This window comes from Pseudosulfitobacter sp. SM2401, assembly GCF_042932805.1.
In the GTDB taxonomy this organism is placed as follows: Bacteria; Pseudomonadota; Alphaproteobacteria; order Rhodobacterales; family Rhodobacteraceae; genus Ascidiaceihabitans.
Window position 1 is genome coordinate 55374 of sequence record NZ_CP170633.1, and the last position, 226693, is coordinate 282066.

A 226693-nucleotide genomic window follows, 5' to 3' on the forward strand; every position below is an offset into this window, starting at 1 on the left:
CCGCTGCCGCGCTCGCCGCGATTAGCGTTCCGGATGGGTCATAAAGCGTGATGTCAAAGGACAATTCCTCTGCGATTTGCACAATCCGGTTTTGCTGTTCACTTGCAGGTGCATCTGCCGCAGGCAACAACAGTTCGGCCAAGCCGGTCGTACGTTGAAACAGCGCGCGATTGAATTGGTCCTCGCCGATGGCATTCCATGCAAAGGACGCCACGACAGCGAACATGGTCAAACCCAAAAACGACACGGCACAGATTTGAAGGAAAAACCGGTTCCCCAGCATCAGATTAATCCTGTGACTTTGCAAAGACATAGCCAGCGCCGCGTACGGTGATCAGGCGCTTGGGATTTTTCGGATCAGCTTCGATGACATTGCGGATGCGAGAAACATGTACGTCAATCGATCGATCAAATGTTTCTATGTCGTGACCCTGAAGTTGGTTCATCAGATGGTCTCTTGTCATGACGCGTCCGGCCCCCTTTGCCAGCGCAACCAGGATCTGAAACTGATAGTTTGTGAGGCGACAGCGCTGGTCATCTAGGCGTGCTTGCATCGCGTCTTCGTCGATGGTTAGGCGTCCGAATGAAAGCACGTCTGAGCCAGCCAAATGCACGCCACGTCGAAGGATTGATTTCAACCGCGCCAACAGTTCGCGCGGCTCGAATGGCTTGGGCAGATAATCATCCGCGCCCAGTTCGAGACCGATGATCCGATCAAGCGGATCACCTTTTGCGGTCAGCATAATGACCGGCAGAGATGCCTCGATGGGTATGGCGCGAAAGACCTCGAACCCATCCATGTCAGGCAACATCAGATCAAGGATCAAGGCGCGAAACTGACCGGCCCTGATCTTGGCCAAGCCGCCTTTACCGGTTCCGGCGATGGTCACTGTGAAACCAAAATCTGACAGATATTCCTGCACCATCGCGGCCAGACGGGCATCGTCTTCTATCATCAGGATGTCTTCAGGCATCAGGGTTGATCCAATGTGTTTTGCAGCGAATTTGACGGCTGCAGGGTGTGTTCAATCTGCCGGTCGAATGCGTCTCGTGGGTTTCTGGCGCGTAAAGTTTTGTAAAGCAATCAGGTCTTTGAGGTGCGCAAACAAGCGACGGGCCGGCAGTTCGGACCTTAACAAAACTTTACCGCCCAGCAAAATGCGAGACACCGTTCAGCCGTAGCTTTGGGCGAGAAACGGAACAAACATCGATCTTTATTCGCAAACAAACCCCTCTCAAAGGTTCATTCAATGCACAAAATAGTAACTTTGACAGTCAGCACGGTTCTGCTGCTGCCCACAGGTGTTCTGGCCGATGAACACGACCAAGGCTGGTCCTATTCCATTGGCGCGGGGGCCATCTATGCGCCAACCTTTTTGGGCGATGATGACTATGAGGCGCAGGCCGTGCCAAATTTCCGCGTGACCTATGGCGACCGGTTCGAAGCATCGCTGGGCGGTGTTCGCTATAATGCACTGTCAGGCGGGCCGTGGCGTGCGGGGCCGGTGCTTTCATACGACTTCGGACGGGATGAGGATTCCGGCGACACCAATGATCTGCTGGGGCTAGGCGACATTGACGGAACAATCGAACTCGGAGGATTTGTCGCGTATGAGGCAGATCGCTTTTCGGCCAAACTAGAAATACGTCAGGGCGTTGATGGCGGGCACGACGGCATCACAGGCGAGGCCGAGATCGCCTATCGAGGAACCTTCAACGCCTTTGCCCGCCCAGCATTTTTCACAGTTGGTCCTGCGGTTTCTTTTGGCGATACAACTTTTAACAGCGCATTCTTTGATGTGGACGCAGCACAATCTGCCGCATCTGGTATCAGCCAATTTGATGCAGGCGGCGGGATCAATTCCTATGGTTTGCACGCGATGGCCGTTGTGCCGCTGAGCGATAAAACCGCGTTGGTCGGATTTGTGGAATACGACCAGCTGAGCGGCGACGTCGGCGGCTCTTCCATCGTTTATGAACGCGGATCAAAGGCCCAAACCACCGCGGGCATTTTCATCACCTATTCATTCTGAGATCGTTATGACCGACCAACACCAAGATGATCAGGCGACGGCCTATACGTTCGTTGCGCGCTGGATGCATTGGGCCATGGCGGTGTTGATCTGTCTCGCTCTCAAGTTCGGGTTTGTGATGGATGATCAATCGGGGACTGAATTGGCAAGCTCTCTGGCGCGACATTCCTCAGCGGGTCTATTGGTGTTGGGGTTCGCAATTCTGCGCGTTTTCTGGCGTCTGGGATATCCGCCTTCCCAGTTGCCAAAGACGGTTTCAAAACTCCAGGCGCTGGCCGCTTGGGCAGTCCACCTTGCGCTGTATGGCTTTATGCTGGGGGTCCCTTTGACGGGTATTTATGCAGCCGCTGCACATGACCTTGCTGTATTGTCGTTCTGGATGTTCGATTTGCGCGAAGGTGTCCAGTTTCTGGGGGTCGACAATTTCGAAACGCGCCGATCTGTCCACACCTTCGCAATGGATGCGTTCTTGGTGTTCCTGATCCTGCATATCGGCGGTGCGTTGGTGCATCAGTTCTATTTCAAGGATGACGTTTTGCGCCGCATGACGGGTCGAAAGAAAGCAGGGCAATCAACAGGAAACGAAGTGCGGCAAAAGTTCTAGCTTTGCCCAAACTAAGGTCCCCAGCCGACCGAACGACTTAGTCATGGACCACAGACAACAGCGCTGGATCGTTCAATCAGGCACCTTCAAAGAGACACCGGCCTGAAACGCGCGCTGCAACAATGCATCACGCCGCGCGTCTGATCCTTTGGACCCGTTCAGCAACACAAGCTCTCGATTCACAAACCCGAAGTAGCCAAAAGTGCCGTCAATCCATGCGGTTTCAATTGCCGTCTTGTATCCCAGCTCTTCCATTTCATCCGAACGCGCGCCGGCAGGTACAAGCAAAACACCGGTTCGCGGCCGCTGCAAAGATGTCTCGGGATCGTCCAGCTGATCATAGGCCCAGCCCCAAGACCAAACACGGTCAATCCAGCCTTTGGTCATCGCCGGCATCCCCCACCAGAACAGCGGAAAGACAAACCCGATAGCGTCGGCGCGACTGATCCGGTCTTGTTCTGCTCTGATGTCGGCGGGCACCTGACCAGACGCATCGCCGTCGATGTCAGCGATGGACCACCGTGGATCAAACTGTTCGCCATGCAGGTCGACCAATTCAGTCGAGTGGCCAACGCTTTCGGCACCGGCGCTAAATTCACGGGCGATGGCCGCGCTGAATGATTTGGGATCGGGATGATCAAGAAGAGTAAGAACGTGCATTGTTTGTCCGATAGCTATTGGCGGAACGAATAGCACCGAACGGCAAAGATGGTTACTTTAAAAACAACGGCGGCTTTGCACGCAGCCGGTGCGGGGTTAACGTAGGCGCGTGATTTTGGGAAACAAGAATTTGGCCGCCAATCTAAAGCTCAACCTGCGCCTTCGAAACGTTGCGGTTCTTTTGTGTACATTGCTAGGGTTTCAAATCGTCGCGATCCCTGTGCGGGCCTGTTCTGTGAACCAATCCGGTCCGATGCCCATTTGTGACGGGCTGACCATTGCCCCGGACACTGATGTCATCGTCATCCAAAGCAATATTGCAAACGCACAAACCAATGTCTTGCTGGGCGACAATGAACACTCGGCAAACCTGTTGAATGTTGTGATTGGTACGGTTGAGCGACCGGTAACAATTGTGGTTTCAAACTATAATGCATCGGTTCTGCGCTTTTCCGGCAATGTAGATCAGGTTGATCAGGTCATCACCATGGGCGCGCGGCGGTGGGGGTGGGATCATGTTGCCGTCACCGGCATCGATGCGCGCAAAGTCACATTTTTACCGGTTGTTCGGCGCCACCAAAATCCTGCATCCCAGAGCAGTATTTCATGGCTCCCAAGGCGGGCGTCACCTTTCCCCGAGGGCTGCCTATCGACCCCGAAATCATCCGGATGCACCCGCACGACTACATAGTTTCCGGCAGGCAAAGCACGCTACACATCCCTCGTAAAACACCACCTTCTGTGCGCCCTGAAAAGGGTCAGGCCGTGGATGCATCAGACTTTAAGTGGCCAGCTGATTGGCAAGAAGAGGTCGCACTTTACAATGACAGACGCGATGGTTTGGTCGCGTTCAACCTTGAACAGCCAATATCCCCAACGCCCATGTCGTTGGCCCAAAATCTGCCATCTTGGGCAGGCATCGCAGGATGGGTTGAAACCGGTAAAATCAGACCCGCAGGCGATTACAGCACCGACAAGGACTTGATCAAGTTCTCGGAGGCTTTCAACAAAAAGTATCGCACGCGCTTTGATCCCGAGTTCACGTTCGAGCCACCAATCGACTTTGTCATAACCCATCCCATGCGTGGTGAAATCCCCAGAGACTTAACAAAAGCGAACGGCAGGCCTGTCGTCTTTTTACGTCACCCGCGCATGCTGCCCGGACGCGAAAAAGGGGGCACCGGTAGATATTGTTTTCTTTCGATAGGTGACAAGCCTTCGCAACCAAGACGTTCTTCGGACAACAAGGCGTGGCGCGCGATGTGCACGCCGTCGCAGATTGGTCGCCAACAGGGGCTATCGCTGACGCTGGCGGCATTGCAGTTGGACGCCGCGATAAAACTCGAAAACCATCGCCAGTGGAAAACGCAGTTGTGTCCTTTGTTCGACATCCCGCACGCCGCCAAAGTGATCGTCTTATCGACCCAACATGGACGCACCAAGGATGGGCTGGCGTTTCGCCATTGCGGTTTTGAAACCTCGCTCAGAACCGTCAGTTCTGGTGATGCCAACGAAGTGCTTGGTCAGGGCATAGCGCCGTGTGAAGCCGGTGAATTGGACGTGAAAATTGACCATGAAGGCCCTGTGTTTTTGTTTTTGAAAGGCCGGGGCGCACTGAAATGGAACTTTGAGGTGTCAGCAAGGACTAAAATTGCTGGTGTTGTGAGTGTGAACAGCCGCCGTCAAATGGTCACTGGTTTGCCCAAGGGTACGCGGTATCACCAGTACAAACCGGGTGATCCGGGGCTGCCAGATCAATGCGGGAACAGCCTGTTGGATGTCAGTCCGGTGGCGGGTGGGCCTGCGATCAAGCTGTTTGAATTGATGCTGTCCCAAACGTCAGGACGCCGTATTGATTTGCTGTTCAACAAAGGTCTGCCACAGAATTTAGCACCCCAGGGGCCCGAGGAAATTCTGCACGACACGACCTTTGTCGTTCGGTAGCGCGGCCCCAAACGCGTTCACTGGGGCATTTTTGGCGAACGGCAACGCGGTTTGCACATGCCAAAATTACATGCATATCGCATCTGTAGGGTCGACACTGCGTACCTCGCCTACCTGCACAGGGTTTTCTGTTCTGACCTGTCTAGCCCGCCGAAGGGATGTATCCGTGGTCTTCTCGCAACGGCTCAGCCGGCACAGGCAGCTCAATGTTGCGGGCATAGGCATGACCGGAATAAACCGCCATCGCGATAAGCGACGGCGCAAGGCAATCGCCGATGCGCGTCACGGTTTGAATGCCCGCATCCGCCCATTGATCGTTCATTGCGTTTAGCGCGTGCCACAGGGTGTCATTGGGTGCGCGCGAGGTGACCATGATCAATCGCGCGCAAGCAATTTCGTGTTCCTGACCGCTGTAAACACACCCAAGCGTTACCGTGTCATCCGACATGCCCGTAACATTCATCAACGGCTTGATCGTGACGTTCTTTTCGATCAATCGCCGTTGAATGCGACCCTGCTCAAGCGTTTTTTCGGACCACGGTGAAACAACCGCTGATGGGGTCACGAACGTCACATTGTGGCCCGCATCAGCCAACAGTTCGGCCAGTACATTGGCCATGTAAAAACGGTCGTCATCGAAAACAACCACGGGGCCATCTGACGTTACCGCAGCGGCACCTTGGGTCATCAGATCGTCAGGTGTCAGCACGCGGGCAGGGTCCAGAAACGGCATCGCAAGGCGATTTGCGCGACCAACCCCATCGCGCCGCCACGTGGCACCGGTGGCCAGCGCAATATGAGGGGTGGCGTACTCCAACAGATCTTGCGCCGTCAGCGGGCTTTCCAAATAAAGTTCGGCGTTTGGAACCTGTTGCAGTTGCCAAAGCCTTGCATCGCGCACACGGCCCCATGCGGACAATCCCGGCAGCGCGGCCTCTAGGGTGACGCGACCGCCCCAAACATGCCCGCCTTCGGCAAGCGTCACATCTGCGCCGCGCGCTGTCAGGGCCCTTGCGGCTTCTAATCCGGCAGGCCCACCACCAACGATCAAAACCTGTTCTGGCTTGGCCAGTTTAGGGATGATTTCGGGATGCCACCCGCGGCGCCATTCCTCGGCCATCGTGGGGTTTTGCGTGCAGCGCAGCGGGCTTTCGGTGTTGTCGCCCATCACGCAAATATTGCAGCCGATACATTCGCGGATGCTCTCGATCTGACCGGACTGGATTTTATGGGGCAGGAACGGATCCGCAATTGACGGTCTGGCGGCCCCGATCAGATCAAGCTGTCCTTTTTTGATCAACCGCACCATCGTATCGGGCGAAGTGTAGCGCCCCACGCCCACCACAGGTTTGCTCGTGACGGATTTCACAAATCCGGTGTATTTTTCCTGAAACCCTTCATCGGAAAACCGCGACGTCTGGCTGTCATTTGACCAGTCGGACAGGTTCACATCCCAAAGGTCGGGCAACTCTGCGAGGGCTTCAATGATGTCGCGGGCCTCTGCGTCGTGCTGCATCCCGTCCGCGCCAAGCAGTTCGTCCACGGCGAGGCGCACAGCCACAGCGCAGGTATCGCCGACGGCTTCTTTGGTGTCTTCAATGACCTCTCGAAACAGGCGCAAACGGTTTTCGAACGACCCGCCATATTCATCCGTGCGCTGATTGTGGCGTGCCAGCAAAAAGTGATGCAGCAGCGTCATTTCATGGCCCGCATAGGCGTAGATGATGTCAAAACCCGCCTCTTTGGCCCGCTTTGCCGCCGCGACATGCCAGCCACGAAACGCGGCAATGTCGGCTTTGTCCATCATGCGGGCCTGAACCGGATCATCACCGTCCACAATCGCGCCGGTCGGGGCAAGCGGTGCGGCACGGGTGTAGCGGTTGGCCGAATGCAAGCCGTTGTGTGCGAGCTGGATCGCCGCCAAACTGCCATGTGCGTGAACCGCCTGTGTCACAAGACGCAGGGCCGGAATATCTTCGGCCCCCCAAAGGCGCGCCTGATTGGACGGGGTCAAATCCGATGTCGGGTGAATTTCGGTTTCTTGGGTCGACACCACACCCCAGCCACCTTCGGCTTTGATGCCACGCAAACGCGCTTCTGACTGCGGATATCGATGGCCCATACCTGTGCAATGGGGCACTTGATAGAACCGGTTTGGGGTCGTGACCGGACCAATTTTTACGGGTTCGAAAAGAACTTCGTATTGTGATTGTGCCGCGAGGGACGGATTTGATCGGGACGGCGAAGTGTTAGACATCTGGATCCGTGCTCTCGCGTTAGGGGACGGACAAACACTAGACGCAAAGCTGTTGATTGTTCAATCAAGCCGTCGATCGCGTTGGGTACGCGTCGCTTGGTTCGCCGCTTCCTTTTTTTGTCCCGAACTTGCAGGTGCTTAAGCAAAAACAATTGGCGGCGACATAATGCGCTGAAAAAGTAGACTTAGGGTGACCAGATGGTTACCCATTAGGGCAGGGTGCCAAGAGCCCTTGAGTGACAAAGGCTTGGTGGCCGATGTTTTTGAGCCAAAACGATTTTTATGACAAACCATAAACATCCAATTAGGAGACGTGCAGATGCCGAGCGCGCCACAGGCCATCCGACCCGTTTGGTCCCGCAGGCCCCGAATTTTGGGGATGGTTTTTCTAACGCTGACGCTGGCAGGCTGTTTGATTGGCGGTCTGACCCTGCGGGATTATTCGTCGTTTCAATCCTATCAGTTCAAGCAAACGCCGGGGCTTGGGTTTTGCGGTGACATCGACCGGGTGTTTTCGGCCGAGATTTCGCGTGACGCTGACGGGGCGATGACATTCGCGCATTCCATTCTGACCGTTGCGGGACGTGATCCGACGCAATGCGCAGGGGGCGTGGCCGCTGAACAGGGCTGCCTGCGAGCGACAGCACAAGCCACCAGACAGCTGAGCCAACAAGAAGCGGACCGTGTCGCGGCGGTCTTTTCAAACGTAAAATTCCACAAAAACCCAGATCCGATTTGCCGGGAGCTCGCCGTAGATCCCTGCCTGATTGAAAGACATTCGTGGGGCGATACAGAGCTAAGCGACTACATCTGCGGCGCCGACCGGATCGGCGATGAACAAAAAGCGCAGCTGCGCACGCTTTTGACCGATTTACGGTTCGGAGGCTGACAATTCCACATCTCTTTTCCCACGAATTTATTTCACACGGAGTTCCTGAATGAAAAATCTGCTGAGCATTTCAACCGCGGCCATACTGGCGTTCTCAAGTCCGGTATTGGCCGACGGATTTTACAATCTGTTCGGATCGCATGGCGACAAATGGGGCGAACTTACCTTCGAGGAAACCGTCAACACATACACCCTTTGGGTTTGGCCAAACGAAGAAGGTCAGGTGAATTATTACATCAACAACCCGACCGGTGGCAGCGACGGCTGGTCCAACGGTCCGTATGATGGCTATTTCACCGTCGATATGCCCGAGGAATTAACCCAGTCGTGCAACTACACGATCACGGATGAATATGGCTATACCTCAGATGTGTGGGGGGCGGCGCGCATGCGCTGGACCAGCGGGGACTCGTTCGTGCTGCAACGGTGGCAGTGCGACGGAACAGCGTTGGAACTCGAAGTTATCGGCCGATATGCGTTCGCACAACCCACTCCGCAATCCGTAGTGCCGGTCGCAGCGACCCTTGGTCTGCAATCCGACCGCATCCCGCTTAGCGTCAATGACCCTGCCCATACGGTTCAGGGGCTTGATAAAAATCCGGCAATCTATCTGGATGTTGATTTTTCGGATGGCACGTCGGGGGGGGATGACTATCAGAAATTCTCGGCCAGCAATATCATATTTGACGATGTATCGGGTGATCCCGATGACATTATCCAGATCAACTATTTGGATATCGATTACAACAATCCGGGTCTGGGTAAATACGCGGCGCAATTGACGTCGACGGGAAAAGGCGTGGGCACAGCGCAATTGCTTGTGTCGTTTCGCGACGCGCCACATGTGACAGCCGCAGTAACGGCCACTGTTGTCAGCGCAGTGCCACAGCTGAAAACGCCGGTCAGCGCAGCTTTGGCGTTGCAATCGTATCGCCTGCCGGTCAGCAACCGCGACGCTGCCTACACCGTGTACGGGCTTGACCTGTTTCCGGCGATTTTTGTCACGGCAGAGTTTGGTGACGGATCGTCGGTTGCAAATTCCTACCACCAAGACTTTGCAGACAATGTGATCATCGATGACGTCAGCGGTGATCCTTATGACCTGATCAAAGTTGTGCCATGGGCTGTCGACAACAACGCCCCACAGGGTCCAAAATACGCGGGCCAGTTAACCTCGACCGGTCGCGGGGCAGGCACTGCGAACCTGTTGTTGTCCTTTAAAAACGCGCCAGGTGTGACCGCGTCAATTGCCGTCACGGTTGTGAGCGGCTCAAATTAAAACGTGCCGGTCTGTGCCGACCAATCATCGCCCCTTACAGCGGCTTAATCATCGCCGCCGTGAGGGGAATGATCATGATCTTCAACGTGTTGGGCGCTTTTGGGGTCACGCTGGCTAAAGGCGTGTTCCAGATCGGCACCATCAAAATGTGCGGGCAATTTCCCGTCCACTGCGTAAACATACAGCGCCGATGTCAGGATCGCATCCAACGTGGTGATCACCAAGGCAGTCAAGGCGATCAACAGCACCGCAAACACCAGAAGTGCAGCCGCCAATACCGGCACCGCATCCAAAAGCATAGCGCCAGCCCCTATCAAAATAAACGCCGGTAAAATCGTAACAATAGCAACAGCGGAAAGCCCGATGTGGGCGACCATTGCTTCGCCCCAGGTTTTACGAATAAGCGACACAGAGGTCTTCATCGCCTTGATCGGACCAACCCGGTCTGCGACCAAAACCGGCACCACAAAAAAGGCGGCAATCGTCCACGCCCCGCCAAGAAAACTGAAAATGAAACTTGCCAGCCCGTCCGTTCGCTTGGCCGATTGTTGCAGAATAAACCCGACTGTCGCGGTCACAAGGGCCCAGACAAACACCAGCGGCAGCCGTGAAATCGCGGCGCGCAGCCCATCCATCACCGTCGGATCACCACCGGCAAACCGGATACGCGCGCAGGCAATCAGAGCGGTGTTGAAAAAGACAAAAACAAATGTCGTGAACACATACACAACGTAGCTGGCAAAAATCATCGTGACGTTGTTTGCTTTTTCAGGATCATCGTTGAACCACGCCAAAAGCGTATCAAGATGTCCGGCAAGGTAGATCGGCCAGACCACAACGCCGGTGGTCAAGGCCAGGGCCGCAATGCTTAGGATCGGGAAAATCAGCAGTTCCTTGTCCAGCATCAACACCCGCCAGCAAATCACCATCAGTCGCCAGGCCGCTTTAATTTTTTTGAACATTCTATGGGCACCTTAAAATATGCGTCGCCGCGTGGTCTGAGAGGGGCAATAATCCTGAGTGCCGAAATGAAGCGCAGGATGAGTTGCGAGCCTCATTTATCCCTCATCGTTGACAGCTAAGAGGTTAAAAATCAAGGCAAAGTCGGGTTGGAACGCGTATGGTGCCTTGCGGGGGTTGTGGGGGCATGGGCCAATGACCTAGACACGTTGCAACGCGTTTGAACGACAGCACTAAGTGGCTGCAACGTGGGGTGGTATGCGCGCTCTGAACAGAACGGTCCAGCGTGATCCGCCTTTCAGAGCACTAATCAAAGGATGTCGTGATGAAAAAGCTTAGCGTTTTGGCTGGGGCACTCATACGGTTTGCACGCAGAAAACCGGTTCTCAGTTTGGGCTGTGTGGCGCTCGCGATTGCTTTGGTTCTTGTGGCCACGATGCTGTTTTCTGCGGGCAAAGTGACACGCGATTTTTCTGCGTTCGAGACGTATGAATTCAAGCAAACGCACGGGCTGGGGTTTTGTAGTGATCCGGATCGCCCGCATTCCGCCAAAATCACCCGCAATGCTGACGGAACGATGGCGTTTTCGCATGCGCTGCTGGCCCTTGCCGGAACTGATCCCGAACAATGTGACGGCGGTGTTGCCACCGATGACGGGTGCTTGCGCCCCAACGATCAACCGCCCAGACAGTTGTCCCCACAAGAGGCCGATCAGGTCACAGCCGTGTTTGCACAGACTACCTATCACCGGCGGCCAGACCCGCTGTGTCGCGAGTATGGCATCGATCCTTGCATGATCGAACGCCATGTGTGGGACGGCAAGGAACTGAGCGATTTTCTCTGCGGATCGGACCGGTTGACTGGCGAACATGACACCAGAATGCGCGACCTTCTGATCGATCTAAAATCCGGCGGCTGACCGGTTTCGAACAACGCGCCCCCAACACTAGGTCCTTTTCCTGTGTCGTATTTTTGATCGTAGGCACCACCATCGCGTGAATTTTCGGAAGTATTAGTCGCATGCCCGCAGAGGTGCTAGTGTCAGATATCAATTATGCTCGGAGAAGCAAATGAATTGGACGATCAAGAACTTAGTGGCGGGCTTTGGCCTGTCGCTCTTTAGTGCGCTGCCGGCCTACGCCGATGGCGTTGACCAAATTTTCAAAGCCGATGGCACCTTTATTGACGAAATCGAAATCGTTGGTGACGTGGTCATGGACTCTGGCGAAACCTTAGCGCTTTTGGAAATGCGCGCACAAGAAATGAAGTTTTTCGTCGACCCTGACGCGGTTTACGTCACGCTGTACGATGAAAACCCGATCTTGACGGAAAACAAAGAGTTCTACGGCTTTTGGGTCAGCACCCGACCGCCTGGCGCTTCTGAATGGCCCGACTGCGGCTACAACGTCGTGGACGATCAAGGCACGGCGTATGACGCGCACGGCACGCTGGTCTGGACCAACACCGACATCGCCCCGAATGGTTATAGTCTGGCCTACAGCATCGATCTTGGCACATGCCAAACCCGCCAATTGCCTTGGGGCTACAGCCTTGCTGCAATCCAGATGTCGCCAGATGCGGGCGTTCCGCATGGTGATGTTCCGGATCAAAACAGCTACAAGGTGACGGATTCCAACGGGGCAGAATACTACGTCGAGGCCGCTGACGGGGGGGCAATTTTGACCTCGGTTGAATTTCGGGAAATCGCTGTCCCGATGGCGGACGCGGCGCAAAGCACCGAAATCTTTTTCGAACAAGACGTCCTGAACATGTACGCTGATTGCTCGACGGGCAGCATGCATTACGGCTACGGAACGTGGTCTTGGGCAAACGGTGGCTTTCTGGTCAACTTCGACAGCGTCAGTTTTTCCTTTCCGCGCATGGATGCCCCACCCGAAAATGGCGGTGCCTGCCGCATGTAAGCGGGCGGCGATTTAAGAGAAATTTTTCCGCGATTGTCTTTGGCCAGTCGCGGGTTCAATTGAAGGATAAGATATGCATTTTTTGACCAAACTGTTTCGTTTGACCCTGCCATTGGCTGTAACTATGCCGCTAGCAGCATCTGCTGCCCAAGACAGTGGCTGGCACTGCACCAACGCTGATTTCGAGATCAACTGTAGCGACGGAAAATGCACTCTCGCCGACGCACACACCCCGATGAGCATCGATGTCAGCAACGATGAAATCAGCTGGTGCGCCTACTCTGGCTGCTGGACCGGGCCCACGGGTGCCACAGTATCGTCTGGCCCGTTCGTGTCGTTCCACGGGCTGGCTTTGGAAAATAGCAACGATTCAAATTACATTGTTGATGTTGCGATCATCATCGATTCAAGATCGAAATCCGCGACGATCATGGCATCCGGATTGTTCACAACCCCCGCCACATGCGCGCCAAAATAACACCCGACGCGCGAAAGCTGGTGAAACTTTCAGGCCGATCTTTCAACCTGCGATGTCAGAGAATCTATGGTGCTTCTAGAGGGCATGGAAACTCTATGTCTTGGGGGTTCATCGCGTATCGCCAAGCAAACCACCTGTTCACCGCACAGTTTGCGCATCTTCTCAGGAATGCGGAAAGGGAGAAGTGTTTCGGCGATCCAAATGAGTGGTCGATCGGCTAAATTCCTGCAAATTTCCAACATCTGAAATGCCGATAAAAGCTGGAACAGCCGACTGTGGCCGGCAACATAATGGGTTCATAGATGCTGTTGTTCGGCCAACGCACTGACCACAGTGAAAGGCCCAAAGTTGAGCTTGCAGTTTTTGATTTCTCACGATGGGTCGTCATCAAAATCTCTCTGGCGGATGGCTGATCCTTACAAAACTGATAATCCATTTCTGGACTTAGAATGTGGGATCATATGTAATTGCAGCTATGAAGCTCGTCATCATAAGCGACACACATGGTCGTCATGAGAACCTCGGTATATTGCGCGGAGACATCCTTATCCATTGTGGTGACTTCGAGCAGCTTTTTGAACAAGACAATCAGGCAATTCGAAAGATCGATGCATGGTTCGGGCGACAAGAGTTCAAGCATATTCTTTGCATCGGTGGAAACCATGACCTGACTTTAGAAAAGTTGGTGCAGATCAAAGAGCAACCCTTTGAAAACGCCATCTATCTTCAAGACACTGAATTTGTTTACGAAGGTGTAAAATTCTATGGGGCGCCGTGGGTTCCCGACCTTAGCAATCACGCATTCTATGCTAACGACCTAGCATTGGACCAAGCGTGGGCAAAGGTTCCGCGCGACGTGGACGTTCTGGTCACGCACACGCCGCCTGTTAATATCCTTGACGTTTCCAGCAAGGGCCAGCGATTGGGGTGTGCAAGTTTGTCTCGCCGATTGCAGGCATTGAACCCCAGGGTTCATTGTTTTGGTCACGTGCACGCAAGTGCTGGTACCTGTGTGAAAAGAGGCACGAGATATGTGAATGCCAGCTATCAACCGTCAACATCTGCGTTCGAGTATGAATTCGTTTCTCGGAGCGGTAAATCTGATCCAAAGTCTTGGTGGCAAAAAATCCGCAAGTTGGGCGCCAAACAAACATCGCTTTCGCGGGCCACGACCTAAACTGAAGATGCCAAAGATAAGCGGTCAGTCAGGCTTAGCCAAATGTATGACCAAGCCCAAAAATTCGACCACTTGAAACCCGAGCTCAAATAATTTCAAGCAAGAGCTTTGTTGTGTTTTCCTGCGTCATCTCGACGGGATTTCCGCCAGTGCTGGGGTCACTCAAAGCACCAGCAACAATCCGGTCGATGTCCGGATTTTCGATGCCAAGCCCTGACAGAGTTTTAGGAATGCCAAGCGATGCGTTTAAATCATCCACATAGGCGCAAAAACCATCGAACCCGCCCGAGATATCAAGATATCTTGCCGCTTGGGTGATCACATCTGTGATCGCAGGCCTGTTGAACTGCAAGACGGCGGGCATGCAAACAGCATTCGTGGTGCCATGGTGGGTGTGGTACATCGCGCCAATCGGATGCGACAGCGCATGGATCGCGCCAAGCCCCTTTTGGAAACCCGTCGCCCCCATGATGGCCGCAGACATCATATGCGCGCGCGCTTGGATATCTGTGCCATCTGCAAAGGCGCGCGGCAGGTACTCTTTGACCAAACGCATACCCTCAAGCGACATGCCTTGCGACATTGGGTGATAGTGCGGGGAACAGAAGGCTTCGACGCAGTGCGCGAAGGCATCAAGGCCCGTGCCAGCCGTGATAAAACCGGGCATTCCAACCGTCAATTCAGGGTCACAAATCACCACCGCAGGAAGGAACTTGGGATGGAAAATGATCTTTTTCTGTTCGGTTTCGGAGTTCGTGATGACCGAGGCACGTCCAACTTCGGACCCCGTGCCCGCGGTTGTCGGCACTGCAACAATAGGCGCAATCGCATCCGCATCTGCGCGGGTCCACCAATCGCCAATGTCCTCGAAATCCCACAGCGGTCGGGTTTGGCCTGCCATGAACGCCACGAGCTTGCCTAGATCCAGACCAGAGCCACCGCCAAACGCCACAACCCCGTCGTGCCCGCCATCGTTATAGGCTTTGACACCTGCGGCGGCGTTCTTTTCATTCGGGTTTGGATCCACTTCGGAAAACATCGCACGACCAAGGCCAGCAGCGTCTAGCAGGTCAAGCGTCTTGGTTGTGATGTCCATATTTGCCAGGCCACGGTCCGTGACCAGCAGCGGCTTTTTGATCCCCGCGACAGCGCAGGCATCCGCAATTTCAGAAATACGTCCGGCACCGAAACGAATAGAGGTTGGGTAGGACCAGTTTGCTGTGATGCTCATGTTCGTCAGGCTTTCTTCAAGTGGTATGATTTTGGGCGTGTCAGGTTATGATAGCCGATCACAGACAGACCGCCGCCGCGTCCTGTGTCCTTACATCCCGTCCAGCACAGGCCAGGATCAAGGTAGTCAGCGCGGTTCATAAACACAGTGCCTGTTTCGATTTGATCGGCGATGGCCTCGGCGCGGGCGGCATCCTGTGTCCACAACGATGCAGTCAGCCCAAAGGTGCTGTCGTTCATCAGCTTGATCGCTTCGGCGTCGTCTTTGACAGCCATGATACCAACGACCGGACCAAAGCTTTCCTCGCGCATCACCCGCATGTCATGGGTCACGTTTGTCAGGATTTGTGGCATCAGATAGGCACCAGTGTCCTCGGGGAAATCCGCCTCTGCGATATGGGCTTTTGCCCCATCTGCTATCGCCTCGGCCGTTTGCGCGCGCACCTCGTCGGCAAACCGTACGTGTGCCATCGGACCTAGGGTGGTCTCAGGGTTCAACGGGTTGCCAAGCGTGTAGCCATTTACGATTGCCACGGCCTTTTCAACAAAGGCCTCAAACAGGCTCTCATGGACGTAAATCCGTTCAATTCCGCAGCAACACTGGCCGGAATTAAACATCGCGCCATCGATAAGCGTATCAACCGCGGCGTCCAAATTAGCGTCTTCCATCACATAACCCGGATCTTTGCCGCCCAGTTCAAGACCAACGCCGGTGAACGTGCCCGATGCAGCCGCTTCCATCGCTTTGCCGCCAGCCACTGATCCGGTAAAGTTCACAAAGCCGAAAGCGCGCTCTGCGATCAGGGCCGATGTGGTTGCATGATCCAGAAATACATTTTGAAACACGTCTTTGGGGATGCCAACAGAATGGAACGCCGCTGCCATCCGTTCGCCAACCAAAGGTGTTTGTGAGGCATGTTTCAGCATCACCGAATTGCCTGCGATCAGGGCCGGGGCAACGGTATTGATCGCGGTCATATACGGATAATTCCACGGGGCGACGACCAGCACCAATCCGTGCGGCACACGTTTTATGACACGGCGAAAGGCATCGCTGTCTTCGACCACGATCGGAGCCAACGCCTGCTCGGCAATGTCGGCCATGTAGCTGGCACGCTCGTTAAAGCCGCCAAATTCGCCGCCATATCTGACAGGCCGGCCCATTTGCCATGCGATTTCTGGAACGATGTCATCGTTCATTGCGCCCACTGCAGCAACACCAGCTTGGACGAGCGCAATCCGCTCGGACAATGGGCGTGCGGCCCAGTCTGTTTGGGCTGCCTTTGCGCGGGCAACCACAGCATCAGCATCCGCGCGCGTTAGGGTTTCACGGGTCGCATAAACAGACCCGTCGATGGGCGAAATACAGGTGACAGTCATAGTGATTAAGCCCTTTCAAAACCGCGTGCGATTTCCCAATCGGTGACAACGCGGTCAAATTCTTCTAGTTCCCATTCAGCGGCACGGGCGTAATGATCAATCACATCGTCCCCCATCGCTGTGCGCAGCATGGCCGATCCAAGCAGTGCTTCTTTCGCGTCGCGCAGGTTCCGGGGAATGTGCGCCGAGGCTGTATCCTCGTAAGCGTCACCCGTAAACGCGGCGGGCAGAGCCAGCTTTTCTTCGATCCCCCTGATGCCTGCCGCCAGCATTGCAGCCTGCGCGAGATAGGGGTTCATGTCAGATCCCGGTATGCGGCACTCAACCCGGATCGCCTTGCTGCCTTCGCCACACAAACGGTAGGCTGCAGTGCGATTGTCGACCGACCAGATGATCCGTGTTGGCGCAAACGAACCCTTGGCGAAGCGTTTGTAGCTGTTGACGTAAGGTGCCATGAAATAGGTGTAATCAGCGGCGTATTTGATCAGACCCGCCATGTAGTGATCCATCAGTTCGGATTTGCCATTGGGACGGTCAGGGTCAAAGAATGCCGGTTTGCCGTCTTTCCAAAGCGACTGATGCACATGGCTGGATGACCCGACGCGTTCATGGCTCCATTTGGGTAAAAACGTCGCCGCGTGTCCTTGCTGCCAGGCGATTTCTTTGACCGCGTGTTTTGAAATCGAATGGTGGTCAGCGCAGGCCAAAGCGTCGGCGTATTTGATGTTCAGCTCTTCCTGCCCTGCCTCTGCTTCACCTTTGGACCCCTCGACCGGAATGCCCATCGCATAAAGGTGGTTGCGCAGTGGGCGCATCACGCCTTCTTCTTTGGTGGTCTGGAGGATGTGATAATCTTCGTTGTAGTCACTGATTGGCGCCAGATCGCGAAAGCCACTTTTCGCGATTTCGCTAAAGCTTTTTTCGAACAGGAAAAATTCCAGTTCTGTCGCCATAGTGGCGCTGAATCCCAACTTGGTCAGGCGTGCGATTTGCTTTTTCAGCATCGCGCGCGGTGAATGGGTGATCGGGTGCCCATGATGATCCATCACATCACACAGCACCATCGCTGTACCGTCGAGCCACGACACAAGGCGCAGGGTCGTCAGGTCGGGCTTCATCGTATAGTCGCCGTAACCGGATTCCCAACTGGTCGAGGCATAGCCATCTGGCGTGGCCATCTCTAAATCAGTTGCAAGCAAGTACGTGCAGCAATGTGTTTCGGCATGCCCGCTCTCCACAAAGGCCTGCGCATGAAAACGCTTGCCCATCAGTCGTCCTTGCATATCCACCAGACAGGTCAGAACAGTATCAATAGACCCATCAGCAACGCGGGTTTTCAGGTCTTCAAAACTTAGCATTCTATTTCCATTCTTATGCGGGTGCAGGGGCCGCGTGCGACGGCCCCTGCAAGAGTGTTAACCGTAACGGTAAGGCCGTCCAGCCTTAACCATATCCGCGTTGTATTTCTTGAAAATATCAACAACACGGCGTTTCACTTCAGACTCAGCTGCGATTTCTTCCCAGAACTCCAGGGCTGCGGATTCAACTGTTGCCCATTCTTCATCTGGAATGGATGTCAGTTCCATCTTGGATCCGTTGACGCGCAGGTCGGCTTCGCCGCCCCAGTACCACCACTGACGATAGTAATGTGACTGGTCACAGCAGACGCGGAACAGCGTTTGCAGATCTTCTGGCAGTTCATTCCAACGGTCCATATTGGCAAAGAATGATCCCGCCCAAGCGCCCGAAATGTTGTTGGTCAGGAAATAGTTGGTCACATCGGCCCACCCCACGGTGTAGTCCTCGGTGATGCCAGACCATGCGATGCCATCAAGTTCGCCGGTTTGAACCGCCACTTCGATATCTTCCCAAGGCAGGTTCACCGGAACAACCCCGAACTGGGATAAGAAACGGCCAGCTGTCGGGAAGGTAAAGATGCGCTTGCCTTTAAGATCGGCCAATGACCGGATCGGATCTTTCGTCGCGAAGTGGCAAGGATCCCAAGCACCGGCCGAGATGTGCTTTACGCCTACTTTGGAATACTCTTCATCCCAGATTTCGTTCAAACCATATTGGTTGAACAACACAGGCACATCGAGAGAGTAACGCGAGCCGAACGGGAAATACCCGCCAAATACGGTCACTTCGGTGGGTGACGCCATAGAGTCGTCATCCGATTGAACCGCATCAATCGTACCGCGCTGCATGGCCTGAAACAACTCGCCCGTCGGGACCAACTGATCGGCAAAGAACAATTCGATCTGCATACGGTCGCCCGCGATCTTGTTGAACATTTCAATCGCCGGAACGATTACTTCTGCGGCCAGCGAGGCACCCGCATAGGTCTGCATCCGCCATTTGATAGTGCTTTGCGCCAATGCTGGCGTTGCCAGTGCTGCAGCCGGAATAACAGCCGCGCCTTGGATAAACTTACGTCTTGAAGTCATGTCTTTTCTCCTTGGTTGGGTTTCGACCACTTTGGCGGTGGTTTCTCTATGGTTTGTTGTAAACGTAATCGGGCAGCCAGGTTGCGATGCCCGGAAAGACCATGACCAAGACAAGTGCAAAGACCATGATCAGCACAAAGGGTGTGATCGACGAATAGATGTCGCGCAGCGAGATTTCAGGCGGTGCCATGGCGCGCATCAAGAACAGGTTATAGCCAAAGGGCGGCGTCATATAAGCGATCTGCGTGGTGATCGTATAAAGGATGCCATACCAGATCAGGTCAAACCCAAGCTCGCCCACCAAAGGCACATAAAGCGGGGCGACAATGACCAGCATGGCTGTGTCGTCCAAGAATGTACCCATCAGGATAAAGCTAAGTTGCATCAAGATCAGGATCGTCCACGGGCTGAGATCGAGGCGTTCGGTAAAGACGGCTTCGATCGCTTTGACCGCACCAAGCCCGTCAAACACAGCCCCAAAGGCGAGGGCCGCCAGAATGATCCACATAAACATGCACGTGATACCCAAAGTGTTGCGGACCGAATTTTCGAACACTTCGCGGGTCATACGTCCCTTGAGGACAGCCGCCACAAAGGCAGCCATCGCACCAATCGCAGAGCTTTCCACCAGCGAAGTCCAACCATTCACAAACGGCACCATCATCACCGCAAAAATTGCGACTGGCAGCAGGCCTGCACGCAGCAGGCGCAGCTTTTCAGCGCGCGGGATATCGCGTTCGCTTTCATCCAAAACGGGCCCCAACACCGGATTGATCCGGCAACGCACGACGATGTAAATCACGAACAGGCTCGCCATCATCAGGCCCGGGATGACACCAGCCAACCAAAGCTGACCCACCGGTTGACGCGCAATCATCGCGTAAAGAACCAAAACAACAGAGGGCGGCACAAGGATGCCCAAACTGGACCCCGCCTGAATGACCCCCGTGACCATTCGCTTGTCGTAGCCACGTTTCAACAGCTCGGGCAGGGCAATGGTAGAGCCGATAGCCATGCCGGCAACACTCAGCCCGTTCATCGCTGAAATCAGGACCATCAGGCCGATTGTGCCAATCGCAAGCCCCCCGCGCAGGCCACCCATCCAGACATGGAACATCTTGTAAAGATCGTCGGCTATTTTGCTTTCTGACAGCACATAGCCCATGAAAATGAACATCGGCAGCGTCAGCAGCGGATACCATTTCATCAGCTTCATCGCCGCTGAAAACCCGATGTCAAAGCCCCCTTTGTCGCCCCACAACAACAAGGCTGCGACAACGGCAATAAACCCGATGGCCCCAAAAACACGTTGCCCGGTCAGCAGCATCAGCATCATGGAAGAGAACATTAAGGTGGCGATTAATTCGTATGACATCAGGTTTTTTCGCCTTTGAGCCGCAGAACATCTTTGAACAGTTCTGAAACGCATTGCAGCAGCATCAGGGTCATTCCCAAGATCATGATTGATTTGATGGGCCACATGTAGGGACGCCAAGCGGTTGAAGATCGCTCCACGCGACCGATCTCTTGCGTGCCCGTGACAAGCCCGCCAAAGAATGAAAACGGTTCCTTGCCCCAATACCCCAGTGAATAGGCCGTTGAGCTGACAGCCCCGTAGATTAAAACGCAGAGATAGAAGATCAAGAACAGCACGGTGATCAAATCAAACCATGCTTTCTTGCGAACGGACCACTCACCATAGAGCAAATCCATTCGCACATTTGAGCCAAGCTGGATCGAATACGGCCCGCCTAGAATATAATACGCGACCATCACAAACTGGGCCATTTCCAGCGTCCAGAGCGACGGAAGGAAAAAGGTTTTGCTGACAGAGGACCAAAGCAAAATGCCCATCAAAAGGAAGATGCCGTACATCACAATGCGACCTAGTCGGTAGTTGATCGCGTCGATTGCACGAATATAACGCTGCATTATGCCTGACATTGCACCACCCCTTCGATCTGCAAACGGGCCAGCGCATCTGACAGCCAACTGGCAATGCACTGTGCCATCTTTTCTTGTTGATCGGCCTCTTGAATAAGATCGTTGCGCACCTCTAGCATGACATTCAAATGCCCGTTCGCCAACGCGTGCTCTTTCAAGGTGTGCGTGACGCCATGCTCGGGCCCGTAGGGTTCGTTGCGCGCAACCAACCTGTCCGTATGATGGTGCGCCCTGTCCAACATGACATCCGCGAGGCGTGCATCACTGTCATGCAAGACGCCGATTTCTACGGCTCTCGTTTTACCGTGATAAATTGGCGTGAAACTGTGGATTGTCACGATGACTGCCATCGCGGTGGCGGCAATTGTTTCTGCAAGAGCGGCGCGAAACGGCTCATAGTAATCTTCCACGCGCTCTTGTCGTTGCGCCGCTGTCAGGTTCCGGTTTCCCGGAACTGTGATTGCTTCGCTCTGGTAGGGCATCGCATCAGGGGCCGATGGAGGACGATTGCAGTCATAGACAAGGCGCGACACGCCGGATGTGACGAGCTTTGCATTCAAACGCACCGACAGCCCTTTGGCCAAGGCCAGCGCGCCTGGATCCCACGCCGCATGGCTTTGCAACGCGTCACCCGCTAAGCCGAGGTCGCTATACTTGGTTGGGATAAAGGCGCTTGCATGCTCACAAACCACCACCACAGGGGATGATCCCTTTGCGTTGAACATCCTTACAGAGTCCTTGGGTGATGTCGGTTTAGCAGGGTTCATTTAAGTTCCTTGATCTCATGGTGCTTCTCAGACACGTTAAAAGTCAACACTCTTGTAAATTAATATTACAGGACGGATCGTTCTGGTATAAAAATAACAAAATTGAGAGATGGATGAGCGAAACCACACACACAATATCTGACCGCATTCAGCAAAAGCTGGACGATCTGACCCGTGCAGAGCGGCAGTTGGCGCTTTCGATTCTTGAAAATTATCCGGCGTCTGGCCTCGGTCCGCTGACGGCTTTGGCGAAAGATGCGAATGTTTCGGTTCCGACAGTCGCGCGGATGGTGCAAAAACTTGGCTACAAAGGGTATCCCGATTTTCAGGCCGAACTGCGTGAAGAACTGCGCGCCAAAGTAAAAGACCCCATCGCCAAACACGACACATGGGCAGAAGCGGCGCCATCAGAACATCTTTTGAACCGTTTCACGGACGCCGTCATCGACAATATCCGCCTGACGCTTGGCCAGATTGATCCTGTTGCTTTTGACAGGGCCTGCGGTCTTGTCGCCGATCAAAAGCGCCATCTCTATATTGTTGGCGGCCGCATCACCCATACGCTGGCCGAGTATTTCTTTATGCACATGCAGGTCATTCGTGCGGGTGTGACCCATGTGCAATCGACCTCAAACACCTGGCCGCACTATCTTTTGAATGCCAAAGAGGGGGATGTTTTTTGCATTTTTGATGTCCGCAGATACGAGAACAACACCCTAAAGCTCGCTGAGATGGCACATGCGCGTGGTGCAAAGATCATATTGTTTACGGATCAATGGCGCTCGCCCGTGCATCACTTGGCAGAATTTAGCCTGAGTTGTCGGATTATTGTGCCCTCGGCTTGGGATTCTGTGACGACGACGATGTTGTTGATCGAGACCATGATATCGTCAGTTCAAAACCTAAATTGGGATGAAACAAAGGATAGAATGGAAACCTTGGAAGATATGTTTGACCAGACAAAGCTATTTCGAAAGTTTACTTAAACAAAATGCTTTGCGGCAGCGCTGAACGTGGCCGGTTTCACCGCTCTTTATTAGCACCAAGCTGACCCCGAGAATCGACCGAGTACGGTACAAAAAGAACCCCGAGAATGTCCGCTATGGGATGTCGCCGTCATCTGAACGTAGCCCAGCATCCCGCAGTTCCGGCCCGTCGCGGCCAGCCGTCGCGCGACGGATCTGTCGCCACTTTCAACCTCATACTGAGTGCTAAAGATTGGCCAAAAGAACAGCGCCAGACCAAATGCCCAGCGCAATTTCAGCTATTTTACCCAAGCGCTTTTAAAAGACCCGGGAGACGGGAGCCTTGTAGCATCATGTGGTCCCGCATGAGGGTGTTTGCGCGAATGCCGTCTTTGGCAAGAACCGCTTCGCTAATCTCCTGGTGCTCTTCTAGCGACTTCTCCAACCGACCAACCGCTTCGTAAGGCATCAGGCGGTACACATTTATCCGGGCTTGTATTTGATCCAATTGATCCACCAGCCATGCGTTGCCACTGGCCTCATGGATCGCCGCATGAAAGGTCAGGTTTGCATTCGCGTAGGCGGGAATGTCTTCCGCATCGGCTGCAGATCGGCAAAGCTCTAGCCCTGCCTTAATCGCCTTTTTGCCGGATTGCGTCAGCAACTCACTTGCCAAACGACAGGCCATGCCCTCGAGCTCGGCCGCCACTTCGAACAAGTCGTTTAACTCTTTTGCAGACAAAACCCGCACAATTGCGCCTTTGCGCGGGCGTGTTTCGAGCAACCCGCATTCAACAAGCGATCTGATCGCTTCGCGAATGGGTGTCCGGCTGACACCAAAGCGGTTCGCTAGATCAGCCTCTTCAAGCTGATCGCCGGGCTTGAGCAAGCCACTGAAAATTTCATGTTTTAGCTGCTCAATAAGCTTGTCTGATGCACGTACCATTATGGCTCCTTCCGGCAGTTTCCATAGGGGGTTCGTGAAGAGTGTACCAGTAAAAAGGCCGCTATATGAATCTTTTTGGTTGATATATGTATACATATAAGACTAGTAAGAATCCATAGGGAGAAACCAAAATGAAAAATTTTCTGAAGACAACAGCACTTTCACTCTTACTTGCGACAGGTACCGCACAGGCCGAAGAACTGCGCTTGTCGCATCAATGGTCAACAAGCGATGTCCGTCATGAAGTGGCGCAGATCGTTGCTGACGAAGTCGCCGCAGCAGGGGTTGATCTAGAAATCACGATCTTTCCATCAAAATCACTGTTCAAACCACGCGAGCAATATCGCCCGCTTTCACGCGGTCAGTTGGATATGACGGTCTTTCCACTGTCCTACGCAGGCGGCCAGCAGCCATCCTTTAACCTGACGCTGATGCCGGGCTTGGTGAAAAATCACGATCACGCAGCTCGTCTCAGCCAGTCGCCGTTCATGGACGCTCTTGAGGCAAAGATGGCGCAAGACGATGTGATGGTTCTAGTCCACGGCTATCTTGCCGGTGGTTTTGTGGGCAAAGACACCTGCATAACCAAGCCTTCTGACGTTGTCGGTTTGCAAACCCGAGCAGCCGGCAAGTCCTTTGAACAAATGCTGGTGGGTGCTGGTGCGTCGATCACATCGATGGCCTCGTCCGAGATCTACTCTGCAATGCAAACCGGTGTTCTGGATGCGGCGAACACGTCGTCTTCGTCCTTTGTCTCTTACCGCATTTTTGAACAGGTCAAGTGCTACACGCCTGCCGCAGACATCGCGCTTTGGTTTTTGTATCAGCCGCTGTTGATGAACAAATCGACGTTCGAGGGACTGTCTGGCGAACAACAGGCGGCTCTGCGGGCCGCTGCTGAAAAGGCCGAAGCGCACTATCTTGAGCAAGCCAAGCTGCAAGACGCCAAGTCGGTTGATATTTTCCGCGAGGCCGGTGTCGAGATTGCTGAAATGACAGCAGGGGACTTTGCCGCATGGCAAGCCATCGCCAACAAGACGTCCTACGCAGCCTTCGTGGCTGACGTTCCGGGCGGTCAAGAATTGCTTGATCTCGCCCTCGCCGTCGAATGATCCAGCCGCTCCGGGACGCCTGCGCGCGCCCCGGAGCTTTCTAAAGTCCCAAAAAAAGGAAGATCGACATGGCCAGCCATGCCCCTTCGCCTGTCCACAGGGTAAAGAGCGAAAACACATTCGTTCGCACCGTACAGAACATTTCCAGCGTCGCGGGTTGGTGCGCTGCACTCATGATCCTCGCGGCGGTATTCTTGACTTGCCAGATGATCTTTATCCGTTTTGTTCTGAATGGCTCGACCGTTTGGCAAACAGAATACGTCGTCTTTCTCGTCATCGCGGCAACCTTGATCGGGCTGCCGTTTGTTCAGTTCCAACGCGGTCATGTGAATGTAGATCTGATCCCCTTGGCGCTGAAAGGCCGCGTGCGCTTTGCTCTGGCAGTTCTAACGCTGAGCCTGTCGATCGTGATCACGGCTATCATGGTGTTTTACGGCTATGAGCATTGGCACTTTGCTTGGGCGCGCGGTTGGACATCAGACACAGTGACCGCTGTACCATTGTGGATCCCTTACCTTTCGTTGCCGCTTGGGTTTGGTCTGTTGCTCTTGCAATTGATCGCCGACCTTGTGGCGCTTCTCATCAAATCTGAAACGCCATTTGGCTTGGAGGGATAACCATGGATCCGCTTCTTCTTGGTGCCCTTGTTGGCATCTCTACAATCCTCGTCCTGTTTTCTGGCGTTTCTGTCGGCATTGGATTGCTTATCGTTTCGGCGGGCTTTCTGGTTGTTTTCGACGGAATGCGGTCGCTTGAATTGATGCCTGAAATCTTCTTTGGCAAACTCGACAGCTTCGCCCTGCTTTCAATCCCGATGTTCATCATCATGGGTTCGTCCATTGCCTCGACGCGGGCAGGGGCAGATCTGTACGAAGCACTGGAACGCTGGCTTACACGTGTTCCCGGCGGCCTCGTGATCTCTAATCTTGGGGCCTGTGCGCTGTTTGCGGCAATGTCCGGATCTAGCCCTGCAACCTGCGCGGCCATCGGTAAAATGGGCATCCCGGAGATGCTAAAGCGCGGCTATCCAGAAGGCATCGCAACCGGTTCGATCGCCGCAGGGGGCACGCTTGGTATTTTGATCCCGCCTTCGGTCACCATGATCGTGTACGGCGTCGCAACCGAGACGTCGATTGGCCGCCTCTTTCTGGCCGGCGTTTTCCCGGGTCTGATGCTTGTCGCCTTGTTTATGGCATGGTCGATCTACGCCACTTGGAAATCTGGCGACATGGCGTTGATGAGCGCACGCAGCTACAGCTGGCGCGAAAAGTTTGAGGTGTTACCGCGTGTTCTACCTTTCGTCGGCATCATCATCGGTGTGCTTTATGCTATGTACGGCGGCGTTGCGACACCATCCGAAACCGCAGCCGTCGGAGCGCTTCTTTGCCTGACCGTCGCAATCGTAATCTACAAACTCTACGACATCCGCAAAATCTGGAGCATCCTGCAAGAAAGCACCAAGGAAAGCGTGATGATCTTGTTCATCATCGCCGCTGCTGGTGTGTTCTCTTACATGCTCTCTAGCCTGACGATCACCCAGAGCATTGCGACTTGGATCGGGACATTGGACGTAAACCCGTGGGTCTTGATGATTGCGGTGAATATCTTCTTGATCATCGCGGGTTTCTTTTTGCCACCCGTCGCCGTGATTTTGATGGCGGCACCGATCTTGTTGCCAATCATCACAACAGCAGGGTTTGATCCGATCTGGTTCGCGGTGATCCTGACAATCAACATGGAAATCGGGCTGATATCACCACCCGTTGGCCTGAACCTATATGTGATCAACGGCATCGCACCCGACATATCTTTGCGCACGATCTTGATGGGATCACTGCCGTTCGTGGGCTGCATGTTGTTCGCCATTGTCCTGCTGTGCGTCTTCCCCGGCATCGCAACCTGGCTGCCCGAAGCTGTCATGGGCCCGGCGCTTTAACCCCAACACCCAAAGGAAAACAAATGACATTTGCAACAAAATACCGCCGCGTTGGCCTGATCGTTCCCAGTTCTAACGTCACCATGGAAACCGAAATTCCGGCACTTTTAAAAGCCCGCGAGACCATATTGCCTGACCGTTTCACATTCCATTCCTCGCGCATGCGCATGAAGAGCGTCGTCAAAGAGGAACTGGAGGCGATGGACGCCGATAGCGTGCGGTGCGCCACTGAATTGTCAGATGCTGCGGTTGAAGTACAAGCCTACGCTTGCCTCGTTGCGATCATGTCCATGGGACTTGGCTATCACCGTGCATCGCGTGAAAAACTGGAAAAGGCGACGGCTGGAAATGGATGCCCTACGCCTGTCTTGAACTCCGCAGGTGCATTGATTGACGGGCTTAAAGAAATGGGCGTGAAGAAGGTCTCGATCATCTGCCCGTATATGCGCCCGCTGACAAAAATGGTTGTCGACTACATCGAAAACGAAGGGATCGAAGTGCAAGATTTCCTCGCCCTCGAAATCCCTGACAACCTTGAAGTGGCATCCCAAGATCCAACCGCCCCGTCAGAACTGTGGCGCAAGCTGGATCTGCGCGGCGTGGATGCAATCGTCGCCTCAGCATGCGTGCAAATGCCATCCTTACCGTCCATCGAGATGATCGAACGGGCTTCCGGCTTGCCAACCATGTCTGCCGCCGTTGCAACGACACGACAGATCCTGCGCAATCTCAATTTGACCGAGATTGCCCCCGGTGGCGGGGCACTTCTGGCAAATGGTATGCCTGCCTCAGAGCCGATGCTGGCCTGACATTCGGGTTGTACCAGATATAACACCGCTATGGATACAAAGAACCAAACACCTTCAAATCTGCCTGACGAAATCGGGCAGGTTTCGATCTTTCCGATCACGCAAGCCACAACCGCGACGTTTGCCGATCTCTATTTCCGGCTTACATTCTTTTTCTTCATCCAGCGTGGTGAAAAGCATGTAGAGACCCCCACGCAAGGTGAGATGCTTGGCCGCGAAGGCGATCTGATGATTTTCCCACCCGGCGCGATGGTGACGATGGTCAACCGCCCGGTTCTGGACGAAGCATACCGCGCCCTTGGCGTATGTTTTTCGCATGATTTGATTGATGCGGTGTTTGCTGATGCGACCAAACCCAAGAACGCGACGGATGTGCAAATCGTGCGTTCAGACACGCATCGTCCGAATGCAATCCTGTCGTTGATCCAAGAGAACCTGGCGAATGAGCACCTTCCGGAACCCATCCGTCAACATCGACTTATCGAGCCGCTGATCTGGTTGCGCGAACAAGGTATCGTTTTGCCGACGACACTGGAAGATCAGCCAATCAGCAAGGTGCGGCGCTTGATCGAAACCGACCTGAGCCACCCGTGGATGGCCGATGAAGTGGCACATCATTTTGCCATGAGCGAAGCCACCATGCGGCGTTGGCTGTCAAAAACGGGACAGGGTTTTGCAAAAATCCTGCTTCATACCCGATTGGAACGCGGGCTGAGCCTTTTGCAAACAACAGACGATCAAATCTCGGAAATCGCGCTGGATTGCGGGTTCAAGACACCTTCGCATTTCTCGGATGCCTTTCGGAAAAGGTTCGGGATAAAGCCAAAAGATATCCGTTTGGCAGCACATTGATCGAAATCCGATAGTTCTTGCGTGGCATCCGGAAGCGGGGGGCGTCGTTGATGGCTAATTTGGTCTTATCAACAACGAACATCCCGGAAAGGATTTCAACATGGCACGCACTTCATTCTTCGCAGCACTGATGGTTGCAACAACTCTCGCCGCACCTGCGCTTGCAGACACTTTCACGCTCACCAGCCCGGACATTGCCGAGGGGCAGCAACTGAGGTCTGATTTCGTCTTTCAAGGCTTTGGCTGTGAAGGCGGCAATGTCGCACCAACACTTGCGTGGACCGGCGCGCCTGAGGGCACCGAAAGCTTTGCCGTCACTGTCTATGACCCTGACGCCCCAACGGGTTCTGGTTGGTGGCACTGGTTTGCTTTCAACATTCCCGCCGATGTGACCGAACTGCCGGGCGGTGGATCGGTCAATGGCGTGCAACTGTCCAATGACTACGGCGCGCAAGGCTTCGGCGGCGCATGTCCTCCTCCGGGCAAAGTGCACCGCTATGAGTTTACCGTGCATGCTTTGGGCACAACGCTTGAGATCGACAATTCGGTCAGCAATGCGCTTGCAGGCTTCATGGTAAACGCCAACAGCTTGGCCTCGTCCACCATCACCGCAGTCTACAATCGCTAACCACAGCGCACCCCGCATTGTCGGGGTGCCTTCCTCACGCAAGGAACAAGCTCATGAAATTCTTAGTTGACGGCGTCGCAAATGGCGCGCCGATCTCTCCCAAATTTGCATTCGGGAACATCCCGGCGGCAGGAAATTTCGAACTGTCTGACAACATCAATCCGCACCTCGCTTGGGGCGATGCACCCGCAGATACAAAGTCTTTCGCGGTTATTGTACATGATCCGGACGTCCCATCCTCTGGTAAAGATGTGAACCAAACCGGCAAGACAGTGCCATCCGACTTACCGCGCGTGAATTTCTACCACTGGGTTTTGATAAACATCCCGGCTGACCATTCTGAGATCGCGGAAGGTGCCGACAGCGCTGCGGTGACACCCACAGGCAAGACGGCGGGCCAACACCCCCACGGTCGCACAGGCATCAACAGTTATACCGACTGGTTCGCAGGGGATGCGGATATGGGCGGTGAGTACGGCGGCTATGACGGCCCGTGCCCGCCATGGAACGACAGCATCATGCATCACTACCACTTCACAGTGTACGCCTTGGACGTCGAAACGCTGGATCTTGATGGTGCGTTCACGGGTGCGCAAGCTTTGGCCGCAATGGCGGGCCATATCTTGGATCAAGCCTCACAAATGGGCACCTACAGCATGAATCCCGAGGTCCGTGACGCGGCCTAATATGACTCCCTCAATGCGCTCGACCTGCGATGTGGGGGAATTTATGGTGCTGCTAGAGAGAATTGAACTCTCGACCTCGTCATTACCAATGACGCGCTCTACCACTGAGCTACAGCAGCACACTGAGCGGCTGATTAGACCCAAATCCACAAACGTGCAAGCCAATTCTGGACCATCCCGCAGCCCTGCGCTAGACAGTCGCCATGGCAGACAGAACGGCAGATAAATCCGCATCAAAAACCGCCCCAAAGGCAACCAACAGCCGCGAAGAACGGCTTAAGGCGGCGCTTAAGGCAAATATGGGACGGCGCAAGGCGCAAGCACGAGCGCGCAAAGACGCCCCTGCGGATGAACAACAGGTAAAGGACGAGGGTTAAATGGATTCGATTGTTGTACAGGGCGGCGGAGAGCTGAACGGACAAATTCCGATTGCAGGGGCGAAAAACGCGTGTTTGACGCTGATGCCGGCGACGTTGCTGAGCGAGGAACCGCTGACGCTCACAAACGCGCCGCGCTTGTCCGACATCAAAACGATGACTGCACTGTTGCAATCGCTGGGGGCCGAAGTGGCCACCATGCAAGACGGCAAAACGCTGGCCATGTCGTGCCACTCAGACATCAACACCCGCGCTGAATACGAAATCGTGCGTAAAATGCGCGCCTCTAATCTCGTGCTTGGGCCATTGCTCGCGCGCGAAGGCCACGCCGAAGTGTCACTGCCCGGCGGCTGCGCAATTGGTGCGCGCCCCATGGACATTCACACCGACGGCCTTGGCCTGATGGGGGCCGAAATCGAATTGCGCGACGGCTACCTGCACGCAAAAGCGCAGGGCGGGCGGCTAAAAGGGGCGGTCATCGACTTTCCGTTTGCGTCAGTCGGGGCCACCGAAAACATCATGATGGCCGCGACTTTGGCCAAAGGCACGACAGTCATCAACAACGCCGCACGCGAACCTGAGATTGTCGATCTGGCCGATTGCCTGCGCAAAATGGGCGCTCAAATTGACGGTGACGGCACGTCCACGATCACCATCCAAGGGGTCGATCGCCTGAACGGCGCGACGCATCCCGTCGTCACGGACCGCATCGAACTGGGCACCTACATGCTGGCACCTGCGTTCTGCGGCGGCGAGGTCGAATGCCTCGGCGGACGTCTGGATCTGGTCGGCGCGTTTGTCCAAAAACTCGACATGGCGGGCATCGACGTGACCGAAACGGCAAAGGGCCTCAAGGTCAAACGCCGCACCGATGAAATCAAAGCGGTCGACATCACAACCGAACCATTCCCGGGTTTCCCAACCGATTTACAGGCGCAAATGATGGCGCTGTTGTGCACGGCAATCGGCACGTCCGTGTTGGAAGAAAAGATTTTCGAAAACCGCTTTATGCACGCCCCCGAACTGATCCGCATGGGCGCTGACATCGAAGTTCACGGCGGCAACGCAACCGTCAAAGGTGTCGGAAAACTCAAAGGCGCGCCGGTGATGGCAACCGATTTGCGGGCCTCGATTTCCTTGATCCTCGCGGGCCTCGCTGCAACTGGCGAAACCAAAGTCAGCCGCGTCTACCACCTTGATCGCGGCTACGAACATGTCGTGCGCAAACTGTCGGCAGTGGGTGCAAAAATCGAACGGGTGTCCGAATAATGAGTGCAGATGCAAGTTTTGAAGACGGGCGTGACGCGCCGCTGAACCTTGGCGCACAGGATGTCGATGACATCAAAATCATCTCTGCTCTGGTTCAGGATTCCGTCTTTCCGATCACCGAAATGAAATGGTCCGCAAAACAGCGCCGCTTTGGCCTGTTGCTGAACCGGTTCCGGTGGGAAGAAGGCGGGCGCGTGAAATCATCGCCCGAACGCGTGCAATCTTTGCTGGCGTTTGACGGCGTGCTGAACGTGGCGAGCCAAGGCATCGATCGCTCTGATCCTGACATGGTTTTGTCGCTGTTGACCGTCGAATTCGACGCCGGTGAAGACGGGGCAGGGGACATGATCCTGACGTTGGCTGGTGACGGCGCGATCCGCCTCAAGGTCGAGACGATCGAGGCCACGCTCAAGGACGTCACGCGCCCGTACGTTGCACCTTCAAAACGCGCACCGTCGCATCCAGAGTAGTCGCAGCCAGAACATCTGACCTGACCCCAAATTTCGGAAGACCACCGATGCCCCAATTCCTAGACGCCACAGCCCCCGATTTCGAGGCGGCCTTTGTCGCATTGCTGTCCGCCAAGCGCGAAGACAGCCCTGACGTCGATCACATCGTCGCCCAGATCATCGCAGACGTGCGCGCGCGCGGCGATGGGGCCGTTCTGGAATTGACCGCCAAATTCGACCGCCTGACACTGGACGCAAGCCAGTTGGCGATCACAGCTGACGAGGTCGACGCCGCCTGCGAACAGGTCGATCCTGCCGTGCGCGACGCGCTGGAATTGGCCGCAAAACGCATCAGCGCCTATCACGCCCGCCAAATGCCCGAGGACGCGCAGTGGACCGATGAGGTCGGCGCGACGCTAGGCTGGCGCTGGACACCGGTGTCGGCGGCGGGCCTCTACGTGCCGGGCGGATTGGCGAGCTATCCTTCGTCGGTTTTGATGAACGCAATCCCGGCCAAAGTCGCAGGCGTGCCGCGCCTTGCGATCACCGTGCCGACGCCTGACGGGGTGTTGAACCCCGCCGTTTTGCTGGCCGCACGCCTGTCTGGCGTCGATGAAATCTACCGCATCGGCGGGGCGCAAGCGATTGCAGCGCTGGCCTACGGCACTGAAACCATCCCGCCTGTCGACAAAATCACCGGCCCCGGCAACGCGTTTGTTGCAGCCGCCAAACGACGCGTGTTCGGCAAGGTTGGCATCGACATGATCGCTGGCCCGTCCGAGATTTTGGTGATCGCGGATGCAGACAATGACCCCGACTGGATCGCGCTGGATTTGCTGTCCCAAGCGGAGCACGACGAGAGCGCGCAATCGCTGTTGATCACGACGGATGCCGCATTCGGGCAGGCAGTTTCGGACGCGATCGACAAGCGGCTCGAAACGCTGGAACGCCGTGCGATTGCGGGGGTTAGCTGGCGCGACAACGGCGCGATTATCACGGTGCCGGATCTGGCAACGGCGGCCAAATTGTCGGACCGGATTGCGCCCGAACACCTCGAACTGTGCGTCGCGGACCCCGTCGCGCTGTCTGAAAACATCACCCACGCGGGCGCGATTTTCTTGGGGCAATGGACACCCGAAGCGATCGGCGACTACATCGGTGGGCCCAACCACGTGCTGCCGACAGCGCGCTCTGCGCGGTTCTCGTCCGGGCTGTCGGTCATGGATTTCGTGAAACGCACGACCTTGGCGCAGATGACGCCCGCCGCCCTGCGTGCCATCGGTCCCGGTGCCGAGCAACTCGCCGCCTCCGAAAGCCTCGAGGCGCACGGGCTGTCGGTCACTGCCCGCCTGCGCAAGCTTAACGACTGAGGGGTGTTGTTGCCCCTTTAAGGTCTGTGGGTTAAGCAGGCTGGACACCTTTGTTTTGGACATATCCGATGCCCCGTATCAGCCATATCGAACTTGACGACGCGAACCTGCCGCCGCCCACGCCCGAGATCGAGCAAGAGCGCAAAGTGGCGATGTTTGACCTGCTTGAGGACAACACATTTGTGCTGCCTGCGCGTGACGAACGGGTCGCACCTGCGGGGCCGTATCACGTTGGCCTGTCGATCCGCGACAAACGGTTGGTGTTTGATGTGAACACCGAAGCTGCTGAAAAGGCTGCGGAATTTCATTTGTCGCTGGGGCCGTTTCGCCAAGTGGTCAAAGATTATTTCCAAATCTGCGAAAGCTATTTTGACGCGGTGAAAACCCTGCCACCCAGCCAGATCGAAACCATCGACATGGCGCGGCGTGGCATTCACAACGAAGGCTCGCGCGTGCTGCAAGAACGGCTCGAGGGCAAGGCAGAGATCGACATCGACACGGCACGACGCCTGTTCACGTTGATCTGCGTCCTACACTTCGGCGGCTAGATGGCGAAAGAGCTTCCTCAATCGGTTCTGTTTTGCTGCGATCACAACGCGGTGCGATCCCCCATGGCCGAAGGGATCATGAAAAAGTTTTATGGTACAGGCACTTACGTGCAATCTGTCGGGGTCAAGAACGACCTTGAAATCGACGGATTTTCGATTGCTGTGTGTCAGGAACTAGACGTCGAATTGTCGCGCCACCGCTCGCGCAGCTTTGATGAGATGGAACAATGGGGCGACGATCTTAGCTCGTTTGATCTGGTTGTGGCGCTGTCACCGGCCAGCCAGAGACGGGCGTTGGAACTGACGCGATTCTACCATCTCGAGGTCGAATACTGGCCGATCATGGACCCGACGGGATTGGGCGACAGCCGCGAGGCAAAGCTGGTCAGCTACCGCCAATCGCGCGACCAGATCATTGATCAATTGACGTCGCGCTGGGGCGGGCCCGGATCACACGATTAGATCACACGACTAGGTGCACAGCTTTGCAGCTTGGGTGCCGTAAGCGCGCCATTTTTTCCAAAACCGCTCGTTTGCAGGATTGTCGGACTGGCGGGTGACTTGCGCCTGATGCGGGTCTTTGAAAAACGCAACGCCGCGACGCTGTTCTGTGGAACTAAGTGAGCGATCCGCAACCGCCTGCACACAGCCACACCGCGCGCGCGACGCTTGTTTGCGACCCGCTGCGCGACACGCATTTGCGATCGGCCCCGCGGCAAACAACACCTGCTGTGTTGGCACCGACGAATAGCGCGCCTTGTTGGCGTTGCTGGATGAATACCGGCTGCCGCCGCTGCCGCATGCAGCCACCAAGGCCACAACGGAAAATGCTGTGATAAATCGTACCATGCCTTCGCCTCATATCTTTGGACCTGTGGGGTTTGCCCCATCTTGGTGTCCATTTTTACGATGCCTTACACGGCACCAAGCTCCGCCAGAGTATGACGGAGCTTGGCTCTGGATTCAATCACCTAACAGGTGCGCTCACAACAAGCTGATCAGAATTTGAAACGGACACCTGCGGCCGCGACGTCGATGTCGTCTGTGGCCACACCCGGCGCGTCGTATTCAAAGGTGCGATAGGTTGCGTAAACTTCTAGGTTTTGCTTGTCGAATTTTTGCACAGCGCTGATGCCGTAGGACGATGCGGATGATCCTGCGACGACAAAATCGCTGCCGTCTGCGTAGTCAATCGACAGGGCTGTCGACCCGACGTTGAACCAGTCGCGGTTCACCCCGACCTTAAAGTAATACGAGCTGGCATCCCCGACTTCGAGCTGTTCGCCGACTGCAAATGTGCCGTTCAAACCGGTGGGTTCGTGGATGGCTGCGATGGATCCGGCGATGGTTTCTTCGCCGCCATCGACAACCGAATAACCGACGCGTGTTGCCAGCTTGATGGCGCCCAGATCGCGGTCATAGCGCAGGCCCAGATCGTAGAACGAATTGTCGTTGTTGTCTGCCAGAACCTCTTCGCCCGCAGAGACCGAAACGCCAAAGCCGTTCCACGTGGGAGAGTCGTATTTCAGGCGCAAACGGCGCCCGCCATCAAAGCTGTTAAAGACATCGCCGATGCTGACGCCGGATGCACCACCCGCGCCCGCCAGTTGGAATTCATGGCTGCCGGCCAAATCGCCAAGGCTGGAATAGGCGATGACGCTGGTGCCGGAAAAATCGACTTCGGCAACGCCGTCTGTGGCTGTGCTGCCTTGGCCAAACGAGAATGTTCCGTAGTCGGCGGTTTGGTAGATGACCTCGAGTTTGCGCAAATCACGCAAGGATCCGTCGGTTTCCAAACCGTTGTCCGCCAAGGTGACGCCGCTGGAACCGCGCAGGCCCAAAGCGGTTTCAAAGTGGAACCGGAATTCATTGCCGTTGCCGACGCCACGGCGATAGATTGCGCCAACGCGGCTGTTGGAATTGTCATTGTCGGCCAGGAACGTATCGCTGTTCGTGCCGTCATCGACGCTAAACAGGCCAAAGTTCAATTGGCCATAATAGTCCCAGCCATCTTCGGCGGCGGCGGCAATTGGGGTGATCAACAAGGCGGCGGATGCGAGTGGCAAAACCGAACTGCGCAACAAAGAGCGTGTCATGATGCTAACTTTCTTTCTCATGAGCCAAATGAATATTCAGCGGGGGGTGTGCCAGCAGAAATACGCCTGCGGACCCCATTTGAGAAATCACGTTGCCCCGAAACCGCGTGATGGATTTCGTGAACTGCGCGAGCATTTTGTGATAGGGCAGGGTCTTGAAACGGGTGATGTTGTGATTATGGAACTGATTGGTTCCAAAGTGCGGTGGCGTGTGAATGGTGGGCTTAAGCCCACCTTACCCGCATGTCGGTGTGGTCGGTGAAATGCAAATCGCCCCAGAAGAACCGGGGCGATGTTGTTGAATTTACAGGGTTTCAGTGCGACCGTATTTAGAAGGACCAGCGCGCCCCGAACACGGCAACATCGATATCTTCGACATCGGTTCCGCCTTCGTCATAGTCGTAGACCCGGTAGCCTGCGTAAACTTCTGTGTTGTAGGCGTCCAGGTTTTGCACCAACCCAACCCCGTAAGATGTCGATTCAGATCCGCTAACTACGGCGTCGTTGCCTTCGTACAAGTCGATCGAGAACGCGGTGGAACCCGCTGCGATAATGTTCCGTTCGATCCCCAATTTGAGATACATGTAGTCATCGTCGCCGTCGCCTTGTTGCTCGCCCGCAGCAAACGCCATGTTCAGGCCAGTCGGGTTGTGGCGCACTGCGATTGATCCGAGCAGAACTTCGTCTGCGTCTTCTTCCCACGTGTAGCCCAAGGCGCTGGCGATTTTGATCGGCCCGAGATCGCGTTCATAAAGCAGGCCTACGTCGGCGTATTCACTGGTGTCGGATTCATCCAAAGCGTTGCGCCCAAAGGATGCGCTGAACGCCAGCCCGTTGTAGGACGGCGTGTCATAGCGCACGCGGAACCGGCGCGACCCAGCTAGATTGCTGAACGCATCACCCAACGTCACGCCCGAACCGACGTTCGCTGCGGATACAAATTCGACGCTGCTGGCAATATCTGTGACGGACGATCCAGCCACCAAAGTTGTGCCGGAAAAGTCGGAATAGGACAGATCATCGCCGGTCATGCTGCCTTGACCCAAAGACAACGTCCCGGCGCCGGCAGTCGCATAGATCAGCTCGAATTTGCGCAACTCGCTGCTGCTCCAATCCACATCCAGATCCGTGTCGTCGATGGTGGTCGCGGTAGAGCCGGTCAAACCCAGCGCAGTCTCAAAGTTGAACCGCAGATTGGCACCGGTCGAGAGGTCCCAGCCTAGGTTGAAACCGATCCGGGAATTGGACGCATCGTTGTCGGCAAGATAGGTTTCAGAGGCGGCTCCGTTGTCGACATTGAACAGGCCAAAGTTCAACTGACCGTAGAAATCAAACGTGGGTGAGCTAAAATCCTGTGCACTCGCAGCGCCAGGTATTGCAAGCAAAAGACCCAAAGAGGCCGGCGCTAACACAGGGAAAATTCTGTGACATTTCATGATGTAGTACTCCAATGAGGATGATTGACATGGCGTACCGGCGCGAAACTTTTAAAACGATAAGCTAAAACTTGCACAGTGCTGTTGATGACAAAAGCGTGTTTTGCTGCATGTGCGAAGGGCTGCAGAAAATGGCTCATTTGGGGTTTTTGATCGGCTGATTTCAGCGCTAGAACGCGCAAAAAAAGCCGCTGGTGGCGCAATGCGTGAAATAATGGAAAACGGGTCTTTAAAACTAAACCGTTCAGTATTATCTGCGTCCGCTGATCGTAAAATTCCGCCGCTGTGATCTAGATCAAGATCGCGTCAGGGAGCGAACGCATTCCAATTTTTGCGCCACCGAATTTCCCGACATCACCCAATTCGCAGCGCGATGGTGCGTCAAGACGCACCTTACCCGATCCAATCATCTGACGTGTCCCAATGCCGAGCTGACGTTCGCTGCGTAAGGTGTGCGTGTCGCGCACCTTCGTGGCAAAGGTTTGAAATTTTGGCACTTTCCTAAAAAATTGCCGACGTACCCAGAATTGGGAACTGAATTTAGGTAGCAAGCAAGCGCAGCAGGGTCCACAATGCTTGGATCAATGGATAAAGTTGCTCCATCGCGCCCGCCAACCATTGTGCGGCCCCACTCAACTTTGCAACGGCAGCCAGCGCAACCCATTTGCCAAACGTTTTAAAGAACTCATCTCTCGAAAGGCCAAGCCCTTTCGCCAGCCACCCCACAGACTTTTCTTGTATAGCTTCGGCTTCTTTTGTGACTGTTTCCAAAACTTGAGCGTTTGGTGTTGTTGTTTGCAACTGTGTCTGTACGATTTGAACAATTTGCACCAACCGCTGCATCTCAGCATACGAAACGGGCACCTCTTCAAAGTCAGGTGGCGGATTGTTGTGGCCCATCATTGGGGACGCACCCTCGGAAAAGCCTAGGGGTGTCTTCTTCAAATACTTTTCAACTGACTGAGCTGCGTTTTTAACGTCAAGTTTTGCTCTGCGTATCTCGATCTCTAACGCAACCGCATCAGCCCCGGCCTTCCGCACCGCATCCTCAATCTTGATCACCTCAAGCGCGAGGTCCCAGTCAGTAAATGTGCCGTCCCACATCGCCAAGTACCAATCGTGCCAGAACTCCCATTTCGGATCGCTAGCTAGAAAACCCAGAAACGATTGGTGGTTGATGGCGATGGCAGCCGGAACCTCGATGTTTCCCCAAACGGGTTTCTGAGGAAAGGGAAACAGGTGTGGTGTTTCAGCTAGTGAATCAGCGTCTGATTTGGCGGCAGAGTCCGATGTAAGGTTTGCAGTAAACGGTCGTCCCTTCCCTGAGCGCAACGGCGGGAAGGCCGCAAAATCAGCTATGTTGGCGGAGTCTGCTGCCAATTGCACGGAGCGCGCAGAAAAGTCGGCATAATCGCTCGCGAATGCGGCGCAGCGTGCCGCGCTGCGTGCTGAACTGGCTGCATCACCAGAGCGGAACGCTGAGGCCGCGAAGTCAGCGGCCTCGAGAGCAAATTCGCCCGCCGCGTGTACAACAGAGCGCCAATCCACGTCGGTTGTTTGTGCATTTCCCCGACCCAGCGCCGTAATATTTGCACGTAAGCAAGCCAGTGCGAGGCTTTCAGAATCCATAGTCTGGTCCGCACAGATATTTGCCAAGACTCGCAAGGCTGCTCGACCAGCAATTGTGCAACGCACCTGAACGTTTTGGCGTTCAAACCAAGCGTTCGTGCTTGGAACGTTCGAAAAATCAACATCTGCCATCATCACCAGCCCTTTTACAGGCACAATGGGACCAATCCCCCCATTGACCAACCCCCAAAACCCCATCATATCCTCACCATGACACCACTCTCACATATCCGCAATTTCTCCATCGTCGCGCACATTGACCATGGGAAATCGACCCTCGCTGACCGCCTGATCCAAGAGACAGGCACGGTCAAAGATCGTGACATGCAGGCCCAGATGCTGGACTCCATGGACATCGAACGCGAGCGTGGCATCACCATCAAAGCCAACACCGTGCGCATCGAATACACCGCCGACAATGGTGAGGACTACATTCTCAACCTGATCGATACCCCCGGCCACGTCGATTTCGCCTACGAAGTGTCGCGCTCCATGCGTGCGGTCGAGGGGTCGTTGCTGGTTGTTGACGCCTCCCAAGGGGTCGAGGCGCAGACATTGGCAAACGTCTATCACGCGCTCGATGCGGACCACGAAATCGTGCCGATCCTCAACAAGATCGACTTGCCCGCCGCCGATTGTGACCGCGTTGCCGAGCAGATTGAAGACGTCATCGGGATCGAAGCCTCGGGCGCGATCCAAGTGTCCGCCAAGACCGGCGTCGGCATCCACGAAACGCTCGAATCCATCGTCAAAGATTTGCCCGCGCCAAAGGGTGACGAGAACGCAGATCTCAAGGCGATGCTGGTCGATTCATGGTACGACAGCTACCTCGGCGTGATCGTTTTGGTCCGCATCATCGATGGCCGTCTGAAAAAGGGCGAAAAGGTTAAATTCCTGTCCAACGGCACGGTCCATCACGTCGACCGCATCGGCGTTTTCCGCCCCCAGATGGAGATGATCGACAGCCTTGGCCCCGGCGAAATCGGGTTCCTGACCGCATCGATCAAACAGGTCCGTGACACGCGCGTTGGCGACACCATCACGCACGAACGCAAAGACGTCGAACCGCTGCCCGGCTTTAAACCCGCGCAACCCGTGGTGTTCTGTGGCCTGTTTCCGGTGGATGCCGCCCAGTTCGAAGACATGCGCGACGCCATCGACAAACTGGCGCTGAATGATGCGTCGTTCAGTTTCGAGATGGAAACGTCAGCAGCACTTGGCTTTGGCTTTCGCTGCGGTTTCCTAGGCTTGCTGCACCTTGAGGTGATCCGCGACCGGATCGAGCGTGAATACAACATCGACCTGATCACAACGGCCCCGTCCGTGGTCTATCACGTCTACATGCGCGACGGCACCATGGCCGAATTGCACAACCCCGCGGACATGCCCGACCTGACGCTGGTCGACCACCTCGAAGAACCGCGGATCAAGGCGACGATCTTAGTGCCTGACGAATACCTTGGCGACGTGCTAAAGCTGTGCCAAGAACGGCGCGGCGTGCAGGTGGACCTGACCTATGCGGGCACCCGCGCGATGACCGTCTATGACCTACCGCTGAACGAAGTTGTCTTCGACTTTTACGACCGCCTGAAATCGGTGACCAAGGGCTACGCGTCCTTTGACTACCAGATGACCGGTTACCAATCCGATAACCTCGTGAAAATGTCGATCCTCGTGAACGACGAACCGGTGGACGCGCTGTCGATGATGGTGCACCGCGACCGCGCTGACATGCGGGGCCGCGCGATGGTCGAAAAGCTAAAAGACCTGATCCCGCGCCACATGTTCAAAATCCCGATCCAAGCGGCGATTGGCGGCAAAGTCATCGCCCGCGAGACCCTGTCCGCCATGCGCAAAGACGTGACGGCCAAATGCTACGGCGGCGATGCAACCCGCAAACGCAAACTGCTGGACAAGCAGAAGGCGGGTAAGAAAAAGATGCGCCAGTTCGGGCGGGTCGATATTCCGCAAGAAGCTTTCATCTCAGCACTTAAAATGGATTCCTAATCCATTTTGAGTGACGGTGGGAGGCAGCGTATTGCAAAGCAATGCGCGTTCCCACTCAGAAGTTTTGGCGCACTTTTCTGTGCAAAAAGAGCGTAAAAGCGCTTCGTTAGGCAAAGTGCAGCGGTTTGGCAGCCATCTTGCAATGGCCGCCAAAGATTATTTTTCTTTGCGTACACCCTTGAAAGGCGTTTTATCTGATGTCTTCACATCCATAAATCGGCCTGTTTCAGCATCTCGCTTCACGTAGTGCCCAGATGGTGTTTTGGTTTGGCTTCTTTGCTTAACCATACCTTTGCGATGCCCATCACCTGTTGGTGGATTAGTTGCCATTTTTCTAATTCCTTACCCAGTGTGACACGGTTTGCAGCAGTAAAAACAACCGTTCACCTTCGAATGGTGTTTTTTTGCTTGAGTGACCGCTGGAGAACAGGTTGAAAACTCACCGAGGTAAGTGCGATTTTCAACATTGGGCATCCATGAACATCCCGTCGTATGGACTTCATGGTCTCCGTTGTTTTGTTGATTGTTGTTTACGTAGTATTTAGCCATTTTTGGCTCCTTCTAGGTTTGATACAGAAGGCTGCTTGACTAATTCGCTCGAGATGTCTTAATCCAAGGTGCTGTTCGAATATACCTGCACAGCCTTCTAGCTTATGCAGAGCCGAACATAGACGCCGCTTCGGTCACAACCCGATAGCGGCGTCAATTGATTCTATTCAGCGTCAGGATGATATTGTATGGCCTCAGGCACGGAGTCAACGGCGAGACACAACATTTGGTGAAAGTAAATAAATTTACCCCATTAATAAGGGTTCTAAGGCACAATGTTGAGATCGTCAACATGAAAATGTGGATATGTTGTGGATAATCTATATGTAGTGGGCAACCTCACGTAAGGTGACTATCTTAATTTACCAAACCTCTGGTTTGGTAGCGCCCGTGTCCGACGCTTCGCGCGTTCACCCCTGAAATGATCCACTGGATCATTTCCGAGACGGGGTTCACCCACTCCCACGGGGCGGGCGCTTTGCTTCCTGCCCCTCGGTTCGGGCCAGCGTGCGCGAAGCGCGCGCGTGAGAGACAGAGCGATGGCGTGCCATCGCGGAGTCGACGCAAGTGGACCTAATCCAACGTACCGCCACCCCCCCCTTTGACCCAGATCAAAGCCCTCCATCCCAACATCCCGCATAACCCCCTCATCATCCGCCACCGCAATGAGGACCCCATGTTACGCCTAGGCATCATCTTTCACCTGTTCATCGGCTCAACCGTGGTCGGCTGCGCGATCATCGCCGCACTTAGCCTTGGGTACGACACCCTGACCCCGATCATCATCGCCGCCGCGATCGGTTTCGTCGTCTCGATCCCCGTCACCTACGTCGTGACCAAAGCGGTGCTGACCAACATCAAATAGCCGAACGCAAACCTCAACACACCACCTGTCAATTGCCCGACCGCTGCCGTACAAATCGGCCAAACAGACAGGACACTGCCCATGACATGCCCCCTTTGCGCCGCTGACACAGACCAGCTGATCGACACGCCAGTAGACGGCGGGCCACACGGCGCGACAGTGCAAATCTGCGCGGATTGCGCGGGCCAACTCGCAACCCCGGACCCAACCCATTTTCGCGCCCTCGCCACGACCATGTGGTCCGAAGAACCGGCCGTCCAAGTCCTCGCCGCGCGCACCCTCGCGCGCCTCGGCGATCACGCTTGGGCGCGTGACTTGTCCGATCAATTGTATCTCGACGACGAGACGCGCCTTTGGGCCGACAACGTCGCCCCAGTCTTGGATCACAAGGACAGCAACGGCGTGCCGCTGGCCGCTGGTGACACAGTCGTCTTGATCAAGGATCTGCCCGTCAAAGGCGGTGGCTTTACCGCCAAACGTGGCACTGCCGTGCAGCGCATTTCGCTGGTCGCCGACAACCCCGCGCACATCGAGGGGCGCGTCGAAGGACAGCGCATCGTGATCCTGACCGAGTTCGTCAAAAAGCGCTAAACCCGGCGTCGAAACCTAGGGCCCAAAGATCGGGTATTCCCATTCTTTGCCCGCGATCTCGGTTAACTCGTATTTGCGTTCCAACCGTTTGGCGGCCTGCATCCGCGCGGCGTCAACCTCGAGCCGACCCATCATCTCTTTCATGTTGCGCCCCTGCAATTTCGCAAGCAAATGCGCGTCCCGCATCCGCACCACCGCGCAGATCGGTTTGCGGTGACGGGTGATCCACAAATTGCCACCCTCAGCCGTCACCAGCTTCAGCGCCGAAGACGCGTTTTTGCGGAAATCGGTAAAAGAAATTTCATGAATGTGCGGTAACATCTGTGTGACCCTCGGCGTTGGTTTTAAAACTGTACAGAAATCGCGGAAATCTGCGCAGAACGCCGTTTTGGGGCCGAATATCGAGCAAAACAAAGGGCGCAAACTACACAGTTTCTTGCGAAATCTGTACAGTTTGCACCCTAAAACATGCCCGTTTCTGCTGGTTTAACCAACCGCGCGGTGGCTTATCAGTGGCCGAAGGATGCGTTTTCCATCCAGTCCGGTTCGCCCATTCCGGCGCGCATGTGTAGGCAAGCAGACCCTGTGCGCTGGAAGTATAACGCGCTCAGTTCGTACCATCCGGCAGAGGGCACTTTGACGGTTGCGGGGTCGCTTTCTTCGCAGGGATGACGGCCGTCGAAGAACGCAACTTCTTGTCCGCCGATCTTGACCTGCAGCCCGTCATTGCTAAGGAAATCAATGGTATAGGTGCCCGCTGCGTCAAAGCGAACGTAGCCGGAAATGTCGGCGACCACGTGGTGGGCCTTGGTGGATGTGAGCGTTTTGTCACCGTCTTTGGTGTCGATGTAATCCATGCCGGCAAGCGGTTTTCCAGGTTTGGCACCTTTGGCAATGCGTTCGGCCTGCGACAGTGATTTCACATCCGCGGGGTAGGCGTAGGACACAGCCAAGCCTTCTGTCAGCCCACTGGGTTGCGGATTCGCAGGCGTCAAATTCAGCGTCCCTGCAAACGTTGCGGATGCACAAATCATACCGCAAGCGGCTGTAATTATTGTATTTTTCATGGTGTCTTCCCTTGTCGATTTAGGCCGCTTTCGGGCTCATTGATCACTATCCTAACGGATCAAATCTATCGTACAAGGGGGGCAGATCAGGGTGCGCGGTAGAACAGATACCGTTCGCGATCGATGCTGTCAGGCCCCCAGATTTGCGTGAAACCCACCAATGGCTGTTGCGACACGACCAATCCGCCGGGCACCATCACGGCCGCGATTAGGGGCGACAAACGAGCACCCTCTTCGACGTCTTTTTCTTTGATGCCAAAGCCGAAATCGTAGTGCGCCAAGGCGACCCGCGCGCCTTTTTTTGCGAGGTGTGCCAGCATCTCGTCGGCCTCGCCCTGAAGGAAATCAGCCTCAGGCGGGGTGCACGAAGGATGACATTGCAACACGCGATCGATCACCCAAATGCGGCGCTCAGCGTTTTCGCGTAGGTGGTCATAAGTGCGCCCGTTCCCAAGCCCCATTTCTAAAATATCGCCCTGTACATCGCGGGTCTGTTCAATGGCCCAATTGATGCCATCGATTTGCGCGGTAAGGCGGCGGCGAAACGATTCAAGTCGGCTCATTTTACATAGTCTTTCATGGTCACGCAGGTGGCCCCGCCGTTTTGTAGCTCGCTTAGAATACCGCGCGAGAAGTCCCAAATTGGGTCGTCATGCACAAGGTGATGCGTCAGATACCCCAAAGGTTCGCTCGCGTATTGGGCGCTAATGCGACGCGCGTCAAGCATCGTTACGGTTTGTTCAATCACGTTATTTGAATCGACTAACCCACGGTGACCACGCCAAAAAATCGGATCGATGTGGGTGTTGATCTGTGCAATGTTCAGGGTGTTTGACCGAGGTCCAAACGTGGACAGGGCACCGTATCCAGCCGATTTCAACTCGGATACTAACGCCGCGTCGATCCGGTTCCACGGGGGGACGAACATTGCGATCAGTTGTTTTCCAAACAGGGTCTGCATCCGGGTCAATGCGCGGGTTGCATCAAGGATCGCGTGTTCACGAGGGACGCCAAATTCCGACTTCTTCTGACCCTCGGGGGCGGTGTTGCGATGCGCCCAACCGTGCACCAGGGGATGCAGAAAAGGGTCGTCGTTGATCGCAGGCACAAGGCTGTTTTGCGCATGCGCGGGTATGACCGCCAGGTGGGCTGGAATGTGCAGATCACTGGCCAGATTGCTGAGGCGATCCAAAGCGGCCGAGGGTTCAATTGCGTCATCATCGCGCCACCAAATCGGGACAGAAATGTTGTCTGCACGGCACCGCGCCAGCACTGATCGTAAAGGGGACCAGTCGATCATGTTGCCGGCCGTTTCAAGAGCATGCTTTCAACGACCCGCACCGTTTCATTGGCGCCATCATAGCTTCCGGTGCTTGCGCGTTTGGGCCCGGAAATCGCTGCTTTGACGGCACCTTGCAAAGTCGTAGGCGTCAGATCACCATTTGTCAAAACCTGAATTTGATTGTGGTTTGCCAATGATTTAGCACGCAAAGACTGCTCAACTTCGCCACCTTCGTCGAAGGGGATGAACACGGCAGGCACGCCGGTTTGCAACACATCCAACGCGGTGTTGTAGCCGCACATCGACACAGATGCGGCAGCGTGGTGCAGCATCGCGCGAAAGTCAGGGCGCGCTGCCTGAACCACCAGATTGTCTGGGGCATTCGACTGCAAATGGCGCATGCGGTCACCGGCATTTTGTCCGCCAACCAGAATGCGCCATGAGTGATTGGTCTCCAGCCGCGCCGCTTCTTTTGCGGTGTCAAACAGATGCGTGCCAACATCGCCGCCGCCAGCGCTGATCAGGATCTCGTTTTTGCCTGACGCCTTGGGATGAACGGGCGGGGCAGGGGGCGCGACGAACCCGGTGTAGTGCAGCTTGGGTACCATCGTTTTGGGCACCGGCCAGCTAAGTTCGAGGGGTGTTATTGTGGCATCCGAATGCACCAGAACACCGTCGTAGAATTGCGCGATCACATCATCAGCATACTGGGCCTTGGCGGGTTTGGAGGGCGGCGCAAGGATGTCCCGGATCGAGGATAAAATCAGCGGAGGTTTTGCCAATGCCTGCGCCGCGCGAAGCAAGTGATCAAATTCAAAGCGCAGAGATCTGCGGCCAAAGGGGAACAGCTCGGTGATCAAAACGTCCGGCTGAAGATCGTGCAATGTCGTGCTTAGTTTTGTCTGTCGGTCACTGTGATACTCAAGGCTGGCGTCGCAGCCGTTTTCATCTAGAAGGCGTGTGAAATTTACCCCGTCTGAACGCAAAGGCGGCAGCTGGATCATGTCCACCCCGTCAGTGTTTAGCTGCGGTGCGGGCATACCGCCTGAGGCCAAATGCACATCATGACCGGCCTCTCCAAAAGCCCGCGCAAGTGTCAGTGCCCGGCTCAGATGGCCGGTGCCCAACAGGTGCGTGACGACGATCAGTAACTTCATGCGGTGCGCTCAATCAATCGGACTGGGTCGGGCTGCGCGGTCCATTGATTTTGATCAATGTGGATCACAAACAGACGGTTGCGTTTGATCTGAAATGGGGCTGGTCCTGCGAAATTCCAACCCGTTGCATGGGCCATAAACACCCGCATCACGCCGATATGACAAACCGCGACGGTGTCGGTGGTTAGCCCATTCGCCCATGGCAGCAATCGATCGCGTAGCGCGCCGACATTTTCACCGCCACGCGGGGCGAAATCCCAACCCCAATCTTCGATATCTTTAAAGCCGCTTGAGCGGTCCGCGCGCAGGTCTTTGCCATGCTGGCCTTCCCATTTGCCCCAATCCATTTCGGTTAGTGCAGCGTCGGTCAAAGGCGCGCGCCCTGCCACCAATTCGGCCGTATCATACGCGCGTTTCAGAGGGCTAGACCACAGCTCGGCGTCTTGCCATTGGCTCGGTAATTGCAGGCCGCCCAATTGCGCACGCGCATCGTCATCCAAAGCAATATCAGTGCGCCCTTGGATGCGTCCTGCGCGGTTCCAAGGGGTGTGCCCATGGCGTAAAAGCGCAAGTTTGATCATGTGGTCGCCCGCGTAAGTGTGGTCAGAACATTGTGAAGTGTTTGCGCCGCAAACGGACGCAAATGTGCCTGCGCAACAAAGGCGCGCGCACCTGTGGATTGGCGGTGGTGATGGTCAGGGTCTTGCATCAATTTTGTGATCGCCTGCGCCATTCCGGCAGGTCCCGCATCTATCGATGGCTGAGGTCCAAACGTCACATCACAGACACCGGGCCGGTCTTGGGCGACGACCGGAACACCGGCTGCCTGCGCTTCGAGATAGGTCAATCCAAAGGCTTCGTTTACACCGGGCCAGAACAATAGTTTGGCTTGAGAATACAGCGTTGCTAGGGCAGGGGCATCCAGCGCGCCGTGAAAAGTGACGGTCTGTGCAAAGGGTGCAAACAAGGTTTCGACGTCAGCACGTGCAGCCCCATCCCCAACAATATCAATATGTTGCATGTCATCAGGCAATTTCGCCAAGGTTTCTGCGATCAGTTTGTAGGACGCCAGTTTATCGCCCTGACGCATCATAGCAACGCTCAGCATATTGCCTTTGCAGGTCGACATTTCTGGCAGATCAGAGCGATCGAGAAATGGATGCAGATGGATCAATTGCTGGTCATCGGGCGCGTCGCGGCGCAAAGATTGAGCATCGCGTTCGGTCACAAAAAATATTGCTGATGCCGCATCACAAGCTGTCTCAGCCGCTTGCGCAAAGACATCCCAAGGGCCGCCAAGGCGCTTTTTGGCGCGGGTTGCCTCGACCAAAAGATACGGGATCCCTAGCGCGGCGGCAACCTTCGGCCCAATCAGATCGGGGGCCTTGTAGTAGTTGTGATAGGTCACCCATGCCGCCCAGTTTTGACGCTTCCCAATCGGGATGAGACGCTCAATTTCGCTTGCGGCCTTGGTCATCAGATTACGCTGGGCTGTGGCTGATCCGGATGGTTCAAAACTGCGCAGATCAGATGCGATATTTGCCTGATGCCCCCCATCGCTCAGCGCAGACAGCAAGGCCCGTGCCATCGCGCGATCACCCGATGGGGTCGGATGATCCGCAGGCTTTAACGGCGCGTAAAACGCCAGTTTCACGGGGTTGAACCGGCCAGCATTGCACGCAATCGAACGGCGAGCTGCCCGATGCCGGGGGCCATCAGAAATTCTTTGGTCAAGCGCGCAAAAGCGGCGTTGGCCATCGTTGCGCCAAGGGCCGGATCATAGGCAAAACGGCGCATTTCGGTGGCCAAAGCGTCAGGGCTATCGAGGCTCAGGACGCCATGCATTTCGGTGTCGATAAATTCCGGAATCGCAGACACAGGCGTCGACAAAATCGCCAGCTTTTGACTGGCGGCTTCCATCAAGACGTTGGGCAGGCCGTCGCGGTCGCCGTCTTGGGCCACGCGGCTGGGCAACACGAACAAATCGGCCGCGCGCATCGCGGCAATCACCTCGGGCTGATCACAAGGACCGCGCCAATCGATGCGGTCGTGCACCCCGTGATCATGGGCCAATTGTCGCATCTGATCTTGCAACGCGCCACCACCAATATGTATCCAGCGCCAGTTCAAATCGGCAGGTAACAAAGTCAGCGCGGCAATCAGGCGATCAAAGCCCTTTTTCTCGACCAAACGGCCAACCGACAGCATCACAAACGGGTCGTTGGGTTGGCGCAATTCACGTTTGGGCGGCGCGGGAAAGCGCGCCAGATCAAGGCCGTGATAGACCAGATCAACAGGCGTGCCGTTTGCCAAACCGTTCAGATGATCGGCCCCGAATGCGGTGCACGTCGCCCCAAATTGCGCGCCATGCGATGCATCTGACAGCTTTTCACGCAGCTCCCATTCGGGCGAGGTCCAGATGTCTTTTGCGTGTGCGGAAAACGACCATGGCAGACCCAAAAGGATCGCAGCGTAGCGCGCAACTGACGACGGAGTATGCAAAAAATGGGCGTAAATGCCACGCAATGCGTCGGGGGCTTCATGCGCCATCACGCAGGCTTGGCCCCAACGGCGGCGGCGATTTGGGGTGTCATCGCGCGCCAGATCCGCGCGAAACGCAGCCTCGGCAGCCGCAAATTCGGGCATCTCGCGTGCAGCGTCCAGTGCGGTCGCGACACGCTCCGGTTCATCGCGCAGATATTCCGGCAAATAGCGCACGCGGGCCTGCAAGCGGTCGTGCAACGGGTGGCGCTTTACGTCCGTTGGGTGGCGCAATGACCAGATTTCGAATGGCAGGCCGGCTTCTTCCAGCGCAACCAATTCCTGGGCGATGAAAGTCTCTGACAGGCGCGGCCAGCCTTTGACGACGATCGCCAATGAGGGGGCAGATGCGGTCATTCGGCAGCAGATTTCAGGGCGGGCAATCCCATCAGCGTACGGGTGCGGTCGATCACGTAATCCAACCCGTTCAGCAAGGCATCGGCCCCCGCCTCAGACGGTTTGTTTTGCGTCGGCAGCGCGCGAATTGCGTCGATCATTGACTGCGTCGTCATGCCGTCGCGGGCCTCGTCCATCATGCGCACAAGGCCTAGTTCCTCGGCGCGACTGGCCCTGATCCATTGTTCCAGACGCGGCACTGTGCGTGGCACGATGACGGCGCGTTTGTCAAAGGACAGCACCTCGCAGAACGTGTTGTAGCCGCCCATGGATACGACGCCTTTGGCCTCGGCAAACAGGGCCTCGATCCGGCTGTCAAAGCCGACGGCCGTGACCCGCCCGTCCAATTTGGCGACGCGGGTTTCGAATTCTTCGCGCACATCGCCCGACAGGAATGGACCATAGACCAACACCGCGCGCGGGCTGAGATCGGGGTCTTGTTCGTAGGCGGACAGCACGAGGTTCACCATCGCTTTGCCGTCGCCACCACCGCCCGGAGTTATCAGAATATAGGGATCGTCAGGCGTGTCCGCGGCGTCCGTGATTTCGCGGCGCAGGTAGCCGGTGTAGTGCATGCGGGCGCGGGCGGATTCCGACAGGATCAGCCCCTTGGTCGGGTCATAGACCGATTCCGGACCGTAGATCCAAATGTCGTCGTAGTAGGTTTCGGTCGCATCAACTGCACCTTTGCGCGCCCATTCTGCGGCCAGAACTTCGGGTTCGTCCAGAACGTCCCGCAGGCCGAGCACCAGTTTTGTCGTGCCGCGCTGGCTGAGCCATTCGAGGGTTGGCAACAGTTCACCGCGAAAACCTGTCGGTTCCTTGTCAACGATCAGCAGATCGGGGTCGTATTGTTCGATCGCGGATTGGATCAACCCTGCGCGCAGGGCCGTGGTTTCGTCGATGTCCAAACCCAAAGTTTGCGACACATAGGAGCCGTCAGACAGTTTGGTCACACCGGGCAGGCGCACGTGATCCACGCGTTCGGGAAAGGTAAAGCGTCCGGCAACAGGCGACCCCGTCAGGATAATCGCGGATTGAACCGTGTCACTTTGGGTTAACGCTGATGCCAATGCACGGCTGCGGCGCAAATGCCCCAGACCAAACGTATCATGGCTGTACAGCACGACGCGGCGCGCGCGCTTTGTGTCTTTAGTCATCGATTGCGCCTTATGCGTCGTCGTTTCACCACTGCGTCAAAGCCGCAGATCACTGCCGTCTTTGCCGAAGATTCCCTTGATGTCGTATAGCACAGCACCCGGTTTTCCCAAGGCGCGCAAGGCGTCGCTACCCATTTCGTGAAACTGTTTATGCCCAACGGCCACAATTATCGCGTCATACGTGTCATTTTGCGGGTCGATCACCGGATCGATGCCATGACGGGCGCGCATCACGTCGGCGGGCACCCATGGGTCGTGGATGTCGACCTGCACGGAATAATCCGTCAATTCCTCGGCAATATCAGCGACACGGGTGTTGCGCGTGTCGGCGCAGTTTTCTTTGAACGTGTAGCCCATGATCAAAACGCGGGCGTCTTGAACCAAAGTGCCACGCGCCAGCATCGCCTTGATCAGGGACTGCGCCACATGCGCGCCCATGTGATCGTTGATGCGCCGACCCGCAAGGATCACCTCGGGGTGATAGCCCAGCTGTTCAGCGCGGTAGGTCAGATAATAGGGATCGACGCCGATGCAGTGCCCGCCGACCAAGCCGGGGCGAAATGGCAAGAAATTCCACTTGGTGCCTGCGGCCTCCAGCACCTCGAGCGTGTCCAGTCCCAAGCGTCCGAAGATCAAGGAGAATTCATTGACCAGCGCGATGTTCAAATCCCGCTGGGTGTTTTCAATAACTTTGGCGGCTTCGGCGGTCATGATGGACGAGGCGCGGTGCAGGCCTGCTTTGACCACGGGGGCGTAGATTGCTTCGACCCGATCCAGGGTTTCTGCGTCTTGTGCGGCCACGATCTTGACCACGTTTTCCATCGAATGTTCGGCATCGCCGGGGTTCACGCGCTCAGGGCTGTAGCCGAGTTTGATCTGCGTGCCCGCGACCAATCCGCTGCCGGATTCCAGTGCTGGTCCGCAGACTTCTTCGGTTACGCCGGGGTAAACCGTGCTTTCCAAGATCACCAGATCGTTCGGTGACAGGTGCGGCGCGATGGTGGCGCAGGCCCCCAGAACAGGTCCAAGATCGGGTTTCTTTGCATCCGTAATCGGCGTTGGAACCGCGATAATGTAGGTTGTGCAATCGGCCAGATCCGCCGCATCCGCCGTGAATTTCGCGTTCGACCCAGTGACGGATGCATCGGCCACTTCACCGTTGGGATCACGACCGCCGTGCAATGCCGCAATCAAATCAGGGTCAGTGTCCAGCCCGACCACATCAAACCCGGCGCGCCCCAAGGCCAAAGCCAATGGCAATCCAACATATCCAAGGCCAAGAATGGCGATAGGGCCTGTTTGCATCTCGTATTCCTTTGTTTCGCACGCGGTGCATCGCTGAACGAGGCACTCGTTACGCTATGACCCCATGACGCTATGACATAGTCACTAAGGCGATGTAAAACAGAGCACGTTGTTGTGACATTGTCTATTTGCGTCATACGCTTGGCTAGCATAGAAATTGGCAACTGATTTTCATTGGATGTTTCGTTATGCGTTTTGCCCTGCTTTGCCTGCTGTCATGTTTTGTATTCTTCGCAGGGCACACCGACGCATCCGCCCAAAGCCTGTTTTCGCTGAGCAGTGCGGCCGATGATGACAGCAGCACCGATTTGGCCGAAACGCTTAGCTTGGCCGCTGAAAACGGCGTAAGCGTCGTGATCGTCGATGCGCAGGGCAATCTGATCACCAGCGTTGGCGAGACCCACGAAGAGGCCCACGAAGAGGCGCGAGAGTCGCCCCTGATGATGGCGCAAAAACGGGGCACTGCGTTCCGGTCCATGCTGTTGCAACGGCTCGAGGCGCTGCCGGATTCGATCAACGAAGTCGCCTATATTTTGCGCGCCACCAGCCCGGACGGGCGGATCATGACGTTCGTTGAAATTTTGTTGTACTCGCTATTGCTGTTCTTGGTGGGGCGTTTGGTCATGCGGTTTCTGATCGGGCCATACATTTTTCAAAGCTACGTGACGTCCCGTATCAAAGAAGACCCGCAGGGCTACCGCGAAAAGATGCCGTTCCTGTTTTTCCGCTTTTGCACAGGGATCGTTTCGACATTTATCATGATGGGGATCGCCTATATTCTGGGGGCGATCATATTTGAACCTGTCGACAATCAGGCCGTTCAGGTTACGATTTTGGCAATCTACGTGGGCTTTTTTGCCAGTCGTACGATTGGCGATGTGTGGCGGATGTTGCTGTCGCCCTACCTTAGCCAATACCGGATTCCGAAACTGACCGACCGCGAGGCGTTGGTCTTGTATCGCTGGGTGTTCACCTTGGCCGCGCTCGATATTTTTGTGGTGACGTTCGCGACGTGGATCAAAGACTTTGGCCTGAATTACAACGTCTACGCCATCGGATACGGTGTCTTGGCGTTGGTGATGGCGTTGCTGAACATCTTGATGGCAGTGATCAACCGGCGCGCGGTGTCCAAGGCCATTCTGAACGGCAAAGCGCCCGAAGACGTGGCATTGATCACACGGTTTATTGCGCGCGCTTGGGCCCCGGTGTTTATCATCTACGTCATGTTCGGTTGGCTGGAACTGGCCGTGGATCTGGTGCTTGAGTTCCCGTTATCGGTGCCGCTGATCGCGGGCGCGTATGGCGTGTTCCTGACCATCATCGTGGTTTACGGCATCATCAATTACCTCATCGAGGCCTACTTTGAGCGGGCGCGCCGCATCGCGTTGCTGAACGCCGAAGACGAAGATGACGCCGCCGCCACAGACGAAGAAATGGCCGAGGTGATGGCAGAACACATGCCGTATGCGCGCCACAAAATGACAACCTTCGAGGAATTGGCGCGCCGCGTGTCCGGCATTCTGGCCTTCGTGGCGGGTATCTACATGCTGGTCACGATCTGGGGGAAATCGGCCAGCACAATGGTCGAAGAAAGCGCGCTGAACCAAAGCATTTTGGACGTGATGGTTATCATTTTCATCGGCTACATCGTGTTTCACGCATTCCGCATCTGGATCGACGGCAAAATTGCCGAAGAACAAGGCGACATCGTCGAGGGTGAATTGGGCGATGAAGGGGGCGGTTCAAGTGCGTCCCGCCTGGCGACTTTGCTACCTTTGTTCCGGAATTTCATGCTGATCATCGTGATCGTAACAATCTTCCTGATAATTTTGCTCGAACTCGGGATCAACGTTGGCCCACTGTTTGCGGGTGCTGGTGTGGTTGGTGTCGCGGTTGGTTTCGGGTCGCAATCGCTGGTGCGCGATATTTTCTCTGGTGCATTTTTCCTATTCGACGATGCCTTTCGCAAAGGCGAATACGTCGATGTGGGCGGGGTCAAAGGCACGGTTGAAAACATCTCTGTACGCTCGTTCCAACTGCGCCATCACCTAGGTGCGCTGCACACGATGCCGTTTGGCGAAATTCAGGTGATGACCAACTATTCCCGCGACTGGGTGATCATGAAACTGCCGCTGCGCGTGACCTACGACACGGATGTCGAAAAGGTCCGCAAGCTGATCAAAAACCTCGGCGTTCGACTGCTGGACGATCCGGTGATCGGCAACAATTTCATCCAGCCGCTAAAATCCCAAGGCGTGATCACGATGGAAGACAGCGCCATGATCATCCGGGTCAAATTCATGACGATGCCGGGTGATCAATGGCTGGTGCGCAAAAAAGTCTACGAGGAAATCCGCGAATTGTTCGAGCGCGAAGGTATCAAATTCGCCCACCGCGAGGTCACCGTGCGTTTGGCGGACGGTAAATCTGCTGACGATCTAACACTTGATGATCGCGAAGCAATTGCCGCGGCCGCCCATGCGTCGATCGAAGAGGATTTGATGGACGGCGATGAGGGACCCAGCGATGATCGCTAAGATAATCGTTAATGGCGCGTCAATATGAAACCCTCAAAAGGGCTATACATCGTGCATCAAAGGGCATAGGTGCGCGGACTTACCCTGTCCAAAGGCCGATGAATCGTGAAACAAGCACTTGCAGATGCGCTCCAGCAGCGTGGATATGAAACCCTGACACCTGTTCAGCTGGCCGTAATCGAGCCTGAATTGGACGGTGCTGATCTGCTTGTCTCGGCCCAAACCGGGTCTGGCAAGACAGTCGGGTTTGGCTTGGCGCTGGGCGATACACTGCTTGGCGACGATGAATCATTTGATCGCGCGGGTGCGCCGTTGGCTTTGGTCATCGCGCCAACCCGCGAACTGGCCTTGCAGGTTAAACGTGAACTCGATTGGCTGTATGCCAAGGCGGGCGTTGTTATGGCCTCGACTGTTGGTGGCATGGACATGCGCGATGAACGTCGCGCGCTGGGCCGTGGGGCGCATATTGTTGTGTCCACGCCGGGCCGTCTGCGCGACCACATCATGCGCGGATCTATCGATCTGAGCGCCATTCGCGGCGTTGTCATGGACGAAGCTGACGAAATGCTGGATCTTGGTTTCCGCGAAGATCTGGAATTCATTTTGGGCGAATGCCCTACTGAACGCCGCACCCTGATGTTTTCGGCCACCGTGCCAAAGGCCATTGCGACGCTTGCGAAATCCTACCAGCGCGACGCCAAACGTGTGCAAACAGTGGCCGAAGCCAGCCAGCACAGCGACATCGAATACCACGCCATGTCTGTGGCCAACCACGACGCTGAAAATGCGATCATCAACATTCTGCGCTACTACGAGGCCCCGAACGCAATCGTGTTCTGCAACACGCGCGCGATGGTGAATCGTGTTACGACGCGCTTGTCCAACCGTGGTTTTTCGGTTGTGGCCTTGTCGGGCGAACTGTCTCAATCTGAACGCACCCACGCGCTGCAAGCCATGCGCGATGGTCGTGCGCGGGTTTGTGTGGCGACAGATGTTGCTGCGCGCGGGATCGATCTACCGGGTCTTGATTTGGTTGTTCACGCCGAGTTGCCAAACAACCACGAAACAATGCTGCACCGCTCAGGCCGTACTGGCCGCGCTGGTCGCAAGGGTACATCTGCGCTGATCATCACAGCAAAAATCCGCCGCAAAGCGGAACGCATTTTGCAGGGTGCCAAGGTTTCCGCAACGTGGGGCAACGCACCTTCCGCCGACGCCGTACGCGAACGCGATCAGGATCGCCTGTTGGCCGACCCGATGTGGCACGAACCGGTTGCCGAAAACGAATCTGACATGGTTGCAAAACTGTCCACGCAATTCAGCGCAGAACAAATCGCCGCTGCCTACATGCGTCTGTATGCAGCCCGCGTTTCAGCGCCCGAAGAATTGTCAGCCGCTGGCGACAACAAACCACCAAAACCACGCGCGCCGTTTGGCCCGTCAAAATGGTTCTCGGTAAATTCCGGACGCAATCAAGGGGCCGAAGTACGCCGTTTGTTGCCAATCTTGTGCAACGCGGGTGATCTGACCAAAGACGACATTGGCGCAATTCGCATTCAGAATGACGAAACATTTGTTGAAATGTCTGCGGCTTCTGTGGACCGTTTCAAAAAGGCGCTTGGGTCTGACATGAAGGTCGAAGGCGGCTTGGTTGTCAGTGAATTGGCAACGCCGCCAGCGGCTGCGAATTCTCCGCGCCCGGCCTATGCAGGCAAGCCGAAAGGCAAACCTTATGAGAAAAAGGGCGGCTACAATGACGGTGGCCCACGCATGGACGCGCCAAAACCGCCGCGTAAACCCAAAGAAGATTACGCGCCCAAAGCTGACGCGGCCCCCAAGGCCGAATATGCGCCAAAGCCGAAACCCTCAAACGCGCCGATCGTGTATGATGATGCGCCGGCACCAAAGGCTCGCAAGCCCAAGCCGGCTGATCGCCCATCGAAGAGTGCTGCGCATCCTGCGTCAAAACGGTTCGAAAAACCGCGCAGCACAATGGACAAAGCCCGCGATGATGGTGCTGTGACAGAACGCAAACCGCGTGGATTCGCTGGCGCAAAGCCAACAGGGAAACCATCGGGTAAACCTTCGGGCAAGCCGTATGCAGGCAAGCCAAAGGGCGGAGCAAATTTGGCCCCGGCCAAAGGCAAACCGAACAGCAAGAAGAACAAGGCACGCGCTGCGGCAGCGGCTGCAGCAAAAGGTGGAAATTCCGCGCCACGTCGCAAGGATTAACCTTTGTAAGGGTCCAGACTGTCGCGTAGACCGTCGCCCAAAAAGTTGAACGCCAAAACCACGATGATGATTGGTAGCATCGGGATCGCGATCCACGGATAGATCTCGACTGCGACCAATGATTGCGCGTCGTTCAGCATGACCCCCCAACTGACCGCGGGCGCGCGCAGGCCCAGTCCCAAGAATGACAAGGCGGTTTCGCCCAAGATCATCGCTGGGATCGACAGGGTCGCTGATGCGATAAGGTGGCTCATGAAATTCGGTAGTAAATGACGCCGGATCACGCGCCCGGGTTTGGCCCCCATCATTTCTGCGGCACGCACGTATTCTTCTTCGCGCAAGCTAAGGAATTTGGAACGAACCGCACGGGCCAATCCGGGCCAATCCAGTATTCCCAAAATAATCGAGATGATGAAAAACACGGCGACAGGCCCCCAATTTGAAGGGACTGCGGCGGACAAGGCCAGCCACAATGGCAACTCTGGCAAAGAGCGTAAGATTTCAATGACCCGCTGGATTGTCCAATCGGTACGTCCGCCGAAATACCCCGCGATTGATCCGAACGTGATCCCCAATAAGAACGACACCGAAATGCCGATCAGCCCGACTGTCAGCGATAGTTGAGCGCCAAACAGAATGCGGCTGAACACGTCACGACCCAGCCGATCAGCGCCAAACAGGAACACCGTTGCCCCTTCTGGTGCGCAAAACAGGTGCGTGTCGGACGGAATGAAACCGGCCAAGTTGTAGTCATCCCCGTCACAGAAAAACTGCAACGGCATCGGCACGGTTTCGTCAAATTCATACGTCCAAACAAAGCGTTCCAGATCAGGGATTGCCGTGCTCGGATAGACGTGTGGGCCGATATAGCTGCCCTCATGGAATAAGCTGATGCCTTGGGGCGGGGCGTATAGATAATCGGCGTTGCGCTCGTTCGGGGTATATGGCGCGATGAAGCCCGCAAATGGCAGCATCAGATAGCTGAGCAGCAAGAAGATACCGGAAATCAGCCCGAGTTTATGCCGCTTGAATTTGCGCCACACCAGCACCCAATTGGGCGCGTCCATGTCACTGCGATCCAGCGCTGACAGGTCGACATTCGGATCATATGGCGCATCATCAATGTAGCGACCATCGGGAAGTTGGCTCATGCGTTGAACTCTTTAATTTTGTTCATCCTTCGCGGGCCCCGTATCTGATGCGCGGATCCAGAAGAACCAGCAGGAGGTCTGAAATCATCGTTCCAATCAACGTTAACAAAGCAACGAACATCAATACGAAAGCGGCGAGGAACTGATCTTGTGATTTGAGCGCGGCAAGCAATGCAGGGCCAATCGTTTGCAGGCCCAACACGACGGAAACCAAAACCGACCCAGACACCATTGCCGGCAACAGGTTGCCGATGTCCGCGACAAAGGGATTAAATGCCATGCGAAGCGGATATTTGCTGAGTAGTTTGGACGGAGACAGGCCCTTGGCTTTGGCCGTTTCGACGTAGGGTTTTGACAGCTCATCCAACATGTTGGCGCGCAGGCGTTGCATCATCCCGGCAGCCCCAGATGTGCCGATCACAAAAGTGGGCACGATCAGGTGGACCAGAATGGACTGCACCTTGCCGGGGCTCATTGGTTGCCCCTCGTAGATCGGATTCATCATGCCGCCAATTGGCAGACCAAGGTATTTGTGACCGTAGTAAAACAGGATCAATGCCAGCAGAAAGTTGGGCGTGGCAAGGCCAAGATACCCGACAAAACCGGCCGTATAATCCACCCAAGTTTCGGATCGCGCAGCCGAAATGACGCCCAGCGGTAATGCCACCATGTAAACAAATAACACGGCCGCAAGGTTAACGAGAACCGTAAGCCATAACGCGTCGCCAACGATTTCAGACACAGGGCGATCAAACTCAAACGACCAACCAAAGTCGCCTTGTAGGAGGCCGGAAAAGCCTTGTGGCCCCGGCATCATACCGACCCAGATAAAATATTGTTCCCACAAGGGGCGATCAAGCGCGTATTCTGTGCGCAAGAATTCTGCCTTAGCCACACCTTCGGCCTGGCCGGTGGCCCGTAACTCAGCGATTTGGTTGGACAAATAGTCGCCGGGCGGCAGATTGATGATGACAAACACAAGGATCGAAACGACCCACAATGTCAGCAACATCGTAAGAAAACGGTACCCTGCGTAGCGGATGAACATCATGGTTTGGTCTCCAAACGGGTCTGATCATTTGAAGGCGCGAAATAGAATTCGTCCATGCGGTGAATGCCGAAATGTGCGCCCGGGTCCCACGCCCATTTGCCAAATTCTGGCACATTGCGCAGGCTATCAGAAACAACAACGGGCTGCGGCGCTTCGGCAAGAATACCAATGCCGTATTGTTGATCCGCGTGGATCGCCAGCATGGATCGCCAAATTTTGGCACGCTCCGTGTCATCGGCAGTCTTTTCCCAAGCATGCCAAAAGTCGATCAAGCGCTTGGCTTCTGGCATGTCAACCGGCTCACCGGCGGCCCCACGGGTCTGCATGTATTGTCCCCATTTGGGCCAAGCGAAAAACTCTTGATGCATCGGGGCAAGGTATTCGGGCGGGGTAAATGTCTGCGGTAGACCGTTGTCCCAGCCAAACCAAACGGCGGCCATCGACACGCCTGCATAAACCCGATTGCGCAAGATATCGCGGTCGAGTGGGCGCAACACGAGCTTGATCCCAAGATCACGCCAAGTATCGGCAATGATCGCCATGGCGTTCCCGACTTCTTGGCGTTCCCCAGCTGTTTCCACGACAAATTCCATGGGGCGCCCATCTGGCAACAGGCGCAAACCAGCAGGAGAGCGTTGATCCAACCCCATCTCGTCTAGCATTTTGTTCGCAGTGACAGGGTCGTGCAAAGCCCACGCGCTAAGATTGCCGGCGTCAAAAAACGGGCTGCGCGCGAGGGCTGTCATCCCGCCTTCTTTGGCCAATCCAAAATATAGCGCACGATTGATCATGCGGCGATCAATGCCCATCGAAAGCGCGCGTCGGAACCGAACGTCACGCATCACTTCGCGCCAAACAGGATCGGCAAAGTTCAGATTGGGGTAGATGGCGATTTGCGACGCGGCCCCGTTTGCCCATAAAAACGTACGATACGGTGACCCATCGCTTTCGCCTTTTTTCAGGATTGATACGTCACGGAAATCTAGACCTCGTGCTTGCAAATCCGTTTCGCCCGCGTTCGATTTTGCGGCGACCAGTCCTGATCCAACAACGGTCATTTCGACCACATCGATGTAGGGCAATTGTACTCCGCGCGAGTCGATGCGGTGGAAATACGGGTTGCGTACAAACAAATGGCGGCTTGATTTACCCGTTGATGCCGACATCCACGGCTGCAAAGTCGGCAGTGCCGGGTTGTCGAATTTGTACATGTTGTCGACTTTGTTGTGCAGTGCCGCCCATCCTCGCACCCGCTTTTTTCGAACAGCGGCAGCCAGTTCTTCTGTGTCTGCAAAGTCGATGTGGAATTGTTTGAGGTAACTGGAAGGGCGATAAATGAACGGTGGTCGCGCCCCCGCCAACACCTGCAAAAATCGTGGATTCGGGCGATCCCATTCGATGACAACGGTTGCCTCATCTGGAAAGGTCATCGCGCCCACAACGCCATTGGCACGCAAAATATCGGGCGGGCCATTGGGGCTAAGTTCGAGGTTGTTGGCGACATTGTGCCACCAATATTTGAAATCATCCGACGTGAATGGCGCGCCATCTGACCAGCGATGTCCACGGCGCAGATGTAACGTGAATTTGCGATCGTCGATAACTTCGATTTCGCGCAGCAAGTCGGGTTGAATTTCGTAATCTGCATCGTATCCGACCAACCGTGCGTAGCCGTAGACGACCATTTGGCGGATGTCTTTGGAACGTGTGATCATCGTGCGCAATGTGCCGCCTTGGGTGCCGAATGTGCGCCCTTTGGCCTCAAGATCAACGATCAACGGTTCGCTGGGAACACGGTCTACGGCGACTGGCAATTCTGCGCGGGACACTTCACCAGACCAGAATTCGCTTTCTTGAACGGTGGCCGCTGGCAATGCCTTGGCGCAACACAGCGCAAGGCAGCAGGCAAGTAGGCGATCAAGCATTACAACGCACCTTATGCCCGGGGTCCAGTTCGATCAGGGCGGGGGCCTCGGTCCCTTCAAAACGGAACATTTCAGGCCAGCTGTCGGGCGCGCCGGCCCCTTTGGACACAAGGTTGAGATCAATCGGTCGGTTCACATCAGGCTCCGGTTGCGCCGCGATCAGTGCTTTGGTGTAGGGGTGGCGCGGGTTGTAAAACAGTGTGTCGGGGGCCGCCTGTTCGACGACAACGCCTTGGCGCATTACGGCGACTTCGTCTGCGATGCGCGACACGACGGCCAAATCGTGGCTGATAAACAAATAGGACAGGCCCATCCGGTCGCGAATGTCTTCGAGCAGCGTTAAAATTTGTTCCTGCACAGAAACATCCAAGGCCGAGGTCGGTTCGTCACACACCAACAGCGACGGGTCCAATGTCAAAGCGCGGGCAATCGACAAGCGTTGGCGCTGGCCACCTGAAAACGCGTGTGGATAGCGTTTCAACATGTCGGGGTTCAGGCCCACCCACCGCAGCATTTCGGCGGCTTTTTCACGCCGTTCACTGCGATTGCCCAAATTGTGAATTTCCATCGGCTCGGTCAACGCGTCTTGCACGCGCATGCGCGGCGACAGCGAGGAATAGGGGTCTTGAAACACCATCTGCGCTTTGCGCTGAAAGGCGATGCGTTGGGCGCGGGTCATGGCGTTGACGGCCACGGGATCAGAGTTGGTGGTCTCGCGAAACAGGACTTCGCTGCCATTGTCGGGCAGTTCGGCGCCCAAAGCGATGCGTGCGCAGGTGGTTTTGCCCGACCCGCTTTCGCCAACGACGGCCAGCGTGGTGCCGCGCTGCAATTGCAGATTTACGTCGATACAAGCATGGACCTTTTTTGCCGCTCTCCAGCCGCCGGCGCGCACTGTGTAGGTTTTGTTGACGTTCTTGAGGTTCAAAATCAGGTCATCATGCGCCAGCGTGCCGGCAGGTTCAGCGACCTCCGGGATCATCGGTGCGGCGGCAAATAGTTTTTGCGTGTAGCCGTGGCCGGGATTGCCCAAAACCGCGGGGGCCGGGCCGCTTTCCATCACGCGGCCTTTGTTCATGACCACGACTTTTTCCGCCATGTTGGCGACGACGCCCAAATCATGCGTGACCAAAACCACGGCCATGCCGGTTTCTTTTTGCAGGTCTTTGATCAAGCCCAACACTTGCGCTTGGGTCGTGACGTCCAGCGCGGTTGTCGGTTCATCCGCGATCAGCAGATCGGGTTTTGCGACCATTGCCATGGCGATCATGGCGCGTTGGCGCATGCCGCCTGACATCTCGAAGGGGTAGGCGCGATAGGCCCGTTCGGCGTCAGCAAAGCCAACCCGCTCAAACGTTTCCAGAACCAGTTTTTTCGCAGCAGCAGTGCCAAGGCCACGGTGCAAATGCAACACCTCGGCAACCTGATTGCCGATCCGGTGCAGCGGGGACAAAGAGCGCATCGGCTCTTGAAAAATCATCGAAATCCGGTCGCCGCGAATGGCGCGCATGGCACGTTCATCCAAAGACAACAGATCGATCGCGGATTGTGTGCCGAATTTGATCTGGCCTGCACGCAATTGTGCCGTACCGGGCAAAATGCGCAGCACGGATCGGCAGGTCAACGTCTTGCCAGATCCGCTTTCGCCGACCAAAGCGAGGGTTTCGCCGGGTTCCACAGAGAAATTGATGTCCGTCACCACCGCTGGTGCGTCGCCAAAGCCGATCGTCAATCCCTGCACATCCAGCAAAGGTGCCATATATCATCCCGGCCTGTTCAATGTTGCCCCGCGCAGACATTGTGAAAATGTAGTCAACCCGATTCCGATAGCTTCGTCTAGCCGCGAGCAAGGCTAGAGTCACAATAAGACTGGATTATTACTGGTATTCCCGTTTGGCGATGCCTAGATCAAAGACATTAACGTGACGTGAGGAAACATCATCATGCAAAGCCGTTTGGATCTGTTCATCGATCGTATGGTATCACAACGTGCCTGTTTGAATGCGGGGGCGGCTATGGTCGCCAATATGCAGGGGCCTGTTTTCGAATTGGGGTTGGGCAACGGGCGCACCTATCATCACATGTGCTCGATCCTTCCGGTCAGCGATATCTTTGTGTTCGAGCGCGCAGTTGCCTCACATCCCGACAGCACGCCGCCAGATGATCAACTGATGTTGGGTGACGTCTATGACACGCTGCCCTCGGCTCTGGACAGGTTTGGACCAACAGCGCGGCTGGTCCACGCGGATCTTGGCGGGCACAACCGATCCAAAAACGATGTCTTTGCGCGGGCCATTTCGCCCTACGTCGAACCGCTTTTGGCCAAGGGCGGCGTTATGGTTGCTTCTGATAAAATGTATTTCGAGACCATGACCGAGGTCGCCTTGCCCGAACATGCCGTCCATGGCCGTTGCTTTATCTATCAAAAGTAACTCTACGTCATTGGGCATGGTGCGACAGAGGTAGCCCTTGCCCCACAGGTGCGTCTGACCCTAGGCTGATCACGTCCGGCAGTGGAATGCGGTTTCGCGTATCGAAACGCCCATTGTGCACCGGACAGATGAATTTCTGATCGGGAGCCCCTTCGTGTCTGACAAGATAGCCTATGCGCGCCACGGTGATATCGCCGTTTTGACCATCCAAAACCCACCTGTGAACGCATTGTCCCAAGCCGTGCGGCACGGGCTGATGGAGCGGATGGACCAAGCCGAATCCGAGGCAGGCGTGCGCGCTGTGCTGATCGTGGGCGAGGGGCGCGCGTTTATCGCGGGCGCGGACATTACCGAATTTGGCAAACCCCCGATGGAGCCGTCCTTGCCTGACGTGATCAACCGGATCGAAGCCTCGCCGTTGCTGGTTGTCGCGTCGATGCACGGTGTGTCGCTGGGCGGCGGGCTAGAGGTTGCCCTTGGTGCGCATTACCGCATTGCGGTCCCGAGCGCGCGCATTGGTTTGCCCGAAGTCCACCTTGGCCTGATCCCTGGTGCTGGCGGCACGCAGCGCTTGCCGCGCGTCGCTGGGATCGAGGCGGCCCTCGAGATCATGACCACAGGCCGTCACGTCGGCGCCAAAGAGGCCGCGGCCATGGGCGTCATCGATGTGATCCAAGACGGGGATCAGACGGAAAACGGCATTGCTTACACCCAAAAGCTGCTGGACGATGGCATGCCGCGACGCCCCGTCAGCGAAATGCCGGTGCCAGCGGCTATCGATTGGGACGCCGCATTCAACGCGATCCTTGCCAAAGGGCGTGGCCAGATCTCTCCGGCGCACTGTGTGCGTGCCGTTCAGGCCAGCGTTGAAAAACCGTTTCTCGAAGGGTTGGCTGCCGAGCGCCAGATTTTCATCGACCTGATGGGCACGGATCAACGCCAAGGCATGATCCACGCGTTTTTCTCGGAACGGGCCGTCGGCAATCTGCCGGAACTCAAGGGCGTCACGCCCCGCGCGTTAGACCACATCGGTGTGATCGGTGGCGGCACCATGGGCGCGGGCATCGCCACTGCGGCGCTGCTGTCCAGCATCCGCGTCACCCTGCTGGAAATGACCGCCGACGCGGGTGAGGCCGCCCATGGCCGCATCGCGGGCAACCTGTCTGGCGCATTAAAGCGTGGCAAGATCAGCGCCGACCAGCATGACGCGATCCTGAACAAGGCGCTCTCAGTCTCGACTGATTACGCATCCCTCTCCGACGCCGATCTGGTGATCGAAGCGGTGTTCGAGGACATGGACGTCAAGAAACAAGTGTTCACCAAACTGGATGCCGTCTGCAAAAAGGGCGCGATCCTTGCGTCCAACACCTCCTACCTCGACATCAACGAAATCGCGTCCGTCACCTCGCGCCCTGCGGACGTGATCGGGTTGCATTTCTTTTCGCCCGCCCATGTGATGAAATTGCTTGAGGTGGTTGTGGCCGACAAAACCGCGATCGACGTGGTGGCGACAGGGTTTGACCTTGGCAAAAAGCTAAAGAAAATCAGCGTGCGGGCCGGGGTCTGTGATGGCTTTATCGGCAATCGCATTTTGGCAACCTACCGCACGGCCGCAGATCAATTGATCATGGCAGGGGCCTCGCCCTACGACATCGATGCAGCCCTCGAGGACTTTGGTTTTGCGATGGGGCCATTCGCGGTCGCCGACCTTGCAGGTCTCGACATCGGCTGGGCCGTGCGCAAACGCAAACGGGCAGAGGCGGGCATCGAAGGGGTGTCCACTTACGCCGACAAAATGTGCGAGGCAGGCAACTTTGGCCAGAAAACCGGCAAAGGCTATTATGACTACGCCGCCGGCCCCAAAGCCCGCGTGCCCAACCCTGACGTCATGCCGTTGATCGAAGCAGATCGTGCCGCCGCAAGTGCTGGTGGCAAAACATTCACCTCGGATGAAATCGTGCGCTATTACATGGCCGCGATGGTCAACGAAAGCGCCAAGGTCGTTGGCGAAGGCATCGCGCGCCGCCCGCTCGATGTCGATATGACGTTGCTGTTCGGCTACGGTTTTCCGCGCTATCGCGGCGGGCCGTTAAAATGGGCAGACATTGTCGGGCTGGACGGATTGCTGGCTGACATTAAATCATACGCATCAGATGACGCAGATTTCTGGGCCCCCGCGCCGCTGCTGGAACAGCTGGTCGCGGACGGCAAAAAATTCGAAACATTGAACACCTAAAGAGGATCAAAAATGGACCTGAGTTATTCCGCAGAAGACCTCGCCTTTCGCGATGAAGCCCGCGCGTTTCTGGACGAAAAACTGACCAAAGAACTGTCCGACAAAATCCGTCTTGGCGGTGATCTGACCAAAGAGGACATGGAAGGCTGGCACGCGATCCTGAACGCTCAAGGCTGGCTGGTTCCGAACTGGCCCAAGAAATTTGGCGGGGCGGAATGGAACGCCGTGCAAAAGCACATCTTTGACGATGAATGCGCCCGCTATCACGCGCCGCGCACCGTGCCGTTCGGGTTCTCGATGCTGGCCCCTGTGCTGCACAAATTCGGCTCTCAGGAACAGAATGACTATTGGTTGCCGCGCATGCTGGATGGCACCGACTGGTGGTGTCAGGGGTATTCCGAACCGGGTGCGGGATCGGATTTGGCCTCGCTGAAAACCAAAGCTGTGCGTGACGGCGACCACTATATTGTCAACGGTCAAAAGACGTGGACGACCCTTGGCCAGCACGCCAACATGATCTTTTGCCTCGTGCGCACGGATGCCACGGTCAAGCAACAAGAGGGCATTTCGTTCCTGCTGATCGACATGAATACGCCGGGCATCGAAGTACGTCCGATCATCCTGCTGGACGGCACACACGAGGTCAACGAGGTCTGGTTTACGGACGTGAAGGTGCCCGTTGAAAACCTTGTTGGCGAAGAAAACAAAGGCTGGACCTACGCCAAATATTTGCTGACGCATGAACGCACGAACATTGCGGGCGTCGGGTTTTCGACCGCTGGTCTGGCCGCGATCAAACGCATCGCAAAGGCGGAAATGTCCGGTGGCAAGCCGCTTATTCAGAACCCGCATTTTGCCGCGCGTGTCGCACAGGTCGAAATCGATCTGATGGCGATGAGCACGACAAACTTGCGCATCATCTCAAAGGCTGCTGGTGGTGGAACACCTGGGGTCGAGGCGTCGATGCTGAAGGTCAAAGGCACAATTATCCGTCAGGAAATCAATGACCTGGCGCGCCGCGCAGTCGGGGCCTACGCGATGCCGTTTGCCTCTGAAATGGTGGCAGGATCGAACGAACCCCTGCCTGATCCACACGAGGCTGGCCCGGTCGCTGCGCAGTATTTCAACAATCGTAAGTTGTCGATCTTTGGCGGCTCGAACGAGATCCAGCGCGGCATTATCGCCAAAGTCGAGATGGGAGGGTAAGCCAGATGAATTTTGAACTGACCGAAGAGCGGCAAATGCTGCAAGACACGTTGCGCCGTTTTTTGCGGGATCGCTACACTACCGAAGCGCGCAATAAAATCCTGAATTCTGACGCCGGCATGTCGACAGAAATCTGGACCGAACTGGCGGATCTCGGCGTGATCGGCGCGCTGTTCACCGAAGATCAGGGCGGCTTTGGCGGCGCAGGTTTCGACATCTCTGTGGTGTTCGAAGAACTGGGGCGCGCGGGCGTGGTTGAACCGTTTTTGGACGGCGCGCTGTTGTGCGGACGCATCTTGGCCGAGACGGGTGACACCGACCGTGTCGAGGCGATCATCGGCGGCACTTTGCAAATGGCGCTGGCGCATGGCGAACCAACCAGCCGCTATGATCTGAACCGCGTGCAAACGACCGCCAAAGACGGCGTGATCAACGGGCGCAAAGCGGTGGTGATGAACGCCGAGGCTGCCGATGTGATCATCGTATCGGCGCGCACGTCAGGTGCCGTGGATGACATCAACGGGATCAGCCTGTTTGCTGTCGATAAAGGCACCAAGGGTCTGACGATCCAAGGCTATCCATTGCTTGCTGGTGGGCGCGCAGCCGAGGTCACGCTGGATGATGTTCAAGGCACGTTGATCGGTGAGGAAGGCAAAGGTTTTGCTTTGCTCGAAGCTGCAAACGCCGCCGCGACGGTTGCCCAATGCGCCGAAACGCTAGGCGCGATGAACACGGCGACGAACCTGACCAAAGAATATCTCGTGACCCGCAAACAATTCGGCCGTCCGATCGCGACATTCCAAGCGCTGGCGCACCGGATGGCGGATATGTTGATCGAGTTGGAACAGGCGCGATCCGCCGTGATCCGTGCGGCTGGCTATCTCGAGGATGACGCGAAAATCCGCGACATGAACATCCACGCCGCCAAGAACCTGATGGGCCGTGCGGGCCGTTTGGTGTCCGAGGAATCGATCCAGATGCATGGCGGTATTGCGATGACGCAAGAATACGAACTTGCCCACATCGCCAAGCGTATCACCATGGCTGACCACCGCTTTGGCGACACCGATTACCATCTGGAACGGTTCATCGAACTGGGAGCCGCATGAGCGAAGCCGGCCTGATCCGCGACGAAACCGGCACACAAACGCTGATCGGTTACGTCGTGGATGTGTCTGCGGGTGACGGGCAGGGGCGCTGCTGGCTCGATATCGGGCCACAGCACACCAACCGGCACAAGGCGCTGCACGGCGGGATCATCACGTGCTTGTTGGATAATGCTTCGGGAACAACGGGTTCCCTGACGGTCGATGACACGGGCACTGCCCCGTTTTTGACGATTTCGATGAACACGCACTACCTTGCACCTGCCTTTAAGGGGCGGGTCACAGCAACCGGTCGTGTGTCCGGTGGAGGGCGCAGTTTGCTGTTCATTGACGCGGAATTGGTTGACGAAGAAGGGCGCGTTATCGCGACATCGTCGGGTGTGTTCAAACGTGTTCCACAGGAAAAATTAGCATGACGGCTTATGTCGAAAAATCAGGCGATCGCTTGATCGTCTGGAACGGAAACGCTGACAAACGTGGCGCGATTACGCCGCTATTTTACACGTCGATCGCCGCGGCCACAAAAGCAGCCCAGGACCCCAAGATCCGGTCTGTTATCATCTCGTCCCAAGGCGATTTCTTTTGCGCTGGCGGTGATCTGAACGCCCTGCGTGAGCGCCGCAATTTGTCCGAAATCGAACGCCAAGGCAAAATCGAAATCCTGCACGATTTGATCCGTGGGATCAGGGCCTGTCCCGTCCCTGTGATCGCCGCGGTCAAAGGTGGGGCGGCAGGGGCAGGGGCATCTATCGCGCTGGCCTGTGATTTCATTGTGGCGGAAGCCGGGTGCAAATTCACCGCCGCCTACGTCAAGGCGGGCTTGGTGCCCGATGGTGGTTTGACCGCGTCTTTGGCCCGCATGATCCCGCGCCCTTTGGCGATGGAAATGTGCGTGCTGGCCCGTCCGGTCACTGCAGAACGGATGGAGGCATTGGGGGCTGTGAACCTCACAACCTCGCGCGAACAGGTGATGCCCGAGGCACACGCCTTGGCCGACGCGATTGCGACCGGACCACGCATCGCCCAAGGGCGCATTCGGGCGATGGTGGCGCAAGCCTATGACCAGTCCGAGGCTGCGCAATTGGACGTCGAACGTGACGCCATGGCGCAAGCCGCAGGCGGGGATGAAGCTGGCGAAGGCATCGCCGCCTTCCTTGAAAAACGCAAACCGGAGTTTGGGACATGAGTGACACTACAGGCGCAGGCGTGCACGTATATCTGGCCAATCAAGTTGCGACACGCGCGCAGGCTTTGGCGCTTTCGGACAGTACGGGCATCAGCCTGACCTACGGCGATTTAGATGCAGCGAGCGATGATCTGGTCGGCGTCATGCAAGACGCAGGCGTGCAAAAAGCCGACCGCGTTCTGCTGTTGTCTGAAAACAGCGCGGCGGCAGTGGCGACATTGTTTGCCTGCTGGAAGATGGGCGTGCGTGTGATTCCTGTGAATGCCCGCCAGACCGAAGCCGAAGTCACGTGTATTCTGAACCACGCCAAACCGGCGGCTGTGTTCGCGACGCATGAAGTATCCTCGGACGCTGCCAAACATGGCGACCGGATGGACGCCCGCGAAATCACCGGCATCTACGGAAAACTGTTGATGGCGACCCCGATGGGCAGCGCGCCAGACGACGAAGGTGACGTGGCGGTTTTGCTGTACACAACCGGCACCACCGGCGATCCCAAGGGGGTGATGCTGACCCACGACAATGTGCGGTTCGGCGGCATGACCTCGGCCAATCTGCGCGGCATGACCCACGATGACGTGGTGTACGGCGTGCTGCCGACGACGCATGTGTTCGGGTTATGCTCGGTTGTTGTGGCGGCAATTTACGCGGGCGCACCCATACGCCTCGCCCCGCGTTTTGAAGTGGCCAAGACCTATTCGGCGTTGCGAGACGGCGTGACGTTGTTTTCGGCCGTGCCGCAAATGCACGCATTGATCATGCAATATTCCAAGGAACAGGGGCTGACGTCGCTGGGGTCAGACACCTTGCGGTATGTGTCATCAGGTGCAGCGCCGCTTGATCCGACATGGAAACGCGAGGCCGAAGCGTTCTACAACGTCGCGATCCAGAATGGCTATGGCATGACGGAAACCACCGCAGGCACGTCAGCGACCAGCAACGAGATCGGCAATCCGGACACGTCTGTAGGCCCCGCCTTGCCGGGGATCGAAATCGCGCTGGATCAGGATGTGCCGGGCGGCGGCGACGGTGTCGGTGAAGTCATGACGCGTGGCCCGCACATCATGAAAGGCTATTACCGCAACGCGCAAGAAACCGCGAAGGTGCTGAGTGCAGATGGCTGGCTGCACACCGGTGATTTGGGTCGCATTGATCAACACAATTTGCTGCACATCGTTGGTCGCTCAAAGGAGCTGATCATTCATGGCGGGTTCAACGTTTACCCACCCGAAGTTGAGGCGGCGCTGAATGATCATCCGAAGGTCGTGCAAGCAGCCGTGGTCGGGCGTCGCAAGGACGGTGACGAAGAGGTGCTGGCGTTTGTTCAGGTGGCTGGCTTGACTGACGTCACTGTTGACGAATTGCGTAGCTTTGTTGCGGAGCGATTGACCGGCTACAAACGGCCCAAGCAGATCATCTTGGCGATAAGTCTTCCTGCGGCACCCACAGGCAAAATCCTGAAGCACAAGTTGATCGATACATTTGCCGACCAATTGACCTGAGGCGTGGTGCGCGACACGCGCACCTTACCGGAATTAAGTTTCGACGGACACGGCGGCTGTGCGGATGTTGCGAATGTTGTCGCCGTACGGGCCGGGGTTACTGACTGACCCACCACGGAACACGGCCGATCCTGCGACCAAAACATCGGCACCTGCGTTTGCGACCAACGGGGCCGTCGTTGGATCAACGCCGCCGTCAATTTCGATGTGGATCGGGCGATCGCCGATCATGGCGCGCAATTGGCGAACTTTGTCGACTTGGCTGTGGATGAATTTCTGTCCACCAAAGCCGGGGTTCACTGTCATGACGCAGACCAGATCGACCATGTCCAAAAGATACTCGATAGAAGAGGCTGGTGTTGCCGGATTGAGGGCGATGCCCGCTTTGGCACCGTTGGCGCGGATCGCTTGCATGGTGCGGTGAATGTGCGGTGTAGCCTCAACGTGGGCGGTGATGACGTCGGCACCGGCCTGCGCGAACGCTTCGATGTAGGGGTCAACGGGGGCGATCATCAGGTGCACGTCCATCACGCCTTTGATGTGGGGGCGGATCGCGGCGCAGGTGGCGGGACCGAACGTGATGTTTGGCACGAAATGCCCGTCCATGACATCGACGTGAACCCAGTCAGCGCCTTGGGTTTCGATGGCTTCGCATTCGGCACCAAAGTTGGCGAAGTCAGCGGACAAGATGGACGGTGCAATTTTGATGGAACGGTCGAAGGTCATGGCAGTGCCCCTATTTGATTTGGTCGCGCTATATCGTTTGCGCGGACATGTAGCAAATGTTGGTTGCCTCCGGCAGGAGTATTTTTGATCAGAACAAACCTCAGGTTTGGTAGTAATCGCGGTACCAGTCGACGAAAGCCTGGATGCCGGTTTCGATCGGCGTGACGGGGGCAGTGCCAGTGAGGGTTTTGAGCAAGGTTGCATCGGCCCATGTGGCTGGCACGTCGCCGGGTTGCATGTCTTTGTAGATTTTCCGGGCATCTTGGCCGATGGCTGTTTCGATAGCCTTGATGAAATCCATCAGTTGCACGGGCGATCCTGTGCCGATGTTCACCACGCGGTGGGGGGCGACCGGGGACAGGCTGTCGCCGTCAATTTGGTTGGATCCGGGCATCGGTGGAACTGCGTCGATCAGGGCCGTGATCCCGCGCACAAGGTCATCGATGTAGGTGAAATCGCGCTGCATTTTGCCGTGGTTGTAGATCTCGATTGGGTCACCGTTCAGGATCGCGCGGGTGAATTTGAAATGCGCCATATCGGGGCGCCCCCACGGACCATACACGGTGAAGAACCGGAACATTGTGATCGGCAGATGATACAGATGAGCGTAGGAATGGGCCATCGCCTCGGTCGCTTTTTTGGTGGCAGCGTAGAATGACATTTGCGCCTCGACCTTGTCGGCCTCGGTGTAGGGCATTTGCGTGTTGGCACCATACACGCTGGAGGTCGAGGCGAGCAGCATGTGCGCAGGTGGAAAGGCGCGGGCGGCCTCTAGCAGTTCGAAGGTCCCGACCAGATTGGCCTCGACGTAGGACCGCGGGGCATCGATGGAATAGCGCACCCCGGCTTGCGCGGCCAAGTGGATCACCGCATCGAATTGATGTTCCTTAAACAGATCGTGCAGAACGTTTGGTGTTTCCAGCTTTTGCGTGACGGCCGTGAACCCAGCGGATTGCAGCAACATTGCGTGGCGCCGTTCCTTGAGCTTCACGTCGTAATAGTCGCTCAGGGAATCTAGTCCGACGACCCGCCAGCCTTGATCCAATAATGCCTTTGCGGTGAAGTAGCCGATGAAACCAGCCGAGCCGGTGACCAAAGCGGTGCGTGTCATGGATGTGCCCTTGTGCCTGCTGTGCGCAGAGTGGCGCAGGGGGGCGCAAAACGCCAGAGGGATTGCGGCGAATTCGGTTTAGGCGCTTTTTAATTTGACAATCGAATTAAAAGAAACGCACAGTGCAAATGCTTTGGGAGAAGCGTGATGGAGGATCGCCATGTTTATAGGTCTCGATTTAGGGACGTCCGGTTTGCGCGCGCTGTTGGTGGATGCGCAAGGCACGGCTGTCGCGTCGGCGGACGCTGGATACGGTGTGGCGCATCTACATCAGGGGTGGTCTGAACAAGACCCTGCGGATTGGGTGCACGCCTGCCAAAAGGTGATCGCGACGCTGGTTGAAACCCACCCGAAAGAGATGCAAAATCTAGCTGGAATTGGCCTGTCCGGGCACATGCACGGGGCGACTTTGTTGGATAAAACCGGCGCGGTTTTGCGCCCCTGCATTCTGTGGAATGACACGCGCAGTCACGTGCAAGCGGCCGAACTAGACAGCGATCCGCAGTTTCGCGCCTTGACTGGAAATATCGTGTTTCCGGGCTTTACTGCGCCGAAATTGGCATGGGTCGCACAGCATGAACCCGACGTTTTTGCGCAGGTCGCAAAAGTGCTTTTGCCCAAAGATTACATGACCTTCTGGCTGACAGGCGGCTTCAGCGGTGACATGTCTGATTGCGCGGGCACCGCGTGGCTGGACGTGGGTGCGCGCGATTGGTCTGATGACCTGCTGGCCGCAACAAACCTGACCCGGGACCACATGCCGACTTTGTTTGAAGGCAGCCAAGTGGTGGGGAAAATACGCCCCGATTTGGCGACTGCGCTTGGCCTGCCAACCGACGTACAAATCGTTGCGGGCGGCGGTGACAATGCCGTGGCGGCCTGTGGCGTTGGCGCTATGAAAGAAGGCGACGGTTTTGTGTCGCTCGGCACCTCTGGCGTGTTGCTGGCAGCACGCGACGGGTTCGCGCCGATGGCCGACAGTGCGGTGCACACGTTCTGCCACGCGGTACCGGATAAATGGTACCAGATGGGCGTGGTTTTGGCCGCAACGGACAGCCTCAATTGGCTGGCGGGCATCACCGGGGCCACACCAGCGGAGCTCACGGCAGAGCTGGGCGAAACGCTTGGTCCGCCCACGGCCTTGCGGTATTACCCCTACCTGTCAGGTGAGCGCACACCGCACAACGACAGCGCCGTGCGCGGCGGTTTCATCAACATCGACATCGCCACAACCCGCGCCGACATGACCCATGCGGTGATGACCGGCGTCAGCTTTGCCCTGCGCGACAGCCTAGAGGCGTTGCGCAAAACCGGCGCAAATCTGCAATCGGCTCTGGCCATTGGGGGCGGTGCCGCATCACCGCTTTGGGTCGAGATGCTGGCGACGGTTTTGAACCTGCCGCTGGACCTGCCCGAACAAGGCGAATTTGGTGCCGCACTGGGCGCTGCCCGTCTGGCGATTTGCGGTGTTACTGGCCAGCCGGTGGCACAAGTGATGACCAAGCCAAAGGTCTCAAAGACCATCCATCCTCGCGCCGATCTGGTGGCTGCGTATGACGCAAGCTATGCCCGGTTCGCCGCTTCATTCCCGACTTTGAAAGCACTGCAATGAGCCCCGCTATGAGCACCAAATTCTTCGACGACATCGCACCGATCACGTACAAAGGGGCCGACAGCACGGACCCGATGGCATTCCGCCACTACAACCCGGACGAAATCGTCATGGGCAAACGGATGGAAGACCACCTGCGCTTTGCAGTCGCCTATTGGCACAGCTTTGCATGGGAGGGCGGCGACCCGTTTGGCGGCCCCACATTCGAGCGCCCTTGGCATCCACAAGACGATGTGGGCCGCGCCAAAACCAAGGCCGATGTGGCGTTCGACATGTTCGACATCCTTGGGCAGCCGTATTTCTGCTGGCACGACGCAGACATCCGCCCCGAGGGGCCAGATTTTGCAACATCGGTCCGCAATTTCGAAGAGGTCATCGACCATATCGGGGCAAAGATGGACACCCGCAAAATCGGCCTGCTTTGGGGAACGGCCAACATGTTCAGCCACCGCCGGTGGATGGGCGGGGCGGCAACAAACCCTGACCCGGACGTGTTCGCCTACGCCGCCGCGACCGTTAAAACCTGCATGGATGCAACCCACAAACTGGGCGGTCAGAACTATGTTTTGTGGGGTGGGCGCGAAGGCTACGAAACTCTGCTAAACACCGACATGGGCGCAGAGCTGGACCACATGGGCCGCTTTTTGAACATGGTTGTCGACTACAAACACAAGATCGGGTTTCAGGGTCAAATTCTGGTCGAACCCAAGCCGCAAGAGCCATCCAAGCATCAATACGATTATGACGCCGCGACTTGCATCGGGTTTCTGCGCAAATACGGGTTGGAAAACGAGGTAAAGCTGAACCTCGAACAAGGGCATGCGATTTTGGCAGGTCATTCGTTCGAACACGAGATCGCCGTTGCCACATCCGAAGGCATGCTGGGATCCATCGACATGAACCGCAATGACTATCAATCCGGTTGGGACACTGACCAATTTCCCAACAACGTGCCAGAGGTTGCGTTGGCCTACTATCACATCCTGAAATCCGGTGGCTTGGGGTTGGGGGGCACTAATTTTGACGCCAAATTGCGCCGTCAATCCATCGACCCAACTGACTTGATCGCAGCCCATGTTGGCGGCATGGATGTCTGTGCGCGCGGGTTAAAAGCCGCCGCCGCAATGATCGAAGATGGTGGACTGGAAACAGCTCTAAACGAACGCTACGCCGGTTGGGACACACCGGCCGCCCGCGCGATGTTGGCAGGAAACCTCGACAGCACCTACACAGATGTTATGTCTGGTAAAATTGCGCCCAACCCGCGCTCTGGCCGTCAGGAGATTCTCGAGAATTATGTTAACCGGTTTGTCTAAATCACTGCTCGCAAGTGCGGCCCTGTTCATCGCAGGGCCAGCGCTGGGCGACGGTATTCCGACCTTTGACGTGACCTTTCCCGAGATCAACGCGCCGCAGATCGAACTGGGGCAATTGCTGTTTTACGATCCGATCTTGTCGGGCAACAAATCGGTGTCTTGTGCGACGTGCCACCACCCGAATTTCAACACGACGGACGGTGTGTCATTGGGCGTCGGCGATGGTGGTATCGGTCTGGGGCCAGATCGCAAAATCGATACAAACAACGCGCCCGAGCATCGCATTCCGCGCAACGCACCGGCGTTATTCAACTTGGGCGCGTCCGAATTCACCAGCTTTTTCCACGACGGTCGGCTTGAGATTGACGCGACCCGCGCGTCGGGCATCCGCACGCCTTTGGGGGCAGAAATGGAGGCAGGGTTCGCCAATTTGTTGTCTGCCCAAACGATGTTTCCCGTACTGTCCGCCGCAGAAATGGCGGGGCATTATTCGGAAAATGACGTAGCGCGTGCCGTGCGCATGGGCGTTTTGACAGGACCGGGCGGGGCGTGGGATATCTTGGCCAAGCGGGTCGAAAACATCCCCGAATACCGTGCCAAATTCACGCCTTTGATCGGGGCCGAAACACCGGTCCATTTCACCGATATTTCAGATGCAATCGCCGCCTTTGTTGATTTCGAATGGCGCGCAGTGAACAGTCCGTTTGATCAATTTTTGCGAAACGGCACCGCGCTGAGCGCCCAAGCGAGCGCTGGCATGGCACTGTTTTATGGCGATGCCGGATGCGGGGACTGTCACGCAGGTCTGTTCCAAACCGACCACGATTTTCACGCGATTGCCATGCCTCAAATCGGGCCGGGCAAGGCCGCCGGGTTTGAAAGTCATCAACGCGATGTCGGACGCATGGGGGTCACTGGTAATCTCATGGATGCCTATGCCTTTCGCACGCCATCGCTGCGCAATGTTGCACACACGGGTCCCTACGGGCATGCGGGCGCGTACAGCGATCTTGAGGATGCGATCCGCCACCACCTTGATCCGGTTGCCGCCTTGAAAAACTACGATCCGACATTTGCAACCTTGCCCGCAGGCTTTGGTTCTGATGATTTCGGAGTGCTCGGAAATACCGATGATCAGGATGCAATCGCGGTCGCAAATAGCCTTGCGCCGTCGTCCTTGAACGCTGATGAAATGCGGGAAATTATTGCATTCCTGAACGCGTTGACGGACCAAGCCAGCCTAAAAGGCGCGCTTGGAATTCCAGCCAGTGTGCCAAGCGGCCTGCCCATCGATCAATAGGGCGACACGTCGATGTCGTCGCCCGTGCGCGAGATCCGCAGCCGTTGATTTGCGCGCGCCTCGATCCATTCGCTGAGGGTGCTATCGGGCCAGATCACGCGGAACGTGGCGTCTGTGGTTTTGTCCAATCCGAAATGCTGCGGGCCAGCGACGCCGCCTGCGTGACCCCCGCCCACCGTCAGTTCACGCGTTTGCAAACCCAGATCGTCCAGCAGTTCGATCCACGCCCCGACGGCGCGGGTGTTGGTGCCGGATTGCCGCACATCGATCGACAGCCAGTTGCCGGTCTCGGCACTGACATTTCGGTAGATTTCAAGTGGTGCAACACGATTGACGACCGCTAAATCCAGCAAGCCGTTGTTGTTGAAATCCGCAAGGGCCGCGCCCCGCGCCCGGTGAAAGCTTGCGATCCCTGCGGTTTGGCCATGTTCCTCGAATTGGCCGTTTTCGGTTTGGATCAGCAAGTTGTTGGGGTCATCCATCGCGCTGCCGGGCATCTGTTGCACGTTGCCCTTTGAGATGAAAACATCGTCAAACCCGTCGTTTTGCACGTCGCCCAACGCGATGTGCCATCCTGTCGAGGGGCGCCCATCGCCGCCTGTGTAGGGACGGTGCGCGGCGGCCCCGCGATCGAATGGCACGTCCTTGAATTCAGCGCCAAGGCCCGACCATTCCTGCAATCTCTGATCCCCCATCGAGGACAGAAACACATCTGCCAACCCGTTGCGATCCAGGTCGCGCGCGGCAATACCCATGCCCCAGAGTTCGTGATTGACCCAACCATCAGCCTCGGAAAACAGCCGAGGCGAGGGGGCCATTTTCCACATTTGCTCGGCGCCGCCGCGCACGTAATAGTGGCGGTCGTTGCTGATGCGCAGATCGGCGTCGCCGCCCCGTGACCAGTCGGAAAACAGCATCGAAAGTGGGCAAAAACCGGGGGCGAGGGTGGATGCAACGTAGTCCGATCCGGCGGGGCGGACCAACGTGTTGGTGTCGCATGCCTCGAACGGGCCGTCGGGGTCTGCGCGATCAACGTAATGCCCGAATGCCATGGTTGGATATGCGTTGTCGCCTTCCCAAGTTGCGGAAAACGCGGTGGTCCATTGGTCGCCAAATGTGACACCGCTGAGGGCCATGGGTGCAAAGCCGCAAGCGCCGTCGCCGCGCAAAACAACGTCAGGCCCCACGCGCATCACGACCAAATCCAAAGTGCCGTCGCTGTTGATGTCCAAAGGGTAGGCACCAGTTGTTCCGGCGATTTGAAGGGCATCTACGTCGATGGCTTCGAACGAGATTTTCCCCAAATCCGCACTGGTGTTGCGCAGCAATGACGGCATCGATGCGCCCCCTGCAGCCAGCAAATCGAGACGGCCGTCATCGTCGCAATCAAACACAGCGAGGCCACCGCCGACAAAATGTTCCCAACCGCCGGTGTACCGGTGTTCGGGGACGCTTACGGGGCGAAACATCGGCTCTGCCTGCGCCGGTGCGGCGATCAGGGCGCAAAGGGCAAATGTGCTAAACCGCATCATGGTTCGGGTCCTTTGCGGCCATCTCATGCACAAAATCCAAGGCGTAGGCCGCAGCACCACGTGCCCACATCAGGTTGCCCCATTTGTGGATCACAACATCCGGTGGGGCCTTGTCAATCTGCACAATCGACGTGCGCATTGCCTCGATCACTTCCTGGGCGAACAGGTGGTCAAATTGCATTTGCTCGCCTGACAGAATGATCAATTCGGGGTCAAAGATGTTCACCAGATTGGCCAGACCCAGGGCAAACATGCGACCCGCACGTTGCACGATCTTTTCGGCCATGGGGGTGCCGTTCTTGGCCGCCGCAAGCAGCACTTCGATCCGGTGTTCTGCAGGGACGTCGGCGTCGATCAGGCCAACGCTGGCCGCCTCGCGCACGAGGGCGTAATCGGCGACATAAGCCTCTAGGCAACCACGTTGACCGCAGCGGCACATGGCCCCTTCGAGTTGCACTTTGGTGTGGCCAAATTCGGCACCGCATCCGCGTGTGCCGCGATAAATCTGGTTGTTCAGCACGATCCCCATGCCCACGCCACTTTCGATCGTGACGACGATGAAATCGGAATGTTCGCGGCCCAACCCAAAGGTCTTTTCTGCCATCGCCACGAGGTTCGCATCGTTGTCGAGATAGGCGGGCACACCCAATGTTTCGCTGAGGATGTCGCGGAAATTGATGTTGCTGTCTTGCAAAGACGGTGACCAATAGACCGTGCCGTTTTGCGCATCCACGACGCCGGCAAGGCCCACGCCGATGCCAGACAGATCCGCCAGCGATTTGCCGATCAAGGCGGCCAACGACGTGGTCGCTTCCTTGATCCGCTCCGCCAGAACCGCGCTTGGCTTGGCACCTTTGTCCATCGGAACCTCAAGTTCGGCCAGCTGCGTGCCCTCAAAATCCAGCAGCATCAGCGAGATCGAGGTATCGGACACTTTGATGCCCGCAACCATGTGCGCAGAGCCGTCGATTTTCAGATCAACACGCGGGCGCCCGCGGCGCATATCGGCATCTGCCTCGCGCGGAATTTCCTGAATAAGGCCGTCGCGCAGCAGGTCAGCGGTGATCGTTGTGACCGTCGCGCGACTGATTCCCGTGACCTCTGACAGGTCAATCCGAGGGATTCGCCCATGGCGTTCAATCTCGCGTAGCAGCATCCGCCGCCCTTGTTCCCGCTGATGTCCAAATGCCATGGCGTAATTCAGTCCCACCCAGTTCCCTTGAAAACGCTATATATTCTTAGTGCGTCCGGGCCAAGGATGATGCAAATTTCATTTTCTGTCCAATTTAATTTGCAAATCAAATTTAATGCGGTACAAATAATCCGACCCAGCCCAAAACGTGGCTGGTCAATAAGTTTTGGGAGGAACACATGAAACTATTGAAAACTGCAGCCGCTGTTGCGACAGGCGTTATGCTGTCCACAGCCGCATGGGCCGACGATATCATTGTTGGCGTAAGCTGGTCCAATTTCCAGGAAGAACGCTGGAAAACAGATGAGGCCGCAATCAAAGGCGCGCTTGACGCAGCTGGTGCAAAATACATTTCTGCTGATGCGCAATCATCATCCGGCAAACAGCTGGCAGACATCGAATCCCTGATCGCTCAGGGCGCAACTGCTTTGATCATTCTGGCGCAAGACGCGTCATCCGTAGGTCCAGCCGTGCAACAGGCATCAGACGAAGGCATTCCTGTCGTCGCCTATGACCGCCTGATCGAAGACGCCCGCGCGTTCTACCTGACATTCGACAACGTCGAAGTTGGTCGCATGCAAGCCCGCGCCGTTTTGGCCGCGCAGCCAACCGGCAACTATGTGATGATCAAAGGATCACCAACCGATCCAAACGCTGATTTTCTGCGTGGCGGTCAACAAGAAGTGCTGCAAGCCGCCATCGACGCCGGTGACATCACAATCGTTGCCGAAGCCTACACGGATGGCTGGGTTCCAGCCAACGCACAACGCAACATGGAACAAATCCTGACCGCTCAAGACAACAAAGTCGACGCGGTTGTGGCCTCCAACGACGGTACTGCCGGCGGTGTTGTCGCTGCATTGACAGCGCAAGGCATGGAAGGCCTCGCGGTATCGGGTCAGGACGGCGATCACGCTGCCTTGAACCGTGTTGCGATCGGTACCCAAACCGTGTCCGTCTGGAAAGACGCACGCGCATTGGGCAAAGCTGCTGGTGAAGCCGCCGTAGCCTTGGCCAAAGGTGAAGCCGTCGATGGTTCCGCCGATTGGACATCGCCATCAGGCACTACAATGACATCCAAGTTCTTGGCTCCGGTCGCTGTGACCGCCGACAACCTTGGCGTTGTTCTGGACGCAGGCTGGATCGAAAAAGACAAGCTGTGCGCTGGCTCTTCAAACGCCGCGTGTAACTAATCTCCCCGCTCTTCCGGTCTATGGATCGGGAGAGCACCCTAACCCCCCTGATATTTGATTTATGTGAACAGCGCCGCCAAAGTTGACCAACAAGGTCACTCAAGGCCAGGCCATTCATTCCCGCACCCTAACGAAACGCCAGATAGGCAAAGGCTGACACCATGCAACCTGACCAAAACACAGCCCAGAATTTCTTCTCCAAGCTTGGCATCGACCTGCGATTGTTGGGCATGATCGGCGCACTTGCCGTTCTGTGCATCATGTTCGATTTGATCACTGGCGGACGGTTTTTGACCCCGCGCAACCTGTTCAACCTGTCGGTTCAAACGGCCTCTGTGGCGGTCATGGCCACGGGCATGGTGTTTGTCATCGTGACGCGCAACATTGACCTTTCGGTGGGGTCGTTGCTGGGCTTTATCGGCATGGCCGCTGCCGCGATCCAGGTGCACGTACTGCCAGACATTGTTGGTCTTGGGCACTGGTCAATCTGGATCATCGCCGCTGTTTTTGCGGTGCTCATGGGTGCTGTGATCGGGGCCATGCAAGGGTGGATCATCGGCTATCTGACCGTACCTGCGTTCATCGTGACGCTCGGTGGTTTCCTTGTGTACCGCGGCGCGATGTGGTGGATCACCCAAGGCCAAACGGTCGCCCCTCTTGATCCGTCATTCCGCCTGATGGGCGGCGGCGCGGATGGGACTTTGGGCGAGACACTGTCTTGGATATTCGGGCTGGTCGCATCGATTGCCGCCGTCGGTCTGATCCTCGCCAGTCGCCGTCGCAAGGCCAGCCACGGCTTTACCGTCAAACCCGTCTGGGCCGAAGGCATCCTGATCGCCCTCGCAGCAGGTTTGATCCTTGGCTACGTCTGGATCATGAATTCCTACAAAATCGCCAAGGGCGCGCTGCCCCGCATTGCCGAAGCACGCGGCGTCGAAATGGTCGACGGTCTGGTGCTGAACCACGGCGTCGCGATCCCCGTCATCATCCTGCTGGGCGTCACGATTGTGATGACGCTGGTGTCGACCCGGACGCGGTTCGGGCGTTACGTTTACGCGACTGGCGGCAACCCCGAGGCGGCGGAATTGTCCGGCATCAACACCCGGCTTTTGACGGTCAAAGTTTTCTCGCTGATGGGCGCGCTGACCGGCATCTCAGCAATCATCGCCTCGGCCCGATTGGGCGCGGTTGACGTGGGTCTCGGCACGTTGGACGAGTTGCGCGTGATCGCAGCAGCCGTCATCGGCGGCACCGCATTATCAGGCGGATTTGGTACGATCTACGGGGCGGTCATCGGCGCGCTGATCATGCAAACGCTGCAATCTGGCATGGCTTCGGTCGGGGTGGATGCGCCGCTGCAATCCATCGTGGTTGGCATGGTGCTGGTTTTTGCCGTCTACATCGACATCGTCTATCGCCGCAAAACCGGCGCATAAGGGAGAGATCAAATGAGCACGCAAACCCCTCTTGTCGAACTTAAAAACATGTCGATTTCCTTTGGCGGCGTTCATGCCGTCGATGACGTCAGCGTCGATCTGTACCCGGGCGAAGTCGTGGGCTTGCTGGGCCACAACGGTGCGGGCAAATCCACTTTGATCAAGATGCTCTCGGGCGCTTACGCCGCGGACAGCGGTGAAATCCGGATCAACGGCAAAGTCGCGACCATCCACAATCCGCGTGACGCGCGTCGCTACAATATCGAGACGATCTATCAAACGCTGGCTTTGGCAGACAACCTGGACGCGGCGAGCAACCTGTTTTTGGGGCGCGAATTGGTCACGTCCCTTGGGTTCGTTGATGACGATGCGATGGAATCCGAGGTCCGCAAAATCATGGCGCGGCTGAACCCGAATTTTCAGAAATTCAGCGATCCGGTTTCGGCCTTGTCAGGTGGGCAACGCCAGTCCGTCGCCATCGCGCGCGCGGTGTATTTTGACGCCAAAATCCTGATCATGGATGAACCCACGGCCGCACTTGGGCCACAGGAAACCAAAATGGTGTCCGAACTGATCGAGCGCCTTAAATCCGAAGGCATCGGCATCTTTTTGATCAGCCACGACATCCACGATGTGATGCATTTATGTGACCGCGCATCGGTCATGAAAAACGGCAAACTGGTCGGCACGGTGGACGTCAAGGACGTGACGGATGATGACCTGCTCGGCATGATTATCCTGGGCAAACACCCACATGGTGCAGACGGCAAATGAGCATCGGCGCAACCCTTGTCGCTGATGTCGGCGGCACCAACACGCGGCTTGCTTTGGCGGATGCGAACGGCTTGATCACAGGCAGCACGCAGCGCTACGCCAACACCGCAGTGCAGGGATTTTCTGCCGCCGTCGGCACCTATCTTGCAACGCAGTCCAACACCAAACCGACGGCGATGTGCGTGGCGATTGCTGGGCCTGTGACCAACGGACACGGGCAGCTTACCAACCGGCAAGACTGGCAGTTCGACGCCTGCGCCTTGTCGCAAACGCTGACGATTCCGCGCGTCACTTTGATCAATGATCTGGCAGCACTTGGATACGCACTGCCTGATTTGCCGCCTCGTGTTATCCACCAGATCGGCGGGGCTACCGCGCAGAACACGCAGGCGCTGGTCGTCGGGGTTGCCACTGGTTTCAACGTCAGCCTGTGCCAGAACGGGCAGGTCTACGAGGCGGAACTTGGGCATGCCAGCTTGCCAAGTTCCGTGATGGAGGTTTTGCGCGCAAAGATCGGCGTACACGCAAACGGCTACACCTCCGTCGAGGCGCTTTTTTCAGGCAAAGGGCTGGAACAGCTGCATCAATTGCTCGGCCACGCGCCTCTTTCTGCGGTGGACATCACCAGTCAAAAAGGCGCGACCTTGTCGTTGTTCACCCAAGCGCTTGGCGTCATGTGCCGCGAGTTGACCTACCAATACATGCCGCTGGGCGGGCTGTATTTTAACGGCTCACTCGCCCGTGCCGTTTTGCAAGGGCAGGGTGCCCAAGACATCGCAATGCACGCAGCCCAAGACACCGCGTTTGCCGGTCGCTTTGGCCAAGTTCCACTGTATCTGATCACCGAAGACACCGCCGCCTTGTACGGCTGCGCCCGCTATTTGCGCCTGAACGCCGGTTGACTTGAGCGCGCAAATCGCAAATGCCTGAGGCTCCAAACCCCAAAGGCACCGTCATGACACATACCCCGACAAACCGGCTGCTGATCTGCGCCACATGCGAACGCGCAGAAGGGCGCAGTGCGCGTCAGGATTGCGCGCAAATCCGTGGGGCGCTGAAACTGGCGGGGCTAAGCGATCAGATCGAGGTCGAGGCAACGCCGTGTTTGGGCGGTTGCACCCATCCGGTCAACATCGGTTTGCAAGGGGCCGGCAAGGGCAGCTACGTGTTCGACAGCATCGACACGCAAAGCTTTGAGGCCGAAATTGTCACCCTGTGCCAGATGTATTTGGACCTGCCCAAAGGCTGGATCGAAGACGCGCGCCCTTTGGGCAAGCTGCGCGACAACCTGCGTGCCCGCATTCCGGCGTTGGATTAATTCGTCACCGGAATTGACACGCGCAGCAGTTCATTGCCCACAGCCAAGGGGCGGTGATCGTTGGAATTGAGCTCGACTTCGACAGTCACATCGCCTTCGGGCAAATGTTCGATGTGCAGCCAATTCCCATAAATCCGCGCGATTTTCTCACCGTTCACATAGGCATGCGCGTGGCCTTCACCGTCGACGTGGGTCAGGCTGGCGCTTTGCGGTGTGAACCGGAAATTCGTGACTTCGATTTGCAGGTTCCAGCCGGACATCGGGTCTTTGACCACGGTTGCCGCGACTGTCGGTGCGTTGTCGTCGGCGGGTAGTGAAATTGGTTGCATCGCTGCGTGGTCATGCCCGTTGCTCTGCATCGCGCCGTGATCCGTGGCATGGTCGTGACCATTCAAAGTGACGCCATAAGACGCGGCCACCAAAAAACCGATGCCTGATCCAAAAACCAAGCCGATCACCAACAACATCATTCGACGATCCATCATACGATCCTTCTTTGGGAATGGACGAAGAGCCTAAGCCGCTTCGCCTTCTTTGTTCCAGAAATACGCGCAAAATGCACCAAGAATGATCCAAGCCGCCAGTCCGATGCCCAAAGAACGGGCAGCAAACAGCGCGCCCAGTTCAGTCGGAACCGGCCCTGCAAATGCATCAGGCTGCGGTGCCCCAACGATATGCGGCAACATCAGCAGCAGGGCAGCCGCCGCGATCCCGTACATGTTGAATCGAAAGGCCAGTATCCACATCGCACCAGCCGCCATCGCAACGGTTGCAAACCACCAGAACTGGCGCAGTTGAACGTCTGCGGCAGCGACGCCCGGAACTTCGGGGGGCAGGGACATCGCAGGGGCCAGCTGGGCTGCGACAAAGCCGGCCAAACCCCAGATCATACCCATGCGCGGCGTGACCAAAGCGTCGTCTGCCGTGCTCATCACTGCAACAAGGATCAGCGCGTAGCCGCAATAAACCATCATCGTGAACAACACGCTTAGGCCGTTGCGCATCAGATCAAAGCCGGGCAATTCAGGCGTCGCCGTATTGGGCAGACCGCCGAAATGAACCAGCTGACCGGTTTCATAAAGTTCAGCGTGCAATAGAACAGGTTGCACGAATGCGAGCTGCAGCAGGGCGACAAGCAACCCAGCCACAGCACCAGCGAACACCGCGCTGGTCACAAGACGTGAAAACATTTTAGTGGCAGGGAAAGCCGGTTGCGTGACGCACGTCGTGTGCTGCGTCGTGCAAAGCAGCCGCTTGAACGTGGCCGGTTACAAAAATAATTCCAACGCCCATCAGCACGGCAAATGCGGCTGTCAGCAGGTTGGAACGTGCAGAGGTTTGTGGGGCCGCGATGGCTTTTACGTTCGTGTTCATCTGTCTTCTCCTTGCTGTCACACCCGACAGCGTTAATTACGTTTCAGCCCGGCAGGTCTCCTGGCTTGCGTGTCATCACGTGGCTCTGACCTTCCCTACCCAATCATTGGGCAAGTGGTATTTTCAAAGCCCGCTCTTCGCATACAGTCGCGGGGGCGGCCTGGGCATCAGTTGTCTTGAACCTAACCCAATTCCCTCTTCGTTTGTCGACAAAACCGACAAACACCAAGCCCTTTACGTCTAACTGCTTTGGAACGAGTCGCGCAAGAGGCGACTTACGTGCGGCGGCGCAATAAATACGCGTCCATGATCCAGCCGTGATCGGCGCGGGCCTGTGCACGGGTTTCGATGATGTCCGCACAGACGTCTGCCAGCGGGCCGGACCGGATCACTTGGTTCTCCATCCCCAAATAGGCACCCCACCAGATGTCGTAGTCTGCCAAGGCCAAGGTTTGGAAGGCGCAGTTTCCATCCAGCATGAACACTGCCGTATCCGCATCTTTGGGCCAGCCATGGTCGCGTAATTGACGGCCTGTGGCCACAACAAACGGCGCGCCAATGTCGTTGATCGGGATGGCATGGGCGGCGGTAAGCGCTTGTAAAGACGTGATGCCTGCGATCACTTTGATCTTGGGGTAGGGCGTTAGGCGCGACGCGATCCGCAGCGAACTGTCGTACAGCGACGGATCCCCCCAGATCAGCAGGGCCGCAGTTTCGGCCGTGCCGGCAGCCGCTTTCCACGCCTCGGCAATCGCGTCGTGCCAAAGATCGACGTTGTTCAGATAATCGCCATCAGCTGCGCGGGTGGGCAGATCGAATTCGATGATTTTTGCGGCACAGTCTGGCGCGACAGTGTCGATGATCTGACGGCGCAAATCCGCGAGGTCGGATTTTTGATCGCCCTTGCGCGGAATCAGAATCGTTTCGGCCCGCTGAATGGCGCGCGCGCCCTCGAATGTCAGGTGGTCTGGATTGCCAGTCCCGATGCCGATCAGGGTCAGTTCACGCATCGTCATCATCCGCAAGCGGGCCGTACAGGATCAGGGCAGCGGCGGTGCCGATTTCGGAGGCCAAATCATCGGCCAATTGTTGGATCGTGGTGCGGCGCAAAACTTGGTCAGGGGTGCTGACGGCCTCGGCCAACAAGGCGGGCGTGTCGGCGGGCAAACCATGGGCAATCAACTGCGCGGCAAGGGCGGGAAACGTGCGTTTGCCCATGAACACAACCGTGGTCGCCTTTGGGTCGGCCAATGCGGTCAAGTTCGCATCATCGGGCAGCATGCCGTTCACGTCATGGCCGGTCACAAACTGCACACGACGCGCGGTCAAACGACGGGTCAGCGGAATGCCAGCAGCGGCTGCGGCGGCACAAGCCGATGGAATTCCTGGAATAATTTCGTAGGGGATGCCCGCAGCTTTCAGTGCAACCATTTCTTCCTCGAGGCGACCGAACATGCCACCATCGCCGCTTTTCAAGCGAACAACGCGCGCGCCTGTGGCCGCGTAGTCAACCAGCAATTGCGACACGTGGGACTGTTTGGGCGATGCGCGACCGGCGCGTTTGCCGACGCCAACCAGATCCGCGCCCGCCGCCGCATGGGTCAGGATCGGGCCAGAGGACAGGTCGTCAAACAGCACCGCTTCGGCCCGTTTCAAACGGTCCACGGCCTTAAGCGTCAGCAGCTCTGGATCACCGGGACCGGAGCCCACAAAGCTGACAAAACCCGTCACGATTCTGCCTCGGCGATCAGGTGGAAAAACGTACCGGTCGTGTGGCCTTTGATCGATCCGGTTTCGGGCACGGGCGCACCTTCGGCGTCCAAAACCTCGGCCAAGGGGGCATCCGGTTCTTCGAGGATTGTCGAGTAGTGGAATTCGTGCCCGCGCAAAGTCGCGCCTGCCTCGAACCCCGGCATTGGCGCACCAAGCTGCGCCTTACGATACCCCAAATGGAACTTTCGTTTTTCATACGAGGTCACCAGCCCGAGCAGTCCGAGCATCTCGTGACTGTTGCCTTCTTTGTCGATCAGCGCCTGACCCAGTGCCATGTAGCCACCGCATTCGCCGTGAACGGGCCGGGTTTCGGCGTGCTGAAGCATCGCCTTACGAAACGTCTGGGCGGCGGCCAATTGACCTGCGTGCAATTCCGGATAGCCACCGGGCAACCAGACCAGATCAGCGTCTGCTGCGGGGGCCTCATCAGCCAGCGGTGAAAACGGTGTGATCTCTGCGCCCGCCGCGCGCCACCCTGCCAGCAAATGCGGGTAGGTGAACGAAAACGCCGCATCTTGGGCCAGCGCGATTTTCTGCGCAGGTGGTTTCGGCAAAGACCCGGGCACCAGCGTTTCGCCGCCTGTTGCTGCCGCTTTGATCGCCTCTAGATCGACGTTCTCGCGCAAGAAATCAGCGTAGCCGGAAATCGCGGCCTCAAGGTCGGGATGTTCGAAGGCTTGGATCAGCCCAAGGTGGCGTTCGGGTAGGGCCAGATCACCGCGACGGGGCAAGCTGCCGAGCACTTTGATGCCATGCGCCTCCATCCCCAAACGGGTCAAACGTTCGTGGCGCGGGCTGGCAACGCGGTTCAGGATCACGCCGGCAAAATTCAGATCGGGACGGTATTCGCGAAAGCCCAAGGCGACGGCGGCGGCCGATTGTGCTTGGCCCGAAACGTCGATCACAAGGATCACGCCCCAGCCCATTTTGGCCGCCGTTTCAGCGCTGGTGCCGTGACCGGTTTCGCCCGCAAACGCGACGCCGTCGTACAGGCCCATCGAGCCCTCGGCGATAACAATGTCGGCCCCTGCGGATTGCGCCGAAATCGCGCCAAGCAACCCTTCGTTCATCGCCCAGGTGTCGAAATTAAACGACGCACGACCAGCGGCTGCCCGGTGGAACGCGGGGTCGATGTAGTCAGGTCCGCTTTTGAACGGTTGCACGGCCAGACCGTCTTGGGCCAATGCACGCAACAACCCCAGCATCACCGTGGTTTTTCCAGTGCCGGAACTGGGCGCTGAAATCAGCAGACCTTTTGGTGGATTACTCATCTTTTTCACTCCAGCTGGCCCACGGGCTGTCGGCGGTTTGAGGGCGGTAGCGGCGGTCGTAGTCGGTGGAATACAGGCAGCTTTCGTCGAAGCCTTCGCCCGCCAACGCAGGGCCAACAAGGATCAACGCGGTGCGCGCGATTTGGGGCGTGATGACGTCTGCGATGGTCGACAGGGTCGCGCGGATGATTTGTTCGTCCGGCCAAGAGGCGCGGTAGACAACGGCCACGGGGCAGTCATCGCCGTAATTCGGGGTCAGATCGGCCACAACCGTGTCGAGGTTCTGGATTGACAAGTGGATCGCGAGGGTGGCGCCAGTGGCGGCGAAATTGGTAAGGCTTTCGCCCGCGGGCATCGACGATGCGCGCCCTTGCGTGCGGGTCAACACGACGGATTGGGCAAGGCCTGGCAGGGTTAATTCCGTGCCCAACGCGGCGGCGGCCGCGGCAAATGACGGCACACCGGGCGTCACGCTGACGGGGATTTGTGCGGTGCGCAACCGGCGCATTTGTTCCCCCATCGCGGACCATACGGACAAGTCGCCCGAGTGCAATCGCGCAACGTCTTTGCCTGCGTCCGTGGCAGTTTGGCAGGCCGCAATGATCTGGTCTAAATCCATGCCAGCGGTATTGATGATTTCGGCCCCCTCAGGGCAATGGCCGAGGATTTCCTCGGGCACAAGCGACCCCGCGTACAGGCAAACTGGGCAGGCGGCGATGATGTCGCGGCCGCGCAAGGTCAGCAGGTCAGGCGCGCCGGGGCCTGCGCCAATAAAGTGAACGGTCATGGGGTGGCTCCTTTGGCAATGGCGCATGTGGCGGTGCGGTCATCTGATATTTTACGGGTGGCAAGCAGGGCGGCGTTTGGGCCAGCGGCGGCAAGCGCTGCGGCCTCGGCCACCGATCCGATGCGACGCATCATGCGGCTGACAACGGACTGCGTGTGGGTTTGGACGGCTTCCAATTGATGCGGCTGGATTGGCAAAACCAACAGGCCGCGCGATTTGGCAAAGTCCAAAATGACGGGTGCTTTGATCTTGTCTTCGGGCGTTGCGAGCACGGACACAGAGGTCGCGTAGCCCGTCGCGTCCAGCGCATCTGCCAGACTGTCGGGCGTTGCCTTGCTGTTGAATCCGAGCCCGGCGACGATCATCGTGTCACGCTCCATTGCACAATCGGATAGGCGCTGGACCAGCCGCGTTTTGACCCCAGCGGTTTGGAGTGCGCCAGTTCGATCCGCAGCAATTCGCCGCCCCTATGACCATGCCATTTGGCAAGCAACGCCTCGGCCTCTAGCGTGACGGCATTGGCAACGATGCGGGTGCCCATCGGGACCGTTTGCCATAGCGCGTCCAGCAGCTGTTGACTGACGCCGCCACCGATGAAAACGACATCGGGTTTTGGCAATCCTGCGATGACGTCCAGCGCCGCGGCGTTGACGATCTTTAGACGGTCCACCCCCAGATGGAGTGCGTTCTGCGTGGCGCGTTCGGCGCGAGTCGGATCAACCTCGACCGCCGTGGCGCTGAGCGAGGGATGCGACAACAACCATTCAATCGCGATGGAGCCCGAGCCTGCGCCGAGATCCCACAAATGTTCGCCAAATGCAGGGGCCAAGGCCGACAATGTCAACGCGCGCACCGGACGTTTGGTGATCTGACCGTCGTTTGCAAACAGCGCGTCAGCGCGACCGCTCGCGTGGGTGAATTCCGCGCCTTTGCCCGAAATTTTCAAGGCGACACACACAGGGTGCGCGATGTCTGCGGGCAATGTGGCAGGCACCGCTGTGCGAACCTTTTGGCGCGGACCACCCAAGGCCTCCATCACCGTCATCTCTGTGTCGCCAAATCCAAGCCCCTCAAGGTAGGCCCCCAAATCAGCCACAGCCGCACCGTCGCGCAGCAACACAATCGCCTGTGCATCGTGCCCCAGATGCGGACGCAAACGCGACAGCGGCGCGGCATGCAAACCAATGCAAATGGTGTCCTCAAGCGGCCAACCCATGTGCGCGGCGGCCAGGGAAAACGTCGCCGGACCTGCCAGCGCACGCCATTCGGCTGGCGCAAAATTGCGCGCCAAAACCGACCCGGCACCGTACCAAAACGGATCACCAGAGGCCAAGACCACCACGCGGTGACCACGCAAACCTGCCAAAATGGGAATGCCGTTTGAAAACGGGATTGGCCATTCGATGCGGTCGGCTTTGAGGTCAGGCAACAACGCCAAATGGCGCGGTGCCCCCATGATGATTTCGGCGTCCTCAAGGGCTTTCAGGCTTGCGGGGCTCATGGCTTCTGGTCCATCTTCGCCCAAGCCCACAATGGTTAACCAAGGAGTTTCAGACATGGCACACACCCTCCTGATCCTTGGTGGCACAACCGAAGCTACGGCCCTTGCCATCGCGGTGCACGAGGTTGGTATCACCGCCACATTTTCCTACGCGGGACGGGTTGCGCGCCCCAAGCGGCAACCCCTGCCGACGCGCATCGGTGGCTTTGGTGGCGTGGACGGTTTGGTGAACTACATCCACGAAAACGGCATCACGCACGTCGTCGATGCGACCCATCCGTTTGCCGCACAAATGAGCATGAACGCTGTTGACGCATGCGGGCAAACGGGCACGCAGCTGATTGCTTTGACCCGCCCCAAATGGCAGCCCGAAACCGGTGACAACTGGACCCACGTGCCGGATATCGACGCCGCAGTGGCCGCGCTGCGCGGTCCGTCCAAAAACGTGATGCTGGCGATTGGGCGCATGCATCTGGACGCTTTTGCGCCGCAGCCCCAGCACAGGTATTTGCTGCGCCTCGTCGATGCGCCGGACGGCGAGGTGCCCTTGCCAAACCGTCACATTGTCGTTGATCAAGGCCCGTTTAGCACTGAAAATGACATCGCTTTGATGCGCGAACACGGCGTCGAATTGATCGTCTCCAAAAACGCTGGCGGCACAGGGGCGCGCGCGAAAATTGACGCGGCGCGTACGTTGAATTTGCCGATCATCATGATCGATCGCCCCGCCATTCCAGCGCGCCCAGAGGTCGGTAGTTCGGCGCAGGTTTTGGCGTGGTTGGATCATTCCAGCACCGAGCGCGGCGTGTAAACGATTGGCCCCTGCGGGCGCTCGATAATCCGCGTTTGGGATGAACCCACCAGCACCATCGTGCGCATGTCCGCCATGTCTGGCGTCGTCTGGGACAGCGGCACAATCCGCAGTTCTTCGTCGGCGTGTGACACGTTGCGCGCAAAGATGACGGGACGATCATCGCCGCACGCATCCTTGAGAATTTCGAGCGTTTTGACAAACCCTTCGGGGCGCGATTTGGAACGCGGGTTGTAGAACGCCATTGCGAAATCGGCCTCGGCGGCAAGGCGCAAACGCTTTTCGATAGTGCTCCACGGTTTCAAATTGTCGCTAAGATTTATTGCGCAAAAATCATGGCCCAGCGGCGCACCGGCGCGGGCAGATGCGGCAAGCATCGCGGTGATCCCTGGCAGCACATCGATTTGAATGTCTAGCCATTCCGCAGGGCCCTTTTCCAGCGCTTCGAACACAGCAGCAGCCATGGCAAACACGCCCGGATCACCGGACGAAACGACCACAACCTGTTGCCCCTGCGCCGCCATCTGCAAGGCGTGTTGCGAGCGATCAATTTCGACGCGGTTGTCAGAGCCGTGCAGCGTTAGCCCGTCGCGCGGCGCGACCCGTGCCACGTAGGGAAAGTAGCCAACAACGTCCGTGGCTGTGGCCAACGCGGCGCGCACCTGAGGTGTTACGAGATCCTCGTTTCCAGGCCCAAGGCCGACGATGGAAACGCGTCCCGTCACGGTCGTCTGCCCTGTCCATGCACGATGATGATCGAGAAATACGGGGTGACTTTGTCGCCCGCCTCAGACAGTTTTTGAACGGTTTGGTTCGGCATCTGCGCGAATTCAACCAGCCACGCATCATCGTATTTTCCAGCCGCGCGCAGAGCGTCACGGACCTTGTCGATGTTGCGCCCGATTTTCATCACGACCAGTGCATCGGTGTCGGCCATGCGGCGGCTTAGCTCTGCTTCGGGCAGGGTGCCCATCAGCACGGTCAACACGTCGTCGCCCCACGTGATCGGCGCACCAGTCGCGGTCCAAGCGCCCGACATTCCGGTGATCGCAGGCACGACATCGACGGGGACCACGTCGTTCAGCCGCGTGTACATGTGCATGAACGAGCCGTAGAAAAACGGGTCGCCTTCGCACAGGACAACCACGTCGTTTCCGGCCTCTGCAAGGGCGCGCAGGTGGGCCGCGCAGTCCTCATAAAACGCCGACAGGATTTCGTTGTAGCGCGGATCGGACAGCGGAATTTCGGTGGTGACGGGATATTCCATCGCGAATTCGATGACGCCTTTTGGCAGCAACGGGTCCGCGATTTTGCGCGATTGCCCGGCGCGTCCGGCTTTGCGGAAAAACGCCACGTGTTTGGCACCCCGCACAAGGCGATCTGCCTTGACGCTGAGTAGGTCGGGATTGCCCGGCCCAAGGCCGACGCCGTATATTGTTCCGGTGCTCATTCGATGCGGCTCGCCACCGCATTGATTGCGGCGACGGTGATTGCACTGCCGCCCAATCGGCCTTTGACGATGGCAGATGGGACAGGCCGATCTGCCCAAAGTGCGTCCTTGCTTTCGGCCGCGCCGATGAACCCGACAGGGCAGCCGATGATCGCTGCAGGGCGAGGGCAGGTGGGGTCTTCGAGCATGTTCAGCAAGTGGAACAAGGCGGTTGGCGCGTTGCCAATCGCGACCAAAGCACCGTCCAAGTGCGGGCGCCAAAGTTCAAGTGCCGCGGCCGATCGCGTGTTGCCCATTTCGGCGGCCATGCCCGGAACGCGCGGATCGCGCAAGGTGCAGATGACCTGATTGTCGGCGGGCATGCGTTTGCGCGTTACCCCTTCGGACACCATGTGCGCGTCACACAAGATCGGCGCGCCTGCCTCAAGAGCGGCGCGCGCCACCGTTCCAAAGTCGTCGGAAAAGTGGATGAATTCGGCCAAGCCAACCATGCCGGCTGCGTGGATCATGCGCACGGCGAACATCTCATTGTCGCCTTTAAAACGGGTCAGGTCAGCCTCGCGCCGGATGGTCGCAAAGCTGTCTTTGTAAATGGCCGCGCCACTTTTTTCGTACTCGTAAGGCATTCAACGTGGTCCTATTTCTTTGACGGCTTGTTCAAGCGTGAGCCCGCACAGCGATGGCACATCCCACGGATGTCCGTTTTGAACAAGGTCAAACGCGCCGTCATTGCCGACCAGAACGACATCTGCGGGGCGTGGGCGGGCGCAGCCTTTGGCACAGCCTGAGACGTGCAGGGTTTGGCCGCTCAGGTGGGGGGCAATTGCGTTTGCAACGTCGCGTGTGGCGATGGATGCGGCGGGGCAGGCAGGCGCACCAGAGCAGGCATCGACACGCAATCGTGCATCGTTGGGTTCAGTGATGAACGTGGTCGCTGTCGGTTGCGCATCCAGCAGCAAGAATTGGCGAAACGGCGTGACGATCATCGCGGTCGCGTTTGATTTTTCCACGAGCCTGGCAAGGTCTGCGGCGGGCATGCTACCGAACGGCGCGCCGTAGATTTGACCGGCCTTAATTTTTCCCGGGGTCAGCATCGGCGCGCGCGCTCCGGTTGTTTCGCACGCGAAACAATGGGGCAGAGGTGTTGCCGCAAGATGTGGGGCCATGCGCCGGATGTCGTTGGTTTTCGACGTCTGAAACCACCGTGCGAGGGTTAACACCGCGTCAATGGCCGTGTCTGGAGTGACCGCTTGACCAAGAGGCGATCCATCGGCGCGCACGATCAATCCGCAAGGGGCGGCTTCGATGCGGATATCGGCGGGTGCGTTTTCCAGCTGCCGCGCTCCATCCGCGTCGATGGCAAAACCGAATTTGGCGGGCAATGGCGGGAGATCACCGAGACGGCTGGTCAGGGCGTCGGCAAGGCGTTCGCTTAGGCTGCCTGCTTGGCGCAAAGGGGCGACGATGATGTTGCGGCGGGCCTCGATTTCAGGTGTCTCGTCCAGCAAATCAAGTGCGAGCAAAGCGTCGAGCACGGCTTGGTGTTTGGCCTCATCCACCCCGCGCAATTGCAGGTTGGCGCGGTTGGTCAGGTCGATCAAACCATTGGCATGGGTCCGCGCGATGTCGCACAGGCCAAGGGTTTGTGCAGCACTTAGCTGACCTGCGCGAGGACGCACGCGGATGATCAACCCATCGCCGGACATCATCGGGCGGTAGGCCCCTGGGCACCAGCCTTTGACTGTCGGATCGCTCATTCGCCAGCCGCCATTTGCGCCGCGATCGAATTGCGCCGTGTGGTCCAAAGACCGGCATCGTGCAGGGCTGCAAAACGGTCGCGCATGGCGGCCAACGCCTGCGGATTTGCATCCTCAAGAAACGCGGTGACGGCCGCATCGCCCAATGTTGCATCGTAGTACAGATCGAACAAATGCGCGGGAACGGACCCTGCTAAATGCGCAAAAGTGCCCATGTGATCCAGCGTCATGGCGATTTCGGCGGCACCACGAAATCCGTGCCGTTGCATGCCTGCGATCCATGCGGGATTGGCGGCGCGGGCCCGCACAACGCGCGCGACCTCTTCGGGTAGCGACCGCGCACGGGGCTGGCCGGGAACCGTGTTATCAAGGTGGTACAAGGCGGCCGGGGCACCACCCGTTGCGGCCTTTGCGGCAGCAAAGCCCGCCTCGTGGGTGGCGTAGTCAACGGCCAGCAGAATGTCGGTTTCGGGCAGATCTTGGGGGTGCACAAAGCTGTCGGAATTCTCGATGCGCGCTTTGATCCCTTCGGCGTTTTTCGTGATGTTTTGCCCGTCAAAGGCGTAGGCGCTGGCCTTGAGCCATGCCTCGCCCGCAGCCTTTCGGCTGGCGTCGTCGTAGGTGTCGACCAGCGCGCCCATGCCAAGGCCGTAGCTGCCCGGCGCGGGCCCAAACACGCGGTCTTCGGCGATTTTGCCTGCGTAGGGGTTCCAGTCCGGTGCTTCGTCGCGGGCGCTGAGGGCCCGGATTGCTTGGGCAAACAAGGCCGATAGGCTGGGAAACACGTCGCGAAACAGGCCTGAGACGCGCAGGGTCACGTCCAGCCGTGGGCGGTCGAGTTCGGTGATCGGCAAGATTTCTATGCCCGACACCCGTTCGGATCCTTTGTCCCAAACGGGCCGCACGCCGAGCAAATGCAGCGCCATGGCGAATTCCTCGCCCGCCGTGCGCATGGTGGCAGAGCCCCAAAGGTCGACGATCAGGCCCTTTGGGTAGTCGCCTTCGTCTTGCAAATGGCGGCGCACGAGTTCTTCAGCGAGCTTGACGCCTTGGGCATAGGCCGAGCGTGTCGGCACCGATCGCGGGTCTGTCGTGAACAGATTTCGACCTGTTGGCAGCACGTCCGTGCGACCGCGATAGGGGGAACCGGATGGCCCCGCGTCGATGCGTTTGCCCGCCAATGCGTCGCGTAGCCCGTCGCGTTCGCCCGTGGCTGCGGCGTGCCCGTCGAAGTTGGGCATGATGTCGGGCGTGCGCCCGTAGATGTGCAGCCCGTCGCCAAACTGGCTTTCCTTGATGTCACAGACGAAGCGGTCAATGCGGGTGATCGCTTCGGCGGTGGAGGAGGCTTGGTCAAGGCCGAGGTCTGCTTCGACGCCAATGGCTTGGGCTTCGGCGCGGATATCGGATTGCAGGCGGTCGCGGCGGCGCGGGTCAAGCCCGTCGGCGTTGGAGAATTCGTCAAGCAGGGTTTCAAGGCGGATGAATTGGTCCGGGGTTTCACTTTGTTTGAGGGCGGGCGGGATGTGGCCCAAAGTGAGCGCGCCGATGCGCCGTTTTGCTTGGGCCGCTTCGCCAGGGTCATTGACGATGAAGGGGTAAATGACGGGAGTCGCGCCGATGAGGGCGGTTGGCCAGCATTCGTTTGAGAGCGCGACTGCCTTGCCCGGTAGCCATTCGAGGGTGCCGTGTGCGCCGACGTGGATCAGGGCGTCGATGCCTTGGGATTTGAGCCAGAGGTAGAAGGCGACGTAGCCGTGGCGTGGGGTGCGCGACAGGTCGTGATAGTCGTCTTCCCGTGCTGCGACTTCGCCCCGTTCCGGTTGCAGGGCGACCAGCGCCGCACCCCTGCGGGTGGCGGGAAAACGCAGCTCAGTTCCGACGCACATTGGGTCGTCTGACGGGCTGCCCCATGCCTGTTGCAAGTCGGACTGTAGCTGGGCGGGGAGGGTTTGAAGGGCGGTTTCGTAGTTTTTGAGCGGCCATGAGATTGTGTTTTGCAGAGCATTTTCAAGCGGTTCGCCGGCGTCGATCTGCCAACCTTGCGCGCTGAGATCATCAAGGATTGCGTCAGTCGAGGCGAGGGCGTCTAGCCCAACAGCATGCGCCATGTTCCAGTCTCGACCGGGGTAGGTGGACAGAACGATGGCTGTTTGTTTGTCCGATTGGGCCGTTTTGGCGAGGCTGATCCAGCCCATGACTTGGTCGGTGATTGCGGTGATCCGCTCTGGCACGGGGCGGTGGGAAAAGCGCGAATATTGCAAGGCGTCGTCACGTTTGCCCGGTTCTTTGAATGACGCGACACCAGCGAAAATGCGTCCGTCGACTTCGGGTAAAACCACGTGCATGGCAAGGTCGGTTGGGGACAGGCCGCGCTCGGCGTCCTGCCATGCTTTTTGGCGCGAGGTGCCCAGTGCGATCTGGAAAACGGGGACGTTTGCGGCGTCCAGCGGTGAGGTGCCATTTGCGCCTTTGCCGGAGAATGACGTCGCGTTGATGATGGCGTCCGGGGCCAGCTGCGCGACTTGGCGAGCGAGCCATGGGGCGGCGTCCGGTGATTTGAGCGAGGGGGCAAACAGCGCGATGACATCGCAATCTTTGGCACGGAAGGCGTCGAACAAGGCGTTAATCGGGGCCATGTCCGCGGCGGTTAGGTAGGCGCGATAAAAGCTGATCAGGATGCGCGGTTTGTCTGAAGCTGGCAGTGCGAAAACCGGGCACGTGACCCCGTGTTCCGGCGTCCATGCGCCGACGGACGGCATGATTTTTGAGCCACGCACGGGGCCTGCGTACAATCCAGCGGCGAGCGCCAGTTGCGCAAGGGCCGCTTGGGCTGCGATTTCGCCGCCCTGATCACACAGATGCGAGAGGCGGCGTAACGTCGAAACGGGCAGAGTCGACACGTCATCAAGCCGCGTGTCCACACGCCCGTCAGCAGGCAAAACCGCAAGCGCGATGCCTTTGGCGCGACACAGAGTTTCGACCTGCTGCAACCCGTAGGACCAGTAGGCGTAGCCACCGATCAGCCGGATCAGAATGCCCTTCGCGCCGTCCAACGTTTGTTCCACGTAGGTGTCGACAGACAGGGGGTGTTTCAGCGCCGTCAGGTTGGCAAGCCGTAAGGTGGGCGTGTCGCCCACCATCCGTTTGTAGCCCGCCGCGAATGCCCCGAGATCACTGTCGGAGAACGAAAGCACCACGAGATCTGCGGGGCTTTGCCCGAGATCCATGGGGGTTTCGGATTCCTCTAACCCGTGGCTTTCGCGAAAGACGACGTGCATTGCATTAGCCCACGAGTGCGGCGCGGATCGCGTCGGGGTTGACGTCGTCGTGCTCAGCGATAACCACGAGGCGGCCACGGCGTTCTTGCGCCCCCCACGGTTGGTCAAACTGGTGGCGTACGCGGGCACCAACGGCTTGGACCAACAGGCGCATCGGTTTGCCGGTGACAGCCGCGTAGCCTTTGACGCGCAGGATGTTTTGCGACTTGGCCATGGCTTCGATCCGGGCAACGAGGTCTGCGGGATCGTCGATTTCAGGGATTTCGACCACGATGGATTCAAAATCATCGTGTTCGTGATCGTCATGGCCGTCGTGATGCGAGGGGCGGGCGTCCATGTCGTCTTCGGCTGCTGCCTCTAGCCCGAGGATCACGCGCGGGTCGACGATGCCTTCGCTGATTTCAACGATAGGCAATTTGCGTGGTGCTTCGGCTTCGATCACGGCGCGGGCCGATGCGATGCCGTCGGGGCCTGCAAGGTCGGTTTTCGTCAGCAGGATGATGTCGGCGCAGCTGATCTGATCCTCGAACACTTCGGACAGCGGTGTTTCGTGATCAAGGCTGTCGTCGGCTTCGCGCTGGGCGTCGACCGCGGCGACGTTGGGGGCGAAACGACCATCGGCCACGGCTTCGGCGTCCGCCAATGCGATCACACCATCGACGGTGATTTTGGAGCGAATATCTGGCCAGTCAAACGCCTTGAGCAGCGGTTTGGGCAGGGCCAGACCAGAGGTTTCGATCAGGATGTGATCGGGGCGCGGCTCGAGGGCCATCAGTGCTTCGATCGTCGGAATAAAGTCATCGGCGACGGTGCAGCAGATACAGCCGTTCGACAGCTCCATGATGTTTTCCGCAGGGCAATCGGGGATCGCGCAGGATTTCAAAATCTCGCCGTCCACACCCACATCGCCAAATTCATTGACGACGACGGCAAGCCGTTTGCCTTGGGGGTTCTGGATCAGGTGGCGGATCAGCGTGGTTTTACCCGCGCCGAGAAAGCCGGTGATGACGGTGACGGGAAGTTTGGCGAGATCGCTCATTTTACAGCATCCTGTGGCAGGGTCAGTGGTGGAATTCGGGCAACGCAGTTTTTGCGGAAATGTTCGGGGCGTTCGCGCCACGGCACCAGCCCGTCGGCGGTGTTGTAATAGCGTGTCGCGCCGTCAACGATGATGTCGAGCTGGGTGTCGGGATCAAGGTTGCCGTAGACATAGGCGTAGCGATTGCCGCCGCGCACCATGATGTTGCATCCGCCTTTGCAGTTGGTGAAACATTCCACCGCGCGCACGGTGACGCCTTCGGGGAAATCCTGTTCTGCCAGCGCTTTGTGCAAAAGATTGCCGGGGCGCTGCGTGTCGTCTTCGATGGCGCGACCCATTTTGCAGGTCGTGCAGACCAGCAATTCTACAGGTTCTAGATTGGTCTCAGTCATTCATTTGGCCTCAAGAGTTGAGGGAAAGAGTTGGGCCATCCGACACCCTGCACTTCAGGGGATCACATGCCCGGAACACCCCGTCCGGTTTGGTCTACGTCGCGTCTGCTGGCAGGTCTCCCGGCTTGCGGATATCAAGGTTTCCCTTGGCGGTTGCCCATCCTTCCCGACGTGTTGCGTCAGTGGGTTTGGGCGACCTTTCCGGTCACGGTCGCGGGGGCGGCTGCGCTTGGGGGTGATACCATCACGTGGTGTTACCCCTATCGCATTCCCTTTTCACCTGTTCTAGAACAGGCACCAGCACGCAAGGCATTGCCTCTGTGGGCCCTTGTTGTCAAGCATTTGCGGAGCATCCCATGACCGATACGAACACCCGTCACACCGAGAAAATGAAAAAGATCAAAGCCGCCCGTGATCGCATGATGGAAACCAAGACCGAAGAGAAGGGTCTGATCGTCGTGCACACGGGGCCGGGCAAAGGCAAATCCTCCAGTGGTTTCGGTATGATAATGCGCTGCATCGCCCATGAAATGCCCTGCGCTGTGGTGCAATTCATCAAGGGAAACTGGGCGACGGGCGAGCGCACGTTTCTGACAGAACGGTTCGCCGACGAGTGCAAATTCATCGTGTCTGGCGAAGGATTTACGTGGGAAACCCAAGACCGCGAACGCGATATTGCGGCAGCGCGCGCAGGCTGGGAACAGGCCAAAGAAGTGATTCTGGACCCCAAGATCCAGTTCGTTTTGCTGGACGAAATCAACATCGCCCTGCGCAATGACTATCTGGATATCGACGAGGTCGTTGAATTCTTGCAAGAACAAAAGCCGTTCATGACGCATGTTGTGTTGACGGGACGCAATGCCAAAGAAGAGCTGATCGAGGCGGCGGATATGGTGACGGAAATGGGCAACGTAAAGCACCCGTTCCGCGATGGGATCAAGGCGCAGAAGGGTGTGGAGTTTTAGGACTAACGCTTTCTTTTGACGGTTAGGGTCATGTCAAACCTGATCCGATATCAAACTAGACGAAAGCTGTTCAGGAAGGAAAGTGAATGGGCGCTGACAATGGAACGGTTCAGGTAAAACCTGATCAAACCCCCGACGAAAACAATTGGCGGGAGTTCTTTGAAAGGCTTCCGGCGTCGGGATGGCGTTGTTCTGTCAACAATCGATTTCAAGCGGCTCCGTTGGGATGCGACGTCTATGACCTTGCCGATCTTGAGGGCAGCGAGAAAGATGTTCTTGATCTGGTGATGGCGAAAATCCGTGCCAAAGAACTGGTCAGTTTCACGCTGTTCCCACCTAAAACGGATAGGGAAATGTGGGCGATGTACGTATCTGAGTATAGCAAAGGCACCATCAGCTTTGTCACGCATGACAGCTATCCGGTTTTAGAAGGCACGATGGTGGCGGATTTCTCAAGAGGCCTGGCGTGGATCGTCCCGATTTGTTTTGAGGCGTTTGGTGTTTTTGAGCTAGAGTGCCATCAGTATGTAGACCGAGAGTCTAGGTGAGAAGCCGCGCGTGGTTTTGATGGGGTGGAGCGCGAAAGAAGAGTTGATCGAGGCGGCGGATCTGGTGACGGAAATGACGCTGGTCAAGCATCCGTTCCGCGATGGGATCAAGGCGCAGAAAGGTGTGGAGTTTTAAGGGACACCCACGTGTCACAGCTTAACCAATTGGCCGTCACTCTATTGTGTATTCCATTTCGTTGTATGATGACCACTCATCGTCAAAAAGGTAACCTTCTATCCAGTCGATGATCCCATTGTCCCACACATGGATGAGCATTCCGCCCACGGGGAACCCTTTGTTCAAGATGTGGAATTCGGATGCGACAAAATCTTTTGAATCCGGTTCGTTAGGTGGGGCCTGAAAGCACTTAACACCAGACACAAATCCGACGGCTGTTAGATCGCGTGAGACGACTTCGTAATCGTCCGGAACGTTTCGCGGCAGGTGAGCATAAATTTCAGGGTGCCGTAGCTCCAACGTTTCCCGAAACAGCTTGATGGCCATTTTTTCAGCCTCAAAGAACGGCGCTTCATCCAATGCTGAGCTCCTCTTGCCGTGCGTTCTGTAAATCCTGAAATGTAGAGGAAATGAAAACCTGATAGCGTTTTTCCATGGATGCGTGCTCGTTATGACTTTACCAACAATGTCAGGCCACAGTGCGGACGTTTCAACCTAGGGTCAAGCAAGCAGGAAAGCGGGCGGTATGAGTAAGGCAATCATGATCCAAGGCACCGGATCCAATGTCGGGAAATCCATGTTGGTGGCGGGCCTGTGTCGCGCGGCAAAGCGACGGGGGCTGAGCGTTGCGCCGTTCAAGCCGCAGAACATGTCGAACAACGCGGCTGTGACCTCTGATGGCGGCGAAATCGGGCGCGCCCAGGCGTTGCAGGCATTGGCCTGTGGTCTAAAACCGCACACCGATATGAACCCCGTTTTGCTAAAACCCGAGACCGATGTCGGATCACAAGTCGTGGTGCAAGGGCACCGTATCGCGACCGTCAAAGCGCGTGAATATGCGAAGCTAAAACCGACGCTGATGACAGCGGTTGTGGAAAGTTTCGAGCGTTTGAAAGCCTCCCATGATCTGGTGATCGTCGAGGGCGCAGGCAGCCCGGCCGAGGTGAATTTGCGCGCCGGTGACATCGCCAACATGGGCTTTTCCCAGGCCGCGGATGTACCCGTAATCTTGTGCGGCGACATCGATCGGGGCGGCGTGATTGCCCAGATCGTCGGCACGCAGGCCGTGATGGACAAGGTCGACAATGCGCGTGTCGCGGGCTTTATGATCAACAAATTTCGCGGCGATCCCAGCCTGTTTGACGACGGCTACGCGATGATCACACAGCACACCGGCTGGCAAGGGTTTGGCGTCGTGCCGTGGTTCACTGATGCATGGCGGTTGCCGGCTGAAGACGCGCTCGATATCCGCTCTGGCCCGCAAAATGGTAGCCTCAAAATCGTTTGTCTGGTGCTGTCGCGCATGGCAAATTTTGACGACATGGACCCGCTGGCACAGGAACCGAACGTGTCGCTGGTGATGCTCAAGGCGGGTGAAGTTATCCCAGCCGACACCAACCTTGTGATCATCCCTGGCAGCAAATCGACCCGCGGCGATCTGGATTATTTGCGCACCCAAGGATGGGACGTGGATTTGGCCGCGCATCAGCGGCGTGGCGGCCATGTTTTGGGGATTTGTGGCGGCTATCAAATGCTTGGCCACACGATCAGTGATCCAGACGGGATCGAAGGCGTAGCGGGCGACAGTGCTGGCCTCGGACTGCTGGATGTTGCGACGCAAATGATCCCCGACAAAAGGCTGAGTACAGTGCGCGCGATGCATGCAAAAACCGACTTGCCGTTCGATGGCTACGAGATCCACATTGGTCGCACGGATGGGCGCGATTGTCAGCGCCCCTTTGCGTTTGTGGACGGCAATCCCGAAGGTGCAGCGTCGCCGGACGGGCGGGTCATGGGCAGCTATCTGCACGGGATGTTTAGCGACGATGCATGGCGCGCGGCGTTCCTGCGCAGCTTGGGCGCAGATGCGGGCGGGTTGTCGTACAGCGGCGCGGTCGAGCAGGCGTTGGATGCCTTGGCAGACCATGTTGAAACGCATTTGGACGTGGCAGGATTGATCGCTGCCGCCCGTTGAATGTGGGGGTGGTTGCAGTTGATTATCGCCCATGGCAGGCTGCGTTAACTCAGGAGAATTGATATGGCGAAAATGAAAATCACAGCCGCTGAAATGGTCGCCGCAGGACGTGCGCGCATTGAGGAAATCGAGACCAGGGATTTGATCGCGATGGTCGATGACCCGGATGTTGTGATCGTCGATATCCGTGATCCACGCGAACGTCAGCGCGGCCATATTCCGGGCAGTTTTCACGCCCCGCGCGGCATGATCGAATTCTGGGTTGATCCCGACAGCCCGTATTTCAAACCGATCTTTGGCGAGGACAAAAAGTTTGTTTTTCACTGCGCGTCTGGCTGGCGTTCGGCGATCACCGTGGCGACGTTGCAAGACATGGGGTTTGACGCCGCCCACCTGAAAGAAGGGTTTTCGACATGGGCTGAACAGGGTGGTCCTGTGGAAATTCCAACGCCGAAATAGCGACTACTTTGACAGGTCGAGATCCTGAAGATCTTCTAACAAATCAAGCAGGTGTTCGAGCTTTTCGCCCCCGAACTGATCTTCGATTTTGTCAAAAAGGGCAACGCTTTCGCCGGCGTGTTCTTCAATCAGCGCGCGTCCCTTTAGAGTGATCGACACGATTGATTTACGCCGGTCCGAGGTGCCCGGTTTGCGCGTCAGCAGCCCATCATTTTCCATCGCGTGCATCAGGCGCGTAAGGCTGGGTAGCAGCAAACAGGCGCGTTTGGCGATCACGGTTTGCTCGACCGGACCGATTTCTTCGACGACCCGCAGCACCCGCCATTTTTGTTCGCTGATTTGGCTGCGCAACAGCATGTCGCGTACGGGTTCCATGATCGTTTCGCGCGCACGCAGCAGGGCGATTGGCAGGGATCGTTTGGTCTGGCGCAATTTTGGGGATGTCATGAGGCCGCTCTTGTTGGTTTGCCCCACGATACCGCGCCCAAGGGAAAGTTGACAAGTTGCGCCTTGTGCCCGCATGAATGTTGCAAGCCAGAGGACCAAGATGCCACATTTTCACATCGATTATTCACCCAACTTAGAGACGCGTTTGGACATCGCGGGGCTGTGCGTTGTGGTCCGTGATGCGGCCGTGCAAACGGGGGTGTTTCCGCTGGCGGGTATCCGTGTGCGTGCGACGCCTGCCGCGCATGTCGTCATGGCGGACGGCAATCCGGATCACGCGTTTCTGGACCTGTCTGTGCGCCTGCGCGAAGGGCGTGAATTGGAAAAACGCAAAGCGGCGACGTCATTGATTTTTGCCGCGCTTGAGGCGTATTGCGCCGACGTTATGGCGCGTTCGTCGTTCATGTTGTCGATGGAAATGCGCAATATCGATGCAGAACTAAGCCCAAAGGCCAGTTCGATCCGCGACTATCTATAAGGCGTCGATGCGCGCGATGGCTTCGGTGATAAAGCGGGTGTTTCGGGCCTGTGCGCCGCCTTCTTTCATGCGCGTGATGATCCAGCCGACATAGGTGCAGGCGCGCAGGGCTTCGAACAGTTTTAGCTGGGCTAAATCTATGGTGCGCACGTCTGTGTAGCCGTCGATCAAGGCGTGCTTCAAAACTCCGTGTGGGGCTGTGCGCAATGCACGGTGGGTGACCGTTGCAAGGTCGAACAGCCGATAACCAAACCCGCCGTCGTCAAAGTCGATGGGGTGAAGGCCGGCGTGCGAAATCATCACGTTGTCTGGGACGAGGTCGACATGAACCAGCCCGTAATCTGTTGTATCTGCTAGTTTTTCACGGGCAACTTCGCGAAAATCTGCAAGGCGTGCGGCTTGGCCGGTGGTCAAAGTCGGATTGTCCCAAAACCGGCCCCACAGCGGTGATTGCCCGAGCAAACCGTCGATGTCCCACGTTGGTCGGGCAAAGCCAGCGGGCGGCGACCAACGATCTGCAAGGTCGTGCATCTGCGCCATTTGGCGACCGAGTTCACGGTACAAATCAGGCCGGTTTTCAACGTCAGGCACCTGCGACAACGGGACCCCTTCGATCCAGCTGAGCAGGTCGATGACGGTGTCGCCCAATGTCAAAAACAAACTGCCGTCGCGGGCCCTAATCGACGCAGGAACTGTGATGCCGCCGTTGGCCAACATCTGCATCCATTGCAGTTCAGATTGCAGTTCAGCAGCGCTGCGATATCCGGCGCGGTGCAGGCGCAAGGCAAGCGGTCCGCGAGCAGTGTCGACGCGGTAAACGTGGTTTTCGCGGGCTGCGATCAACGTGACCTTTGCGCCAACATGACCCCAGTGAACCAGCGCCGCTTTGAGCGCAATGTCAGTCACGTGCAGGCCCAAGATCGCTCAGCACGCTGTCCAGAGTGTCCAGCATCATGTCTGCGTTTTCGATGGAAAACGGCATCGGTGGGCGGATCTTGAGGGTGTTGTAATGGATGCCGAGCTTGTTCATCAAAACGCCACGCTGGCGCATTTCGTTGGCGACCTTGATCGCGAACTGACTGGCGGGTGCCTTGGTCGCGCGATCCGTGACCAGTTCGGCCCCGAAATACAGGCCCTGACCGCGCACATCGCCGATGCATTCGTGGGTTTCCACCAGCTTTTGCAGACCTGCTTTTGCGTGCGCCCCGACACGCAATGCGTTGGCCTGCAAGTCTTCGTCAACCATCACATCCAGCACGGCCATGGCCGCAGCGCAGGACACCGGATTGCCGCCGAACGTGTTGAAATATCGAAACGAATTACGGAACGCGGCCATGATGTCTGGAGTGGTCACAACCCCTGCGACGGGGTGGCCATTGCCCATGGGTTTGCCCATCGTAACGACGTCTGGCACCAGTCCGATGCGTTGATGCCCCCAGAACCGTTCGCCGTTGCGGCCAAAGCCGGGCTGTACCTCGTCTGCGATGATCAAACCACCGGCTTTGCGCACGACGTTTTGGGCTGGTGCCAGCCATCCTGCGTCCAAATCGGGAAAGCCTTCGTTCAGGAATGCAGGGCAGATCAACAGCGCGGAAAACCCGATGCCTGAGGCGTTCAGATCGTCAATCGCAGCTTGGACCGAGGCGGCAAATGCGTGGGCATGGGCTATGCCAGCCTCGTCCCCCAAGGGGCGGTAACTGTCGGGCGCGGGGACTTGGCGCACGTGGCTGCCGTCGCCGGTGGCGGGGCGGTTTGTGGCTGATAATTGCGCCACCACAGTCGTGTTGCCGTGGTAGGTGTGGTCGGTTGCAATGACGCCGCGCTTGCCGGTGACGGCCTCGGCCATGCGCAGGGCGATGTCGTTTGCCTCTGATCCTGTGCAGGTCATGATGGCGGTTGAAAGATCGCCCTCGAATGTCCCCGTCAGCCGTTCAACGTAGTCCAGAATACCGTCGTGCAGATAGCGCGTGTGGGTGTTCAATTGGCGGGCCTGCGCGCAGATGGCGTCAACCACCCGCGGATGACAATGCCCGACGTGCGGCACATTATTGTAACAATCCAGATACTTGCGCCCATCGGCATCCCAAACCCAAACGCCGTCGCCTTTGACCAGATGCAGGGGATCGTCATAAAACGTCGAGACGTTGGGACCCAGCAATCGGGCGCGTCGCTTTAGCATGTTTTGGGTATTGCTCATGTCGGTAAATCAGGTGATCCGGTCAAAATTGTCAAGGATCGCGGACCTGATCATGCGAATTTGAGTTGACAAGAATGCGGAACCTGAATTGTATGCGACGGTGTCCACCATGGACGCACGACCGTCATCGGGAGAACCAGACATACTGGTGCCGAAGGAGCAACCGCCTCGGAAACTCTCAGGCCAATGGACCGATACGGACGACAATACTCTGGAGAGTGGTGCCACACGCACCCGCCGAAGGGATAGCAATCTCAGGCGCACAGGACAGAGGGGGCATCAAGTGGCAAAGGCTATGTCTTTGCTGTGTATTGGTGCCGGATGATTTTATTATAAATCAATACGGTGCATGGATAGGGGCCGTTTGAGATGTCTGATTTAATGCATACGCCATTGCATGATTTGCACGTGGAACTCGGGGGCAAAATGGTGCCTTTCGCCGGGTATGCGATGCCTGTGCAATATCCGCTTGGGGTGATGAAAGAGCACGATCACACGCGCACGCGCGCCGGGCTGTTTGATGTGTCGCACATGGGGCAAGTCATTGTGCGTGGGTCTGATTTCGCGACTGCGGCGCGGGCGTTTGAAACCTTGGTGCCGATGGATGTTTTAGGGTTGGACACGGATCGCCAGCGCTATGGCTTTTTCACCAATGATGCGGGCGGGATCATGGATGATCTGATGTTTGCCAATCGTGGTGATCATCTGTTTGTCGTGGTGAATGCGGCCTGCAAAGGGGCTGATATCGCGCACATGCAAGCACATTTGGCGGGTGTCGAAGTCACTGAGATCACCGACCGCGCGTTGCTGGCTTTGCAGGGTCCATCGGCCGAAACCGTGTTGGCAACGCTTGACCCAAGGGCTGCCGAGATGGCGTTTATGGATGTCGCGACGCTGTCCCTGAATGGTGCAGAATGCTGGGTGTCGCGGTCAGGATACACCGGCGAAGACGGCTATGAAATTTCGGTGCCTGCGGATCAGGCAGAAGCTTTGGCGCGGGCCTTGCTGGACCATCCAGAGGTCGAAGCCATCGGTTTGGGCGCACGGGATTCGCTGCGCCTTGAGGGCGGATTGTGCCTGTACGGCCATGACATTGACACCGGCACGACCCCGATTGAGGGCGCGTTGACGTGGGCGATCCAAAAGGTGCGGCGCGATGGTGGCGCACGTGCCGGTGGCTTTCCGGGGGCCACGCAGATATTTGCACAAATGGCGGACGGGGCTGCGCGCAAACGCGTTGGCCTGTTGCCGACCGGACGTGCGCCAATGCGCGAAGGTGTGCCGTTGTTTGCAGGCCCTGAGGGTGGCGAACAGATCGGCAAAATCACGTCCGGTGGCTTTGGCCCAACGGTCGGTGGCCCTGTTGCGATGGGCTACGTCACGCGTGATCACGCATCCATAGGCACGACAATATACGGGGAACTGCGCGGCAAACGTTTGCCTTTGAGCGTCACCAAAATGCCGTTCACCCCAGCCAATTTTAAACGATAAACCAAAGCGGAGAAACGACAGATGAAATACACCGAAGAACACGAATGGCTGCGCGTCGAAGATGACGTTGTGGTGGTTGGCATCACGGCACACGCGGCTGAACAACTGGGCGATATTGTCTTTGTTGAATTGCCCGAAGTTGGCGACACAGTGGCCAAAGATGACGAGATCGTGGTGATCGAATCCGTCAAGGCGGCGTCCGACATTCTGGCCCCGATTGACGGTGAAATCGTCGAGGTAAACACGGCTTTGGCGGACAGCCCGTCTGCAGTGAACGAGGACGCGATTGGTGCCGGTTGGTTCTTTAAGATCAAGCCCGATGATACGTCGCAAATGGACGAATACATGGACGAAGCCGCGTACAATAAATTGATTGCCTAAGCGCTTTTACCTCGCACCTATCGGAGCCTGAAAATGACATTTACCCCCACCGACTACCTGCCATATGATTTTGCAAATCGCCGCCACATTGGACCTTCCCCTGCGGAAATGGCGCAAATGCTGGACGTGGTGGGGGCAAAGGATCTGGCCGCGTTGATCGACGACACGCTGCCTGCAAAAATCCGTCAGAAAGAACCGCTTGAGTTTGGAAAAGCCAAATCCGAGCGCGAGCTATTGCACCACATGAAGATCGTCGCGGGCAAAAACAAAGTGCTGACGTCGTTGATCGGGCAGGGCTATCACGGCACGGTCACGCCGCCTGCGATCCAACGCAATATTCTGGAAAATCCGGCTTGGTACACGGCCTACACGCCCTATCAGCCCGAGATTTCGCAGGGGCGTCTTGAGGCACTTTTGAACTTTCAAACGATGGTGTCGGATTTGACCGGTCTAGAGATCGCCAACGCGTCGTTGCTCGACGAAGCGACTGCCTGCGCCGAGGCGATGACGATGGCGCAGCGGGTGTCAAAATCCAAGGCTATCGGGTTCTTTGTCGATGAAAATTGCCACCCACAAAACATTGCGGTGATGAAGACACGTGCAGCGCCTCTGGGGATCGAAATCACGATTGGCGATCCGAATGATCTGGATGCGACGGCCGTCTTTGGCGCGATCTTTCAGTACCCCGGAACACACGGGCATTTGCGTGATTTCACGGATCAGATCGCGGCCCTGCATGGCACCAAAGCCATCGGTATTATTGCGGCTGACCCACTGTCGCTGACCTTGCTTAAGGAACCCGGTGCGATGGGCGCGGATATTGCCGTTGGATCAACCCAGCGGTTCGGTGTGCCGGTCGGATATGGCGGTCCGCACGCGGCCTACATGGCGACCAAAGCGAACTACGCGCGCTCGATGCCGGGGCGTATTGTCGGGGTGTCTATCGACAGCCTTGGCAACCGCGCCTACCGCCTGTCGCTGCAAACCCGCGAACAACATATTCGGCGCGAAAAAGCGACGTCAAACGTGTGTACGGCGCAGGCGTTGCTGGCCGTAATGGCCGGATTTTACGCGGTATTTCATGGGCCTGAGGGGTTAAAAGCGATTGCGCAACGCATCCATCGCAAGACTGCGCGATTGGCCGAAGGTCTGAAAACCGCAGGCTTTGATGTGCGCCCTGCGACGTTCTTTGACACGATCACTGTGGACGTTGGCCCGTTGCAATCGGCGGTCATGAAATCGGCGGTGGATGAAGGGATCAACCTGCGCGCTGTCGGCTCCACTCAGGTCGGGATCACGCTGGATGAACGCACGCGATCCGAGACAATCGAGGCCGTCTGGCGCGCCTTCGGGATCGAGCTGAAGGACAAGGATTACACCCCACATTACCACGTGCCGGAAAAGCTGATCCGCACCTCGGATTACCTGACCCATCCGGTGTTCCACATGAACCGCGCCGAGACAGAAATGATGCGTTACATGCGTCGTTTGGCGGATCGTGATCTGGCGCTGGATCGCGCGATGATCCCGCTGGGATCGTGCACAATGAAGCTGAATTCCGCGGCCGAAATGATGCCGGTGACGTGGGATGAATTTTCGCTTTTGCATCCCTACATCCCGACGGATCAAGCGGCCGGTTACATGGAAATGATCGATGATCTGTCGGCCAAATTATGTGATGTCACGGGCTATGACGCGATTTCGATGCAGCCAAATTCTGGTGCGCAGGGCGAATACGCGGGGTTGCTTTCGATTGCGTCGTATCACCGCGCAAACGGTCAAGGGCACCGCAACATTTGCCTGATCCCGATGTCTGCGCATGGGACCAATCCGGCCTCGGCGCAGATGGTGGGTTGGAAGGTTGTTCCGATCAAGTCGGACGCCAAAGGCGACATCGATCTTGAGGATTTTGCCGCCAAAGCGGACCTGCACAAAGACAACCTTGCTGCCTGCATGATCACCTATCCGTCGACCCACGGGGTGTTCGAGGAAACCGTGATTGACGTGTGCCAGATGACCCACGATCGCGGCGGTCAGGTCTATATCGACGGGGCCAACATGAACGCGATGGTCGGCCTGTCGCGCCCCGGTGATTTGGGTGGGGACGTGAGCCACCTGAACCTGCACAAAACCTTTTGCATTCCGCACGGTGGTGGTGGGCCCGGTATGGGACCGATCGGTGTGAAAGAACACTTGATTGCGCATCTTCCGGGGGATCCGAACACGGGGACCGGCGCTGTGTCTGCCGCGGCCTTTGGGTCGCCATCGCTGTTGCCGATTTCGTGGGCCTATTGCCTGATGATGGGCGGCGAAGGGCTGACCCAAGCGACCCGCGTGGCGATCCTGAACGCCAATTACATCGCCAAGCGATTGGAAGGCGCGTTCGACGTTTTGTACAAGGGGCCAACCGGACGTGTGGCGCACGAATGCATCATCGACACGCGCCCGTTTGCGGACTCTGCGCATGTGACGGTGGACGATATTGCCAAGCGTTTGATCGACTGCGGCTTTCACGCCCCAACGATGAGCTGGCCAGTGGCGGGCACCTTGATGATCGAGCCGACGGAATCCGAAACCAAAGCCGAGCTGGACCGGTTCTGCGATGCGATGTTGGCGATCCGTGCCGAGATCACGCAGATCGAAAACGGTGAGATCGACGCGGACAACAACCCGCTGAAAAACGCGCCACACACGATGGAGGATTTGGTTAAAGACTGGGATCGCCCCTACAGCCGCGAGGTCGGGTGTTTCCCGCCCGGAGCGTTCCGTGTCGACAAATATTGGCCGCCTGTGAACCGTGTGGACAACGTCTGGGGGGATCGAAATTTGACCTGTACGTGTCCGCCGATGGAAAACTACGCAGAGGCGGCAGAATAGCCGCATTCGACGTTCCTTCGCAAAATAGATCAGGCCGGTGTTTCATTGCACCGGCCTTTTTCGTGCCGCGTGTGCACACAATCTGAGCGAGAGATAATGCTCGCTAAAATACAGCTTCGTGGTACGCTGTGGTTGTATTAAACGATTCATATTTTAGGAAATTGCTATGAGATTGCTCAAACTAGCGCTGTTTTGTTGCGTGCTGATTGTTGGCGCCTACGTCATCTATCACTATCAAATCAAAGGCAAAAATTCGACCGAGGGGCCATTGGAGAACGGGACGCCGCAAGCCAGCGCCATATCGACAACGGTCAGCTGTCAGGGCGCGGATCACGTGATCACCAATGGCGCGGCGATCCCGCATTTGCCGGATGCGTCGATGATCGCGTCCGAAGACATCAGCGTCGAGAGCCTGCAATGTTCGTTTGATGCGTATTCCTGGGATTTGTTTTTGGCGCTCAATCACGACGCGGATGGTGTGCTTGTCACCGGCGGCAGCGATGATCCGACAGTCTGGGAAAACTGGGCTGAGAGCAGCGATATTTTCCTACCGGATGGTGCCGCACCTGCGTCAACTGAGGGGTCATTTCCGCCGCGCAATGTACCTGCGGAATGTGCCGGTCTGCATGACGGCGCGATGAAAATCGTGCGCCAAATTGGCAAGCGTCCTGACGTTCTGGAAGAATTCACAGAGCCGTTTCAATCCGGTCCTTTGATCGATGCAAACGGGCACTACAGCCGCTTTGCGATTTCGGTGAACCAGTCGATGTACGACTATATTTTGGACAACGAACTGTACAACAAAGCCGGTCAAAAGACGTTTTCGCAAGCAGGCAACGAGGTGAATTTTTCCTGTAGCTGCAACGAGGGCACAGACGCTGACGGCAATCCGATTTGCGCACAAGGCGGCCAGCAAGGGGCCGTGATGGCCAAAGCCGCGTGGAAGGTGATCGACACTGCCAAAAACGATGATCCGTCGTTGTTTCACACGGTCGAGGCACTGGTGTTCACCGAGGCGGCCAAAGACGGATCGCGCCCGGCAATGTGCGAAAAGCAACTGGTCGGTTTGACCGGTTTTCACATCGCTCAAAAGACCAGCAACGACACGCAATGGCTGTGGTCGACGTTTGAACACGTGGACAATGCGCCAACAAAAGGCCAAGGCGCTGACAAGCCAAAGTACAACTATTTCAACCCTGATTGCGCTGATTGTAACGCGGTGAACGAGCCACCCGCGCAGCCCTGGAACCCCGATGATCCGCCGCTAAGCGACGCGCGCATTGGTGATCGCAGCCAGATCGAGCGGGTCATTGCGATCCATCAAGACACGGATGCGATGAACGCGCAGGTGCAATCCGATCTGCTGGCCGGCACCGTTTGGGTCAATTACGAACTGGTTTCGACCCAGTGGCCCACAGCGCCAACCGCCCCGAACGCCGCGCCAACGGCGGCGACAAACTGGTGCAGCGCGATCAACGAAGTCGACAAATCGGGCAACCCGGCACCTGCGTTTTTGGCCAACACCACGCTGGAAACCTACATCCAAGGCACGGTCCCGCAAGCCAGTTCCAGCTGCATCAATTGTCACTTGAACGCGACGATGACGGACGGGCAATTTTCCGATTTCACGTATTTGCTAGAACGCGCCCGAGGGCCGCAAGAGGGGCCAAGCCAATGAGCAATTCTGATCAAAAGACATTCAATGCGATGTCGGCTTTGCTGACGGGGTTCAGTGAACAATTGATTGCACCACAAGTCGATCCGATTGGTTTGCCAAAGCTGTTTTTGCAATGGGCGACGGATCATTCTGGTGGGGACTGTGCCAATTTGCTGGCGACATTCGCGTCCCTTCAGGCCGTTGTTCCGGCCTTAAGCACAGACGAAATCGGGTCTGTCATCATGGGGGTGTCGCCTGATCCGACAACCGGTGAACCGATCGACGAAAACCAAACGGCTGTCGCGCAAGCGATCCTAAAGCTGTGGTATTTGGGGTCGTGGTATCAGCCCTTTGACAGCGCAGGTGCGGCCAAAGGCAAGGAAACCGTCGTGTCCGATCAGGCCTACATCAAAGGTCTGGCATGGCAGTCGATGCAAAGCCACGCGATGGGCAATTCGACCCTGACGTTTGGCTACTGGGACAAACCGCCTGCCGCATCGTTGCAGGTGACGACGGGGAACGATGAGGTGTCCGCTGGCGGATCGCCCGACACCTCTGGATGGGGGGCAAGCGCATGAGCGATCCTGACTACGATATCATCATTGTTGGCGCCGGCGTTGCGGGCCCGATTATCGCCAAAGAACTGTCGCAAGCGGGTGCAAAAATCCTGATCATCGAGGGTGGGCCAGAGACACCGCCCACGAACCGCGAAGAATACATGAGCAACTTTTTGTTGAACACGGTAAAGACGCCTGAATCGCCCTACCCACCGGGATTGGGTGCCAATCCAGCAAAAGAAGCAACGCCGCGCGCCACCGTTGCGCAGACCTTTGGCAACAATGTTTCGCCAACGTGGCACGCTGATCTTGGGGCGGGAAACTACATTTACAACGCGGATGTGTCGTATCTTTTGCAAGAAGGCCCGCAGCCGTTTTTGTCAGGGTACGAGCGGATTACAGGTGGCACCACGTGGCATTGGCTGGGTACAAGTCTGCGTTTTTTGGAACATGATTTCACGATGAAATCGACCTACGGCGCAGATGATCCTGACTATCCGATGCCCGATTGGCCGATTGTTGTGGATGATTTACTAGACGCCTACGGGCGCGCTGAGCACGAGATCGGCGTGTCTGCAGATGTGTCGATCCAAACCAAGGAACTGGCACAAATCGGTTTGAAATATTCCGACGGTTACAGCTATCCGATGCAAGAAATTCCGCCGTCGGTTTTGGATGTGCAGATTGCTGCTGCGCTGAACGGCTTTCAGGATTTCATCAACTTTGAGGGTCAGCAGGTCTTTGTGACGTCCACCCCTGCAGGGCGAAACTCGCAACCCGATGGCAACAGACGCACCTGTGCGGGCAACACAAATTGCATCCCGATTTGCCCCATCCAGGCCAAGTGGGACGGCACGGTGACACTGGCTGGGGCGCAGTCGACGGGCAATGTGACGTTGAAATCACAATGCGTCGTGACCAAAGTTGTGTCCGCAGGGTACGGCCAGCCGGTGACAGGGATCGAATACATTCACTGGGAAAATGGTCCGACAAAAATCACCAAATCCGAGCCCATCACGGCGACTGCAAAAATTTACGTCATCGCCGCCCACGCGATCGAAACGCCTAAGCTGATGCTGATGTCTGACATGGGTAACGGGCAGACGGTGGCGAATTCGTCTGACCAGATGGGGCGCAACCTGATGGATCACCCGCTGTACCTGTCGTGGTCGCTGATGCCCGAGCAGATCTTTGGCTTTCGCGGGCCTTTGACAACGTCAGGCATTGAATCGCTGCGTGATGGTCCGTTCCGGTCAGATCGGGCGGCTTGGCGGTGTGAAATTGGCAACGAAGGCTGGAATTTTGCCATCGGTGACCCTTGGACAACTGTCAGTGATTTTGTGGATGGCAAGAACGCCTCGCACACCAATGCGAACTTGGATCGGCTGTTCGGGGCCGGGTTGATCGAACAGCTGAACAGCCATTTTACGCGGCAATGGCGGATGGGGTTTTTGGTTGAACAAACACCCGAATCCGACAGCCGTGTAACGATCAATCGCGACAACGGTATCGTCGATGGCCTGCATCTACCGCGCCCTGTGATTAACTATAAATTATCGGAATACACCCGTCGGGGTTTTGCCTCGGCCGAGGTGTTTTCACGGCAGGTTTATCAAATGTTGGGGGCGACCAATTTCACCCGGAACGCGCAGAATTTGACCGCTGCTGACGGTACCGAATTTCCAAACCCTGTTTGGTTTGAAAACCCTGATCGCGACATGTTTGAGGCTTTGCCTGATGCGTTGAAGGTGCCTGAGTTGTGTGCAAACGGGCAGGCGGTACCAGACGGGTTCACCTACTTTGGGGCGGGCCATCTGGTTGGCACGTACCGGATGGGATCAGACGCGCGCACATCGGTTGTCGACAGTTACAGCCGCAGCTGGGATCACAACAATCTGTTTTTGGTTGGCGACGGTGTTTTTCCAACGATTACAACGGCTAACCCGACGTTGACCTTGGCGGCCTTGGCGATGCGTACAGCTGATGCGATCAAGGCGCAACTGGCAACAACGCCTTAGAAAACCTTCAAGGGGGCGGTCTGTTTGGTCGCCCTTTTGCCGTTTCAACTTTCGCTTTGAGTGAACCTGAGGAACGTGTTGGCTGTCTCTTTGGGGGCATGCGTGACCCATCCGTTTTGTGTTCGGATCAATGCGATGTCGCTGTTTTTTGCGTGGGTTTCGAACGCCTTTGCATCGCGAAATTTCAAATCCATAGCGACGATGCATGGTCCACCCGCCGTGTCTTGGGCAAAGGGCAATGGCCCGAATTCTGCTTCGATCGCATGCGCCGTTTGAACCCGAATTGGGCCATTGGCGGTGTCAACTTGAAACCCGCCTTTGATCGGTTTTGCTGCGCCGTATAAACCAGTTAACTTTGTGTTCAGTGCGGCGTGATCGAATGCCTGCGCCAACACGCTCACTCCGCAAATTCCGAACACGGAATTGGGGTGCTGTAGCCATTCAGGCACGTAGATCAATTCGGGGCGATGCTGCTGGCATAGGAAAAATGACAGGCGCGGGTGATCGGCGTCGGGCAACAGCGCCAGCGTCGTTTTGGTGCGCCCGGTTGTGCCATCGGGCAAGGTCACGTCGCGCCCGAATTCGAGGTGACCGGCGACAGTGAAACCGGCGGCAGCGGCCGTTTCGGCATCGATGTGTGATCCGGTGCTGTGCAGCGCAGATAGGGCAACGCCTTCGCGGATTTGCAAGTGATCATGGACGTGGCGGCCAAATCTGAAATCTCCAGCGGGGACCTGATCTAGCAGGGTGTCGTCATAAATTCCCATGATTTCGACCAAGCAACCATCGAACATCGCGAGGCTGGTGCTGGTGCCCCACGGGTGTTTGCCGATGGCCGTCATGTTGAACCCGAGCGAGATCAATCGCACGCGCAGCCCTGCAATATCGTGCGTCGCAAGCAGCGGGTGGTCGATGCCGAAGGATGCGTTCATGACGTGCTCTTTGGCGATGCAAATGTTATCGTCGCAGGCCCGACATTGCGGGCTTTGGTACCAACCGCGAGGATCCGTTCGGGGACGTTTTCCAGCACAATTGCCCCTGCCGCAATGTTGGCAAATGCGCCGATTTTGATGTTGCCCAAAATGGTTGCGCCCGCCCCGATCACAGCGCCGCGCCCGATGTGGGGGTGCCGGCTGGGGCCGGTGTCTGCCAGCGTGCTGCCCAACGTGACGTTGTGCCAGATCGACACATCTTCGTCGATGACGCTGGTTTCCCCGACGACAAACCCAAGCCCGTGATCCAGCCACAGTCCGGCGCCAATCTGCGCTGCGGGGTGGATATCGGTGCTGAAGGCGCGCCCGAATGCGGCCTTGAGCGCCAGCGCCATATTGGTGTCGCCGTCTTGCCAAAGCTGATGGGTCACACGGTACGCCATGATCGCGTGACTGCCGCGTGCAAACAGAAATGTTGCCGCTGGCCCGCCGGGTTCGAAATTGCGCCGGGCAGCTTCGGTGATGTCATATTCGGTCTGCTTTTGCAGCGTCGGATTGCTGCGGTAGACGCGCGTGACGGCCCCGGCGACATGGGCGCTTTTGCAGATGCTGCCCAGCAGGCTACCGAGCAACGTTGGTGCATCGTCAAAGGGACTTAGATCCAAAATTCCAGCGATCTGAGTATCGCTGTTCAGCAATGTCCGAACGTCATCAACCAGTTTCATATTGCACCTCAGGACACATAGCCAAATGCGATTTTCGGGATGGGGGTTGCGTCAAGCCACACGCTTTTGGCGCTTGTGTATTCCATCAAAGCGTCGGTACCGCTGGATCGCCCGAAACCGGAATTCAAGGAGCCACCAAAGGGCGAGGACACGTGGATCGCCTTGTAGCTGTTGATCCAGAACGTGCCTGCGCGCACGGCGTCGGCCATGCGATGGGCGCGCCCGACATCCGATGTCCAGACGGCACCTGCCAGTCCGAATTGCGTGTCGTTGGCCAGCGCGATTGCCTCTTGTTCGTCCGCGAAAGGGATGGCCGTGACGACCGGCCCAAAGATTTCGGTCTGCGCGGCGTTTGCGTTATTTTTCAAACCGTTCAGGACGGTTGGCGCAACAAAATATCCGGTGTCCGGGGTTGCGTCGCGACTGCGCACATCGGCCCCGTCTGCGCGTGCGGATGTGATCATGCCGGACACATGCGCAAACTGGCGCGCGTTGCTGATCGGCCCGATTTCGGTTGCATCGTCCAACGGATCGCCCAAGGTGATTGCGTTCATGCCCTCTGACAACATGTCGATCATTTGCGCGTGCACGGATTGGTGCACCAGCAGGCGTGAGCCCGCCACACAACTTTGCCCCGCACCCGAAAAGATCGCCGCCTGCGCGCCCAAACACGCGTGTTTCAGATTGGCGTCGTCAAACACGATGTTGGCCGATTTCCCGCCCAGTTCTAGCACCGCAGGTTTGAGCGCTGAAGCCGCGGCGATTGCCACCCGCCGTCCGGTTTCGGGGGATCCGACGAAGATAACCTTGCGCACGGCCTTGTGTTCAATCGCAGCTTGGCCAGTAGTCGGGCCAAGACCGCAGAGCACATTGACCAGCCCTTTTGGCAGCCCCGCGTTCTCCGCGATTTTAACCAGAGCGACGGTGGTCACGGGCGTCAGTTCACTGGGTTTGATCACGACGCCGTTGCCGGTCGCGATTGCGGGTGCGATCTGCCAACCGGCAGTGAAAATCGGCGCATTCCAAGGGGTGATTTGGAACACAACGCCCAAAGGTTCGCGCAGGGTGTAGTTAAGGTGACCTGAGGGGACAGGAATGACTTCGCCGTGCAGTTTATCGGCCCATCCAGCGTAATAAGCGAACATTTCGGCAACTTTGGCGACCTCGATCCGGCAATCGCGAATGGGTTTGCCAGCGACGAGGGATTCCAGCGTCGCGAGGGGGGCAACATGGTCGAGAACGGCGCGCGCGATGTCTTGCATGATTTGCCCACGTGCGGCGGCGGACATGGATTTTGACCAAGCGATTTGTGCGATCGCTGCCGCCTCGCATGCTGCATTGGCGCGCGTTTCACCGGCGTCCGGATACTGGGTCAGCGGCGCTTCGGTGAAGGGATCAACAAGGGTGATCGTTGCGCCGGTTCCATCCTGCAGCTGACCGTCGATCAGGCTTTGTGGATGGGCACCCAGCCCGAGGGTTTGCATAGTGTCGACAAACAGATTTGTGCGATCAATCATTGGTGTCGCCTTGTTTTACAATTTCGTTGAAATCTGCGGCGTCGGCAATGGAGGGCGACTGGTTCAGCCAGATGTCGGCGATGTTTTCAAAACCGTTCAGGGCGACACCGGTGTCTTTTGCCAGCGCCAAAGCGAGGCCCACGTCCTTGCGCATGAGGCCCATGGTGAACCCGGAATCAAACCCGTCGTTGAGCACCCATTTGGGAAAGTTGACTTCGCTAACGCCGCTGCGCCCTGACCCAGCATTGATCCCGTCCAGCAAATCGGCGGCGTTCACGCCTGCGGCTTCGCCCAAACGCACGGCCTCGGCGACCAGCACAAGATTGGCGGCGCACAGCATGTTGTTGGCGATTTTGGCGGCGTGACCGGCACCGGATTTACCGACGATCACGGTCTTGGCCGTCAGTATGTCGAGCACCGGCGCGAGCCGTTTGATCGCATCCGTATCGCCGCCCAACAGCATCGTCATCGTGCCTGCGTTTGCTGCCGCCGGACCGCCGCTGACGGGACCGTCGATAAATGCGAAACCGTGCTGTTCGCCCAACGCGGACATCGCCTGCGAGGTGGCGGGAACCGATGTCGAAGTGTCGAGGATGATTGCGCCCTGACGAATGTGTGGCGCGATGTCGTTCATAACAGCGGCGACGATTTCGGCCTTGGGTAAGGACAGGATGATGATGTCACAAAGGCTGGCCAATTCCGCTGCCGTGTCAGTGGTTTGCGCGCCGGTGTCTGCCATGCGCAAGCGGGTTGTTGGATCAGGGTCAAAGCACCTGACGCCCAACCCCGCACCCAGCAATTGGGCGACCATGCCGCCGCCCATATTCCCACATCCAATGACGCCTATGTCCACGGTTCATCCTTTCGCAAGCAGTGCTATAAAAAGCGAGCTTACGCGTGGGACAGCCCATGATCTAGGTCCGACAGGATTTTGTTCACGTCGTTTTCGGTCAAGACCAAAGGCGGTGAGAAAATCATGTTCGGGCCGGACACGCGCACCATCGTGCCGCTGGCGTACGTTGCATCAAAGATGCGTGCGCTTGTTGCCTTGTCGAGCGGGGTTTTCGCGTCGCGATCAGACACCAATTCGATGGCACACATCAGGCCGTGACCGCCACGCACATCGCCGATGACGTCGTGTTTGTATTGCAGCGCCATCAACCCGTTGTGCAACTGGGTACCACGCGCGGCGGCATTTACCGGCACGTCCAGACGCAGGGTTTCCTTGAGGCAAGCGATCGCGGCTGCGGCCCCGACGGGGTGGCCTGAATAGGTGTACCCCGAACCGACGAATGCTTTGCCCATCGTGTCATTTTCGAACACCTCTGCCACGTGATCTGCGATCATCGCCGCCCCGAAGGGAAAGTAACCGTTGGTGATCGCTTTGGCTGTGGCCATCAGGTCGGGTTTGACGCCCCAGTGGCGCGAACCGGTCCATGATCCTGTGCGCCCAAAGGCTGTTATGACCTCATCCGCGATCAGCAAAATACCGTGGCGATCACAGATGTCGCGCACGCCCGGCATAAAGGATGGATGCGGTGGAATGACGCCGCCTGCGCCCAAGATCGGCTCCATGATGAAAGCGGCAATCGTTTCCGCCCCTTGAAATGCGATCTCGTCCTCAAGCGCGTTCAGACACAGCTGCGACAGGCGTTCAGGATCGCTTTCGTTAAACGGATTCCGGTAGGTGTAGGGGGCGGGAATGTGGTGGCAGCCGGGCATCATCGGTTCGTACTGCGTGCGGAAATTCGAATTGCCGTTGATCGACGCGCCGCCTGTATGCGTGCCGTGATAGCCCTTTTTCAAGGACAGATATTTGATGCGGCCCTGCTGGCCTTTGATCTTGTGATACTGGCGCGCAAGGCGCAGACAGATTTCGATGCTGTCAGAGCCACCTGAGGTGAAAAACGCGCGCGTTAACCCTTCGGGGGCGAAAAATTCGCGCAGCATGTAGCTAAGTTCGATGACCTGGTCGTTCGATGTGCCGCGAAAGGTGGAATAGTAGGGCAGGGCGTCCATTTGCGCGTTCACCGCGTCTTTGACCGGTTGGCAGGAATAGCCCAAATTCACGTTCCACAAACCACCCACGGCGTCGATGGTTTCGTGCCCGTCCACGTCGGTAATCCGCACGCCTTGACCGCCTGTGACGATCTTTGGCGGGTTGGCTACGCTGTCGGCAGGATGCGACATCGGGTGCCACATGTGGCGGGCATTGTTCTCTTTCAGGAAATTCTCGTCTTTCATGGGGCTCTCTTTTCGGGCGTTCGGGTTGGGCGGTTTTGGTCAGGCCGCGACAGTTGAGCGGGCGGGCATTGTGCCGCCCAATTCTCGGGTCACGTCGCTGACCGCCGCAATAAGATGCGTGGTGATCAAGTCGGATAGGTCTGCGTTAAATCGTGTTGCGACGGCAGCAACGGCAAGCGCCCCTGCGGGCGTATTTGAGGCGTTAAAGAACGCAGCGGCGGTGCCGATCACGTCAGCCTCAAAATACTGATCCGCGCGGGTAAATCCGTTCTGGCGTGCCTGCTCTAACATGGTCTCTAGTGCGGCCGGATCGTCGGGGGTTTGATCGGTGAACCGTTCAAAAGCATCCTGTTCGATCATGCGTTTGCGCAGGTCCGCTGGCAGATGTGCTGCGATCGCCAATCCGGACGCGGTGGCATGAACGGGCAGGGCGATCGAGGGGTCCAGATGCACACGCGTTGCGCGCTCTGGTTCCGAAATGAGTGCAGTCATTAGCGTGGTGCCAGTGATGATCGTGGCGTGGGCCGTTTCGCCGGTAACTCGGGCCAGATTGTCCAGATGCGGCTGCAAGATCGACAGCAACGGAAAGCTACGTTCGCGAATTCGGGCAAAGCTGATGGGGGCAAGCCCGAGGCGATATTTCTTTGATTCGGGGTTTTGCTCGACGAATCCGTTGCGCTCTAGCGCGTTCATGCACCGCAGGATTGTCGTCTTGTCATAGCCTGCTAATCGGGACAGCTCGCTTAGGCCAACTTCTGGTTTTTGCACAGAAAAATGGCGCAGCAGTGATAACGCCTTGTCTACTGTGCCCATGGTTGGTTTGGCCATTTGCGTCGGGTTCCTTTGGATTGGCGACTTGGTCTTTAAGAAATGTTGACAGAAGAAATTGCTCAGTGCAAACTATATGTACCGTCGGTAACAATAGTGTACCGTTGAGTGAATAAGGTCAAGATCAAAAGATCGAAAGACCACCATCCAGGGAGATGACTATGAAGAATTTCACCAAGGCCATTCTGGCAGCAAGCACGGCAATGACCGTTCTTGCGATGCCAGTTGCGGCTGTTGCAGAGTACCCAGAGAAGCCGGTTTCGTTTGTTGTGCCGTGGCCTCCCGGTGATCTAGAAGACGTGCTGACGCGCTACATTGCGGAAGATTTTCAAGCCAAATACGGCTCGCCTGCGGCCGTTGTGAACAAGCCAGGCGGCGGCGGTGGCCCGTTCCCCGGCGCGATTGATGTCGCGAACGCACCGGCAGATGGCTACACCATCGGGTCGTTCATCATTGCGGTTCCGGTTGTTGGCCCGAACATCGGTATCCCAGAGCTTGCGCCAAACCCGTTTGAGCCACTTGGCACGTTCCTGACCTACCCGTTTGTGATCGTTGCAGGGGCCGACGCACCCTATGATGACATCGCAGGCTTGGCCGCGCATGCCAAAGACAACGACGTTGTTTTGGGCCACTTTGGCGCGCCTTTGGTTCCGACCAAAGTGACGATGGCCTTGGCAAAATCGCAAGGGTTTGAATTTGCCTCTGACGCGGCATTCGACGCGCTGGATTGCAACACGCTGGCCTCTGGCGACGTGGATGTGATGAACACAACATTGCAGTTGGTTTTGCCGTGCTTGGACACGGTAAAAGTGCTGGCATCCATCGGCGGCGAACGCATCGCGCTGACGCCTGACACACCAACTGTTGCCGAAATCGATCCGGCGCTGAACATCTCGTTGTGGAACGGTTTGTTTGTGCACAAAGACACCCCTGCGGGCGTGCGCGAAAAGATCATCGCGGTTGCTGAGGAGACGATGAAGTCCGAGCGGGCGCTAAAGCTGGCCGCAGATACCGGTGCTTTGGTCTATTGGCAGAACGCAGACGATTCCACTGCTCTGATCGAAAATGACATCAAAACTTTGGGCGCGATTAACGCGTCGCTCGAGTAATCTGACGTCGCAGCGCTGCCTTGAAACGGGCGGCGCTGTACAACTATCCCCGCACGAAAAGGCGAACCATGACCCGTTTCAAAGGGCTGCAAGAGCTGTTCAAACGTTATCGCCGCCCGGGGGACATTGTCTTTGCATGGATGTTTTTTGCGCTGGCTGTGTTTCTTTTCACGCAACTTGGCACGCAATCCCCGTGGAAATGGGGCGGCAAGGTGTTTTCGCAACCTGCGTTCTGGCCGACGATCTCAGTCATTCTGATGGTGCTTTTTGGCGGGCTGCATTTGCTGTCGTCGGCTTTGTCGCCGCGTCTGGTTGGGCGGTGGAAAGAGGTCTGGCAATGGGTCAAGTCGCTGGAATATGCGGGCTGGTTTATGGCCTATGTTTTTGTCGTGCCGCAGCTCGGGTATTTGCTGTCGACTATTGTGTTTGGTCTGCTGTTGGCGGCGCGTGCGGGCTACCGGAGCGTTCGCACGTACCTGTCGATTGTCGCGCTGAGCATCACGATTGTCGTGGTGTTCAAAGGGTTTTTGCAGGTCAAAATCCCCGGTGGCGCGATTTACGAATATCTGCCAACCGCACTTCGCAGCTTTATGCTGACCTATTTCTAAGGGCTTGATCTAATGGATGTCTTTTATTCTGCGGTGTCGCTCTTGATGGATTGGCAAGTGCTGCTGGCCTTGGTGATCGGTTCGATTGGCGGCGTCATTATCGGGGCTATTCCGGGTGTCGGCGCGGCTGTTGCGATCGCCATTTTGCTGCCCGCAACGTTTGCGATGCCGCCGCTTGTTGGCCTGACAATGCTGCTGGGGATCTACGGTTCATCCATGTACGGCGGCGCGCTGCCTGCGGTTTTGATTAACACGCCCGGCACTGCCGTAAACGCGCTGACAACCTATGACGGCTATCCGATGACGCAACGGGGCGAGGCGCGGCGCGCGGTGGCTCTGGCCTATTCCGCCAGCTTTTTTGGCGGCATATTTTCGATTGTCGCGCTGATTTTGTTGGCTCCGTTGTTGGCCAAGATCGCACCGCATTTCGGTTCTCGCGAGATTTTTCTAGCTGCAGCGTTGGGTCTGATACTGGTCGTTCTGGCGCACCGGGGGCAGATCTTTGCTGCGGGTATGCTCGCGTCGTTTGGCATTTTTTTGCAGATGGTCGGGCTCGAGCCTGTGACCTATTCGCGCCGCTTTACGTTTGACCAAAGTTGGCTGACATCAGGCGTTGATCTGATCGTTGTGGTGTTGGGGCTGTTCGCGCTGAGCCAAGCATTCCTGCTGTTGGTGGAACCTGATGAAAAACCCGAAATGATCTCGGTCAAAGGGTCGATTTTCTCAGGGTTGAAAGAGCTGTGGATGTACAAACGGGTCGCCACCGTATCCTCCGGATTTGGCGTGATGATGGGCATGATCCCGGGCGTCGGCGAATTCACCGCGCAATTCATGTCCTACACCTACGCGCAAAAAACGTCGAAAACGCCGGAATTGTTCGGCAAAGGCGCACCCGAAGGATTGATCGCATCCGAGGCCGCAAACAACGCGGTGCCGGCGGCTGCGATGATCCCGCTGCTCGCGCTTGGTATCCCGGGCGAAGCATTGACGGCGATGATGCTGACCGTGTTTTACGTTCACAATGTCATTCCGGGCCCGCAATTGTTCCAAGGTCAAATGGACTTTGTCATGGCGCTGTATCTGGCGTTGCTGGTGCTGAACGTGATCGTTTTGTGCTTTTTGATGGTGTCGACAAACCTGCTGACCAAGATCATCGAACTGCCCACCCGTCTGATCGGGATTACGATTCTGTTGCTTAGTTTTGTGGGGGTTTATAGTTTGCGCAACGCGATCACAGATTGCGCATTGGCAGCGGGTTTCGGCGTGTTTGGTTTCATCCTGAAACGGTTGAATTTGCCAATTGTACCGATCATTTTGGGCATGGTTCTGGGTGGCATTATGGACGTCAAACTGCGTTCTGCCATGCCACGGGTCAAGACGCCGTTGGACATGATTGATCGCCCGATCGCGATGATCATTTTTGCGTTGATCCTGATCGTAATTGCGCTGCACATCCGAACCTTGATGCGTGAAATGCGCAACCGGCCACAAAACCCCGACACGGACATCCACCTGACGCAAGAGGGCGAACAATGATCAGCCAATCCCAAATTGACGCCCTGCGTGATGCGCCGGTTTCAAATGCCCAACATGTGATTAATGGTCAGACAGTCGCGGCCAGCGATGGTGCCATGATGGAGATCACATCCCCTATTAACGGGCAGCGATTGACGGACATTGCCGCCGGGGGATCTGTTGATGTTGACCGCGCAGTTGCAGCAGCGCGCGCCGCATTTGAAGACGGTCGTTGGTCACGCATTGCCGCCACCGCGCGTGGCCGCATTTTACAACGCATTGCTGATAAAATCGAAGCCGAGGCGCAAAGCCTTGCGGTTTTGGGCGTGCGCGACAACGGCACTGAAATCTCGATGGCGATCAAAGCAGAACCAATGAGCGCTGCGGCCACCTTTCGGTTTTATGGCGAATTATGCGGCAAGGATTACGGTGAAATCGCACCGACCGCGCCGGGCACGTTGGGCCTTGTGCACCATGAACCGGTGGGCGTTGTCGGCGTGATCGTGCCGTGGAATTTCCCTTTGATGATTGGCGCTTGGAAGATCGCGGCGGCCCTTGCTGCGGGCAACACAGTGGTCCTGAAACCGTCAGAAGTCGCATCGCTGTCGCTGCTGCGTTTGGTTGAAATCTGCCACGAGGCAGGCCTGCCGGATGGCGTGTTGAACGTGGTCACCGGCACCGGCATCGACGTCGGCGCGGCCCTTGGCAAACACATGGATGTGGACGTGATGACCTTCACCGGATCGGGCGGCGTCGGCCGTCAGCTGATGATGTACGCAGCCCAGTCCAATTTGAAACGCGTCTATCTGGAATTGGGCGGTAAATCCCCCAACGTGATCTTTGCCGATGCCGGTGATCTGGACAAGGCGGCTGCCGTCGCCGTTGGCGGAATTTTCCGAGACAGCGGGCAAGTGTGCATCGCGGCCTCGCGCCTTTTGGTCGAACGGTCGATCCATGCTGAATTCACCGAAAAGGTGATCGCGCTGGCCAGCAAAATGCAGATCGGTGATCCGCTGGATTTGAAAACATCCGCTGGTGCAATCGCGTCAGAAACCCAGATGAATTCAGTTCTGGCCGCCATCGATCTGGCGAAAGCTGAAGGTGCCGAATTGCGAATGGGGGGGACGCGTCAACTGTCGCAAACGGGGGGGTATTACATCGGTCCGACCTTGTTCGACAACGCCCCGCAAAGCAGCGCGTTGGTGCAAAAGGAAATCTTTGGCCCCGTGTTGGCGGTGCAGCCGTTCGATACTGAGGACGAGGCCGTGACCCTCGCCAACGGAACCGACTACGGGTTGTCCTCTGCTGTTTTCACCCGTGACATCAGCCGCGCGCATCGCATGGTCGAACGGCTGAAAGCTGGCGTTGTGCACGTGAACACCTATGGCGGGGCGGATGGTTCTGTGCCTTTGGGTGGCGTCGGGCAATCGGGCAATGGTCACGATAAATCGCATCACGCGCTTGATAAATTCCGCAATTTAAAAACGGCTTGGATACAACTTTGATCCCGCAAAATAATGCACCTGTTTCCCAAGCACGCCCCAAAGGGCGACAAAACTGCGCGACCGATTGGCCGCTGACGAAAGGGATATGACATGACTAAGACCATTTTGGTGATTGGCACCTACGACACCAAAGACGACGAACTACACTATATCTGTGAGCGGATCCAAAACTTGGGCGGGCAGGTTTTAAGTATGGATGTCAGCGTGTTAGGCGATCCGTCCAAACCGACGGATATCTCGAAACACGCGGTCGCCGAGGCTGGTGGTTCATCAATCCAAGCGGCCATCGACAGTGGAGATGAAAACACCGCGATGCAAATTATGGCACGTGGTGCAGCGGCACTTTGCGTTCAGTTGCATGCCGAGGGCAAGATTGACGCGATGCTCGCTTTGGGGGGCACGATGGGCACTGATCTGGCATTGGATTGCGCGCAAGCTTTGCCCATGGGTGTTCCAAAATATTTGGTGTCGACGGTCAGTTTTTCACCTTTGATTCCGCCGGATCGTTTGTCGCCTGACATTCAAATGATCCTTTGGGCTGGCGGATTGTATGGTTTGAATTCGGTTTGCAAATCCTCATTGTCGCAAGCCGCGGGCGCCGTTTTGGGGGCTGCTAATGCGGTCGAAAAACCCGTGGCCGGTCGTCCGGTGATCGGAATGATGAGCCTTGGGTCATCCTGTCTGCGATACATGAAACACTTACGCGATCCGCTTGAGGCGCGTGGCTTTGAGGTCGCTGTTTTCCACGCCACTGGCATGGGCGGCATGGCGTTTGAGGCGCTCGCCCGCCAAGGGTATTTCGCCGCAGTGATGGATTTTGCTTTGTCAGAGGTCACCAATTTGATGGGCGGTTCTGTGGTGAATTCCGGCACCGATCGAATGACCAATGCAGGCGCGATGGGTATTCCACAAATGGTGGCCCCCGGCTGTGCGGATCTGATCGATTTTGCAGGTTGGCAAGACATTCCCGCAGCCTATGCGGACCGCCCGTTTCATGCGCACAACCGGTTGATCAAATCCTCGGGGCTTAGTTCGCAGGAACGTCGCACGTTGGTGCGCGACATCGCAGCGCGGCTAGAGCAGGCCAAAGGCCCGGTTCACGTGTTGATGCCGACCCAAGGCATTGAAGAATGGGACAAACTCGGCGAACCAGCCCACGATCCAGAGGGCCTGGCCGCGATGGTTGACGAGATGGGCAAAGCCATCAAAGACCCGATCCAGCTGAGCATGCTAGACTGTCACATCAACGATCAAGCGTTCGCGGATGCGGCGCTGGCGGTGCTGGACGGATGGATCGCGGACGGCACCGTCAAAGGCGGGGCACCGGTCAAACCTGACTGATGCCCTTTGGTGATCTTAGCGCGGCAGTTGGCTGCCAGCGCGGGCCAGTTTTTCAATCTCGGCCCAGTTTTCGCTTTGCACCAGATCGGCAGGGGCGACCCAGGATCCGCCTGCGCACACCACGTTAGGCTGCGACAGATATTTGGTCGCATTTTGCGGGTTCACGCCGCCGGTGGGGCAGAACGAAATCTGTGGCAACGGCGCGCCAATTCCTTTCAGTGCATCGACGCCGCCTGACGCCTCGGCCGGGAAGAATTTTAACATGTCATAGCCGCGTTCCAGCAGGCGCATCGCCTCAGAGGCGGTCGCCGCACCGGGCAGCAACGGCAGATCGTTGTCTTCGCAGGCTTGCAGCAACATGTCCGTCGCACCGGGCGAGACGCCAAAGGTGGCCCCGGCGTCCTTGGCCGCCACGACATCATCAGGTGTTACAAGCGTGCCTGCGCCGACGTATCCGCCTTTGACTTTGGCCATTTCCGAAATGACGTCCAGCGCGTTTGGCGTGCGCAACGTGACCTCAAGAACCGGCAAACCGCCTGCGACCAAAGCTTGGGCCAAGGGCCGCGCGTGGGCGACATCGTGCACCACCAACACCGGAATAATCGGGGCGATTTCGCATAGTTTACGGGCGTAGGTTGATCTGATCATTTTAGTCTCCAAAAACACTGGCACCTGCGTCAGCAGATCCGACTGCGGCGCGGAAAGGCGCGAACAATTCGCGGCCTGTGCCCCACTGGTTATCGTCTAGGTCTGCGTGCGCAGGGCTGCGTGTCAGCAGGTCATCCACGAGAACGTCCAGCGTCCCGTCCAGCGCGTCAACGCGTACCATATCGCCGTCGTTTATATAGGCGATGGGGCCGCCGTCCAGTGCTTCGGGGCAGACATGGATCGCGGCGGGTACTTTGCCTGATGCACCAGACATGCGCCCGTCTGTGACCAGCGCAACTTTGTGGCCGCGCCCTTGCAAAATGGCCAGCATCGGGGTCAGGCTGTGCAGCTCGGGCATTCCGTTGGCTTTGGGCCCTTGAAACCGGACAACGACGATCACGTCACCGGTGAATTCACCGGCTTTGAAGGCGGCTTTGACTGCGTCTTGGGAATGGAACACGCGGGCAGGGGCCTGCACAACGCGGTGCTCTGGTGCCACGGCCGAGATTTTCATCACGCCTGTCCCCAGCGATCCGGCAAGACGTTTGAGACCGCCCGAGGTTTGGAAGGGTTTGGACAGCGGCGTCACGATCTTTTCGTTCAGGCTGTGCTGTGTGCCGTCACGCCAAACCACATTCGCGCCGTCCAGAAACGGTTCTTGGGTGTAGTGGTGCAGCCCCGTACCGGCGATGGTTTTGGTGTCAGGGTGCAGCAACCCGCCGCCCAGCAATTCGCGGATCAGATACCCTAATCCACCGGCTGCGTGAAAATGGTTCACGTCCGCCAGCCCGTTTGGATAGACTCGCGCAAGCAATGGTACGAGGTCGGAAATATCCGAGAAATCCTGCCAATCAAGGATGATCCCACCGGCGCGCGCCATGGCCACCAAGTGGATCAGCAAATTGGTCGACCCGCCCGTGGCCATCAGCCCGACGATGCCGTTGACGTAAGCCTTTTCATCGAGAATTTCGCAGACGGGAGTATAGTTTTCGCCCAAGGCGCTGAGCGACAAAGCACGCATCGCCCCTGTCTTGGTCAGCCCTTCGCGCAGTTCGGTGTTCGGCGTCACAAAGCTGGAGCCGGGCAGGTGCAGCCCCATGAATTCCATCAGCATTTGGTTGGTGTTGGCGGTACCGTAGAACGTGCAGGTGCCGGGGCCGTGGTAGGCTGCCATTTCGGCGGCCATTAGGGCATCGCGCCCACATTCGCCAGCGGCAAAAGACTGGCGCACTTTGGCTTTTTCGTCGTTCTGCAAGCCACTGGTCATCGGGCCTGCGGGGATGAACACGGCGGGCAGGTGGCCAAACGCTTGGGCACCGATCACAAGGCCGGGGACGATCTTGTCGCAGACGCCTAGATAGACGGCGGCGTCGAAGGTGTTGTGCGATAGCGCGATGCCTGTCGCCATGGCGATCAAGTCGCGCGAAAACAACGACAGCTCCATGCCGGCTTCGCCTTGGGTCACGCCGTCACACATCGCGGGCACGCCGCCTGCGACTTGGGCTGTGCCGCCAATGCTGCGGGCCGCGGTGCGGATCAAATCGGGGAAACGCTCAAATGGTTGGTGCGCGGACAGCATGTCGTTGTAGGCGGTGACGATGCCAAGGTTGCCGCCGGTGCCGGTGGCGAGCGGGTCTTGGTCCTCGCCCGCAGCTGCAAACGCATGGGCCTGCCCGCTGCACGACAGATGCGCGCGCGACGGGCCTTTGCGCTGTGCGGCGTCCATGCGCGCAAGGTAGGTGGCGCGCGTCGGGGCGCTGCGTGCAATGATACGTTTGGTTACGTCGTCCAATGTTGTGTGGATTGGCATCTGAGGTCACCTCGTGTTGTTAGCGCTAACAATTCCGCTTAACTAGGCTAATACGCAAAAAATGGCAATAGTTTTAGTTTGAAACGTATCCCGCAACCACTTGCAGCAGCTTGTATGCGGTAGAGGCGTCATTTTCGACAACGGCAAGGAATTCTTCGGCACCAATGCGCAAGCACGTCAGATCGGTTTTTGCCCGCATGTCGAGCGCGCGTGGTTCATTGCGGATCAGGCCCAGTTCGCCAATCAGTTTACCCGGACCGCTGGTGGCAATCAACGTGTCGTCGCCGTCTTTTTTGGGCAAGAGCAAGTCCGCTTCGCCTTGGATCACCAGATACGCCCCATCGGTGGGATCATCGTTTTTGTGAAACACATAATCGCCGGGTTCGGCAGAGTACCAGCGTGCGCCAAAGGCAAGCAGGCGCAATTGTTTGCGATCCAGACCGGAAAACAGATCGGTCTGTTCTATCGCGCGCAATTTGCGGGCCAGATCGGCGCTGACTGTGCTGTCTGCGGCATCGTCGATTTGGGCATCATCCGTGCTAAGGCGCCCCTGTTTCATTTCGAAATGCAGATCAAAGCTGGTGATGTCCGCAAAGGACGGAGCCAAGCAAATGATCGTGGTCTCGGGCAGAACGGCGCGCAGATTGGCGTGAATGTTGCTTTGCGCCTGCGCGTCGTAACTGGACAAAACACTGTCGAGGATCAGGACGTGAGGGCGTTTGATTGTTGCACGGCTGACGGCCAGCGGTTCGGCAAACATTGCGGGCACATTCGCGCCGCCACGTGGGATCGGCAGATCAAAGATCAGCGCCAGAACCAGCCCGTTCAGGTCTGCGTCCTGCAAAACGTCGGCCACTGTGCGGCGCAGATCGTCGCCTCTGGATCCAGAGCCGTCTGACACTTTGCCAAACAACGCGTTTTCCATCACGCTTAGGCCTGCGACTGGCTGGTCGTCGACCAAGGGCGTGAAAAGATCCTTCATGCTGGCTTGCAATGCGGGGCCGTGTTCGCGACGCATGTCCAGCACGCGGGCGACGATTTCGTCCGGAAATGCAGGGCCGATTTTCTCGGCAGAGATCACGAAGGGCACGGCCAGCAGTTGTGCTTTTTCCCGTGTGTCGAGGGTCTTGGCGTCACGGAACTTTGTGATCAACGCCGAGGCGTCCTCATAGGCGGTAACCTCAAAACCCAGCTTGCGAAACAAGGGGTGATCGGTGCCGTCGGATCCAAAGATTTGGCGCAGCATGTCAACGGTGTCGACTGCAAGCTGAAGCAGGTCATCTTCTAAATTCAGACTTGCCAGCAGGTCCATAAAATCGGTTTGCGTGGCCAAAACATCAGCCGTTATGGGCGTGCGCGGGGTCGCGTACAACAGGTTGTCGGCGACCGGCAGGGCGGGGTTGTATTCGGATGGATTAAACCGCCACGCATGCTGTGACAGGCCCGCAGCATCAAGAGCGGCGGTAACTCTGGGTCGCAGATCAACCAACCGCGCGGCCAGTTCCGGATGGGTGTTTGGATCGAATTTCTGATCTAACCCACGACGGAACAATGCATCGCCACTGCCCATGCCGGTGATCAGTTGTAACCACCAATCGCTGAGTTGGGCGGGGTCGTCGACGCCGGCCCCTTGGGGGTTCAGCCACTCGGCCTCTAGCATGTCGGAGCTGTTGCCGGCACGCAGCGTTTCTTGGTGCCCGTCCGTGGCGGCAGGTGGATCAATGGGTTGGAATTTTAACGGCATCATCACGTTGTCGCCGAAGCTGCCCATGAACATCACCGGACGTGACGTGGCATGGCCGATCCGCGTGGCGATCGTGGCTTGGTGCATCTTGGTGATGTCTTGGCCTGCGATGCTCAGCGTGCCGCTCGAGGGCATAACTTCGCGGGTTAACAGCTCTGCTAAGGCGCGCCGGTCCTCGTCGCTGGGCGCTGTGATCGCGATGGTGCTGGCGGCCGGAAAGGCAACGTTCAAATCCTCAAGAACCGAATTTCCTTCTTCGTCGCGCACACTGATACCGCTGAGGGTGATGTCACCGATCAGCGCCGGAATTTCGCCAGGATCCGTGTCAAACAGCGTCGTGTCGATCATGCCGGTCGGGGCAAAGCGTTCGGTGATCGTGTCCCAGCGCAACGACATGTCCTGGGATTGGTTGTAATACGCCAGCAGTTCTTTCCAAGGCGACGACAAATCCTTGTACGCAGCGAGAGCGGCGACCAGAGCGCCAACAGTGATTTCGCCTTTGATCGCCAGATAACCACCAAGCGAAAAGAAGAAAAACGGGGTCAGTTGGGTGATGAAGTTGTTGGTGAACTTCATAAAGAATTTCTTTTGGAAAATCTCGAACCGGATCGCATAAAGCCGGCCCAGACGATCTGAAATCATCGCCATCCGGTAGCGCCAGCCGCCGTTGGTGCGCAATGCACTTGCGCCTGCCGCGCCTTCGCCAATCTCGGCGGCCAAAGCCCGAATTTGAACAACCCGTTTTTTGTTCAGCTGGTTGATCTGCTTTTGCATTTTTGGGATGATCCACGCCTGCAACGGGATCAGCGCGCAGGCGGCAATGCCAAACGCAAAACTTTGGAAAAACAAGAAGCCTAGAATGGTTAACATCTGTCCGGCTTGCAGCACAGGTTGGGCGACCGCATCCCCCATCAATCCGCCCATGGGTTCGGATTCTGACGTGACCATCGACACCAATTCGCCTTGGCTGGTGCGTTCGAAATAGGGTGCCGGAAACCGCAAAATTCGGGCGATCAGGGTGTAGCGGAAGCGGCGCAACAAGCGTTCAGCAAGCACACCCTTCATCGTGTTGATCCGCATCTTCATAATGCCATGGGCAAAGACGGCCAACAGGAACAACCCACACAGCACCATCAAAAAAGTGATCTGCCCCATTTGGTAGCCATAAACGGTAACCTGATCGGCACCAGCCCCGATGGCGTCATTGATGATTCGTTTGGGCAGTTCAAGGGTCAGGTAAAGCAGGGGAAACAGGGTTAACGTCACCACCAGCAAAATCAGCTGATCGCGTTTGGAGTACTTCCAGATAAAGGTGAAAAGCGAACGTTCTATGGGGCGGTCCAGTATTCAAAAGTAAAAGTCAGCGACTCGTAATTTAGGTTAACAAGCCCACTCTAAACCTATCAATTGATTTGCGCATCCTGTTTGATGCGCTAGATTAAAGTTGCACTGAAAGGACCACCTGTGACGCCAGCGATCCAGACGCTTTTGATTTTGCTTATCCTGCTGCAAGTCAAACACATGTTTGCGGATTTTTTTCTGCAGACACCAAAGATGCTGGCAGGGCGCGGGCAATACGCGCACATGGGCCGCGCGCAACATGCTGCGATCCACGCGGGCGGGTCTGCGATTGCGTTGGTCGTTTTGGGCGCGCCAAGCCCCTTTATTGTGGTGTTATGCGTGCTGGAATGGGCGGTTCACTATCACATCGATTGGGCCAAAGGCGCGTATTCAGATCGGTCCGGGCATGGACCAGCAGAGGCGGGGTATTGGCGCACATTTGGCGTTGATCAATTGCTGCACCAGCTGACCTATGTGGCGATGATTTGGGCCTGCGCGGTCTATGCGCTGTAGGCTTTGAACGCTGCAAAGTTTCGCAGGCGGGCAACGACCCGATCACCGGTTTGCCGATCTGCAATGTAGGATGATCGCGTCATAAAACGCGTTTGCCTGCGTCCCATGCCGCAACACCACAGGCGGCGATTTCGCAGCCCTGCCACGTCACCGGATGTGCTGCGTAATTGATGGCAAAGGTTCGCGTTCCGGCCTGACGCACGCGCAGCCCGTGGGCCAAGTGCTGCATCTGAACGCCACTGGCCTCGCATCCCATTGCGACGACGCGATCCCAAAGCGTTTCATCGGGCCATGCGCCCAAATACCAAAAATTGCCTTCATCGCTTAGAACCGTGGTTGCGTTTTCGGTTTTCAACAACGGGCTTTCGACATTGGCGAGCCGTTCTTGCCAGTGCACAACGTGACCACCGCCGACCACCGGTCGTTTGTGATGTGGCGGCAGGCTTTCGTGCAGTTCAATCTGCGATGTCATGCCTGCAATTGATGGCGTCCCACTGATCGGGATCGACAGTTCGTCCGTCACGGTGGCGCTGCGCGGGCCAATGATGACCTGTGCATTTGCAACCTCAAGAGCGGCATAAAGCGCAGGTTCACAGCCTGCCAAGCCGGGGGCGAGCACCAGTTTGTAACCGTCGAATTCACGCGCTGAACTGGGCACGATATCGATGGACAAACCGGCGCGGCGTAGCGCGCGGTAGGCATCGAACGTCAGCCGGAAATAGTCGAAATCAGCGCCTTGAGGTTGCGTGCTCCATGCCCAATCGGACGGGTAATCAAAGACCAATGCGACATCTGCGCGGGTCTGTTGTACGGCCCCCATCGTGGCGATTTCGTCAGCGACTTCCTTGGCTTCGGCCAATGCGGGTGCGGCCACATCGTCAGGGCGCAGCAGGCCTGCGTGATTTTGTTCTTGGGCAAACGGCGCTTGGCGCCAGCGGAAATAGCTGACGACTTCGGCCCCATGCGCAATGGCCTCCCAGCTCCATAACCGGACCATGCCGGGTAGGGGCGCGGGGTTGTAGGGGGCCCAATTCACCGGACCCGGTTGTTGTTCCATCACCCACCAACGCCCACGTCCGACAGCGCGGTACAGATCGTGGTGAAACGCCTGCATGTCAGGATCGCCTTGCTGCAAATACGTAGATTTATGCACGTCTGACGCCTCTAGCCGGTCCGACAAAAAGCCAATCGGGTAGCTGTCCCAGCTGGCGACATCCAGATCCGCACCGACGTCAAAGTGATCAAAATCCAGCACGCGCCCCATGTAGTTGTGGATCAAGGGCGTGTCCGTCAGCCCGCGCAAGACATCCACTTGGGCGCGGTTGAACGCGACAACTTGGTCAGAACTGAACCGCCGGAACGCCATCACATGCGCGGGGTTTGGTTCTGTGACGGTCAGGTTGGGCGCGTCAATCTGGTCAAAACCGTCGTACTCCATCGACCAAAAAACATTGCCCCATGCTGCATTTAGGGTCTCGATTGTGTCATAGTGGGATCTAAGCCAATCGCGAAAAGCTATTGTTGCGGGTATTGAATAGCTGAGGGTGGTGTCGTGGCAACCATATTCGTTGTCGATTTGCCAGCCGTGGATGTGCGGATTGCGCCCGTATCTTTCGCCCAAAATTTGCGCAATGCGTTGGCATTCTGCGATGTAGGGGCGGTGGGAAAAACAATAGTGGCGGCGTGACCCGAATTTGCGTGGATTGCCTTGCGCGTCCACGGCCAACATGTCGGGGTGTTTGTCCAGCATCCAGCGTGGCGGCGTGGCGGTTGGCGTGCACATCACGACCTTCAATCCAGCCTCGCCCAGCACCGTGATTGCCTGGTCCAGCCAGTCGAATTCGAATTGATCCGGCTTGGGTTCAATCCTGCTCCAGGCGAATTCCCCGATGCGCACCCAACTGATGCCAGCGTCGATCATGCGGGCGGCGTCACGTGCCCACAACGCCCTGTCCCAGTGTTCGGGATAGTAGCAAACCCCAAGCGCCGGGATCACAAGATCACCTGATATTCAGGCAGACCGGTGCCGACACCTTGCGCCACAAACGTCATGCCATCGTTTGGCCCAGCATCTAGACCGACAGCCGCCGACGTTACGTACAGCGTGGTCAAATCAGGGCCGCCAAATGCCGGACAGGAGGCTTGTTTTGCGTTAATCTCAACGGCTTTTAGGAACGTGCCATTGGGTGAATAGACGGCGACCCGTGACGCGCCCCACTGCGCCACCCACATATTTCCACCGGCGTCTGTTACTGCCCCGTCAGGGTTTAGTCCCTCTTCGCGTAGATCCAGAAACACTGTCGATGCGCCCACAGGCCACCCGTCAACGGCGTCCAAATCCTGACGCATGACGCGGCGTGAATGCGTGTCCGTATAGTAGGCGCAGCTGCGATCAGGCGCGAAACAAATCGCGTTTGACACCGTGATCGAGGTGAAAAGCGTGCGCAGCTCACCCTTGTAAAAACGGCTGATAGAGCCTGCATATTTCTCAGCGTTCTTGCCCATCGATCCGATCCAGAAACCGCCCCAAGGGTCCGCGCGCCCGTCGTTTGACCGGGTGACAGGGTTGTCTGCCTCTAGCGGTGTGATCAATTCGCGCGCGCCTGTTTCCAGCGAAAATCGCCATAGGCCCGTCTCTGATGCCATCAACAGCGTATCGCGGTCGACCCAGCCCGCGGCCGAGCAATGTTCATCAAAGTGCCATTCATTTGTGGTATCGTCGCTTCGTGTCAGCAGACGTTTTCCAAGAATATCGAACCAGTAAAGCTGCTGGCGCACAGGGTGCCACAACGGTCCTTCGCCCAGCTCGCAGATGCGATCATCAAAAACCGTGCTCATGATGTTGCCGCCTTGTATGCCGCGACGATTTCGGTGGCGTTTTTAGCAACGTCAGACACGCTCATTCCCGGTTTGAAGATCGCAGAGCCGAGGCCGAAACCATCGGCACTTGCCGCGATCCATTCCCCAAAGTTTTCGGAGCCAGCACCGCCAACAGCGTAAACTTGGGTGCCTGTTGGCAAAATGGCCCGCATGGCTTGCAAACCCGACGGGCCTGCCATCGATCCGGGGAACAGTTTCAGCCCGTCAGCGCCTGCGTGCAGGGCGGCAAACGCCTCGGTCGGGGTGAAAACGCCGGGCCAACTTTGCAGACCCTTGGCCTTTGTGTGGCGGATGACGTCGGTGTCGCAATTGGGGGAAACAACCAGTGTTCCACCAGCGCGCGCCACCGCATCGACATGGTCGCACGTCAGCACAGTTCCCGCACCAATCACGGCACGATCCCCAAAGGCCGTAACGATTTTTGCGATGCTATCGAACGGGTCAGGCGAGTTGGTCGGAACCTCAATCGTGGTGATGCCAGCATCGATTAAAACAGACGCGATATCAACAGCTTCGCTAGGTTTCAGCCCACGTAAAATTGCGATGATAGGAAGGGTCATGTGGTCTCCTTGATCTGGCGATACGCGGCCTGAAGCCCGGCCAAAGTCATGCGTTCTACATCGGCGATTGTGGCGTGAACACCTTGCAGCCGCAACGCGTCACTGTAGGCTTTTGCCAGCGCATCCGCCCCAAGGATTGCCACGTTTTGACCAAGCCAAAACGGGCGTGCTGCCCCCAATTCTGCCCCGATCAACAATCCGGACAGACGGGCGCGCGCGGTATCTTTGCTTTGTCCATGCAACAAGTCGCGGGCACGTAGATTGAACAGGTATGCGGCAAGCCGTTCGGGGCGCGAAAGCGTGTCTGAAACGGCCTCCTCGAACGCTTGGGCATCCCACCCTTTGGCGTCAACCGAGTGGCGCAGCACCGACGCGCCAGAGAGCAGATTGAACTGTTCGCCGGTCATAAATGTCTGGAAACTGACAACTTCACCCGCACTGACATGGACCCATTTTGTATGCGTGCCGGGCAGGCAAATGACGCCGTCCCAGTCGGTGTTCAGAGCAAGGAAACCGGCGATCTGGGTTTCTTCGCCGCGCATGACATCCGCAGGTTTTTCCTGCTTTAAACCGCCGATCACGTGGACGCGCAGGCGGGGGTCGATGCTGGCGGCCAGCACGACGCCATTGGCGATGGGCGTGCACGGAACCGCGCTGTAGGGGGCCTCGACCCAGCCTTGGCGCGCGCCGACCATGCCGCAGGCAATCACGGGCGTTGTGTCACGCAGCCAAGGGTCAATCAACGCCAGCAACGCAGCCTCGAACTGGTCGCGATCCAGCTGGGCCATGCCCGCGTCAGATTTCGCGGTGTCGACAACGCTGCCGCCTTTCATCGCCCAGACCCGCAGGTTGGTTGTGCCCCAATCGGCGGCGATCCAATCGGCGCGCGTCATCAGCCTGTCACCACGGTGCCGCCATCGACGACCACGCATTGGCCGGTCATCATCCGGCTGGTTTTTGAGGCGAGAAACAGAACCGCATCGACGATGTCTTGGGGATCAAGATGTTCTTTCAGACACTGTTTTTCGAGATGTGCGGCCAAGGCATCTGGTGTCGCCCATTTGTCCATTTGTTTGGGCGTCAAAACCCATCCCGGGGCCAGTGCATTCACGCGGATTTTGTCAGGCCCCAATTCGCGCGCCAAGCTGCGAGACATTGCCGTGATGCCGCCATTTGCCGTGGTGTAGGCCGTGTAACCCGCACCGCCCATCATGTAGCTGATCGAGCTGAAGTTGATGATTGATCCAAAGCCGGCTGTCTGCATTTGGCGTGCCGCTTCTTGGCACGAAAAAAAGTAGCTTTTGAGGTTAATGGCTTGCATCCAGTCCCAGTAATCTGTCGTGACTTTGTCCAGCTCGTGGCGATCATCGTTGGCCGCGTTGTTGACCAAAACAGTGATGGGGCCGTGCACCTTTGATGCTTGTCGCATCGTTTTTTGCAAATGCTCCGTGTCGGTAATGTCGCCTTGCAGGAATAACGGCGCGCGGCCGTGTTTCATCTCCATTTCGGCGACAAATTTTGACGCATCTGAACGGCCGATAAAGGCGACGTTTGCGCCTTGGCCCATGAACCCGTCCGTGAGGGCCGCGCCAATGCCGTTGCCGCCACCTGTGATGTAGACGGATTGCCCCGAAAGGTCGTGGAATGTCGCGGTTTTGGTCATGGTCGTCAGGCCTTTTTCTTGCGGGCGAAGGCAGGCAGCCAATCGCCGTGTGCCACCAGCAGATCATCCACCAGCGACCGGATCTGGCGTAAATCCAGTTCGGCTGCGGTGTGAGGATCCATCATGGCCGCATGGTAAATGTGTTCGGGGTTTTCGTCGACCAACGCGCGCACGGTCAATTCCTGAACGTTGATTTGCGTGCGCATCAGGGCCGTCAGCTGTGGCGGAATGTTGTCTACCACGGTGGGTTGGATGCCATTGGCGTCCGCCAGACAAGGGGTTTCGACCGCAGCGCCCATTGGTAATTGCGGGATTTGGCCAGTGTTTGGCAGGTTGCCATACAGCACATACGGCGTGTCGGTGACGATGGCGTTCATCAGCTCGGATGCGAATTCGTGGCTTTTGCAAACCTCGACTTTGCCAGAGGCGCGCATGGCTTTGGCTTGGTCTTGCCAATCGGCGATCTGTTCCTCGCAACGGGTCGGGTATTCGTCGAGCGGGATGCCAAAATCCGCGATCAAATCGTCGCGCCCGTCCTTGATGAACCACGGCACGTATTCGGCCAGATGTTCGGAGCTTTCGGTGCAGAAAAATCCGAGGTGATCCATGACTTCATAACGGACCTTGTTGCCACAACGCGGCATCAAAAGTGGCGCTTTGGGGAGCGACCCATTGGCGTATCCATCGCGCAAACGCGGATAAAGATCGTGCAGTTGGCCACCGACCTCTTGTTCCAAGCGCAGGAAAAACGCGACGTGGTTTACGCCAGCGACTTTGTAGCGGACAGACCCCTGATCGATGTCCAGATCATGCGACAATTCCTGCACCGTGTTTTGCACGGAATGGCATAGGCCGACCTGCTTCAGTTTAGGAAAGCGTTCCGCCAGTGCCCACGTGTTGATCGCCATTGGGTTCACATATTGCAGCAAGGTCGCGTCGGGGCAAAGCTCTGCCATATCGGCCGCCACATCCCACAACACAGGCACAGTGCGCAGGCCGCGCATGATGCCACCAACGCCCAGCGTGTCAGCGATTGTTTGGCGCAGGCCGTACTGTTTGGGGATGTCGAAATCGGTGACTGTGCAAGGTTGATAGCCGCCAACTTGAAACGCTGTGACGACAAAATCAGCACCATCCAGCGCGCTGCGCCGATCCGCGTGTGTGCTGACGGTCGCGCCTGTGCCGACGGTTTGGATCATGGTGCGCGCGACGATTTCGCTTTCGGCGAGACGTGCGGCGTCAATGTCCATCAAGGCAAAATGGCTGTCGGCAAGGGCCGGCGTCAAAAGCGCGTCGCCCACGATATTTTTCATAAAAATCGTAGAACCCGCACCGATGAAGGTGATCTTTGTCATGTCGTTTACTCGAGGTTAGGTTTCATTTTACAGCGCCCAAGGTCAGGCCTGCGATGAAATGTTTTTGCATCAAAAAGAACATCGCAACAGGGGGCAGGGCGGCCACAAGCGAGCCCGCGCTCATTAAGTGATACATCGCACGGAATTGGGCGTTAAAGCTGGTGATGCCGGCGGTTACGGGTTGCGCATTTTCGCCTTGGGTCAAGACAATCGCCCAGAAGTAATCGTTCCAGATGAAGGTGAAAATCAGAACCGACAAGGCGGCCAGTGCGGGTTTCATCAAAGGCAAAACCACATACCAGAAAATCTGCCATTCGCGGATGCCCTCAACGCGCGCCGCCTCGATCAGCTCAAACGGCAGGGCCTTGATAAAATTGCGCATGAACAGCGTGCAGAACCCGGTTTGAAAGGCGACGTGGAACAGGATCAACCCGGTTTTGGTGTTGTACAACCCCATATCCAACGTCAGATCCCGCACCGGGACCATCAGGATTTGGAAGGGCACAAAGTTGCCTGCGATGAACATGAAAAACAACAACAGGTTGGCTTTGAATTTATACACGCCAAGGGCAAATCCGGCCATCGCGCTAAGCGCCACAGCGCCGATCACCGTCGGGATCGTGATCATGAACGAGTTCAGAATGTAGCGCGGCATGGAAGAGTTAAACACCTGCGCGAAGTTTTCGAAAAACTCGAACGACGATGGCATGCCCCAGTAGTTGCCGAGCGTGAAATCGACCGATGGTCGGATCGCAAACAGGGCAACAGCAATCAGCGGCGCCAGCCACAGCAACAAGGCTACGGGCAGCAGCGCCTGATAGGTCAATTGCGTACTGCGCGAGGATTTTTCGATTGGTTTGGGAAACATCAGCGCGCCTCCCTTTCATCTTGGTACATTCGGAATAGAAAATAGCCGATGAACAGCAGCATGATCAGGAACAAGATCACGGCGATCGCCGCGCCGTAGCCCATCTTGAACCCGTATTCAGACAGCGATTTTTCGAACATGTAGAACGACAGCACGCGGGTGGACCCGAATGGCCCGCCGTTGGTCATGATCGAAATCAGATCGAAGGATCGTAGCGCCCCGATGATCGTCACGACAAACGCGATGAACGTGGCAGGGCGCAGTTGCGGCAAGATCACGAACCACAGCATTTTGAGGCCCTTGGCCCCGTCTAAACGCGCAGCCTCGATCTGCTCGGGGTCAACGGCGTTCAGGCCAGTCAGGTACAGGATCATGCAATAGGCGGTCTGTGGCCACAGCCCCGCCGCGATGATGCCGTAGGTTGCCAGTTTAGGGTCCCCAAGGACGTTGACTGGATTAAACCCAAAGACGCCGATGATGCCGTTGAACAGGCCAAAGGTCGGATCATAAAACCACGTGAACACCAGGCCGACGACGATCTGGCTGATGACAAACGGGAAGAAGAACAACGACTTATACAGGCGAATGCCGCGCACTGTCTGATTCAGGAACAGCGCGATGAACAGACCACCCGGGATCGCCAGCAGATAGAACACCAGCCATTTGGCGTTGTTCCAAAGCGAGACCGTGAAAGCCTTGTCGCGTGTCAGAAGGCGTTCGTAATGCGCCAGCCCTACGTACTCGCCCGTCTCTGAGATCGGGCCTAAACCGTCCCATTTGAACATCGAAATGTAAAAACTTTGCCCAATCGGCCAGACCACATACAGCGTGAACATGATCATCGCAGGGATCAGGAACAGCCACGGCGTGATCGCAATCTCGTTGCGCGCGTACCAGCCTTTGGGACGCGTGTTGTGCTGCATGTCAGATGTCTCGGCCATGGGGCACCTCTGGGGTTACGTACATCACGATTGAAAAGCGGAGCAGTGTTGAAAAACAGAGCAATGTCTCGACTTGTCAATTTTGACGTAGAGCGTTTGATGGGACGCATTTGATGTCGGGTGGGGGCCGCGCCGTGGCGCAGCCCCCGTTTGTCTGGGCGTTCCTATTAGAGGTCGGCGCGCACGTCTTCCAAACGCTCAAGAATGTCGTCCAGATTTTCCGGGTAGACCATGAACTCTTGCATGCCTTCCATCGCCGCTTTGGCCATTTCAGCCGGATAGTCGCGGTCAAAGAACTGCGCCACGCCACCTGGGGAGTTCGAGGACAGCATCTCAAAGCCCTCTTTGAGGAACTTGTCGTCATCAATGCTGGCTTTGGAGTTCACTGGCAACTGGCCAAGGTTCTCGCCGTTGTTGATGATCGTCTGCTCTTCGGCAGAGGCCACGTGCAGCAAGAATGCGCGGGCGTTGTCCTTGTTCTCAGCTTTTGCCGGGATGTGGAACGTGTCCGTTGGCGCGTCTTCTGCCAGCGCGATGCCGGGTGTGATGGCGGGGAACTGGTGGAAGTCGAGCTTGCTGTCGTCAAGACCGGCTTCGCGCAGCGGTGCCACGGCAAAGTTGCCTTTGAGGATCGCGGCGGCTTCACCGTTCACCATAAGCGGCAGGGATTGCTGCCAGTCTTTGTTCTGGTGATCGTCAACAAAGGCACCCATTTCGACAAGCTTGGCCCAGTTTGCGAAAGTTTCGCGCACACGGTCGTCTGTCCAAGCGACGTTGCCGGCTGCAAGCTCCATGTGGAAATCGAAGCCATGGGTGCGCATGTTGATGTAGTCAAACCAACCTGACGCGGTCCAGAGCCATTTTGTGCCGATGGTGTAGCATTTCATGCCCGCATCGAGGACTTTCTGGCAGTTGGCCAGCATCTCGTCGAAGTCCGCAGGCTCGCTGATGCCCAGATCTTCATAGATGTCTTTGCGGTAGTAAACGCCCCATTGGTAGTACGTGTACGGCACGCCCCACTGCTTGTCGTCGATGGTCATCGCACCCTTGGTGGAGGCCAGCTCTTCGCCCATCGCGGTGTCAGCCCACAGATCGGACACGTCTTCAAACAGACCGGCATTGACGTAGGGTGTCATGCGGTTGGCGGCGTACCATGTTGCAACATCTGGCGCGTTGGCGGTCAGGAAGTTGCGGATTTGCGTCTTGTAAGCTTCGCGGTCGATGACAGTGGTTTCGATGTTGAGATCAGGGTGCTTGGCCCCGAAACGTTCAATCATCGCTTCCATCGTGGCGCGCGGCGCAGGGTTCGATGTGTCGAGGAAGATCTTTAGATCGCCCGTCAGTTTTGCATGGCCGTCTGCAAACGCAGACCCTGCCAAAATCGTGCTGGCAGCCAAAGCCGCGAGCGTCGCTTTTAGTGTGAATTTCATGGTCTTCTCCCTTTTGACTGCTTCGCCCTCCGAAACAGCTTTGGTTTCAATAGTTGAAACCTTGTTCTATTTAGTGAGATAATCACATCGAATCATGTAGGGTCAACAGCATCTTTGGTTCGACCGTCAAACGGTCATGCCACACGGGAGGGTAGAAACATGTCAGGTGACGGAACAGTAGGCAAAGCCTGCGACGTGCTGGATCAAGTTGCATCCTACCCGCGTCCTGTGCGGTTTGGACAGTTGTTGGAAACCTCATCCTTTCCCAAAGCGACGCTGTACCGGTTTTTGCAAACGCTGACCTCGCAGGGGATGCTGACCTATGATCCGGAGCGGCAAACCTATGCGCTGGGCATGCGTTTGGTGCGTCTTGCGCATGCGGCGTGGACACATTCGTCGCTTGCCCCGATCGCGCGCCCCTATCTAGATGTGCTCAGCCAAGAGTTGGGCGAAACCGTGCATCTGGCACAGATGGATGCCAGTCAGGTGTTGTACGTCGACAAGCGTAACGCGGCGCAACCGGTCGAGATGTACAGCCAAGCAGGACGCGTTGGCCCCGCCTATTGCACCGGCGTGGGCAAGGCGATGCTGGCACATCTATCCGAGGCTGATTTGACCCGCGCGGTCGCACTGCAATCATTCCACCGCTTTACGGATACGACACTGACAACAGAGGCTGATTTGCGCGCGGAATTGGCGGCTATTCGCAAACGTGGGTACGCATTTGATCGCGAAGAACACGAACCGGGGATCATTTGCATCGCCAAACCGATCCTGACGCGCAACGGTCGGGTTTTGGGCGCGTTGTCCGTCACCGGACCCACGTCGCGCCACACATTGGACCACTTGGAAACATGGGCACCGCGCCTGACTGCGGCGGCCACAAACATTGCACGAGACGCCCAAGATTGGCGTTTTCCTGATGCAGCACAACAAATGACGGGGACGTAAGACATGACCGGAGTGAACCTGAAAAACGTGGTGAAACGTTACGGCGAAACACAAGTGATCCATGGCATTGATCTGGACATTGCGGACGGTGAATTCTGCGTTTTTGTGGGCCCTTCAGGGTGCGGGAAATCGACATTGCTGCGCATGATTGCAGGGCTTGAGGAAACCACCGAAGGCCAGATGTTTATTGGAGATCAGGATGTTACCCACATCGATCCCAGTTTGCGCGGTGTGGCGATGGTGTTTCAAACCTACGCACTTTACCCACACATGACTGTGGCGGAAAACATGGGGTTCGGGCTGCGGATGAACGGGGTGCCCAAGGCCGAGATCAAAGAAAAGGTCGGCAAAGCCTCGGACATTCTGAAACTTGGCGACTACCTGAAACGTAAACCCAAAGCGCTGTCCGGGGGGCAACGCCAACGGGTCGCGATCGGGCGCGCAATTGTGCGGGGGCCGGACGTGTTTTTGTTCGATGAACCGCTGTCCAATCTGGATGCGGAACTGCGTGTGGAAATGCGCGTGGAAATCGCACGATTGCACCACGAAATCGGGGCCACGATGATCTACGTGACCCACGATCAGGTCGAAGCGATGACCATGGCGGATAAAATTGTTGTGCTACGGGACGGGCGTATCGAACAGGTCGGCGCGCCACTGGAATTGTACCGCAATCCGGACAATAAATTTGTGGCAGGCTTTATCGGTTCTCCTTCGATGAACTTTATGGAGTGTACTGTCAGCGACGGCCAAGCGGCGCACGCGGCCTTGCAGGCCCCGGTCGCAAACCCCGCGATCCCTAAGGACGCGCAGGCCGTGACGATGGGTGTGCGCCCCGAACATCTGACGATTGTTGCCGGGTCCGGGATGAATGTGGAGCTGACCGAAGCCTTGGGCGGGGTGTCATACGCATATCTGCGGGCCTCTGATGGCACGCGATTGATCGTCGAAGAGCGCGGCGATGAGCGCAGTAAAATCGGCGACACCGTTGATGTCGAATTTGAGCCGTACCGCGCGATGTTCTTTGAAGCAAATACCGGCGTGCGGCTGCGGTAACGCATGGCTTAAAGGTGAAATTTCAAGGGTCGCTTGACCCAACGGCAGTCAAGAGCAACGCAGTTTGTGCATTTGCTCGCTATGCGTGTCAGGTGAAATCATGTTACTCTTTTGAAGTGTCCTAGTGGGGGCCGTCAAAAGACGAGGCGTGTATGACTAACAATTTGCTGAATTATTTAAAAACTGCTCCTGATGATCCCTTTGAGCCGATAATGGAAAATGCACCGATTATGATGCATTCCATTGATCAAGAAGGCCGCATTTTGCAGGTCAGTCGATTTTGGGCGAGTAAACTGGGGTACACGCCCGAAGAAATGGTCGGCCATCAATCATCTGATTTCCTGACGGACGCCTCTCGCAAGAAGGCAATCGAAGACATACTGCCGCAATTTTACAAAACCGGATCAGTCTACAATGTAGAATATGATTTTGTGCGGAAAGACGGCACTGAAATCCCTGTTTTGCTCTCGGCGTCAGCGTCTTTGGACGAAAATGGCAAGTTCGTCCGCTCGCTGGCGATTATCTTTGACAACTCTGCCGCGAAACGTTCTGCAGCGGCGTTGATCCAAAGCCAGCGTACCGACGCGATTGGCCAGCTGGTCGGCGGTGTTGCGCATGATTTCAACAATTTGCTGACGGTCATTCAAGGCAATTTGGAATTTCTGCGCTCTGATCCGGATTCGTCGGAACGGATGAGTTTCATTGATGACGCCCTGCGCGCCACCTCGCGTGGATCAAGTTTGACGCAGCAATTGTTGGCCTATGGGCGTCGGTCGCACCTTATGCCCAAACAGATTGATTTGAACCGTGCCGTGCGCGAAATGGATTCGATGATGCGTAGGGTCATTCCGGCCAGTATCTCGATCCAGACCGTCGAGGGTGGTGGTTTGTGGACCGTCAATGTGGACCGTCACCAGTTGGACACGGCCATCCTGAACATCGTCAACAATGCCTGCGATGCGATGCCCAATAGCGGCGGTAAGCTGACGATTGAAACTTGCAACGTTCGCATTTCAGAGGCCTATGTTACCGAGCGTTACGAGGATATCGTGCCCGGTCGTTATGTCATGCTGGCGATTTCGGACAACGGTCACGGCATGGGCAAAACGATCATGGGCAAGGTGTTTGAGCCGTTCTACACCACCAAAGCGGTGGGCAAAGGATCAGGTTTGGGCCTGTCGATGGTGTTTGGCTTTTTGAAGCAATCGAAAGGATCGGTGCGCATCTACAGCGAAGTCGGGGTAGGCACGACATTCAAGCTGTATTTCCCCGCAGTCAGCGGATCGGACCAGCCCAGCACATTGGACCAAATTCAAGAAGAAATCACGGGTTACGTGAAATCCGCTAAAATTCTGGTGGTCGAAGATGAACCGGACGTGCGAAATGTGATTGTACGCCAGTTGTCGGAACTTGGCTTGGGTGTTGCGCAGGCAGCATCGGGCGACGAGGCATTTGCGATGCTGGCCGAAGGCTATCGCCCCGAAGTCATGCTGACGGACATCGTGATGCCGGGGGCCTTGCAGGGGCCTGAACTGGCCCGCGAGGCGCGCAAAATGATTGACGGGCTCAAGGTTATTTTCATCTCGGGCTATCCAAAAGAAGCGGCAATTCACGGCAATGGCGTGAGCGCGGACGACATTCAGTTTGTAAAACCTGTGTCGAAAAACACCCTGTTGAAAGGGGTCACGGAACTGCTGAACAAAGACGTGTAACGCTGCTGATTTCTCAGGTTTTTTCCCACCACGTGCTTGGCTTCACCCGTCCGCCACGGTTGCGGTCGAGCCATAGAGCGAGCTTGCGAAACCGGGATAGGGCAAGCTTGCGCCACAACCGGTGCGGCCACGTGTCAAAGTCGCGATTGAACGGGCAAACCCGCATGCAAATCGCGCAATCAGTCGATGTTTTGGCCCAAAAGCTGAAACATTTCTCTGCATCTGACGTCCATTTGCGCACGCCCTTGATCGCGGACACATTTGATCCGCCAACCTCTGGGGCACCAAAGGGCAGTGCTTTGACCGGACAGGCATCCGCGCATTTCGTACAGATATCGCAAAAGTCTTTGACGCCTTTGGGTTCGGCCACATCGTGCGCCAACGGCAGGCTGGTAAAGATTTTGGAAAACCGCAAACGCGGTCCGAATTCAGGCGTGATCACCATTTGATTTCGTGCGTATTCCCCTAAACCGGCCTTAACGGCATAGGGGATGACCAGGCCTGTGTCGTTCATTGACGCAACGGCGTCGTACCCCAAATTGCGGATGTAGGCAGCGAGCTGCATCACCACCGACGCCTCGTGCGAATATTCACGCCCTGTTGCCGCACCAGCAAGCGCAGAGGGGTAGGTCGCGACCAATTCCGCGTCCATTTCGTGGCCCAGAACAATGACTGATGTCATGCCTTCGGGCAGATCGTTGGGTGCATCGGACAGGTCACGGGTATCGATCCGGCTGGCGTAAAGCCATCGATCATCCATGTCGGTGACGCCGCACAAGTTAGCGCCAAAAAACTTGGCTATGCGTTTGATCTCAGTCGACATTTCGTTTGGGTCATCGACCTCTAGCTGCATCGGTGCAACGGGGGTGTCATAGCTGATCGGGGCTTGGAACCCTTCGCGCCGCCCTTGGTCTGCGTGGCGATCGGTGATCACATCCGAAATCAACCAAGCGGCATTTCGCAGGGCAAAATCGCGCTGGGTGAACCCGTCTCCACGACGCGGCGTTGCTTCCATCCGGTAGGACGCAAAAAAGCCGTCGGTCTGTTTGGTGCGCACAGTGTCGTCCCAAAACGCGCGGGTGAACACATCGTTGCGCTGGGTAAAGCGTTCGAAATCTTCGGTGACTTCAATGCCAGCGGCAGCGTCGTTGGGGTGCGGAAGGTTGTGATTTTTCGGATAACTCATGAAGTTACGCTATCGCGTCGCAATCGGGATGGACAAGACGTTTTTGACCAGAGAAGTCTGGCACAAACAGGGAGAACACAAATGAAAATCGGTTTTATTGGTCTCGGTAATGTCGGCGGCAAGCTTGCTGGCAGCCTGATCCGGAACGGCGAAGACGTCACGGTCTTTGATTTGAACGCAGAATTTGTGACTGCAAAAGTGGCTGAGGGGGCCAAGGCTGGTGACAGTGCGGCGCATGTGATGCAAATCTGCGATGCGGTCATCACCTGCTTGCCGAGCCCGGCGGCCTGCGATGCAGTGGTCGCAGAGATGCTGCCCCACGTCGGCCCCGGTAAAATCTGGATGGAAATGTCGACCACGGACGCAGAAGAGGTCAAACGCCTTGCAGCCCTTGTGATTGCGGCGGGTGGCGAAGCTGTTGATTGTCCGGTTTCAGGTGGTTGCCACCGTGCCGACACCGGCAACATCAGCATCTATGCGGGGTGCACGCGTGCGACTTTCGACAAAGCACTGCCGATCCTGACGCACATGGGACGTCGAATTTTGCACGTGGGCGAGGTGGGTATTTCATCGACGCTGAAGGTGATGACGAATTATTTGGCCACGATGAATTTGCTATCCGTTTGCGAGGCGTTGACCGTGATGAAGGCGGCGGGCATGGATCTGGGCATGACCTTTGAAGCGATTTCGATGTCGTCGGGCACGTCCTTCGTACATGAAACTGAAAGCCAGCTGATACTGTCAGGCAGCCGCGATGTGAATTTCACGATGGATCTAATTCAAAAGGACATCGGACTATTTCAGGCCATCGCCGATCGCAATAATGTTCCGTTGGAACTGTCGCCTTTGATGATCGAAATGATGACGGACGGGCAAAAGCGTTACGGCATGCGTGCGCAGTCTGATCGCATGATCGAACGGCTCGAAGAGGCGACGGGTCTGTCGATCACAGCGCCCGGTTTTCCGACCGAACTGGTCGACGATGAACCCGAAGAGCGCGGCTATGAGGTGGTCCCAAAACGCTAACGCCCTTGTGGCGCAGCCCCGATCAAGGGTAGGTGGCGCGGACTGACAAAAAGGAACGCATCATGAGCGACGAGGTTATTGGAACTGTGTACGCCTCTGCCGGACGGCGGATGTTGGGCATCGTGTCGCTGGCGTTCTTGGGGATTTTGTTGATTTACCTGTGCTTGGCAAAGCCACCGTCGTTGCTGGGTCAGTTGTTTTTGCTGATCATTGGTGCCGGATCGCTTTGGCTGGCGGATAAAATGCGGCGCGCCACGTCGCACGTGATCGAGCTGACCGAGACCGAAATTCGCGACAGCAGCGGCATTGTCATTGCGCGGATCGAGGACATCGTCAGTATTGATCGCGGATTTTTTGCGTTCAAACCGTCAAACGGTTTCCTGTTACGCACCAAAAAACCCGAAACGCGTGTGTGGCGTCCGGGTCTTTGGTGGCGCATTGGTCGCCAGATCGGGGTCGGTGGTATGACACCGGGGCATCAGACCAAATTTATGTCCGAGATCATTGCCGCGACGATCGCGCAGCGTGATCTTTAATCGCTCCACAGAATCTGTGGTGAATAGCGCGGGCGCGTAAAGACGAAATTTACGATTTCGTGGTCAGATAGCCCAGTGTTGTAAGGCGGATTGTATTTCACAAACGTCTCCACAACCATAATCCGTTCGTTGTGCGGCATGATTGGCAGGCGGGTGTGCCAGTTGGAAATGTTGTTGTTCTTTAGCTCAGGCACCCAGCCTTTGGTTTTCGACCAGTCACGCTTGTAGATATTGTTGTCGGCGTCGAATTTAACGCTGGTGATACGGATGGATGTGTCTGTGACATTTTCGTTGGTCAAATAGGCCAGCAGTTCTTGTGTGCCGTTCAGAAATGCCTGATCAATCAGAGCAGTCTCACGTGAGATCATGTCGCCAATCGTAAACGCAGCCTTTTGGTTCAGCGAATGCTTGCGATAGGCGTCAAAGATCGAGAACAGCGTCAGAAAGGCCCAGAACAACATCGGCAACAAGATCATCATTTCGATGGCGATACTGCCGTCTTCGTCGCGGGAATATCGCTTGACCCAATGGCGCAGTGTTGCGCGTTTCCAAGTGCGTTTATGTTCCATTATTGTGGCTCCTGCACAAAGGCCGAGACAGACACCATTTTGGCACGTCCGGAACCGTCTTTGGTAAACGAATGCCCCAACCCGGACGTCGGAAAGACGGGTTTGAACATGTAGCACGCGCGCAGCAGCATGGTTTCGTGGTCCAGGCCGTTCGAGAATGCCTGCAATGGTGTCACGGGCTGTGAAACATCCACACAATCCGCAGACCCGCCGAACCCGTTAAAGTTTCTCATGTCGATAGGGTTCATCGACAAACGCAGCGTGTTTTCGCAATCGTTGGGCAGACCAGAGTAGTCGCAGATCATCTGCTTTAGGTTCTGATGCGTGTAGTTCGCACCTGTGTTCAGGCGAATGTTGCGCACGGTCATATCGACACCGCGGTCAAGAAACACTTGACGCATTGAGTAGATGCCCATTTCGACAGAGGTCATAAACATAGTGAAGATCAGGGGCACACCGAGCGCGAATTCAACAATCATCTGGCCATCTTCATTGCGCCCGAACCGCTTGATGCGACTTAGGAATGTCTGTTTCATTGGGTCAACCTCAGTTGGTTAATTTGGCTGGCGATGGCCTTGAAGGCTTCGGAAATTTCGACCCCTTCGACACGGAAGAAATGGCTAGGCGACGAGGCGCAGTTGGACATGACCGTTGCGCTGTAATCGCTCACTTCAAACCCGACGGACCAGATCACAATGCCTTGGTCTTTGGCGGCTGTGCAGATGCTAGACAGCATGCCATCGGCCTGTGATGCGCTGTACTTCGTGTATTTCCAGTTGTCGTGCTGGGAATAGTGCACGTAGCGGTTCAAATACCATTGCAGCGGATACTTGTTCCAATGCGCATAGTGGCTGGGGTTGGCATAGTACCAAGGCTGAATGCGCTCGGTGCTTACGTTTTGCCCGTCTGTCATCAGCAGGATCGTTTTCAGGGTCTCCACGTCATCGTAATTGGCAGGGCGGGCGGCAAAAATACCGTCAACTTTTCCATCGAGCGTCAAGGCTTGGGTCACCGGACGGAACGCCGGATCGAGCAACGCGACACCCCATTTCATACCAAGGTGGATCGAAGTGTTGGCCCGTGACGTATATTTGTCGATCGTGGTCTTCAAACCTGAGTTGTCCTGAGACAAAGGCACGATGCGTTCGTAGGTTTGACGCGGGCAGCCCGGGTTCTGGATCGTGTTGTAGTTACGACTGCTCCCGTTTTCAAAGTTCTGCATTTGCGGGTACGCTTTGGCCAGATTGATGCCGGGCGTGTTGAAGTCGGTGGTGTCAAAATCGATGCAATGTGAATAGCTATGCAGTTCTTCACTGAGCAGCTCATTGAAGATGTCGGGGCCGATATTCACCTGCGCGGTGTAGGGCACCAGCGACACCGAAATCAAATCTGTCGTTTCTTCGCGGATGACCTCGCTTACAAACGACTTGGCGGCTTGTTTGAGGTTACTCATCTTGTTGTTCCAGTACATCGAACCGGAAATATCCAAAACCATCGAGATTTCGACATTCGAAATCCGCTCTTCTGCGGTGCTGCGGGCAGGCACGCCCAATTCGTCAACGCCAACCAAACGCATAAAGCGTGTGGGGGTGACAGTATTGGCGGTCAGGTTCACGGTGCGGTAGTTCAGCCCTTCATCCACGGTCACGGTGGACAGGTAGGACGACATGCCGGCCTTTTCGAAATAGTCGTTTACCACGGCTTCGGGATCTAATGTCTGATCCAGATCGGCCCCGGCCAAAACAGCGCGATCGCTGATGTTTTGTAGACGTGTGCGCTCCATTTCGTTGCGCATCAAATCGACGCCAATGCCGCCGACCATTAGCATCATCATCAGCATCATGATGGCAAAGATAGTCACAACGCCGTCTTCGTTACGCCCAAAATGTTTGAGCATAAACACCAGATCAGGTGTCGTTAGCTTGTCTTTGCAGCCCGACGTAGAGCAGTCCGTTTTGGTCTGTTTCAGCGCAAACATGATGAGCTTCCATTTGTTTCAATTGCAACGGGGAAACCCATTGCGTCGAAGCATTTGATGACGTCCAAATGTGTCGTGAATCGGGCCAAAACGGGATATGTCTATGATTTCTCGGTCGAAACGCAGACAATCCAGCGCATTTCTCAACATTGTTAACCTATCGTTAATGAATTGCGTCAACCCTGAGTAGATCGAGTGAAAACAGGTGTTTTCGAAGACTAATTTGTCCCAAGACGGAGCTGGCCCTGAATTTGGAATACTGATTTTCTTAAACTGCCCAAAAACTCGGCATTTTGTCTCGCGCTCGTTAACGATCTCGGCATAGGTTGTGGATATTGACTGACAGAACGTCGAGTCGAAATTACTCAGAAGGAGAAATCGGATGAGTGCCCCCCAAGAGCCCAGCTTTCGCGAAAGCGTAGATATGATGTTCAACCGTGCCGTTGCACTGATGGACCTGCCGCCCGGGCTAGAAGAAAAAATCCGCGTCTGTAACGCCACCTACACTGTGCGTTTTGGCGTGCGATTACGGGGCCAAATCCAAACTTTCACAGGATATCGTTCGGTTCACTCTGAACATATGGAACCTGTCAAAGGCGGTATTCGCTTTTCCATGGGCGTCAATCAGGACGAAGTCGAAGCGCTTGCGGCCCTGATGACCTACAAATGTGCGCTGGTTGAGGCTCCGTTTGGTGGATCCAAAGGCGGGCTGTGCATCGATCCACGTCAATATGACGAACATGAACTTGAGCTGATCACACGGCGTTTCGCCTATGAGTTGATCAAGCGCGACCTGATCAATCCATCCCAAAACGTACCGGCCCCGGATATGGGCACGGGCGAACGCGAAATGGCTTGGATGGCGGATCAATACGCGCGGATGAACACGACAGACATCAACGCCAAAGCCTGCGTCACAGGTAAACCGCTGAACGCTGGTGGGATCGCCGGTCGGGTCGAGGCGACGGGGCGTGGTGTGCAATACGCCTTGCGCGAGTTCTTTCGCGATCGTCAGGGTGTTGAAAAAGCCGGCCTTGATGGCACGCTTGATGGTAAGCGCGTCATTGTTCAGGGGCTCGGCAACGTGGGCTATCACGCCGCGAAGTTCCTGAAAGAAGAAGACGGTTGTGTCATCACCGGTATCATCGAACGGGACGGGGCACTGACCAGCGCCAAAGGTCTGGACGTGGATGCGGTTCAACATTGGATTGGGGCGCATGGTGGTGTCGCGGGTTATCCGGATGCGACATATGTCGAAAATGGCGCAAAGGTTCTGGAAGAAGACTGTGACATTCTGATTCCAGCGGCACTTGAGGCTGTGATCAACCTAGGCAACGCGGCGAACGTCAAGGCACCCTTGATCATCGAAGCTGCCAACGGTCCGGTCACTGCGGGCGCAGACACGATCCTGCGCGACAAAGGCACAGTGATCATTCCAGACATGTACGCCAACGCCGGTGGTGTGACGGTGTCCTACTTTGAGTGGGTCAAAAACCTGAGCCATATCCGTTTTGGCCGCATGCAGCGCCGCCAAGAAGAAGGGCGTCACCAGTTGGTTGTCGATGAACTGGAGCGGCTCAGTGCCGATTCCAAGATCGGTTGGGAACTCAGCCCTAACTTTAAGGAACGCTATCTGCGTGGCGCCGACGAACTGGAGCTTGTGCGCTCGGGCCTGGATGATACGATGCGGATTGCCTACCAATCCATGAGTGAAATCTGGCACGGACGCGAAGACGTTCAGGATCTGCGTACAGCTGCATATCTGGTGTCCATCGGCAAAGTCGCAAGCAGTTACCGCGCCAAAGGTCTGTAATTTGGCTTAACCAGAAGACAACTGGTTGCTGTGATACGGCGCGCCTTTTCAAGGGCGCGCCGTTTTTTGTAGCCAAGACAAAGTCGCCCATAGGCTTGTTCCGGTCGAAAACCGATTGTTTCTCTGTTCATTGCGTAGTTATCTCGCCTCTATGGGCTGGTTGAAATCCGGCGGCACTGGGGGACAAGTGATGCGTTTTTCCGGACTACGTGTTCTGAAAGAAGGCTTAACAGGCAACAAAGGGTGGTCACCGCATTGGCGCGATCCTGAGCCCAAGGCAGAGTATGATGTGATCATCATTGGCGGCGGCGGGCATGGTCTGGCGACCGCATATTATCTGGCCTCGCAGCACGGCATTACCAATGTTGCCGTGTTGGAAAAGGGATATCTTGGCGGTGGCAATGTTGGTCGCAACACCACAATTGTGCGCGCGAATTACGGCCTGCCTGGCAATTCCGAATTCTACAGCCATTCGCTGAAGCTGTGGGAAGGGCTTGAGCAAGAGCTTAACTATAATGTCATGCATTCGCAGCGTGGTGTGATCAACCTATTCAATTCTGACGGGTCCCGGGATGCGGCGGCGCGGCGTGGCAATGCGGTTATTGGTCAGGGGGATGACGCTGTCCTGATGGACAATGCAGACGTGCGTAAAATGCTGCCTTATCTTGATTTCGACCAAACCCGGTTTCCGATTTATGGCGGTTTGTATCAACCTCGTGGCGGCACTGCCCGTCATGACGCAGTCGCTTGGGGATTTGCGCGCGGCGCCGATCAGCGCGGTGTAGATTTGATCCAGCAATGCGAAGTCACCGGTATTGATATCGTCGACGGCGTGGTCAAAGGCGTGCAAACCACACGTGGCGCAATCCGCGCGAAAAAGGTCGGGATTGTGGCCGCTGGCCGCTCTAGCCAAGTTGCGGCGATGGCGGGCATGCGTTTGCCAGTCGAAAGCCACGTTTTGCAGGCGTTTGTCACAGAAGGGGTGAAGCCAGCCATCGACCATGTCATCACCTACGAGGCGGGTCATTTCTATATTAGTCAGTCGGACAAAGGCGGTTTGGTCTTTGGCGGGTCGCTCGATTTGTATTCCAGTTATGCGTCGCGGGGGAACCTGCCCATGGCCGAACACGTCATCGAAAGCGCGGTGACGCTGATGCCGTCCATCGCCAAAGCCAAGGTTTTGCGCAGTTGGGGCGGGATCATGGACATGTCGTCTGACGGGTCGCCGATCATCGACAAAACCCACATCGACGGGCTCTATATCAACTGCGGTTGGTGTTACGGTGGGTTCAAAGCGACGCCTGCATCGGGCAACACATTTGCGCATCTGATGGCGACGGGCAACCCGCACACGGCGGCCGTGCGGCACCGGATGGACCGTTTTTCAACAGGCGTGGGTTTGATGGACGAAGAGGCAACCGGCTCTCAACACAATCTACATTAGCGTTTGGGGATGACGATGGATGCCTCCGGCGGGAATATTTGGGATCAGAACAAAATTGGGCAGCGCGCCCGATCAGGAGAAGTGTAATGCGGCTGCCATGTCCGATTTGCGGTGAACGCGACATTCGTGAATTTTACTATCAGGGTGCAGCTGTGGCATTAGATCGCCCCGATCCTGAGGCTTCGGCTGACGCGTGGCTGGACTACGTTTACTTGCGCGACAATCACCCGGGGCCGCTGCGCGAGCTGTGGCATCACGATGGCGGCTGTTCTGCGTGGCTGGTCGTGACCCGCAACACGGTAACGCACGAAGTGTTGGGCGCTGAACTGGCGATAGATGCAAAAGGGGCGCGCACGTGAGGCTGACTGATAAGGGTCTGATTGACCGCAACGCCCCTGTTTCGTTTTCATTTGACGGGGTCGAGTACAATGGGTTCAAGGGCGATACGCTCGCCTCTGCCTTGCTCGCAAACGAGGTGCGCCTTGTCGCGCGTTCGTTTAAATACCACCGTCCGCGCGGGATTTTGACCGCAGGTTCAGAGGAACCAAATGCACTCGTGACGATTGGATCTGGGGGGCGTGCCGATCCCAATGTGCGCGCCACGGTGCAAGAGATTTACACAGGCCTTGATGCGCGCAGTCAGAATGCTTGGCCGTCCCTTGGTTTTGATGCGCTGGCTGTGAATGATCTGGCAGCGCCTTTCTTGGGGGCTGGGTTTTACTACAAAACATTCATGTGGCCGCGCGCGTTTTGGGAACGGGTGTACGAGCCGATTATCCGACGCGCAGCTGGTCTTGGCGCGCTCAGCGGGCAGGCGAATACGGATAAATACGAACGCGCCTTCGCGCATTGTGATCTGTTGATTATCGGAGCTGGCCCTGCGGGTTTGATGGCGGCGTTGACGGCGGCGCGCTCAGGTGTGGATGTGATCCTTGCGGACGAAGACAGCATAATGGGCGGGCGTTTGAACGCGGAAACCTATAGGGTGGATGGGCAAAGGGGGGCTGACTGGGCGGCAAATATCGTCGTGGAATTGGCCGGCATGGACAACGTTCGTCTGATGACGCGTACCACGGTGACGGGGGCGTACGACCAAGGCACCTATGGTGCGCTTGAACGAGTGAACCACCACACAGACCGGCGCGACGGCAAAGCCGTGCTTGAAACATTCTGGCGGATCGCGGCCAAGAAAACAGTGTTGGCGGCAGGTGCGCTAGAACGCCCCATCGCGTTTCAAAACAACGATCGTCCCGGCATCATGATGGCGAATGCTGTGCGCGCTTATGTCAACCGCTGGGGGGTTGCCCCGGGCAAAACAGTCACGGTGTTTGCCAACAACGATGATGCACATCGCAGCGCAATGGACCTGCAAAACGCAGGCGTGCATGTGGCCGCTGTGATCGACAGTCGCAACAGTGCAAAGGCGCTGGGCGATTACCGCTTGATCACCGGCGCGCAGGTTTGCGCCACGTCTGGCCGCAAGCAGTTGGAAAGCGTTACGTATCGCACAGCCAGCGGCGAAGACAGCATTTCGACCGATTGCCTGGCGATGTCGGGTGGGTGGAATCCGTCAGTGCACATGACGTGCCACATGAATGGGCGGCCCACGTGGCGCGAGGATATCGCGAGCTTTGTGCCCACGCCCGGTTCGATCCCGAACATGACGGTTGCAGGCGCGTGCAACGGCGATTTCTCCACAGCGGCGTGTTTGGCGGCGGGGGTCGCGGCGGCGCGCGACGCCCTTGCGGCCTTGGGGACCAAGCCCGCTGAGGTGCCGCGCCCGAATGCCGAAGACAGCGATTACAAGATGGAACCGCTCTGGGCTGTGGCCGGCAAAGGCCGCGCGTGGCTTGATTTCCAGAACGATGTGTCGGTCAAAGACGTCAAACAGGCGGCCACCGAAAATTTCCGCTCGGTTGAGCACATGAAGCGTTACACGACCCAAGGCATGGCGACCGATCAGGGCAAAAATTCAAACGTTAACGCGCTGGCGTTGTTGGCGGATGCGACGGGGCGTGGCATTCCTGAAACTGGCACAACGACGTTTCGCCCGCCGTATTCGCCCGTGGCGATTGCCGCGATGGGCGCGGGGGCACAGGGCAAAGGGTTCATGCCTGAACGATTTATCACCAGCCATGCCGCGACAATCGAACGCGGTGCGCCGATGATGGAGGCAGGCCTGTGGTATCGCCCGTCATATTTTCCTGCCAAGGGTGAAACGCATTGGCGGCAATCTTGTGATCGCGAGGTCAATCTGGTGCGCGAGGCGGTTGGCGTGTGCGATGTGTCCACGCTGGGCAAAATCGACATTCAGGGGCCAGACGCCGCAGCGCTGTTGGATTTTGTCTACACCAACATGTTTTCCACGCTCAAAACCGGGCGCGTACGCTATGGATTGATGTTGCGCGAAGACGGGCATGTGATGGATGACGGCACCACCGCGCGCCTGTCGAATACGCATTTTGTGATGACCACGACGACGGCAGCCGCAGGTCAGGTGATGCGCCATCTGGAATTTGTGACGCAGTGCCTGCGCCCCGACTGGGACGTGCGGTTCACGTCTGTTACGGAACAATGGGCGCAGTTCGCGGTTGCGGGACCAAAGTCGCGCGAATTGCTGAACGGGTTGCTGTCGACGCCAATCGACAATGAAACCTGGCCGTTCATGGCATGCGGAGGCGTGACCGTCGCTGGCGTCCAAGGGCGATTGTTCCGCATCTCGTTTTCGGGCGAACATGCCTATGAAATCGCGGTGCCTGCGCGCTACGGTGACGCGCTGTTTTGGGTGCTGCTGAAACAGGCCGAAGCCATGGGCGGTGGTGCTTACGGAATGGAGGCCTTGAACGTGCTGCGCATCGAAAAGGGGTTCATCACGCATGGCGAAATTCACGGGCGGGTGACGGCGTTTGACATCGGGATGGACCGGATGATCAGTGCCAAAAAAGACTGCATCGGCAAGGTTATGTCGCAGCGCGAGGGCCTGTTGGATGAAGACCGCGAACAGCTGATGGGGTTCAAACCCGTGGGCGCGGTAAAGCAGTTGACGGGGGGCGCGCATTTCTATCCAGAAGGCGAGGACCCTACGCCTGACAACGACCAAGGCTACATGACTTCTGTCGGATTTTCCCCGACATTCGGGCATTTCTTGGGGCTTGGATTTGTGCGTGGCGGTGCGGCACGACAAGGCGATCGTTTGCGCATGATCGACGCTGTGCGCGGCATCGAAACCGTGGTCGAAGTCTGCCACCCTGTCTTTTTTGACCCGAAAGGGGACCGTGCCCGTGGTTGATTTGAAACCTAAAACGCCGCTCGATAATATGGTTCCGTTGACCATCGGCACCGTGACATTCGCGGAAATCGACGCGGGACCACTGACTTCGATGTCACCATATCTTGGGCAGGCAGGCAACCTGTCAGACGCTTTGAAATCTGCCCATGGCATGACGCTGCCCGGCCCCAATCGCGCAACTGGCAAAGACGGTGCGCGTGGAATTTGGTTCGGCCGCGACCAAGCGTTGTTGATTGGGCCGCCCCCGCACCACACGCTCGCCAAACACGCCGCGTTGACAGATCAGACCGATGCGTGGGCCACAACGACGCTCACGGGTGCGCAGGCCACGGATGTTTTGGCCCGTCTGACCCCGCTTGATCTACGCGATGCACATTTCAAACGCGGACACACGGCGCGCAGTGATTTGATGCACATGAACGCCTCGATCACGCGCTTGGGCACCGACACGTTCATGATTATGGTGTTCCGATCCATGGCGCAGACGTTACTGCACGACATTCAAACGGCTATGGAAGGTGTGGCGGCGCGCGGATAAGCTGCTGCGAATCTTGTCCGTGTTTTCTGGAGCCGTCTTATGCTGTCCCTTTTTCGCCTGACCACCATCGCCGCCGTTTTAGCCGCCGGAACTGCGCATGCTGAAACCATCAGCAAGGATGACGATTGCGTCTATCAAGGCCAGGTTGTCGCCGCGATCCAAGCTGCGCGGCTGGAACGCGTCAAAGAAAGCCAGTTGGCTGAACACATCGCCGCGAGCAATCCTGAATGGCCGGAGCGCTATAATAAGGCGATCACGGTCTTGGGTGGTCCGATCTACGATCTGAAACGTCGCGACATTAAATCTGTCGATCTGGGCACCCAATGGAAGGATGCCTGCCAGTCCAAGTGACGAACTTTGGCAATTGTCACAACGGCGGCCCTAGACTCTGACCGTCGCAGACCAATATTGTATAAACATGAGCCTGCCCCCCGGATTCCTTGACGAACTGCGCACCCGCGCCAGCCTGTCCCAAGTGGTCGGGCGCAAAGTCATATGGGACACACGCAAGTCGAACCAAGGCAAAGGCGACATGTGGGCACCGTGCCCCTTCCATCAGGAAAAATCCGCCAGCTTTCACGTCGATGACCGCAAGGGCTTTTACTACTGCTTTGGCTGTCATGCCAAAGGCGACGCGATTTCATTCGTGCGCGAAACCGAAAACGTCAGCTTTATCGAGGCGGTGAAAATCCTCGCGGATGAGGCCGGCATGCCGATGCCGGAACAAGACCCCAAGGCCCAAGAAAAAGCCGACCGCCGCACGTTGTTGGCCGAAGTTATGGAGCACGCGGTCAAGTTTTTCCGCATGACCTTGCAACAAGGTGTCGCGGCTGATGCGCGGTCCTATCTGGAGCGGCGCGGTCTTAAGGCGCAAGCAATCGAGCGTTGGGAAATCGGATTTGCCCCCGACACCTGGCAAGGGCTGTGGGATCATTTGATCGGAAAAGGCGTCGAACCTGACCTGATCCTAGGGGCCGGATTGGGCAAACCCAGCCAAAAAGGTGGCAAGCCCTACGATACATTTCGCGGGCGCATTATGTTCCCGATCCGCGATGCGCGTGGGCGCTGCACGGCGTTTGGTGGCCGCGCGATGGACCCGAACGACAACGCAAAATACTTGAACTCGCCCGAGACCGAATTGTTCGACAAGGGCCGCAGCCTGTACAACCACGGCCCTGCGCGCACGGCTGCGGGCAAAGGCCAACCGCTGATTGTCGGCGAAGGCTACATGGACGTGATCGCCATGTCCGAATTCGGGTTCGAGGGCGCAGTTGCCCCGTTGGGCACCGCGATCACCGAAAGCCAGCTGCAAATGATGTGGCGCGTCGCCCCCGAACCAATCATCGCGCTGGACGGTGACACTGCGGGCTTGCGCGCCGCGATGCGCCTGATTGATCTGGCGTTGCCGTTGCTTGAGGCCGGGCAATCCTTGCGATTTGCGCTGATGCCAGACGGCCAAGACCCCGATGACGTTCTAAAGGCGAACGGCGCACCGGCGCTGAAAAAGCTGCTGGATGGTGCTATTCCGATGGTGCAATTGCTGTGGCAACGCGAAACCGACGGCAAGGTTTTTGACAGTCCCGAACGCAAGGCGATGCTGGACAAAGTGCTGCGCGAAAAGATCAAAACCATCAAAGATCCGTCGATCCGCAATCACTACGGCCAAGCGATCAAGGAAATGCGCTGGGATTTGTTTTCCACCAAGCGCCCGAACCAGCAGCGTCGCCAACAAAATGGTGGCTTTCAAAAGGGCGGGTTCAAAGGCAAATGGCAGCCGCCACAAAACGCGCAAGCAACGACAAAATCATCGGCCCTTGCCAACGGGCAGGGCGACGCCGTCACGGTGCATTTGCGCCAGTCGGTGATCTTGGCGGCCCTCGTGTGTACCCCGCAAGTGGCCGAAGAATTCGAAACCAGTCTCGAAAACATGAGCTTTCGCAACAGTGAGCACAGCGACATTCGCAACCTGATTCTACGCAACCTGGGGGCCAGCACAGAGGTGTTGCGCGAAAATATATACAGCGCACTGGGGCCCGATGCTCTTGAAAATCTGCTCGGCGCAAGCCATGTCGCAATCATCCCGTGCATCCGAACACCGGGCGATGCCGACAAGGCCCGCATGACTGTGGCCGAAGAGCTTGCCAAACTTGAAACGGTGCGGGGATTGGACGCTGAAATTGCGGATGCAGTAGAAGACCTAGCCGGCGTGGCCGATGAAGGCGTCACATGGCGCCTAACCCAGGCCGCTTTGGCCGCAGAAGAAGCGGTGCGCAGCACACAAGAAGACAAAGGCGATTACGTCAGAGGATCCAACGGTGCCAACGTCAGTCGTGACGAACGCAGTGCCTTGGATGCGTTGATGGAAACGATTCGTTTTTCAAAAGGCAGCTAATTGTGCCTTTTGAGTATGAATCCTTAGGAAAAAGACGGTAAACGGGTGGCCGAATCACCCGAAGGCGTGAATGATTCTCTGACTGATTCGTTTTTCGAATCACTTCCGGAGCCCTGACTAGGAGCACTCGATGGCCGCGAAAGACAATGACGACGCCAAGCGCGAAGATGCAGATGGCGATCACTCGCTTGATATGAGCCAAGCGGCCATCAAGAAGATGATCGGTGAAGCCCGTGAAAAGGGCTATATCACCTATGACCAACTGAACACGGTGTTGCCCCCTGATCAGGTAAGTTCTGAACAAATTGAAGACGTTATGTCGATGCTGTCCGAAATGGGCATCAACATTATCGAAGACGAAGATGCCGAAGAAGACAAAGGGCCGACCGATCTGGTTGCCACCGAAGGCACACGCGATCTGACGCTGGGTTCGACGGGCCAAGAAAAACTGGACCGCACCGATGACCCTGTCCGCATGTACTTGCGTGAAATGGGATCGGTCGAACTGCTGAGCCGTGAAGGCGAAATCGCGATTGCCAAACGCATCGAGGCGGGCCGTAACACGATGATCGCCGGGCTTTGTGAAAGCCCGCTGACGTTTCAGGCGATCACAATCTGGCGCGACGAACTGTTGTCCGAAGAGATTTTGCTGCGCGACGTGATCGACCTTGAGGCGACATTTGGCGATCAAATGGGTGAGGAAGAAGAAACCACACCTGTTGTGCCTGTCGTTCCTGGGGCCGCTACCACCGAAGAAGCCAAGCCAGAAGTCGACGCCGATGGTAACCCGATCACCACGGATGACGACGATGATGACGAAGACGAGCAAGCCAACATGTCGCTGGCCGCGATGGAAGCTGCGCTGAAACCGCAGGTTCTAGAGGCGCTCGACATCATTGCTGATGACTACGTTCAACTGTCGCAAATGCAGGACAGCCGGATTTCGGCGACCCTGAACGAAGACGGGTCTTTTTCTGAAAAAGACGAAAAGAAGTATCAAAAACTGCGCTCGGAAATCGTTTTGCTGGTCAACGAATTGCACCTGCACAACAACCGTATCGAGGCCTTGATTGACCAGCTGTACGGCATCAACCGTCGCATCATGCAGATCGACAGTGCGATTGTGAAACTGGCCGACCAAGCACGGATTAACCGCAAGGAATTTGTTGAAGAATACCGTGGCCGTGAATTAGATCCGAACTGGCTCGAAGAGATGGGTCAAAAGGCTGGTCGCGGCTGGCAGATGTTCATCGAACGCTCTACCGAAAAAGTCGAAGAACTGCGCGGCGAAATGGCCCAAGTTGGTCAATACGTTGGTCTTGATATCCCTGAATTCCGCCGCATTGTGCAGCAAGTTCAAAAGGGTGAAAAAGAAGCCCGCCAAGCCAAAAAAGAAATGGTCGAAGCGAACCTTCGTTTGGTCATTTCGATTGCCAAAAAATACACAAACCGCGGTCTGCAATTCCTCGATTTGATCCAAGAAGGTAACATTGGCCTGATGAAGGCCGTCGATAAGTTCGAATACCGTCGCGGTTACAAGTTTTCGACTTATGCCACTTGGTGGATCCGTCAGGCGATCACGCGTTCTATCGCGGATCAGGCGCGCACGATCCGTATTCCTGTGCACATGATCGAAACGATCAACAAACTGGTCCGCACAGGTCGTCAGATGTTGCACGAAATCGGTCGCGAACCGACACCAGAGGAATTGGCAGAAAAACTGCAAATGCCTTTGGAAAAAGTCCGCAAGGTGATGAAAATCGCCAAAGAACCGATTTCTTTGGAAACTCCGATTGGCGACGAAGAAGACAGCCAGTTGGGCGATTTCATCGAGGACAAGAATGCCGTGCTGCCTTTGGACAGCGCCATTCAGGAAAACCTCAAGGAAACGACAACACGGGTTCTGGCCTCGCTTACGCCACGTGAAGAACGTGTTTTGCGGATGCGGTTTGGTATCGGCATGAACACCGATCACACGCTCGAAGAAGTGGGCCAACAGTTCAGCGTAACGCGCGAACGTATTCGTCAGATCGAAGCCAAAGCACTGCGCAAACTGAAACATCCGTCCCGTTCGCGCAAACTGCGGTCGTTCCTGGACCAGTAAGCGAAACAAGACATTTCGACACAAAATCAAACGCCGTCCTTACAAGGGGCGGCGTTTTGCATATATCGGGTCTATGGATATGCAAATCACAAACGCCCCTCCGCCAGAAGTGTCGGACACAGACCTGATCGTCTTTGATGGCGAATGCGTTTTGTGCTCGGGATTCTTCCGTTTTATGATCGAGCGCGACGCAGGTCGTTTCCGGTTTGCCACCGCACAATCACCGGTCGGGCAGTCCCTGTACAAGCATCTTGGCTTGCCGGTGACCGATTTTGAAACCAACCTCGTGATTGTAAATGGCGTGACCTATCAACGCCTTGATGCATTTTGTGCGGCGATGCAAAGCCTCGGGTGGCCTTGGCGTGCACTTGGCGTGGCGCGGTTTTTGCCAAGCCTAATCAAAAATCCGATGTATCATTTGATCGCGCGCAATCGCTACCGAATTTTTGGATGCTACGAGACTTGCATGATGCCAACACCTGACATCATTTCGCGTTTCGTGAAAAATGGCACATGATCCAATCCCCGTTTCAACGTGCCTTGGGGCCAGATTTTGCCAAGTTGCCCGCGGCTTTGCAGCGCTTTCACAGCAGTGATCCGCCGTGCCGGTTTCACGGCCGTGCGCGGGTTGAGCACGGGCGCGGCATCTTGCCAGCGATTGCCATCAAATCGGGCGGGTTTCCACCGCAGACCACAGACACTGCGATCTCCATCACCGTGACGTCAAATTCTGTATCAGAAACATGGGAACGTATGTTTGGCACCCATAAAACTACGTCTGAACTGCGCTACGATACGGCCACATCAGCCATCATCGAACGGTTTGGAACTGTGACCTGCACCCTTGTGCCTGCGCTGAACGATGGTGTTCTGAATGTCGCTGTCGTACGTGCATCAGTGCTGGGCATACCTTTGCCGAGGTTCATTTCACCCCGCAGTGACTCCCGCGAGTGGCAAGACGAACAGGGCCGGTTTTGCTTTGATATTGCGGCTTATTTAGGCGGGGATCGCTTGTTGATCCGGTATTCAGGATGGCTTGAACCAGCTCTGCGCACCACCTCGTGATTTTGATGTGAACGAAGGACGCACTACATGAAAGTCAGCTAAAGGAGAACGTTCTAATGCGTAAATTTACCCCCTGTGTGATGATCGCCGCCACCTGTGCAGCCTTTGGTACAGCCGCGTCGGCCAACGGGTTCTATTTGGATCCACGGCTGGATGTGAACCCTGTATCCGCAACCCAATTCGAGGTTATCGAGGGCCGGGGTGAAGGCGCGCGCGGTATGTGGTGCGCTGCGGCCTTGCACTCGGTTAACCAACTTGGCGTGCAACGCGGACGGATTTACGTCGCTCAAGCACGCGGTCTGGCCGTGACGGCGCAAGGACGCAAGGGCGTGGTGTTTTCGACCCAAGCTGTTGGCGATGCTGGTCCTTCACCCTCGGTGACAGTGCGTCAGGTCGGGGCCAACCTACCTGTGCAGCATGCCCTGCAATTTTGCCGTGATTACGACATCAACAGCTCCGATTTCTAAGCCTCATTGATCAAAGGATACTATCATGTTTCACAAAACCCTTACGATGGCAGCCGTTGTTGCACTTGCAGCAGTCCCGGCTGTCGCACAAACATTTCGCGCTGAAAACCGTGTCGACGTGACGCCCGCTTTGAACAATGCGTTCCAGATCAGTTCAGGCGGCGATTATGGCGCGCGCGGCATGTGGTGCGCTGCATCTGATTACGCCCAAGACGTGCTTGGGGCGTCTGGCACAAGCCGCATTTACATCACAGAGCCACGCACGTCGACATCCGGCCCGGTCACGTTCAGCCTTGATGCGAACGGCACACAAGGCAAAAGCGTGTCTATTGTCGGGGCCTCGCTGCGGCAGCTCGGGGCGAACCTGTCCGTCGATCATGCTTATCAATTCTGCTACGACGCGCGGATCACGAATTCGCGATAGGCATGACTTTGCGACCTCTTGCCCTATCTCCTTGGGCAGGAGGATCAATTTATGCGGTATCTGATCACAGCGGCCCTGATGGTGCCATCGCTGGCCATGTCTGACACGCTTGGTGAGCAGAGCGGGCTAACGATCAACACGATCAACGCCACCGATTTCGAAGTCATCGAAACCCAATCCATGGGGGCGGCAGATTTCTGGTGCGCCGCGGCCAGCTATAACGAGGCGCGTCAGGGGCGTTCCGATTTGATCGCGCTGTATGTGCGCAGCCCGCGTGGACCCGCAAAAACGGCGCAGGGCTACAAAGGTGTCGTGTTCACCACTGACCCAGCCGGATTACCGCCACCAATCGCGTCCTTGACGCTGAGTGTGGACCAGCCCGGAGCGACATTGAAATCTCGCAAAGGCCGCAGTTTTTGCCGCGATGCATTTACACGTTCGACGAAGTAGCGCTTGAACGATTGCGCATCCAGCGGCATTTTAACGGCATGCATACAACATTTCAAATGAGAACAAACGGCGCTGGCTTGTACGAAATCACCGACGATGTGCGTGGGTGGATAAGCGGGCGTGCCGACGGTTTGCTGACACTCATGATCCAACACACCTCCGCATCGCTGCTGATCCAGGAAAACGCTGATCCCGAGGTGCAAACCGATTTGCAGGCGTTCTTTTCGCGGCTCGTGCCGCCCAGCAGTGATCCGTCGATGGCCTACCTTAGGCACACCTACGAGGGCCCCGATGACATGCCCGCCCACATCAAAGCAGCGATGATGCCTGTCAGCCTGCAAATTCCGGTTATGCAAGGGAAACTGCGGCTCGGGATGTGGCAAGGAATTTACATTTTCGAACATCGTAACCACCCTCATGATCGAAATGTGGCTGGGTATTTCAGCGAGACTTCGCGCATCAAATGAGAGCCAGCATCTAAGGGCTTATTTTGCGGTCATATTTCTCCTCTACCCAAAGTGTAGCGGTTACCCTATAACTGTGGATAAGTGGGGCCTTAACCCCACAATCAGGCGGGACAGTTAAAAAAGGGGACCGGCCTATGCGCTGCCCATTTTGTGGAAATATCGACACTCAAGTAAAAGACAGCCGTCCAGCGGAGGATCACGTATCCATCCGCCGTCGCCGGTTTTGCCCCGCATGCGGCGGGCGATTTACGACGTATGAACGCGTGCAATTGCGCGATCTCGTGGTGATCAAAACCAACGGCAAACGCGAAGACTTTGATCGCGACAAGCTGGAACGCTCCATTCGCATTTCGTTGCAGAAACGCCCGATCGATCCGGAACGGATTGATCAGATGATTTCTGGCATCGTGCGTCGACTGGAAAGCATGGGCGAAACGGACATCGGCTCTAAGCAGATCGGCGAAATCGCGATGGAAGCGCTAAGCCGGATCGACACAGTGGCCTACGTGCGCTTTGCATCCGTTTACAAAAACTTCCAGGCAGCGGATGATTTCGACAAGTTCGTTCAAGAGCTTCGTCCACCAGAAACATCCCAAGACGAGTGAGCGTAAGGGGTGACACCCGCTACATGGCGCTGGCCCTTTCGTTAGGGCGGCGCGGGATGGGTCGCACCTGGCCCAACCCTGCCGTGGGGTGCGTGATCGTTTCAGGCGGTCGGATTGTCGGGCGGGGCTGGACCCAACCGGGTGGTCGTCCGCATGCTGAAGTGGTGGCGTTGGCCCAAGCTGGCGATGCCGCACGTGGCGCAGATGTCTATGTTTCGCTTGAACCTTGCGCCCATCACGGCAAAACGCCGCCCTGTGCACAGGCACTGATCGATGCCGGCGTTGGGCGCGTTGTGATTGCGATTTCTGACAGTGACCCGCGCGTGAATGGCCTAGGCACACAGATGTTGCGCGACGCTGGGATCACCGTCGAAACAGGCATCCTTGGCGATCTGGCGTTTGAAGATCATGACGGATTCTTGCGGCGCACGGTGATGGGCCGGCCCATGGTGACGCTGAAAATCGCATCGAGCTTTGATGGACGTATTGCGACGGGAACGGGCGAAAGCCAATGGATCACCGGGCCAGATGCGCGGCGCGTGGTGCATGCGATGCGGGCGCGCCACGATGCTGTGATGGTGGGCGGTGGCACTGCGCGTCACGATGATCCGTCGCTGACCGTGCGGGATTTGGGCGTAACGCATCAACCCACACGTATCGTGATTTCGCGACGTCTCGATCTGCCACTGATGGGGCAACTGGCCCGCACGGCAAAGGAAATTCCGCTGATTTTGTGCCATGGTGCAGACGCTGATCCAACTTTGGTGCGCACTTGGGCCGATCTGGGGGCCGTGATGCTGCGCTGCCGCGCGCGTGGAATGCATCTGGATCCCGAAGACATTTTGGCCCAGCTAGGTGGGCATGGATTGACGCGAATTTTTTGCGAAGGCGGCAGTGCATTGGCCGCGTCTTTGATCGAAGCGGACCTAGTTGATCAGCTGATCGGGTTTACTGCGGGGCTGACAATCGGGGCCGAAGGGTTGCCAAGCGTTGGCGCGCTTGGGCTATCCCAGCTGGCTCTGGCACGACGTTTCACATTGAAAGAATCGCGTGCTGTGGGGCCGGATATTTTGAGTATTTGGATCAGGACAACCGAAGTTTAACGCCAAAGGTGCGCGTAAGATGCAAAAGCACCTTGGGCTTTTGACATCAATCTGTTGAGTGCGTTTGGGTGCGGAATATCGCCTGTTTCCAAACGTTTGACTGCGACCTCGACGGTGCAAGCCAACCCTGTTTTGGGGTCAAAATATCGTGGGTAATCGATGAGAGTGGCATGGACCAATCCGGCCAAGCTAGGCTGTGCGCGTCGCCGTGGCGGGACGTCGCCGTGATCTGTTGTTAGCCCCCAGCCTGCGTAAAACGGCGCGCCGGTTGTGACGACTTTGACCCCGCGCAAGAGCGCCTCAAACCCCGTAAGCGAGGTCATCGTCCAGAGCTCTTGCACTTCGCTCAGTAAGGCCGAGATGTCTGCCTGCGTGGCTATGACGTCTGCCAAATCGGTTGCATCAAACGCGCCGTCCCGTAATCCTGCTTCGACGTCGGGGTGTGGTTTGTAGATCAACACGGCGTCTGGATGTGCGCCGCGCGCCGCCGCTAGCAACCCGCGGTTGGTTGCAATGTCGCCAGCGCCACAGCGGATCGATGCGTCGTTTTCGACTTGCCCAACGACCAAAACGCGCGTGCCTTGCGGCAGGGCAGGTGTTTCGCCACCCAAGTTATATTTGCTGATCCCTTGCGTGGTTAACGTGCGCATCAACGTTTCGGCCCGCAGGTGTTGATCAGGGCGCAAAACCTCGCGTTCAGCGATCAGTTTTTCCAATCGCGACGGGCGTGCCGGATCATAATAAATGCCCAAATCATCCGTGACCAAAGACAGCGGCGGGACAAGTTCGGCGCCCAATCCACGTGATCGAATAAAGCCGTCCTCGACCCGTACAGCATCATGATGTCCGACCTCAGCCTTGCCGGCCCACACCATCCACGGGCGTTGGGTCAATCGGGCTTGTGCTGGATCATCCTGAAAAATCATATGCTTGTGGTGGCCAAAAACCTTTTGCAATGGCGCGCGTTTCCACAGGCGCATGCCGCTTGCGACCCAGCCTTGGTGATCGCTGCGCCAACTTCTGGTTTGGGCGATCAGGGCTTCGGCGGCCTCTTCGGGGCTGGCAAGCCGGTCTTCGTGCACATCGTACCATTTTGGATAGAGCATCATTGCGCCTGCAAATAATTGCGCGCGGGTCAGGCTGCGTTGACGGCGTTGGACGGGGAATTCGTCGTCCGTTAATCCCCACCCTGCGTAAAAAGGTTGGCCAAACAGGCGAGGGCGATGGCCTGCAAAAATTGCCTCAAAACCCATTTGCGAAGACACGGTGTAGACGCGGGTTGCGCCCTCAAACAGGACCCAAGGGCTGATGGCTGTGTCGCAAAAGTCGATCTGGCCGTTTTGGTCAGCGGGGGTGAAATATCCGTGCCGCAAGCCTTGTGCTGTTTCTGGATGGGTTTTGATCAAAATCCGCGCACCAGGGTTTTCGTCTTGCGCGACAAACAGCATCTCCAGGAACCGATTTCGATCGCCGCCACTGGCACGCACGGACGCGTCTGCAAATGTTTGATCGATCACCAAAACATACCCGGGCGCGGGGGCGGTTTCATTCATGTCGATGGCCGAATATTTGGTCAGATGCGCCTCTTGCATGCGCGCGATCAACCCACGGGCGCGATTTAGTAGGGCGGTGTCATCAAGCGGTTCATGAGCAAGGATTTTTTCCAGATCCGAAGGCTTGGACGGGTCAAAATGAAGGCCCGACGTGTCGATCATCAACCCCAAAGGGGGTGATTTTGATGCGCGTCCCGGGTGTAAGGATCGCCAAAAAGCATCCTCGATCCGCACAATTGGTGCGCTGCGTTTTGCCGCGATTGCTTCGCCGCGATGGGCGGTCGGGCTATTGCCCCAAACGCCCACAACGTCGCCTTCGCACGGCACGCCCAAAGAGACGCGGTATCCTGACAGGGCTAAAATGCGGCGAACCCGCGACTGGGTCAGAAAACCACCGTTGTAGACAAACAAACGCCGATCCTTTTCAGGACCGGCGCTCGAAATTTCGGGGCCTAGCGCCACGGGCGATTAGTTCCCGGCGAGGGAAGACAGCGCGTTCACCGACGTTGCCGAACCCGTCAAAGCAGAGATCGCTTTGTTCCATTGCGTGAACGGAGCCTCGGTGACGTACAGCGTGTCAGAGTCGCGGATCACAAAATCACGCGCCATGAACATGCCGTTGGGTTGCGTCAGGTCGAGCACATAAACGAGGCGTTGTGCGCCTTGCAGATCGTCGCGGCCCATCACGATGTTTGCGACTTCGGCCGGTTCGTTGCGGAACACAAAAATGCCGGTTGGATCGGCAGAGGCCGCAGACAAACCGCCAACCTGTGCGATGGCTTCGAGTGCGGACAAGTTCTGGCTTTCGAATGGGACGCGGGCTTGGCCGCCGGTTGCGCCCAATGCGGTGAAGGCACGGGTGTCTTCCTCGACCAAAATGCGGTCGCCAGCGCGCAATGCGATGTCCAATTCTGGGTGGTCATACAGGTCCTGGAACCAGATTTTCCCACGCTCTTTACCACGAATAACAGTGACTTGCGCGATTTCTGGCTGGATCGTGATGCCGCCTGCGCGTGCCAGCATTGTGGACAGGGTGCGCGTGGGTCGTTCAATCGCGAACACGCCTTGGCCACCGATGGAGCCAACCAATGAAACGGTCGAACCGTCACCTGCAACCCGGCGCACTTGCACCTGTGGATCAGGGGTTTGGTCGGCCAGTTTGGCGGTGATGATGCGGCGAATGGCGTCTGGCGTGTTGCCTGCTGCGCGAATGCGACCGGCGTAAGGGACAAAGATAAAGCCCGCGCCGTCGACCTGAACCTCTTCGAGGATCGTCGCACTTGTGCCTGTGTCCGACAGCAAACCGTCGTCGACGTTTTCCCAGACCGTCAGGCCCAAAACGTCGCCGGGCCGGATCGTGTCTGACCCCAGCGTGCCTGCATTTTTGAAGGCGGTGCTAAATCCCAAGGCTGGCGTTATCGCCGTCGCCCGTGTCACACGGTCGTTGACGGACACGATGAACGCGTCGCCCTCTTGTTGCACGGAGCCCTTGTAAATCTGGCGTTTGTTGGGGCCAACCTGCGGAAGACCACAAGATGAAACAACGGCCAAGGCCGCAATCATCGCGATGGGGCGCGCCCACCGAAAACCATTGAAGATCACTGCTCGGTCTCCTCGACCTATTCTTGTTCTGCCTCATGTCCCCGAGTTTTTCCCGAGGGTATCCGCCAGTTTTCTGACGTGATTTGGTTCAAGCTAGCGTAATTTATATTAAATTACTACCGCTAGGGCTTGTGTCACTTACGTCACAACACGCAACTGTTGCCTTGGCGCCGCTGTTCCTGATTTTAACGCATCATAGGGGTCTTCGGGTGACAGCATCATGTCGACGACTTGGCGCAACAATTGACGCCGTGCGCGCGCTGAATAAAATCCGCCGGGCAATTGGCTGGTTTCCAACAGATAGCGGCGGTAATCTTTGTAGGCTTTGTGATCGGGGCGGGTGGCCCCTTTGAAAAACTGCGGTAATGGCTGATCAGAGACGAATTCCGGCTGGTTGTAGACGGCTTTGCCGAACACTTTCAGCGGAATACCACGCCATAAAACCTGCTGGCCTGCGGTTGAATTTACGGTCACGGCAGTGCGTGCATCGTTCATCAACTGCGCCAGTTTACCGCCACGCACGTAATGCACGCGATCAAGAACACCGTGTTTTCGGGCCAGTTGACGAATGGAGCGGCGCACTGGCACACGCCCATCTTCGAGCGGGTGGGCCTTGAACACCAGATGGTGATGACGCGGCGCGCCCGCGGCAAAGCCTTCGATCACGACCTCCAGGAAGTCGGGCATTGTGTCGAACGGCGAATGCATCTGAAAACTGCTGTCGTGTTCCAGTTGCAGCAGCGCCAAATGATAGGGAAAGCCACCATATTTGATCCGCAGGGTCGCCACACGCCGGTCAATCGCCTGCAAGGGCATCAACAGCAACCGGCGCAAATACAGCTGGAATTCTTTGGTCACAGTCATACTGCGGTGTGGGCGAAAATTGCGGTAATGCCCGTTTCGAAACATCACAAACCAATGGTACAGCGCGCCGTAAAAGATGTGCTGGCGCATGTCGCCCCAACGGGCAGGGGGCAGCGGTGCGTCCATGTCTGATTGGGCCAATGCCTCTTGCATCTGGGCGATCGACATATCCATCAGGCGCGAATTGCCGTTGGTGCCGCCACGTTCGTAGGTCACCCAAAACGGGCGCATATAGCCTTCTTCGAAAACGTGAACACCGATGCCGCGCGCCTTAGCCTCGGCCACAGCTTGGGCGTGGATCGGGCGGGTGTCGCCGTAGAGCACGATGTCCGTGACACCTTTTTCCTCGATCAGCGCGGAAAATGTATCTGGCCATTGCTCCGCACTGCCGCGAAAGGGGATGTAGCTGCGCGGATGAAACCAGAATGCACGATCACCTGCGTTAAATCCAACGCGCCACACCTCGGCCCCGGCCTTGCGCAGCATACGCCCAAGACGGTGGAAAAATGGCCCATGTGGTCCCTGAAGGAACAAAAAGACCCGCTGATGTGGTGAATCTAGCACCTGACTACCCTGACAAACGATCTAAACCTTGATCAACAATGATCCTGAAACTGGGCTAAAGTATGTCGTCTGGACACAATGATGCAAGTTTATGAAAAATTCGTGAGGACTTGTCAGACGGCAACCCGCCCGCTACCTCACCAGTATCACAGCACGGAGAGCGCAATGTTCACAGGTATCGTCACCGACATCGGCACCATCACCAATTTGATCAAAGAGGGTGATTTGCGCGCGCGCATTCAGACCAGCTATGACACCAATGGTATCGATATGGGCGCGTCCATCGCCTCGGACGGGGTGTGCCTGACTGTGGTCGATCTGGGCCCCGATTGGTACGATGTGCAGATCAGCGCCGAGACGGTTGGCATCACGAATGTCAACGCCTGGGAGATCGGAAAACGGGTCAATCTGGAACGCGCGTTAAAAGTTGGCGATGAATTGGGCGGCCACATTGTGTCCGGTCACGTGGACGGTGTCGCCGAGGTCGTCAGCATGGTCGATGAGGGTGACAGCACGCGCGTGCAATTGCGCGCGCCCGCAGTATTGTCGAAATTCATCGCATCCAAAGGATCGGTTGCGTTGAACGGCACATCGCTGACGGTCAACGAGGTCCAAGGCGACATCTTTGGCATCAATTTCATTCCCCACACCAAAGAAATGACCACGTGGGGTGACGTGAAAACCGGCGATCAGGTTAATTTGGAAATCGACACGCTGGCGCGCTACGTGGCGCGATTGGCAGAGGCGGGCTAAGCCCCCCAAATGTCACCGATTTTGTAGCCATTCGGGAACGGGTCGCTGGGGTCGCGCATGTATTGCGCGGTGCCGTAGATCCAGCCTTGGCCCGAAAGGGTGGGGATGATCGCGTCGTAATTCCCGACTTTGGTTCGTTCCTCGATCCGGCAGGTAAATGTCGTGCCCATCGGGCCTGCGTTCACGTAATCCACACCGACATCCAGCAGCCCTTTGGCGTGCAAAACGGCCATTTTGGCGCAGGTGCCGGTGCCGCAGGGCGATCGGTCTAGAACGCCCGTCAACGCGTTCGGGCGCGCAGGGTCGTAGGGGCCGGTGGACACCGTGATCGCGCCCAAGCCTGATGCACATTTTTCGTGTTTCACCATCAGATTGCCAATTGTCGGCCCTGTGATGTCCGGGTTTTCGGGGTGTACCACGGGCAACTGTTGGGCGGCAGCGTGACGGATCGCTTCGGTTGCGCGCACAAGGTCTGCGCCGTTTTCAGGTGCCACATCGATCCCGAATTGCGCGACGTCCGCGATGACAAAAAACATGCCCCCCCACGCCACATCGACGGTGATCTTGCCGTATCCCGCCACGTCGATTTCGCGGTCCAGATGCATCGCAAAGGCTGGCACGTTGCGAAAGGTCACGCGCGTGACTTTGCCGTCTCTGCAATCCGCGCGCACGTTGATCAGGCCTGCGGGGGATTCCAACACCAGTTCGGTCACAGGTTCCACTATCGGCAAAATGCCGGTTTCGAGCAGAACTGTCGTGACGCATATCAGGTTAGAACCCGACATTGGCGGATACTCTGTCTGTTCCATCACGATGAATCCCGCGTCTGCAGCAGGGTGGTTGGGCGGCACCAAAACATTGCAACACAAGGCCGGATGCCCGCGCGGTTCTTGCAGCATGAACAGGCGAATGTCGTCGTGATTGGCCTGCATGAATTGCATCTGCTCAAACACCGAATTGCCGGGCAGCGTGGGCATGCCGCCGGTAATCACGCGCCCGGGTTCGCCCTCGGCGTGGGCCTCAACAACATGGATCAATCGGTTCGTGCGCATAAGCCTATCCTTTGGGTGCCAAAACCGTAGTGCGATGTGGCCCACAAGGTCCAGAGGGTCGCGGCGTTCATCTGGCCTTGGGGCGGTCTATGGTTTAAGGCACAGGAGATTCTGCAATGAGGCACCGATATGAGCTTTGAGACACCCGGACCGGTCGAGTTGGACTTGGCAAACGCGATTTCCCCGATCGAAGAGATCATCGCCGAAGCCCGCGACGGGCGCATGTTTATTCTGGTCGATCACGAGGACCGCGAAAACGAAGGCGATCTGGTGATCCCTTCTGCGTTTGCCGACCCTGCGGCGGTGAATTTCATGGCAACCCATGGGCGTGGTTTGATCTGCGTGACCTTGCCTGCCGAGCGGATCGAGGAACTGGGCCTGCCGATGATGGCGATGCACAACTCGTCGCGCCACGAAACCGCGTTCACCGTGTCGATTGAGGCGCGCGAAGGCGTCAGCACCGGCATTTCTGCGGGTGATCGTGCGCTGACTGTGGCCACTGTGATTGACCCCGACAAAACGGCCGCTGACATCGCCACACCGGGTCACGTATTTCCACTGCGCGCGCGTCAGGGCGGCGTGTTGGTGCGCGCCGGTCACACCGAGGCTGGCTGCGATGTGTCGCGTTTGGCGGGGCATTATCCCAGCTCGGTTATCTGCGAAATCATGCGTCCTGACGGCGAAATGGCGCGCTTGCCTGACTTGATCGAGTACGCGGCTGAACACGGGCTGAAAATCGGCACCATCAGCGATCTGATCGCCTACCGCCGTCGCTATGACAATCTGGTTGTTGAAACCGATGCGCGCACCGTCACATCTGAGCATGGCGGCGATTGGGACATGCGCATCTTTACCGACCAGACCTATGGCATCGAACACGTTGTGCTGTCCAAAGGCGACATCACCACGCACGAGCCGGTTTTGGTGCGCACCCACGCGCTGAACGCTGTGTCCGACATCTTGGGTCTTGGCCCTAAATCCGTCGGCGAATTGCCCCGCGCGATGGAGATCATCGCCGCTGAAGGGCGCGGCGTTGTCTGCCTGTTCCGCCAGCCGCGCAAGGCATTGTTCGGCTCGGACGAGGACGGCCCGAAGGTTGTGAAAAACACCGGCCTTGGCGCACAAATGCTGGCGAAATTGGGCCTGACCAAACTGGTGCTTCTTACAGACAGCCCGCTGACCACCTATGTGGGTCTTGACGCCTATGATTTGGAAATCACGGGCACCCGTCCGATTATGGGAGACACCTGATGGCATCCGCCGAACAACACCACATTCTAGAGCGCCCCAGCTTTGTCAAACCGGTCAAGATCCTGATCGTCGTGTCGCCCTATTACAAAGACATCGCCGACAACATGATCGCGGGGGCCAAGGCCGAACTCGAGGCGGCAGGTGCCACGTGGGATCTGGTCGAAATGCCCGGCGCGTTGGAAATTCCGACAGCGATTAGCATCTCTGACCGGCAGTCAAACTTTGACGGTTATGTCGCATTGGGTTGTGTCATTCGCGGCGAAACCACGCATTACGACACCGTGTGCAATGACAGCTCGCGCGCGTTGCAATTGATGGGCCTGCAAGGGCTGTGCATCGGCAATGGCATCCTGACTGTCGAGAACCGCAAACAGGCCGAAGTCCGCGCTGATCCTGCCGATCAAAACAAAGGTGGCGGGGCGGCCGCAGCTGCCTTGCATCTGATTGCCCTCACCCGTAAGTGGAGCAACCAAGGCAAAGGCATCGGGTTCAAACCACCGTCAGAGAATATTCTGATGGCAGGCGATCCCGGATTTGAAAACACGGGCGGAAACACAACAGCATGACTACTCCTCTTTCTGGCAATCAAAAGCGCAAGATGAAATCGGCCTCGCGGCTGTACGCGGTGCAGGCGCTGTTCCAGATGGAGCACTCGAGCCAGACATTGGACCAAGTGCGCCTCGAATTTCTTGATCATCGTTTTGGCGAAACCTACGAGGGTGCTGAAATGATCGACGGTGACATCGATCTGTTCACGCGCATCCTAGAGGACGCGGTCGAAAACCAAGCGCAGATTGACCAAATGACTGACCGTGCGCTGGTTGCCAAATGGAAGATCGACCGGATTGACCCGACCGTGCGCGGCCTGTTTCGCGCAGCAGGGGCTGAATTTGGCAATAAAAGCACACCGCCCAAGGTGGTGATTTCCGAATACGTTGACGTGGCCCGCGCCTTTGCGCCTGAAGGCAAAGAGGCGCAATTCGTCAACGCGGTGCTGGACCACATGGCCCGCGAGGCGCGCCCAGAGTCCTTTTAACCAGGAGTTATCGATGATGCGTGCCATGCAAGTTGTGGACCTCGGTCAACCATTGCAGATGCGCGAGATCGACAAACCGACCGCCGCTGCGGGCGAAGTTCTGGTGCGAATCCACACCTGCGGTTTGAACTTTGGCGACACGCTGATCATCAAAGGCACCTATCAAGAAAAACCACCGCTGCCCGCGACCATCGGCATGGAAATTTGCGGCACAATCCAAGCCGTCGGTGCGGGCGTCACCCATCTGAAAGTCGGCCAAAAAGTCGGATCGTATTCCGGTTTTGGCGGGCTTGCGGAGTACGCGGCACTGCCCGCTGAAATTTGCGTACCACTGCCAGACGACATGAACACCGTCGATGCGGCCGCGTTTTTGATTGCCTATGGCACCAGCCACGTGGCGTTGGATTACAAGGCGCGGATGCAGCCGGGGGAACGGCTTTTGGTTCTTGGCGCATCGGGCGGCGTTGGCCTTACGGCGGTTGAGCTGGGCAAACTGATGGGGGCCGAGGTCATCGCTTGCGCGCGCGGCGCCGACAAATTGGCGGTGTGCAAAGCGGCAGGGGCCGATCATCTGATCAATTCGGACACCGACGACATCCGCGCCGTGGTCAAAGCGCTGGGTGGGGCCGACGTGGTGTACGACCCGATTGGCGGCGACCAGTTCAAAGCAGCCCTGCGCGCCTGTAATCCAGAGGCCCGCATTTTGCCGCTTGGCTTTGCCTCGGGCGAGGTGCCGCAAATTCCGGCGAACCATTTGTTGGTGAAAAACCTGACGATCATCGGGTTCTATTGGGGCGGCTATGCCCGTGTGAACCCAAAGGTTCTGACCGACAGCTTTGCCACTTTGATCGACTGGTACGTGGCTGGCAAAATCAAACCACACGTCAGCGCGACGCTGCCGTTGGAACAGGCAAACGAGGCGCTGGATTTACTGCGCACGCGCAAGGCGACGGGCAAAGTTGTGGTTGAAATCAGCGCCGCTTGATCCCGTAACGGGCCACGGCGCGGGATTTTTGTTTCTCGCGTAGGAACACAAATAGCCCTGCGGCAAGGATCATGGCGATGCCGGTCCAGACCTCCCAGACGGGCAGGTCAGCGAAAATAATCCAGCCCCAAAACACGGCCAATGGCAGGCCGATGTATTCAAACGGGGCGACGGTTGCTGCGTCCGCCATGCGGTAGGCTTGGGACAGGCAATAGCCGATGATGGCCGAATTCACGCCCAATCCAAAGAACACCCAGAGGTCGGATTGCGGCGGCATAATCCACGGGCGCAACAGAAACTGGATCGATGGGCTGTCGCTGCCGACGGCAAACCGGCCATCCCCTGCGATCACGAAAAACCCAACAGAAACAACAATAAACGTGGCTTGGATGTACACGGCAAGGGCAGATGCTTTGGTCGTGACGCCCAATTTGCGGGTCAAAACTTGGTTCATCGCATAGGTCAGCGCGGCGATCACGGGCAGCAGCAGAACAATGCGCGAAGCCCCCAGGCTATCGCTGCCTTCCCACGGGCGTTGCATGATGATGACGCCGATGAACCCGAACACCACCGCGCCCAAACGCAATGGCCCGACTTTTTCGCCCAGCATCGGGATCGACAGCAGCGTGATAAACAGCGGCGCGGCAAAGAAAAGTGCCGTGGCATCCGCCAATGGCAAAGCGGCCAGCGCCACAAAAAACGTCATGTTCGATGCGACAATCAGCAAACCGCGCGCCGCGTGCAGGCCCGGCTGCTTGGTTTTCAAAATGCCCAGCCCACCTTCGAGTTGGACAAAGATCATGCTGAACAAAATCCCGATGCCCGAACGCGCCAAAACAATCTGGTGCAGCGGGTAGCCACCCGACAGCTGTTTGACGAACATGTCGTTGATTGAAATGCAAAAAACGCCTGCCAAAACGAACAGGATGCCGATGTTTGCGTTGTTTTGGGGGGATGCGTTCATGCCCCAAGCCCTATCACAGCAAACGATTTCGGCAATAGCCATCCGTGAACACAGCGCGTATGACTGAGATAATTAGCGACAAGAGGGAGCCCACCGATGCAAATGTCAGACACGCGCCAGATTGCAGCAACGCCTGCCGAAGTTTACGCGGCTTTGTTGAATCCGGATGTTCTAAAGGAATGTGTGCCCGGTGCGACCGAGGTCACTGGATCACCCGCAGACGGGTTTGAGGCCAGCGTCACGCAGAAAGTCGGGCCTGTAAAAGCGACATTCAAAGGGCAAGTGACCCTGTCGGATATGATTGAAAATCAATCGCTTACGATTTCTGGCGAAGGCAAAGGTGGTGCTGCTGGATTTGCCAAAGGCGGGGCCGAAGTGCGCATCGCACCGTCCGAAGGGGGCACCGAGCTTAGCTATGATGTCGAGGCCAAAGTCGGCGGCAAACTCGCGCAATTGGGCAGTCGTATCATCGACGGCTTTGCCAAAAAAATGGCAGATCAGTTCTTTACCAACCTGCAAACTCACCTTGAGGGGCCCGCAGACATTGACCCCGAGGCAGAAGACGACGCGCCGAAAAAAGGCTGGCTGGGTCGCCTCACTGGCAAAGAATAACGCGCGAGCAGTGTGCGTGTGTGCACTGGTCACGACCGCGTCAAAATCCTAGCCTCATCCAAATTCTGTCGGAGAACACCATGGCCCCAATTTTGGACATCAAAGACCTGCGCAAATCCTATGCAGGCGGGTTTGAGGCCCTCAAAGGGGTCAGCCTACAGATCGAGCAAGGCGAGATCATCGCGCTGCTCGGTCCCAACGGTGCGGGTAAAACCACTTTGATTTCAACCGTTTGCGGCATCACATCTGCGACCAGCGGTCAGATCAAAGTCGGTGGGCACGACATCAACACAGACTTTCGCGCGGCCCGCCGCATGATCGGTTTGGTCCCCCAAGAAGTGGCGCTGGAACCTTTCGAGACCGTCATAAATACGGTGAAATTTTCGCAAGGACTGTTCGGCAAAAAGCGCGATATCGGTGCGATCGAAAAAATCCTCAAACAGCTGTCATTGTTCGACAAACGCAACAGCCAGCTGAAAGAGCTATCGGGCGGGATGAAGCGTCGCGTGCTGATTGCCAAGGCGCTGGCGCATGAGCCACGCGTTTTGTTTCTGGATGAACCGACCGCCGGCGTCGACGTCGAGTTGCGCAAAGACATGTGGGACATCGTTGCTGATCTAAAGGCTGACGGCGTCACGATCATTCTGACCACGCACTACATCGAAGAGGCCGAAGCGATCGCCGACCGTGTCGGGATTATCGCCAACGGCGAGCTATTGTTGGTCGAGGACAAGACCAAACTGATGGCGCAAATGGGAAAAAAGCAGCTGGAAGTGCAACTGACAGCGCCGCTCTCTGCGATCCCGGATGGCCTTGTCAGCTATGATCTGACGCTGGGCCCTTCGGGAGACGCGCTGATCTACACCTACGACACCAACGCCGAACGCACCGGCATCACGCAATTGCTGAATGATGTTGCAAAAGTCGGGCTTAGCCTGCGCGATGTGGTGACACGTCAAAGCAGTCTCGAGGATATCTTTGTGACCTTGGTCAAGGAGGACGCAGCATGAACTGGGCCGCCATTCGCGCTATCTATATCTTTGAAATGTCACGGTTTTTCCGCACGTTTTTGCAAAGCTTGATCTCGCCTGTCATCTCGACCTCGTTATATTTCGTGGTCTTCGGGGCGGCGATCGGCAGTCGTATCGACGAGGTAAACGGCGTCAGCTACGCAGCCTTCATCGTGCCCGGTCTGATCATGTTAACAGTGATGACACAGGCGATTTCCAACGCGTCTTTTGGCATCTATTTTCCGAAATTCATCGGGACGATCTATGAATTGCTTTCTGCCCCCATCAGCTTTTTCGAAATCGTTCTGGGTTACGTTGGCGCTGCGGCCACAAAGGCGCTGTTTATCGGGATCATCATCCTGATCACCTCGTTCTTTTTTGTCCGCATCGACATCCAGCACCCCATCGCGATGTTCGCGTTTCTGATCCTGACCTGCATAAGTTTTGCGCTGTTTGGCTTTATCATCGGCATCTGGGCAAAGAATTTCGAACAACTTCAATTGGTTCCACTGCTGATTGTAACGCCGTTGGTGTTCCTTGGCGGGTCATTCTATTCGATCACAATGCTGCCACCCTTTTGGCAGACCGTATCGATGTTTAATCCGGTGGTTTACCTGATCTCTGGGTTCCGCTGGGCGTTTTTCGGAATCGAGGATGTCCCTGTAATGACTAGTCTTTTTGCCATTGGCCTGTTCTCGGGCCTGTGTCTGTTTGCGGTATACTGGATCTTTAAAACGGGCTGGCGTATCCGGCAATAGTCGTGCCGGAATGGGTGACGGCGGGTCACTACTTGGAACTGGTTTGGCGCAGACCCTTGTTTGCACCGCCGCTGCAATCTAAATGGTTTTGAATGAAGCGTTTTATCCCATTTGTAAAATCTGACCCCACCGTCGCTGTGATCCGCCTGCAAGGTGTGATCGCCTCGGGTGGACGCGGTGCGTTGAACGACCAAGCCCTTGCAGGTGTGATCGAAAAAGCGTTTTCGCGCGGTAAACCTGCCGCTGTCGCGCTCGAGGTGAATTCACCCGGTGGCAGCCCCGTGCAGTCGTCGCTGATTGGCGCCCGTATCCGTCGTTTGGCGGATGAAAAAAACATCCCCGTTCTCGCCTTTGTCGAAGATGTCGCCGCTTCGGGTGGTTACTGGTTGGCTGTGGCTGCGGACGAAATTTACGCCGACACATCGTCGGTTGTGGGGTCGATCGGGGTGATTTCCGCAGGCTTTGGCGCGCATGAATTGCTGGCCAAACAAGGGGTCGAACGGCGTGTCTACACAGCCGGTAAATCCAAATCGATGCTGGACCCGTTCAGCCCGGAAAAGCCTGCGGACGTCAAACGTCTCAAGGGTTTGCTGAACGACATCCACGAGAATTTCATCGACCACGTTACAACGCGACGCGGCGATAAGCTGGATACAGAAACAGAGCTGTTCACCGGCGAGGTCTGGCTGGCCAAACGCGCAATCGAGCTGGGTTTGATCGACGGTATTGGCCACATCAAACCGATGCTGACAGAGCGGTTTGGCAAGAACGTCAAAGTCCGCCGCTACGGCGTTAAAAAACCCTTCTTTTCGCGATTTGGCGCGCAACTGGCCACTGACGCCATGACGTCAATCGAAGAACGGGCGGCCTACGCCCAGTTTGGACTGTAGGCTAATGATTTTCAAAATTGTTCTGCTGTTTTTGGTGTTCATCGCGGTGCTTGGCATGTTCGGAAAACTGCATTGGATCGGCGGCAAGCGGATGAATTCGGCGAAATGTAGCGGGTGTGGCAAGTACCGCATCGGCAAGGGGCCGTGTTCTTGCGGAAAAGGGCGCACCTAAATGGAAAATGCGACGCCATGGCTGCTGTCCGGTTTGGGCTTGGTGATCCTGCTTTTGGCGGGGGACGCATTGGTCAAAGGCGCTGTGAACCTGTCACTGCGCCTTGGTGTGCCGGCGTTGATTGTCAGCCTGACGATTGTTGCTTTTGGCACGTCAGCGCCTGAATTATTGATCGCGATTTCGGCGATTTTGGATGACGCACCGGGCCTTGCCTTGGGGAATGTCGTTGGGTCGAATACGGCTAACATACTGATGGTGCTGGGTATTCCTGCGATCCTTGCGACCATGCACACGTCTGAATGCAACACGCGCAAAACCTATAACTACATGCTGGCGGCCTCGGTCATGTTCATCGTGCTGGCGTTCCGCGGCGTGTTTGATTGGGTTTCTGGCGTCGTATTGCTGGGGGCTTTGTCGCTGGTTTTGGCAGATGCGTTTCGCGACGCACATCGCCACCGCAAAGCGGGCCAGGCCTGCATGGTCGAGGCCGAAGAAGAAGTCGAAGGTGCGGACCCGAATTTGCCGTGGTGGCGCATTTGCATGTTCCTTGGGCTAGGGTTGATCGGCCTGCCGCTGGGCGCTGATTTGTTGGTCGATAACGCCAGCATGATCGCGCGCACCTACGGTATCAGCGACACGGTGATCGGGCTGACGCTGGTGGCCGTGGGGACATCGCTGCCGGAACTGGCCACAACTGTCATGGCTGCATTGCGCCGCCAAGCGGACGTGGCCTTGGGCAATGTCATCGGGTCTAACATGTTCAACCTGCTGGCAATTATCGGCATCGCGTCGCTGGTCGGGCCCATACCGGTTGATCCGGGTTTCCTACGGTTTGATCTGTGGGTTATGCTGGGGGCGTCGGTTTTGCTGGCCCCATTTGTCTACTTTGCACGTGACATAACGCGGGGCTGGGGCATCGCCTTGACCTTGGCATATCTGTGCTATGTGGCCGTCGTATTGATGTAATTTTCGACCTCAAGGAGCCTGACAATGCCGCGCAGTCTAGTGACAGGAGCAGGCCATCGTTTGGGCCGTGAAATCGCGCTTTATCTGGCGTCTCGCGGGCACAGCGTTGCTGTTCATTACGCCAGTTCAGAGGCTGGCGCGCAGGACACCGTTGATTTGATCACGGCCATGGGCGGCGAGGGCGTCGTGTTGCAGGCTGACCTGTTGGACGAGGACGCGACCCAAGCATTGCTACCGCGCGCCGCCGAGGCGTTGGGCGGGCCAATCACCTGCCTGATTAACAACGCCTCGATCTTTGAGGACGACAGCCTGACAAACGCGACCCGCGCCAGTTGGGACAAACATATGGGCAGCAACCTGCGCGCGCCCTTTGTGTTGACCCAAGCGATGGCGGCCCAAGGTTTGACCCCGAACGTGGTTAACGGCGAACCCGTGGCGTCCGGCCTGATCGTCAACATGATCGACCAGCGCGTGCGCAAACTGACCCCGCAATACATGACCTACACGATTGCCAAGGCTGCGCTGTGGGCGATGACACAAACCACTGCGCGTGCTTTGGCCCCTGCCATCAGGGTTAACGGAATTGGGCCCGGTCCTACGCTAAAAGGGGCGGACCAAAGCGAGGCGGGTTATGCCAAGCAACGCGCCTCGACTGTGCTGCAACGGGGATCAAACCCTGCGGACATCACAGCCGCGGTTGGCTACCTGCTAGACGCGCCCGCAGTCACCGGACAGCTGCTGTGTGTCGATGGTGGGCAGCACTTGGGATGGGAAACACCAGACGTGGTCGGAACAGAATGAGTACATTTGAGCAGAGTTTTGCACCGCGTTAATGTAAGTTACAAAAGTGTTACCAAAAGGCCTTTAGTTTCAATATGTTGTGGCGCTTCAAAAATAATATGCCTTTGAATCAATTACTTGCCAAACTGCCTATTTTTTAGACACAGGGGCAAAATGGCTAAAAACAAACGGAAAAACGGAAATCCAAGAAACTTACCCGCAGAGTTATCCACAGGAATGGTGGACATGTTAAAGGTTGAACAGAACGACGCTACAGTGCAGGCGAACAAGGGAATCAGCGGCTTTTAATGACTGAAGATACAGAATATCCACACGCTGAGGTCGAAACTGAAGTACCGACGGACGTCCCCGTCGGGCATGAGGTGATCCAAAGCTATCTTAAAACGATTGACGGATCCCCCGGCGTGTACCGGATGCTGGACCGCGAAAGCCGTGTTTTATACGTCGGTAAGGCGCGCAATTTGCGTGCGCGCGTGTCCAACTATGCGCGCCCGTCGGGCCATTCTGCGCGAATTGCGCGGATGATCTCGATGACCGCATCGATGATGTTTTTGACCACGCGCACGGAAACCGAGGCGCTGCTGCTTGAGCAAAATCTGATCAAACAGCTAAAGCCGAAATTTAACGTGCTGCTGCGCGACGATAAAAGCTTTCCCAACATTTTGGTGACGCAGGAACACGACTATCCGCAGATCAAAAAGCATCGCGGCGCGAAAAAGGAAAAGGGCAATTATTATGGCCCGTTTGCCAGTGCTGGTGCTGTGAACCGCACGCTGAACCAGTTGCAGCGCGTGTTTTTGTTGCGGGATTGTTCGAATTCCACGTTTGAATCGCGCACGCGCCCGTGTCTGCAATACCAAATCAAACGCTGCTCGGCCCCGTGTGTTGGGAAAATCACGCCCGCCGAGTACACGCAAACTGTGCGCGACGCCGAGAATTTCTTGATCGGGAAAAACGCCGATATTCAGGCACGCCTTGCCACCGAAATGAACACCGCGTCCGAGGAAATGGAATTCGAACGCGCCGCCGCGTTGCGCGACCGGATCAAGGCGTTGACCCAAGTGCAGACGGCCCAAGGCATCAACCCCAAAGGGGTGTCCGAGGCCGACGTGATCGCGCTGCACATGGACAGCGGGCAGGCCTGTGTTCAGGTGTTCTTCATCCGCGCCAATCAAAACTGGGGCAACCACGATTATTATCCGCGCGTTGGCGCAGATGTGGACGCCGCCGAGGTGCTAGAGGCATTTGTCGGCCAGTTCTACGACACCCGTGAACCACCGCCGCAATTGATCTTGTCCAACACGCTGGAGAATCCCGATCTGATGGCGGACGCGCTGACTGGAAAACTGGGGCGCAAGGTTGAAATCCTCGTGCCCAAGCGTGGCGAAAAGGCGGAATTGATCGACGGTGCCTTGCGCAATGCGCGTGAATCCCTCGCGCGTAAGATGGCGGAATCCGCCAGCCAAATTCGTCTGCTCAAAGGTGTCGCCGAGGCGTTTGATCTGCCCGAACCACCCAACCGGATCGAAGTGTACGACAACAGCCACATCCAAGGCACCAATGCGGTCGGCGGCATGATCGTTGCGGGCCCTGATGGGTTCATGAAAAACCAATACCGCAAGTTCAACATCAAGGGCACGGACCTGACGCCTGGCGATGACTTTGGGATGATGAAAGAGGTGCTTGGCCGCCGGTTCAAACGGCTGATCAAAGAGGATCCGTACCGCACCAAAGGCATGTGGCCGGACCTTTTGTTGATCGACGGCGGGGCAGGGCAAGTCAGTGCTGTGCGCGAAATTATGACCGAATACGGCGTCGGCGATATTGCGATGGTGGGCGTCGCCAAAGGTGTCGATCGCGACGCAGGCAAAGAGGAATTTTACCGCACCGGCAAGCGACCCTTCGCGCTGCGCCACAACGATCCTGTGCTGTATTTCATCCAACGCATGCGCGACGAAGTGCACCGTTTTGCCATCGGCACCCACCGTGCCAAACGCGCCAAGGCCAACATGGCCAACCCGCTGGACGAAATCGCGGGCGTCGGGGCTGCGCGTAAACGGGCGCTTTTGGCACATTTCGGATCGGCCAAGGCGGTGGCGCGCGCAAATCTCGCCGATCTCAAGGCTGTAGACGGCGTTTCAGAGGCGCTTGCGCAAAAAGTCTACGATCACTTCCAAGACAGTTAACCACCTCTTTCCCTTCACGCGGACAATCGCTACTTATGGCCTTATGAACTGGAATATTCCGAACATTCTGACGGTCATCCGTCTGGCCGCAGCACCCATGGTCGCGCTGATGTTTTTGTACTTCACGCGCCCTTATGCGGATTGGTTTGCGCTGATTTTATTCGTCAGCGCGGCAATTACCGACTGGTTTGACGGCTATCTGGCCCGCAGTTGGCGACAAGAAACCAAGCTGGGTGCGATGCTGGACCCGATCGCTGACAAGGCGATGGTGGTCATTGCGCTGATGGTCATCATCGGCTTTTCCAGCTGGTCCGGTTGGCTGGTTTTGCCTGCGACCGTGATCTTGTTTCGCGAAGTGTTCGTGTCGGGATTACGGGAGTTCCTCGGCGACACCGCAGGCACGCTAAAAGTCACAAAACTGGCGAAATGGAAGACGACCTTGCAAATGATCGCCATTGCGGTCCTGTTTTCGCAAGGTGTGTTCGAACATTACTTTGGCATGTCGATCTGGGGCATGGACAACGAAATCGTCGGTCAAATCCTGTCCGGCGAAATCCCGGACGTCCACGGTTTGGGCTGGAAACTGACCGGCGCGGAATGGGCGGGACGCATCGGGCTCTGGCTGCTGTGGATCGCCGCGGCACTGACCCTGATCACCGGCATCGACTATTTTCGCAAAGCCATGCCACATCTCAAGGATGATCGCTGATGGATGTTTTGTATTTTGCCTGGGTGCGCGAACGCATCGGTGTCCCGCGCGAAGCGATTGAAACCTCGGCTGCGACAGTCGCCGATTTGATCACTGAACTAAGGGCGCGCGAAGACCGTTACGAGGCGGCATTTTCTGACCTCACGGCACTGCGGGTTGCGGTCGACCAAAAGCTCACCGATTTTGATGCGCCCCTAAAAGACGTGCGCGAAGTTGCGTTTTTCCCCCCAATGACGGGCGGTTAAACCATGCGCATTTCAGTGCAAGACATTCCATTTGATCTGGGCACCGAAACCACCAATTTTGCCGCTGGACACCGCGACATGGGCGCGATTGTGACCTTTACAGGCGTGGTGCGTGACCTGCCTGATGACCCGCTCCAAGCGATGGAAATCGAACACTATCCCGGCATGACCGAAGCCGCGTTAACCGACATCGCAGAGCAGGCGATGACCCGTTGGTCCTTGGGGGACGCGCTGGTTATTCATCGCCACGGACGGCTGGTTCCGGGCGAAATGATCATGATGGTCGCCACCGCATCGCGCCACCGCAAAGACGCATTCGAGGCGGCCGAATTCCTGATGGATTACCTCAAATCCCGCGCGCCATTCTGGAAACGCGAAATCACCGCCAAAAGCGCTGATTGGGTTGCCGCACGGGCCGAGGACGAAGACGCGCTAAAGCGCTGGTAAACGATCACCGAACCCGCATTTGTTCTGATCAAAAATACTCAAAAAGACCGCCCCGTCAAAGCCGCGCCAACTAGCCTTGGTTAACGCGTTCGATGTAGCCGCGCATTTCTTCCGTCTCGTGACGGGCATCGCGCAGACCGTCCATTGCGGCACGTAGTTCTGCTTCGGTTTGGCTTAGCTGGTTGGTCAGCTCGGCCTCGCGTTGTTGCAGGTACGTGATTGCTTGGTCGCGGGTTTCTTCGGCTTCATGCAACTCTTGGCTCATGCGGTCCAACTCGGCCACATCGCCGGCGGCCACACGGGTAAAGCGGTGGATCAGCCAGTTGGCAAACCACCCAAGGCAAAACGCAACAAACAGAATGATTGCCGTGGCAATGACAAACTCAGTTCTGCTCATCTGTTGTTCCTTCTTGCGTGGCGTCGTCAATATTTTCCTCTGTATCGCTTGTATTCGCGATAGTTTCCAGCGTTGTTTCGCCTTCTGGCGTCGTTGGTTTTGGGCGGATCAGACGAAATTCGATGCGACGGTTGGCTTCGCGGCCCTCTTCGGTGTCATTGTCTTGAATCGGGCGCGCCTCGCCGTAGCCTTTGGCCGTAAAGGACGCGGTCAAAACGCGACGTGCGCGCAGCTCGTTTAGCACCGATTGTGCACGGCTTTGCGACAGAGCAAGGTTCATTTCCTCACGCCCTTGGCTGTCTGTGTGCCCTTGGATTTCCAGCAGCAGATCGCCACATTTCTTGAGGATTTCTGCGATGTCATCCATCGTCCCAAGCGCGCTTGCGTCAATCGTCGCACTGCCCGGCTCAAACGAGATTTTCCCCGTTGTCAGCACCCCGCCAATTTCGGCCTCGCATTCGATCGCAGTGGGCAATCCGGCGATTGGATCGAGTTTCTTTTGGTAATTCACATCGATTTCAAAGGCTTCAGCACCGCCCAGCTTGGATGCCAACAGGGCCGCGATGTCCGCGCTTGCGGATTCTTTGCCGGTGTTGCCGCGCAGGGTCACGGACGACGGCGTGACAGTCAGCGCACCGTTGTTCAAGCTCGATAGGGCTTCGAGCCCGGTCAAAACCCGCGTGATCCAATCGTTTGGCAACCCGTCAACGACGCGGGTGGCGACGTAAACGCGGTCCGATCCGAACCGTGCTTGGGCGTAGCTGTTGGCGATGGAGCGCATGTTTTCATCCGCCAAACGGCCGCGCAATTGCACTTGCCCCTCGGGGCTGAGGGTGGCGGTGAATTCCGGTGGCCCTTGATTGGGATCAACGGTTTCCGGCAGCTTGGCAAACAGGGCAAAAACCTCGGGAAGGTCGGTTTCCAGCTCGCCAACGATGCGGTCGAATTCGCCCTGCGCGATGCCTTCGGCCCCGATCAAGGTGATGTCCGCATCCGAAATCGTCACAGAGCCGCCACCGATTTCAGACAGGGCTTGAATGCTTTTTTCAACGGCCAATGTCCATTTCGGGCTGGGCACGCCCATGCCAACGGTGCAGGCCCCCGGACCTTCTAGACCCGCGGCAAATGCAGCTTTCAAAATGCTGGTTTTGGCGGCTTCGGTGTCCGCGGAACAGGCGTCAAAATGCGCGCCCTGATCGTCGATCAAGAACCGCAGCGTGAACGGCGTGATCACCGGGCGGGGTGCGGAAATATCAAGGCTAAGCTGCAATCCCGGAGGCGCGGCGCGGCGCAGGCGTTTTTCCAGTTCGGCCTTGGCCTCGGCGCTGTCCGAGATGGCGGTGATCGAAACGCGACCCGCTTTGACCGACACTTTGGAACGGGGCAACTGTTCCATTGCGGTCAGGGCGAACCCCAGCGCGTCTTCCCAGCCTTCTGGGGTAGGGTAATCAGCGCTTTCGATCAGATCGGCGACCGGTGCGCCCGCGCTCATGGCGGAAAAGCGGTCGATGATTTCGGTTTTGTCAGTGCTGGCAGGGATCAATCCGATGACCGAAACACCGGAATCGTTGCGCAGGATTTCAGCAGAAAAACGAGGGGGCGCGATGGCGGCCACGGCCTCGACTTGCATGTTGTCGATCACGCGCGCGGCGTCCACGACCGTCCCTGCGGTGCTAAGGGCGGCAAAGCGGCGGGCTTCGGTTGGGGCGATCCCCTCGAGGGTGACTTGCAAGCCATCCGCCTCGACTTCGGCCCAGGGCATTTCGGCGGTATCAAGCGCCTGGCGCACCCCGATTTCCGAGGTTTCTTCGACCAGTTTCACAGAAAAATTGGCCGCGACCAGCGACACGCCTGCCGCCGCGACAAAGGTGCATGCAACGGCTATGATCGAGGATAAACGCATATATTTTATTGGCTCGTTTTGCAGGCCGACGTTGGCCTGATATCGTGATACGCCGCTTGGGGCGGCGATTCAATCAAAGCAGTAACGCGAGCCCAAAAAAGACCAGCGGAATCATGCCAGTGTCGCGGTTGGCGCGAAACAGTTGCAGGCATTTCTTGGAATCATGGATGTCGAGGCCGCGCAACTGCCACGCCATGTGCCATCCCATCGCCCAAGGTGCGGCCAAAACGGCGACCATCGCCAGCGGCGATCCGTTGGGCAGGGCTGCAAAAATCACGGCAATTCCCATCAATCCGACAGTGGCCGCCAGAAAGCGACGCAGCCAATCGGGGGTCTTTTCTGCGAACAGACGCGCGGTGGATTTAACCCCGATCAGCGCGTCATCTTCGGTGTCCTGATGCGCGTAAATCGTGTCGTAAAACAGCGTCCATGCGATGCCGGCCAGATACAGTACCACCGCAGGCGCGCCCAAGGTGCCGGTGTGCGCGGTCCATGCCAGCAAAGCCCCCCAATTGAATGCGAGGCCAAGGAACACTTGGGGCCACCACGTGAACCGTTTGGCGAAGGGATAGACGCAGACGGGCAGCAACGCGAGCACACCCAGAACAATTGCAGCGCCGTTGAACGTCAGCAAAATTGCGAATGAAATCAAGGCTTGGATCGCCATCCAGACAAGCGCGCCTTTGCCGCTGACTTGACCCGACGGGATTGGGCGCGAACGCGTGCGCTCAACTGATCCGTCGATATCGCGGTCGGCAAAATCGTTCCACGTGCAGCCCGCACCACGCATCAGCCACGCCCCGGCCGCGCAGCCAACAGCGATCCACAGATCACCCCAACCCGCGCGCCCGTCATAGAGCATCGCCAACATCAAACCCCACCAACACGGCAACAACAGCAACCATGTGCCAATCGGGCGATCCGCACGCGACAAACGCAAATAGGGGCGGGACCAGACAGGGGCCCAGACGTCGACCCAATTGTCTTGCACGGCATCCGCGACTTGACCTTCATTTGCGTGGCCATCTGGCGCTGGTGAAATGTTGTGCATATGTAGGTGTCCATGACAGCTAAAATTCGCCTCTTCATAGACGTTCCGCTTGCCGTTGGGCAATTGGTGACTTTGACGCAAGCCCAAGCGCACTATTTGTTTGGGGTGATGCGGTTGAAAACCGGTGCGCAGGTGCTGGTGTTTGACGGCGCGCACGGTGAATTTCTGGCCGACGTGGTGCAGGCGGGCAAACGCGGCGGTGAACTGAGCGTGAGCGCGCAGACCAAACCGTTGCAGATGCCACCCGATCTGTGGCTGGTTTTTGCGCCGATCAAAAAGGCGCGCACGGATTTTATCGTGGAAAAAGCGGCAGAAATGGGCGCGGCGCGGATCGTGCCGATGCAGACGGAATTTACAAATTCGAGCAGGATCCAACGTGACCGGTTGCAGGCGCACGCGGTAGAAGCGGCTGAACAATGCGGCGGCACCTACGTGCCCGAGCTGACTGATCTGGTGAAATTCGACAGGCTGCTGGCCGACTGGGATAACACCCGTAAAATCATGTTTTGCGACGAAGCGACGGCAACGGACAGCCCGATGCCATTTGAAGGCACGACAGGCCCGTGGGCAATTTTCATTGGACCCGAAGGTGGGTTTTCGGACCGCGAACGCACAAAGCTGCGCACCATGAGCTGTGCTCATGTGGCCCAATTGGGTCCGCGCATTTTGCGGACCGACACTGCGGCGGTCGCAGCCCTGACCCTGTGGCAGCGCGCTTTGGGGGACTGGCAATGAACGATTTCACCGCCCGATCAGATCAAATGATGTCAAAGGCACTGTCATGACTTTTATCCGCCCAGACGCCGCCCGCGCGATACACCGCCTGCGCGAAGCATTGGTCGGGATCGCGATTCTTGCGCTTGGCCTGTTGTGGGTGTTTGGCCGCCCCGGACTGTTGCAGTTTCTGGGCTACCCGGTTTCGCTGATTGGTGTCGTGTTCATTCTGATCGGCATTCAGCGCGCGCGGTTTCGCACATCCGATGACGGGGCGGGGGCGGTGCAAGTCGACGAAGGGCAAATCACCTATTTTGGTCCCCTGACCGGCGGGGCCACAGCGCTCGCGGATCTTGAGCGTTTGACCCTTGATCGCAACCTGAAGCCTGCGCATTGGCGTCTGGATTCCCCCGGCACACCAGCGCTGCTGATCCCCGTGAATGCGGCTGGATCGGACGCGCTGTTTGACGCCTTTGCAAGGCTGCCCGGCCTGCGGACCGAGCGGATGCTGAGCGAAATGAACACCCCGTTAAACGGGGGCCAAAATCAAGCAGTTGTGATCTGGGAACGCGCGCCCTTGCGCCCCGCACACGTCCGGCTGCATTGACAGTCCTAGAAATTCGCACCATCCCTGAATTCCCAAACGCCAATCACTTCGGAGCATCCCCTCATGTCCATTCCACAAACCGGCGGCGGGCCGATCGAACACCATGATCAGCTGGCCGAGCATCTGGCAGAGGGCTGTAAACCCAAGGAAGACTGGCGCATCGGAACCGAGCACGAAAAGTTCGGTTACTGTAAAGACACGCTAAAACCACTGCCATTCGAGGGCGAGCGGTCTATTGTCGCTGTCCTTAGTGGCCTGCGCGATCGTCACGGGTGGTCAGAAATTCGCGAAGGCGGGCATCTGATTGGCTTGGAAAAAGACGGCGCGAATGTGTCGCTGGAACCGGGCGGCGCGCTTGAGCTGTCGGGTGCCCCAGTCGAGACGATCCACGAAACCTGTGACGAGGTGAACACGCACCTGCGCGAAGTCAAAGACATCAGCGATGAAATTGGCGTGAAATTTATCGGGCTTGGTGCCGCGCCGATCTGGCAGCACGAAGAAATGCCGTTGATGCCCAAAGGCCGTTACAAGCTGATGGATGCCTACATGAACAAGGTCGGCACGTCCGGCACAACCATGATGCGGCGCACCTGCACGGTGCAAGTGAACCTCGATTTCGCGTCCGAACCGGACATGGTGCAAAAGCTGCGCGTGGCCTTGGCCTTGCAACCTGTGGCCACCGCCCTGTTCGCCAATTCGCCATTTTTCGAGGGCAAAGTGAACGGCCATAAATCATGGCGCGGTCGCGTGTGGCGTCACTTGGATGACGCGCGCACCGGCATGTTGCCGTTTGTGTTCGAGGACGGCATGGGGTTCGAACGCTGGGTGCAATACGCGCTGGATGTGCCGATGTATTTTGTCTACCGCGACGGCAAATATATCGACGCGCTTGGCATGTCGTTCCGCGACTTTATGAAAGGCGAATTGCCTGCCTTGCCTGGTGAAATGCCGATGATGTCCGATTGGGCAGACCATCTGACGACAGCATTTCCCGAGGCGCGGATCAAGAAATTCATGGAAATGCGTGGGGCCGATGGTGGTCCGTGGCGCCGTTTGTGCGCGTTGCCTGCGTTCTGGGTTGGGCTGATGTACGACCAATCTTCGCTCGATGGCGCGTGGGATTTGGTCAAAGGCTGGAGCGCTGAACAGCGCGAAGCCTTGCGCGTCGCCGCTTCGGTTGACGGTTTGCAAGCCAAAGTGAACGGCATCAACATGCACGATCTGGCCCGCGAAGCGGTGGCGCTCAGCCATGCTGGTCTCAAGGCACGTGCGCGCGCCGGGGCAGGCGGCATGGTGCCGGACGAGACGCATTTCCTGAACGCCCTACACGAAAGCATCGAAACCGGCAAAACTCCGGCGGACGAGTTGCTGGATCACTACAACGGCGACTGGAACGGCGATATCACGCGGGTGTTTAGCGACTACAGCTACTAGGCCGGCTTCTCCGTTTGGCCCAAAACGCGTTGCTCGTAAAGCGCGCGTATTTGGGCCTTGCGATCCGCCAACATTTCGGGCGTTGGCGCTTGGCGTGATGCCTCTAGATAGGCGTAGCCCTGCATGGGATCATGCGACTTGCCTGTGCCCTGATAATTAGTGGTTTTACCACTCGGCCGCGCACGCGGTGGGCCATAAATGTTGTTGTCGTCGTTTGACGGAAAAAGCGTCAGAACAAACACAACAACACTGCCCAAGGGTACAATATGCATCAAATACCAAAAGCCTGAAAATCCACCGTCATGGAGCCGGCGTATAGTGACCGTCAAACGAGGGATAAAGCTGATCAAAGCCCAATAAACAAAGAGATAATCGAACGGATCGGTTGAGATGTCAGGATAAATGCCCAAGGGGCGAATGGTTTGGATTGTGGTCCAAATATCGATGCCAAGTGCGGCGATCCCAATTACCAAATCCCACAAAAAGAACCACCAATATTCGGATCTTGGCGCGCGGCCTCTGATTCTAAATGCATTTACGATGACAGAATTAAGTGCTGCAAAAGGTCCCATAGGTATGCCCATAACTGAGTGTTGGTTATGGGCAAGATCGTACAGCTATAGGGCGAAAATGCGGCGTAGTTTGACCGATTTAAGGGCGGTTTAGTTACGGTTTTACCGGATCAAACCATGGCAGCAAAGGTTGGCGGCTGCTGGCATATCCGGGCACCTGAGCATCCAGCCGCGCGGCCAATTTCGGCAGTTTGTGAACAGGCACACGCGGAAACAGGTGGTGCTCGCGATGGTAAAACATCAGGTAGGCGATGATCGCAAAAACTCCACGCTGACTGCGCCCTGCAATGCCACTATTTTCGGTCCCTTGATGGGTGATCCAAACTGCAAACAGCGCAGTCAGACACTGGGCAAAGGCCATAGCGCCCAGATGCAGGATCATAAACCGCTGTCCGCTGATCAAACACAACCCAACAAAGGCGAACACCGCCAGCCAATCCAGCACGACCCGGCGGCGCCAATACTGCGACCCACTGCGCCAGGCGGCAATGTTCAGATCCACAGGAAAGCGCGGACCATAACGCAGCACCTGCCAAAACCCCATGCGCCCGCAACGCCCTTCGACATCACCGTCACCCATGTTGAATTTGTGGTGCCGCATGTGACAATAGGCATCCGCGTGATTGGACCCCAGCATGATGGCGCTAAGGGTGGTCATCACAGCACTGTCGCCCATCCGGTTGAAGCCCAGATTACCATGGATGGCCTCGTGGTTCAGGCGCAGTCCGCACAGGAAAAACATAAAGCTCGCGAGCGGCCCAAACATCCATAACTCACTGGCATAAATGAATAAGGACAAGGCAAACCACGGCATCGGCAAGGTCAATTCGCGCAACATATCCCAGCGGCTGATCGCGCTTAGATCGTGCCATTCAATGCCGCGCGGGGTGCGTTCTGGTGCCATGGTGTTCTCCGATGTTGTGTGGATAAGGCGGCGGTATTCCCCCGCCCCATTTGTTAGGCGGGCCTGACTGCGGGGGCCATCACGTCACTCACGACAGCGCGCAAAGTGGCGACGGCGTGGGTGAACCCAAGGCCCAAGCACAGAGCGGCAAAGCCAAGCGCAAGCATCAAGGCGGCCAGTGGTTCGTCCCGCAAAATCGGTAAGACAGCACCAATCAAAATCACCCCGCCGGCACCGATGGCGGCAAAGCCGGTGGTGATGGTCACGGCAGTGGCACGCGCGGCGGCTTTGCTTTTGGGGCAGTCGCCGATCATGTGACCGATTTTCAAGATCATCAGGGCCAAGGTAATCAGCCCACCGGCGGCAATCGCAATGTAGGTAAGGGTCAGAAAAAGCATGAGAATTCTCCTTTTAGCTCATGAAACAGAAATTAGATGGCGCGCGCGACAGCATAGAAATCGCGGCGCAGTTTGAGATAGATGGCACCAAAGGCCCCCGCCCAAAGCGGCCCAAAGAGCAGACCAAATGCGAGCAGGAAAAACCCTCCATTGAACAGGATCTGCTCGCCGATAACCTGGGTGGCAACGCCAAGGATTGGGAACAAGGCCAATGCCGCTAAAAAGCCGAGAAACATAAGATCCCTCACGCTTGCTTGGTTGCGGCGCAGGTGGATCAGCAACAGCGGTGTGCCCATGACCAGATAGATCGGACCACCAAAGACCAACGCAAAAACCGGGATCAACAAAATCCAGAACGACACCGCAGTGACGACCAAAGGACCAGCAACCAAGGCAATAAAGAACGCAACAGGATCAATCAGGTATCCGGGTTTTCGGCTTGTCTTGATCAAAAATACTCTCTTGGCGACAAAGTCGTATGAGAAGTGATTGTTGATTTTTCTTTCAGTTATTTCTGTCACAACAGAAACTCCTTTGCAAAATTTTTAGCTGGATGTGCCCTTTGGCAAGAACCGCGCAATACGGGCGCCCATTTTGACGACACCCAGTTGCACAGCGCGGGGCAGGCGCGATACTTCACCATACCAATCGTCGAACATCTGCATCGTGTCTAGCGTCTCGTCGATGCGCTTTTTCACGTCCTTGGGCGTCGCGTCTTCGTTGGCTTGTTTCTGCACTTCGCGCAGGGCGGCCAAGGTCGGTGCAAATTCGCGCTCGCGCCGTGTTTCGATCACGGTGTTCACCAGATCAAACATGTCGCGGATCGAATGAAAATGATCGCGCCGATCGCCCAGCTTACGGCTGGATTTCACCAGCTTTTGGCTTTGCAATTCCTTCAGCCCGTTTGACACGTTTGATCGTGCAAGGTTCAGCAGCTCGCAAATCTCGTCCGCACTTAGGGGCGCGGGCGAAATGTGCAGCAGGGCGTGAATTTGAGCGACGGACCGGTTGGTGCCCCATTTCGCGCCCATATCCCCCCAGTGAAGGATGAAATCTTGCATGGCGGGTGTCAGGTGCATCTTGCGAATCTCTTACGTTAATTTCTGTAATGACAGAAATAACAGATACGACTGTGGCGTCAAGAAATTTTAGCAGTGAGCTAAATTCACCCCAAACGCGCTGTCAAAATGCTAAACGCACCCGCGCCAAAGGCAACGGCAAACACCGCCTCGAACCCGCGTTTCATACGGGCATAGGCCGCCGTCATCGGGGCCGAAGAAAAGATGACCGCATACAGATGGAACATGATCAGGCTTTGGATGCCCACGGACATGATGACGATCAACAACCCTTGCCAGCCTGTGTCCGGCGGGATGCCGATGGAGTAAAGCGCGCCGAAAAACAGGATCGCTTTGGGGTTGGTCAGATGCAGCGCCAACCCTTTGCCGTAGGCGCGCGCGGGTGTGGTCACGGGCAGGTCCAGCGTCTTCAAACGCGCACCCATCCATGCGGATCGAGCTGCTTTGATCGCCAGCCACAATAAATATCCAGCCCCGAAATATCGCACGATTTCAAACAGCCATGAATGGGCCAGCATCACCGCGCCCAGCCCAAAGGCCGCTGACACAGACCAGATAAATGACCCTGTTGTGACACCCGACGCCAACGCCAAACCGGCCTTGCGCCCCGATGCCATAGACGTGCCCGCAATGGTTAACGTCGCAGGCCCCGGGCTGGTCGATGCCAAAAACGCAGCGATCAAAATCAGCGGTAGGTTGATGCCATCAATCACGTTGATTTCTGTCCGATCTTGGGTTCAGTCCCCGCCCGAATACGCGCGAGGTTTGTGCGGTGGCGCCAATAGACCAGCAGCGTCAGGATCATGCCCATGAACAAGGCCGTCGGGGCCCCCATGAACATCAACAAAAAGGTCGAGGACGCCGCCGCCGTCAGCGCGCCCACTGACGAGATCCGCCAGATCAGTGCCCCCACCAACCACGCCGCACAACACGCCAACCCGATCGGGAACGCATAGGCCAGCATGATACCAAGGAACGTCGCGACACCTTTGCCGCCGTTGAATTTCAACCACACAGGATAGCAATGCCCCAGCATCGCCATGACGCCCGCCAGTTGGGCCGCGTCTTCGCCTGCGAAATACCGCGCCAACAACAAGGCGACCGCCCCTTTGCCTGCATCAAAAATCAACGTCATGGCAGCGGCCGGTTTGCTGCCGGTGCGCAAAACATTTGTAGCCCCGATGCTGCCCGACCCGATGTCGCGCAAATTGCCAAGGTTCATGGCGCGCGCGATGATCATGCCAAACGGGATCGATCCGAGCAGGTAGGCGATCACGCCCCAAAGAGCGAGTGTGGCAAATGTGTTTTCAATTATTGGCATTTTGTTTTCTCAATCAATCGCGTTCAAAAACTTTGACGCCGTTTACGTAGGTTGCAAGGACTTTACCCTGCATACGCTGGCCGTCAAACGGTGTGTTGCGCGATTTGGATCGCAGGGTTGCGCGGTCCATCACGAACGGAGCGTGGGCATCAAACAACACCAGATCGGCGGGGGCTCCGACGCTCAAACGCCCGCTGGGCAGACCCAAACGTTGGGCAGGGTTAAACGACATGGCACGCCACAAGGTTGGCAAATCGATCAGCTCTGCATGCACCAAACGCATGGCGGCAGGCAGGAACGTTTCCAAGGCAACGGCACCACTGGCGGCCTCTTCAAATGGCAGGCGTTTGCTTTCTTCATCCTGCGGCGTGTGCATGGAACTGATGATGTCGATCAGACCTGAGGCGACAGCTTCGGCCACAGCCAGTCGATCATCCTCGTCGCGCAACGGTGGTTTCAACTTAAAGAACGTCCGGTAGTCGGCCACATCCAAAGCGTTCAGCGTCAAGTGGTGGATCGACGTGCCGGCGGTGATGTCCAGCCCGTTGGCCTTGGCCCGTTCCAGCGCGGGCAGGGCGCGCGCGGTGGTGATTTGATCCGCGTGATAACGCGCGCCGGTCATTTCGATCATCGCGATGTCACGGTCCAACCCCATGCGTTCGGCCATCGGCGACACCGCTGGCAAACCGCGCAAAGACGCAAATTTGCCCGAGGTCACGGCCGCCCCAGCGCTGAGGATCGGTTCTTGCAAATGGCAAATCACCAAGGCCCCAAGCGAGCGGGCGTAAGTCAGCGCGCGACTGAACACTTTGTTGTCGGTGACCACCGCATCGCAATCGGTGAACGCGACGGCCCCAGCATCCAGCAGAAATCCGATCTCGGTCATTTCGCGACCCAAGCGACCCTTGGTCAGGGCGGCCATGGGGTGCACGTTGACGGGGGACGCTTCGCGGGCGCGGCGGATCACAAATTCTAGCGCCTCGGGGCTGTCGATATCCGGCGTGGTGTCGGGGCGGGTGACCATGGTGGTGACGCCGCCAGCCGCGGCCGCTTGACCCGCGGTGCCAAAGCTTTCTTTGTGCCGCTCGCCGGGTTCGCAAACCTTGACGCCGATGTCGACGATGCCGGGGGCAAGGTGCTTGCCGCCGCAATCCACAACGGTCACCGATTTGTTTTGCATGCGAAACATTTCAATGTTTTCAGGGGTTTGCGTTAACACTTCGTTAATCACACCGTCCGCTACAAACAGCGCCCCCAAAGTCTCGATTCGGGCCTCGGGATCGATAAGCTTGGCGTTGATGAACAGGGTCGACATAGGGCGCAATCCTCGGGGCACGGGCGTTTGCACTGCTTTAACGGGGAATGGCGTTTTGCGAAAGGGTGTTGGCACGGCATCGTTGTCCGCGCGCATGATTTTTGCTAGGCATTTGCGAAACAAACACAGGAGAACCAAATGCGCATTCTCGCCTTAATTCTCGTGGCTTTGATTGCCGCGCTGCACAGTTACATCGCCTATTTCGAAGTTTTCGCATGGGAGACAACCGGCCCGCGCGTGTTCGCAACACTGCCTGCGGACCTGTTCGCCGACACGGTTTTGTTGGCCGCAAACCAAGGCATGTACAACGCATTTCTGGCGGCAGGCCTGATCTGGTCACTGCTGATCCAGGATCACAAATGGCAAAGCAACATCGCGTCGTGTTTCCTGATATTTGTGGCGGTTGCGGGCTGTTTCGCGGCCTTTACGATTTCGACACGCATTCTGTTTGTGCAGGCGATGCCGGCGATTATCGCGTTGATTTTGCTGGTTCTTGCGCGACGCGGGGCGTCAGGAAACTAGGACCCGATCCAAATAAACAGCGCTGTGAACACAAACAGGAACAGCAGTGCGTAGGTCGCGATGCGCCCGCCGATGGCCGCGTCCGACGGTGTTTTGCGCGGTTGCACACCAGACCCGATGTCGGTGCTGTCGGTGTCGATGGTTTCATTTGCGCTCCAGTCTGGTCCTTGCGCGCCGTAATTCGCGATCAGGGTCAGTTCGGGCACCGCGCGCAGGGTCATGGCGCGGTCGCGAAACGCCAGTGACAGAATGATCAGAACGTAGCCGGACAGGCCCGTCAGGCGCGCGCGATCCGCACTAAGAGTGTCTGCATCAATGTCGTAACCTTGGGCAAGGTATTGCGGCAGGCTCATGTCGCCCAGATCGCTGAGGCGCACCAGTTCGACGTAGGCAGGATCGAGGTCTTCGGCCCCCAGCATTTGCCCCAGAGTTTTGGGCACATTTTCACCACCCGCATCGGTCAGATTGACCGCAAACAAGCGCAGTTGCCCACGTTCTTTGGCAGCGATGGTCAGAGCATTAGTCATGTGTAAGCCGCCGTTTTCATTGCGTTCTGGATTTGGGTGCGGATCTGTGCGGGTTTGTCGATGTAGGCCATGGTGATGGCCTGACCATTGGACAGACGCAAGATGAGGCTCCAGAAAAACCGTCGTTTGATGGCGGTGATTTCCGTGAGCGGCAGGGTGTGGGGCATCATGTATTCGGTCGGGTTTTCGTAGATCAGAGCGGAGGGCGTCAGCGTCCATGTGGCGTTGCGGTGGCGCATCCAATCGGTGAAATCATCCAGCACAAACATGTAGATCAGCGACAGGCAAACAGAGGTGACAAAGGCGGCGACCCCACCGATGTACGGCCATGCGGGGGTGAGCATGACGTAGGTGAACAAAAACAGCGCCAAGCAACGCAAACCAAAGGCGCGCAACGAGGGTTTGAAGATGTGCAGCGGTTCGATCATGCGGGGATTTTGCGATTGCGGGCGAGCAGATCCATCGCGGCCATGCGTACGGCGACGCCCATTTCGACCTGTTCCTGAATGACGCTGCGATTGATGTCGTCGGCGATGTCACCGTCGATTTCAACGCCGCGGTTCATCGGGCCGGGGTGCATGACGATGGCGTCGGGTTTGGCGTGTGCCAGTTTTTCCGCGTCCAGCCCGTAGCGGTGGTAATATTCGCGTTCGGAGGGGATGAATCCGCCGTCCATGCGTTCTTTTTGCAGGCGCAACATCATGACGACGTCGACGTCTTTGAGACCTTCGTTCATGTCGTCGAATACCTCGACGCCGAATTCCTCGATGCCCGACGGCATCAGCGTGGGCGGGCCGATCAGGCGAATGCGGTTTTCCATTTTGCCCAGCAGCATGATGTTTGAACGGGCCACGCGAGAATGCGCGATGTCACCGCAAATCGCAATCGACAGACGGTGCAGACGGCCTTTGGCACGGCGGATTGTGAGGGCGTCCAGTAACGCTTGGGTCGGGTGTTCGTGGCGTCCGTCGCCGGCGTTCAGAACCGCGCAGTTGACCTTTTGGGCCAGCAGATCGACGGCACCGGAATGGGGGTGGCGCACGACCAGCAGATCGGGGTGCATTGCGTTCAGGGTCAAGGCCGTGTCGATCAGGGTTTCGCCCTTTTTGACCGAAGAGGCCTGCATCGCCATGTTCATCACGTCGGCCCCAAGGCGTTTGCCGGCCAGCTCGAATGAGGCTTGGGTGCGCGTTGAATTCTCGAAAAACATGTTGATCTGGGTCAGGCCCGCCAGCGCGTCGGAGTGTTTGGACGGCCCGCGGTTCAGCGCCACGTAGTCTTCGGCCAGATCCAGAAGCGTCGTGATGTCGGACGGGTGCAGTTGTTCGATCCCCAGAAGATGGCGGTGGGCAAATGTCATGGGCGGCAACCTATCTGAATTTTCGCCGTTATAGAGCGGCAGGCGCGGTGCGGCAAGCATTGGGCGGTGTGTGATTTTGCCTTTGGCGAGAGTATTTTCGATCAGAACAAAGGCGGGGCGTTTTGATTGCCGGGTTGGGGGGCTAGAGTGGGGTTATGGAATCAGTTGAGTTTCATCAGGCCGCCGCATTGTTGGCATGGCAGTTAGAGCTGGGCGCGGATGAGGCAATCTGTGACGCGCCGGTTGACCGCTATGCGTTGCCGGCTGCGATGACGAAACCTGCGGCCAAGGCGAAGGCCGAAAAGGCCCCAAGCGGGCCAGTTGTCGTGCCGGATGTGGACGGCGTTGCGATTGCGCGCGAGATGGCGGCAGCTGCTGGCGATTTGGCCGGTTTGCAGGCGGCGATTGCAGCGTTTGAGCATTGTGATTTGAAACGCGGTGCGCGCAAGATGGTGTTCGGTGACGGGTCGCCCGCAGCGCGCGTGATGATTATCGGTGACGTGCCGGACCGCGACGAAGACCGCGAGGGGCGCCCGTTTGTGGGCCGTTCGGGGCAGTTGCTGGATCGCATGTTCGAGGCGATCGGCATGGGGCGCGCGGTTGAAGATACGCCGGTTTATTTGGCCAATGTTCTGCCTTGGCGACCGCCCCAGGGCCGTGATCCAAAACCGGACGAGATGGCCATGATGCAGCCGTTTCTAGAGCGTCACATCGCGCTGGTGAACCCAGACATTTTGGTCCTGATGGGCAACATCAGCTGTCAGGCGTTGCTTGGCAAACGCGGCATCACCCGTCTGCGGGGCGAGTGGCAAGAGGTGCTGGGCAAGCCTGCGCTGCCGATGTTCCATCCGTCACATTTGATGCGCACGCCGCTGGCCAAACGTGATGCGTGGGCCGACCTTCTTAGCCTGAAGGCACGATTGAAAAATGCCTGACCTGTTGATTTTATTGACGTATATTCCGGCAGCTTTGGCGCTGAACCTGACGCCCGGTGCGGACATGCTGTTTTGCTTGGGCCAAGGTGTGCGATCCGGGCCGCGCAGCGCGTGGGCGGCAAGTGCGGGGATATCGCTGGGCGGCATGGTGCATGTATTTGTGGCCGGCATGGGGTTGGGCGCTGTGATCGCCGCGGTGCCGTGGGCCTTTGATGTGATCCGCTGGATTGGTGTCGCCTATCTTTTGTATTTGGCGGCAAAAACTCTGCGCGGTGCGTCGCCCGATGCGCCCGAACCACAGGCTGTAGCCCGCGCGTTTCGCACCGGATTGATGGTGAACCTGACCAACCCCAAAGTGATCTTGTTCGTGCTGGCCTTTGTGCCGCAATTCGTCGATCCGACCAAACCCGTTTTAGCGCAATTCATGGTGTTTGGCATGGTCATGGGCATCGGCGGATTTTTCATCAATGGCGGTGTCGGGGCCTTTGCAGGAACGATTGGCAAACGGGTTGCACGCGGATCACGCGCGCTTGATTACGTGGCCAGCGGCGTGTTTGTCGCCCTTGCCGCCAAACTAGCAGTATTGGAGCGGGCATGAGCCGGATCGACGAAACAGCTGAATTTATCGCCGTGCGCATTGCTGTGCTGACAGTCTCGGACAGCCGCAGTTTGGCCGAGGACCGATCTGGCGACGTGTTGGTGGGGCGGATTGCGGATGCGGGCCATGTTCTGGCCGATCGCATGATCCTGACCGACGAGCGTGCCGAGATTTCGACCCAATTGCGCAACTGGTGCGACGATCCGACCATCGACGTGGTGATTTCAACGGGCGGCACTGGCCTGACGGGTCGTGATGTCAGCGTCGAGGCACACCGCGATGTTTACGAAAAAGAAATCGACGCGTTCGGCACCGTGTTCACCATCGTGAGCATGCAAAAGATCGGCACCTCTGCGGTTCAAAGCCGCGCCACAGGCGGCGTTCGCAACGGCACATATTTATTCGCGCTGCCCGGCAGCCCGGGTGCGTGCAAGGATGCGTGGGACGAAATTTTGGTCAAACAGCTCGATTTTCGCCATCGCCCCTGCAATTTTGTGGAAATTTTGCCACGGTTGGACGAACACCAGCGCCGAAAATGACTTTATCGTGCGCCACACACCGTATGGACTTGGTATTTATCTAACGTGTTCTAGGTTATAGAGGCGTAGTGAATGCGCATAAAGGATTATGCATGCGGTTTTTACGGCAAAGCCTGATTGGGGTATTTTTGGCGGCGGTGACGCTGGGTTTGTTGGCCTATGCGGGGCAGCTGATTGGCGGCGCTGTGCAAGATCGCATGGCAAACGACACGCAGGCGCGTCCGGCGCGTGAACGGGTTTTTGCCGTCAATGTTGTTGTGGCCGACGCTGGCACCGAGACCCCTGTTTTGCAGACATTCGGCGAAGTGCAAAGCCGTCGCACGCTGGAATTGCGCGCCGCCTCGGGTGGTCGTGTGATTGAGCTGGCTGAGGCCTTTCAAGACGGTGGTGCGGTAAAAGCAGCGCAGGTTTTGGTGCGGATTGATCCGGCGGACGCGCAGTCTGCCTTTGATCGTGCGCAGGCGGATTTGGATGACGCAAAAGCCGAAGCGCGCGATGCGCAACGTGGCGTGGCCTTGGCCAAGGATGAACAGGCCGCAGCACAAGAGCAGGCAGATTTGCGGCAATCCGCGTTCCAGCGCCAAGAGGATTTGCGCGCGCGCGGTGTTGGCACTGCGGCAGCCGTTGAAACCGCCGAGTTGGCCGCGTCGTCCGCCCGTCAGGCAGTGCTGGCGCGTCGCCAGATTGTGACCAACGGCGAGGCGCGCATCGATCAGGCGGCGACCCGTTTGGCAAGGGCGCAAATTGCACTGGCCGAAATGCAGCGGCGATTGAATGACACCACGTTGGTTGCCCCGTTTGATGGCACGCTGAGCGCGACAAATGTTGTGGCGGGGCGTTTGGTGTCTGCGAATGAAAAGCTGGCGGATTTGATTGATCCGGATGCGCTTGAGGTGTCGTTTCGGGTGTCGACCGCGCAGTACGCGCGCCTTTTGGATGACACCGGCGCATTGCTAAACGCCGATGTCAGCGCAACTTTGGATGTGGCGGGCATTGACCTGACCGCGACGGGCCGGATCAGCCGCGCCAGTGTGACAGCGGGTGTCGGTCAAACGGGGCGTTTGGTGTTTGCAGAAATCGACAAGACGGCTGGTTTCAAACCCGGCGATTTTGTGACTGTACGGGTTCAGGAACCCAGCATTGACGGCGTTGTGCGTCTGCCCTCAGCGGCGATGAGCGCGGACGAAACGGTGTTGGTTTTGGGCCCCGAAGATCGGCTTGAGGCGATGGATGTGACGCTGGTGCGGCGTCAGGGCGACGACATTCTGGTGCGCGCGCAAGGCCTGTCGGGGCGCGAAGTGGTTGAGGCCAGATCGCCTTTGCTGGGGGCGGGCATTTCGGTGAAACCCCTGCGCGGCGACCGCGCGGTGCCTGAAACGCCCGCCATGGTCGAGCTGTCAGAAGAACGCCGCGCCAAGATGATCGCATTCATCGAAAGCAACAAACGCATGCCCGCCGAGGCCAAGGCCCGTGTGCTCGCCCGCTTGTCTGAACCTCAGGTGCCCGTCCAAATGGTAGAGCGCATCGAAGGCCGGATGGGCGGCTAGTCATGGCGCGTCAGGTTCCCAAAGCCGCAAGTGGTCTGCTGTCATATTTTACGCGGCACCGCACCGTTGCGAACCTGCTTTTGGTGGTGATGGTTGTGGCCGGTTTGGCCGCTGTTCCGAACATGCGCGCGCAGTTTTTCCCTGACGTGATCCTCGACAATGTGTCGGTCACCGTCGTGTGGGACGGGGCGGGGGCCGAAGATGTCGACGCAGGCATCGTGCAAGTGCTGGAGCCCGGGTTGCTGACGGTTGAGGGGGTCGAAAGCTCTGAATCGGTATCGCGTGAAGGGCGCGCCGCGATCCAGCTGGAATTCGCGCCGAACTGGGATATGGCGCGCGCTGCCGACGATGTGCAGGCGGCGATTGACCAGATTACGACCCTGCCCGAGGACGCCGAAGACCCGACCGTGCGGCGTGGTGCGTGGCGTGATCGGGTGACAGACGTGGTCATCACCGGCCCGATTGCGCCGGAACAATTGGGCCTGTTTGCCGATGAATTGGTGACGCGTTTGTTCGCCGTCGGGGTCACCCGAACGACCATTCGCGGCATCGCTGCACCACAAGTTTTGATCGAAGTTCCGTCATCCAGCCTGATCGCGTTTGACGTCTCGATGACCGAAATCGCAGCCGCCATCGCCGCCGAAGTCGACGCCGATCCAGCAGGCGATGTGACAGGGGCAAACGCGCGTGTGCGCACCGGCACGCAGAAACGCTCGGCCCAGGAAATTTCCGGCGTTGTTTTGCGGTCAAACCCGGATGGCAGTACTGTCGTTGTGGGCGATGTCGCACGGGTTCTGCGCCAAGGGGCAGACCGCGAACGCACCTATTTTGTCGGCGACGACCCTGCGGTGTCAGTCCGTGTGGACCGGTCCAACCAGGGCGACGCAATCGCGATGCAGGCGCAGGTCGAAGAGGTCGCCGCATCCATGCAACGCACCCTGCCGCGCGACGTCACACTCGAGCTGATCCGCACCCGCGCAGAGGCGATTTCGAACCGTCTGGCAATCTTGATTGATAACGCGCTTGTCGGCCTTGGGCTGGTGGTGATGTTGCTGTTTTTGTTCTTGAATGCGCGCACGGCGTTCTGGGTGGCAGCGGGCATTCCGGTGGCGCTGCTTGCCTCGATTGCATTCATGTACATGGGCGGTTTGACGATCAATATGATCAGCCTGTTTGGCCTGATTATCACGCTTGGGATTGTGGTGGACGACGCGATTGTGGTCGGTGAACACGCCGATCACCGCGCCCGTCACTACGGTGAAGCCCCTGTTGTTGCAGCAGAAAATGCGGCCCGTCGCATGGCCATGCCGGTGTTTGCCGCAACGCTCACGACCGTCATCGCGTTCTTCGGGTTGGTCGCGATTGGGGGCCGTTTCGGTGATCTGATCCGCGACATCCCGTTCACCGTGATCGCGGTGCTTGTCGCCTCGTTGATCGAGTGTTTTCTGATCCTGCCAAACCACATGTCACACGCGCTGGCAGCCATCGACAAAAAGCGTTGGTACGACATGCCCAGCCGCGTTGTGAACATCGGGTTCGAGTGGATGCGCGCGCGTCTGTTCCGCCCGTTCATGGCGCTGGTGATCCGTGCGCGGTACGTGGTTTTGGCCGCCGTGATTGCGGTGCTGGCAAGCCAAGTGGCGCTGTTCATCAATGGTGACGTGAAATGGCGGTTTTTCAACGCGCCTGAACGTGGTTCGGTCACCGGCAATTTTGCGATGACCGAAGGGGCAACACGCGCTGACACGCTCGCCATGATGCGCGAAATGCAGCGCGCAACCGAGGCGCTGGGCGCGCAATATGCCTCTGAAAACAATGGGGTGAACCCGTTGGACTACGTCATGGCCGAAATTGGTGGCAATGCCGGTCGTGGCCTGTCCGGGGTCGAAAGCAAAGACACCGATTTGCTGGGCGGTATTTCGATCGAACTGATTGACGCCGACCTGCGCCCCTATTCCAGTTTCGCCTTTGTCGCCGCCCTACAAGACGAGGTGGCGCACCATCCGTTGGTGGAAACCGTCAGCTTTCGGTCGTGGCGATCTGGCCCCGGTGGTGACGGGTTGGATGTGCAGTTTTTCGGCGCGGACACCGATGTTCTGAAACAGGCGAGCGAGGATTTGCAACGCAGTCTCGCGCAGTACTCCGAAGTCAGCGCGATGGAGGACAATCTGGCCTACGACAAAGAAGAATTGATCCTTGATCTGACCGCGCAGGGGCAGGTTTTGGGCTTTACCATCGACAGTTTGGGGCGGGCTTTGCGGGCGCGTTTGAACGGGATCGAGGCGGCGACCTTCCCTGATGGACCGCGCTCTGCGACCATCCGCGTCGAAGTGCCAACCGGCGAATTGACCGCCGATTTTATGGAACGAATGCAGCTGCGCACGCCGGCCGGTGCCTACGTGCCGCTGGCCGATATTGTCAGCGTGGACCGGCGCACCGGCTTTTCCACGGTGCGGCGCGAAAACGGTATTCGCCTGATTTCGGTCACAGGCGATATTTCTGAGGACGACCCCGCACGTGCCACTGAAATCGGTCGCGCGCTAGAGGAAGAAATCTTGCCACAGATCGCCTCGACCCGTCAGGTTGAGTGGCGGATGTCGGGTCTGAGTGAACAAGAAAACACGTTTTTGAATGATGCGCTGACCGGTTTGATCCTGTGTCTGACGGGCATTTATTTGGTGCTTGCGTGGGTGTTTGGCAGCTGGACGCGGCCCATGGTTGTCATGGCGATTATCCCGTTCGGGCTGGTCGGAACAATCTACGGGCACGCCGCGTGGGACGTGCCGCTAAGCATGTTTACGGTTGTCGGTCTGCTGGGCATGACGGGGATTATCATCAATGATTCCATCGTCTTGGTCACCACGATTGATGAATACGCCGAAGACCGCGGGCTGGTGCCATCGATCATTGACGGGGCGTCGGACCGGTTGCGCCCTGTGATGTTGACCACCCTGACCACGGTGCTGGGCATGACCCCGCTGCTGTATGAGCAAAGCCAGCAGGCGCAGTTTTTGAAACCGACGATAATCACGCTGGTCTACGGCCTTGGCTTTGGCATGTTGCTGGTGCTGCTGGTGGTGCCTGCGTTGGTTGCAGCGCAGCACGATGTGGCGCGGCAGATCGGGGCGATGCAACGGGGCCTGAACGCCAAAGCGCGCGGTCTGGCGTGGTCACTGCGCCTGCTTTGGCTCGCGGTTTTGGGCTGGGGTGGCGTGACGTTGGGCCATGTGATGTATTTTGGCGCACTGCCTGACCAGATCCTAGACGCCGTGCCAATGCTGGCGGATCGCGCCCCGATGGTCGCGGGTTTGGGGCTGTTTATTGCGGGTGCTGCGGTGCTGGTTTTGGGTGCCTACATCGTTCTGGGCATTGCCTATCAGATTGGCGCGTTGCGGCGCAGAGGCCGGGCGGCCTAGCCTGCGGTGCAGCCCTGAATGTCGACCGAATGGCTGGACCCCAAAATCGTGATCCGCACGTCAGAGCGATCCAGCGAAAACGCGTTGCCCGATGAATGGACCATCCGCGCCGTTGCGACCAATTGGTTGCCATCGCGGCGGGTTGTGGGCTCGCTGACCCAGATGCCCGGTTGCGCCTCGATGACGGTTTGTTCTTGACCGCCGGCCGAGGGCACGGCGACGCGGGCTTCGATTTGCAGGCCGTTTTCTGCGGGGGTGATGCGGCAGGTCGCGCTGCGCACGCCGGCCTCTTGGGCGGAAAACGGGGCGCTGGCCAAGGCCGCGGCGATTGCAGGCACGGGCTTGGTCGCGGTGCCATCAAGAACCGTGTCAAAGTTCAGCGTGAATGGCGCGCAAATGTCAGAGCAAATTCCCAGATCCATCCGCATCTTCAATCGCACCGGTTTGTCTGCGCGTTTGGGCGCGATGTGCAGCGGGATCACCAGCGTTTCTTTGTACCCGATCGACCGCATCCCACCGTCGTGAAACACGCGGGGTTGTGGCCAAGTGATGCGCACATCGTCGATATTTCGTGCGCGCGACCAGTCAAATTGCGGCGGAATGCCAGCGTCACCGGGGGCGCGCCAATAGGTCTTCCAACCGGGATCCAGCATCAGACGCAGGGCTGCAACGCGTTGCCCATTCGGCAACACCCACCCCTGCACCACGTCGGCCTGAACGGGGGCATCAAAGGATTGCGCGCTGGCAGGGACTGCAAGAGCGGCGCATAGGGCAAAGGCGGAGCAAAGCGTTTTATTCATGCAATCCTACATGGCGATCACTGCGGTAAATGCCAAGTCACGTTGTGGTCAGCCATGTTTCGCCGTTTGAAGCGAAAGATACGCAGTTGCGCCTTGCGCCCGCGGGGTGCGATGCGCAACACTGAGGTGAATTGCTACGTGCGAGAGGGTCAAAGTGGCCAGTAGAACGTTAGGAACAACGACACAAACCTTGGGCGAACTGACAGGCAAATTGTTGGTCGCAACCCCCGGTATGGGCAATGAACAATTCGATAAATCAGTGGTGTTTGTGTGCGAACATTCGGCCAAAGGGGCCATGGGTTTGATCGTGAACAAGCGCGCCAAAGGCATGGCTTTGGGTGACGTTCTGGAACAGTTGGACGTCGATGTGGCCGGACATGTCAAAGGTTTGCCAGTGTATTTCGGCGGGCCTGTCGAAATCGCCCGTGGCTTTGTTTTGCATTCACCCGACTTTCAATCCAGCCTGCAAACCGTGAATGTCGGCATGGATTTTGCGATGACCGTGACGATGGATGTGCTCGAAGAAATGGGCAAAGGTGTCGGCCCCGAGAACGCGCAGATGATGCTGGGCTATGCCGGTTGGGGGCCCGATCAGTTGGAAAATGAAATCGCGCAGAATGGCTGGTTGATCTGCGAGGCCACGGTTGAATTGGTCTTTGGTGCGGATGATTCTGCGAAATGGGCGTTGGCATTGGCCAGCATGGGGCTTGATCCGTTGACGTTGTCGGCGACGGCTGGACATGCTTAACGCGGTGCTGCCGCGCGGCTAAGCCGGTCGTTGATTGCTGCGCCCAATCCGGTCATCGGGATCGGGGCGACTGCGATGGGCTTGCCACTTTCGTCGAGCCGGTGAAGATAGTCGAACAGGTTGGCCGCAGCCTCGGTTAGATCGCCAGCTTCAGACAGATTGAGGTCGCTTTTCATCGGTCCGAATCCTAGGAAAACCTCACCGAAATCCGCAAATTTGGCGTTCAATCGCACCTTGGCGTTTGGCGCGTAATGCGAGGCCAACTGGCCGGGGGCCGTGATCGTATCGGACGTCGGCACCGCCAGCGGGCATCCCAAAACCGCCTCGATGTCTTCTGCCGGCACGCCGCCAGCGCGCAATAACGTGGGCACAGGCGCCAGTGTCACGATCGTGCTTTCCAGCCCGACTGTGCACGGCCCGTCATCCAGAACCGCGCCGATTTTGCCATCCAGACCCGCCAGCACATGGCGCGCGGTTGTCGGGCTGATTTGGCCGGATGGATTGGCCGAAGGGGCGGCCACAGGTGCCTCTGCGGCGCGCAACAACGCGGTTGCAGTTGGATGGTTCGGCACGCGGATCGCAAGCGTTGGCAACCCTGCGGTGACCAATGACGCCAGCCCGTGACCTTGGCGCAAGGGCAAAACCAAGGTTAACGCACCGGGCCAGAATGCATCCGCGATCATTTGCGCCTGATCTGACCATTCGACGTATTTTTGCGCAGAATCAGTATCTGGCACATGCACGATCAAGGGGTTGAAACTGGGCCGTCCTTTGGCCGCGTAGACTTGTGCGACCGCAGCACCATTGCGTGCATCAGCGCCAAGGCCGTAGACGGTTTCGGTGGCAAATGCGACCAACGCGCCGCCACGCAGCAGTGATGCGGCTTGCGAAATGCCGGTTTGATCGGCCACGAGGTGTTGGGTTTTTGAACTGCTCATCGATCCGAACTGCATGACGCGGCGTTTTGCTTGCCTGTCTTTAGCGCGCTCTTCATGTTGACGCCAGATGTGTGTTAGGTGCCGTGCGCCCGCCATCCGAAAAATGAGGTTTTTGCCATGCCATACCGCGCCCCTGTCGATGATTACCGGTTCTTGTTTGACCATGTTGTGGGGCTGGATCAGGTCCGCGCAACCGAGCGGTTTGAAGAGGCGAGCGACGATTTAACCACCGCCATTCTGACCGAGGCCGGCAAGCTTTGCGAAGACGTCATGGCCCCGTTGCAAAAAGCCGGTGATCTGACGCCGTCCTATTTGGAAAACGGCGTTGTGCGGACTGCTGACGGCTATGCGGACGGGTTCAAAGCGATTGCGACGGGCGGTTGGATCGGCATGTCGGCGGACCCGGAATACGGTGGCATGGGCCTGCCGATGTCGGTGACCACGGCGGTGAACGAAATGATGAGTTCGGCGTGTTTGTCGCTGCAACTTGCGCCTTTGATGTCGCAAGGCCAGATCGAAGCGTTAGAGCACCACGGATCAGATGCAATCAAAGAATTGTACCTGCCCAAACTGATTTCCGGCGAATGGACCGGCACGATGAACCTGACCGAACCGCAAGCGGGCTCTGACGTCGGTGCCTTGTCGTCCAAGGCGGTGGATTCAGGCGACGGGACGTACAAAATCAGCGGCCAAAAGATCTACATCTCTTGGGGCGATAATGATTTTGCAGAGAACATTTGCCACTTGGTTCTGGCACGATTGCCGGGCGCACCTGCGGGCACCAAAGGCATCAGTTTGTTCTTGGTTCCCAAGTACTTGCCGAATGCGGACGGATCGCTGGGCAAGGCCAACAGCCTCAGTGTTGTGTCACTGGAACACAAAATGGGCCTGCACGGATCACCGACCTGCGTGATGCAATACGACGCGGCAACCGGTTGGCTGGTCGGCCCCGAAGGCGGTGGCATGGCGGCGATGTTCACGATGATGAACAACGCGCGTTTGGGCGTCGGCGGGCAGGGGATTGGTGCTGCTGAGGGTGCCTATCAACACGCCTTGGCCTACGCGATGGACCGCAAACAAGGCCGTACCGCCACCAGTGAAACCGGCACGATTGTGGACCACGCTGACGTGCGCCGGATGCTGATGACGATGAAGGCGGATATCTTTGCCGCCCGCGCGATTGCGCTTTCGTGCGCGGTTGCCATCGACATGACCAACGCGACAGGCGACGCAGATTGGCAGGCCCGCGCGGCGTTCTTGACCCCGATTGCCAAGGCGTTCGGCACCGATGTCGGGATCGAGGTCGCAAACACCGGCATCCAAATCCACGGCGGCATGGGCGTGATCGAGGAAACGGGTGCCGCGCAATTTTCGCGCGATGTGCGCGTCACAGCGATCTACGAGGGCACCAACGGCATCCAGTCGATGGATCTGGTTGCGCGCAAAATGATGGACGGTGGCGAAATGGCGAACCGTCTGTTGGATGAAATCGAACACCACGCCGAAGCTGCGCGTGAGCGGTTCCCGAACATGGCGGATGCGGTTTGGTCGGCGACAGAATCGCTGCGCGAGGCGACGGAATGGCTGACGGCGCAGACCGATATGCAGGAACGCTTTGCCGGTTCGGTGCCGTATTTGCGTGCCTTCGCCCGGGTTTTGGGCGGGCATTTGCATCTGACGGCGGCGTTGGCTGACACGCCCGGTGGCACGCGCGAAAAACTGGCGCGGTTCTATATTTTGCGGCTTTTGCCGGAACATGCGGGGCTGTTGACCCACGCGATGGCCGGTGCTGCAGATTTGTACGCGATGAGCGTCGAAGAGTTGGCAAGCTGATGGCGGATGGAGCACACACCGGCCTGCGCTATCCGCATGAAACGCCGCCTGAATTCGGTGAAGGGATCACGCTGGCCCCGGGTGTTTTGTGGTTCCGCCTGCCGCTGCCGATGAAGCTGGATCACGTCAACATTTACGCCTTTGACGAGGGTGACAGTTGGACGGTGATCGACACCGGATTTAGTTCGAAAAAGGCCAAAGCGATCTGGCGCGAAATGATGGACGGGCCGTTGGGCGGCAAGCCGGTTTCACGGGTGATTGTGACCCACCACCACCCCGATCACATTGGTCTAGCCGGTTGGTTACAAAGCGAATTTGGGGCCGAGCTGGTGACGACACGCACCGCGTGGTTGATGGCACGCATGCTGACGCTGGATGTGCATGCGGTCCCGAATGCCGAAACGCTGGCGTTCTACAAACTGTGCGGCATGGACGCTGAAATTTACGCAAAACGCGCGGTTGAGCGGCCATTTAACTTTGGTGATATCGTGGATCCACTGCCGCTGGGATACACCCGTATTCAGCAGGGCGACACGATCAAAATCGGCGGGCGCACGTGGGACATTCACATGGGCAACGGCCACGCGCCGGAGCATGCGACGTTCTGGAGCCGCGACGACAATCTGGTGATTTCTGGCGATCAGATTATCTCTTCGATCAGCCCGAATGTTGGGGTTTACGCGACTGAACCGATGGCCGATCCGATTGGCGAATGGCTTGAGGCCTGCGAGCGGCTAGAACCGTTGGCGCGCACGGATCAGTTGGTTTTGGGCGGTCACAAACTGCCGTTTATGGGCCTGCCGACACGAATGCGTCAGCTGATCGACAATCATCACGGGGCGCTGAAACGTTTGCTTGCCTACATCGACACGCCGAAATCCGCGTCCGAGTGTTTTTCGCCTTTGTTCAAAAGATCGATAGGTGAGGGCGAATATGGCCTCGCACTGGTTGAAGCTGTCGCGCATTTATCGCACCTTTACCAAGACGGCCTTGCGACGCGTGAATTGCGCGACGACGGGGCGTGGGTTTACCAGCGCAAGGATTGACGGATGGGCGACGATATCAAGACCGCAGCCGAGGCCGAAGAGGCCGCAGCGATGCCACGCGTGCATGAGGTGCATGCCGATCCGTCCAAACCGAATGCGGCGAAAAATCCGGTCCCTAAAGGTGTCGCTAAAACGCCTGTGGCCAACAAAAGCCCGGCGCAGTGGGCCTATGAACGCCTGATTATCTACCTCAAGAATTTTGAAGAACAGCTAGACAACGAACACGAGGTCGCCATGGGGTTTACCGGTGGCGACGCCGGTGTGCTGCGGATCGAGGGCATGGGCTACTATGACCCTGATATCGTGACATTTTATGGCTCTGACCCGACCGGATCAAAGACCCAATTGGTGCAGCATGTCAGCCAGTTGAACGTGATGTTGCGCACGCTGCCAAAGGCAGTTGAGCAGGCAGAACCGAACCGGATCGGCTTTCGTTTGGCGCAAGATCTGGACGCGGCTGATGATGCGGCAAAAGACGGGGTCACGGACCAAACCTGATGCGCGACAATCACGCGGGGTGACAGGGCCACGGCTTTGATGTACTCAGCGCGAAATTCTAATGTGACCAAGGAGCGACACATGTCCGATCACAAACATGGCGAAATGGATATCAAAGTGCAGACGAGCACATTTGACGGGTTTATCAAATTTGCAACGTGGTCCTGCGTTGTGATTATCGGGATTCTGGTTTTCATGGCGATTTTCGCCAGATAATTTCCCAAAGTTTGGCGCTGGGGGGCGTTTGGTAATGCGTATTGTTGCACTGTTTGCGATTCTTTTGGCTTTGGCTGGATGTGCTGCGGCCCCGACGGGCACCCAAGCCACGGATGATCAGATCGCGGCGTCAGCCTACCGCGCGCCCGGTGCGGCCACGTTGACCTTGATCACGATGATCAACAACACGTCAGGCAGTGGCGCGCACACAGCGCTGATGATCAACGGATCGCAGCGGGTGATTTTTGACCCCGCTGGATCGTTCCGCAATGACCGTGTTCCGCGTCGTGCGGATGTTTTATACGGCATTTCGCCCGCAGTTTTGGCCGCCTACAAAGGCGCGCATTCACGGGCTGCCTTTCACATGGTTTTGCAAACGGTCGAAGTGACGCCGGCGCAGGCCGAGACAGCGTTGCGTTTGGCGATTGCACGCGGCTCTGTGGCCTCTGCCCAATGTGCCGCGTCAACGACGGCGTTACTTGCGCAGGTTCAGGGTTTTGAGTCGGTGAAAAGCACGTGGTTCCCCAAGAAATTGATGGAACAAATGGAGCAGTACCCTGGTGTAAAAACCGAGCGGTATTACGAGGATGACGACGGTACGATTTTGGACGGGATTGCCAAAGTCGCGTTGTGATCCAGTTGCGTTACCCGAAGAAATAGAGCCCGATACCCAGCGTACTTGCGCCCGTAAACAGGGCCAAGATCACGTTTTTCGTGGCTGCCCCAACGATCAATGTCATCAATGCTGCGGCCAGTCTGGACGGATCAGGCCCTGTGCCTGCGTCGTTTGAAAACGCGATAAGCGGCGCGATCATCGCGGGCAAAATCGCCACAGCAGTGTAGCGCAAGGACCGCACCAGCCACGCAGGCATGGGCCGATCCCCGACCAACCCAAGGAACGAAAACCGCAGGGCAAAGCTGCCGACGCCAAGCAGGATGATGACGGTCCAGAGGGTGGATTTATCAATCATGTTAAAGCCTTGCGGGTCAAATACGTCTCGCTGAGTGCCCCTGCGGCCATGCCTGCAGATCCTGCAATGATCAGGCCCAGCGAATACGGCACGTTGACTGCCAACAGTGCCACGATGATGGCCACCACCGCTGCGATCACATGGGGTAGGGTGCGCAAAAGTGGTGCGACCATCGACAGAAACGTGATGGGCAGCGCAAAATCAAGTGGCAGATTGCTGGGCAATTGCGTGCCAAGGGCCGCCCCCAAATATGAACATACAAACCACGTGATCATCACCAGCGTGCAGGTGCCAAAATAATAGGCGGCGCGGGCCGGCACGCTAAGCTCGGGTTCGGTTTCGAATTTGGCGTGCGACAACGCGTAGCTTTGATCGACCAACAGATAAGCCATGATCGCCCGTTTCCACAGGGGCGCTGCCCCCAGATACGGTGTGATCGCGGCCGAATACATCGCCACGCGCAGGTTCACCGCAAGCGCGGAAATCAACACAATCACCGTCGGCGCGTTTTCCTGCATTAGTTGCATTGCGGTGAATTGCGCGGCCCCTGCGATCACCACCAAAGAAAAGCTCATGACCTCGAACAGGTTCAATCCGGCTTCGATTGCCAGCACGCCAAACAGCACTGCAAATGGCCCTGCGACCAACATAAACGGTGCCCCGTCGCGAAAGCCTGCCCAGTAGGCGGATTTGGTGGTGGTGATGGCCATGGCGACCCCTTAGATTAGTCTCTAGGCTTAGCGGTGAAGCGGGGGGGATGCAAACGATGGCGATGGATAAACCGGACAGTTATTTGATTGCGCCTGATCCTGCGCGCACGGGTCTGACGCGTGTGGTTGTCGGAACTGATCACACAGGTGCCGAGACGCAAATTTCTGTGGTCGAAGAGCGCCCGTTAACCATCTTTTTGAACGCCCAAGAGATCGTGACCGCCATGACAATTGGCGACTACCCCGAATATCTGGCGCTTGGGTTCTTGCGCAACCAAGGGATGCTGGTGGACGCAGATGTGATCACTGGTGTTGATTTCGATGAAGAACTGGAAACCGTCGTTGTGCGCACAAAGGTGCAGACCAACCACGAGGAAAAGCTAAAGAAGAAAACGCGCACCAGTGGCTGTGCTGTCGGCACTGTTTTTGGCGACATGATGGAGGGGCTAGAGGGGCTGGTTTTGCCTGCGACCCCCGTGCGCACGTCATCTCTGTATGCTTTGGCCGCCAAAATCAACACGACGCCCAGCCTTTATCTTGAGGCGGGTGCGATCCACGGCACGGTGCTGTGCCAAGATGACCAGCCGCTGGTCTACATGGAGGACGTCGGGCGCCACAATGCGGTCGACAAGATTGCTGGTTGGATGCTGCAAACCGGCACGTCGGCTGAGGACAAGATCCTGTACACGACCGGGCGTTTGACCTCTGAAATGGTGATCAAGACTGCGATGATGGGGATACCTGTGTTGGCGTCGCGCTCTGGATTTACGGCGTGGGGCGTCGAAATCGCGCAGCAAGTCGGGTTAACTTTGATTGGCCGGATGCGTGGGCAACGGTTCATGTGTCTCAGCGGCCAAGAACGACTGATCTGGGATGCGGACCCTGCGAAAGTTAAGGATGAACCACGCAAATCCGGGCGCAAAGGCGGTAAGGGGTGAGTATGAAGCAACCTTTGGGCGTCATTCTGGCGGGTGGCCTCGCAACGCGTATGGGCGGTGGCGACAAGGGCGCTTTGCCGCTTGGGTCGGCGACGTTGCTGGACCATGTGATGGCACGGTTAAGCCCGCAGGTTGCCGGACTTGCGCTCAACGCAAACGGGGACGCAGATCGATTTGCGCGTTACGGTTTGCCGGTGATTGCAGATAGTATCGACGGGTTTGCAGGGCCTTTGGCGGGCGTGCTTGCGGGGCTCGATTGGGCGGCAGAACTAGGTGCTGACACGATCGTCACGGCCGCGGCTGACACGCCGTTTTTTCCGGATGATTTGGTGTCTGTTTTGCAAGCTGGCGCAACCGGTATGACCCATCCGCTTGCCTTGGCCGCAACGCCGCATCCTGATCGTAACAAAGTGCGCCACCCGACGTTTGGCCTATGGCCGGTGGCCTTGCGTGATGATCTGCGTGCGGCGTTAACGGGTGGTGTGCGCAAGGTCGTGCAATGGAGCGATCAACATCAGGGCCGCTTGGCGATGTTCCCTGACGAGGCTGCCTTTTTCAACGTAAACACGCCCGAAGATTTGGCAAAAGCGGAGACGATGTTGTGAGAGTATTCGGGATCGTCGGGTGGAAAAATGCGGGCAAAACCGGGCTGATGGAACGGCTCGTGACCGAGATCACATTGCGCGGATTCACAGTGTCGACCGTCAAACACGCGCATCACACGTTTGACGTGGATCACGAGGGCAAAGACAGCCATCGCCACCGTGTCGCAGGGGCCAGTGAGGTGCTGCTTGCGTCGCGTAACCGGTTCGCGTTAATGCACGAATTGCGGGGTGACGAAGAACCGACGCTGGAGCAGTTGTTAACCAAGTTGTCCCCCGTCGATCTGGTGTTGATCGAGGGCTACAAACGCGACAGTCACGCCAAAGTCGAAGCACACCGGGCCGAGACGGGGAACCCCCTGATCGCGCTAAATGATCACACAATCAAAGCAGTCGCATCAGACGTGCCGCTGGATTTGGATCGCCCGGTGTTTGATTTGAACGACACCGGTGCGGTTGCTGATTTCATTCTAAAACAGGTCGGGTTGTGAACGGCTTCGACACTTTTGTGATGCTCGACTGGTCGGGCGGAAATGACCGTGGGGCCAGCCCAAAGGCCGATGCGATTTGGGGCTGCGTAGCGCGCGCAGGCACCGCGTGCGAACCTGTGTATTTGCGCAATCGGCAGCTTGCCGAGGCTTGGATCAAGGATCTGTTGCAGGCTGAAATGGCGGCAGGACGGCGCGTGCTTGCAGGCTTTGATTTTCCATTCGGCTATCCCGATGGTTTTTGCGAAACCGTGACCGGACGCAGTGATCCACTGGCGTTGTGGGACTGGCTAGAGGCGCGGATCGAAGACGGGCCAAAGGCCAACAATCGCTTTGATATCGCAGCTGGATTGAACCGGCTGTTTGACGGAATCGGCCCGTTTTGGGGAAACGGACTAAAACGCGATATCGCCGATTTGCCGCGCAAAGGGTTGGCGCGACATGGCGATCATCCGGCTGAAAAACGCATGGCTGAGGATCAGGCAAAAGGTGCATTCACTTTGTGGCAATTGTCCGGTGCGGGATCGGTCGGATCACAGTCGCTGATGGGCTTGCCGGTGTTGTCGCGTCTGCGTCGAGAATTCGCGGGCGCTGTGTCTGTCTGGCCGTTTCAACCACTGGATACGCCAATCGCATTTGTCGAAATCTGGCCATCGCTGAGCGTAGGTGCTGCCCCCGACGGATGGATCAAGGATGCGTGGCAAGTGAGCGAAGTCGCGCGGCATTTGTCTGGGCTTGAGCCCGGGCAGTTGACCGCTTTGCTGGATGTGGACCCTAATGCCGAGGGCTGGATTTTGGGCTTGGGGCGCGAACATTTGCTGCGCGATGCGCCTTTGCCGCCGCCGCTTTCGAACGATTGTTTTGCATTGCCTGCAGGTGTGGAATGGACACCGGTTGAGGACGCCTTGGCGCTGCTGAAGGAGCGTTTGCAGGCTGTGACAGGCGTGGAAAACATCCGCGTTCGGGATGCGCTGGGTCGCGTCGTGGCGGGCGATGTGATGGCCGTTCGCGCGAACCCACCGTTGCCAAACACAGCGGTGGATGGATACGGATTTTCGGGTGGGCGGTCCAAGGGCGTGCATGTTTTGCCCCTTGAAACGGATCGCGCAGCAGCGGGCCTGCGCCTAAGTGGTGCTGTGCCGCAAGGGGCCGCAATACGGGTGCTGACGGGGGCCGCATTGCCGGACGGGGTCGACACCGTGGTCCTGCAAGAAGACGTCAGCGTCGCGCACGGACAGATCGCGTTTCACGGACCGGTCAAGGCGGGTGCGAACACGCGCAAGGCTGGCGAAGACGTCGAGGCCGGGCAAGTGATCTTGGTGGCCGGACGTCGCGTGACATCTGCGGATTTGGCCTTGCTTGCCGCGACTGGCGTTGCGGAACTGTCGGTGCGTTTGCCGTTGCGTGTTGCTGTGATTTCGACAGGGGACGAGCTGGTCGAGGCGGGTGATGCCGCCCTTGAGGGGCAGATTTTTGACGCCAATCGCCCGATGCTGTTGGCGATGATCGAGCGCTTTGGGCACATGCCCGTCGACATGGGCCGTGTGGTGGACGATCGCGCGGCCTTGGCGGCCAAGTTGGATGATGCGGCGGGCTGCGCCGATGTTATTTTGACCAGCGGTGGCGCATCGGCGGGCGATGAAGATCACGTGTCGGCCTTGCTGCGCGAGGCGGGTGCGATGGCGTTGTGGCGCATTGCGATCAAGCCGGGGCGCCCATTGGCGCTGGGCATGTGGCAGGGCACGCCGGTGTTCGGGTTGCCGGGAAATCCGGTTGCGGCGAATGTTTGCACGCTGGTTTTTGCACGTCCGGCCATGGCGCAATTGGCGGGGGCAGGTTGGTCAGATCCGCAGGGGTTCATGGTGCCAGCAGGGTTTGAGAAACGCAAAAAGGCGGGGCGGCGTGAATATTTGCGCGCACGCGTCAGGGACGGCTTGGTCGAGGTGTTTGCCTCCGAAGGATCGGGGCGGATTTCGGGGCTAAGCTGGGCCGAAGGGCTGGTTGAATTGCCGGATGGCGCGCTGGACGTGGGGCGAGGTGACCTTGTGCGTTACATTCCGTTCGGGGGTTTTGAATGATTGCCCCCTTCGGGGAGAGTATTTTGATCAAGACAAACCGGAGCGGCGCGCGTCGTTTTTGAGCAAGAGATGGGTCCAACTAGGACTTGCGAGCGGGGCACCGCCTGTCTAGGCAGTTTGGATGAGCATAGAATCTTACAACCCCGCCGTAAAAACAGTCGTTAACAGCTGGAATGAATGGGACCCGTTGCGCCACGTGATCGTGGGCCGTGCCGATGATTGTCACATTCCGCCAGAAGAGCCCGCGCTTGATGCCAAAGTCCCTGAGGACAGTGACATGCGTGGCCAGTGGGGGCGGCGTCCGCAAGAGACGATTGATCGCGCCAACGAGCTGCTGGACAACTTTGCCGACATGCTGGCCGAACGCGGTGTGCGTGTGGATCGCCCGACCAGTATTGACCATTCCTTGCCTGCGCAAACCCCTGATTTCAAAACTGAAAGCCAGTTTGGATGCATGCCACCGCGCGACGTCTTGTTGACGGTTGGATCAGAGATTCTGGAAGCGACGATGTCGTATCGCTGTCGCTGGTTTGAGTACCTGAACTATCGCCCGCTGCTGCAAGAATACTTCAATGACGATCCCAAATTTCGCCATGAGGCCGCGCCCAAACCGCGTCTGACGGATGCGGATTATCACCCAGATTATCTGAGCGAAAAGATCGGCGATGCGCAGCGTCTGAAATGGGCCGAAGAGAAATTCTTTGTCACCACCGAAGAAGAGCCGTTGTTTGATGCGGCTGACGTTCTGCGGTTTGGTCGCGATTTGGTGGTGCAGCACGGGTTTACGACGAACCAAAAGGGTGTCGAATGGCTGCGTCGCCATTTCCCTGATCACCGCGTTCACACGGTTAATTTTCCAGGCGATCCGTACCCGATTCACATTGATGCGACGTTCACACCGCTGCGCCCCGGTTTGATTTTGAACAACCCGCAGCGCCGTTTGCCCGAAGAACAACGCAAGATGTTTAACGACAATGGTTGGGAAATTGTCGATGCGGCGCAGCCCTCGCATAACTCGCCGCCGCCGCTGTGTTATTCGTCAACGTGGCTTAGCATGAACGTGCTGGTTTTGGATCCGAAAACTGTCTGTGTCGAAAAATCCGAAGTCTATCAGGCCGAGCAAATGGACAAGCTGGGCATGAACGTGATCGAGGTCGAATTGCGCGATGCCTATGCCTTTGGTGGCGGATTGCATTGCTGCACGGCGGACGTGTACCGCGAAGGTGATTGCGAAGACTATTTTCCGAACATGTAGCCCTATTGGGCGGCTCTGATCCAGGCCGCCCAAATCTTTTCACTAAAATTGTGAATATTATCTCGACCTAAAGTGTTTCCTTGATAGCTGTCGACTTACCGGCAGGCCAATTCACTTTAGGGAGGGCAAGAATGCTCAGAACATTTACACGAATTCTGGCGACTGCGGTTATCGCTGTTAGCGGCCATATGGCGTTGGCGGACGGGCACACGACGGGTACTTGGACGTTGAACGCCGACAGCTCTAAGCTGGCGTTTGGCTCGGTCAAAAAGGACACCGTTGGCGAGGTCCATAGCTTTGAGCAGATCAGCGGCACGGTGGGTGCGGATGGCACAACGGTTGTCGAAATCGATCTGACATCGGTGCAAACCAACATCGACATTCGCAACGAACGCTTTGGCGAGCACGTGTTCAAGGGTGCTACAACGGCGATCCTGAATACGATGATCGACATGAATGAGATGGCTGCGATGGCTGTTGGTGACAGCGAAGTCATTGATGTCGAAGCCGTTTTGTCGTTCCTCGGGGCGGACGTCGAAATCGAAGCGGAGCTGTTTGTGGCGCGCCTGTCCGAGACATCGGTGATGGTCACGACCAACGACATGATCTTTGTCGAGACCGAAGATTTGGGCATCTCTGCCGGTGTGGACAAGCTGATGGAATTGGCGAAATTGCCGGGCATCACGCGGACGACGCCGGTGACATTGCGCCTGATTTTCAACATGGATGAACAGAAAGTTGAGGCAGCACCCGCTGCCCCAGCCCCTATCGCAGTTGCATTGGCGGGTGATGCGGATGCCGGCAAGAAAGTGTTCAAGAAATGCAAAGCCTGCCACAGCATCAAAGACGGCAAGCACGGCGTTGGCCCCTCTCTTTACAAGGTCGTCGGAACCGCTGCCGGAGCGATTGAAGACTACAAATATTCAACCAAAATGGCGCAATCCGGCTTGGTCTGGGACGCAGAAACACTCAGCGCATTTTTGGCAAAACCGCGCTCTGTCGTGAAAGGCACCAAGATGGCGTTTGCCGGTTTGAAAAAGGCGGACGACATTGAAAACGTGATCGCCTACATCGCGGCAAAATCCGAATAGGCAGACCATTTTTTTACCCCGTTTTTGTTGCCTTTGCCTGCCCGCCCTCTACCTTTAATCCAACTTAAAGGGAGAGAAGATATGCGCAGTGCGTTTACCATTGGATTTTTGGCGTTGATTGGTCCCGCCGTTGCCTCGGCCGGGGCGGCGACGTGCGGCGTCGATTTGCAAGTGCGGTTCATCGAGGGCGCGCCGGTTGACCGGTTCGTGATCTCGAACGGATCGGATCAAACCTATCCGCTGAGTGAAGTCGCATTTGATTTGTCAGCCTCGGCAGGACGGTTGATTTTTGACACGCAAAACGGCGGTGCAGGGGTCGAGGTCTTCCAACCGTTCCAAAGCAGTATTGCGGATATTAATGTGCGCGATGGTGCGACGGGCCTGCGCATACCGATGGACGGATTGGCCGCAGGGACCGAGGTGTCATTCACCATCGATGTGGACGACCAATTGACCGCATCAGAGCTAGGCCAAATTCGCGTTTCAGGGTCTGAAATGTCCGGAGCGCAAGTGGTGTTTGCAATGAACGGTCAGCCATTTTTGGCGACGTTCAATGCCCAAAACATCGCACGGATCACGCCAAAATGTGACGATAACGCTTAGGCGATTTAGTCGAAAGTGCCTGCAACGCGGCCCAGCAACATAAATGCGCGGGCCGTACGGGTGTCTGACATCGACGATATTTGCTCGTCGCTGGCGCGCTCTTCGAAGTCTGAGAACATCTTGTCGAATTTGCGCAAAAAGTGATGCGCTGCGTCGCGAAAGATCGGATCTTGTTTCATGCGTCCCGACGTCAGCGCCAGCGACGAGCGATCGCGAATGCCGCCCAAAGCAGCCACGGTGCGACCGCGTTCCCCGGCTGCGAATTGACGCCAAACTTCGGGGCGGGCGCGGTCGGGACGCAAATCATCCATGTAAATCCCGTCTTGGCTGAGCAAGGTCAGCACGTCTTGCGCGGCTTGAACCAACTGGGCGGCACTGCGATCTTTCAGAGCGCGACGCAGGGCGGCAAAGCCAGCCTCGTCCTCAGCGGTTTCAGGGAAATTCAACGCACGAATAAAGTCCGGGATCGGCAAAGGCGGCGCTAGGTCTTCGGCTGTGGTGCCAAGCGCGAGGGCCGGTTGATCATCGACAGGGGCCGCCGCCAATGGCGCTGGCGCACGCTGCGGTTCAGTCGCATCGCGGCGGGTCGAAAACGTCGCAAGCGTTGTTTCGGTTTTGCGCGCGGCCGCGGCAATTTCATCGAGCTTGCGCGCAACAGAAGGTTCATTTGCCAGATCGCGGCCTTGGGATTGCGCAATGTAGGCTTGGCGAATGGCATCAATAGCCGCTTGTAAACGTTGGCTTTCTTCGCGCATGACACGGGATGCACGTGCGGCGGTCGCGGCAACCCAGATCATTGCGACCGGCATGAAAATAGCCAGCATCGTCATCAAGAATCGCAAGCCACCGCTGCCATTTTCTGGCACGTTCGGCTCACTTGGCAAAGTCAGGAAAAAGATCGCAGCGCCAATCAACCAGATGGCGCTCAGCACAATCGCGATGATTTCGATACCCGAAATACCGTCCGGTTTGGGACGATCATAAATACCCAGCGGCGTTGGCCGGGATTTGGGCGGGTTCGATTTGGTCGGCTGGTCAGCCATAATTTCTATCCCGTCAGGCGAAAACGATTGCGAGAACTTCGTAGGATTTGACACCACCGGGCGTGCGTACTTCGACGCTGTCACCGATCTCTTTGCCGATCAGGGCGCGGGCGATGGGGGATTTGATGTTGAGCAAACCGGCCTCGATGTTGGCCTCGTATTCGCCAACGATCTGGTAGGTTTTTTCTTCGTCGGTGTCTTCATCCACCAGGGTCACCTTGGCCCCGAATTTTATCGAGCCGGATAATTTGGCCGGATCAATGACGTCAGCCAGTGAAATCACGCCTTCCAGTTCTTTGACGCGGCCCTCGATGAAGGACTGCTTTTCCTTGGCAGAATGGTATTCCGCATTTTCGGAAAGATCGCCATGTTCACGCGCCTCGGCGATGGCACGAATGATGATGGGGCGCTCGACGGTTTTCAGATGCTTAAGCTCTGTTTCCAAATCGACAAACCCTTGGCGGGTCATTGGGATCTTTTCCATGGGCAACTGGTCCAACTGTGAAAGGCGGCCACGAAGGGCCGCCGGTAGAAGTTAAAGACTAAGTGACCCAAAGGGGCAGGGGATTGCAAGTGTTCTTGCAATTGATGCAGCGTGCAGTCGCCTAATCGTACTGAACGATTTCATATTCGATGCCGTCGTGATCATGAAAATAAAACCGCTGGCCGGGTTCATAATCATAGTGCTCACCGGGCGTAAAACCCGCTTTGGTCACGCGGTCGCGCAAATCTTGAATGTCATCCACAACAACCGCGATGTGATTTAACCCCCCGACGGTTTCATAACTGTCCTCGCTGGGCGGGTTTGCTTTGCCATGCGTGTAGAGCGCGAGGTAATGCGTGTCGGTGCCAACATGCACGGACTTCCCCTTAGTACGACTGTCGCCGCGCCAACGAATGTGCCAGCCAAACAGCTCCATCATCCAGGCGGCAGTCGCGTCGATATCCGAGACAGTGTAATTCGTGTGTTCCAATTGTGCAGGCATTTCCGGTTCCTTTCAGGTGAGTTCATGTCTATCGTAATTTCTAAACCTAACTTTAGGTCAAGGTATTTCTTGAAAGAGCTGAAAATGGCAAAAGACGGCATGACAATCGGGGCGTTGGCAGATCGCACAGGGCTGGCCGTCTCGGCCATTCGCTACTACGAGGCACAAGGGTTGATCGCGCCGTGGCGAAACGCGGGCGGGCAGCGACGGTTTGAACGCGCAGATCTTCGACGGCTTAGCTTTGTTATGATCGCACAGCAGTTCGGGTTTACTCTGCCGCAGATCAAAGCCGAATTGGATC

At 57.1% G+C, this 226693-nt stretch carries 227 protein-coding genes, 1 tRNA gene, 1 pseudogene and 3 riboswitches (2 of these 232 only partly in view); of the genes and pseudogenes, 124 read left to right on the plus strand and 105 right to left on the minus strand.

All coding sequences use genetic code 11. The features are described from left to right. Both ACFIO0_RS00300 and ACFIO0_RS00305 read right to left on the minus strand, forming a co-directional pair. On the minus strand, positions 1–283 hold the 5' portion of the coding sequence (locus ACFIO0_RS00300; protein WP_390912504.1) for an ATP-binding protein. It extends 1046 nt beyond the left edge of the window; the window shows 283 of its 1329 coding nt (coding positions 1–283); the start codon lies at positions 281–283; its stop codon lies off the left edge, out of view. A 4-nt stretch (positions 284–287) separates the two neighbouring features. Next, on the minus strand, positions 288–974 hold the full coding sequence (locus ACFIO0_RS00305; protein ID WP_390912506.1) for a response regulator: 687 nt from the start codon (positions 972–974) through the stop codon (positions 288–290). A gap of 276 nt (positions 975–1250) precedes the next feature. Between ACFIO0_RS00305 and ACFIO0_RS00310 the strand changes: the two genes are divergently transcribed. Next, complete coding sequence (locus ACFIO0_RS00310) at positions 1251–2033, plus strand: MipA/OmpV family protein (protein WP_390912508.1); 783 nt, start codon at positions 1251–1253, stop codon at positions 2031–2033. 7 nt (positions 2034–2040) lie between these two features. After that, complete coding sequence (locus ACFIO0_RS00315; protein WP_390912510.1) at positions 2041–2637, plus strand: cytochrome b/b6 domain-containing protein; 597 nt, start codon at positions 2041–2043, stop codon at positions 2635–2637. 72 nt (positions 2638–2709) lie between these two features. Here the strand turns inward: ACFIO0_RS00315 and ACFIO0_RS00320 are convergent, their stop codons facing one another. After that, positions 2710–3297 (minus strand): NAD(P)H-dependent oxidoreductase, encoded by a 588-nt coding sequence (locus ACFIO0_RS00320; RefSeq protein ID WP_390912512.1) that lies wholly within the window; start codon positions 3295–3297, stop codon positions 2710–2712. A 115-nt stretch (positions 3298–3412) separates the two neighbouring features. Between ACFIO0_RS00320 and ACFIO0_RS00325 the strand changes: the two genes are divergently transcribed. Together ACFIO0_RS00325 and ACFIO0_RS00330 are read left to right on the plus strand one after the other, a co-directional pair. After that, positions 3413–3988, plus strand: a complete 576-nt coding sequence (locus tag ACFIO0_RS00325; RefSeq protein WP_390912514.1) for a hypothetical protein — start codon at positions 3413–3415, stop codon at positions 3986–3988. Further along, complete coding sequence (locus tag ACFIO0_RS00330) at positions 3904–5241, plus strand: hypothetical protein (protein ID WP_390912516.1); 1338 nt, start codon at positions 3904–3906, stop codon at positions 5239–5241. The genes ACFIO0_RS00325 and ACFIO0_RS00330 overlap by 85 nt, the downstream gene beginning before the upstream one ends. A 142-nt stretch (positions 5242–5383) precedes the next feature. Here the strand turns inward: ACFIO0_RS00330 and ACFIO0_RS00335 are convergent, their stop codons facing one another. Next, positions 5384–7498 (minus strand): FAD-dependent oxidoreductase, encoded by a 2115-nt coding sequence (locus ACFIO0_RS00335; protein WP_390912518.1) that lies wholly within the window; start codon positions 7496–7498, stop codon positions 5384–5386. Positions 7499–7817: 319 nt separating this feature from the next. Here ACFIO0_RS00335 and ACFIO0_RS00340 point away from each other — a divergent pair, with 319 nt between their 5' ends. Both ACFIO0_RS00340 and ACFIO0_RS00345 read left to right on the plus strand, forming a co-directional pair. Beyond that, positions 7818–8387 carry a hypothetical protein gene (locus tag ACFIO0_RS00340; protein WP_390912520.1) on the plus strand — a complete coding sequence of 190 codons (570 nt, stop codon included), beginning with the start codon at positions 7818–7820 and terminating at the stop codon, positions 8385–8387. Between the two features lie 49 nt (positions 8388–8436). Continuing rightward, positions 8437–9666: a hypothetical protein gene (locus ACFIO0_RS00345; RefSeq protein WP_390912522.1), complete on the plus strand. Its 1230-nt coding sequence runs from the start codon at positions 8437–8439 to the stop codon at positions 9664–9666. A 44-nt stretch (positions 9667–9710) separates the two neighbouring features. On the opposite strand, the gene ACFIO0_RS00350 is transcribed toward ACFIO0_RS00345, so the two are convergent. After that, a complete protein-coding gene (locus ACFIO0_RS00350) occupies positions 9711–10628 on the minus strand; it encodes a DUF6159 family protein (RefSeq protein WP_390912524.1) in 918 nt (305 codons plus the stop codon). A gap of 323 nt (positions 10629–10951) precedes the next feature. Between ACFIO0_RS00350 and ACFIO0_RS00355 the strand changes: the two genes are divergently transcribed. From ACFIO0_RS00355 to ACFIO0_RS00370, 4 genes are all read left to right on the plus strand, one after another. Then, the gene (locus ACFIO0_RS00355; RefSeq protein WP_390912526.1) at positions 10952–11545 is read left to right on the plus strand and encodes a hypothetical protein; all 594 of its coding nucleotides are present in this window, start codon (positions 10952–10954) and stop codon (positions 11543–11545) included. A gap of 151 nt (positions 11546–11696) precedes the next feature. Continuing rightward, on the plus strand, positions 11697–12548 hold the full coding sequence (locus tag ACFIO0_RS00360) for a hypothetical protein (protein ID WP_390912528.1): 852 nt from the start codon (positions 11697–11699) through the stop codon (positions 12546–12548). Positions 12549–12621: 73 nt separating this feature from the next. Then, complete coding sequence (locus tag ACFIO0_RS00365) at positions 12622–13026, plus strand: hypothetical protein (protein ID WP_390912530.1); 405 nt, start codon at positions 12622–12624, stop codon at positions 13024–13026. A gap of 475 nt (positions 13027–13501) precedes the next feature. Then, on the plus strand, positions 13502–14203 hold the full coding sequence (locus tag ACFIO0_RS00370; RefSeq protein ID WP_390912531.1) for a metallophosphoesterase: 702 nt from the start codon (positions 13502–13504) through the stop codon (positions 14201–14203). 85 nt (positions 14204–14288) lie between these two features. Here the strand turns inward: ACFIO0_RS00370 and ACFIO0_RS00375 are convergent, their stop codons facing one another. From ACFIO0_RS00375 to ACFIO0_RS00405, 7 genes are read right to left on the minus strand one after another with little or no spacing between them, the layout of a single operon-like run. Further along, positions 14289–15434, minus strand: coding sequence for an iron-containing alcohol dehydrogenase (locus ACFIO0_RS00375; protein WP_390912532.1), 1146 nt, complete (start codon positions 15432–15434; stop codon positions 14289–14291). 5 nt (positions 15435–15439) lie between these two features. Continuing rightward, on the minus strand, positions 15440–16813 hold the full coding sequence (locus ACFIO0_RS00380) for an aldehyde dehydrogenase family protein (protein ID WP_390912533.1): 1374 nt from the start codon (positions 16811–16813) through the stop codon (positions 15440–15442). Positions 16814–16818: 5 nt separating this feature from the next. Beyond that, complete coding sequence (locus ACFIO0_RS00385) at positions 16819–18171, minus strand: glutamine synthetase family protein (RefSeq protein WP_390912534.1); 1353 nt, start codon at positions 18169–18171, stop codon at positions 16819–16821. Between the two features lie 57 nt (positions 18172–18228). Further along, positions 18229–19260, minus strand: coding sequence for a TRAP transporter substrate-binding protein DctP (locus ACFIO0_RS00390; protein WP_390912535.1), 1032 nt, complete (start codon positions 19258–19260; stop codon positions 18229–18231). A 46-nt stretch (positions 19261–19306) separates the two neighbouring features. Then, entirely contained in the window at positions 19307–20635 is a 1329-nt protein-coding gene (locus ACFIO0_RS00395) for a TRAP transporter large permease subunit (RefSeq protein WP_390912537.1), read from the minus strand. Next, a complete protein-coding gene (locus ACFIO0_RS00400) occupies positions 20635–21204 on the minus strand; it encodes a TRAP transporter small permease subunit (protein ID WP_390912539.1) in 570 nt (189 codons plus the stop codon). The genes ACFIO0_RS00395 and ACFIO0_RS00400 overlap by 1 nt, the downstream gene beginning before the upstream one ends. Further along, on the minus strand, positions 21192–21929 hold the full coding sequence (locus ACFIO0_RS00405) for an N-formylglutamate amidohydrolase (protein ID WP_390912541.1): 738 nt from the start codon (positions 21927–21929) through the stop codon (positions 21192–21194). Before ACFIO0_RS00405 ends, ACFIO0_RS00400 begins: the two co-directional genes overlap by 13 nt. A gap of 155 nt (positions 21930–22084) precedes the next feature. Between ACFIO0_RS00405 and ACFIO0_RS00410 the strand changes: the two genes are divergently transcribed. After that, complete coding sequence (locus ACFIO0_RS00410) at positions 22085–22957, plus strand: SIS domain-containing protein (protein ID WP_390915383.1); 873 nt, start codon at positions 22085–22087, stop codon at positions 22955–22957. A 283-nt stretch (positions 22958–23240) separates the two neighbouring features. Here the strand turns inward: ACFIO0_RS00410 and ACFIO0_RS00415 are convergent, their stop codons facing one another. Further along, on the minus strand, positions 23241–23882 hold the full coding sequence (locus tag ACFIO0_RS00415; RefSeq protein ID WP_390912543.1) for an FCD domain-containing protein: 642 nt from the start codon (positions 23880–23882) through the stop codon (positions 23241–23243). Between the two features lie 131 nt (positions 23883–24013). Between ACFIO0_RS00415 and dctP the strand changes: the two genes are divergently transcribed. From dctP to ACFIO0_RS00450, 7 genes are all read left to right on the plus strand, one after another. Beyond that, entirely contained in the window at positions 24014–24994 is a 981-nt protein-coding gene (dctP, locus tag ACFIO0_RS00420; RefSeq protein ID WP_390912545.1) for a TRAP transporter substrate-binding protein DctP, read from the plus strand. Positions 24995–25062: 68 nt separating this feature from the next. Then, positions 25063–25611, plus strand: a complete 549-nt coding sequence (locus ACFIO0_RS00425; RefSeq protein WP_390912546.1) for a TRAP transporter small permease subunit — start codon at positions 25063–25065, stop codon at positions 25609–25611. 2 nt (positions 25612–25613) lie between these two features. Continuing rightward, complete coding sequence (locus tag ACFIO0_RS00430; RefSeq protein WP_390912548.1) at positions 25614–26930, plus strand: TRAP transporter large permease subunit; 1317 nt, start codon at positions 25614–25616, stop codon at positions 26928–26930. Between the two features lie 23 nt (positions 26931–26953). Next, complete coding sequence (locus tag ACFIO0_RS00435; RefSeq protein WP_390912550.1) at positions 26954–27739, plus strand: Asp/Glu racemase; 786 nt, start codon at positions 26954–26956, stop codon at positions 27737–27739. Between the two features lie 30 nt (positions 27740–27769). Continuing rightward, the gene (locus tag ACFIO0_RS00440; RefSeq protein ID WP_390912551.1) at positions 27770–28591 is read left to right on the plus strand and encodes a helix-turn-helix domain-containing protein; all 822 of its coding nucleotides are present in this window, start codon (positions 27770–27772) and stop codon (positions 28589–28591) included. Positions 28592–28691: 100 nt separating this feature from the next. Further along, complete coding sequence (locus ACFIO0_RS00445) at positions 28692–29219, plus strand: YbhB/YbcL family Raf kinase inhibitor-like protein (protein WP_390912553.1); 528 nt, start codon at positions 28692–28694, stop codon at positions 29217–29219. Between the two features lie 53 nt (positions 29220–29272). Next, the gene (locus ACFIO0_RS00450; RefSeq protein ID WP_390912555.1) at positions 29273–29905 is read left to right on the plus strand and encodes a YbhB/YbcL family Raf kinase inhibitor-like protein; all 633 of its coding nucleotides are present in this window, start codon (positions 29273–29275) and stop codon (positions 29903–29905) included. Between the two features lie 44 nt (positions 29906–29949). Here the strand turns inward: ACFIO0_RS00450 and ACFIO0_RS00455 are convergent. Next, a tRNA-Thr gene (locus tag ACFIO0_RS00455) sits at positions 29950–30024 on the minus strand. Between the two features lie 84 nt (positions 30025–30108). Between ACFIO0_RS00455 and ACFIO0_RS00460 the strand changes: the two genes are divergently transcribed. The 6 genes from ACFIO0_RS00460 to ACFIO0_RS00485 all read left to right on the plus strand — a co-directional run bounded on the left by ACFIO0_RS00460 (position 30109) and on the right by ACFIO0_RS00485 (position 34380). Continuing rightward, positions 30109–30282, plus strand: coding sequence for a hypothetical protein (locus ACFIO0_RS00460; protein WP_390912556.1), 174 nt, complete (start codon positions 30109–30111; stop codon positions 30280–30282). Further along, on the plus strand, positions 30283–31551 hold the full coding sequence (gene murA, locus ACFIO0_RS00465; RefSeq protein WP_390912558.1) for a UDP-N-acetylglucosamine 1-carboxyvinyltransferase: 1269 nt from the start codon (positions 30283–30285) through the stop codon (positions 31549–31551). It abuts the gene before it with no gap. Further along, positions 31551–32021 (plus strand): DUF2948 family protein, encoded by a 471-nt coding sequence (locus ACFIO0_RS00470; RefSeq protein WP_390912561.1) that lies wholly within the window; start codon positions 31551–31553, stop codon positions 32019–32021. The genes murA and ACFIO0_RS00470 overlap by 1 nt, the downstream gene beginning before the upstream one ends. Before the next feature lie 47 nt (positions 32022–32068). Further along, on the plus strand, positions 32069–33370 hold the full coding sequence (gene hisD / locus ACFIO0_RS00475) for a histidinol dehydrogenase (RefSeq protein ID WP_390912563.1): 1302 nt from the start codon (positions 32069–32071) through the stop codon (positions 33368–33370). 68 nt (positions 33371–33438) lie between these two features. Further along, complete coding sequence (locus tag ACFIO0_RS00480; protein ID WP_390912565.1) at positions 33439–33918, plus strand: UPF0262 family protein; 480 nt, start codon at positions 33439–33441, stop codon at positions 33916–33918. Further along, the gene (locus ACFIO0_RS00485; RefSeq protein ID WP_390912566.1) at positions 33919–34380 is read left to right on the plus strand and encodes a low molecular weight phosphatase family protein; all 462 of its coding nucleotides are present in this window, start codon (positions 33919–33921) and stop codon (positions 34378–34380) included. A 9-nt stretch (positions 34381–34389) separates the two neighbouring features. Here the strand turns inward: ACFIO0_RS00485 and ACFIO0_RS00490 are convergent, their stop codons facing one another. The 4 genes from ACFIO0_RS00490 to ACFIO0_RS00505 form a co-directional block, all read right to left on the minus strand. Continuing rightward, positions 34390–34767 carry a hypothetical protein gene (locus ACFIO0_RS00490; protein ID WP_390912567.1) on the minus strand — a complete coding sequence of 126 codons (378 nt, stop codon included), beginning with the start codon at positions 34765–34767 and terminating at the stop codon, positions 34390–34392. A gap of 149 nt (positions 34768–34916) precedes the next feature. Beyond that, entirely contained in the window at positions 34917–36014 is a 1098-nt protein-coding gene (locus ACFIO0_RS00495; RefSeq protein ID WP_390912568.1) for a porin, read from the minus strand. A 329-nt stretch (positions 36015–36343) separates the two neighbouring features. Next, positions 36344–37450, minus strand: coding sequence for a porin (locus tag ACFIO0_RS00500; protein WP_390912569.1), 1107 nt, complete (start codon positions 37448–37450; stop codon positions 36344–36346). 540 nt (positions 37451–37990) lie between these two features. Further along, positions 37991–39280, minus strand: coding sequence for a hypothetical protein (locus ACFIO0_RS00505; RefSeq protein WP_390912570.1), 1290 nt, complete (start codon positions 39278–39280; stop codon positions 37991–37993). A 9-nt stretch (positions 39281–39289) separates the two neighbouring features. On the opposite strand from ACFIO0_RS00505, the gene lepA reads away from it, so the two are divergent. Further along, positions 39290–41086 carry a translation elongation factor 4 gene (gene lepA, locus ACFIO0_RS00510; protein WP_390912571.1) on the plus strand — a complete coding sequence of 599 codons (1797 nt, stop codon included), beginning with the start codon at positions 39290–39292 and terminating at the stop codon, positions 41084–41086. Positions 41087–41242: 156 nt separating this feature from the next. On the opposite strand, the gene ACFIO0_RS00515 is transcribed toward lepA, so the two are convergent. Further along, on the minus strand, positions 41243–41416 hold the full coding sequence (locus ACFIO0_RS00515) for a hypothetical protein (protein WP_390912573.1): 174 nt from the start codon (positions 41414–41416) through the stop codon (positions 41243–41245). A gap of 895 nt (positions 41417–42311) precedes the next feature. On the opposite strand from ACFIO0_RS00515, the gene ACFIO0_RS00520 reads away from it, so the two are divergent. Both ACFIO0_RS00520 and ACFIO0_RS00525 read left to right on the plus strand, forming a co-directional pair. Beyond that, positions 42312–42500, plus strand: coding sequence for a CTP synthetase (locus ACFIO0_RS00520; RefSeq protein ID WP_390912575.1), 189 nt, complete (start codon positions 42312–42314; stop codon positions 42498–42500). Positions 42501–42581: 81 nt separating this feature from the next. Further along, positions 42582–43091 carry a PhnA domain-containing protein gene (locus tag ACFIO0_RS00525; RefSeq protein WP_390912577.1) on the plus strand — a complete coding sequence of 170 codons (510 nt, stop codon included), beginning with the start codon at positions 42582–42584 and terminating at the stop codon, positions 43089–43091. Positions 43092–43106: 15 nt separating this feature from the next. Here the strand turns inward: ACFIO0_RS00525 and ACFIO0_RS00530 are convergent, their stop codons facing one another. The 10 genes from ACFIO0_RS00530 to ACFIO0_RS00575 all read right to left on the minus strand — a co-directional run bounded on the left by ACFIO0_RS00530 (position 43107) and on the right by ACFIO0_RS00575 (position 51999). Continuing rightward, positions 43107–43412, minus strand: coding sequence for a hypothetical protein (locus ACFIO0_RS00530; RefSeq protein WP_390912579.1), 306 nt, complete (start codon positions 43410–43412; stop codon positions 43107–43109). Between the two features lie 188 nt (positions 43413–43600). Further along, complete coding sequence (locus ACFIO0_RS00535) at positions 43601–44158, minus strand: PA14 domain-containing protein (protein WP_390912581.1); 558 nt, start codon at positions 44156–44158, stop codon at positions 43601–43603. Between the two features lie 86 nt (positions 44159–44244). Then, positions 44245–44721: a class I SAM-dependent methyltransferase gene (locus ACFIO0_RS00540; protein ID WP_390912582.1), complete on the minus strand. Its 477-nt coding sequence runs from the start codon at positions 44719–44721 to the stop codon at positions 44245–44247. Further along, entirely contained in the window at positions 44718–45458 is a 741-nt protein-coding gene (locus tag ACFIO0_RS00545) for a polysaccharide deacetylase family protein (RefSeq protein WP_390912584.1), read from the minus strand. Before ACFIO0_RS00545 ends, ACFIO0_RS00540 begins: the two co-directional genes overlap by 4 nt. Beyond that, entirely contained in the window at positions 45455–46597 is a 1143-nt protein-coding gene (locus ACFIO0_RS00550; RefSeq protein WP_390912586.1) for a glycosyltransferase, read from the minus strand. The genes ACFIO0_RS00545 and ACFIO0_RS00550 overlap by 4 nt, the downstream gene beginning before the upstream one ends. Beyond that, positions 46594–47178: a histidine phosphatase family protein gene (locus ACFIO0_RS00555; RefSeq protein ID WP_390912587.1), complete on the minus strand. Its 585-nt coding sequence runs from the start codon at positions 47176–47178 to the stop codon at positions 46594–46596. The genes ACFIO0_RS00550 and ACFIO0_RS00555 overlap by 4 nt, the downstream gene beginning before the upstream one ends. Continuing rightward, positions 47175–48251: a glycosyltransferase gene (locus ACFIO0_RS00560; protein WP_390912590.1), complete on the minus strand. Its 1077-nt coding sequence runs from the start codon at positions 48249–48251 to the stop codon at positions 47175–47177. The genes ACFIO0_RS00555 and ACFIO0_RS00560 overlap by 4 nt, the downstream gene beginning before the upstream one ends. Then, positions 48248–49495: a glycosyltransferase gene (locus tag ACFIO0_RS00565; protein ID WP_390912592.1), complete on the minus strand. Its 1248-nt coding sequence runs from the start codon at positions 49493–49495 to the stop codon at positions 48248–48250. The genes ACFIO0_RS00560 and ACFIO0_RS00565 overlap by 4 nt, the downstream gene beginning before the upstream one ends. Further along, entirely contained in the window at positions 49492–50694 is a 1203-nt protein-coding gene (locus ACFIO0_RS00570; protein WP_390912594.1) for a glycosyltransferase, read from the minus strand. The genes ACFIO0_RS00565 and ACFIO0_RS00570 overlap by 4 nt, the downstream gene beginning before the upstream one ends. A 36-nt stretch (positions 50695–50730) precedes the next feature. Then, positions 50731–51999, minus strand: coding sequence for a nucleotide sugar dehydrogenase (locus ACFIO0_RS00575; RefSeq protein ID WP_390912596.1), 1269 nt, complete (start codon positions 51997–51999; stop codon positions 50731–50733). A 188-nt stretch (positions 52000–52187) separates the two neighbouring features. Between ACFIO0_RS00575 and ACFIO0_RS00580 the strand changes: the two genes are divergently transcribed. Together ACFIO0_RS00580 and ACFIO0_RS00585 are read left to right on the plus strand one after the other, a co-directional pair. Then, positions 52188–54536: a mechanosensitive ion channel domain-containing protein gene (locus tag ACFIO0_RS00580; protein WP_390912598.1), complete on the plus strand. Its 2349-nt coding sequence runs from the start codon at positions 52188–52190 to the stop codon at positions 54534–54536. 105 nt (positions 54537–54641) lie between these two features. Then, positions 54642–56768 (plus strand): DEAD/DEAH box helicase, encoded by a 2127-nt coding sequence (locus ACFIO0_RS00585; RefSeq protein WP_390912600.1) that lies wholly within the window; start codon positions 54642–54644, stop codon positions 56766–56768. Here the strand turns inward: ACFIO0_RS00585 and ACFIO0_RS00590 are convergent. Genes ACFIO0_RS00590 through ACFIO0_RS00605 form a run of 4 tightly spaced genes read right to left on the minus strand, consistent with a single transcriptional unit; the run spans position 56765 to position 62654 of the window. Next, positions 56765–57919: an ABC transporter permease subunit gene (locus ACFIO0_RS00590; protein ID WP_390912602.1), complete on the minus strand. Its 1155-nt coding sequence runs from the start codon at positions 57917–57919 to the stop codon at positions 56765–56767. The two genes, ACFIO0_RS00585 and ACFIO0_RS00590, sit on opposite strands and share 4 nt — an antisense overlap. Positions 57920–57941: 22 nt before the next feature. Continuing rightward, complete coding sequence (locus ACFIO0_RS00595; RefSeq protein ID WP_390912604.1) at positions 57942–58970, minus strand: ABC transporter permease subunit; 1029 nt, start codon at positions 58968–58970, stop codon at positions 57942–57944. Then, on the minus strand, positions 58967–60895 hold the full coding sequence (locus ACFIO0_RS00600) for an ABC transporter substrate-binding protein (protein WP_390912606.1): 1929 nt from the start codon (positions 60893–60895) through the stop codon (positions 58967–58969). The genes ACFIO0_RS00595 and ACFIO0_RS00600 overlap by 4 nt, the downstream gene beginning before the upstream one ends. Continuing rightward, entirely contained in the window at positions 60888–62654 is a 1767-nt protein-coding gene (locus tag ACFIO0_RS00605; protein WP_390912608.1) for a dipeptide ABC transporter ATP-binding protein, read from the minus strand. The genes ACFIO0_RS00600 and ACFIO0_RS00605 overlap by 8 nt, the downstream gene beginning before the upstream one ends. 184 nt (positions 62655–62838) lie before the next feature. Between ACFIO0_RS00605 and ACFIO0_RS00610 the strand changes: the two genes are divergently transcribed. The 7 genes from ACFIO0_RS00610 to ACFIO0_RS00640 all read left to right on the plus strand — a co-directional run bounded on the left by ACFIO0_RS00610 (position 62839) and on the right by ACFIO0_RS00640 (position 70563). Next, positions 62839–63327: a class I SAM-dependent methyltransferase gene (locus ACFIO0_RS00610; protein WP_390912610.1), complete on the plus strand. Its 489-nt coding sequence runs from the start codon at positions 62839–62841 to the stop codon at positions 63325–63327. Positions 63328–63481: 154 nt separating this feature from the next. Further along, complete coding sequence (locus tag ACFIO0_RS00615; protein ID WP_390912612.1) at positions 63482–65563, plus strand: 3-hydroxyacyl-CoA dehydrogenase NAD-binding domain-containing protein; 2082 nt, start codon at positions 63482–63484, stop codon at positions 65561–65563. Positions 65564–65575: 12 nt separating this feature from the next. After that, positions 65576–66769 (plus strand): acyl-CoA dehydrogenase family protein, encoded by a 1194-nt coding sequence (locus ACFIO0_RS00620; protein ID WP_390912613.1) that lies wholly within the window; start codon positions 65576–65578, stop codon positions 66767–66769. Positions 66770–66774: 5 nt separating this feature from the next. Then, positions 66775–67878: an acyl-CoA dehydrogenase family protein gene (locus ACFIO0_RS00625; RefSeq protein ID WP_390912615.1), complete on the plus strand. Its 1104-nt coding sequence runs from the start codon at positions 66775–66777 to the stop codon at positions 67876–67878. Then, a complete protein-coding gene (locus ACFIO0_RS00630) occupies positions 67875–68291 on the plus strand; it encodes a hotdog fold thioesterase (protein WP_390912617.1) in 417 nt (138 codons plus the stop codon). The genes ACFIO0_RS00625 and ACFIO0_RS00630 overlap by 4 nt, the downstream gene beginning before the upstream one ends. Continuing rightward, positions 68288–69061 (plus strand): oxepin-CoA hydrolase, alternative type, encoded by a 774-nt coding sequence (locus tag ACFIO0_RS00635; protein ID WP_390912619.1) that lies wholly within the window; start codon positions 68288–68290, stop codon positions 69059–69061. The genes ACFIO0_RS00630 and ACFIO0_RS00635 overlap by 4 nt, the downstream gene beginning before the upstream one ends. After that, a complete protein-coding gene (locus tag ACFIO0_RS00640; protein ID WP_390912621.1) occupies positions 69058–70563 on the plus strand; it encodes an AMP-binding protein in 1506 nt (501 codons plus the stop codon). The genes ACFIO0_RS00635 and ACFIO0_RS00640 overlap by 4 nt, the downstream gene beginning before the upstream one ends. A 33-nt stretch (positions 70564–70596) precedes the next feature. On the opposite strand, the gene rpe is transcribed toward ACFIO0_RS00640, so the two are convergent. After that, on the minus strand, positions 70597–71289 hold the full coding sequence (gene rpe, locus ACFIO0_RS00645; RefSeq protein WP_390912623.1) for a ribulose-phosphate 3-epimerase: 693 nt from the start codon (positions 71287–71289) through the stop codon (positions 70597–70599). Positions 71290–71389: 100 nt separating this feature from the next. After that, positions 71390–72400 (minus strand): SDR family NAD(P)-dependent oxidoreductase, encoded by a 1011-nt coding sequence (locus ACFIO0_RS00650; protein ID WP_390912625.1) that lies wholly within the window; start codon positions 72398–72400, stop codon positions 71390–71392. A gap of 160 nt (positions 72401–72560) precedes the next feature. Between ACFIO0_RS00650 and xylB the strand changes: the two genes are divergently transcribed. Genes xylB through ACFIO0_RS00665 form a run of 3 tightly spaced genes read left to right on the plus strand, consistent with a single transcriptional unit; the run spans position 72561 to position 76628 of the window. Beyond that, positions 72561–74012, plus strand: coding sequence for a xylulokinase (gene xylB, locus ACFIO0_RS00655; RefSeq protein WP_390912627.1), 1452 nt, complete (start codon positions 72561–72563; stop codon positions 74010–74012). Between the two features lie 8 nt (positions 74013–74020). Then, entirely contained in the window at positions 74021–75328 is a 1308-nt protein-coding gene (gene xylA, locus ACFIO0_RS00660) for a xylose isomerase (RefSeq protein ID WP_390912629.1), read from the plus strand. Next, a complete protein-coding gene (locus ACFIO0_RS00665; protein ID WP_390912631.1) occupies positions 75309–76628 on the plus strand; it encodes a cytochrome c peroxidase in 1320 nt (439 codons plus the stop codon). Before xylA ends, ACFIO0_RS00665 begins: the two co-directional genes overlap by 20 nt. Here the strand turns inward: ACFIO0_RS00665 and ACFIO0_RS00670 are convergent. After that, the gene (locus ACFIO0_RS00670) at positions 76622–78160 is read right to left on the minus strand and encodes an FG-GAP-like repeat-containing protein (protein ID WP_390912633.1); all 1539 of its coding nucleotides are present in this window, start codon (positions 78158–78160) and stop codon (positions 76622–76624) included. The genes ACFIO0_RS00665 and ACFIO0_RS00670 overlap by 7 nt on opposite strands. After that, positions 78147–79352, minus strand: a complete 1206-nt coding sequence (locus tag ACFIO0_RS00675) for an ROK family protein (RefSeq protein WP_390912635.1) — start codon at positions 79350–79352, stop codon at positions 78147–78149. Before ACFIO0_RS00675 ends, ACFIO0_RS00670 begins: the two co-directional genes overlap by 14 nt. Before the next feature lie 179 nt (positions 79353–79531). Between ACFIO0_RS00675 and xylF the strand changes: the two genes are divergently transcribed. From xylF to ACFIO0_RS00700, 5 genes are all read left to right on the plus strand, one after another. After that, complete coding sequence (gene xylF, locus ACFIO0_RS00680; RefSeq protein WP_390912637.1) at positions 79532–80545, plus strand: D-xylose ABC transporter substrate-binding protein; 1014 nt, start codon at positions 79532–79534, stop codon at positions 80543–80545. Between the two features lie 161 nt (positions 80546–80706). Beyond that, the gene (locus ACFIO0_RS00685) at positions 80707–81981 is read left to right on the plus strand and encodes a sugar ABC transporter permease (RefSeq protein ID WP_390912639.1); all 1275 of its coding nucleotides are present in this window, start codon (positions 80707–80709) and stop codon (positions 81979–81981) included. A gap of 12 nt (positions 81982–81993) precedes the next feature. Further along, positions 81994–82755 carry an ATP-binding cassette domain-containing protein gene (locus ACFIO0_RS00690; protein ID WP_390912641.1) on the plus strand — a complete coding sequence of 254 codons (762 nt, stop codon included), beginning with the start codon at positions 81994–81996 and terminating at the stop codon, positions 82753–82755. Then, the gene (locus tag ACFIO0_RS00695) at positions 82752–83657 is read left to right on the plus strand and encodes an ROK family protein (protein ID WP_390912643.1); all 906 of its coding nucleotides are present in this window, start codon (positions 82752–82754) and stop codon (positions 83655–83657) included. Before ACFIO0_RS00690 ends, ACFIO0_RS00695 begins: the two co-directional genes overlap by 4 nt. A 53-nt stretch (positions 83658–83710) precedes the next feature. Beyond that, the gene (locus ACFIO0_RS00700) at positions 83711–84073 is read left to right on the plus strand and encodes a DUF1636 family protein (RefSeq protein WP_390912645.1); all 363 of its coding nucleotides are present in this window, start codon (positions 83711–83713) and stop codon (positions 84071–84073) included. Here the strand turns inward: ACFIO0_RS00700 and ACFIO0_RS00705 are convergent. From ACFIO0_RS00705 to cbiE, 9 genes are all read right to left on the minus strand, one after another. Beyond that, positions 84070–84558: a hypothetical protein gene (locus tag ACFIO0_RS00705; RefSeq protein ID WP_390912647.1), complete on the minus strand. Its 489-nt coding sequence runs from the start codon at positions 84556–84558 to the stop codon at positions 84070–84072. The genes ACFIO0_RS00700 and ACFIO0_RS00705 overlap by 4 nt on opposite strands. A 30-nt stretch (positions 84559–84588) precedes the next feature. Next, positions 84589–85263, minus strand: coding sequence for a CbtA family protein (locus tag ACFIO0_RS00710; RefSeq protein WP_390912649.1), 675 nt, complete (start codon positions 85261–85263; stop codon positions 84589–84591). A 1-nt stretch (position 85264) separates the two neighbouring features. After that, positions 85265–85447 carry a CbtB-domain containing protein gene (locus tag ACFIO0_RS00715; protein ID WP_390912651.1) on the minus strand — a complete coding sequence of 61 codons (183 nt, stop codon included), beginning with the start codon at positions 85445–85447 and terminating at the stop codon, positions 85265–85267. Between the two features lie 32 nt (positions 85448–85479). Then, positions 85480–85692, minus strand: a riboswitch (cobalamin riboswitch). A 30-nt stretch (positions 85693–85722) separates the two neighbouring features. Beyond that, complete coding sequence (gene cobF, locus ACFIO0_RS00720; protein WP_390912653.1) at positions 85723–86457, minus strand: precorrin-6A synthase (deacetylating); 735 nt, start codon at positions 86455–86457, stop codon at positions 85723–85725. Continuing rightward, positions 86450–87178, minus strand: a complete 729-nt coding sequence (gene cobA, locus ACFIO0_RS00725; RefSeq protein ID WP_390912655.1) for a uroporphyrinogen-III C-methyltransferase — start codon at positions 87176–87178, stop codon at positions 86450–86452. The genes cobF and cobA overlap by 8 nt, the downstream gene beginning before the upstream one ends. Beyond that, a complete protein-coding gene (locus ACFIO0_RS00730) occupies positions 87175–88491 on the minus strand; it encodes a cobyrinate a,c-diamide synthase (RefSeq protein ID WP_390912657.1) in 1317 nt (438 codons plus the stop codon). The genes cobA and ACFIO0_RS00730 overlap by 4 nt, the downstream gene beginning before the upstream one ends. Further along, positions 88484–89278, minus strand: coding sequence for a precorrin-4 C(11)-methyltransferase (cobM, locus tag ACFIO0_RS00735; protein WP_390912659.1), 795 nt, complete (start codon positions 89276–89278; stop codon positions 88484–88486). The genes ACFIO0_RS00730 and cobM overlap by 8 nt, the downstream gene beginning before the upstream one ends. Then, positions 89275–89643, minus strand: coding sequence for a cobalamin biosynthesis protein (locus ACFIO0_RS00740; protein ID WP_390912661.1), 369 nt, complete (start codon positions 89641–89643; stop codon positions 89275–89277). The genes cobM and ACFIO0_RS00740 overlap by 4 nt, the downstream gene beginning before the upstream one ends. Then, the gene (cbiE, locus tag ACFIO0_RS00745; protein ID WP_390912663.1) at positions 89640–90836 is read right to left on the minus strand and encodes a precorrin-6y C5,15-methyltransferase (decarboxylating) subunit CbiE; all 1197 of its coding nucleotides are present in this window, start codon (positions 90834–90836) and stop codon (positions 89640–89642) included. The genes ACFIO0_RS00740 and cbiE overlap by 4 nt, the downstream gene beginning before the upstream one ends. Between cbiE and ACFIO0_RS00750 the strand changes: the two genes are divergently transcribed. Then, positions 90835–91590, plus strand: coding sequence for a cobalt-precorrin-6A reductase (locus ACFIO0_RS00750; RefSeq protein ID WP_390912665.1), 756 nt, complete (start codon positions 90835–90837; stop codon positions 91588–91590). The two genes, cbiE and ACFIO0_RS00750, sit on opposite strands and share 2 nt — an antisense overlap. On the opposite strand, the gene cobJ is transcribed toward ACFIO0_RS00750, so the two are convergent. The 7 genes from cobJ to ACFIO0_RS00785 are packed head-to-tail and all read right to left on the minus strand — an operon-like array spanning position 91563 to position 99509. Continuing rightward, positions 91563–92315: a precorrin-3B C(17)-methyltransferase gene (gene cobJ, locus ACFIO0_RS00755; protein ID WP_390912667.1), complete on the minus strand. Its 753-nt coding sequence runs from the start codon at positions 92313–92315 to the stop codon at positions 91563–91565. The genes ACFIO0_RS00750 and cobJ overlap by 28 nt on opposite strands. Next, complete coding sequence (locus tag ACFIO0_RS00760) at positions 92312–93040, minus strand: precorrin-2 C(20)-methyltransferase (protein WP_390912669.1); 729 nt, start codon at positions 93038–93040, stop codon at positions 92312–92314. Before ACFIO0_RS00760 ends, cobJ begins: the two co-directional genes overlap by 4 nt. After that, the gene (locus ACFIO0_RS00765; RefSeq protein ID WP_390912671.1) at positions 93037–93666 is read right to left on the minus strand and encodes a precorrin-8X methylmutase; all 630 of its coding nucleotides are present in this window, start codon (positions 93664–93666) and stop codon (positions 93037–93039) included. The genes ACFIO0_RS00760 and ACFIO0_RS00765 overlap by 4 nt, the downstream gene beginning before the upstream one ends. Beyond that, positions 93667–94797 (minus strand): cobalamin biosynthesis protein CobG, encoded by a 1131-nt coding sequence (locus ACFIO0_RS00770; RefSeq protein WP_390912673.1) that lies wholly within the window; start codon positions 94795–94797, stop codon positions 93667–93669. After that, positions 94794–98078, minus strand: coding sequence for a cobaltochelatase subunit CobN (cobN, locus tag ACFIO0_RS00775; protein WP_390912675.1), 3285 nt, complete (start codon positions 98076–98078; stop codon positions 94794–94796). Before cobN ends, ACFIO0_RS00770 begins: the two co-directional genes overlap by 4 nt. A gap of 4 nt (positions 98079–98082) precedes the next feature. Continuing rightward, complete coding sequence (cobW, locus tag ACFIO0_RS00780; RefSeq protein WP_390912677.1) at positions 98083–99117, minus strand: cobalamin biosynthesis protein CobW; 1035 nt, start codon at positions 99115–99117, stop codon at positions 98083–98085. After that, entirely contained in the window at positions 99114–99509 is a 396-nt protein-coding gene (locus ACFIO0_RS00785) for a DUF1636 family protein (protein WP_390912679.1), read from the minus strand. Before ACFIO0_RS00785 ends, cobW begins: the two co-directional genes overlap by 4 nt. Positions 99510–99601: 92 nt before the next feature. Next, positions 99602–99826: riboswitch (cobalamin riboswitch) on the minus strand. Between the two features lie 39 nt (positions 99827–99865). On the opposite strand from ACFIO0_RS00785, the gene cobO reads away from it, so the two are divergent. The 3 genes and pseudogenes from cobO to ACFIO0_RS00800 all read left to right on the plus strand — a co-directional run. After that, positions 99866–100474: a cob(I)yrinic acid a,c-diamide adenosyltransferase gene (gene cobO / locus ACFIO0_RS00790; RefSeq protein ID WP_390912681.1), complete on the plus strand. Its 609-nt coding sequence runs from the start codon at positions 99866–99868 to the stop codon at positions 100472–100474. An 86-nt stretch (positions 100475–100560) separates the two neighbouring features. Beyond that, a complete protein-coding gene (locus ACFIO0_RS00795) occupies positions 100561–101022 on the plus strand; it encodes a hypothetical protein (RefSeq protein ID WP_390912683.1) in 462 nt (153 codons plus the stop codon). Beyond that, a pseudogene (locus tag ACFIO0_RS00800) lies at positions 101021–101158 on the plus strand (cob(I)yrinic acid a,c-diamide adenosyltransferase); the annotation flags it as partial. The gene ACFIO0_RS00795 and the pseudogene ACFIO0_RS00800, both read left to right, overlap by 2 nt. A gap of 36 nt (positions 101159–101194) precedes the next feature. On the opposite strand, the gene ACFIO0_RS00805 reads toward ACFIO0_RS00800, so the two are convergent. After that, complete coding sequence (locus tag ACFIO0_RS00805; RefSeq protein ID WP_390912685.1) at positions 101195–101560, minus strand: hypothetical protein; 366 nt, start codon at positions 101558–101560, stop codon at positions 101195–101197. Positions 101561–101726: 166 nt separating this feature from the next. Here ACFIO0_RS00805 and ACFIO0_RS00810 point away from each other — a divergent pair, with 166 nt between their 5' ends. Together ACFIO0_RS00810 and ACFIO0_RS00815 are read left to right on the plus strand one after the other, a co-directional pair. Then, positions 101727–103175: a cobyric acid synthase gene (locus ACFIO0_RS00810; RefSeq protein ID WP_390912687.1), complete on the plus strand. Its 1449-nt coding sequence runs from the start codon at positions 101727–101729 to the stop codon at positions 103173–103175. 63 nt (positions 103176–103238) lie between these two features. Further along, positions 103239–103634: a rhodanese-like domain-containing protein gene (locus ACFIO0_RS00815; RefSeq protein WP_390912689.1), complete on the plus strand. Its 396-nt coding sequence runs from the start codon at positions 103239–103241 to the stop codon at positions 103632–103634. A 3-nt stretch (positions 103635–103637) separates the two neighbouring features. Here ACFIO0_RS00815 and hpaR read toward each other — a convergent pair whose 3' ends face one another. Then, complete coding sequence (gene hpaR / locus ACFIO0_RS00820) at positions 103638–104081, minus strand: homoprotocatechuate degradation operon regulator HpaR (RefSeq protein ID WP_390912691.1); 444 nt, start codon at positions 104079–104081, stop codon at positions 103638–103640. Between the two features lie 100 nt (positions 104082–104181). On the opposite strand from hpaR, the gene ACFIO0_RS00825 reads away from it, so the two are divergent. Then, on the plus strand, positions 104182–104559 hold the full coding sequence (locus ACFIO0_RS00825) for a 5-carboxymethyl-2-hydroxymuconate isomerase (RefSeq protein WP_390912693.1): 378 nt from the start codon (positions 104182–104184) through the stop codon (positions 104557–104559). Here ACFIO0_RS00825 and ACFIO0_RS00830 read toward each other — a convergent pair. Beyond that, positions 104554–105465 (minus strand): phosphotransferase, encoded by a 912-nt coding sequence (locus tag ACFIO0_RS00830; RefSeq protein ID WP_390912695.1) that lies wholly within the window; start codon positions 105463–105465, stop codon positions 104554–104556. The genes ACFIO0_RS00825 and ACFIO0_RS00830 overlap by 6 nt on opposite strands. Beyond that, entirely contained in the window at positions 105458–106756 is a 1299-nt protein-coding gene (locus ACFIO0_RS00835; RefSeq protein WP_390912697.1) for an aminotransferase class III-fold pyridoxal phosphate-dependent enzyme, read from the minus strand. The genes ACFIO0_RS00830 and ACFIO0_RS00835 overlap by 8 nt, the downstream gene beginning before the upstream one ends. A gap of 118 nt (positions 106757–106874) precedes the next feature. Next, positions 106875–106960: riboswitch (glycine riboswitch) on the plus strand. 165 nt (positions 106961–107125) lie between these two features. Between ACFIO0_RS00835 and gcvT the strand changes: the two genes are divergently transcribed. The 6 genes from gcvT (at position 107126) to ACFIO0_RS00865 (ending at position 115737) form a co-directional block, all read left to right on the plus strand. Next, positions 107126–108247 (plus strand): glycine cleavage system aminomethyltransferase GcvT, encoded by a 1122-nt coding sequence (gcvT, locus tag ACFIO0_RS00840; protein WP_390912699.1) that lies wholly within the window; start codon positions 107126–107128, stop codon positions 108245–108247. Positions 108248–108268: 21 nt separating this feature from the next. After that, positions 108269–108628, plus strand: a complete 360-nt coding sequence (gene gcvH, locus ACFIO0_RS00845) for a glycine cleavage system protein GcvH (RefSeq protein WP_390912701.1) — start codon at positions 108269–108271, stop codon at positions 108626–108628. A gap of 33 nt (positions 108629–108661) precedes the next feature. Next, on the plus strand, positions 108662–111505 hold the full coding sequence (gene gcvP / locus ACFIO0_RS00850) for an aminomethyl-transferring glycine dehydrogenase (protein WP_390912703.1): 2844 nt from the start codon (positions 108662–108664) through the stop codon (positions 111503–111505). Between the two features lie 166 nt (positions 111506–111671). Beyond that, positions 111672–113183, plus strand: a complete 1512-nt coding sequence (locus ACFIO0_RS00855; protein ID WP_390912705.1) for a hypothetical protein — start codon at positions 111672–111674, stop codon at positions 113181–113183. Continuing rightward, positions 113180–113740, plus strand: coding sequence for a hypothetical protein (locus ACFIO0_RS00860; protein ID WP_390912707.1), 561 nt, complete (start codon positions 113180–113182; stop codon positions 113738–113740). Before ACFIO0_RS00855 ends, ACFIO0_RS00860 begins: the two co-directional genes overlap by 4 nt. Beyond that, positions 113737–115737, plus strand: coding sequence for a GMC oxidoreductase (locus ACFIO0_RS00865; protein WP_390912709.1), 2001 nt, complete (start codon positions 113737–113739; stop codon positions 115735–115737). The genes ACFIO0_RS00860 and ACFIO0_RS00865 overlap by 4 nt, the downstream gene beginning before the upstream one ends. 44 nt (positions 115738–115781) lie before the next feature. Here ACFIO0_RS00865 and ACFIO0_RS00870 read toward each other — a convergent pair whose 3' ends face one another. The 6 genes from ACFIO0_RS00870 to ACFIO0_RS00895 are packed head-to-tail and all read right to left on the minus strand — an operon-like array spanning position 115782 to position 121983. Then, positions 115782–116669 carry a VOC family protein gene (locus ACFIO0_RS00870; RefSeq protein WP_390912711.1) on the minus strand — a complete coding sequence of 296 codons (888 nt, stop codon included), beginning with the start codon at positions 116667–116669 and terminating at the stop codon, positions 115782–115784. Beyond that, positions 116666–117394, minus strand: a complete 729-nt coding sequence (locus ACFIO0_RS00875; RefSeq protein WP_390912713.1) for a serine O-acetyltransferase — start codon at positions 117392–117394, stop codon at positions 116666–116668. Before ACFIO0_RS00875 ends, ACFIO0_RS00870 begins: the two co-directional genes overlap by 4 nt. Before the next feature lie 8 nt (positions 117395–117402). After that, complete coding sequence (locus ACFIO0_RS00880) at positions 117403–118911, minus strand: aldehyde dehydrogenase family protein (protein WP_390912715.1); 1509 nt, start codon at positions 118909–118911, stop codon at positions 117403–117405. Beyond that, positions 118904–119764: a prephenate dehydrogenase/arogenate dehydrogenase family protein gene (locus tag ACFIO0_RS00885; protein ID WP_390912717.1), complete on the minus strand. Its 861-nt coding sequence runs from the start codon at positions 119762–119764 to the stop codon at positions 118904–118906. The genes ACFIO0_RS00880 and ACFIO0_RS00885 overlap by 8 nt, the downstream gene beginning before the upstream one ends. 38 nt (positions 119765–119802) lie before the next feature. Then, positions 119803–121155, minus strand: coding sequence for an aminotransferase class III-fold pyridoxal phosphate-dependent enzyme (locus ACFIO0_RS00890; protein WP_390912719.1), 1353 nt, complete (start codon positions 121153–121155; stop codon positions 119803–119805). 39 nt (positions 121156–121194) lie between these two features. Next, on the minus strand, positions 121195–121983 hold the full coding sequence (locus tag ACFIO0_RS00895; RefSeq protein WP_390912721.1) for an IclR family transcriptional regulator C-terminal domain-containing protein: 789 nt from the start codon (positions 121981–121983) through the stop codon (positions 121195–121197). Positions 121984–122144: 161 nt separating this feature from the next. On the opposite strand from ACFIO0_RS00895, the gene ACFIO0_RS00900 reads away from it, so the two are divergent. From ACFIO0_RS00900 to ACFIO0_RS00920, 5 genes are all read left to right on the plus strand, one after another. Continuing rightward, entirely contained in the window at positions 122145–123092 is a 948-nt protein-coding gene (locus tag ACFIO0_RS00900; protein WP_390912723.1) for a tripartite tricarboxylate transporter substrate-binding protein, read from the plus strand. A 68-nt stretch (positions 123093–123160) separates the two neighbouring features. Beyond that, the gene (locus ACFIO0_RS00905) at positions 123161–123700 is read left to right on the plus strand and encodes a tripartite tricarboxylate transporter TctB family protein (protein WP_390912725.1); all 540 of its coding nucleotides are present in this window, start codon (positions 123161–123163) and stop codon (positions 123698–123700) included. A gap of 12 nt (positions 123701–123712) precedes the next feature. Then, positions 123713–125236 (plus strand): tripartite tricarboxylate transporter permease, encoded by a 1524-nt coding sequence (locus ACFIO0_RS00910; protein ID WP_390912727.1) that lies wholly within the window; start codon positions 123713–123715, stop codon positions 125234–125236. Beyond that, on the plus strand, positions 125233–126720 hold the full coding sequence (locus ACFIO0_RS00915; protein ID WP_390912729.1) for an aldehyde dehydrogenase family protein: 1488 nt from the start codon (positions 125233–125235) through the stop codon (positions 126718–126720). Before ACFIO0_RS00910 ends, ACFIO0_RS00915 begins: the two co-directional genes overlap by 4 nt. Before the next feature lie 90 nt (positions 126721–126810). After that, positions 126811–128061: a Tm-1-like ATP-binding domain-containing protein gene (locus ACFIO0_RS00920; RefSeq protein ID WP_390912731.1), complete on the plus strand. Its 1251-nt coding sequence runs from the start codon at positions 126811–126813 to the stop codon at positions 128059–128061. 15 nt (positions 128062–128076) lie between these two features. Here the strand turns inward: ACFIO0_RS00920 and eda are convergent, their stop codons facing one another. The 3 genes from eda to ACFIO0_RS00935 form a co-directional block, all read right to left on the minus strand. Then, entirely contained in the window at positions 128077–128709 is a 633-nt protein-coding gene (gene eda, locus ACFIO0_RS00925; RefSeq protein WP_390912733.1) for a bifunctional 4-hydroxy-2-oxoglutarate aldolase/2-dehydro-3-deoxy-phosphogluconate aldolase, read from the minus strand. 1 nt (position 128710) lies between these two features. Continuing rightward, positions 128711–130519: a phosphogluconate dehydratase gene (edd, locus tag ACFIO0_RS00930; protein WP_390912735.1), complete on the minus strand. Its 1809-nt coding sequence runs from the start codon at positions 130517–130519 to the stop codon at positions 128711–128713. 73 nt (positions 130520–130592) lie between these two features. Next, positions 130593–133541, minus strand: a complete 2949-nt coding sequence (locus tag ACFIO0_RS00935; protein WP_390915263.1) for an ABC transporter transmembrane domain-containing protein — start codon at positions 133539–133541, stop codon at positions 130593–130595. 186 nt (positions 133542–133727) lie between these two features. Between ACFIO0_RS00935 and ACFIO0_RS00940 the strand changes: the two genes are divergently transcribed. Continuing rightward, positions 133728–134117 (plus strand): DUF3307 domain-containing protein, encoded by a 390-nt coding sequence (locus ACFIO0_RS00940; protein ID WP_390912737.1) that lies wholly within the window; start codon positions 133728–133730, stop codon positions 134115–134117. Positions 134118–134196: 79 nt separating this feature from the next. Here ACFIO0_RS00940 and ACFIO0_RS00945 read toward each other — a convergent pair whose 3' ends face one another. The 9 genes from ACFIO0_RS00945 to ACFIO0_RS00985 form a co-directional block, all read right to left on the minus strand. Beyond that, complete coding sequence (locus tag ACFIO0_RS00945; protein WP_390912739.1) at positions 134197–136113, minus strand: beta-galactosidase; 1917 nt, start codon at positions 136111–136113, stop codon at positions 134197–134199. After that, positions 136110–136955: an SMP-30/gluconolactonase/LRE family protein gene (locus ACFIO0_RS00950; protein ID WP_390912742.1), complete on the minus strand. Its 846-nt coding sequence runs from the start codon at positions 136953–136955 to the stop codon at positions 136110–136112. The genes ACFIO0_RS00945 and ACFIO0_RS00950 overlap by 4 nt, the downstream gene beginning before the upstream one ends. After that, on the minus strand, positions 136952–137557 hold the full coding sequence (locus ACFIO0_RS00955) for a 2-dehydro-3-deoxy-6-phosphogalactonate aldolase (protein WP_390912744.1): 606 nt from the start codon (positions 137555–137557) through the stop codon (positions 136952–136954). Before ACFIO0_RS00955 ends, ACFIO0_RS00950 begins: the two co-directional genes overlap by 4 nt. Beyond that, positions 137554–138450, minus strand: coding sequence for a 2-dehydro-3-deoxygalactonokinase (locus ACFIO0_RS00960; RefSeq protein ID WP_390912746.1), 897 nt, complete (start codon positions 138448–138450; stop codon positions 137554–137556). Before ACFIO0_RS00960 ends, ACFIO0_RS00955 begins: the two co-directional genes overlap by 4 nt. Further along, positions 138450–139220 carry an SDR family oxidoreductase gene (locus tag ACFIO0_RS00965; protein ID WP_390912748.1) on the minus strand — a complete coding sequence of 257 codons (771 nt, stop codon included), beginning with the start codon at positions 139218–139220 and terminating at the stop codon, positions 138450–138452. The genes ACFIO0_RS00960 and ACFIO0_RS00965 overlap by 1 nt, the downstream gene beginning before the upstream one ends. A 5-nt stretch (positions 139221–139225) precedes the next feature. Next, on the minus strand, positions 139226–140575 hold the full coding sequence (locus ACFIO0_RS00970; RefSeq protein ID WP_390912750.1) for an alpha-galactosidase: 1350 nt from the start codon (positions 140573–140575) through the stop codon (positions 139226–139228). A 22-nt stretch (positions 140576–140597) separates the two neighbouring features. Continuing rightward, entirely contained in the window at positions 140598–141443 is an 846-nt protein-coding gene (locus ACFIO0_RS00975) for an ABC transporter permease subunit (protein WP_390912752.1), read from the minus strand. Beyond that, positions 141443–142384 carry an ABC transporter permease subunit gene (locus ACFIO0_RS00980; RefSeq protein WP_390912754.1) on the minus strand — a complete coding sequence of 314 codons (942 nt, stop codon included), beginning with the start codon at positions 142382–142384 and terminating at the stop codon, positions 141443–141445. The genes ACFIO0_RS00975 and ACFIO0_RS00980 overlap by 1 nt, the downstream gene beginning before the upstream one ends. 167 nt (positions 142385–142551) lie before the next feature. Beyond that, positions 142552–143814: an extracellular solute-binding protein gene (locus ACFIO0_RS00985; protein WP_390912756.1), complete on the minus strand. Its 1263-nt coding sequence runs from the start codon at positions 143812–143814 to the stop codon at positions 142552–142554. Between the two features lie 159 nt (positions 143815–143973). On the opposite strand from ACFIO0_RS00985, the gene ACFIO0_RS00990 reads away from it, so the two are divergent. The 3 genes from ACFIO0_RS00990 (at position 143974) to ACFIO0_RS01000 (ending at position 147533) form a co-directional block, all read left to right on the plus strand. Then, positions 143974–144765, plus strand: a complete 792-nt coding sequence (locus ACFIO0_RS00990) for an IclR family transcriptional regulator C-terminal domain-containing protein (RefSeq protein ID WP_390912758.1) — start codon at positions 143974–143976, stop codon at positions 144763–144765. 3 nt (positions 144766–144768) lie between these two features. Continuing rightward, a complete protein-coding gene (locus tag ACFIO0_RS00995) occupies positions 144769–145821 on the plus strand; it encodes a sn-glycerol-3-phosphate ABC transporter ATP-binding protein UgpC (RefSeq protein ID WP_390912760.1) in 1053 nt (350 codons plus the stop codon). 212 nt (positions 145822–146033) lie between these two features. After that, on the plus strand, positions 146034–147533 hold the full coding sequence (locus ACFIO0_RS01000) for an ATP-binding protein (RefSeq protein ID WP_390912762.1): 1500 nt from the start codon (positions 146034–146036) through the stop codon (positions 147531–147533). Positions 147534–147546: 13 nt separating this feature from the next. Here the strand turns inward: ACFIO0_RS01000 and ACFIO0_RS01005 are convergent, their stop codons facing one another. Continuing rightward, on the minus strand, positions 147547–148719 hold the full coding sequence (locus ACFIO0_RS01005) for a 4Fe-4S double cluster binding domain-containing protein (protein WP_390912764.1): 1173 nt from the start codon (positions 148717–148719) through the stop codon (positions 147547–147549). A gap of 81 nt (positions 148720–148800) precedes the next feature. Between ACFIO0_RS01005 and ACFIO0_RS01010 the strand changes: the two genes are divergently transcribed. Continuing rightward, positions 148801–149745 carry an NAD(P)-binding domain-containing protein gene (locus ACFIO0_RS01010; protein ID WP_390912766.1) on the plus strand — a complete coding sequence of 315 codons (945 nt, stop codon included), beginning with the start codon at positions 148801–148803 and terminating at the stop codon, positions 149743–149745. Positions 149746–149807: 62 nt separating this feature from the next. Continuing rightward, complete coding sequence (locus ACFIO0_RS01015) at positions 149808–150281, plus strand: hypothetical protein (RefSeq protein ID WP_390912768.1); 474 nt, start codon at positions 149808–149810, stop codon at positions 150279–150281. On the opposite strand, the gene ACFIO0_RS01020 is transcribed toward ACFIO0_RS01015, so the two are convergent. From ACFIO0_RS01020 to ACFIO0_RS01030, 3 genes are read right to left on the minus strand one after another with little or no spacing between them, the layout of a single operon-like run. Further along, complete coding sequence (locus ACFIO0_RS01020; protein ID WP_390912770.1) at positions 150278–150850, minus strand: TadE/TadG family type IV pilus assembly protein; 573 nt, start codon at positions 150848–150850, stop codon at positions 150278–150280. The two genes, ACFIO0_RS01015 and ACFIO0_RS01020, sit on opposite strands and share 4 nt — an antisense overlap. Next, entirely contained in the window at positions 150850–151386 is a 537-nt protein-coding gene (locus tag ACFIO0_RS01025) for a TadE/TadG family type IV pilus assembly protein (protein WP_390912772.1), read from the minus strand. Before ACFIO0_RS01025 ends, ACFIO0_RS01020 begins: the two co-directional genes overlap by 1 nt. Further along, positions 151383–152828, minus strand: coding sequence for a pilus assembly protein TadG-related protein (locus ACFIO0_RS01030; RefSeq protein ID WP_390912774.1), 1446 nt, complete (start codon positions 152826–152828; stop codon positions 151383–151385). The genes ACFIO0_RS01025 and ACFIO0_RS01030 overlap by 4 nt, the downstream gene beginning before the upstream one ends. 382 nt (positions 152829–153210) lie before the next feature. Here ACFIO0_RS01030 and ACFIO0_RS01035 point away from each other — a divergent pair, with 382 nt between their 5' ends. The 16 genes from ACFIO0_RS01035 to ribD all read left to right on the plus strand — a co-directional run bounded on the left by ACFIO0_RS01035 (position 153211) and on the right by ribD (position 168989). Then, on the plus strand, positions 153211–154641 hold the full coding sequence (locus ACFIO0_RS01035) for a Glu/Leu/Phe/Val dehydrogenase dimerization domain-containing protein (protein WP_390912776.1): 1431 nt from the start codon (positions 153211–153213) through the stop codon (positions 154639–154641). Positions 154642–154831: 190 nt separating this feature from the next. After that, positions 154832–156085 carry a sarcosine oxidase subunit beta family protein gene (locus ACFIO0_RS01040; RefSeq protein ID WP_390915264.1) on the plus strand — a complete coding sequence of 418 codons (1254 nt, stop codon included), beginning with the start codon at positions 154832–154834 and terminating at the stop codon, positions 156083–156085. Positions 156086–156171: 86 nt separating this feature from the next. Continuing rightward, positions 156172–156444 (plus strand): sarcosine oxidase subunit delta, encoded by a 273-nt coding sequence (locus ACFIO0_RS01045; protein WP_390912778.1) that lies wholly within the window; start codon positions 156172–156174, stop codon positions 156442–156444. Beyond that, positions 156441–159374, plus strand: a complete 2934-nt coding sequence (locus ACFIO0_RS01050; RefSeq protein ID WP_390912780.1) for a sarcosine oxidase subunit alpha family protein — start codon at positions 156441–156443, stop codon at positions 159372–159374. Before ACFIO0_RS01045 ends, ACFIO0_RS01050 begins: the two co-directional genes overlap by 4 nt. After that, the gene (locus ACFIO0_RS01055; RefSeq protein WP_390912782.1) at positions 159367–159912 is read left to right on the plus strand and encodes a sarcosine oxidase subunit gamma; all 546 of its coding nucleotides are present in this window, start codon (positions 159367–159369) and stop codon (positions 159910–159912) included. The genes ACFIO0_RS01050 and ACFIO0_RS01055 overlap by 8 nt, the downstream gene beginning before the upstream one ends. Positions 159913–159951: 39 nt before the next feature. Continuing rightward, positions 159952–160263, plus strand: coding sequence for a hypothetical protein (locus ACFIO0_RS01060; protein ID WP_390912784.1), 312 nt, complete (start codon positions 159952–159954; stop codon positions 160261–160263). Between the two features lie 67 nt (positions 160264–160330). Then, positions 160331–162304: a DNA primase gene (dnaG, locus tag ACFIO0_RS01065; RefSeq protein WP_390912785.1), complete on the plus strand. Its 1974-nt coding sequence runs from the start codon at positions 160331–160333 to the stop codon at positions 162302–162304. Positions 162305–162434: 130 nt separating this feature from the next. Further along, positions 162435–164408, plus strand: a complete 1974-nt coding sequence (gene rpoD / locus ACFIO0_RS01070) for an RNA polymerase sigma factor RpoD (protein ID WP_390912787.1) — start codon at positions 162435–162437, stop codon at positions 164406–164408. Positions 164409–164481: 73 nt separating this feature from the next. Next, on the plus strand, positions 164482–164925 hold the full coding sequence (locus ACFIO0_RS01075) for a DCC1-like thiol-disulfide oxidoreductase family protein (RefSeq protein ID WP_390912789.1): 444 nt from the start codon (positions 164482–164484) through the stop codon (positions 164923–164925). Then, positions 164922–165473, plus strand: a complete 552-nt coding sequence (locus ACFIO0_RS01080) for a DUF4166 domain-containing protein (protein WP_390912790.1) — start codon at positions 164922–164924, stop codon at positions 165471–165473. The genes ACFIO0_RS01075 and ACFIO0_RS01080 overlap by 4 nt, the downstream gene beginning before the upstream one ends. Before the next feature lie 56 nt (positions 165474–165529). Continuing rightward, positions 165530–165940, plus strand: a complete 411-nt coding sequence (locus ACFIO0_RS01085) for a hypothetical protein (RefSeq protein ID WP_390912791.1) — start codon at positions 165530–165532, stop codon at positions 165938–165940. Between the two features lie 25 nt (positions 165941–165965). Continuing rightward, complete coding sequence (locus ACFIO0_RS01090; RefSeq protein ID WP_390912792.1) at positions 165966–166364, plus strand: hypothetical protein; 399 nt, start codon at positions 165966–165968, stop codon at positions 166362–166364. Positions 166365–166415: 51 nt separating this feature from the next. After that, positions 166416–166814, plus strand: a complete 399-nt coding sequence (locus tag ACFIO0_RS01095) for a hypothetical protein (RefSeq protein WP_390912793.1) — start codon at positions 166416–166418, stop codon at positions 166812–166814. Positions 166815–166852: 38 nt separating this feature from the next. Further along, on the plus strand, positions 166853–167281 hold the full coding sequence (locus ACFIO0_RS01100; protein ID WP_390912794.1) for a secondary thiamine-phosphate synthase enzyme YjbQ: 429 nt from the start codon (positions 166853–166855) through the stop codon (positions 167279–167281). 134 nt (positions 167282–167415) lie between these two features. Continuing rightward, positions 167416–167886 (plus strand): transcriptional regulator NrdR, encoded by a 471-nt coding sequence (gene nrdR / locus ACFIO0_RS01105; protein WP_390912795.1) that lies wholly within the window; start codon positions 167416–167418, stop codon positions 167884–167886. A gap of 23 nt (positions 167887–167909) precedes the next feature. Continuing rightward, complete coding sequence (gene ribD, locus ACFIO0_RS01110) at positions 167910–168989, plus strand: bifunctional diaminohydroxyphosphoribosylaminopyrimidine deaminase/5-amino-6-(5-phosphoribosylamino)uracil reductase RibD (RefSeq protein WP_390915265.1); 1080 nt, start codon at positions 167910–167912, stop codon at positions 168987–168989. On the opposite strand, the gene ACFIO0_RS01115 is transcribed toward ribD, so the two are convergent. From ACFIO0_RS01115 to ACFIO0_RS01125, 3 genes are all read right to left on the minus strand, one after another. Continuing rightward, positions 168986–170953, minus strand: coding sequence for a capsular polysaccharide biosynthesis protein (locus ACFIO0_RS01115; RefSeq protein ID WP_390912796.1), 1968 nt, complete (start codon positions 170951–170953; stop codon positions 168986–168988). The two genes, ribD and ACFIO0_RS01115, sit on opposite strands and share 4 nt — an antisense overlap. Positions 170954–171010: 57 nt before the next feature. Further along, a complete protein-coding gene (locus ACFIO0_RS01120; protein ID WP_390915266.1) occupies positions 171011–172105 on the minus strand; it encodes a polysaccharide biosynthesis/export family protein in 1095 nt (364 codons plus the stop codon). Positions 172106–172282: 177 nt separating this feature from the next. Next, the gene (locus ACFIO0_RS01125) at positions 172283–173572 is read right to left on the minus strand and encodes a capsule biosynthesis protein (RefSeq protein ID WP_390912798.1); all 1290 of its coding nucleotides are present in this window, start codon (positions 173570–173572) and stop codon (positions 172283–172285) included. A gap of 165 nt (positions 173573–173737) precedes the next feature. On the opposite strand from ACFIO0_RS01125, the gene ACFIO0_RS01130 reads away from it, so the two are divergent. Continuing rightward, positions 173738–174325 (plus strand): riboflavin synthase, encoded by a 588-nt coding sequence (locus ACFIO0_RS01130; protein WP_390912799.1) that lies wholly within the window; start codon positions 173738–173740, stop codon positions 174323–174325. On the opposite strand, the gene ACFIO0_RS01135 is transcribed toward ACFIO0_RS01130, so the two are convergent. After that, positions 174322–175377 carry a proline racemase family protein gene (locus ACFIO0_RS01135; protein WP_390912801.1) on the minus strand — a complete coding sequence of 352 codons (1056 nt, stop codon included), beginning with the start codon at positions 175375–175377 and terminating at the stop codon, positions 174322–174324. The genes ACFIO0_RS01130 and ACFIO0_RS01135 overlap by 4 nt on opposite strands. 129 nt (positions 175378–175506) lie before the next feature. On the opposite strand from ACFIO0_RS01135, the gene ribB reads away from it, so the two are divergent. The 4 genes from ribB to ACFIO0_RS01155 are packed head-to-tail and all read left to right on the plus strand — an operon-like array spanning position 175507 to position 178649. Beyond that, the gene (gene ribB, locus ACFIO0_RS01140) at positions 175507–176628 is read left to right on the plus strand and encodes a 3,4-dihydroxy-2-butanone-4-phosphate synthase (protein WP_390912803.1); all 1122 of its coding nucleotides are present in this window, start codon (positions 175507–175509) and stop codon (positions 176626–176628) included. Beyond that, entirely contained in the window at positions 176628–177194 is a 567-nt protein-coding gene (locus tag ACFIO0_RS01145) for a 6,7-dimethyl-8-ribityllumazine synthase (protein ID WP_390912804.1), read from the plus strand. The genes ribB and ACFIO0_RS01145 overlap by 1 nt, the downstream gene beginning before the upstream one ends. Further along, positions 177191–177664, plus strand: coding sequence for a transcription antitermination factor NusB (gene nusB, locus ACFIO0_RS01150; RefSeq protein WP_390912806.1), 474 nt, complete (start codon positions 177191–177193; stop codon positions 177662–177664). The genes ACFIO0_RS01145 and nusB overlap by 4 nt, the downstream gene beginning before the upstream one ends. A 16-nt stretch (positions 177665–177680) precedes the next feature. Further along, on the plus strand, positions 177681–178649 hold the full coding sequence (locus ACFIO0_RS01155) for a zinc-binding dehydrogenase (RefSeq protein ID WP_390915267.1): 969 nt from the start codon (positions 177681–177683) through the stop codon (positions 178647–178649). Here ACFIO0_RS01155 and ACFIO0_RS01160 read toward each other — a convergent pair. After that, positions 178636–179613, minus strand: a complete 978-nt coding sequence (locus tag ACFIO0_RS01160; RefSeq protein ID WP_390912808.1) for an EamA family transporter — start codon at positions 179611–179613, stop codon at positions 178636–178638. The genes ACFIO0_RS01155 and ACFIO0_RS01160 overlap by 14 nt on opposite strands. A gap of 96 nt (positions 179614–179709) precedes the next feature. On the opposite strand from ACFIO0_RS01160, the gene ACFIO0_RS01165 reads away from it, so the two are divergent. From ACFIO0_RS01165 to ACFIO0_RS01220, 12 genes are all read left to right on the plus strand, one after another. Next, positions 179710–180225 (plus strand): SRPBCC domain-containing protein, encoded by a 516-nt coding sequence (locus tag ACFIO0_RS01165; protein WP_390912810.1) that lies wholly within the window; start codon positions 179710–179712, stop codon positions 180223–180225. Between the two features lie 80 nt (positions 180226–180305). Then, complete coding sequence (locus tag ACFIO0_RS01170; protein ID WP_390912811.1) at positions 180306–181235, plus strand: ATP-binding cassette domain-containing protein; 930 nt, start codon at positions 180306–180308, stop codon at positions 181233–181235. After that, positions 181232–181993, plus strand: a complete 762-nt coding sequence (locus tag ACFIO0_RS01175; RefSeq protein ID WP_390912813.1) for an ABC transporter permease — start codon at positions 181232–181234, stop codon at positions 181991–181993. Before ACFIO0_RS01170 ends, ACFIO0_RS01175 begins: the two co-directional genes overlap by 4 nt. A gap of 92 nt (positions 181994–182085) precedes the next feature. Next, entirely contained in the window at positions 182086–182883 is a 798-nt protein-coding gene (locus ACFIO0_RS01180) for a S49 family peptidase (protein WP_390912814.1), read from the plus strand. 4 nt (positions 182884–182887) lie between these two features. After that, positions 182888–183055, plus strand: coding sequence for a hypothetical protein (locus ACFIO0_RS01185; protein WP_390912815.1), 168 nt, complete (start codon positions 182888–182890; stop codon positions 183053–183055). Further along, positions 183056–184021 carry a calcium/sodium antiporter gene (locus ACFIO0_RS01190; RefSeq protein ID WP_390912816.1) on the plus strand — a complete coding sequence of 322 codons (966 nt, stop codon included), beginning with the start codon at positions 183056–183058 and terminating at the stop codon, positions 184019–184021. Between the two features lie 24 nt (positions 184022–184045). Next, entirely contained in the window at positions 184046–184822 is a 777-nt protein-coding gene (locus tag ACFIO0_RS01195; protein ID WP_390912818.1) for an SDR family oxidoreductase, read from the plus strand. 153 nt (positions 184823–184975) lie between these two features. Next, the gene (locus tag ACFIO0_RS01200; protein WP_390912820.1) at positions 184976–185110 is read left to right on the plus strand and encodes a hypothetical protein; all 135 of its coding nucleotides are present in this window, start codon (positions 184976–184978) and stop codon (positions 185108–185110) included. Further along, a complete protein-coding gene (uvrC, locus tag ACFIO0_RS01205) occupies positions 185110–187008 on the plus strand; it encodes an excinuclease ABC subunit UvrC (RefSeq protein WP_390912822.1) in 1899 nt (632 codons plus the stop codon). Before ACFIO0_RS01200 ends, uvrC begins: the two co-directional genes overlap by 1 nt. Before the next feature lie 43 nt (positions 187009–187051). Then, on the plus strand, positions 187052–187717 hold the full coding sequence (pgsA, locus tag ACFIO0_RS01210) for a CDP-diacylglycerol--glycerol-3-phosphate 3-phosphatidyltransferase (protein WP_390912823.1): 666 nt from the start codon (positions 187052–187054) through the stop codon (positions 187715–187717). Next, complete coding sequence (moaD, locus tag ACFIO0_RS01215) at positions 187717–187962, plus strand: molybdopterin converting factor subunit 1 (RefSeq protein ID WP_390912824.1); 246 nt, start codon at positions 187717–187719, stop codon at positions 187960–187962. The genes pgsA and moaD overlap by 1 nt, the downstream gene beginning before the upstream one ends. A gap of 3 nt (positions 187963–187965) precedes the next feature. After that, positions 187966–188409, plus strand: coding sequence for a molybdenum cofactor biosynthesis protein MoaE (locus tag ACFIO0_RS01220; protein WP_390912826.1), 444 nt, complete (start codon positions 187966–187968; stop codon positions 188407–188409). A gap of 70 nt (positions 188410–188479) precedes the next feature. On the opposite strand, the gene ACFIO0_RS01225 is transcribed toward ACFIO0_RS01220, so the two are convergent. The 3 genes from ACFIO0_RS01225 to ubiA all read right to left on the minus strand — a co-directional run bounded on the left by ACFIO0_RS01225 (position 188480) and on the right by ubiA (position 191760). Next, on the minus strand, positions 188480–188806 hold the full coding sequence (locus tag ACFIO0_RS01225; protein ID WP_390912827.1) for a hypothetical protein: 327 nt from the start codon (positions 188804–188806) through the stop codon (positions 188480–188482). Beyond that, the gene (locus ACFIO0_RS01230; protein ID WP_390912828.1) at positions 188793–190709 is read right to left on the minus strand and encodes an OmpA family protein; all 1917 of its coding nucleotides are present in this window, start codon (positions 190707–190709) and stop codon (positions 188793–188795) included. Before ACFIO0_RS01230 ends, ACFIO0_RS01225 begins: the two co-directional genes overlap by 14 nt. A gap of 73 nt (positions 190710–190782) precedes the next feature. Beyond that, entirely contained in the window at positions 190783–191760 is a 978-nt protein-coding gene (gene ubiA / locus ACFIO0_RS01235) for a 4-hydroxybenzoate octaprenyltransferase (RefSeq protein ID WP_390912829.1), read from the minus strand. A gap of 12 nt (positions 191761–191772) precedes the next feature. On the opposite strand from ubiA, the gene ACFIO0_RS01240 reads away from it, so the two are divergent. From ACFIO0_RS01240 to ACFIO0_RS01250, 3 genes are all read left to right on the plus strand, one after another. Continuing rightward, positions 191773–192495 (plus strand): 16S rRNA (uracil(1498)-N(3))-methyltransferase, encoded by a 723-nt coding sequence (locus ACFIO0_RS01240; protein ID WP_390912830.1) that lies wholly within the window; start codon positions 191773–191775, stop codon positions 192493–192495. Between the two features lie 46 nt (positions 192496–192541). Then, on the plus strand, positions 192542–193081 hold the full coding sequence (locus ACFIO0_RS01245; RefSeq protein WP_390912831.1) for a hypothetical protein: 540 nt from the start codon (positions 192542–192544) through the stop codon (positions 193079–193081). Between the two features lie 63 nt (positions 193082–193144). Beyond that, entirely contained in the window at positions 193145–194515 is a 1371-nt protein-coding gene (locus ACFIO0_RS01250) for a glutamate--cysteine ligase (RefSeq protein WP_390912833.1), read from the plus strand. Here ACFIO0_RS01250 and ACFIO0_RS01255 read toward each other — a convergent pair. The 8 genes from ACFIO0_RS01255 to pyrC all read right to left on the minus strand — a co-directional run bounded on the left by ACFIO0_RS01255 (position 194512) and on the right by pyrC (position 200104). Then, on the minus strand, positions 194512–195099 hold the full coding sequence (locus tag ACFIO0_RS01255; protein WP_390912835.1) for a DUF805 domain-containing protein: 588 nt from the start codon (positions 195097–195099) through the stop codon (positions 194512–194514). The two genes, ACFIO0_RS01250 and ACFIO0_RS01255, sit on opposite strands and share 4 nt — an antisense overlap. Before the next feature lie 82 nt (positions 195100–195181). Next, complete coding sequence (locus ACFIO0_RS01260; protein WP_390912836.1) at positions 195182–195991, minus strand: fatty acid desaturase; 810 nt, start codon at positions 195989–195991, stop codon at positions 195182–195184. A 53-nt stretch (positions 195992–196044) separates the two neighbouring features. Next, a complete protein-coding gene (locus ACFIO0_RS01265; protein WP_390912838.1) occupies positions 196045–196389 on the minus strand; it encodes a hypothetical protein in 345 nt (114 codons plus the stop codon). Positions 196390–196421: 32 nt separating this feature from the next. Beyond that, positions 196422–196841, minus strand: a complete 420-nt coding sequence (locus tag ACFIO0_RS01270; RefSeq protein WP_390912839.1) for a hypothetical protein — start codon at positions 196839–196841, stop codon at positions 196422–196424. A gap of 93 nt (positions 196842–196934) precedes the next feature. Beyond that, a complete protein-coding gene (locus ACFIO0_RS01275; protein WP_390912841.1) occupies positions 196935–197468 on the minus strand; it encodes a MarR family transcriptional regulator in 534 nt (177 codons plus the stop codon). An 86-nt stretch (positions 197469–197554) separates the two neighbouring features. Continuing rightward, positions 197555–198181, minus strand: coding sequence for a LysE family transporter (locus ACFIO0_RS01280; RefSeq protein WP_390912843.1), 627 nt, complete (start codon positions 198179–198181; stop codon positions 197555–197557). After that, the gene (gene plsY, locus ACFIO0_RS01285) at positions 198178–198789 is read right to left on the minus strand and encodes a glycerol-3-phosphate 1-O-acyltransferase PlsY (protein ID WP_390912845.1); all 612 of its coding nucleotides are present in this window, start codon (positions 198787–198789) and stop codon (positions 198178–198180) included. Before plsY ends, ACFIO0_RS01280 begins: the two co-directional genes overlap by 4 nt. Positions 198790–198802: 13 nt before the next feature. Further along, complete coding sequence (pyrC, locus tag ACFIO0_RS01290; protein WP_390912847.1) at positions 198803–200104, minus strand: dihydroorotase; 1302 nt, start codon at positions 200102–200104, stop codon at positions 198803–198805. 138 nt (positions 200105–200242) lie between these two features. Here pyrC and ACFIO0_RS01295 point away from each other — a divergent pair, with 138 nt between their 5' ends. Then, entirely contained in the window at positions 200243–200626 is a 384-nt protein-coding gene (locus ACFIO0_RS01295) for a DUF1304 family protein (protein ID WP_390912848.1), read from the plus strand. Here ACFIO0_RS01295 and ACFIO0_RS01300 read toward each other — a convergent pair. From ACFIO0_RS01300 to ACFIO0_RS01310, 3 genes are read right to left on the minus strand one after another with little or no spacing between them, the layout of a single operon-like run. After that, positions 200623–201153: a hypothetical protein gene (locus ACFIO0_RS01300; RefSeq protein WP_390912849.1), complete on the minus strand. Its 531-nt coding sequence runs from the start codon at positions 201151–201153 to the stop codon at positions 200623–200625. The two genes, ACFIO0_RS01295 and ACFIO0_RS01300, sit on opposite strands and share 4 nt — an antisense overlap. Further along, complete coding sequence (locus ACFIO0_RS01305; protein ID WP_390912850.1) at positions 201150–201581, minus strand: hypothetical protein; 432 nt, start codon at positions 201579–201581, stop codon at positions 201150–201152. Before ACFIO0_RS01305 ends, ACFIO0_RS01300 begins: the two co-directional genes overlap by 4 nt. Beyond that, positions 201578–202513 (minus strand): aspartate carbamoyltransferase catalytic subunit, encoded by a 936-nt coding sequence (locus ACFIO0_RS01310; RefSeq protein WP_390912851.1) that lies wholly within the window; start codon positions 202511–202513, stop codon positions 201578–201580. The genes ACFIO0_RS01305 and ACFIO0_RS01310 overlap by 4 nt, the downstream gene beginning before the upstream one ends. Before the next feature lie 155 nt (positions 202514–202668). Here ACFIO0_RS01310 and ACFIO0_RS01315 point away from each other — a divergent pair, with 155 nt between their 5' ends. From ACFIO0_RS01315 to ACFIO0_RS01335, 5 genes are all read left to right on the plus strand, one after another. Further along, on the plus strand, positions 202669–203448 hold the full coding sequence (locus tag ACFIO0_RS01315) for a uracil-DNA glycosylase family protein (RefSeq protein ID WP_390912853.1): 780 nt from the start codon (positions 202669–202671) through the stop codon (positions 203446–203448). Beyond that, positions 203441–204046 carry a LysE family transporter gene (locus ACFIO0_RS01320; protein ID WP_390912855.1) on the plus strand — a complete coding sequence of 202 codons (606 nt, stop codon included), beginning with the start codon at positions 203441–203443 and terminating at the stop codon, positions 204044–204046. The genes ACFIO0_RS01315 and ACFIO0_RS01320 overlap by 8 nt, the downstream gene beginning before the upstream one ends. Beyond that, on the plus strand, positions 204043–204585 hold the full coding sequence (gene moaB, locus ACFIO0_RS01325) for a molybdenum cofactor biosynthesis protein B (RefSeq protein ID WP_390912857.1): 543 nt from the start codon (positions 204043–204045) through the stop codon (positions 204583–204585). Before ACFIO0_RS01320 ends, moaB begins: the two co-directional genes overlap by 4 nt. A gap of 92 nt (positions 204586–204677) precedes the next feature. Beyond that, a complete protein-coding gene (locus ACFIO0_RS01330; protein WP_390912859.1) occupies positions 204678–206132 on the plus strand; it encodes an HlyD family efflux transporter periplasmic adaptor subunit in 1455 nt (484 codons plus the stop codon). 2 nt (positions 206133–206134) lie between these two features. Beyond that, entirely contained in the window at positions 206135–209548 is a 3414-nt protein-coding gene (locus tag ACFIO0_RS01335) for an efflux RND transporter permease subunit (RefSeq protein WP_390912861.1), read from the plus strand. On the opposite strand, the gene ACFIO0_RS01340 is transcribed toward ACFIO0_RS01335, so the two are convergent. Beyond that, positions 209545–210348 (minus strand): protein-disulfide reductase DsbD domain-containing protein, encoded by an 804-nt coding sequence (locus ACFIO0_RS01340; RefSeq protein ID WP_390912863.1) that lies wholly within the window; start codon positions 210346–210348, stop codon positions 209545–209547. The two genes, ACFIO0_RS01335 and ACFIO0_RS01340, sit on opposite strands and share 4 nt — an antisense overlap. A gap of 154 nt (positions 210349–210502) precedes the next feature. Here ACFIO0_RS01340 and ACFIO0_RS01345 point away from each other — a divergent pair, with 154 nt between their 5' ends. Next, positions 210503–211096: a YqgE/AlgH family protein gene (locus tag ACFIO0_RS01345; RefSeq protein ID WP_390912865.1), complete on the plus strand. Its 594-nt coding sequence runs from the start codon at positions 210503–210505 to the stop codon at positions 211094–211096. Here ACFIO0_RS01345 and ACFIO0_RS01350 read toward each other — a convergent pair. Continuing rightward, complete coding sequence (locus tag ACFIO0_RS01350; RefSeq protein ID WP_390912867.1) at positions 211093–212034, minus strand: L-threonylcarbamoyladenylate synthase; 942 nt, start codon at positions 212032–212034, stop codon at positions 211093–211095. The two genes, ACFIO0_RS01345 and ACFIO0_RS01350, sit on opposite strands and share 4 nt — an antisense overlap. A 117-nt stretch (positions 212035–212151) precedes the next feature. Here ACFIO0_RS01350 and ACFIO0_RS01355 point away from each other — a divergent pair, with 117 nt between their 5' ends. From ACFIO0_RS01355 to ACFIO0_RS01375, 5 genes are all read left to right on the plus strand, one after another. Beyond that, on the plus strand, positions 212152–213867 hold the full coding sequence (locus ACFIO0_RS01355; RefSeq protein ID WP_390912869.1) for an acyl-CoA dehydrogenase family protein: 1716 nt from the start codon (positions 212152–212154) through the stop codon (positions 213865–213867). After that, positions 213867–214913, plus strand: coding sequence for an MBL fold metallo-hydrolase (locus ACFIO0_RS01360; protein ID WP_390912871.1), 1047 nt, complete (start codon positions 213867–213869; stop codon positions 214911–214913). Before ACFIO0_RS01355 ends, ACFIO0_RS01360 begins: the two co-directional genes overlap by 1 nt. Before the next feature lie 3 nt (positions 214914–214916). Continuing rightward, positions 214917–215411 (plus strand): DUF6173 family protein, encoded by a 495-nt coding sequence (locus ACFIO0_RS01365; RefSeq protein WP_390912873.1) that lies wholly within the window; start codon positions 214917–214919, stop codon positions 215409–215411. Positions 215412–215492: 81 nt separating this feature from the next. Continuing rightward, a complete protein-coding gene (locus ACFIO0_RS01370; RefSeq protein WP_390912874.1) occupies positions 215493–215627 on the plus strand; it encodes an aa3-type cytochrome c oxidase subunit IV in 135 nt (44 codons plus the stop codon). A gap of 34 nt (positions 215628–215661) precedes the next feature. Further along, complete coding sequence (locus ACFIO0_RS01375) at positions 215662–216261, plus strand: hypothetical protein (protein WP_390912876.1); 600 nt, start codon at positions 215662–215664, stop codon at positions 216259–216261. 10 nt (positions 216262–216271) lie between these two features. Here the strand turns inward: ACFIO0_RS01375 and ACFIO0_RS01380 are convergent, their stop codons facing one another. After that, the gene (locus ACFIO0_RS01380) at positions 216272–216598 is read right to left on the minus strand and encodes an AzlD domain-containing protein (RefSeq protein ID WP_390912878.1); all 327 of its coding nucleotides are present in this window, start codon (positions 216596–216598) and stop codon (positions 216272–216274) included. Next, entirely contained in the window at positions 216595–217308 is a 714-nt protein-coding gene (locus tag ACFIO0_RS01385; RefSeq protein WP_390912880.1) for an AzlC family ABC transporter permease, read from the minus strand. Before ACFIO0_RS01385 ends, ACFIO0_RS01380 begins: the two co-directional genes overlap by 4 nt. Positions 217309–217364: 56 nt before the next feature. On the opposite strand from ACFIO0_RS01385, the gene fdhD reads away from it, so the two are divergent. The 7 genes from fdhD (at position 217365) to ACFIO0_RS01420 (ending at position 224363) form a co-directional block, all read left to right on the plus strand. Next, positions 217365–218246 (plus strand): formate dehydrogenase accessory sulfurtransferase FdhD, encoded by an 882-nt coding sequence (fdhD, locus tag ACFIO0_RS01390; protein ID WP_390912882.1) that lies wholly within the window; start codon positions 217365–217367, stop codon positions 218244–218246. A gap of 2 nt (positions 218247–218248) precedes the next feature. Continuing rightward, entirely contained in the window at positions 218249–218851 is a 603-nt protein-coding gene (mobA, locus tag ACFIO0_RS01395; RefSeq protein WP_390912884.1) for a molybdenum cofactor guanylyltransferase MobA, read from the plus strand. Further along, positions 218848–219339 (plus strand): molybdopterin-guanine dinucleotide biosynthesis protein B, encoded by a 492-nt coding sequence (mobB, locus tag ACFIO0_RS01400; RefSeq protein ID WP_390912886.1) that lies wholly within the window; start codon positions 218848–218850, stop codon positions 219337–219339. The genes mobA and mobB overlap by 4 nt, the downstream gene beginning before the upstream one ends. Then, positions 219336–221414, plus strand: coding sequence for a gephyrin-like molybdotransferase Glp (gene glp / locus ACFIO0_RS01405; RefSeq protein WP_390912888.1), 2079 nt, complete (start codon positions 219336–219338; stop codon positions 221412–221414). The genes mobB and glp overlap by 4 nt, the downstream gene beginning before the upstream one ends. Positions 221415–221535: 121 nt before the next feature. Then, entirely contained in the window at positions 221536–222669 is a 1134-nt protein-coding gene (locus ACFIO0_RS01410; protein ID WP_390912890.1) for a serine/threonine protein kinase, read from the plus strand. Between the two features lie 131 nt (positions 222670–222800). Continuing rightward, a complete protein-coding gene (locus tag ACFIO0_RS01415) occupies positions 222801–223760 on the plus strand; it encodes a c-type cytochrome (RefSeq protein WP_390912892.1) in 960 nt (319 codons plus the stop codon). Between the two features lie 81 nt (positions 223761–223841). Continuing rightward, positions 223842–224363, plus strand: coding sequence for a hypothetical protein (locus tag ACFIO0_RS01420; RefSeq protein ID WP_390912894.1), 522 nt, complete (start codon positions 223842–223844; stop codon positions 224361–224363). 5 nt (positions 224364–224368) lie between these two features. Here ACFIO0_RS01420 and ACFIO0_RS01425 read toward each other — a convergent pair whose 3' ends face one another. From ACFIO0_RS01425 to ACFIO0_RS01435, 3 genes are all read right to left on the minus strand, one after another. Further along, positions 224369–225406 (minus strand): hypothetical protein, encoded by a 1038-nt coding sequence (locus ACFIO0_RS01425; RefSeq protein ID WP_390912896.1) that lies wholly within the window; start codon positions 225404–225406, stop codon positions 224369–224371. A 13-nt stretch (positions 225407–225419) separates the two neighbouring features. Then, complete coding sequence (gene greA / locus ACFIO0_RS01430; RefSeq protein WP_390912898.1) at positions 225420–225890, minus strand: transcription elongation factor GreA; 471 nt, start codon at positions 225888–225890, stop codon at positions 225420–225422. 121 nt (positions 225891–226011) lie between these two features. Beyond that, positions 226012–226392, minus strand: a complete 381-nt coding sequence (locus ACFIO0_RS01435) for a VOC family protein (RefSeq protein ID WP_390912900.1) — start codon at positions 226390–226392, stop codon at positions 226012–226014. Positions 226393–226476: 84 nt separating this feature from the next. Between ACFIO0_RS01435 and soxR the strand changes: the two genes are divergently transcribed. Further along, positions 226477–226693: the beginning of a redox-sensitive transcriptional activator SoxR gene (gene soxR, locus ACFIO0_RS01440; protein ID WP_390912902.1), read on the plus strand. The gene runs 230 nt beyond the window's last position; the window shows 217 of its 447 coding nt (coding positions 1–217); its start codon is at positions 226477–226479; its stop codon lies beyond the right edge, outside the window.

Coding starts and splice junctions, on each gene's coding strand:
- ACFIO0_RS00305 (WP_390912506.1), bottom strand. CDS start 974: ATGCCTGAAGACATCCTGATGATAGAAGACGATGCCCGTCTGGCCGCG.
- ACFIO0_RS00310 (WP_390912508.1), top strand. CDS start 1,251: ATGCACAAAATAGTAACTTTGACAGTCAGCACGGTTCTGCTGCTGCCC.
- ACFIO0_RS00315 (WP_390912510.1), top strand. CDS start 2,041: ATGACCGACCAACACCAAGATGATCAGGCGACGGCCTATACGTTCGTT.
- ACFIO0_RS00320 (WP_390912512.1), bottom strand. CDS start 3,297: ATGCACGTTCTTACTCTTCTTGATCATCCCGATCCCAAATCATTCAGC.
- ACFIO0_RS00330 (WP_390912516.1), top strand. CDS start 3,904: ATGGCTCCCAAGGCGGGCGTCACCTTTCCCCGAGGGCTGCCTATCGAC.
- ACFIO0_RS00335 (WP_390912518.1), bottom strand. CDS start 7,498: ATGTCTAACACTTCGCCGTCCCGATCAAATCCGTCCCTCGCGGCACAA.
- ACFIO0_RS00340 (WP_390912520.1), top strand. CDS start 7,818: ATGCCGAGCGCGCCACAGGCCATCCGACCCGTTTGGTCCCGCAGGCCC.
- ACFIO0_RS00345 (WP_390912522.1), top strand. CDS start 8,437: ATGAAAAATCTGCTGAGCATTTCAACCGCGGCCATACTGGCGTTCTCA.
- ACFIO0_RS00350 (WP_390912524.1), bottom strand. CDS start 10,628: ATGTTCAAAAAAATTAAAGCGGCCTGGCGACTGATGGTGATTTGCTGG.
- ACFIO0_RS00355 (WP_390912526.1), top strand. CDS start 10,952: ATGAAAAAGCTTAGCGTTTTGGCTGGGGCACTCATACGGTTTGCACGC.
- ACFIO0_RS00360 (WP_390912528.1), top strand. CDS start 11,697: ATGAATTGGACGATCAAGAACTTAGTGGCGGGCTTTGGCCTGTCGCTC.
- ACFIO0_RS00365 (WP_390912530.1), top strand. CDS start 12,622: ATGCATTTTTTGACCAAACTGTTTCGTTTGACCCTGCCATTGGCTGTA.
- ACFIO0_RS00370 (WP_390912531.1), top strand. CDS start 13,502: ATGAAGCTCGTCATCATAAGCGACACACATGGTCGTCATGAGAACCTC.
- ACFIO0_RS00375 (WP_390912532.1), bottom strand. CDS start 15,434: ATGAGCATCACAGCAAACTGGTCCTACCCAACCTCTATTCGTTTCGGT.
- ACFIO0_RS00380 (WP_390912533.1), bottom strand. CDS start 16,813: ATGACTGTCACCTGTATTTCGCCCATCGACGGGTCTGTTTATGCGACC.
- ACFIO0_RS00385 (WP_390912534.1), bottom strand. CDS start 18,171: ATGCTAAGTTTTGAAGACCTGAAAACCCGCGTTGCTGATGGGTCTATT.
- ACFIO0_RS00390 (WP_390912535.1), bottom strand. CDS start 19,260: ATGACTTCAAGACGTAAGTTTATCCAAGGCGCGGCTGTTATTCCGGCT.
- ACFIO0_RS00395 (WP_390912537.1), bottom strand. CDS start 20,635: ATGTCATACGAATTAATCGCCACCTTAATGTTCTCTTCCATGATGCTG.
- ACFIO0_RS00400 (WP_390912539.1), bottom strand. CDS start 21,204: ATGTCAGGCATAATGCAGCGTTATATTCGTGCAATCGACGCGATCAAC.
- ACFIO0_RS00405 (WP_390912541.1), bottom strand. CDS start 21,929: ATGTTCAACGCAAAGGGATCATCCCCTGTGGTGGTGGTTTGTGAGCAT.
- ACFIO0_RS00410 (WP_390915383.1), top strand. CDS start 22,085: ATGAGCGAAACCACACACACAATATCTGACCGCATTCAGCAAAAGCTG.
- ACFIO0_RS00415 (WP_390912543.1), bottom strand. CDS start 23,882: ATGGTACGTGCATCAGACAAGCTTATTGAGCAGCTAAAACATGAAATT.
- dctP (WP_390912545.1), top strand. CDS start 24,014: ATGAAAAATTTTCTGAAGACAACAGCACTTTCACTCTTACTTGCGACA.
- ACFIO0_RS00425 (WP_390912546.1), top strand. CDS start 25,063: ATGGCCAGCCATGCCCCTTCGCCTGTCCACAGGGTAAAGAGCGAAAAC.
- ACFIO0_RS00430 (WP_390912548.1), top strand. CDS start 25,614: ATGGATCCGCTTCTTCTTGGTGCCCTTGTTGGCATCTCTACAATCCTC.
- ACFIO0_RS00435 (WP_390912550.1), top strand. CDS start 26,954: ATGACATTTGCAACAAAATACCGCCGCGTTGGCCTGATCGTTCCCAGT.
- ACFIO0_RS00440 (WP_390912551.1), top strand. CDS start 27,770: ATGGATACAAAGAACCAAACACCTTCAAATCTGCCTGACGAAATCGGG.
- ACFIO0_RS00445 (WP_390912553.1), top strand. CDS start 28,692: ATGGCACGCACTTCATTCTTCGCAGCACTGATGGTTGCAACAACTCTC.
- ACFIO0_RS00450 (WP_390912555.1), top strand. CDS start 29,273: ATGAAATTCTTAGTTGACGGCGTCGCAAATGGCGCGCCGATCTCTCCC.
- ACFIO0_RS00460 (WP_390912556.1), top strand. CDS start 30,109: ATGGCAGACAGAACGGCAGATAAATCCGCATCAAAAACCGCCCCAAAG.
- murA (WP_390912558.1), top strand. CDS start 30,283: ATGGATTCGATTGTTGTACAGGGCGGCGGAGAGCTGAACGGACAAATT.
- ACFIO0_RS00470 (WP_390912561.1), top strand. CDS start 31,551: ATGAGTGCAGATGCAAGTTTTGAAGACGGGCGTGACGCGCCGCTGAAC.
- hisD (WP_390912563.1), top strand. CDS start 32,069: ATGCCCCAATTCCTAGACGCCACAGCCCCCGATTTCGAGGCGGCCTTT.
- ACFIO0_RS00480 (WP_390912565.1), top strand. CDS start 33,439: ATGCCCCGTATCAGCCATATCGAACTTGACGACGCGAACCTGCCGCCG.
- ACFIO0_RS00485 (WP_390912566.1), top strand. CDS start 33,919: ATGGCGAAAGAGCTTCCTCAATCGGTTCTGTTTTGCTGCGATCACAAC.
- ACFIO0_RS00490 (WP_390912567.1), bottom strand. CDS start 34,767: ATGGTACGATTTATCACAGCATTTTCCGTTGTGGCCTTGGTGGCTGCA.
- ACFIO0_RS00495 (WP_390912568.1), bottom strand. CDS start 36,014: ATGACACGCTCTTTGTTGCGCAGTTCGGTTTTGCCACTCGCATCCGCC.
- ACFIO0_RS00500 (WP_390912569.1), bottom strand. CDS start 37,450: ATGAAATGTCACAGAATTTTCCCTGTGTTAGCGCCGGCCTCTTTGGGT.
- ACFIO0_RS00505 (WP_390912570.1), bottom strand. CDS start 39,280: ATGATGGGGTTTTGGGGGTTGGTCAATGGGGGGATTGGTCCCATTGTG.
- lepA (WP_390912571.1), top strand. CDS start 39,290: ATGACACCACTCTCACATATCCGCAATTTCTCCATCGTCGCGCACATT.
- ACFIO0_RS00515 (WP_390912573.1), bottom strand. CDS start 41,416: ATGGCAACTAATCCACCAACAGGTGATGGGCATCGCAAAGGTATGGTT.
- ACFIO0_RS00520 (WP_390912575.1), top strand. CDS start 42,312: ATGTTACGCCTAGGCATCATCTTTCACCTGTTCATCGGCTCAACCGTG.
- ACFIO0_RS00525 (WP_390912577.1), top strand. CDS start 42,582: ATGACATGCCCCCTTTGCGCCGCTGACACAGACCAGCTGATCGACACG.
- ACFIO0_RS00530 (WP_390912579.1), bottom strand. CDS start 43,412: ATGTTACCGCACATTCATGAAATTTCTTTTACCGATTTCCGCAAAAAC.
- ACFIO0_RS00535 (WP_390912581.1), bottom strand. CDS start 44,158: ATGAAAAATACAATAATTACAGCCGCTTGCGGTATGATTTGTGCATCC.
- ACFIO0_RS00540 (WP_390912582.1), bottom strand. CDS start 44,721: ATGAGCCGACTTGAATCGTTTCGCCGCCGCCTTACCGCGCAAATCGAT.
- ACFIO0_RS00545 (WP_390912584.1), bottom strand. CDS start 45,458: ATGATCGACTGGTCCCCTTTACGATCAGTGCTGGCGCGGTGCCGTGCA.
- ACFIO0_RS00550 (WP_390912586.1), bottom strand. CDS start 46,597: ATGAAGTTACTGATCGTCGTCACGCACCTGTTGGGCACCGGCCATCTG.
- ACFIO0_RS00555 (WP_390912587.1), bottom strand. CDS start 47,178: ATGATCAAACTTGCGCTTTTACGCCATGGGCACACCCCTTGGAACCGC.
- ACFIO0_RS00565 (WP_390912592.1), bottom strand. CDS start 49,495: ATGACCGCATCTGCCCCCTCATTGGCGATCGTCGTCAAAGGCTGGCCG.
- ACFIO0_RS00570 (WP_390912594.1), bottom strand. CDS start 50,694: ATGACTAAAGACACAAAGCGCGCGCGCCGCGTCGTGCTGTACAGCCAT.
- ACFIO0_RS00575 (WP_390912596.1), bottom strand. CDS start 51,999: ATGCAAACAGGCCCTATCGCCATTCTTGGCCTTGGATATGTTGGATTG.
- ACFIO0_RS00580 (WP_390912598.1), top strand. CDS start 52,188: ATGCGTTTTGCCCTGCTTTGCCTGCTGTCATGTTTTGTATTCTTCGCA.
- ACFIO0_RS00590 (WP_390912602.1), bottom strand. CDS start 57,919: ATGAGCCAACTTCCCGATGGTCGCTACATTGATGATGCGCCATATGAT.
- ACFIO0_RS00595 (WP_390912604.1), bottom strand. CDS start 58,970: ATGATGTTCATCCGCTACGCAGGGTACCGTTTTCTTACGATGTTGCTG.
- ACFIO0_RS00600 (WP_390912606.1), bottom strand. CDS start 60,895: ATGCTTGATCGCCTACTTGCCTGCTGCCTTGCGCTGTGTTGCGCCAAG.
- ACFIO0_RS00605 (WP_390912608.1), bottom strand. CDS start 62,654: ATGGCACCTTTGCTGGATGTGCAGGGATTGACGATCGGCTTTGGCGAC.
- ACFIO0_RS00610 (WP_390912610.1), top strand. CDS start 62,839: ATGCAAAGCCGTTTGGATCTGTTCATCGATCGTATGGTATCACAACGT.
- ACFIO0_RS00620 (WP_390912613.1), top strand. CDS start 65,576: ATGGACCTGAGTTATTCCGCAGAAGACCTCGCCTTTCGCGATGAAGCC.
- ACFIO0_RS00625 (WP_390912615.1), top strand. CDS start 66,775: ATGAATTTTGAACTGACCGAAGAGCGGCAAATGCTGCAAGACACGTTG.
- ACFIO0_RS00630 (WP_390912617.1), top strand. CDS start 67,875: ATGAGCGAAGCCGGCCTGATCCGCGACGAAACCGGCACACAAACGCTG.
- ACFIO0_RS00635 (WP_390912619.1), top strand. CDS start 68,288: ATGACGGCTTATGTCGAAAAATCAGGCGATCGCTTGATCGTCTGGAAC.
- ACFIO0_RS00640 (WP_390912621.1), top strand. CDS start 69,058: ATGAGTGACACTACAGGCGCAGGCGTGCACGTATATCTGGCCAATCAA.
- rpe (WP_390912623.1), bottom strand. CDS start 71,289: ATGACCTTCGACCGTTCCATCAAAATTGCACCGTCCATCTTGTCCGCT.
- ACFIO0_RS00650 (WP_390912625.1), bottom strand. CDS start 72,400: ATGACACGCACCGCTTTGGTCACCGGCTCGGCTGGTTTCATCGGCTAC.
- xylB (WP_390912627.1), top strand. CDS start 72,561: ATGTTTATAGGTCTCGATTTAGGGACGTCCGGTTTGCGCGCGCTGTTG.
- xylA (WP_390912629.1), top strand. CDS start 74,021: ATGAGCACCAAATTCTTCGACGACATCGCACCGATCACGTACAAAGGG.
- ACFIO0_RS00665 (WP_390912631.1), top strand. CDS start 75,309: ATGTTAACCGGTTTGTCTAAATCACTGCTCGCAAGTGCGGCCCTGTTC.
- ACFIO0_RS00670 (WP_390912633.1), bottom strand. CDS start 78,160: ATGATGCGGTTTAGCACATTTGCCCTTTGCGCCCTGATCGCCGCACCG.
- ACFIO0_RS00675 (WP_390912635.1), bottom strand. CDS start 79,352: ATGGCATTTGGACATCAGCGGGAACAAGGGCGGCGGATGCTGCTACGC.
- xylF (WP_390912637.1), top strand. CDS start 79,532: ATGAAACTATTGAAAACTGCAGCCGCTGTTGCGACAGGCGTTATGCTG.
- ACFIO0_RS00685 (WP_390912639.1), top strand. CDS start 80,707: ATGCAACCTGACCAAAACACAGCCCAGAATTTCTTCTCCAAGCTTGGC.
- ACFIO0_RS00690 (WP_390912641.1), top strand. CDS start 81,994: ATGAGCACGCAAACCCCTCTTGTCGAACTTAAAAACATGTCGATTTCC.
- ACFIO0_RS00695 (WP_390912643.1), top strand. CDS start 82,752: ATGAGCATCGGCGCAACCCTTGTCGCTGATGTCGGCGGCACCAACACG.
- ACFIO0_RS00700 (WP_390912645.1), top strand. CDS start 83,711: ATGACACATACCCCGACAAACCGGCTGCTGATCTGCGCCACATGCGAA.
- ACFIO0_RS00705 (WP_390912647.1), bottom strand. CDS start 84,558: ATGATGGATCGTCGAATGATGTTGTTGGTGATCGGCTTGGTTTTTGGA.
- ACFIO0_RS00710 (WP_390912649.1), bottom strand. CDS start 85,263: ATGTTTTCACGTCTTGTGACCAGCGCGGTGTTCGCTGGTGCTGTGGCT.
- ACFIO0_RS00715 (WP_390912651.1), bottom strand. CDS start 85,447: ATGAACACGAACGTAAAAGCCATCGCGGCCCCACAAACCTCTGCACGT.
- cobF (WP_390912653.1), bottom strand. CDS start 86,457: ATGCGTGAACTGACCCTGATCGGCATCGGGACTGGCAATCCAGACCAC.
- ACFIO0_RS00730 (WP_390912657.1), bottom strand. CDS start 88,491: ATGAGTAATCCACCAAAAGGTCTGCTGATTTCAGCGCCCAGTTCCGGC.
- cobM (WP_390912659.1), bottom strand. CDS start 89,278: ATGACCGTTCACTTTATTGGCGCAGGCCCCGGCGCGCCTGACCTGCTG.
- ACFIO0_RS00740 (WP_390912661.1), bottom strand. CDS start 89,643: ATGATCGTCGCCGGGCTCGGATTCAACAGCAAGGCAACGCCCGACAGT.
- ACFIO0_RS00750 (WP_390912665.1), top strand. CDS start 90,835: ATGGCACACACCCTCCTGATCCTTGGTGGCACAACCGAAGCTACGGCC.
- cbiE (WP_390912663.1), bottom strand. CDS start 90,836: ATGTCTGAAACTCCTTGGTTAACCATTGTGGGCTTGGGCGAAGATGGA.
- ACFIO0_RS00760 (WP_390912669.1), bottom strand. CDS start 93,040: ATGAGCACCGGAACAATATACGGCGTCGGCCTTGGGCCGGGCAATCCC.
- ACFIO0_RS00765 (WP_390912671.1), bottom strand. CDS start 93,666: ATGCCTTACGAGTACGAAAAAAGTGGCGCGGCCATTTACAAAGACAGC.
- ACFIO0_RS00770 (WP_390912673.1), bottom strand. CDS start 94,797: ATGAGCGATCCGACAGTCAAAGGCTGGTGCCCAGGGGCCTACCGCCCG.
- cobN (WP_390912675.1), bottom strand. CDS start 98,078: ATGCACGTCGTCTTTCGCGAAAGCCACGGGTTAGAGGAATCCGAAACC.
- cobW (WP_390912677.1), bottom strand. CDS start 99,117: ATGAGCGATCTCGCCAAACTTCCCGTCACCGTCATCACCGGCTTTCTC.
- ACFIO0_RS00785 (WP_390912679.1), bottom strand. CDS start 99,509: ATGACTGAGACCAATCTAGAACCTGTAGAATTGCTGGTCTGCACGACC.
- cobO (WP_390912681.1), top strand. CDS start 99,866: ATGACCGATACGAACACCCGTCACACCGAGAAAATGAAAAAGATCAAA.
- ACFIO0_RS00795 (WP_390912683.1), top strand. CDS start 100,561: ATGGGCGCTGACAATGGAACGGTTCAGGTAAAACCTGATCAAACCCCC.
- ACFIO0_RS00810 (WP_390912687.1), top strand. CDS start 101,727: ATGAGTAAGGCAATCATGATCCAAGGCACCGGATCCAATGTCGGGAAA.
- ACFIO0_RS00815 (WP_390912689.1), top strand. CDS start 103,239: ATGGCGAAAATGAAAATCACAGCCGCTGAAATGGTCGCCGCAGGACGT.
- hpaR (WP_390912691.1), bottom strand. CDS start 104,081: ATGACATCCCCAAAATTGCGCCAGACCAAACGATCCCTGCCAATCGCC.
- ACFIO0_RS00825 (WP_390912693.1), top strand. CDS start 104,182: ATGCCACATTTTCACATCGATTATTCACCCAACTTAGAGACGCGTTTG.
- ACFIO0_RS00835 (WP_390912697.1), bottom strand. CDS start 106,756: ATGAGCAATACCCAAAACATGCTAAAGCGACGCGCCCGATTGCTGGGT.
- gcvT (WP_390912699.1), top strand. CDS start 107,126: ATGTCTGATTTAATGCATACGCCATTGCATGATTTGCACGTGGAACTC.
- gcvH (WP_390912701.1), top strand. CDS start 108,269: ATGAAATACACCGAAGAACACGAATGGCTGCGCGTCGAAGATGACGTT.
- gcvP (WP_390912703.1), top strand. CDS start 108,662: ATGACATTTACCCCCACCGACTACCTGCCATATGATTTTGCAAATCGC.
- ACFIO0_RS00855 (WP_390912705.1), top strand. CDS start 111,672: ATGAGATTGCTCAAACTAGCGCTGTTTTGTTGCGTGCTGATTGTTGGC.
- ACFIO0_RS00860 (WP_390912707.1), top strand. CDS start 113,180: ATGAGCAATTCTGATCAAAAGACATTCAATGCGATGTCGGCTTTGCTG.
- ACFIO0_RS00865 (WP_390912709.1), top strand. CDS start 113,737: ATGAGCGATCCTGACTACGATATCATCATTGTTGGCGCCGGCGTTGCG.
- ACFIO0_RS00870 (WP_390912711.1), bottom strand. CDS start 116,669: ATGAACGCATCCTTCGGCATCGACCACCCGCTGCTTGCGACGCACGAT.
- ACFIO0_RS00875 (WP_390912713.1), bottom strand. CDS start 117,394: ATGAAACTGGTTGATGACGTTCGGACATTGCTGAACAGCGATACTCAG.
- ACFIO0_RS00880 (WP_390912715.1), bottom strand. CDS start 118,911: ATGATTGATCGCACAAATCTGTTTGTCGACACTATGCAAACCCTCGGG.
- ACFIO0_RS00890 (WP_390912719.1), bottom strand. CDS start 121,155: ATGAAAGACGAGAATTTCCTGAAAGAGAACAATGCCCGCCACATGTGG.
- ACFIO0_RS00895 (WP_390912721.1), bottom strand. CDS start 121,983: ATGGCCAAACCAACCATGGGCACAGTAGACAAGGCGTTATCACTGCTG.
- ACFIO0_RS00900 (WP_390912723.1), top strand. CDS start 122,145: ATGAAGAATTTCACCAAGGCCATTCTGGCAGCAAGCACGGCAATGACC.
- ACFIO0_RS00905 (WP_390912725.1), top strand. CDS start 123,161: ATGACCCGTTTCAAAGGGCTGCAAGAGCTGTTCAAACGTTATCGCCGC.
- ACFIO0_RS00910 (WP_390912727.1), top strand. CDS start 123,713: ATGGATGTCTTTTATTCTGCGGTGTCGCTCTTGATGGATTGGCAAGTG.
- ACFIO0_RS00915 (WP_390912729.1), top strand. CDS start 125,233: ATGATCAGCCAATCCCAAATTGACGCCCTGCGTGATGCGCCGGTTTCA.
- ACFIO0_RS00920 (WP_390912731.1), top strand. CDS start 126,811: ATGACTAAGACCATTTTGGTGATTGGCACCTACGACACCAAAGACGAC.
- eda (WP_390912733.1), bottom strand. CDS start 128,709: ATGATCAGATCAACCTACGCCCGTAAACTATGCGAAATCGCCCCGATT.
- edd (WP_390912735.1), bottom strand. CDS start 130,519: ATGCCAATCCACACAACATTGGACGACGTAACCAAACGTATCATTGCA.
- ACFIO0_RS00950 (WP_390912742.1), bottom strand. CDS start 136,955: ATGAGCACGGTTTTTGATGATCGCATCTGCGAGCTGGGCGAAGGACCG.
- ACFIO0_RS00955 (WP_390912744.1), bottom strand. CDS start 137,557: ATGACCCTTCCTATCATCGCAATTTTACGTGGGCTGAAACCTAGCGAA.
- ACFIO0_RS00960 (WP_390912746.1), bottom strand. CDS start 138,450: ATGACGCGCGCCGATTGGATCGCCGCCGATTGGGGCACAACCAACCTG.
- ACFIO0_RS00965 (WP_390912748.1), bottom strand. CDS start 139,220: ATGACCAAAACCGCGACATTCCACGACCTTTCGGGGCAATCCGTCTAC.
- ACFIO0_RS00970 (WP_390912750.1), bottom strand. CDS start 140,575: ATGACAAAGATCACCTTCATCGGTGCGGGTTCTACGATTTTTATGAAA.
- ACFIO0_RS00975 (WP_390912752.1), bottom strand. CDS start 141,443: ATGTTTCCCAAACCAATCGAAAAATCCTCGCGCAGTACGCAATTGACC.
- ACFIO0_RS00980 (WP_390912754.1), bottom strand. CDS start 142,384: ATGGCCGAGACATCTGACATGCAGCACAACACGCGTCCCAAAGGCTGG.
- ACFIO0_RS00985 (WP_390912756.1), bottom strand. CDS start 143,814: ATGAAATTCACACTAAAAGCGACGCTCGCGGCTTTGGCTGCCAGCACG.
- ACFIO0_RS00990 (WP_390912758.1), top strand. CDS start 143,974: ATGTCAGGTGACGGAACAGTAGGCAAAGCCTGCGACGTGCTGGATCAA.
- ACFIO0_RS00995 (WP_390912760.1), top strand. CDS start 144,769: ATGACCGGAGTGAACCTGAAAAACGTGGTGAAACGTTACGGCGAAACA.
- ACFIO0_RS01000 (WP_390912762.1), top strand. CDS start 146,034: ATGGAAAATGCACCGATTATGATGCATTCCATTGATCAAGAAGGCCGC.
- ACFIO0_RS01005 (WP_390912764.1), bottom strand. CDS start 148,719: ATGAGTTATCCGAAAAATCACAACCTTCCGCACCCCAACGACGCTGCC.
- ACFIO0_RS01010 (WP_390912766.1), top strand. CDS start 148,801: ATGAAAATCGGTTTTATTGGTCTCGGTAATGTCGGCGGCAAGCTTGCT.
- ACFIO0_RS01015 (WP_390912768.1), top strand. CDS start 149,808: ATGAGCGACGAGGTTATTGGAACTGTGTACGCCTCTGCCGGACGGCGG.
- ACFIO0_RS01020 (WP_390912770.1), bottom strand. CDS start 150,850: ATGGAACATAAACGCACTTGGAAACGCGCAACACTGCGCCATTGGGTC.
- ACFIO0_RS01025 (WP_390912772.1), bottom strand. CDS start 151,386: ATGAAACAGACATTCCTAAGTCGCATCAAGCGGTTCGGGCGCAATGAA.
- ACFIO0_RS01030 (WP_390912774.1), bottom strand. CDS start 152,828: ATGTTTGCGCTGAAACAGACCAAAACGGACTGCTCTACGTCGGGCTGC.
- ACFIO0_RS01035 (WP_390912776.1), top strand. CDS start 153,211: ATGAGTGCCCCCCAAGAGCCCAGCTTTCGCGAAAGCGTAGATATGATG.
- ACFIO0_RS01040 (WP_390915264.1), top strand. CDS start 154,832: ATGCGTTTTTCCGGACTACGTGTTCTGAAAGAAGGCTTAACAGGCAAC.
- ACFIO0_RS01045 (WP_390912778.1), top strand. CDS start 156,172: ATGCGGCTGCCATGTCCGATTTGCGGTGAACGCGACATTCGTGAATTT.
- ACFIO0_RS01060 (WP_390912784.1), top strand. CDS start 159,952: ATGCTGTCCCTTTTTCGCCTGACCACCATCGCCGCCGTTTTAGCCGCC.
- dnaG (WP_390912785.1), top strand. CDS start 160,331: ATGAGCCTGCCCCCCGGATTCCTTGACGAACTGCGCACCCGCGCCAGC.
- rpoD (WP_390912787.1), top strand. CDS start 162,435: ATGGCCGCGAAAGACAATGACGACGCCAAGCGCGAAGATGCAGATGGC.
- ACFIO0_RS01075 (WP_390912789.1), top strand. CDS start 164,482: ATGGATATGCAAATCACAAACGCCCCTCCGCCAGAAGTGTCGGACACA.
- ACFIO0_RS01080 (WP_390912790.1), top strand. CDS start 164,922: ATGATCCAATCCCCGTTTCAACGTGCCTTGGGGCCAGATTTTGCCAAG.
- ACFIO0_RS01085 (WP_390912791.1), top strand. CDS start 165,530: ATGCGTAAATTTACCCCCTGTGTGATGATCGCCGCCACCTGTGCAGCC.
- ACFIO0_RS01090 (WP_390912792.1), top strand. CDS start 165,966: ATGTTTCACAAAACCCTTACGATGGCAGCCGTTGTTGCACTTGCAGCA.
- ACFIO0_RS01095 (WP_390912793.1), top strand. CDS start 166,416: ATGCGGTATCTGATCACAGCGGCCCTGATGGTGCCATCGCTGGCCATG.
- ACFIO0_RS01100 (WP_390912794.1), top strand. CDS start 166,853: ATGCATACAACATTTCAAATGAGAACAAACGGCGCTGGCTTGTACGAA.
- nrdR (WP_390912795.1), top strand. CDS start 167,416: ATGCGCTGCCCATTTTGTGGAAATATCGACACTCAAGTAAAAGACAGC.
- ribD (WP_390915265.1), top strand. CDS start 167,910: ATGGCGCTGGCCCTTTCGTTAGGGCGGCGCGGGATGGGTCGCACCTGG.
- ACFIO0_RS01120 (WP_390915266.1), bottom strand. CDS start 172,105: ATGATTGCGGCCTTGGCCGTTGTTTCATCTTGTGGTCTTCCGCAGGTT.
- ACFIO0_RS01130 (WP_390912799.1), top strand. CDS start 173,738: ATGTTCACAGGTATCGTCACCGACATCGGCACCATCACCAATTTGATC.
- ACFIO0_RS01135 (WP_390912801.1), bottom strand. CDS start 175,377: ATGCGCACGAACCGATTGATCCATGTTGTTGAGGCCCACGCCGAGGGC.
- ribB (WP_390912803.1), top strand. CDS start 175,507: ATGAGCTTTGAGACACCCGGACCGGTCGAGTTGGACTTGGCAAACGCG.
- ACFIO0_RS01145 (WP_390912804.1), top strand. CDS start 176,628: ATGGCATCCGCCGAACAACACCACATTCTAGAGCGCCCCAGCTTTGTC.
- nusB (WP_390912806.1), top strand. CDS start 177,191: ATGACTACTCCTCTTTCTGGCAATCAAAAGCGCAAGATGAAATCGGCC.
- ACFIO0_RS01155 (WP_390915267.1), top strand. CDS start 177,681: ATGCGTGCCATGCAAGTTGTGGACCTCGGTCAACCATTGCAGATGCGC.
- ACFIO0_RS01160 (WP_390912808.1), bottom strand. CDS start 179,613: ATGAACGCATCCCCCCAAAACAACGCAAACATCGGCATCCTGTTCGTT.
- ACFIO0_RS01165 (WP_390912810.1), top strand. CDS start 179,710: ATGCAAATGTCAGACACGCGCCAGATTGCAGCAACGCCTGCCGAAGTT.
- ACFIO0_RS01170 (WP_390912811.1), top strand. CDS start 180,306: ATGGCCCCAATTTTGGACATCAAAGACCTGCGCAAATCCTATGCAGGC.
- ACFIO0_RS01175 (WP_390912813.1), top strand. CDS start 181,232: ATGAACTGGGCCGCCATTCGCGCTATCTATATCTTTGAAATGTCACGG.
- ACFIO0_RS01180 (WP_390912814.1), top strand. CDS start 182,086: ATGAAGCGTTTTATCCCATTTGTAAAATCTGACCCCACCGTCGCTGTG.
- ACFIO0_RS01185 (WP_390912815.1), top strand. CDS start 182,888: ATGATTTTCAAAATTGTTCTGCTGTTTTTGGTGTTCATCGCGGTGCTT.
- ACFIO0_RS01190 (WP_390912816.1), top strand. CDS start 183,056: ATGGAAAATGCGACGCCATGGCTGCTGTCCGGTTTGGGCTTGGTGATC.
- ACFIO0_RS01195 (WP_390912818.1), top strand. CDS start 184,046: ATGCCGCGCAGTCTAGTGACAGGAGCAGGCCATCGTTTGGGCCGTGAA.
- ACFIO0_RS01200 (WP_390912820.1), top strand. CDS start 184,976: ATGGCTAAAAACAAACGGAAAAACGGAAATCCAAGAAACTTACCCGCA.
- uvrC (WP_390912822.1), top strand. CDS start 185,110: ATGACTGAAGATACAGAATATCCACACGCTGAGGTCGAAACTGAAGTA.
- pgsA (WP_390912823.1), top strand. CDS start 187,052: ATGAACTGGAATATTCCGAACATTCTGACGGTCATCCGTCTGGCCGCA.
- moaD (WP_390912824.1), top strand. CDS start 187,717: ATGGATGTTTTGTATTTTGCCTGGGTGCGCGAACGCATCGGTGTCCCG.
- ACFIO0_RS01220 (WP_390912826.1), top strand. CDS start 187,966: ATGCGCATTTCAGTGCAAGACATTCCATTTGATCTGGGCACCGAAACC.
- ACFIO0_RS01225 (WP_390912827.1), bottom strand. CDS start 188,806: ATGAGCAGAACTGAGTTTGTCATTGCCACGGCAATCATTCTGTTTGTT.
- ACFIO0_RS01230 (WP_390912828.1), bottom strand. CDS start 190,709: ATGCGTTTATCCTCGATCATAGCCGTTGCATGCACCTTTGTCGCGGCG.
- ubiA (WP_390912829.1), bottom strand. CDS start 191,760: ATGCACAACATTTCACCAGCGCCAGATGGCCACGCAAATGAAGGTCAA.
- ACFIO0_RS01240 (WP_390912830.1), top strand. CDS start 191,773: ATGACAGCTAAAATTCGCCTCTTCATAGACGTTCCGCTTGCCGTTGGG.
- ACFIO0_RS01245 (WP_390912831.1), top strand. CDS start 192,542: ATGACTTTTATCCGCCCAGACGCCGCCCGCGCGATACACCGCCTGCGC.
- ACFIO0_RS01250 (WP_390912833.1), top strand. CDS start 193,145: ATGTCCATTCCACAAACCGGCGGCGGGCCGATCGAACACCATGATCAG.
- ACFIO0_RS01255 (WP_390912835.1), bottom strand. CDS start 195,099: ATGGGCATACCTATGGGACCTTTTGCAGCACTTAATTCTGTCATCGTA.
- ACFIO0_RS01260 (WP_390912836.1), bottom strand. CDS start 195,991: ATGGCACCAGAACGCACCCCGCGCGGCATTGAATGGCACGATCTAAGC.
- ACFIO0_RS01265 (WP_390912838.1), bottom strand. CDS start 196,389: ATGCTTTTTCTGACCCTTACCTACATTGCGATTGCCGCCGGTGGGCTG.
- ACFIO0_RS01275 (WP_390912841.1), bottom strand. CDS start 197,468: ATGCACCTGACACCCGCCATGCAAGATTTCATCCTTCACTGGGGGGAT.
- plsY (WP_390912845.1), bottom strand. CDS start 198,789: ATGCCAATAATTGAAAACACATTTGCCACACTCGCTCTTTGGGGCGTG.
- pyrC (WP_390912847.1), bottom strand. CDS start 200,104: ATGTCGACCCTGTTCATCAACGCCAAGCTTATCGATCCCGAGGCCCGA.
- ACFIO0_RS01295 (WP_390912848.1), top strand. CDS start 200,243: ATGCGCATTCTCGCCTTAATTCTCGTGGCTTTGATTGCCGCGCTGCAC.
- ACFIO0_RS01300 (WP_390912849.1), bottom strand. CDS start 201,153: ATGACTAATGCTCTGACCATCGCTGCCAAAGAACGTGGGCAACTGCGC.
- ACFIO0_RS01305 (WP_390912850.1), bottom strand. CDS start 201,581: ATGATCGAACCGCTGCACATCTTCAAACCCTCGTTGCGCGCCTTTGGT.
- ACFIO0_RS01310 (WP_390912851.1), bottom strand. CDS start 202,513: ATGACATTTGCCCACCGCCATCTTCTGGGGATCGAACAACTGCACCCG.
- ACFIO0_RS01315 (WP_390912853.1), top strand. CDS start 202,669: ATGGAATCAGTTGAGTTTCATCAGGCCGCCGCATTGTTGGCATGGCAG.
- ACFIO0_RS01320 (WP_390912855.1), top strand. CDS start 203,441: ATGCCTGACCTGTTGATTTTATTGACGTATATTCCGGCAGCTTTGGCG.
- moaB (WP_390912857.1), top strand. CDS start 204,043: ATGAGCCGGATCGACGAAACAGCTGAATTTATCGCCGTGCGCATTGCT.
- ACFIO0_RS01330 (WP_390912859.1), top strand. CDS start 204,678: ATGCGGTTTTTACGGCAAAGCCTGATTGGGGTATTTTTGGCGGCGGTG.
- ACFIO0_RS01335 (WP_390912861.1), top strand. CDS start 206,135: ATGGCGCGTCAGGTTCCCAAAGCCGCAAGTGGTCTGCTGTCATATTTT.
- ACFIO0_RS01340 (WP_390912863.1), bottom strand. CDS start 210,348: ATGAATAAAACGCTTTGCTCCGCCTTTGCCCTATGCGCCGCTCTTGCA.
- ACFIO0_RS01350 (WP_390912867.1), bottom strand. CDS start 212,034: ATGAGCAGTTCAAAAACCCAACACCTCGTGGCCGATCAAACCGGCATT.
- ACFIO0_RS01355 (WP_390912869.1), top strand. CDS start 212,152: ATGCCATACCGCGCCCCTGTCGATGATTACCGGTTCTTGTTTGACCAT.
- ACFIO0_RS01360 (WP_390912871.1), top strand. CDS start 213,867: ATGGCGGATGGAGCACACACCGGCCTGCGCTATCCGCATGAAACGCCG.
- ACFIO0_RS01365 (WP_390912873.1), top strand. CDS start 214,917: ATGGGCGACGATATCAAGACCGCAGCCGAGGCCGAAGAGGCCGCAGCG.
- ACFIO0_RS01370 (WP_390912874.1), top strand. CDS start 215,493: ATGTCCGATCACAAACATGGCGAAATGGATATCAAAGTGCAGACGAGC.
- ACFIO0_RS01375 (WP_390912876.1), top strand. CDS start 215,662: ATGCGTATTGTTGCACTGTTTGCGATTCTTTTGGCTTTGGCTGGATGT.
- ACFIO0_RS01380 (WP_390912878.1), bottom strand. CDS start 216,598: ATGATTGATAAATCCACCCTCTGGACCGTCATCATCCTGCTTGGCGTC.
- ACFIO0_RS01385 (WP_390912880.1), bottom strand. CDS start 217,308: ATGGCCATCACCACCACCAAATCCGCCTACTGGGCAGGCTTTCGCGAC.
- fdhD (WP_390912882.1), top strand. CDS start 217,365: ATGGCGATGGATAAACCGGACAGTTATTTGATTGCGCCTGATCCTGCG.
- mobA (WP_390912884.1), top strand. CDS start 218,249: ATGAAGCAACCTTTGGGCGTCATTCTGGCGGGTGGCCTCGCAACGCGT.
- ACFIO0_RS01410 (WP_390912890.1), top strand. CDS start 221,536: ATGAGCATAGAATCTTACAACCCCGCCGTAAAAACAGTCGTTAACAGC.
- ACFIO0_RS01415 (WP_390912892.1), top strand. CDS start 222,801: ATGCTCAGAACATTTACACGAATTCTGGCGACTGCGGTTATCGCTGTT.
- ACFIO0_RS01420 (WP_390912894.1), top strand. CDS start 223,842: ATGCGCAGTGCGTTTACCATTGGATTTTTGGCGTTGATTGGTCCCGCC.
- ACFIO0_RS01425 (WP_390912896.1), bottom strand. CDS start 225,406: ATGGCTGACCAGCCGACCAAATCGAACCCGCCCAAATCCCGGCCAACG.
- greA (WP_390912898.1), bottom strand. CDS start 225,890: ATGGAAAAGATCCCAATGACCCGCCAAGGGTTTGTCGATTTGGAAACA.
- ACFIO0_RS01435 (WP_390912900.1), bottom strand. CDS start 226,392: ATGCCTGCACAATTGGAACACACGAATTACACTGTCTCGGATATCGAC.